The sequence below is a fragment of the Emergencia timonensis genome, assembly GCF_900086585.1.
Classification (GTDB): Bacteria; Bacillota; Clostridia; order Peptostreptococcales; family Anaerovoracaceae; genus Senimuribacter; species Senimuribacter timonensis.
Genome location: NZ_FLKM01000008.1, coordinates 1898065 through 2076040 on the forward strand (window position 1 = coordinate 1898065; position 177976 = coordinate 2076040).

A 177976-nucleotide genomic window follows, 5' to 3' on the forward strand; every position below is an offset into this window, starting at 1 on the left:
CCAAAAATAAATCAATATTGAATGGCTCGGTCAAGTTATTAAGCGATTGCAGAAGCATATTAAAATACTCGCCCTCAAGAAAGTCTTTAAAAGCAGCAATAAAAATATCCTTTTTGTTCTTGAAATAGCTATATAGGGCACCAGTTGAAATACCAGCTCTGTGGCAGATATGTGTTGTAGTGGTGGCATAATAACCCTGTTCGCAAAATAATTCAAAACCTGCTTTGATAATCTTGTTCTTTTTCTCTATTGATCGTGTTTGTTGAGGATTCCTTACATCTGGCATGAGGCAAATCACCACCTTTCAAAAATATTATACTACATAGGAAAGTCAGCAGCAATAAAAATAAGAATAATAATTCGTATTTGTTGACGAGCTGTCGTAGAACGTGTATAATGAGAATATGAATAATAATTCGCATTAGGAGGCGCTGAAACGATATGATAAACCTTAGACACATGAACCTTGACGACTTAACCGTATTTAAAAAATGGTTATACACTCCACACGTTGCAAAGTGGTATCATGATCCGCAGGATTGGATAAATGAAGTTGAAAAACAAGATAGCGATTTCAACTGGATTTATCATTTCATTGTAGAAAACGATGGAACCCCCATCGGTTTTTGCCAATACTACGCCTGCAAAGACAGCGATGAACTTTGGGAGGGCTATACGGCATTAGGTGGATCGTATAGTATTGACTATATGATTGGAGAAACAGATTATCTCCGTAAAGGCTTTGGCAAAAAAATTGTAGCGGACTTAACGAACAGGATCATGCTTCACAATGACGCCAAAAGAATCGTCGTACAGCCTGAGCCGGAAAACAAAGCCTCTTGTGGTCTATTGTTGTCTTGTGGTTTTGCACTTGATACAGAAAAGGAGGTTTATGTGAAACCTTTGATATAATACTCCCTGTGTTAAAGCCCGAAATTCAGTATAACTAAATACATAAACTCTACCCGCCGCGCTAGGGGAAAAAGAAAAAACTATTGTTAGACGGGGGTATAGACATACCATGAAGCGTGATATTGTGGAACGGCGGTTTTGAGAAAATCAAAGCCGCCGTTCTCTGTATCTCGGAGGGATTATTCCAATCTGATAAAAACTTCCTCTACATTGCGCTTAAACCCCAGATAAGTCGCAATAAAGTAAAGCAGATAGATCCCCATAAACACCAGAGCGGATATGGTGAAGTAAGAGAGGCTGCTTGCGGCAGCGCCAGTATAGAAGGTAAAACGTTCTCCTGCAAAAATGCCGATGAATGCGCTGAGAAACAGGGATACAGCCATAGGTACCAAGTAATACAGTGACAGCTGTCTGCGCACGATTTTTGTCAGGCCTTTATCACTTACGCCCATTTTCCGCAATACGTCATAACGGTAACGGTAGCGGCTGGAGTCCGATAGCTGCTGTACGGCCAGGATGGTCAAAGCCACACAGACGAAGATCAGCGCGATGTAAGCCAGGGGAAAGGTGATGGCAGAAACCATGGAGAGCATATTTGCAGTAATATTGTCCTTTACGGCTACATTGTACCTGCCCAAAGTCATGATCTGATCAGAACCGTTCGGCTGATCTTCCATATTCTTTGTCTGCTCCAAAGCTCGTTTCTCCTCGGGCGTGGCTTTGCGGTTCTCCAGTTCTGTTTCCAGCTTCTCTGCGTCCATCTCCGTCAGCAGACCTCTCTGGTGATAATAAAAGGCTTCCAGCTTATCCTGCAGATCTTCCTGTGGCGGATCGACAAGGTCTGCCGCTGCTACAGCATAATAGGGGGTCAGATTCCTGCAGATACGATCGGCAACAACGATGACATAGTCAGCGCCGTTTATGCCGTTGAGGCTGAAGGCTTCTGTGTAGGCGCCTGTAAAGGAAAGCTTCTCACCGCTGACAGAGAGCTTTCTGTGAAGAAAATCGTCGGCTATATTACCGAGTACTCTTTGCTTAATATGGAGCAGATATTCACTGTTTTTCATGGACACCGGTTCATAGCCAAGCATCTTTCGCAGGGCATTATAGTCGCTGAGAGACATGTAGGTGTCGTAGTCGTAATAGTTATAGGTGTCAGCTTCGATGGCCTTTCTGTCAGGCTTGCCGTTTTCATCTGTATAAGAACTGCCCAAATTGGCAACGTGGGTATACAGATAATCGTTCATCTGACGGCCGCTGTCGTGATAAATTTCATAGATGCGCAGGTTTTTCGTCTTGACCCCTTCCTTTTTCAAGAAATCCAGTTCCGCATTGAAGCGGTCTTCTGGGGCTTTGCTGGTCATCATCAGGTCAAAGGGGATGGCGCTGTTGATCGCTTCCTTTTGATATCCTGCAAACATCATGGCGACTGTGCCGCCCAGGAGTGCCACGGTGAATAGAATCGTCAAGGTACCCATGGTAAAACGCATCGTGCGGATCTTAGACGAGAGCTGGCGGAGCAGGAACAGCCCGTCACTGCGGTATACCAGCCTGCCGCCGCGGCGAATATAGCAAACCAGCCAGGCCGCAAGTCCATGGTAAAAGAGGTAGATTGCCGCGATGAATAAAACGCTGGTCAGGATGACCCCGGCGGTGTTGTAGTCTGCCCAGTACATCAGGTAAAAGAAAAAGATGAAATAGCAAAGAGAGGCGGGGAAGAGAATCTGTTTCCACTTTTCCCTGCCGGTTTCCACAGCTTCACTTTCCTTTTCCATATCTATAAAATCCGCAATGGTCATTTTCTTAAATATCTTACGATTATGCCTCAGTGCCAGGAGAAAGCAGAGAGCGAAGCAGCCTGCCGTCATCAGAAGGCACCAGTGGAAATCTCCCATCTGAATGTGGTAGTCCTGGCTGAACAGGTGATAAAAGATGGTCATAATGACCTGTTTGAGCGCCACTCCAGCCAGAACGCCGAAGAATAGAGCGATGGCGCCCAGAATCATGTTTTCACGCATGTAGAGCCTGGACACGGTTTTTTTCTTCATCCCCAGCAGAAGATAGGTCCCGAATTCCCGGCTCCGTTTTTCCAGCATAAAATGAACCATATAATTGATCAGCCAGGCGACGATGAGCACGATGAAGAAGGTTACGAAACCGATCATCACCGCCATGACCATGGCGGTTTCCCACATATTTTGGACGATATCTGTAAAAATCAGGGAATCAAAGGCAAACATGAAAGCGACAATGCCGGCCATGGTGAGCATGTAGATCAGATAATCTTTCATGGAACGTTTGGCATTGCGCAGGGACAGTTTAAAGAGCATGGCTGCTGTCACCTCCTGTCAGAGCGAGAACATCCAGAATCTGATTGAGAAACTCTCGCCTGTTCTTTTCCCCGCGAATCAATTCGTGAAAGATTTTCCCATCTTTCAGAAAGAGGATGCGGCTGCAGTAACTGGCGGAAAATGCGTCGTGTGTGACCATGAGAATGGTGGCGGAAAGTTCCTGATTCATTTTGCAGAAAGTTTCCAGCAGCATGCCGGCAGAGCGAGAATCGAGAGCGCCTGTCGGTTCGTCTGCTAAAATCAGTTTGGGTCTGTTGACCAGGGCTCTGGCGCAGGCGCAGCGCTGTTTTTGACCGCCGGAAATCTGATCGGGAAATTTATGACCGATTTCCGAGATGCCCAGCCGCTCCATGATTTCGGCTGTAGCAGACTGTATTACGCTCTTCTTCTTATTTTGCAGAGTCTGTGCCAGTTGGATATTTTCCTCGACGGTCAAGGTATCCAGCAGATTATAGCTTTGAAATACGAATCCCAGGTTTTCTTTGCGGAACTGAGCAACCGCTTCTTCAGAAAGCTGAGTAATGTCCAAATCATCGAAATAGATGTGGCCGCTGGTCACATGGTCGATGGTAGCCATTAAATTCAGCAGGGTGGACTTACCAGAGCCGGACGCCCCCATGATGCCGATAAATTCCCCCTGGGTTACCTGAAAGCTGACGCGGTCAATGGCCTTGACCACATTGCTTCCGGTACCGTAATATTTTTCTACGTCGCAAATACGTATCAGTTCATTCATATTGATTCTTCCTTTCTGTTCGATGTACTTTCAGTGTACAGAACAAAAGGTCTTCCTTGTATGGGTTTCCCTTACAGAAATCTTACAGTTTTGAAAGATTTCTATATCTTTTGAAAATCGGAGTCGGGGAAGGTGAACAGTATGCGGGTAAACTGGCCTTCCACAGATTCGCAGGAGAGGCCAATGCCCAGTTTGTCACAGAGCCGTTTACAGAGATAGAGACCGATGCCGGTGGATTTTGCTCCCGTCCTGCCGTTCTTTCCGGTAAAGCCTTTGTCAAAGATACGACCTAAATCCTCTGCTGGTATCCCCAGTCCATTATCCTCCACGATCAATGTCAGCTTCTGCTTGCCTCTCTGCACATAAATCCGCACCAGCGCCCCTTCTTTCCGACAATACTTGATAGAGTTGGCGAAGACTTGGCCGAGAAGAAATACGACCCACTTTTCATCTGTGGAGACGATGACAGGAGGTTCTTCCGGCAGAGCAAAGTCGATCTGCATGGCGCTTTGGATGAAGTAAGCTTTGTTTTCTGCGATAGCAGTGAGAACGGTTTTCCTCAGGTTCACAGGATGAATCAGATAGTCCTGATAGGCGTGTTCCATGCGGGCATAGAAAAGAACCTGATCTACTTTTTTTTCGATTTTCCCCAGCTCCATCAGCAGTTTTCTATCTTCCTGGCAGGGCTGGTTTTCGCAGAGAAGTCTGGCAGCAGTCAGGGGCAGTTTGACTTCGTGTATCCATTGTTCGATGTACTCTTTGTAATCTCGCTGGCAGTCCTCCAATGCATGAATCTTTTCGATGACGGATCGGTTGGAACTGCGGATGATCTCACGATAGAGCCGGTCCGTCAGGCGAGGCGAGGCTTCCATCACTTCTGAGATGAGGTAACTTTGGTCCAGCTCCGCCAGCAACGTAAAAAGATGACAAAAATGCTTACGGCTGCGATAGAAATCTGCCGCCAGCCAAATCGTTAAAATCAGGAACCAGAAGATGCATATGATCAAAATATCACCTGTACGGACGGCAGACAGTCTCAGAAACAGGGACAGAAAAAACAGTCCTGCCGCATTGACCAGCAGGACCGATCCCTTATCTTTTAAGTAATCGTGCAGTTTCATAATTTGCCTCCTAATGCAGGTAGTCGTAATCTCAGGGAATCAGATAACCCATACCTCGTTTTGTGACGATAAAATCTGTCACTCCCAGTTGGGCCAGACGGCTGCGTATACGAGTCATATTGACACTCAAGGTGTTGTCGTCAATAAAGACTTGATGATCCCACAGATAGTCGATCAACTGAACTCTGGAAACGATTTCACCTTGATGGCGAAAGAGAAAACCGAGAATCTTCCACTCGTTTTTCGTCAGTTCTGCTTGTTTACCCTGATAAGAAATCACGGCAGAAGCAAGGTTCAAGGTTACTCCGTGTATGGTCAAGCGCTGTACATTCTCTTCTGGCAGCATTGTCCGCTTCAGAACCGCGCCGATTCTCGCTAATAGAATAGGCGGCTGGTAAGGTTTTGCGATATAATCGTCGCCGCCTTGGAGGATGCAGTTCAGCTCGTCCATCGACGTATTGCCGGCAGTGACGAAAATCACGGGAACCTGAGAACTAAGGCGCAGTCTGGCACAGACAGAAAGACCGCTTTCAGCGGGAAGGCTGACATCCAGCAGAACCAGGTCGGGCGCCGAAGAGAGAATCTGCTTTGTCACATCAGAGAAATCGCAGACTTCCTGAACATCATAATTTGCATTGCGCAATAGGAGCGCCAACTCCCTGCGTATGGTCTCATCATCTTCTACAATCAAAATCCTTGCCATGTATCTCCTCCATCGGGTTTCATATATCTCTATTATAGTTCCTGAAACGGATTCAATCAAGTCAGGTCTGTAATGGAATATGACAGAATCAGACAAAAAATTCTTGAATCGTCGCTGCTTTAATGATAGAATAATTTATAACTTTATCTTATGAAAGGACGAATTAAGTATGAAAAAGAAAAAACAACTAAAAGAAGGGGAAGCAAGGCAGGCGGTCAACCCTCTGATCATCCTGTCTGTTATTCTTCTGGTAGCTGCGGTCTGTACATATCTCATCCCTGCAGGGGAATTTCAAAGAGAAGTGATAGAGGGCAGTGATTACGCCAAAATTGACGTCAACTCCTTCGAATTTAAAGAAGGCGCGCCAATCGGAATTTTTGATATTTTTCAATCATTTACACTGGGATTGCAGAGTGCAGGCTCTGTTATCTTCTTCCTGTTGATCATCGGCGGTACTTTCCAGATTGTAGAGAAGACAGGTGCGTTGCACGCAGGTCTTTCAAATCTGGTGAGAGTGCTCAAAGGCAAAGAGCTGGTCATGATTCCAGCCTGCGTCTTTATCTTTGGACTAGTATCCGCATTTGCAGCGTGCTCCGAGGAGTACCTAGCATTTATCCCGCTGATGTACATCGTTTGTATTGCAGCCGGTTTTGACTCGCTCACTGCAGTCGCCCTGCTGATGGTTTCCAGTGCGATCGGTTATGCCGGTGGTATGACCAACGCATTTACAGTAGGGATCGCCCAGGAGATATCAGAGCTGCCGCTCTTCTCCGGTATGGGATACAGATTTGTAGTCTTTGGGGTCATGGCGGTCATCACTTCTCTCTACCTTATGAGACATGCGCACAAGATCAAAAAGCATCCTGAGCTCAATACCATGAGAGAAACAGACCTGATGTATGCTGAAAAATTGGATGTAGAAGAAGTAGAACCGATGACCGCAAGACAGAAGCTGTCGCTGCTCATCTTCGGACTGGGTTTTGTCGTCGTCGCATTCTGCGTTATCAAGCTGGGTTTCTATATCGACGAAATGTCAGCCATTTTCCTGATCGTGGGCATTCTGGTCGTCATTGTCAGCGGAATGAGTGTCAACGAAGCCGCAGATAATTTCGTGGAAGGCTGCAGAAACATGCTCTGGGCAGGCTTGATTATCGGTATGTGCAAAGCGGTAACCAATATTCTCAGCGATGCTGGAATCATGGATACGCTGATTTACTATGCTGGAACATTATTAGAAGGACTGAGTGCAAAAGTCAGCGCCTGCGGCATGTTTGTACTGCAGGATCTGCTGAATATTTTGATTCCGTCAGGTTCTGGACAAGCAGCCATCACCATGCCGTTTATGGCGCCGCTTTCTGACATTCTGGGAGTCTCCAGACAGACAGCGGTACTGGCATTCCAGATGGGTGATGCCTTTACCAACGTTGTTACGCCGACAAGCGGAGAGCTGATGGCAGCCCTTGCAATCTGTCACGTACCGTATAAGAAGTGGTTCAAATTCTTAGCGCCGTTATGGGGTCTGTGGGCAGTCGCAGCGTGTGTATTGCTGGTTATCGCAGTATCCATCGGATACTAAGGAAACGAAGGTGAATGTCATGTTAAATTTAGAGCCAAAACGAGTGTTTCATTTTTTCCAGGAAATTGACAAGATTCCAAGAAACTCTGGCGATGAGAAAGCAGTCAGTGACTTTATTCTGTCCTGGGCCAGGGAGTTGGGCTTTGACGTCGTTCAGGATGAATACTATAATCTGGTCATCAAAAAGGGACCGTCTGCAGGTTATGAGACATCAAAACCTGTCATCATTCAGGCCCATTTGGATATGGTCTGCGAAAAGACGCCAGAGAGCAGTCACGATTTTACTAAAGACCCTATCACTCTGCGAGCGGATGGGGACTGGGTTTCCTCTGACTGCGGAACATCTCTGGGAGCGGATAATGGAATCGGTGTAGCCTATGCTATGGCAATCCTGGAAGACGATCAGCTTGCGCATCCGCCTCTGGAAGTGATTTTCACCGTCTGCGAAGAATCCACCTTTGATGGGGCGGCTAATATTTCCACTGATCTGTATGAGGGAAAACGCATCATCAATTTAGACCACTCGGTGGATAACCAGGTGCTGGCAGGCAGCTGCGGCGGCAGCGGCATCAACTTTGAACTGCCACTACAGTGGGAAAAGGCTCCGGCAGACGGACGATTTTATAAGCTGTATGTAGAAGGTATGGAAGGCGGCCACTCGGGGGAAGACATTCACAGAGGCCGCGGCAGCGCCATTGAGCTGTTGATCAGGCTGATTCGGGATGAAGAGATTCATCTCTGTTCCGTGAAGGCTGGCTCTTACAGACTGGCCATTCCGAGAGACGGTTGCTGTACCGTCATGGTAAAGGACGGTCAGGAAGCCTATCTGGAGCAGCATGTTGCAGAAATGAGAGAAGTCTTCCGAAAAGAATACTTCGCAGCGGCGCCAGAACTGAACGTCCGCCTGGAAAAAGCAGAGGCAGAAGATATTTTGGCTGCTGCGGACAAGAAAAAAGTCGTGCAGATCATCGACTTGTTTCCAAATGGCATCGCTAAGATGAACGGTGCGATTCCGGGCGTGGTGGAAAGCTCCAACAACGTGGGCACCATAGACCTTTGTGACGGAAGACTTTTCCTTACGGCAGAAACAAGAGCCGCCTATATGACGACGGTACAGGATATTTTGGACAAGGTGGACAGTCTGGCGGCCATCTTTGGCGCTGAAGTGACGTATTTCGGAGGCTATGTGCCTTGGGAGTACAGACCGGACTCGGCGCTGAGATTAAAAGCGCAGGAAGTTTACCAGCAGATGTTCGGCGAGGAGATGCATTCTCTTGTCGTTCATGCGGGTATTGAATGCGCCATGTTTATAGAAAAGGACCCGGAGATGGATGCCATTGCCGTCGGACCTAACTGCGAGTATTTCCATTCGCCAGGCGAGCGAATGAGTATCAAATCCACGCAGAAGATGTATCAGTTTGTCACAGAACTTCTCAAGAATTTGAAATAGTGTTTAAAGGCGCAGGATCTTTTGAGATTCGCGCCTTTTTCGCGCCGTTCAATTTGACATTTGCCGATAAAAAAAGTACAATATTTAGTTAGTAATACACATGGCACAATACAAGTCGAAAGGGCAAGGGATGAGACAGAACGTAAAGTGACGTTTTGTCGACAGCCTTCGCAATAAGAAGGAATTTGCCGTTGATGGGGGAGAAGTTCGGTCTTCCCTTAATAAGGTCAATTTAGCCTGTTTATAGGAAGTTTTCAGCGGCGGTGACGAAATGTCCATCGAACTGAAAAAAATCCTTTGACAGGTTTCTGAGGGCTCACGGAGCGTTTGTGGTATTGAAGCCCGGCGTAAAACCGACAGACGAAACGCTGGCGGCCATCTTAACATATTGTGTGAAGCATATTGCGAAGTACGCGATTCACAAGAAGCTGGAATTTAGAACGGTGCTGCCAAAGGCCCTCGTCGGCAAAGTCGCCTACAGGGAACTGGAAGAAGAGATGAAAAAGAAAGGCGCTTAGCTTTAAGGGTGAACCCATATGGGAAAGATAGAAAGAATTTTCGAGAGAATAGAAAACAATAACCTGATTAATGTCATCAGGAACGGTTTCGTGGCGGCGATTCCGTTTCTTTTGATGGGCGCCTTCAGTCTGCTGATTACTTCATTTCCTATTACGCCTTATCAGGATTTTATCACAGAAATTTGGGACGGAAAAGTCTATGCTTTTTTCGATTCCATCTACAATTACACAATTTGTGCCTTATCTTTGATTCTGCTGATTTCAATCAGCTATTCCTATGCTAAATATTACAATTCAAGAGAACCTTTTGTATGTCCGATTATCTCGGTAATTTCCTACGTGGTGTTTGTCGGTATGAATGTGGAGCCGGAAGACCTGGATATCAGCATATTCAGCCAGATGTGGACGCTTACTGCCGTCGTAATCGCGCTTCTCTCTTCGGCCTTGTTTAATCAGCTCCTGGACAAAGTGTATAAGCGCCATGGCAAAAACATTTATCGCAGCAGCAAGGGTTCCACCAAGTTCGTATATCTGATTACGCCTTCTGTCATAACCATAGGGCTTTTCGGCCTTGCCAGTTTAGTGCTGGAAGGTGTCTTTGGCACCGTCTATTCACAAAATGTATTTTCAGCCATCTCCATGGAGATCTTTGCTAATTTAGGGCGAAATTTGGGCAGCTCCATGCTTTTCGTCTTCTTGATTCATTTTATGTGGATCTTTGGCGTCCACGGAAGCAATGCGCTGGACGACGTGGCGACCACTCTTTTTGCCGATCAAACAGGAGCAGTGTTTTCCAAGACCTTTTTTGATACTTTTGTAATGATGGGAGGCTGCGGTGCGACGATTTGTCTTCTGATTGCAATTCTTCTTTATATGAAGAATAAAGGGAAACGCCGTCTGGCAAAGCTGAGCTTTTTGCCGGTCATTATCAATGTAAATGAAACCTTGATTTTCGGACTGCCTGTCATCTTCAATCCTATACTCCTGGTTCCCTTTGTGCTGACACCGGTAGTGATGCTGCTTACTTCTACGGCGGCAGTTGCTCTGGGTTTTGTGCCGATTGTAAGTGATTCCGTCAATTGGACGACACCTGTGATACTCAGCGGTTATCTGACTACAGGCTCCATCGCCGGCAGTTTGCTGCAGATTTTCAATATCTGTGTCGGCGTTGTGCTCTACATGCCTTTTGTGAAGGTACTAGAGAAGCCTTATACAGGTGTGGTGAAAGAAAATATAGATGTGCTTACCGATTATGTAAAAGAGATGGAGAGCATGGGTGTCATACCATCCCTGACAAAGGGGACGGAGCCGAAGAACAAAGCTGCCAGGCGGCTTTTGGAGGACATGCATACTGCCATTGAAGACGGGCAGCTGAAGCTGTTTTATCAGCCGCAGGTAGACGACAAAGGCCGTCTGATCGGGGTGGAGGGGCTGCTTCGCTGGAACCACCCGGCCTGCGGATATATCTATCCGCCGCTGCTGCTCTATCTGGCAGTAGAAGACGAATATCTCCATGAACTGGAGCTGATTGTGCTCAACTGCGCCTGCAAAGATATCGGCTATCTGAGAGAACAGGGTTTAGACGGTCTCAAGGTCTCCATCAATATTTCGGCTATGCAGCTAGACAGTATGAAATTCTACGATGATGTGGAGAAAAATATCAGCAGATATGATTTGGGAAACTGCAAGCTGGCCTTTGAGATTACAGAACGAGTGGCTCTCTCTGGTACGGAAAGAGTGAGAAAAGGCCTGCAGCGCCTTGAGGCCAACGGCATCGGCGTTATCATGGATGATTTCGGCATGGGCTACAGTTCCATGACGTATCTGCAGAACAGCAGTTTTGACTACGTCAAGCTGGACGGCAGCTTGGTCAGGGAGATTTCTACGAATCCTCGTTCAAAGGAAATTGTCAAGACCATCTGTCAGTTATCGGAGAAATTAAACTTTGAAGTCATCGCAGAGTACGTAGAAACACAGGAACAGCGTGATTTGCTACTCAGCCTGGGCTGCCGCATTTATCAGGGTTACTTTTATGGAAAGGCCATGCCGTTAGAAGAATTGATTACCTGGAGCAAGAGCTATATATAAGACAAGGAAAAACGACTTAGTCCCATTTCGGACTAAGTCGTTTTTGTATTTACATTTATATTTACTTTGCAGTTCTGATTGCTTTCAGAGACCATTTGGTGTAATAGGTTTCTCCGTTGATTTCTCTGACGCCTCTGACTTTGTAATAGTAGCGGGTTCCCTTTACTAATGCTTTATTGTTCTTATAGGACCTTGCCGCACCTGTCTTAGATCTGTAGAAAGCTTCAGTGCCGTAACCGCTGTTTTTCTTTACGGAACGGAATACTTCAAAGTAGTCGACCTTATATCCGTATGATTTAGTCCAGAACACTCTGATATATCCTTTTCCTGCCTCAGAGCGCGCTTTCAGCGTGGTGTTTTGAACTCCATTGATGATGCCGCTGCTCGGATGCATATCATCTGTTCTCACTGTTACTTCGACGGTCTTCGTAGCTGCAGTATATTTATCTGTAGCAGCAACCTTGATGGTAATCGTCGCTGTTCCTTCAATTCCCTTCAGGGTCACATTGCCTTTTGCATCCACTGTAGCCACATCTGTGTTGCTGGAGCTGTAAGTTAGAACTCCGTCGCTGTTGGTCGAAGCATCAAGGTTAAAGGCTGCATCGTGAGTCGTCTTGTTGTATGCGTCTGCACCGGTGGTAATTGTTGCAGTGCTTGCTCCGTCAGGATTTACGGTAATTCTGACCTCTCTTGTAGCTGCCTTATAGTTCTTGGTCTCAGGACTTGTCACTGTGATGTAGACAATTCCTGTTCCGCCCTTTAATGAAATGGTGCCGTTTGAACTTACCGTTGCGATAGAAGTATCACTGGACTTATAGGTCAAAGTGGCATCGCTGTTACACTTGGTGTTCAGCTTGAAATCTGGCCGGCTTGGCGTTCTTGTGTAACCAATATAGCCAGTGAATTTAGGCGTCGCTTTGTTAATCTTAAAGGTCTTAGTAATGGTGCCGCTGTAGTTTCTCTTGCCTGTAATCTTAATTGAGGCAGTTCCTGCATTCCTGTTGTTTGAGTAGCTTACTGTATAGTCAACGTTCTTTTTCAGGGTGGTTCCTGCATGAGTTACTTTGACGGATGGCACCTTCAGCTTACCACTATAGGTGACATCTGCAACATCAGAAACAGTTGCGACGTCAGCAAGATTGGCTCTGCTGATAGTAAATGGTACGAGCTGCGTATTGGAATACTTGCCCTTGCCGGTCACCATGGCATAGGCTGTACCGGCAAGCACATTCTTTATGTAATTCACTTTGTAGTCTGTGCCTTGCGTCAAAGTTGTTCCGTTGTACTTGACGGTAACCTTCGGATACTTCTTGTTTTTGTTGTATTTAAAAGAAGTAGCGCCTAAAGAAACATCAGCTTTCTTTATTGAGGTTGTCCCAGATTTCGTCTTTTCTGCGGCATTGTCGTAATACCAGAAGTTACAGTCGACGTTACCTGTAATGCCATTTACCCTTCCACTAGAGGTATACTGCCAGTACTCATATGGGCGAGAGTAACTGATATCAGTAGAATACTGTGCAATCCAAACTTTATACTTATTTTCTATTAAACTCATATTGATTTTATAACCGCTTGGATTGAAACTTGGATCCATAATGTTCCGATAAGAATAAAACATCGGTTCATATCCAGCGTCATTAATTATTTTCAGAAAAGCCAATGCATTAGAAGTAGATTGAGATCTGCTTTTGTATAAACTGGCAATACGGCCCGCATATTCGAAATCATATACAATAGGAAGATCAAGATCTCGTCCATCTAAAAGATTTAAGACATATCTTGCTTCTTTCTGTGCCTCTGCAATTGTAGTGGCACAGGAATAATAATATACGCCGACCATGATACCTGCATCTTTGGCACCCTGAAAACTGGATTCGAAGTAACTGTCACTATTCATTGAGAATGGAGAACTGAGACCTGTGTAACCGATTCTAATGAGAACATAGTCTATTCCTTGACGTTTTACGTCGTGCCAATCGATGGTACCAGCCGCTCCTTGATAGTATGAGACATCAAGTCCATCTATGACGATGGTGTTATCAAACTGACTAGGATGAGTGTAGGTTTCCGAGTCCACTACGGCGTTGCTGCCGAAAGCAATGCTGCAGGTGATGAAAAGGGCTGCTAGAGTTGTAACGATTGTTAATATGATTCTTGTCTTTTTCATGTTTTCTCTCCCAACTAGTAATTGCACTTTTTCCTCTTACATATCCTATGTTAAAAAAAGGTGAAGATTTTGTCAACCTTACGATGACAAATTTCACATAGACTTCTTGAAACCTTCATAAAAGTAGTTTATCATCTAAATATTATTATTCTTTAAAAGGCAGAAAAGCTGCCGTGTCATTTTGAGCAATACATGAGCTCAGAATATGGATTGAAATTATGTTAGGATATGTGACAATAGAAAAAAATGAGTTGAAAGTGCGCGAATTCGATATGTATCAGGCGTATTATTGCGGAATCTGTAAGTCCATCGGCAGACGGTTCGGACAGCTTCCCAGAATGGTCCTGAGTTACGATTCTGTATTCCTCGCACTGGTTTTAGCAGGACTTTCAGAAGAAACAGACATCGTCCTGCAGGAACATTGTATCACTCACCATATTAAGAAAAAACCGGTAGTTTTTGGAAATGAGGCCTTGGATTATGCGGCGGATGTGATGGTCATTTTGGCTTATCATAAGTTTCTCGACGACTGGAAAGACGAGAGAAGCAAGATCGGTCTGGTCGGCAAAAGCGCTCTTGCGCGAGCCTATCGAAAATTACAGGCGATCCATCCGGCGGTCTGCCAAAAAACGGAAGAGTCTTTAGCTGCACTTTCTGCCCTGGAGCGGCAGCATTCCGGCAAGATGGACCTGACAGCGGGTACTTTTGCCGACATCATGGAGACGCTTTTTACCGGATATGATCCAGCCGCAGACTCCTCGCGCGTTTTGGGGCAGTTGGGACGCCAGTTAGGGAAATGGATTTATGCCATCGACGCATTGGACGACTATCAAAAAGATATTGAAGAAGAAAATTATAATCCTTTGATTTTTAGAGAAAATAAACTTGAGGGGATTGAGGATTTGCTATATAATTATCTTGCTGAGGTTGCAAATGCTTACGACCTCTTAGAAATCAAGAAAAACAAAGGCATCATAGATAATATTATATTTATGGGATTACGCGTACGCACAGATGTAATCCTAAGGGAAAGGATAGAATTGAATGAACAATCCGTATGAAGTATTAGGCGTAAAGCAAGGAGCTTCAGAAGCAGAAATTAAAGCAGCATATAAAGAGCTAGTTAAGAAGTATCATCCAGATAAATATCAAAATAATCCCCTGGCTGATTTGGCAGAGGAAAAACTTCAGGAAGTAAATGAGGCTTACGATGCGTTGATGAAGAACCGATCTTCACAAAGTGTTTATGGCGGGAGCACGCAGAGTTACAGCGGTCAGCGTTATGGCGGAGGCAGTACGGGCGACTATAACGCCATCAGACAGGCCCTTGACCGCAACGATCTTACTGGCGCAGAACAGATGCTGGTCAGCGCGCCGAATCGCGATGCGGAGTGGTTCTTCCTCAGCGGCGTCCTTTCTTACAAAAAAGGATGGTTGGACGACGCTATGAGCAACATCAGACAGGCGATAGATATGAATCCCAACAATGTTGAATATCAGCGGGTATACCAGCAGATGATGGCGGCCGGATCGATTTACAGAGGCAGATCTAATGCTCAGGGTTACGATCAAAACCGCAATAATGACTGCTGTTCGGATTGCTGCACCCTATATCTATGTTCAAGCTGTATCTCTCCTTGCTGGTAAAAAACAAGCAAAGGAGCTGCCAGCATTGACGAAAGAACGGCGCAAAGCATTGTTTTCTACGTGCTTTACGCCGTTTGGACTGATCCAGCCGGCCTTTAAGGGCAGTTCGCCTGGCTTAGTGCAACAGTTCCTTTTGATTAAATAATATGTATGTAACTCTCCAGTTCTTTTTCCATCTCTATCCGGTGATGCTTGGTATAGATACCAGGAATTCCGCCGGTATGAATCATGATGACGTTTTCTCCCGGTTTGATTTTTCCGGTTTTGGCCATATCCACGATGCCTGTGAAAGTTTTTCCCGTATAGCAGGGGTCCAGAATAATCGCTTCTTTTCTGCCCATGTAATACATCGCTTCGCGGACTTCTTTGACTGGATTATTGTAGGCGCCGAAGTGGTAGTCCTCAATCAAATCGAAATCTCTGGCCGAAATATCTAAGCTTAGACCGTAAAATTCTTTTACCTTCTCAAAGTATTTCTCTGCTTTGTTGACGATGCCCCCCTCGAAAGGTTCGATGCCGATTCCGGTGATATGCAGCGGCAGTTTTTCGTTTTTCGTTCCTACTTGCAGACCCATGTAGGTTCCCATGCTGCCCACTGTGGTGACGACTCTGACGTCGGTAAGACCCATCTGGGCTGTCTGCTCAGCCAGTTCAACCGCACAGTCATAGTAGCCTAAGATACCCAGTTCGTTGGAACCTCCCATCGGAATATAGTAGATTTTTTCTCCTTTTGCTTCCCATTCTTCTGTCACTTGCCTCACAGCTTTATGTAAAAGTTCATCTTCTGTATGCACGCCGTCTTCTGCTGCAAGATAAACGGGACAGCCCATAATACCGTCTAACAAAAGGTTGGCGGACAGTTCTCCTGGATATGCGCCTACTGCGACGATGGCGGCTTTCAGTCCGTATTTGGCTGCGACGGCGCCGGTCAGCCTGCCGTGGTTCGTCTGGGGACCACCTACTGTCAGCAGCATGGTAGCGCCTTTGTCCATAGCATCCTTTGCCAGATATTCCAGCTTACGAAGTTTATTGCCGCCTGTGCCGAAGTTGGTCAGATCGTCTCTTTTTAGAAAAAGATTGATGCCGAGGTCGTCGGAAATCCGGTTCATGCGGTCCAGACGGGTAGGCGTGTTTAAAAACGATAATTTATCATGTCCTAAAGTCATGTGTTTCACCTCCTGATTTATTTACATTTAGTATACCATAAATTTTCTCCGGCAAAAATGACAATAATAGAATTAACAACATGCAGGAGGCAGTTATGAAGAAAACAAATTTTTTTGAGGGGTGGTATTTTAAAGAGCAATGTAAGGAGCTCACCATCGCTTTTATTCCGGAAGTGTCTTACGATGAAAAGGGAAATCTATCGGGAAGCTTGCAGATTGTTCTGCCGGACCGTTCTTATTATTACACGTACAAAAACCCAATTAATATGAATCTGAATCGTACTATGTTTATCGTCATGGATAAAAACGTATTTACGGACGCTTGTATCCATATTGACATCGCAGAAAAGGACCTTCAAATCAAAGGCGATATCTATTTTGACAGAGAGGCAGGCAGAAAATTCAATGTCATGGGACCGCTGTCCATATTTCCGCTGCCGTGTAAACACGGAATTCTAGCCATGAAGCAGCAGTTGTCGGGCTCACTTGAAATAGATGGGGAGGTCTATGACTTTGATGGCGGCACAGGCTATTTGGAAACGGATTATGGAAAGTCATTTCCCAGAAGATATATGTGGAGTCAGTGCAACTGGTTTGGCAGAACAGACTGTCAAATTGCTGTTGCCGCAGCGACTATTCCTATGGGTCCTCTTAATATCATGGGTACTTTTGCCTGTATCAATTACAAGGGACAGAGATATAAGTTTGCCACATATAAGGGCGCTGAGGTAGAAAAAATAGGAGAAGAGGGTTTCAAGATTACCCAGGGACCCTATATCTTTGAAGGAAGAAGAAAAGGAGGGACGGCAGTCGAGCTGAAAAGTCCGGAAATGGGAAAAATGGCCTCCGCCACGCGGGAATACCTGGTCTGCAATGTGGAATACAGACTGAGAAAACGTGGGGAAGAACTGTTTCATGTAAAGAGCAGAAACGGATCATACGAATTTCTGTGATTGATAGTTGATAAAAGCAGGATAATGATGTAGGATAGTCCTATCGAAATACTAGAAGGAGACGAAACATGATAGGAGTCATCAGCGATACAGCAGCGATTTTGCTTGGAGGAACTATCGGCTTTCTGGCCAAAAAAATTATCCCGGCAAGTTGGAACGATATCATACTAAAGGGTCTGGGACTGTGCTCGATTTATATCGGCATTTCAGGTACTTTGGACGGAGATAACACCTTGATTCTAATTATGGCGATCGTCTTTGGCGCTATGATTGGAGAAGGCTTTCGAATTGAGCAGCGGTTTAACGGGTTTGCTGAAAGGGTGGAGCGGAAATTTGACAGCCGGGGAGGCAAGTCCAATTTTGCGCAAGGGTTCATTACCTCCAGCCTGATGATGTGTGTAGGCGCCCTCTCCATTGTAGGTTCCCTCAACGCCGGACTGAAAGGGGACAACACCCTGCTGTTTACGAAGACGGCAATGGACGGCGTAGGCGCTATGATGTTTGCAGCGTCTCTGGGTGTCGGCGTCATCTTTTCTTCTATCACGGTATTCATCTTTGAAGGAGCGATCGTAATGCTGGCTGGTGTCGTGGCGCCGGCTCTGACAGGCGATGTGATCAACATGATGACTTGCGTGGGCTCCTTGATTATTATCGCCATGGGGCTGAATCTGGTGGCAGATACGAAGCTGAAAATTATGAACTACATGCCGGCAGTATTTCTGCCTATCCCATTCTGCCCTCTGTACGACTGGATCTTAGGGTTAATGTAGAATGAAAAAGGCTGAAATCCATCATAGGGTTTCAGCCTTTCGTTATGTTCTTTCCAACGCTATAACTTCATACAGATGTCCCAGGCGCGCCAAATTACAGTACGCAGGTTGCCTACGCCATTGGCGTCTCCCACGAGATGGACGTGCTTAGCGGTTCCAGTCAGCGGCGCCGGTTTATAACCGACGGAGACGATGACTGTGTCACCCTTTAGATCAAAGACTTTTCCTTCTTTGTCTTTAACGGTTACGCCGTCTTCTTTGATTTCCACAAGGGTCGTGTTGAGATAGACCGGTGTCTTCTTGAAAGCTAGCATTTCCCGCAGGAAAGAGGAATTTGCAAGACATACGCCTTTGACGGCGATCAGATCGTTTTTCATCTCTACAATCTGCGGTTTCTTGCCTTTGAGGATTAGATCATAGGCGATTTCACAGCCGGTCAGTCCGCCGCCAACGATGATGACGTTATCGCCGACTTCTTTGCCAGAAAGATATTCCGTCGCCTCAATAGAGTATTCAATGCCCTTGATCGGCGGACGATTTGGGGCAGAACCTGTGGCGATGATGATTTCCTCGGCCTTGATTTCTTGGATATCTTTAATCTCTGTATTAAATCGAACCTCGATGGCATGCTTTGCGATTTCTCTTCTGTACCATTCGATCAGCGCCCGATCCCGTTCCTTGTATACCGGCGCTGCCGCTTGGATGAAAACGCCGCCCAGGCAGTCAGACTTTTCGTAAATGGTCACCTTGTGACCTCTTTCGGTCAGCACCAGAGCTGATTCCATGCCGCCGATGCCGCCGCCTATAATGGCGATGTGTTTTGGTGAAGACGTCTTTTCAAGCTTGTATTTCTTTGACTGCATCGTTCTAGGATTGAGGGCGCAGCGGGCCATATGAATGGCATCGGTAAGGTCCTGAATGTTTGGAGTGCCTTCATATCTAGCCATTGTAAAGCAGGCGTTGTGACAGTGAATACACGGTTTGATATCTTCTTCGCGGTCTTCTATCAGCTTGGTCACCCAGGCAGGATCGGTTAAGAATTGTCTGGCTACGCCTAATCCATCCAGTTTTCCCTCTTTGATTGCCTCCGCGCCGACGGCTGGTGACATTTTGCCTGCACAGACCACCGGAATATCTACGAATTCCTTGATATGGCTGACGTCAGCCAGGTTGCAGTTTTCCGGCATATATGCAGGCGGATGCGCCCAGTACCAGGCGTCATAGGTGCCGTTATCACAGTTGAGCATGTCATATCCGGCATCCTGCAGGAATTTTGCGGCCTTTTCCGACTCTTCAAGGTCACGGCCGACTTCTATGTAATCCGTTTCTCCTGGAACTGCGCCTTTGCGGAAGTCCTTAGTCTTTGAAATGACTGAATAACGCAGGGAGACAGGATAGTCCTCTCCGCATGTCTTTTTGATGGCCTGCACGATTTCTACAGGGAAACGATATCTGTTTTCAAAAGAACCGCCGTATTCGTCTGTTCTCTGGTTGGTGTACTTCATGGTGAATTGGTCCAAAGTATAACCTTCATGGACGGCATGGACTTCAATTCCGTCGACGCCGGCATCCATACAGAGTTTTGCTGTTTTGGCAAAGGCATCGACAATCTGGTGAATTTCCTCTTTGGTGAAAGGTCTGGAGTAAACACCGTCAGCCCAACGATTTGGCGTGGCTGACGCGCTGGCGCAGAGGTAATCCATATTAAAAATCGGTTTGCCCAGGGTTCCAAAGACTTTGTTTTTCATCATCTTGACCATCAAGTCGTTGACGGCCATGGAACGGCCCATACCGGCAGTCAGCTGTATGAAAAGTTTGGCGCCAGTCTTATGAAATTCATCCATGTATTCCTTTAGCTGTTTGAACTTCCCTTTGTTTTGATAGAGCCACTTGCCGCCCATGGTATCCCTGATGGGAGCGATACCGGGCAGAATGAGCCCTACATTGTTCTTTGCACGTTCCAGCAGAAAATTGGCTGCCTCTTTGTCAAAGTGATTGGGCTCCATCCATCCGAAAATAGAAGTGCCGCCCATGGAACACATGACGATCCTGTTCTTGATTTCCACATTGCCGATTTTCCACGGCGTAAATAATGGTTCATATTCTTGTTTCATACCTTCGCTCCTCCTTGTTTTCACTTAGCTATTCAACAGTTACGGTGCCATCAGGGATGACGGTGATTTTCATGCCATCCTTGACATAATTAAGAAATTCTTCTCCCAGATTATCGATGACAGGCATCTTGGCATCGGTCCAGTTGGCGGCTAGAATTGCACCGGATGCTGCCAGAGAATCTATGGGTTTGGAAAAAAGCATACAGGCCGGCTGTTTCCCCATGGCGCAGGCCGTATAGAGGACCATGCCGCCGGTGGTTGAACCGATGGTCTCGGGGAGACAGAGGGCTTTCCCGATCATAGGCTTTTTGTAGAGGTCGCCGTTATTTTGATCGCCGCACTTGACCTGTTTGTCGCCGAACATCAAAGCCATCTGGTAGCTGGCCAGCGTATTAAATCCGCCATGAGATACCAGGGCCTCTGCTGCTGCGCTGCCGGGAGCGACGACGCGGCCTTTGAATTCTTTTGTCATTATTGCACCCCCTTGGTAATCATCGTCAGTATTTCTTCGTCTGCGTAGAATCTGGCGCTGGTATAAGTGCGCAGTTTATTGGACGAGGTGATGACGGGCATTTTCTTTGAGAGTGGGTTGTTCATATACATGAGGGGACAGATATAACTGAGGACAATTCCGGTTTGTTCCAGTCTTTTAAAGTATTCGGTTCCCTTGAACGCTTCAATAACGCCAGGCGCGGAAGTGAAGACGGTTGGAATCTGTACTTTTTTGTTGCCGGCGGCTCTCAATGCTTCTTCGACTCGCAGGGTCCAGTCTGTCAGCTGCTTTAGCGTCATATGCGGACAGCCCATGAAGCAAAGTTTTGGTTTTGCACTGAGATCTTTCCAAATACAAGGGTAGCTATTTTTTACTCGTTCCAGTTCTGCATCGTCGATGATGTAAGTCGGTGCATTTTCACGAATCAACGCTTCGCCATGGTCTACGGCTTCCGGCGTCAGGTTTTCTATGTGGTAGAGACCGACAGAACCATTGGAAGCAGTGGCGGCGCCAAAGTCCTTCAAGTAGGCGCAGGCGCTGTCGTCCAGGCTGCTGCCGATCCATTTGTTCAAACCTTTGATGTACGGCACCTGGTCCAAAACTTTCATGCCGATGGCAGAGCCGAGAATCTGAGCCTCTGGCATCTTTTCCGTACGGATTTCTACAATCCAGTCAGCCTTCCGTCCTTCGTCGGTCAAGAGACCGAATGCAGGAACGAATCCGGCGATGGAGCCCATCAGTTCGATGATGCCGGAGTTCCGGTTGCATCTTGCGCCGAGGACACTGTTCGCATAGACTACAGCGGAAGACTCCGCCCAAGAGAGGATTTCTCCGCGTGCGGGAACATTGCCGACTTCAGGCAGATAACAGGCGCAGGTATAGGCGTTTTCGCTGAGTAAACCCAGCTTGCGCAACTGTTCTTCGTAATGCTCCTGCTGGCTGTACATAAATTTGAAGACGATATTCTGCAGAAACGACGACGGCACGTTTTTGTCCAGCGGCCTGGGGTCTGCAGAAAATTTCTGTTTACTGACCGCCTGGTCAGACAAAAGCCTGTCGTATAGTTCATAAACCGGCGTCATGACGCCGATGCCGAAACTGATGACGGTATGGCCGTATTCATTGGTGATTGGAACCATTTTCTCGGCGCCGAAGGCTTCCCCATACATGACAAGGGTCTTGACGATCTTTGCCATGGTTTCGCCTTTTTCGCCATCCAGTAGAGCCTGCTGTTCTTTTGTGAGAATCATGCTATATCACTCCTTAATGGTGTTCTGCTCCAAATCTTTGATTTGGCAAGGCAGACTTTACGCTGTAACGCCCCGCAAACGAAGCAAGCGGAAAGGCGTTAGTCGTATTAGCGGTAGCTGTAAAATGATACTGAATATTCTATGATTTGATTATACTGTTTTATCGGGGTTATTTCAAGATATCTGGGTAAAGTTGGACTGACTTTGCCGTTTTTTATTCAATATATTGATAATCTGCGCCTAAGGATAAAACGGGCAAAAGTGCCATAAAAGCACCTAAATCTGCACATTTATGGCACTTTTTTGAGAAATGAAGCTGATTTTTTGATGAAAATTCCAAAAAAGGTAAAATGCTAAGGGGAAAAAACTATATAATCATAAAACTTTGCAAAAAACGCAATTTTAAGGCGCAAACGTTATGAACAATTGCATTTTTGCTTTCCGGAAGGGCGGATGAAAACGAAAATATGCCATAAAAGCAGCTAAATAACCTTATTTATGGCACTTTTACCGGATTTGAAAATTTGTCGAATCCACATTTTTAACGATGCTTGTTTCGGTAGAGGAACCAGATGACGATATCTATGCCTAGACAGATGGCGGCGATAATGAACCATGTCGCTGCATAAGTATGTGACTGCAGCAGCCAACCGGTGAAGACTGGTCCTGTCAGCCTGCCCAGACCTCTGGCAAACTCGTACAGAGACATGCTTCTGCCTTTGTGGGTCTCGGGTGACTGGTCAGCGATGTAGATGCCTGCACAGGTGGAAATCAGTATTTCCCCGCTGGTCCAGATGACCACTGCCATCATATAGATCGCGATGCTGCTGGCGAATCCATAGAGAGAAAAGCCCACTGCGTAGAGGAGGCAGGCAAAGCCGATGTTGAAGAGAGGATGGTTTTTCTTTGTAAAGGAAACGATGACTGGCGTACAGAAAACGACTACGCATCCGTTGATAGTCCAAACCAGTGAACTATATTTTGATCCTGCATCGAGACCGAACAAATCCCGAAGCTGCAGCGGCAGCATGAAGTCCAAATTGATATAGCAGAGGGTCAGTGCGGCGAGGCAGATGGTGAACAGCAGTAGAACCGGATTTTGCAGAACGATTCTGATTTGGCTGACCTGCTTGACGGTTTCCAGATGGCGGGTGTCTTTTCGTGGGACATAGATGTCCTGTACTTTACATAGAACGAGGACAAAGGTGACAAAGAAAATCATAGCCATACTGAAAAAGATCCAAGGCATGTGGCTGTAAAAGAGCATACCGGCGATGACCGGTCCCAGGGCACTGCCGATGTTGCCCGAAAGATACATCAATGAAAAACATTCTGTTTTGTTGCCTTCATCGGCCCAGTCCAGAATCATGGCGGACACTGTAGGCAAAATGGAACTGGCCACCAAATAGGTGACGATGATAAAAAGAATTACCAAGTGGGTGGATGCAAAAAAACCTGCCACCGTCATTGAGATGATAACGACAAAGGTAGCGGCGACGTAGACCTTTTTTCGGCCGATCTCATCTGACAGTTTTCCGCCGACTATAGTCCCTAGAGTACTGGCGATGGAAGCGATGACGACGATGTAGCTGGCTTCCATTTCAGAGTAACCCAGTCTGCTGGTCAGCAGCAGAGACAAAAAAGGGTACACGAACATCATTCCCATGGAAATGACCGCCCTGGAAATGGAAAGTATGTAGACCTGCTTTGGTAAACCTTTATACTGTGTTAAAAAATTCAATATCTCATCTCCTTTGTAAGATGCAATATACTCTTGCGGCAGATGATTGTCAAGGGCGTTTGTAAATAGGTTTTCTCCCGCTGCGCCGGGCGCTGTCAAAACGCATAAAGAAACTGCTGACAGAGAAAATGTCAGCAGCTTGGTTAAGCAGGATAGAATTAAGCTTCTAATGCGGCGTCCTGTGCGGCAATCTCTTCGTCGGTAACTTTTGTCATGGTGAAACCGGTGAGGATGTAGATGAATCCGATCACAGTACTGAGCCAGGTCAAAGGTGCATAGATAAAAAAGTCTGAGTTGGCAACCCCGAGAGTCGCAGCGTAGAAAGCACCCATACCGCCCCAAGGAATCATCGGCGACAGGCTGATGGTGCAGTCCTGCAGGATACGGGACAGATTCTTTCTATGCAGATGATATTTGTCGAACAAGTCTGGCAGCATCGGCCCCAGAGCCGCGTAAGTCAAATCATATCCACCCGTGATGACAAAGAAGGTCAGACACATGGCGTATACCTTGGCTGCCATGGATTTCGGACTCTTTGATGTTGTGGTGATCAAATCCAGCAGAGCGTCGATAACGCCTGAGGCCCGCAGAGGCGCGCCAAATACGCAGGCTGCAATGAGGATTGCGGCGATTTCAAGGAAGCTGGCCAGGCCGCCTCTGAGAATGATGGAGTCGATAATCTCTACCCCGGATTCCTGTCCATAACCGTTCATCATGACGCTGGCAACATCACTGATGGAAGCGCTCTGGAAGACCATGGACAGCACTGCCCCTAACACGATACCGACTGCAAATGTGGGAAGAATCGGCTTTTTCATGATGATCAGCACGATAACGACCACTGGCGGCAGAAGCAGCAGCGGATTGAGATGGAAGATAGAGGAGAGACCCTCTACGATGGTGTCATAAGCTGCCGTATCGGCGCTGGTACCGCTGGCACCGTTGCTGAAGCCCAGAATCAGGAAGTAGACCAGGCAGATGACCAAGGCCGGCAGGGAAGTCTTTGCTGCATGAATACAACCTTCAAAGAGGTTCACTTTTGATACGGCCGCGGATACGTTGGGGGAATCTGACATGGGAGAGAGCTTGTCACCGCAGAGTGCGCCGCTGGCAATCGCACCGGCTGTAATAACCGGAGACATGCCCAGACCAGAAGCCATTCCTAAAAAAGCGATGCCTACCGTACTGATCGTGCCCCAGGACGACCCCATAATCAGAGCCATTACAGTACAGATCAGACAGGTCAGGAAGTAGAATATGGAAGGGCTGATAATTTGGATGCCATAGTATACCATGATTGGTACGGTTCCTGATAAAACCCAGGTTCCAATCATCATACCGACAGAAAAAATAATCAGAATCGGCATAATCATGTTTTTGACTAATGTGATAATGGTGGATTGAATGTCACTGTACTTGGTGCCAAAGACGACTGCGATGACGGACAGCAGGGCGCCGACGGACAACAGGATTACAGCGTCGGCATCCTCTGTAACGAGGAAACCGACAACGACCAGTACGATGCCTAGAATCAGCATGAAAAAAGCTTGCGGCTTTGTGACTTTTTTGCTCGATGTACTCATTTTGCATATTCCTTTCTTTCTTGTAATGTTATAAAATGTAACTAGTTTAAAATTCCAGTGATGCACGTGTCACTTTTCACGAGAATTAGAAGAGCAATTTCTATGCCAACAATATTTGGCGAGTCAAAAATCTCTGAAAATTGATGGTTGTGAGATATTTCTAATCCAATGCATGACCGTGCTCCCATGAGAAATAGAGGGGATTAGGAAAAGACTTAACCTGAAAAACCTAATCTGCTGTGTTACAGGGAATGATTTCTATGGAAACAGGCAGAATATTATGGTGGCATGAAGTTTGCTTTATATTAATAGAAGTATACCTTGTTCGGCAGGGTAATTCATAATGTTAAATGGAGGAGAAGAATATGAATGCAATCGAGAATTTAATGCTGAGTCATAAATCTGTCAGGCGGTTTACGGACCAGCCGGTCAGTGATGAACTGCTGGAAAGAGTCGTCAGATGCGGTCAGCACGCCGCTACGTCGGAATTCATCCAAGCGTATACGATCATCAAAGTCACCGACCCAAAAGTGAAGGATGCCATTTATAATGAAGTGACCAGTCAAAAACCGATTTTAAGTGCGCCTGTCTTTCTGGTATTCTGCGCCGATGTCAGTCGTCTGCTGAGAGCCAGTGAAATGAACCAGCGTAAGGCGCCTGAAAGCTATTTGGAATATACGGAGACATTTCTCATGGCGTCGGTGGATACTGCTATCGCAGCGCAAAATACCGTGATAGCCGCCGAATCAGAAGGCGTGGGCTGTACCTATATCGGCGGAATCAGAAACAATCTGCCGAAGGTCATGGAGCTTCTTTCCATTCCCAACGGCGTATACCCGCTGTTCGGTTTGGTCATGGGGTATCCCCTGGAGAACAGTGATGAGGCTGCAAAGCCGAGGCTGCCCCTTGACGTCGTATTAAAAGAAGAAAAGTATCATACGGACGGAGAAGAAGAACAGATCAGAGCCTATGACGAGGTGATCAGGCAGTACTACATCGACCGGACCGATGGTAAAAGAGATGAAACCTGGTCGATGCAGATGGCCGACTTTGTGGAAAAACCGCAGAGACCATTCTTAAAAGAGGTTCTCGGGAAACAGGGATTTCTGCTGAAGTAAAGGAAGGATAGCGATGAAACGAATTGCGGTCGTAGCGACGGAAAAAGAATATGCGGACTTTTTAATGAACAACGTAGCCAAGTATATGAACAGGTATGCCGCGTTCGTTTCCTATTCGATTGAGGAAATTGAAAGAGCAGATCTGCTGAAAGAGGACTTCGTCTTGCTGTCAGCCTTTAATATTTTTCAGCAGGTGAGACAAAAGATCAGCGAGCACTCTGAAATCGTCGTCCTGTCTCTGTCTCTCAGTAAAAGACAGATGGAAACTTTGAAGGAAATTCCGGACGGGTCCCGGGCGCTTTTGGTCAACTTTGACAACAGAAGCTGTATGCATACCATCACTTGCATGTATGACGCGGGAATCAGGAATTTGGAATTGCTGCCCTATTACGGCGAGGGTGATTACGATCACAGCATCAAAACCGCCATTACCCCCAACGAAGCGCACCTGGTTCCGCCGGGCATTACCAAAGTCTATAACGTAGGGGAAAGTTCTGTCGACATGAACAGCCTCTATAATATAGCGGACAAGCTGGGTGTTTACGAAGAGTTTGCTGCGAAAGAAGCCAATGAGGCGAGAGGCGAGTATTACTTCATCAACTCCAGCATGGATAAGCTGCTGAATGACAAAGAGAGTATGACAGATAAGCTGAACACTTTGATTAAGCTGATGAACGAAGGGATCATCATTACCGATTCCATGGGCAGGATTTATCTGACAAACGAGAAAGCGCAGAAGCTTTTGGCAGAACGATCAAAGGTGCTGCAGGGGTTTCACATTCAGGAAGTATTGCCGGAACTGGATCTGGATTCAACAAAAGAGAAGCTGATCAAAACGCCTGCGGCGAATCTGATCACTTCGGCTGTGGAAATCCGTTCCGGTGAGGAGGTGGCAGGACATATCGTCACAATTACCGACTTCGAAGAGGCTGAGGAGAAGCAGCACGGCATGCGGTCAAAGCTCAGCGAGGCCAGTCATTTGGCCAAATATCACTTTGAAGATATCCTGGGTGAGAGTGAGGCGATTCAAAAAACGGTCAGTGATGCCAGACAGATTGCAGCTTCTGATGGGGCTGTGATGATTATCGGAGAAAGCGGAACAGGCAAGGAACTCTTTGCACAGAGCATCCATAACGCTTCAGGGCGGCGAAAATATAACTTCGTGGCGGTGAACTGTGCGGCCATACCGGAAAATCTGTTGGAAAGCGAGATGTTCGGATACGAGGAGGGGTCTTTTACTGGTGCAAAGAAGGGCGGCAAGGTAGGATTCTTTGAGTTAGCCCACAAAGGCACGATTTTCCTGGACGAAATCGGCGAGATGCCGCTGCCGCTCCAATCAAAACTGCTGAGAGTGTTGGAGGAACGAAAAGTAATGCGCGTAGGCGGAAATCGAAATATCGATATTGACGTGAGAATTATCTCTGCCACCAACAAGAATTTATCTGAGATGGTCCAGGAGGGACAATTTCGGGAAGATCTCTACTACAGGCTCAATGTCCTGCCGTTGTCGATTCCGCCGCTCCGGGAGCGGAAGCAAGATGTATTGCCGATCTTTGATTCCCTGATTCGTCGAATGAATGCAAATCTGCAGCTGAGCCCTGAAAGCGTAAATGCGCTGACGCATTATTCCTGGCGAGGCAATGTCAGAGAGCTGCGCAACGTGGCAGAATTTCTCGTCAGCAAGGGAAAGAAATACATCGGAACAGAAGACTTGCCGCCGCTGAAGTACAGACAGAGACCTGCCCGCGATGTGCTGGCAATGAAAGAGAATTCCACCATTATCGACAAATTTATTCTCAACGAAGGGCGGGAAATTGATCTCTACTGCGCGGTACTGCGCCAGCTTCAGCAGTCTTTTGAGCGCAGTGAACGTTACGGCAGACAGAAGCTTCTGGATAAAATTAACGAAAACGGCGGATTCTACACAGAAGGTGAGATCCGTAAGGCCTTGTCAAAGCTGTCCTCCTATGGCTTCATCAGGTCGCCGAAGGGCAGGGGCGGCAGCGTCATCAACCATGAGGGAATTCACCTGCTGGAGGTCATAGAACGGTTCTACGAGAGAGGCATATTGGGCTGAAAAGTCCCGCACAATCAAGCTGATGCAGCATGTTTGTGCGGGACTTTTTATGTAGATGCTGTCTATAAGTTAGATTTTTTTGCGTTGTGCCAATATCCCGCCTGGTAAATTTAAAGAAAGAGTCTGACTTATAAATGGGAAAATAGTTAACCTATTCACTTAACTGACTGAGACGGCGCAGCGGAACGGTCTGCTGAAAGTCTGCGTTTTCAGTAAATAAAAAGAATTGCTCCGTTGGCACAATTGTTGCGTTTATATAGCTGCAGGCAATGGACCTAGATACAATATACAAAAAGGAGTAAAGAATGGATACGATGAAATGGCCGGAGGGCAAAAGGAGTGCGGTCATGTTCACTTTTGACGTGGATGGTGACACTACCTGGGAGAATGGAAACCGAGGCCTTCCAAATGGAGAAAAATATATTAAGTCTTTATCTGTAGGACAGTATGGTCCGAAACGCTGTGTGGAGAGAATCCTCGATAAACTGGAGCAATACGCCGTGCGGGCGACGTTTTTTGTGCCGGGTCTGACTGCTGAAAGGTATCCGGAAGTCGTCATGAAAATTGCGGAAGCGGGACATGAGATTGGGCACCACGGTTATGCTCATGAACGGTTTGCCGGCCAGACGATAGAACAACAAATTGAAATCATTGAGAAATCACAGCGGATCTTTAAAGAACTGATCGGACATGAAGTGGAGGGCTTCCGCACCCCTTCTGGAGACTGGGCGGAGGAGACGCCAAAACTCTTATATGAAAGAGGCTTTCGTTATTCCAGTTCCATGCGGGGTGACGACAGACCCTATCGAACCGTTATAGATGGGGAGGAAACGGACTTTATAGAGATTCCCACAAAGTGGGAAGTGGATGACTACGTTGCCATGGCTTATCATATGTATCCGGCGGAACCGGCTGGCCAGGACAGAATTTCTTGTTATAGAACGGTAGAAGATAACTTTATGCGGGAGTTTCTCGGACATCACAAGTACGGGCTCTGCATTTCTTATATGAGCCATCCTCAGGTCATCGGCTCTCCGGGGAGAATTTTGATTCTGGATCATCTTCTCGCTGAGATCACCGCGAGGCAGGATGTATGGATTGCCACGGGCAGTGAAATCGCTGACTGGTACAGAGGCAATCACCAGAAAGAGGAGGAGAAATGAAATGACGTTAGGTAGACCAAAATGGCCGGCCGGCCACAGGTGTGCGGCCATGATAACCGTAAATTTAAATGCAGAACTGTTTTGGCTGCAGCTGGACCCATCCTGCGGTAAGATGCCGAAAACTTTATCCCTGGGGCAATACGGCATGACCAGAGGGGTGGAGAGGATTATGGACGTGTTGGACCAACGGAAAATCAAGGCGACCTTTTTTACGCCGGGTTGGGTAGCGGAAAATTACAGTGAAAAGCTGCTGGAAGTCAAAAGAAGAGGTCATGAAATCGCTGCCCTGGGTTATCGCCATGAGAACATGGCTCTGCTCACCGACGAAGAGCAAGAAGCCGTCATGAGAAAAAGTATCGAGGCAATCAAAAGAATATGCGGCGACCCTCCAAGGGGGTTCAGAAGTCCGGAAGGGGAACTGACTTTGGAAACGCTCAGAATCGCGAAAAAATGCGGCATCGAGTACTCCAGCAATCTCTGTGACGACGACAGGCCGTACTTTAAAGATTTGGGACAAGGAGAAACGCTTCTGGAGATTCCGATCCACTGGGCTAATTACGATCTGCCGTACTTCGCCTTCAACTATCATCCGGCATTTCCGGCAGGACAAGGAAGAATTGCAGGATATGAAGGCGTTCTAAGCAATTGGAAAGATGAGTTTTACGGCTGCCGTGAATATGGACTCTGCTATGTGCTGCAGTTAGATCCGGCAGTCATCGGTGCACCAGGACGAATCAGCCTGCTGGAAGACCTGCTCGACTACATGAAAGAACAGGGAGATGTGTGGTTTGCCAGGGGAAGTGAAATGACGAACTTTTTTGGCAATTAGAAAGTTATGAAAAGGCGTTGCCTTTCTAAAAGGTTCTTTGGTACAATTGATACAAAGACTGAAGGAGAGGTAAGGATGATGAAGACCATTGCCGTAGTAGCTGTACATAAAGATTTTGCTGAATTTATCAAAGCAGACCTGGAGAAGTATTTTTCGTCATACGCGAAAATTCGCGCCTATGCAGAGGAAGAAATAGATAGTATGGAGGAAATTCCTGAGGAATTTGTAGTTATGTCCGCACTGACAGTCTTCCGAAAGGTACAGCCGAAGATGAAAGAGCATGCCTTGACCCAGGTCATCAGCTTTGCTGTCAGTCGTGATAATTTGGCCAAGCTTTCGCAGGTACCAACAGATCAGAAGGTTTTAATGGTCAATGTAGATTATAAGATGTGTATGCAGGTCATCGCCCAGATTTACGAGCTGGGTTACCGGGATTTTGACTTTGTTCCTTATTACGGTGAAGAGGAATCCAGGGACAAGAGCATTAAAACTGCAGTGACGCCTGACGAAATGGCGATGATGCCGAAAGATATGGAACGAATCATCGATATTGGCGGAAGACCGATTGATATCAACTGCATCGTAGAGTTGGCCAATAAAATGGGAATCGAAGATATTTTTGACTCTCCCCAGGCTAAAGCGGCCAGAAAGCGCTTTGCTACGGCCTCCTTCGGCATCGACCGCGTGCTCAGTGATACGAAGGACAAGAACGAGCAGATTAAGACTTTAGTGGAGTTGATTCAAGACGGCATCATTCTGACCGATTCAGCAGGTACCGTCCTGCTCAGCAATAAGAAAGCCCGCAGCATTCTCAAGACAGAGATTGACGGTTTTAATGCTGATGAGCTGCTGCCGGATCTGCCGATTACAGTGGAGGCGGAGACGACTTCAAATAAAGTGGTTGTCGTCGATGGCAAAGACATCGTGGTCGATGTCAGTCCAATTATTTCCGATGATAGATACACGGGAAACATCATTACTTTGAAAAGCTTTGAAGAGACGGAGGAAAAGCAGCACGGCATCCGCGCGCAAATTGCCAGGGCGGGACATGGCGCCAGATATACTTTTGGGGATATTGTCGGTCTTAGCAGTCAGATTCAAGAATGCGTAAAAGTGGCTGTGCGTATGGCCAAGTCGGATTCCTCGGTTCTGATTATGGGGGAATCCGGCACAGGCAAAGAAGTTTTTGCCCAGAGCATACACAATGGATCGGACAGAAGCAAGCGGAATTTTGTCGCTCTCAATTGTGCCGCTATTCCTGAACACCTATTGGAAAGTGAACTCTTTGGTTATGAAGAAGGCGCTTTCACGGGAGCGAGAAAAGGAGGCAAAATCGGTTATTTTGAGCTGGCTCATCAGGGGACCATTTTTCTCGATGAAATCGGAGAGATGCCTCTGACTTTGCAGAGCAAACTGCTTCGCGTCCTCGAGGAAAAGACGGTCACGCGAATCGGCGCTTCAAAGCTGATTGATGTCGATGTGCGAATTATCGCTGCGACGAACAAAAACTTGCTGGAGCTGGTAGAAGCGAAGGAATTTCGAGAGGACTTGTACTACCGAATCAACGTTTTGCCGCTGTACATACCGCCTCTTCGAGAGCGAATAGACGACCTGCGGCCTCTGATGAACACTTTTATGGACTCCATGGGGAAAAAGATGACCTTCTCTGATGAGGCGGCAAAACGCCTGCTTGCGCACCGTTGGAAGGGCAATGTCAGAGAGTTAAAGAACGTGATAGAATACTTAGACAGCCTTGGAAAACGATTGATTGAAAAGGAGGATTTACCAGCTTCCATCTTTGCGGCGCCTGTACAGAGAATATCTGCTGTCAGTACAAAACGAGCCGCAAAGGAGGACCGCGGAAGCGACTTTCGAGACGTGGTCTTTGGCTGGTGGAACGATAGGGAATTGATTGCCAATATCCTGCTGGCGCTGCTGGAGGCAGCAGAAAGCGGGAGGAAGATCGGCAGAAGACAGCTGGAAACGGTTTTGCAGCAAAAAGGTTTCCTCTACACAGAAGCGGAGATCAGAACCTGTCTCAGTAAACTGTCGGGACTGGGTTTTGTCAGATCGCAGCACGGAAGGGGCGGCAGCACCATTCTGCCGAAAGGAAAGGAACTTCTAACAGAATTAATGGAACTAATGGGTGAATGAACGACCCGATAAACCATTTTTCGTAAGCGGAAAACGTTGAAAAATTGGGAATTATCTTTGGCACGTTAATTGCTATATATTATGACAAAGATCTTTTACCCTTTCATTTTACATTTATTCGACTAGCGCCAAGCCACTTGAAGCCCTAGCCCTGTTTGTGAAACATACAGCGGCAGGTCACATGCGGGGGATGCTCCAATCTTAGATTAGGTGACATCTACCGCCGTTGTCGCTTGTGGGGCGCAGACGACAAGTGTCATGTGCTCAGGCACTGCACTTTTGGCAGGGGACCTGTCTTGCGATTCTGTTTCAAAGAATCAGGCTGGGTCTCTCAAATCATAAGGTCTGCCTTGACTAACGAGTATTGGGGCAGAACCGTTAGGAGGTTCGTAATGGAAACAAGTATTTTATCATTAATCCCTATCATCCTGACCATCGGTCTTGCGATTAAGACGAGGAACGTTTTAGTATCGCTGTTCGCGGGTGTATTTTCCGGCGTGTTGATTTTGTCTGCTGGTCATCCGATTACCGCGGTAAAGTCCATGATAGGCGACTACGTTATGGCGCAGCTTTTGGACAGCTACAACGCCGGCATCATCGTACTGCTGGTCTTCATCGGCGGATTTGTAGCCCTGATCGAAAAATCTGGCGGAGCGGAAGCCTTTGCCAGATGTGTCGCTCATTTTGTCAACACCAGATGCAAGACACAGATTGCGGCATGGATTGCCGGCATCGCTGTCTTCTTCTCTGAGCTGGGCACACCCCTCATCGTCGGCCCGATCTTTACGCCGATTTTCGAGAAAATGCGTATTTCGAAGGAAAAGCTGGCCTGGATCATCGACACCACCGCGTCGCCGGTCTGCGTGCTGATTCCCTTTATCGGCTGGGGCGTCTATTCTATGGGTCTGATCAAGACGGAACTGGAAGCCTTACATATTACAGATATCACTGACTGGACCGCGTTCATCCATGCGATTCCGTTTCAGATCTACCCGATTCTCTGTCTGATCATGGTACCGATGGTAGCCTTTTCGAGAAAAGAGTTCGGCGCTATGGCAAAGGCAGAACTGAATGCGCAGAAGGGCATCTTCTCTACGATTGGTAATGCTGAAGAACTGGAAAAGAAGTCCATGGTTCTGGACAACCATACACCGCTGGTCGTCGTATTGGCACCGCTGCTTGTGCTCTTTGTGACGCTCTTCGGAATCTTGGCTCCACAGCACTTCCCAATCAAGCAGGTTCCTGGCGGAGATTTCAGAATCGCATTGATTACAGGTTATCTCTTTGCTGCCATCACTATGATCGTACTCATGGCTTTTTACAAGGTAAAGCCGCTGAAGGAAGGCATCTCCATCTACATCAAAGGACTGGGAAAGCTTTTCGAATGTATTCTGATGCTGGTTCTGGCCTGGGGACTCAGCTCTGTAGGTAAAGCCCTGGGAACTTCTGAATACATCGTACAGATGGCAGAGGGCAATATTCCGGCATGGAGTATCCCGGCAATCATCTTCATCATCGGCGCTTTGATGTCATTCTCCACAGGCACGTCCTGGGGAACCTTTGCCATCGTCATGCCTATTGCGATTCCGATGGCAGTGGCTCTCGGCGCGCCGCTGTATGTCACCATTGCAGCGGTACTTTCCGGCGGACTCTTTGGCGACCACTGTTCACCGGTATCTGATACGACTATTTTGGCAGCCACAGGTTCTTCCTGCGGACTGATGGAACACATGTGGACCCAGCTTCCGTATGCCATGATCTGTGCCAGCGTATCCATTGTGGGATTCATCGCGGCAGGCATCACGGACAGCGTCATCGTCACAGTCGTATGCGCGGTGTTATTAGTTATCGTATATAATCTGGCAGGTAAGCTCAAGGGCGTTTCTGTCAAGAATCTAAATATAAAGGATATAGAAAAACTGGAAGCCGAAGAAGCTTCTCAGTCAGTATAATTGGAGGTGTTTTATATGGCCAGCTTATGGGGCGGTAGATTTGAAAAGGATATGGACGACATCGTAAAAGAGTTCAATGCGTCCATCGGTTTTGACAAGAGAATGTATAACGAAGATATCGACGGCAGCATCGCACATGTGACCATGCTCGCAGAACAGGGCATCGTGACTTTGGCTGAAGCGGAGCAGATTGTGGCCGGTCTTGAAAAGATCAGGGAGAAAATCAAAAGCGGTGAAATCGTCTTCACGGTAGATGACGAAGATATCCATATGGGCATCGAGAGCAGGCTCATCGCCGAAATCGGCGACGTGGGCAAAAAGCTTCACACGGCGAGAAGCAGAAACGACCAGTGCCAGGTGGACGGACGAATGTATCTGAAAAAGGAAATCAGAGAAATCGTCCACAGACTTTGCTATCTGGAATCTGTGATTCTGGAGAAGGCTGAGAAGTATGCCGACTCTATCACTGTGGGATTTACCCATATGCAGCATGCACAGCCGATCACCATCGGCTTTGTCTTCATGGCATATTTCCAGATGTTCAGAAGAGATATCGAAAGACTCATGGATGCTTATGAGAGAATGAACCTCTGTCCGTTAGGCGCTTGCGCTTTGGCGGGAACCACTTTGCCGACCAACAGAGCGAGAACGGCAGAGCTGCTGGGTTTTGACGCGCCGACGGAAAACGCCATGGACAGCGTCAGCGACCGGGACTACAGCCTGGAATTCCTCTCGGACGCTTCGATCTCCATGATGCACCTGTCCCGGTGGGCGGAAGAATTCGTCTGGTGGAACTCCCAGGAATTCTCTTATATCGCCATCGACGACAGCTACTGTACCGGCAGCAGCATCATGCCGCAGAAGAAGAACCCGGATATGGCGGAACTGCTCCGCGGAAAGGTGGGCAGAGTCTACGGCGACCTGATGCAGCTTCTGACCGTAATGAAGGGGACGCCTCTTGCCTACAACAAGGACTTCCAGGAGGATAAAGAAAGCCTCTTCGATGCGGTGGATACGTGGAAAGCCAGCATTCAGATTTTTGCCAACATGCTGGATAAAACTGAGTTCAGAATGGATCAGATTGAGAAGCAGTTTGCTAAAGGCTTCCTCAATGCCACGGATATTGCGGAGCACTTTGCCAAACAGGGTATTCCATTCAGAGAAGCTCATTCCATCGTAGGTCAGATGGTAAAGACCTGTGAGCAGAAGGACTGCGACTTTGAGGATCTGACGGAGGAAGAACTGCAGGCCATTGACAGTCGCGTGACCCGCGAATCTTTGGGTGATATCAGCATCAAAGCCTGCGTGGATGCCAGAGTTTCCTTCGGCGGCACTGCACCGAGCGAAGTGAGAAGGCAGATCAAAGTCGGCGAAGCATGGCTAGCAGATATTAAATAAATGCCGAAACTGATAAATCTGCCAGAAAGAGTGGAAAAAAACTGTTTTATGGCAGATTTTCATAAACGGGAAGGTCTACCATTACCTTTGCCGCCTTGCGGTCCTACTGACAGAATGGTATATTATAAATAACAAACACGAAAGGATGGAATGATATGGACAAAAAAGAATTAGCGCTGGCAAAGCACGCGGAATGGAAGGGCAAGCTTTCCATCGAAACCAAGGCGCCGATCACAAATAAAGAGGAACTGGCAATCGCCTACACGCCAGGCGTAGCGGAGCCTTGCCTTGCAATTGAAAAGGACGAGAGCCTGGCCTACACCTATACGGGAAAAGGCAATACGGTTGCTGTCATCACCGACGGTACTGCGGTGCTGGGGCTGGGTGATATCGGACCGGCGGCCGGCATGCCTGTCATGGAAGGGAAATGCGCGCTTTTCAAAGCCTTTGCTGACATTGACGCAATTCCAATCTGTATCGATTCCAAGGATCCTCAGGTAATTATTGACACGGTATATAACATCTCTAAGAGCTTCGGCGGCATCAATCTGGAGGACATCAGTGCTCCCAGGTGCTTTGAAATCGAGAGAACCTTGATCGAAAAGTGTGACATCCCGGTGTTCCACGACGACCAGCACGGCACGGCCATCATCACCAGCGCAGGCCTGCTCAACGCCTGCAAGGTGACAGAAAAGAAGATGGGAAATCTCAAGATCGTCATCAGCGGTGCAGGCTCTGCAGGTATCTCCATCGCCAAGATGGTCATGCGCCTGGGTTTTGGAGAAGTGATTCTCTGCGGCAGCAAAGGCACCATCTACGACGGCGCACCATATAACAATCCGGAGCAGCAGAAGATGGCGCAGATTACCAACAGGGAAAAGCTGGTGGGAAGTCTGGCAGATGCCATGAAGGGGGCCGATATTTTAATCGGCGTATCAAAGCCGGGCATTGTGACCCAGGACATGATCCGCTCCATGGCCGAAGATCCGATCGTCTTCGTCATGAGCAATCCAGTGCCTGAAATCATGCCGGATCTTGCAAAGGCGGCTGGAGCAGCCGTGGTAGGAACTGGCCGGTCGGACTTCCCGAACCAAGTCAACAACGTCATCGCTTTTCCGGGCATCTTCCGCGGTGCACTGGACGGCAGAGCCAGGAAGATCACCGAGGAGATGAAGGAGGCTGCCGCCAGAGCCATTGCCAGCGTTATTCCGGAAGAAGAGCTGACGGCAGATTATGTACTGCCTGACCCGTTTAACCCTTTGATTGTGGAGAAAATTGCTGCGGCGGTCATGGCAGAAGCCGCAAAGGAGAAGGAGGCAGAATAGTGGATTATCGTATAGAACACGACACCATGGGCGAAGTGAAGGTGCCGGCCGACAAATACTGGGGCGCCCAGACGGAAAGAAGCTTTGAAAATTTTAAGATCGGCTCAACGAAGATGCCTCTCGAAATCATTCACGCTTTTGGTGTACTAAAAAAGGCAGCGGCTCTGGCCAACTGGAGTCTGGGTATGATTGACGCACAGCGGGCTGAACTGATTGCAGGTGTGTGTGACGAGCTCATCAGCGGAAAGCTGGACGAACACTTTCCGCTGGTCGTATATCAGACGGGAAGCGGCACCCAGTCCAACATGAATGTCAACGAGGTGGTCGCAAACCGAGGCAATGAAATCACAGGGGAAAAACTGCTGCATCCCAACGATCATGTGAATAAATCTCAAAGCTCCAACGATACGTTTCCGACTGCCATGCATATCGCGGCAGTGGTCAGCGTGGAGGATAAACTGCTGCCGGCGCTGACAGAGCTGCGCGATACTTTGCAGAACTTAGAAGTCACTTATACGGACCTTGTAAAAACGGGCAGAACCCATCTGCAGGATGCGACGCCGCTGACACTGGGGCAGGAAATCAGCGGCTGGCGATCTATGCTGAACCACTGCCTGGTGATGATAGGCGGCGCTCTTTCCGGCCTTCGCGAGCTGGCCCTCGGCGGCACAGCTGTAGGAACCGGCCTCAACGCTCACCATGATTTTGGCAGGGCATCGGCGGCTGAGATCAGCAAAATTACTGGGAAGGAATTCGTTACAGCTGAGAATAAGTTTCACAGTCTGACATCCAAGGACGCTCTAGTCTTTGCCCACGGCGCTCTGAAAGCTTTGGCAGCAGATCTGATGAAAATCGCCAACGATGTCAGATGGCTGGCGTCTGGACCGAGATGCGGTATCGGCGAGATCAATATTCCGGAGAACGAACCGGGCAGCAGCATCATGCCGGGCAAAGTTAATCCGACCCAGTGCGAGGCGCTGACCATGGTATGTGTGGAGGTCATGGGAAACGACGCGGCAATCGGCATTGCCGCATCACAAGGTAATTTTCAGCTTAACGTGTTCATGCCTGTTATCATCAACAACTTTCTGGAGTCGGTCAATCTGCTGGCAGACGCCATGAGGTCCTTCAACAAAAACTGTGTCTGCGGCATCACACCCAACAAAGAAAAGATACAGGAGAACATGGAAAAATCTTTGATGCTGGTAACAGCGCTGAATCCGCACATCGGTTATGAGAATGCGGCAAAAATCGCAAAACTGGCTCATAAAGAAAATAGCACGTTAAAACAGGCTGCGTCAAAGCTGGGACTGGTCAGCGAAGAGGACTTTGACAGCTTTGTAAATCCAGAAAAGATGGTGTAGATCAAAAATGCTGGGATATGGAATCGGATATATCGGACAAGGGAGCACATACAACTTTATGGCGGCCTATTTTGTCGTCTTTCTGACAAACTGTGTTGGTTTAGACTCTGCCATGGCCGGCTCCATTACATCGGTCGCTCTTTTAGTAGAGGTTGTTGCGGGCATGATTGTGGGCAATCTTTCTGATAACTGCACCTCTTCTATGGGAAAAAGGCGGCCCTTCGTTCTTGCTGCCGCATTGACGATGCCTCTTATTATGGTGCTGATTATGCGAACTGTCGACGGTTCAGAGACGATGCGTTTTACCTATTATCTGGTTCTGTCCATAGGGTTCCGTCTCTCCTTTTCGACCTTCGAGATACCCAACAACGCTTTTGGAGCTGAGATTGCTGCAGGGTATGACGAGCGGACCTGGCTTCGGACTATGTCCAGGGTTTTTTCCATTATTGGCAACACCTTGGGTTACGTGATGCCTCTGTGGATTCTGGAACTTTTTCCCGGTCGTCAAAGGGCGGGCTGGCAGACCATTGGCGTAATCATCGCTGGCGTAGCCTTTTGCAGCTGGTTCAGCTCATTTAAGCTGACGAAAAAGCGGGCCGTGGTGGGCGCGAAGAGAGAGCGACGCAGCAACGTGATTCGAGATATCTTCGTCAATTATTTTGAGCTGTGCAAATTACGCTCTATGCGGCTTTTGATCGTATACAAAGCTGCTTTTGCCTGTGCCTTTGCACTGTTCAATATCGGGACGATTTATTATCTGAAGTACAGTCTGGCGCTGGGGAATCGATATTCCTCTTATATGTATGTGCTTTCTATTATCGTTTTCATTGTCATGACGCCCATCGCAGGCAAAATGGCTCTCAGCTTTGGGAAAGCGAATCAGCAGATGATTACTATGGCTGTTTCGGCTGTTATCGGTTTTGCAGTTTTTTTCTTCGCGCCGCAGTCAGTGATTGGGGCGGCTCTGTATGTCATCGGCTTTTCCATCATGCAGACCAGCTTTTGGCAGCTTTCCAGCTCCATCTTCTACGACGTGGTGGAGGTGGACGAGTATGCAAACTGCAAGCGCAGAGAAGGAGATATCATGTCCCTGATTTCTGTACTGGGTACCTTGATTACCGCTGTCATTGTGCAATTTTTCGGCGTTTTGCTGGACCGTTCCGGCTTTGACCCCAAACTGGCTGTACAGCCTGACGATGTGGTACATTTTCTCAACGCCGCTTACATATTGCTGCCTAGCATCTGCTTCGTCATCGGCCTCGTGGCTCTCAAGGTCTTCCCCATTAATAAAAGAACCTTCGGTTCGCTGCTGCGGGCATTGGAGCGGCGAAAGGCAGGGAAAGATTACGCAGAATATCTGCAGGATATAGAAAAAATGATTTAAGTAGATGTGTTTAAAGAATATAGAAAATAGAGAAGCAGGATACACTGATGTTCAGTAAATCCTGCTTTTTTAGTAGTTAAGTTACAAAATTGTATTGACTTTTAATATAACATATGTTATCGTTAACACATGTTATGAAAGGAAGTGAAATGAATGACAATTAACTATACCATTCTTGGTCTCCTAGAGAGTGGAGACAGAAGCGGCTATGATCTTAAAAAAGTCATGCAGGAATTAGACTTTCTGCCTTGGTCAGGAAATAACAACCAAATATATAAAGCCTTAGTATTTTTATTAGAAGAAGGCCTGGTTGAAAATAGGACAGCGCATAGAGATGACGGACCATCAAAGAAAATCTATAGCATAACCCAATTGGGAAAAGAAACGCTGCACTCCTGGGCCAAAGAGACACAGCCTCAATTACCCGAGTATAAGAAATTATTTCTTGCCCAGCTTGCTTTCGCAGAAAGTGAAGCTGTAGAACTTCTTGAGACGTATGAGATATTACTAAAGGAGCAATTGGCCTACCATGAGGAAAAACTGAAGCGACAGTTTGGATTTCCGAATCGAAATGAGAGAGAAAGCTACATTTGGCAGATGCTCTACCAAAATCTGCTGGATTCCTATCAGTGTGAACTGACATGGGCTGATAAAATGAAAAAAGGATTAGTGAAATTTCATGAAGATAAAAGTGATAAATAGTGATAAAATAGTAATCAAAGATTTGCAGACCGCATTGGATTTGATGATGAATGCAAAATATGGGGATGATTATGAAGCTGTCGTCATCAATAAAGAAGCTGTCAGCGAGGATTTTTTTCGCTTAAGCAGCGGGCTGGCAGGTGAAATCCTGCAGAAATTTGTAAACTACAATATGAAATTGGCTGTATACGGCGATTACTCCAAGTATACCAGCAAACCCCTGAGGGATTTTATCCTTGAGAGCAATAATGGAAAGCATTTTTTCTTTGTAGAGAGCCAAGAAGAGGCGATAAGGAGGTACAATGATGATATTACTGAAGAATTGCAGGCTGATTCCTGAACTGACGGAAGGCTTTGAAGGGCTAGTGGCTGACGTTCTGATTGATGCTAAGAAGATACGACAAATCGCAGAGCCGGGGACGATTGAAGCGGATGCAGACGTGCAGGTCATCGACATCGAGGGAAATACGCTGCTCCCGGGTTTTTTTGATCTCCATGCACACCTGTATTTATCGTCCTTTGATTTTCAGTCCCTCAACGAGCGCAGCGCAGCAGATACCGGCTTTGACGTATATGGTTATGCCAGAGATTATCTGAAAGCGGGGTACACGACCATCAGAGACTGCGGCTGCAGTCACAACGCTACGGTCGCCCTGGAAAGGGCTAGAAAAAAAGGGATCGTCAATGTACCGCGGGTTATTTCGACGGGACTGATTTTGACACCGACAGAGAACGGAAATAGCACTTTCAAAGCCTTATACAAGGTTGTCGACACACCGGAAGAAGTTCGCAAAGCGGCCAGAGAGCAATTTGAACTGGGTAATGACGCGATCAAATACATGGTGACCGGCGCGTATTTTAACGAGAGCGGAGATCCGGGCGCTGTCATCGCGATGGAAGATGAAGTTCGTGAGGCTGTAAAAGTCGCTGCTATGAAAAAATCCTATGTCATTGCACACACTCACAGTGCAGAAGGGATCAAGCTGGCGATCAGAGCGGGAGTTTACACTGTGGAGCACTGCAGTTTTATTGACGATGAGGCTATCGCTATGCTGAAGGACAACGACAACTGCTTTATGGTAGCTACTGGTGCTATCGGTCTGGACAGTTTAGACGAGGATAATGAACTGATCAGTGCGGACAGTTTAGACAAGAGCAAGAAGTATGAAGCTTTGGAGCGTCAATCTGTCAATAAAGCTTACCAGGCGGGCCTGAAAATCGGCTTCGGCTCCGATATCGACTGGGGCGCTTTTGTGAAGCATCCTGGTTATGAGTTTATTGCCAGGACCGAGTGGTATGATTTTGACTATAAGGATATTCTGCTGCAGGCCACCAAATACAGCGCCGAAATTGCCAAGCTTGACGACCAGCTGGGAACCATTAAGGAAGGCAAAAATGCTGAATTAGTCGTAGTAGAAGGAAATCCGGACGAGGATATTTACGTGATGAAAAAGCTGCCAAAGTACGTGTTCTATAATGGTGAAATCATCGAGAACTAGCAGGGCAGCTTATTGCCAATTTGCCGCATTCGTTGCGCTTATATAGGATACAAGACCAAAAACAAAGTAGTCCGAAGTCGGACTACTTTGTTTTTGCTAAAGACATATATGATGGTGTCAAAACCATTTCTTTTTCTTGAAAATAATGACCAGTGCGGCGATGACCGCCAGGCTCATTCCGATGACGAAGGGATATCCCCAAGCCCATTTGAATTCCGGCATTCGAAGATTCATACCGTACCATCCTGCGATCAGAGTCAGAGGCAGGAAAATCGAAGTGACGACTGTGAAGACTTTCATGATGTTGTTCTGTTCAATATCGATTTGAGACTGGTAGGCCTCGCGGACCTGCTCGATATACTCCTGCAGATGGAGCACAAACTCCAGAAGCCGGTCAAATTTCTTGTCAATAAAGCCAAAAGCCGGGTCGATTGCAGCGATTTCATCTGTCAGAAACTCCATCTGCTCATAATATCGCTTTACCTTCAGCAGATCCTTGCGGACTTTGATGATGTCGCGTATGCCGTCCCCGCTGGGACTTTTGTCCATCAGGAGATTGTCCTCAAGTGAGATGATCATATTTTCGAGAGATTCCAATTTGTAGACGTCGTTGGCCGTCAGTTCCAACATAAATTCATGGAGCTGCAGAATACCATCGTCGGGAATATCTATATTATTGACGCATTCCATGACCGCTTCGCTGTCCGTGGCGCAGATGAAATGATCGTGATTGGCAAAAAGAGTCACTTTTTTCTCGTCCAGCCAGTGAAATGTGATGAAATACACCTTTTCATTCAATGCCATAAAGAAGTTTCTATTCTCGTCTAATCGTTTTACGATATCACTGTCCACGTAATCTTTGAGGGTGTCAATCTTATCTGTCGTGAGTTTTATAATCATAGTCCATGCATCCTTTCGGTTCGTATACACTATATTATACTCACTTATACGATAAAATCCACTAATCTTTTAGCAGCCTGTTTTGGTGCAATAGATTCTTTCCACTCGCGGTCCGATGGTACCAAAGAGATATTCAAATGTATTTTCACAAAACTGTTCCATATCCCAGGTAGTAATCCTTTGATCTCCATCACGTCCGATCAAAATCACCTTTTGACCGATTTCACAAGGAATTCCGGTCACGTCGACAAAGGACTGGTCCATGCAGCAGCCGAGAAAACGGGTCTTCTGTCCGCTGACTAATACTGGACCTTGACCGCGCATCCATTTAGGATAAAATCCATCGGCAAAACCAATGGAGAGGGTGGCGACCTTCATCGGCTCTGTTACCTTGTAGTAACGGCTGTATCCTACGCTTTCACCGGGATATACGTCGTGCACATTGGTAATATAGGCGCCGATTTCAACAGGCTCTATGAGCCCGATAGGTTCTCTGCCGTCTTCCATCGCCATGTGACCGAGGATGGAAGAACAGGAGCGCACATGGGTACAGAGTTCGACGGCTTCTTTGTACCATGTAGTCGCAGCTGAGTTACAACAATGGATATACTTTAATGCAATGCCGCTTGTTTCTATCTGGGATACCGCTTCTTTAAATTTTTCAAACTGTTCTACAGCAAACGTGTCATAGTAGTCGGCTGTGGACGTGGCAAAGTGGGTATAGACACCTACGACTTCCAAATTATCTAAAGATTTTACCAAATTTAGCAGGTCGTGCAGCGCAGGGCCTGGTCTGACACCCAGCCGATTCATCCCCGTTTCAATTTTTAGGTGGACTTTAACCTTTTTGCCGGCGTTTTTGGCCAATTGATGGACTCTGCGCGCCGTCACTTCTTCGAAAAGAGCGATTTGCAGGTCGTATTCTACGGCCCCCTGTAATAAATGCTGCGGGATACCTCCCATGACTAAGATATCACAGGTCACGCCGCCCTGCCGCAGTTCTACTGCCTCGTATATAGCTGCATTTGCAAGCATTTTGACCTGGCAGCCCTCTTCAAACAGTTTGGCCATGGGCACCAGACCGTAGCCGTAACAATTCCCTTTAATGACTGGAATAATGTCTGTGTTTGAACCGATGTAATTCTGTACTTTATTAAAATTACGGATAACCTGGTCCATGTCCACTTTGAAATAGGAATTATAATATTGATTCATAGTTTTCTCCTATATACAACGGAGGGGAGCCGCAGATGCAGTTCCCCATTTCGTTACTCTGAAAGTTCCAGATAGTTTATAACACTGACTTTGATTTTATCATCTTTGCGGCAGCGCTGTCCGAGGAAGCGAACCTTACCGCAGGCGGCTTCACAGGCATCTTTGTATGCCATAGTATCTTCCAAAGCCAACTTCTTCCACTTTGCTTTCTCACAGCCTGCCAGCAGGAAGGAGGTCTTTGGACATAAATGGATGACGCAGTCCTGGTCCAGTCGCTCATCTAAAGCTTTCAGAAGCTGCACCGTAAAGTTTTCTGTGACCTGTTTAGCGTATTTCGGTCCCAAGATGTTCAGGCTCCCGGGAGAGTCTGTGTAGTATATCACCCTTGCGCCTGCTTCCCTCGCGGCAAGGGCGTAGTTTACGAGACCCCTTGCAATTAGAGCAAAGAACGCATCCATAGTTTCTGGCTGTTTTCTCCATCCCATCAGAATTTTCATCATGTCGGATAGGCCGTTGATAATGGTAATAGGGCCATGCATTTCAACGGTAGCATTGCCGCCCTCCGCATTGATGATTTTTACGGCCTTCAACGTTTCCGCCAGTCGGCCGCTGCTTACATCCAGTTCAGGCAGGTCTTTCAGCTGATCGATCTTTGTGACGATATCCGCTTCCTTTCGCGGGCCGAGGGAAGAGTCGTCAAATTTGATCTTCGCGCCCAAGTTTTCCGCTTCCAGAACAGGGTCAAAGGGAAGCACGGCCTGGCTGCCGGCCAGCTTTGCAATCTGTTCAGCGTGGAAATAGCTTTCCGGAAGAGAGAGGCCTTTTTCAGAGGCTTTCTCCTTTGATATTCCACTGTATTCGGCGTATTTGCATTTAAAATCAATTAGTTTTGCCATGTTTTCTCCTCATACGAATATCATCTGTACGTTTCTGCAGTTTGTCAGATATACGATGGAGGCATAGTTGATACCAAAGGAGACGATATCACCTGGTTCCAAATTTCTTTCGGCATCTTCGATGTCCAAAATGGTGTGATCGCTGGAAGCGCCGATCACTTCGATTCCTTTATCTTTCGGGAAAATTTCGTCAATACTGCCGTAATCAACCTTGCCGATACCCAGCAAGGCTCTTTTTCTAATGCCTCTGTCCACGTACTCAGGCGTGTGACCGAAGGCGTCGATGGAAATCTTGCCAACCGGGTGAGACGGTTTGTCTTTTACCTCGATGACCTCGGCTTTCAGCGTGTAAACGTCTTGGTGCATGAAACTCATATCGTAGCCGTAGAAAACGTCCAGATCTCTGGCTAGAAGGATGCCTTCACCAACTCTCAAAAGATTGATTCTCTTCGGCATATCGTTATTGATGATTCTAGGAAGGCTTGTCGTAGCGCCGCCAGATATGTATTCTAAGGTTCTGCCGATTTTTCCTTCGATTCTTTCGGCGATGGCAACTAATTCGTCAAGCTTGTCTGAGGTGGCCTCGATGGAGCCGTAACAGCCTAAGTTGGTGCCTACGCCAGCTAACTCCAGATTTGTCAATTCCTTCTCTACCATGAGGGCAGCGTCAACCATCTCATCTTTATCCCAGAAACCTTCTCTGAGATCACCAAGGTCGGCCATCAAAATGACCTTGTGCTTTTTGTCCTGCTTTCCGGCCTCTTCGTTGAGAGCCTTGAGCACTTTGACTTCGCTGTTAAGGCTGATGTCTGTAAGCCTGACGACTTCTGCTAGTTCTGTCATCATTGGAACTCTGAGCAGCAGGTAAGGCAAGTCGATGCCGTAGTTTTTGGCGTCTTCTATCTGCTCCAGCCGGGATGATGCGATGATTTTCGCGCCGCCTTCTTCGAACATCTTTGCGCACTCCGGGATACCGGTTGTTCCTTTGATTACGCCTGCAATATCGATGCCGAATTCGCCGCACCTTCTGACGATTTCCGCCACGTTTTCTTTTAAATACTGTAAGTTGATCTCTACTCTTGGATAAACCTGTTTCACCATAATCTTCTCCTCTTCAGCCAATAGAATTACCATATATTATAAATCCATTTTATCATCGGGCCATGATATCATTCTAATATAATGATTATAAAGTTTGGTATTTTTTTTATGGTGAAATTTGTGAGACGATAGTTGTCTGAAATTTATAATTATTTTACAAAAATAAGTAAATTTACAGCTAAATTACCAAAAGGTGATTAAGGTATAATGAATCCATAACCAAACGACGTTGTCGCAAGGTAGGATTCATTGAATCTCGTGCAGCGATGAATACAATCAGAGGAATGCACTCGGTATAATGAATCCATAACCAAACGACGTTGTCGCAAGGTAGAAATCTTTTTAAGAGATTCAAATTATCCATAGAGAGGCGAAGGTAAAGAAATGGACAAATTCAAATTTGACACACTGCCGCAGCTTAGAGTTCTGAACGACGATCAGATCAAAGAGATGCACGAAAAGGCAATGGATGTTTTAGAAAATTTAGGTATTATATTTGCATATGACAGAGCGCTGGACGTTTTGGAAGAAGCGGGCTGTACTGTCGACAGAGAAACACAGAAGGTGAAATTTCCTAGAGAGCTGGTTAAGAAATGTATTGAATCGGCTCCAGGTTCATTTGATTTATACGATAGAGAAGGTAACTTCTATTGCACATTTGGAGATGGAAAGACCAGATTTAATCCTGGCAGCAGCGCCAGCAACGTGCTGGAAAGCGATGGAGAGACTGTGAGATTATCCAATGTCAAGGACCTGAAGCTGCTGACAAAGGTGGCACAGAGTCTTCCGCACATTGATTTTGTCTCATCTTCTATCGTTTGTGAAGAAGCGCCAGGGGAACTGGGCTCTCAATATCTCTACTATACAGAGATGCAGAATTCAACAAAGCCGATTATCGGCGGTTCAACTGACGTTGAAGGTGTGCCTAGAACTTTCAAGCTGCTGAAAGCGGTTCTGGGATCGGAAGAGAATGTAAGAACAAAACCGTACACCATTTTTGATATCTGCGTTACTTCTCCACTAAAATGGTCCACCATCGGCGCAAGAAATATCATGGATTGCGTAGACATGGACATTCCAATCGAGTTAATCTCAGCACAGATTGCAGGTGCGACGGGACCGATTTCTTTAGCAGGGTGTATCTTAGAACACACGGTAGAGCTGTTATCCGGACTGGTATTGATTCAAGTAATGAAGCCAGGACATCCGACTGTATATGGAGGCGCGCCTTGCATCTTCAATATGAAGACCATGTACACGCCGATGGAGGCAATGGAATGCAGCATGGTGACTGCAGGTTACGCTTCTATGGGTAAGTATTACGGACTTCCTGTTCATACATATGCGGCAATGTCAGATTCCAAATATATCGACTATCAGGCAGGTAGTGAATCGGCAAGAAGCGGACTTATGGCCTACCTGGCTGATGTAGACAACGTTTCAGGCGCAGGAGGACTCAACGTCATCGCAGAAATGAGCATTGAAAAATTAGTTGTCGATAACGATTTCATCGGCACCGTAAAACATTTAGAAAAGGGCATTCGTTTTGACGAAGAATCTTTGGCTGCGGATCTGCTCCTAAAGGTGGGATCAGGCGGAAACTTTCTCAATCAGAAACACACTCTGAAGAACTACAAGAAAGAACAAAACTACAGCAACATCACTATGAACTATGAAGAAAGAGCCAACTGGAACAAGGCTGGCAATTGGTCAGTATCTGACAAAGCAAGGGATTATGTAAAGAAAATTGCCGAACAGGATATCTGCCCGCTTGGCGAAGAACGGACAAAAGCGCTCAACGAAGCGTTCATAGAGGTTTGTCAGGATTGCGGTCTGACAAAGGAAACTACGGAAGAATTGATCAAAAAGTATAATGAAGCTTAAAGGCGGTCTTAGGGAACTGCCTTCGGGCTTATTATAGAGGACGCGCCGGGGCGGTCCCCGGTGCATCCCAAATTTCAAACGAAATTATCTTTTATCTAACTATTTAGAAAGGAAAATGTGCGAGTAAAAGCCCCTATCTTTTATTAGTACAAGGAACAATTATGGGTAAACGAGTTCCAATGTGGCAAGTATTAATTTGTATCGTATTTGCACTAGGTGTAATCTGTTATTCGATATTCTTCACGACTTCGAAATATACTTCACCTGAATATGATGGATATTCCGAAGCGCATATGCCGATGATTCTGGCAGCGGTTGTGGTATCAATTTTTGGCGCCCTCAACGGCTGGAAGTGGAGTGTTATGGAGAAGGGCATGATTCAGGGAATCAGCCGCTCCATGCAGGCCAACCTGATCCTGCTGACTGTAGGAATCCTGGTATCCACCTGGAAAGCTGCAGGTATCATTCCATCCATCATCTACTATGGACTGAACATCATCAGCCCGGGATTTTTCCTGGTAACGGCTTGTCTGCTGTGCTCCATTATCTCTTTGGTAATCGGTTCATCTTACACGACTGCAGGTACCATCGGCGTAGCCATGGTAGGCATCGCCATCGGCCTGGGCATCAACCCTGCTCTGGCAGCAGGCGCAGTCGTAGCAGGCGCATATACTGGAGACAAGATGTCTCCGATGTCAGATACGACCAACATGGCGCCAGCCGTGTCCGGCTCCAACGTCTTTGAACATATCAGGCATATGGTCTATACGGTAACCCCTTCTTACATCATTGCCTTGGTACTATACTTTATCTTAGGAAGGTCTGCGGCACCTGATGGAGCAGTACAGATGGAAATGAAAGATACTCTGCAGAACGCCATTCAGGAGGAATTCACCGTAAGTCCATTCCTGATGCTGCCAATCGTATTCCTGCTCATCGCGGTAATCCTGAAGGTTCCTGCGCTTCCGGCCATGTTCGGCGGCGTGGTCATGGGACTTCTGTGCATGGGATTTGTACAGGGAATCAGATTTGCTGACTTCTTCGATATCATGCATTACGGATATATCTCAAGCAGCGCAGGTGTTGAGTTGACCAACGGATATACTGTAGCTGACGTAGTCGGCGGCGGCGGATTCAACGGCATGCTCTGGACTGTATCCATCGTGCTGTGCTCTATGTCCTTCGCAGGCGTACTGGAAGCTACTGGTATGTTAGGATCTGTTGTCGAAAAGATTCTCAAGGTCGCAAAGACTAACGGCCTGCTGGTTATGACCACTGTTCTGACCTGCTTCTTCATCAATCTGCTGACTGCTGACCAGTATCTGTCCATCATCCTGCCTGGCAGAATGTACAAGACAGCCTTTGAAGACAGACGCTTGAAGAACAAGAACCTGTCCAGATGTCTGGAGGACTCCGGTACGCTGACTTCACCGCTGATTCCATGGAACGTATGCGGTGCGACGATGACTGGCTTCTTAGGACAGCCGACTCTGGCCTATGCGCCATATGCATTCGTCAACTACATTTGTCCGATCGTGTCTATCATCTACGGCTTCACCGGATTCTCCATTGAGAAGATGAGTGACGAAGAGTACGAGAAGATGCTGGAAATGAGAAAATTAGAGGAAGAAGAAACTGCAAGAGCAATGGAAGCTTAAAATTATTTTATCTACTTGAACCTTCTTTATAAAACAAGTAAAAGAAACCGGCTGAGGGATTATCCACAGCCGGTTTTGCTATCTATCATACTTATTTTATGAATCCATCCTATCTCTCTTGGTCTCTTTTCTGTACAACTTCATATCCACATTCCGTCAGCAGATCCTTCGCCTTCTGACAATCAAAGCCGTTCCACAGTTCTTCTGCAACGCTGCCGTCTCTGGGCACTGCGCCTCGTTCTACAACGACGACGTTGGCTCCGGCCATGACGGCTTCCTTTGAAGGGGGATGAACACAGATGTCGGGCACACTTTTTCCGCCGCATAGTCTGGTCACGGCGACGATTTGAGCTAAACGCTGGTCGGAAACCTGCGGCTTTTCTCCCAGAGGTGTTCCTTTGACCGGAATCCGGGCCATAGCACCGGAGATGACGACGCCGTACTGTAAAGAATTGAGAAATACATCGGCAATTTCTTCACTGGTATGTTCCATTCCCACCGGTTCGAGCAGGTGAATCAGTTTCAGCGGTGAACGATGAACAGAATTCAGGGTGTCATTTCGCTGAGCGGGATCGAAGGCCGTATCTCGTCCTTCCCCCAGGCGCAGAGCATGGTAGATTCCTGAAACCCCGCTTTCGTAGATTTTGTTCGCCGTCGCCACATCAAATTCACCGATATTGAGCACCAGCTCATATTCCCCGGCTACTTGTGCTCTGATATCTTTAATGAACTGGCAGAGGGTGTCGACGCTGTAGAACTCCGTGGTTCGCAGCACTATAAATCTTACGCCGCAGCTGACATACTGCCTGATCTGTTGAATGATTTCCTCCTCTGAATAACTGACCTCATGATCGACGATGCCCCAGGCTTCCCCCAGGGAACAAAAAGTACAGTTCATAGAACAAGGTGCAAAATCCACGCCGATGGCGCCCCAAAGGTAAGCTTCCTTTCCCGTGATGACCATGGCTGCTTCGCGGGCTGCCCGGCACAGATAAGCGTATTCTGGGCTGCCTGGTTCAAGATCCAGGAGCGCGATAATCGTGTCTCGCTTCTGAGGTTTTCCAACAAGACAGTCGGCCTTTACTCTGTCGATCAGATCGGTGATTTCCCGCTTCATCTCTATTTCTCCTCCAGTATTTGTTCCAGAATTTCGCAGGTGTCACAGGCAACTTTTGGACATAGGGTGGATAACAGTCCTTCTTCCATGATTTTTTCCATATCCTCAGGAATAGAAAGATCATATCCGAGGATTTCCTTGCAGAGCAGAGAACCGTATTTTTCTTTAAAAGCTTTTTCAAACGCATACTTCTTCTCTAACATGTTTTCTTTTGTCTTTACATCACCGTCTTCGCTGTGCCCGAATTTATAGCCGATTGCCATCAGAGCGCCAGTTACGCATCCGCAGGTCTGCCCAGCCCACATACCGCCGCCAAAGGCAGAGGCGATTTTTTTTGCGTCGCCTGCGTTGAGGCCAATACTTTCAGCCACATGTCCAAAGACCACCTGAGAGCAGTCGATACCAGCAGCAAAACTTGCGCCTGCTTTTTCTTTTGTCATTTTATTCATTTTACTTTCCTCCAATCGATGATAACTACTACTAGATATAGTCTGATTATAGTCCCGAACCAATAATATCTATTGTAAAATTTTTGTATTTTATAGTACTGTTGTGAGTAAATGGGAAAGCAGGTGTCTGACGCTCTTTTGTTTTTCTGTCGACCGCAAAAGGAAATGCGCTTTGAGATTAGTCTATGCCGCGTGGTTACGTTCATTATTAGGCAGCATACATACAAAAAACGGCCAGAATGCTGACCGTTTTTATCCTATTCCTTCTCTACAACTGACTTTGCCGAGCGGTAAGCCTTTGGCGTCATGCCTTTCGCTTTTTTGAAGACTTTGGTGAAGTAACTCTGGTCGTCAAATCCAGTAGAAAGTGATACGTCGATAATGCTGAGGTTGGTATTTGCCAGAAGATGACAGGCGTGCTCTACCTTCAGCGAATTGAGATAATCTGTAAAGGTGACTCCCATTTCCTGCTTAAACAAGGTGGAAAAATAAGAAGAATTGACGTGAAGATTCAGTTCAATGTCTTTCAAAGAAATCTTTTCGGTATAATTCTTGTTGATGAACTGCAGCGCTTTTGCTACAATCTGTGAACGGCCGCTATAGATAGACGAAAGCATATTCTTGGTGATGACTTCGATGATCGTCTCTGAAACGCTGTGGAGTTCGTTAAAACTTTCGGTCTCACTGAGTTTATTGATGATATCCAGATCAGTATCTATAATCTGATTCAAATTGCTGTCACTTTCGTTGGCGATTCTGATAACGATGGCGAAGAACCAAAGGGTTTTCGCTTTGATCCCATCCAGATCGCCGCATTCAAGGATAGAAAAGGTGTTAAGCAGTTTCTTCAGATTGTCTTTGGCCGTGGCCACTTGACCGTTGCTGACATTGTCGATGAGCACTTTTTCCAGATCGTAGGGGTATTCTACAGAAACGTGTTCTTTTTTGTAATGCTGAATGTCAATATTGACTTGATTCTGTTCATTGTATTGATTTCGCAGGGCGCTGTAATCGTTGTTGCCTGTGACGGAGGTGATGATGCAGTTGTAGAACAAAAGTGCAATCTGAGAAATCTGGTTAGGCTGATAGACTTTCATCTTTCCTGCGAACATCTTAGCCATGGATTGGGAAGCTTCGTTCAGTTCGTTTAAATTGGCAAAGTTCTTTGTGGTGCTGCTGCGCAATTCTCCCATGACGATTGGTCCTGCGATAAAATAACCGGCGAAGGCTTCGTCAATAATGAGGGAAGTCGCAATATTTGCCAGGCCTGATTTACAGAGGAATATGTACGGCTCACCTAATCTGGATGCGAACTGGCCGGCAGATGATAGATTGCGTCTGCAGGGGCTGTCCTTATCCGTGTACACTTCAAAGATGTTGCAGATCTTGTCATCTCGTTTGAACTCTTTTATCATCTGATCGTCACCGCTGAAATAGGTGACCGGAATTCCCGTAATGTCGGAAAAAGCTTCAATAGAACTGTTTAAATAATCTGACAGCGTCTCGGCATTTGGGCTATCTAAGGTTGGAATTACAAAGTTTTTCATGTCTGACTCCGATACATATATCAAAAAGGGGGATATAAAAATAGTACTATTTTTTATGAAAATTTCCATTTGAATTATATCATGCAGGGTCAGAAAAAACAATATAGAGAATGAAGATAATAGGGACAATCGACGAAAAATCCTCTGATACTTTTCAGTTTGATAATAATAGAGAAGATTTTACATCAACCAGATGGCCATAGCGTCCTAAAGCAATTTGCTTACCAGAAAGGCAAAGATTATTCCTATTATATCTGATGCTTGCTGAGGTCGATGAAGCAGCCATTGAATTTACGGAATACTAGAGGCAGCAGGGGGAATATCTGAGGAAATAAATAAAGAGTTATCGACGGAACACTGCTGACTCAAGCCTTACAGCGATGACCCTCGATTACAAACAAAACTGATAAAAGCGTTGAAAAACAGAGATTTGTCTGTGATTTTTTCTTAAAATAGTCGGGTGAAATCAAACTCAAAAATTGTATTTATTTTAGGGTGACAAAAATTTTACTAAAAATTCTAAAAGTATCTATATAACTTACCAAAGGGAAACTTGTAAAATGAGAATATAAAGAACAAGTACATAAGGGAGCAGAACTTCTGCGTACGAAGGTACCCCACAAGGTCGACACTCGTAATGTATGTTCTTTGAAACATACGGAAATACGCCCGGCGGACGATATTTCCCATGTTATAGAGAAGGCGTAGTCTTTATTAACTTAGTTTATAATTTATTGGAGGTAACAAATAATGAGTAAAGAAGCAATCATGGAAGCTGCAAAACAGTCAATTGTTGAAGCTGACGAAGATATGGCGATGGAAGCATTAGCAAATGCTGAAGCAGAAGGTTTAGATATGGTCGATCTGTTAAGTAACGGATACAGCGCAGGCATGAAAGAATTAGGAGACCTGTTCGGAATGGGAGAAATCTTCTTACCTGAATTGATCTTCGCGACAGAAGTTATGAAAACAGTCAGCGCTGAAATCGAGAGCAAGATGGATATGTCCGAAGTGAAATCAGCAGGAACACTGGTAATCGGAACTGTAGAAGGCGACGTACACGATATCGGCAAAGGAATCGTTGCATCACTGGTTAAAACCAACGGGGTTGAAGTATTTGACCTTGGCAGAGAAGTTCCGGCAAAGGATTTCGTTGATGCCGCTATCGAGCACAATGCAGAATTCGTTGGAAGCTCAGCACTGCTGACGACTACAATGACAGTACAGAAAGACATCGAAGAAGCTCTGAAAGAAGCTGGTATCAGAGACAAAGTAAAGACCATGATCGGCGGAGCGCCTGTAACCAATCGTTGGGCAGAAAAGATCGGTGCTGACGCATATTGCGAAGACGCATCTGACACAGTAAACTTCATTCTGAAGTGGATCGAAGAACTGTAAACAACTCTCCATCAGTTTTCTGGTGAAGGAAATACATAGAAAGAAAATGAAAATGGAGGAAATGTAAGTTATGGGTAAATTTACACATGAAACTGACATCACGGGATATAACATTCTATCAAATGAAGACCTGGATGCACTTCATGAATCCACCCTTCAGCTGCTGGAAGACTACGGTCTCCAGATGCACGGCAAAGAAGCACTTGACATCTTAGCTGGAGCTGGCTGCGAAGTGGATTATGAAAACGACAGAGTGAAATTTCCAAGAAATTTAGTCAACGACGCAATCGAAAAATGCCCTGCTGAGTTTACGCTCTGCGGCAGAGATCCTGCCAAGGATACAGTTGTCGGCGGCAAGAAGGTTGCATATAAGAACTTCGGTACAGGCGTTTTTATCTTTGACCCTTATACTGGAGAGTTGAGAGAATCAACGAAAGAAGACTTAGGAAACGTAGCGAGATTTATCGATGCGATTCCAGAAATCGACGTGTTCTCTATCGCTGTTACGGCAGGAGATGTAAACCAGAAGGTTCGTTCACTGCACGAAGCGGAAGTTGTGTTCAACAACCTGACAAAGAACTTCGCTCACGACCTTGAAGGTGTAAAAAATACACAGAGATTCATCGACATGGCGGCAGCAATTCAGGGCGGATATGACAAGCTGAGAGAGAGACCAATCGTCGCAATGGGCGCCTGCCCGAACTCACCACTGGAAATCAATGAGAACGAGACCAGCATCATCATCCTGTCTGCAAGACATGGACTTCCTATCGATATTTTGTCAATGGGACTTTGCGGAGCGACAACGCCTGCAACAATTGCCGGCACTCTCGTCTGCACTAACGCAGAGATTTTAGGCGGCATCGTGTTGGCACAGATTGTAAACCCGGGAAATAAGATTCTCTATGGATCATCCACTACAATCATGGATATGAAGACCGCGCAGTCACCAGTCGGCGCACCAGAACATGCGATGTGCTCTGCGGCAGTCGGTCAGCTGGGCCACTATTACGGAATACCTACCAACGTAGGCGGCACTTAGGCAGACAGCAAGTGTTTCGACGTTCAGCTAGGTCATGAGAAAACCATGACTAATATGCTGCCAGCTCTGACTGGAAGCAACGTCATCTACGGAATGGGTATGATGGAAATGGGTATGACCATGAGCTATGAGCAGTTGTTGACAGATGCGGAAATCGTGAGGATGACGAGGAGGATTCTTCAGGGTATTCCGGTAAACCCAGATACAATGGCTCTTGACGTAATTAAAGCAGTAGGACCTGCAAACAATTACTTAGCGCAGAAGCATACGAGAAAGTATATGAGACAGGAATTATCCACCACACAGTACATAGACCGTACCCAGAGAGAAACTTGGGAAAAGAAAGGCGGAATGACAATGACTGAGGCGACAAAAGCCAAAGCCATTGATATCTTAGAGAATTATGAAGTTACTCCGCTTCCAGACGACGTTAAGAAGAGGATTCATGACATCGTTGTGGAAGGCGAGGAGGAAGCGGAAGAATTAGCAAGATTTCAAGCCAAGAAAAAATAAGCTAAAATAATCATGAAAGGATGACGAATATGGGCGATCAGAAAAAATTCTTCACTCGTATGGGTGACGGTTCACCGGTATATATGACTGAAGAAGAAATTAGAGCTGACATCAAAGCTGGTATCGACGATGCAGTTCTAAGAGGAAAGATTGATCCGCTGTCAGAGGAAGACACAGAGAGAATCTACGAAATCGTAACAATGCCGGGCAACATCGTCGGTGTACAGCCAGGTATGGAAATCGTAACTTCCAACGACTCAGGGTCAGACAAAATCAGCACAAAGTGCGGCATCTCCACTTCGAGAGACACCAATGCACTGATTCATGAAAGAGTATTAGGCGCTGATTCCGTAGATATCGGATACAGTGACTATAACTATAAGACTGTAAAGGGAGTAGCAAAGAGAGAAGCTACTGTACTGAAACAGGCTTTGACAAAGGCAACCATGCCGCTGTTCTACGGCGCAATGCCAAACCTGGGATTCTACACCAAACCCGACGGTCCTGTAGATAACTGGGCAATGCTCCTGCCAGAAGGCAAGATCAAAGAAGCGATGGCTGCACAGGAAGAAGCAGTAGATCACGCTGTCAGAGACATTGTCTATGTCGCAGAACAGATGAACGATGTAGGTGCAGATGCCTTCATGCTGGATACTTCCGGCGCTGCTGGAGATGCAGACCTTCTCGTATCACTGAAGGCGTGTGAAATCATCAGAGAAAAATTCCCTGATATGCCGGTTGAAATCGGTATGGCGGGAGAATTCGTTCTGGGAATGCACGGAAAACTCAAATACAACGGTACCAGACTGGCCGGATTATATCCGCATAAGCAGGTAAAAGTTGTAGAAGAAGCGGGTGCAAGCATCTTCGGTGCAGTAGTCAACACCAACTGTAACAAATCCTTCCCTTGGAACATCGCCAGAGTCTGCACGTTCATCAAAGCTTGTACAGACGTGGCTGAAATCCCGGTACATGCAAATGCAGGTATGGGTGTATGCGGTATCCCTATGGTAGAAAATCTTCCTTCCGACGTGGTATCAAGAGCTGACAAGTGCTTGATCGAGATCGGCAAGGTCGACGGATTGTAGATAGGCGTAGGTGACCCACTTGGTGCAGAAGCTACACACGCTCTTGCTGCAGGTATGGGCGGTATCCGCACTGCCGGAGATCTGGTAATGCGTTTACAGCTAGCTAAGAAGATGAAAATCAACGAAGCGAAAGCATACGTAGCAGAGAAGCTTTCTGTATCAGTGGAAGAATTATGCGATATCGTTACGATGAACGATAAGAGAGAAGAACTGGGACTTGGATTAGCGCACGTAGAACCAAACGCAGAGGCGAATGCGGGAATGGAAGCGAAATTCAGAATCCAGGAAGTGCTCGACATCAAGGTAAACTCTGTTGAGAGATTTAAAGAAAGAGCCGGACTGAAATAAATAAAAATATGTTGTAGAATAGGTTTGCAAGGAGTAAACCTATTCTACATATTAAGGAATAGAAGTCCGAAAATTTTTTTTATCAAAAATTTAACAGAATATTATGACTTAAAAGCGAAATTGAACAAAAGCTAAAGGAGACATTGGCAGAATAAGTTATATTTAGAATAAGAAATTTGATAGCTAATTCTTAAATAATATGATAAGATATTCTTGTTAAACAACGTGATATTTTACCATATGGACATTTAAGGAGGCACTAATTTGGATAAGCAGGAACTATTTAGCAGAGCAAAAGAAGCGATTGTCGATGCCGATGAATCAAAAGCACTCGGCCTCATAGCTGAGGCAAAAAATGAGAATTTTGACCTTCTTGAATTACTGCTATCTGGATTTGGAGCCGGTAATCAGGAAATCGGGGAGAGATTCGATAAGGGTATTTTATCTCTGCCTGAACTGATTTATGCTGCCGAAGTTATGAAAAGTGTGACAAACAGAATACTTGAATTACTGAAAGCAGAAGGAGAGAATCCACCGACCAAAAAAGGAACAATCCTTCTCGCTACAGTAGCGGGAGATGTTCACGACATTGGCAAGGGCATCGTAGCGTCAACACTGAGGACCGCAGGTTTTGATGTAATAGATCTGGGCTGTGAAGTACCCGTTGACGTGATATTAGAAGAGGCGAAGAAGCACAATGCTGATATCATCGGGACCAGTGCGCTTCTGACTTCAACAATGCTTGAACAGAAAAAGTTAGAAAAATTATTGACCGAAACTGGTGACAAAGACAGTTTTATCACCATGGTAGGAGGAGCTCCCTGCACGCCGAGATGGGCAAAGAAAATCGGCGCTGGCGGCTACAGTGAAGATGCCTTGGAGGCGGTCAAAGTAGCGTTGGAGCTTATGGAAGAGAAAAATAAAAAATGATTTTATATTAGATGATTTATATGGAGGAATAACATGGGTAAAGAACTTATATTTCAGACATTAAGACATGAAAAAGTAGACGAGATTCCTTGGGTGCCGTTTGCAGGCGTCCACGTTGGTAAATTAAAAGGTTATACAGCAGAGCAGGTACTGAGAGACGAGGATAAACTCGTTGAATGCTTAATCGAAGCAAACAAGCTCTATACTCCAGACGGACTTCCAGTAATCTTTGACCTGCAGGTCGAAGCAGAAATCCTCGGATGCGAACTGATGTGGGCAGAGAACAATCCGCCGTCAGTCAAGAGCCATCCGCTTTCAGGAGAAAAGTCAATTCCTTGCAACTGCAAGATTCCAACTCCTGAATCAGGCAGACTTCCTATGATTTTGTCCGCCATGAGAAGAGTAAAAGAAGCCATCGGTGAAGAGACAGCGTTATACGGACTGATCTGCGGACCGTTTACACTGGCTTCTCATCTGAGAGGAACGGACATTTTCATGGATATGGTATCCGATCCGGGATATGTTAAAGAATTAGTAAACTACTGTGCACAGGTTTCTATCGCAGTGTCACAGATGTACATAGATGCAGGCATGGACGTCATCGCAGTCGTCGATCCGCTCGTTTCACAGGTTTCACCAAAACACATCGAAAAAATGCTCTCCGAAGGATTCTCCGCAGTCTTTGACTATGTAAGATCCAAAGGCGTGTTCTCATCCTTCTTCGTTTGCGGCAACGCTACAAAACAGATCGAGGTAATGTGCAAGACAGGCCCAGACAGCGTATCAGTGGACGAGAACGTAAACTTGGCAGCGGCAAAGGAAGTGACTGACAAGTACAATATCACAATCGGAGGCAATATTCCTCTCACAACTACGATGCTCCACGGTACACAGGAAGATAACATGAAGGGCGTTATCGATCTGATCGATTCACTGGATCATTTTAACCTGATCGTAAGCCCGGGCTGTGATATGCCATACGACACGCCGATTGAAAACACCATCGCTTGTGCGCAGGCAGTAAAACATCCGGAGAGCACAAGAAAATTAATCGAGAATTACGAAGTCGTCATCGACGATTCTGACGTTGAGATTCCTGATTATGCGAATTTGGATAAGGTGCTCATCGAGTGCTTCCTCCTTGACCCTGAACAGTGTGCGGCTTGTACATACATGCTGGCATCCGTCGAGGACAACTGGGATGAACTGAAAGACATGGCAGATTACAGAGTATACAAATACTTCATCAAGGAAGACATCGCAAGAACAAGAAAAATGGGCATTGCCAACCTTCCTACCATGTGCATCAACGGTGAACAGAAGTATATTTCAATTATACCTTCCAAAGAGGAATTAATTGAAGCAGTAAAAGAAGCGCAGGCTAAAAAATAATAAATTGATCAAATAGGTAAGGTGGTAGACAGCGGAAGGTTTACCACCTTATTTATAACATAGGAACTATCGTCTTGGACGAATTTCCCTATGTTTCAAAGAACGTACATTGCGAAGGGTCGCCTTATAAGGGCGACATGTGGAAACAGGAATCTTTGATCCCGTCATTTCCACGTTTTGTATCGAAAGGGCAGACTATGATTAATAAAAAAATAAGCATTGAAGAAAACAAAGCATATCCTTTGGCAGAAAAAAGATTCATTCAAACCTGCGGCTTCAATATGGAAACAGAGAAGCATCAGAGAATGATGAAGATGGGGAAGAAAGTCAGAGACGACGGTATAGCAGGCATTGACATTCAGGCCTTGGTGTCCTATTATGGTCCAGAGGTCTGTTTCAATGGAAAGATTACCATCGAAGACGTGGAACTAACCTGCAACTACTTTGAACAGATTCCGGCTGAGTGTGTGGAAGGCGTTTATTTCTATATGCTGACAGCAGGAGAATGTTATTTTTCCAGTGAAGAAAACATCATGGACTTCCTATATGCGGACATCTGGGGTACCAACTACGTGGATGCAGGGATCGAAGTAATGACCGAAGAATATATTAAAGCCGACATGGCAGAACGATTTGGGGAAAAAGAAGTATACCTATCAGAAGAATTTGGCCCGGGGTACTTCGGTATGCCGGTTATAGAGACGAAGAAGTTTTTTAAAATTATGGACGGCGGTTTGATCAATGTCAAGGTGAAGGACAGCGGTCTGATGATTCCGCAGAAGACCTGCGCCGGATTATATATCGTATTAAACAGTCCTGATATCAAAGCAGAACCGGAATGTACACGCTGTCATGGAAACGCAGCTGGCTGTCAATTCTGTGCAATTAGAGCAAAATTAAACGAGGTGAAGCAATGAAGATAACTTTTTTACCACAAAACATAACTTGGGAAGCAAATACCGGTGAAACGATTCTGCAGGCAGCAGTCAAAGCCGGTGTCAATATAGATGGAAACTGTGCTGGAAGCGGTACATGCGGAAAGTGTAAAGTAAAGGTCCTCGAGGGAGATGTCAGTCAGTGTGACGACCATCACCACAAACTGACGGAGGACGAAATTGAGGCAGGATACAGACTGGCCTGCTGTCACCAGGTAACCGATGGTATGGTCATCGAAATGCCTGAATCAGAGACGACGGCGTCGAGAAAAAAGAAACTGATACGCCTGCCAGAGGGTTTTGTACCCAGGGCGGCCGTCACCAAGCAATGTATCGAAGTCCCGGCTGCCTCCCTTCGCAATCAAAATAGCGACGAAGCGAGAATCAAAGGGGCGCTTCCAGCGGAAGATCTTTATTTTCCGTTGGAAACACTTCTCAAGCTGCCGGATATCACTAAGAATTCAGAAGAAATCACCATCACTCTTAGAGACGGCGAGGTCATAGATGTCGAAAGTGGCAATACCGAGCGTGAAAATTACGGTGTGGCGGTGGATATCGGCACTACCACCGTGGTAATCATGCTGTGGAACGTCGTCAGTGGTGAAATGATAGACATCTTTGCAGCCACAAATCCACAAGGCGCTTACGGCGCTGATGTTATTTCCAGAATTACCTATGTGATGGAGCAGGAAGAAAATCTGGATACCATACAAAAGACAATCATCGACTGCATTAACAAAGCTGTCAGTGCGTTTGCGGAACGTGAAGGAATTAAAACCAGCAACATTTACCAGATGACAGTCGTCGGCAATACCACCATGAGCCATATCTTTCTGGGCGTAAACCCGGCGCAACTGGCGCTGGCGCCATTTACGCCTGTCTTCACAGCGGCAGTGGATACTGCTGCAAAAGACTTGAACCTGACGATCTGCCCCGAAGCCCAGGTGCATGTATCTGCCAATATTGCCGGTCACGTCGGTTCTGATATTACAGCAGGCATCATCACTACGGATTTAATGGAGTGTGACAAAGGGCATTTGTTTATCGATATCGGCACCAATGGAGAAATCGTGCTGACAGGCAACGGCAGAGCAGTAGCCTGTTCTACAGCGGCAGGTCCGGCCTTTGAAGGAAGCTCCATCAAACAAGGCATGAGAGCTGCTAGAGGCGCTATTGAACGCGTCGATATTTTGGATAGCGGTGTTGAAATTGCAACGATTGGAGACGCACAGCCCATCGGAATCTGCGGCAGCGGCATTATCGATGCAGTGGGCGAAATGATCCGTGTCGGTATCGTGGATAAATCAGGTCGTCTTTTGAGCAGAGAGAAGCTGGTCAAGAAAGGTCTCAGTGAAAATATCCTCCGACACGTAAAAGAGGGTGAAAAGGCTAACGATTTTGTGTTATACTTTAGTGAGGATGGAAAAAGTGATGTAGTGATTACGCAGAAGGACGTCAGGGAAGTGCAGCTAGCCAAGGCAGCTATCTCTGCCGGTATTACGATCATGATGAAAGAGATCGGTGTCAAAGAAGACCAGCTTGCAAAGATCAGCATCGCCGGCGCATTCGGAAATTATATCAGAAATACCAGCGCGATTCATATCGGATTGCTGCCAAAGATCGAGGAGGAAAAAATCCACTCATTAGGAAATTCAGCCGGCATCGGCGCCTCTATGATTTTGCTGTCCTGTGACAGCAAAGAGGAGGCTGAGAAGGTGGCGAGGGAGATTGAACATATTGAACTAGCCGCGAGAAGCGATTTCCAGGATCAATATATGATGGCAATGATGTTCTGATATACTGGAGCAAGGTGAAGATAACGATGAAGGTGGGGCAAACACACGCTTTGCAGCATGTGCCCCCCTTATCAACTGAAAGTAACTGATAAACTACGACAGGACAAATAACGGAGGGCGGTATGTTAGAATTAAACAGGGATGATTTCACAAAAGCGGAGCTAGTGAAGGTGATGCGTTCTGACGATCCAGAGCTGCTGCAGGAGCTATTCAGCACAGCCAGAAAGATTCGAAAGGAAATACAGGGAAACAAAATCTTTGCTTACGGTTTTGTTTACTTTACTACGTATTGCAGGAACAATTGCAATTTCTGTTACTACAGGAATTCCAACGATATAGAGCGATACAGAAAGAACGAAGAGGAGGTTTTGGCTACGTCTAAAGCCTTGATCGAATCCGGCGTCAATCTGATTGACTTGACTATGGGAGAAGATCCGCAGTATCACCAGGAAAAGTTTGAAACGGTAGCAAATATCATTAAAAAAATTAAGGGCGAATACGATACGCCGGTCATGATATCGCCTGGCGTTGTCAGCAATGAGATCATCGATAATCTGGCAGATGCCGGCGCGGATTTCTATGCGCTGTATCAGGAAACCCATAACAGGGAGCTCTTTGCAAAGCTGAGAGTTGGCCAGGATTACGACGAAAGAATGAATGCCAAGCTCTATGCCAAGGAAAAGGGTATGCTGATTGAAGAAGGTCTCCTGGCCGGCGTAGGCGAAAATGAAGAAGATATCGTAGATTCTCTGCTGACTATGGGTGAGATTGGAGCCAGTCAGGTCAGAGTCATGAGCTTTATTCCGCAGGAAGGCAGCCCGATGGAGAACTGTGCAACGCCAGATAGAATGGAAGAACTGAAGATTATTGCGCTGATGCGGCTTCTCTATCCGCAGGCTTTGATTCCGGCTTCTCTGGATGTAGACGGCATCAAAGGTCTTAAGGACCGGATCAATGCGGGCGCTAATCTGATTACATCCATCATTCCGCCGAAGTCTGGCTTTATGGGTGTTGCGCACAATACCATGGATGTAGATGAAGGCGGCAGAACTGTGGAGGAGGCGCGGGGCATCCTGGATCAGATGGGTCTGCGCATTGCGACGAGAGAAGAGTATAAAGAATTTATCAAAGAGGCAGGCAAATGAAGATTGCAATTGTTGGCGGTAAATTACAGGGGACAGAGGCGGTTTATCTAGCCTCTGCCTGTGGCTTTGAAAGTATTTTGATCGATGCAAATCCTAACGTACCGGCCGGCGCCATGGCAGACCGATTTGTCTGCGGCGATATCGTAAAGCGCGAGGAGCAGGTGATAAACGCCTTGAAAGAGGCGGATTTTGTTCTGCCTGCAAACGAAAACGACCAGGTGCTGGAGGCGGTCTGCGCCATCTGTGAGGAGGAAGGCCTGAAGCTGGCCTTTGATATGGACGCTTACCGTATTTCTCAATCGAAGATCAGATCGGACAAGCTGATTCATGAGGCCGGAATCCCTGCACCCCAATATCACCCCCACGGCAAAGCGCCTTACGTGATCAAACCGTCGGGAGAAAGCGGTTCGGCCGGTGTCAGGTATGCAGCGACAGCTGAGGAGGCGGAACGCTTTTTGACAGAAAACGAGGATTCCGATAACTGGATCATCCAAGAATATCTGGAAGGTCCGTCTTATTCCATCGAAGTAATTGGAACTCCGCAGGCGGGTTACAGGACGTATACGATCACCCAGATTCACATGGATGATGTTTACGACTGCTGTAAAGTGACGGCTCCCTGTGATATTACGGACAGCCAGAAAGCGGAATTTGCGCAGATTGGCAAGGAGCTGGCAGAACTAGTGAATCTCCACGGCATTATGGACGTGGAGGTCATCGACGATGGAGAGGCTTTGAAGGTGCTGGAAATTGATGCCAGGATTCCAAGCCAGACGCCTATCGCTGTGCTCTATTCGTCAGGGATGAACCTGTTATCGGAATTAGCCGATGTGACTGTCTATGGAGATTTTCAATCGGTCCAGCAGGACGAGGGGAGATTTTCAGTTTACGAGCACTACCGGCGAGAGGACGGCCAGGTTGTGCAGGAAGGAGAGCACATGATGAGCGCGGCAAGGCCGCTTTCTATCTGGGCAGACCTCTTTGGCAGTAAAGTCGCCATCTCGGATTACAGCGAAAATACAGCGGATTTCAGAGGGATCTTTGTCAACTGGGCCGACAGCCTGGAGGAACTGGAAGAAATCAGATGTCATGTAAGGACAGAACTGGGGTTGTAAACGGACGGATTTTATGTAAATCTGTCCGGAAATAAATCTTTCTCGGGTAAATCAGTCGGTATGCCTGTATTCTGCACTTTACAGTTAGGTAAAACTGTCTCGCAGCCAGACCCAAAATAGTTACCACAAAAGTTAGAAATATTATTAGACTGACAATAGTAGTCATGATACAATACTTACATAGATACGGTATTGGAGGTGAATTTAGTGATGGTGAAGTTTACTGTAACGCAGGCTGAACGAATCGGAGAGTTGAACGGCACTGCAGAAGACATCAACATGGAGTTTGAGACCACAGAAGAGCGGGATCAGGCTTTCAGAAAGATGGAAAAGGAAATGGTCCGTGAAAGCCGGAAAAAAATCAAAGAACTCTTGGATCACAAACACATCACGGGAAGCGTAGAAGTGGGCAGAACCCTGGAGCAGTGGCTCATGGGCGAAGGTTATACCAAAGTGGTAACACCGACCATCATCACTCGCGATATGCTTGCCAAGATGACCATCGACGAATTTCACCACCTGTCAGAGCAGGTTTTCTGGCTGGATAAGAAGAGATGTCTCAGACCTATGCTGGCACCCAATCTATACGTGGTGATGCGGGAACTCAAGAGAATTACCAATGAACCAGTAAAGATCTTTGAGATCGGCTCCTGCTTTAGAAAAGAATCTCAGGGAGCACAGCATATGAACGAATTTACCATGCTCAACTGCGTGGAACTGGCTGCAGTAAAGGACGGCGACCAGGTGGAGGAGATGAAACGTCTCGCTCATAAGTCCATGGAGGCGCTGGGAGTATCAGAAGAAGAATACGAGCTGGTCGTGGAAGAATCAACTGTCTACGGCAGCACAGTAGATATAGAAATCAATGGAATGGAAGTGGCATCCGGCTCTTACGGACCGCATTTCCTCGACGCCCAGTGGGGTGTCTTTGATACCTGGGTCGGTATCGGCTTCGGCATCGAACGTCTGACCATGGCGCTAAACAAGAGCAAGACCATCAAACGCTACGGCAAGAGCATCACTTTTATCGACGGGCAGCCACTGAATATTTAACCTTAGAAAGAAGGGGTTATCATGACACGACTGAAGACGGAATGGGTAGAATACATGATCGACGGCATGGACGCTTATAATCAGTCTCTGATGCAGAAAATCGGCGTCGATCTGGCAGGACTTGCCATGCGTACCTTCCATATGACCCAGGCAGATTTTGACAGGGCGAGAGCCTGCAACAAAGTCGCGGTAGTTCCCATCACCCAAGGGGAAGGCATTATCGGCAGCTTCAGTGAATCTGTCGCAGCCATCGTAAGATCCATGGGATTTTGCGCGGACGTCATGCCCCATACCGATGTAGACGGTATCTACGACGGATATCAGAGAGGGTGCAACATCTTTTTCTTTGCAGATGACATCAGATATCTGGCACTGAATACGAAAACAAACAAGGCTTCTGACAACAATTATGCCACGGCGCTTGGCTTTATCGAAGTGCTGACGGCTTTGATGGAGAAACACGGCAAGCGTATTGCCAAAGAGAAGATTCTCCAGATCGGCCATGGAATTGTCGGCAGAGAAGCCGTTAAGATCCTGAAACAGCGCAGCGTAGATTTTGATATCTACGACAAAGACCAGGAGACACTTGCAGAGCTATCTTGCAAGAAGCTGCAAGGTCCGGCGCAGATCAGGGACTATAGATATATTTTAGACTTTACCAATGAAGGCGGATGGCTGAAAGATGCGTATCTGGCGGATGCGATTCTCTATGCCAGCCCTGGCGTACCATATTCTATGGATCAGGCAGCAGAGGCACGCTTTGAGGACAAAGCGGTTCACGACAACCTGGAAATAGGCACTGCCATCATGCTGGGAGAAGCCCTTCAAATTTAAATATCATGGGGTGCGGATCGTATGGATCACATAGACTCTAAATCTATGCAGCCGGGTGAGACTCCCGGGCACCTCGCCATTCCACCCCAAACTTGTTTGGTTAGGTGGAATGGACAGCGTAGTGAAATCAGCCGCCTGTAGGCTGATGAACGGAGGAGTCCGGCTTGCCGGACGTTGCCATTTTTCCCCTTTTACGGAGGTAAACTTATGATTCAGATTGTATTGCTCAGTGGATTTTTGGGCGCCGGTAAGACGACTCTGATGCAGCGCCTGCTGGACACCTACAAAGATCACAAAATCGGAGTGATTATCAATGAATTTGGAGAAATCAATATAGATGCAAAATTAGTCAGCCGCGATGGCATCGACATCGCAGAGCTGTCCAACGGTTCGATCTTCTGCGCCTGCATCAAAGACAAATTTGTAGACGGGCTCATCGCCATGTCCAAAACAGATATTGAGTATCTCTTTATCGAAGCGTCTGGTCTGGCGGATCCTTCAAACATGGAGGACATTGTCAGCGGCATCAAAAAAGAGACTGGCGATAATCTACTGCTCAAGGGCTCCATCTGCGTTGCGGACGGCGTCAGCTTCTTAGAATTAGCAGATGTTCTACCTGCCTTGGAACGACAGGTGAAACACGCCAATGCGGTCATCGTCAACAAAATGGATTTGATCGACGATGCATCATTCAAAGAAATCTCTCAAAAAATAGGAGAAATCAATCCTGCGGTGAAGATTTACGCAGCAACTCATTGTAACGTAGACATCAAAGAGATCGTGGATCATTTTGCTCCAAATGTTGCCGGCAGTGAAGACACCACCAACACCTATGAGAGCAGGCCGACGACTTTCATCGTCAGAGCAGATGAACCGGTAGAGAAAGAAAAACTGATTGCATTCATAGAATCCATCGCAGGCAGCAGTTACAGAATCAAAGGCTTTGCGAAGACTATAGAGGAAGGCACCGTGGAAGTGAGCGGTGTTGTCAATAACCTGATTATAACGCCTTGGGAGACAGAAGAGAGTACGGAAATCGTAGTCATTTCTTCGGTCGGAATCAAAATGCTCAGTCTGATTACAGCAAGCTCAGAGAAAATTCTGGAAGGAAGGTTCTATATTTAAGATGGCTGATGATAAGAAGCGATATTATAGAAAAAACGTGGAACTATTTGTTCTGTTAGATAAAATGAAGTTATGGCCTGCCAGAAGCGGCCTTCTCCACGGCATCAAAACCGTCGAGAGCCATGGAAAGTATGCAGTTATCACGACCCATTGCGGAAAGACGCTGAGGGTCTATAATTCCAGGAATTCCAGAGCCGCCAGGTGGCTTCGCAACAAGTGGGCGGTAAAGCCTTGTAAACAGTGTCGTGTACCTGAATGGAAGCTGGAGAAATATTCAAAGACGTTTTTTGATTCTCATTATGGCAGCGACCTGATTCACAAGCGGTAATGCGAGGAGAGAAAGATGTATATTGACATGGACTGCCCTTGTCAGGGCAAAAACTTAGACAAACTGCTGCAGCCTCTGATACTCTGCATATTGGCCAGAGGCCAGGATATGCACGGTTTTGCGATCATCAAAGAAATCGCAAAGGTTCCGCGATTTGAAGACAAGGTGCCAGATGCCACCGGTGTCTACAGATATCTGAAAAAAATGGAAGGCTCAGGACTTCTGACCTCCAAATGGGAGCTGGACGAGGAAGACGATGCCGGAAAGCCGAAGCGGGTGTTCAGCATTACTGCGCAGGGCAGAGGCTGTCTTGCCAACTGGTCCCTGGCTTTGGTAGATTATGAAAAATATATTCACCAATTAGTGGAAATGATCAACGAATCAGTGTAAAATGAAAATATTGGACATAAAACCTGAGCGGATACAGATGTGTCCGCTTAATTTTTATAACATAGGAAATATCGTCCGAAGGGCGTATTTCCGTATGTTTCAAAGAACGTACCTTACGAAGCGTCGCCCCTTGCGGGCGACATCGTGCATAGGAGCGACGCTCCGTTATGCACTCGTATTTTAATTGAGAGGAAGTGAGGGTTTGGCTTACATCGCCTTGTATTGGAGCGCCATGGTAATCGGATATTACATCGGCAGCAAGAAACGTGACCATGGGGACAGATTTTTAAAACCCACGGATGTGATCATGATGGCATCCGTTTCTCTGCTGGTGTTTTTGATGGGGATTCGCATGGGTTCCAACGAAGAAGTCATCCGCAATCTGGGCACCATCGGCCTGCAGGCGCTTTTGGCGACCGTGCTTTTGATGGCAGGGGCAGTGCTGTCTGTGACTGTGACGCGCAAGCTGCTGCACATCGATAAGTGGGGCAGGCTGGAAGGCCATGCCATAGCAAAAGAATCAGCAGAACTGGAGCAATACGAGAAGCAGGAAGAAGAGGAAGAGAAATCATCCAATCTGATGACCTGGCTGATCCTGATCTTCGTCGTCCTGGGTATTTTTGCAGGCTACTTCCTTGTGCGGGTGTACATTCCAGACATAGACGGATTCAACGACAAAGCCGGCATTATTATGACTTGCGGATTGACCCTTCTGCTGGGCGTGATCGGCTTTCAGATGGGAATTGCGGGCACGGTCGTTGAGCAGCTGAAGTTAATCGGCTTTCGGGTATTGATCTTCCCTGTTGCCGTGCTGATCGGTACTGCTGTCGTGGGCGCGCTGATGAGTCTGATTCTGCCGCTGACACTGCGGGAGAGCCTGGCTGTCAGTTTCGGTTTCGGCTGGTATACCTTTGCGCCGGTGGCTATTTCCAATGCGGGCCATGTCATCGCCAGCGCAGTTTCCTTTATGCACAACGTATTTCGCGAGATGGGCGGCATCGTGCTGATTCCGCTTCTCGCCAAAAAAATCGGCTATATCGAGGTGACCAGCCTGCCGGGTGTGGCAGCCATGGACATCGGACTGACTTTGGTGGAAAAGGCGACCCGCCCGGACATCATCGTCTATTCCTTTGCCATCGGCATGTCGCAGAGCCTGCTGGTGCCTCTCTTAGTACCACTAGTAATAGGAGCGTAACAACATATGAAAAGATTTACAGGAAGCGGCGACTATGTCGCATCGAAGGAGTTAATGAACGCGGTCAATGTGGCCATCGCTTTAGAGAAACCTTTGTTGATCAAAGGGGAGCCGGGCACTGGCAAGACCATGCTGGCAGAAGCCATCGCGGACGCGCTGCAGATGAAGCTGATCATCTGGGGCATCAAATCCACGACCAAGGCGCAGGAGGGGCTGTACGTCTATGATACGGTGCAGCGGCTCTATGACAGCCAGTTCGGCGAGGGTGATGTCTCTGACATCAAACAATACATCAAATTGGGCAAGCTGGGCGAAGCTTTTAACTCGGAGGAACAGGTCGTCCTGCTCATAGACGAGATCGACAAGGCGGATCTGGAGTTCCCCAACGACTTGCTCTGGGAACTGGACAAGATGGAGTTCTACATCAACGAGACGAAGGAAACCATTAGGACCAAACACCGTCCCATCGTCATCATTACCTCCAATGCGGAAAAGGAACTGCCAGATGCGTTTTTGCGCCGCTGCATCTTCCACTATATCGAATTTCCTGACCGGGAGAAGATGGAGGACATCATCAGGGTTCACTACGGAGATATTGAGAAGAAACTGGTCGCCGCAGCCATGAATGCCTTCTATGCAATCAGAGATATGCGTCAGATTCAGAAGAAACCCAGCACGTCGGAGCTTCTTGACTGGATTCAGGCGCTGCGTATCAGCGGTGTCGATGTGAGGAAAATTGAAGAACACGTTCCCTATATCGGTGTATTGCTCAAAAAGAATCAGGACATCGATATCGCCAGAGAATACCGCAGGGGAATGTAGCGATGTTTATCGAATTCTTTTATCTGCTGCGCGCCAAGGGGCTTTCCATCTCGCTGGACGAATGGCTCTGCCTCATCAAAGCGCTGGACAAAGGCCTGGCCATGAATTCTCTGATGGAATTTTATTATCTGTGTAGAAATATATTGGTCAAGACAGAGAGCGACTATGACAAATTCGACATGGCTTTCGCTGAATACTTTCAGGGAATTCAGACTGTAGATGAGATTCCCGAGGAACTGTGGAACTGGCTCAGTGCCGATGAATTGGAACGGGAACTTGACGATATGCCCGCCTGGGCCAGGGAATATGACTTTGATGAGCTGATGGAGATGTTCCGCCAGCGTCTCGCCGAGCAGGACGAAAAGCACGACGGAGGCAATTACTGGATCGGCACAGGAGGTACCTCAGCGATGGGCCACGGCGGCTACAATCCTGCCGGCATCAGGGTCGGCGGTCACGGTCGGCACCAGTCGGCTGTCAAAGTGGCAGGCGAGCGCAACTTCAAAGATTTCCGCCAGGATACAGCTTTGGATATCCGCCAGTTTCAGATGGCATTCCGCAAGCTGCGTCAGTTTTCGACACGGGTGGAAACAGAAAAGACGGAGCTGGATATCGAGGCAACCATCGACGCCACCTGCAACAATGCGGGGCTGCTGAAGCTGGTCTACGAAAAGCCGCGGAAGAATACGGTCAAGCTGCTGCTTCTCATCGATTCCGACGGTTCCATGGCGCCCTATAGTAGTCTCTGCAACCAACTCTTTCAGGCTGTGCATCAGTCGACCCATCTGAAGGATCTGAAGACCTACTACTTCCACAACTGCATCTACGACCATCTGTTCACAGATCCAGCGTGCAGGCGGGGAGACTGGACTCCGACGGATTGGGTATTTGGCAATCTGGACAGCGAGTACAAAGTGATCTTCGTGGGGGACGGAGCGATGTCGCCTTACGAGCTGCTGGCTGTAGGCGGCAATCAGGACTGGTATGCCTATAACGAAGAACCGGGGATCGCCTGGCTTCACAAATTCAGACAGAGATACAAGAAATGCATCTGGCTCAATCCGATCAAAGAAGGCCGCTGGGACTGGACCTATGGATCGAGGACGATCAATATGATAAGAGAAGTCTTTCCCATGTTCGAGCTGACCTTAGACGGTCTGGACAAGGGCATACAGAAGCTTCTGGTAAGATAAAACAGGATGGCTTTGCCAGCCTGTTTTCGACTTTATGCGGAATGGGAGATAAGAATGAAAATATTATTAGTAGAAGATGAAACAATTCTTATGAAAGCCACAGCAAAGGGGCTGCGCAAATCTGGTTATGCCGTAGATTGTGCGGCAGATGGAGCAGAAGCACTCCGACAATACGCACTCAATGAATATGATCTGATGATTCTGGATCTCAATCTGCCAAAAGTAGACGGCATGGAAGTGCTCAGACGAATCAGACAGCAGAACCAGGAACTGCGCATTTTGATCTTATCCGCACGAGACAGTGTGGAGGACAAAATTGGAGGATTGGATGGCGGCAGTAACGACTACTTGACAAAGCCTTTTGATTTTCTGGAATTGGAGGCGCGGATCAGAAATCTTTTGCGCCGCCATTTTGAACAGAAGAGCGTCCAACTGCACTGCGGAGCACTGCGTGTAAACATGGCTGATAGAAGTGTTTTTTGCAAAGAGCAGAGCGCAGCTTTGACAAAAAAAGAATATGGCATTTTGGAATACCTTCTGACTCACAAAGGACGAATTTTAAGTGCAGAAGAAATCATTGAACACGTGTGGGATAGCGAGGCAGACCTTTTCTCAAACGCCTTTAAATTTCAGATTCATTCTCTTAAGAAAAAACTGGAGCAAGCCGGCCTGCCGGAAGGATATATTACGAATCTGCGGGGACAGGGATACAAATTAGCTGAGCCGGAGGAATTAAAAAAATGAAGAGAAAAAAATCACTGCAGTGGCAGATTACCACTCTTGTAGGTGTCATTTTGATAGTTACCTGCGTTATTCTGACTGTAAATTCCATCTATTCTGCCAGAAATTATTACGGCAATTGGGCGGAAATCTATGAGGACAGTGCGGACTTTTCTATGCTGACAGAAAATGACGATGTGGAAGCGGATTCTTTACAGGAAGACGAGATCACTTTTGTGGACGTCATGAGGGACTTTTCAGAGCAGGGTATTTTGGCCATGGCCTTCGCCATCATCATCTCCCTGGCACTGGTCTATTGGCTTACAGGAAAGAAGATGAACCCCCTTCGTCGTTTGACCGCTGATATTCACGCCATTGACGAAGAAACAATGAATCGAAGTCTGAAAGTATACGGCGGATCGGCGGAAGTTGAACTGCTGACAGACTCTTTTAATGGAATGATGGAGCGACTTGATTGCGCTTTTCAAGTACAGAAACGCTTTTCTGCTAATGCGGCTCACGAACTGAAAACGCCCCTGGCAGCCATGAAGACGACCCTGCAGGTGTTGGAAATGGAGGCAGAGCCGTCAAAAGAAGATTATGAGGAATTTGTGCAGGACGTAAAATGCAGCTTAGATCGTCTCATCGGCACAGTGGATCATCTGCTGATGCTGTCTGGAAAAGAGATCAAAAATGTCAAAGAGCCTGTTCGTCTGAGAGAACTGCTCGTACAGGCCGTCAATCAATTAAAAGCCAAGGCGGAAGAAATGAATGTCGCAGTAGATATTTCAGGGTCAGACGGTATCATAACAGGAAATAAAGAGCTGTTTTACAGGGGATTTTATAACCTGATTGACAACGCTATTAAATATAACAGGAGAAACGGACATGTCCGTATTACGATTGGAACCGAAGGAAAACAAAACTTTGTATCAATCGCAGACAGCGGCGTCGGCATGAACGAACAGACCTTGCAAAATGTCTTTGAACCGTTCTTTCGGGCAGATGAGTCCAGATCGCAGAAAATTCCTGGCTCCGGTCTGGGGATGTCAATCGTCAGGCAAATTTTCGACACTTATGAGGCGGAAATCCAAGTGGAGAGTCGTGAAGGGGAGGGCACAACGATAAAGATCTTTTTCTGCAGGTGAAAATCTAACTTTATTCTAACTTTTCTTTTGTTAAGATTGTTATATCAAAACAAAAGGAGTTGAACACAGAAATGAAACGTAAATCCGCGATCAAAGCTTTGACGTTATTGCTGAGTGCGATTTTGATTTTGTCCAGTACAGTCAATGTCATGGGCGCAGCCGCATCAAAGACGGCAAATAACAGCATCAAGGCCGGCAAGGCTGCGACATATTTGTTAAAAGCGGCAGATGATTATAATAAGAAAATCAGTCGTAAAGATCTGCTAAAGGGGATGAAGGCAGAAAATAAACTGACCCGTATGCAGGGCATCATCATGGTCAGCAGAGCCTTTGGCACTTTGCCGAAGCCGAAAGGGAATAACCTTCGGCTCAGTGATAAGAATGTAAAGTTTACAGACGTGCCAAAGTCGGGAAAGGCAGCGGTGCGTAATCTTATCAGAGGAGGCATTTTGGTCAATACAAAGAGCGGAAAATTAAGACCGAAAACACTCATGTCCGAACAAGAACTGAAGACTCTGGTGAGGCGTATCTATACCCTCTATGGAACGAATTTGAAGGATGATTTTTACGCCAGTGTCAATAAAAACGCTCTCGATCATAAGAAGATACCGCCGGGAGAAACAGAAGGCGGCGGTACGGCGGATCTGAACCAGAAGGTCAATCAACAGGTACAAGAGTTGATTATGGAAATTGTCAACGGCAGCGGCTATCAGAAGGGCAGCATGGAACAAAGAATCAAAGACTTCTATAATAGCGCTGTGAATGTAGAACGGCGGAATGCGCTAGGCGCAAAACCTTTAAAAAAATATTTAGAGGCCATTGATCGGGCAGAGAATTTGCAGGAACTGACGCAATCACAGATTTTGTCAGTGAAGGAAATCAACAGCGGCGGGCTCTTCAGCGTCATGTATATGACAGACTATCGAGATACACAGAACATGATTATGATGGTGGGAAGCCTTTTTGAACCGTCGATGTCAAAAGAGGCCTACGAAGATTTGCAGAACAAAGAACGAAAGGCATATGTGAAATTAAATACGACATTGTTGAAGCTTTCTGGCGAGACGGCAAAAACAGCGAAAAAGCAGATAGACGAACTGCTTGCCTTAGAGAAACAGGCTCTCAAGTACATACCAAAAGACAGCGATTATGCAGATACGAGTAAGATGAATGAAATCGTATCCATTGCAGAATTGCAGAAACTGATGCCGGAGATTGATGTCAAGGGACTGATTGAGGCTGGCGGAAACAAAATACCAGCGGAAATCAACATGCAGAGCCCGAGGTTATTCAAAGGTATTGCAAAATTGCTGCAGAAAAAGGAAAACTTAAACGCATTAAAAACTGTGCTGAAACTGAACATTCTCACAGAGAATTATCTCAATCTCAGTGATGCGTTCAGAGCTGCCTTTAATGAGTATAATCAACAGATCATGGGTGAAGAACCCGATGACAGCTCGGCGGAGGAAGTGGCTGGCGCTCTGGTAACCGATGCGCTGGGCGATGATATCGACCGACTCTACGTCGAAAAGTTCTTTTCAAAAGAAGCGAAAGAAGACCTGGAGAAGCTGGTAAAACAGTTCATTGAAGTCTATAAAGAACGAATTGAAAAGTTGGACTGGATGAGCGAGACTACAAAGAAAAAGGCTATCGAAAAGCTGGATGGAATGAAATTTATCATCGGATATCCCGACCAGTGGAGCAACCGTTTAGAGCAACTGACTATTACAGATGACTATTTTGAAAATCAGGTAGCAGTTTCAAAATTAGCCAGCAGGAGATTCCGGGAAATGGCAGAAGGCAAAATAGACACCGCTGGCGAAATTGGTATGCCGTTGACCATGGTCAACGCCTATTACGATCAATATACGAACACCATGGCCTTTCCGGCAGCAATCCTGCAGGCGCCAAACTATGATGTCAATGCATCATTAGAAGAGAATTTAGGCGGCATCGGTACGGTCTTTGCTCATGAGATCAGCCACGCTTTTGATAATACCGGAGCAAAATATGACAAGGACGGACTGGAAGTCAACTGGTGGACCAAAGAGGATTACGCAGCTTTCCAGAAACTGTGCGATCAGACAGTGGAATTCTATAATGGGTACGAATCTGCACCAGGTATCAAAATAAGCGGCAAGAGAACTCTGGGCGAAAATATAGCCGATATCGGGGCAGTAGCATGTGCCTTGGAAGTGCTGAAAAAGACGGACAATCCAGATTATGACAAGTTTTTCGTAAGTTACGCCCAGTCCTGGCTGAAAGTGACTACGAGGGCTTACCTCAAAGGCTTGCAGCAGGCTGATGAACACAGCCCTGGCAATCTGAGAGTAAACAGGGTGCTGAGTAACTTTGACGAGTTTTATCAGACTTATAAAATCAAAGCCGGGGACGGCATGTATGTACCTAAAGCACAGCGAATCAAAATATGGTAAACTAAAAACAGCTGCCTGACTGACGGAGAAATCCGCAGCCGGGCAGCTGTTGTTTTCTGTATGTTTAGCTGAAATAGCGGAATACGCCTTTGACTTTTCCGAGGACCTTGACATCCTTGACGATGATAGGGCTCATGGTGTCGTTCTCCGGCTGCAGTCTGATGTGGCCGCCCTCGTTATAGAAGGTCTTGACTGTGGCCTCGCTCTCAAAGCCATCGATCATGGCCACGACGATTTCTCCATTGCGGGCGGTGTTCTGCTGTTCAACCAGAATCAGGTCGCCATCCATAATACCGACATTGATCATGCTTTCCCCGCGAACGCGGAGCATGAAATTGTTCCCGGCCGCATAACGGGCAGGTACAGGAAACGTCTCTTCTATATTCTGTTCGGCAAGAATCGGCGTTCCGGCAGCGACGCGGCCGATAATAGGAATGTCGATGATGTCTTCTCTCTCGGCAAGGTCTGCAGGAGCAGTCTCAGCGGGCATAGATGCTTCTTCCAAATCGACAACCATCAAAGCTCTCGGTTTGGACGGATCTTTCTTAAGAAAACCTTGTTTGACCAGGCTCTCGATGTCCTTGTGCGCAGTGGATGTCGATTTGATGCCGATGGCTGTGCAGATTTCTCTGACGGTAGGAGGATAACCCTTGGTCTTGATCTCGTTCTTCATAAATGTCAATATCTTCTGTTCTCGTTCTTTTAAATTGGCCATATCCTGTCACTCCTCCTAATTTACCTCAATTTTGTAATCTATGTCTGTTCGTAGTATATCATAAGGCGAACAAAAAGTAAACGTTTGTTCACAAAATGCCGCTGCTTAAATGATGAATTCTAAAAATTGGCATAACTGGTTGATAAAAAATTGACAGAGCTTTCGTTGATAATGTATAATTATAGATAGAAATTATAATTGGGGGAGTTTTCGGATATGTTCAAGAATTGGATGAAGACGACAATTTTACTATATGTGCTCTGGTTCATTTTGTCAGGGAGAACGGAATCAAAGTTCCTCATGCTGGGATTGATTTCGTCTATGGTCATCGCATCGCTCTGTCAGCCCATGCTGTACATCGACAATAGACTGGAAAAGCGAAAACATTTTATTTTAGATCTGCATTATGTCAAGTTTATCGGTTACTGGGTCTGGCTTCTGGGTGAAATCGTAAAATCCAGCCTCTCTGTCTGCCGCCTGATTATCAAGAAAAAAATTGAAATCGATCCCCAGGTCATTCAATTTCAATGTCATTTCAAGAATCCCATTGCAACGACGCTCTTTGTCAATTCTATCATACTGACGCCCAGCACTGTAACCGTCAATGTAGATCACAATAACGTATTTACGGTTCATGCACTTACTGTAGAAGCGGCTGAAGATCTTCTTGCCGGAGAGATGCAGCGGAGGATTGCAAGGGTATTCGATGAGTTTAATTCATAAGGAGATATGGAGTTAGTTTATGGATTTGATATTTAAAATTTTGATGTACGGCACGATTTTTATCATAGGAGTCATGCTTCTGCGCGTGTTTCGCGGTCCGTCGGTATTTGACCGTCTCAACGGCATGTTCGTTATCGGTCTGGATGTGATCGTGGTCTTGCTGCTGGTGGGATATACCGACGGCAGGGAGGCGATGTATATCGACATCGCGGTCTCTTATGGCGTTCTGGGTTTTATCACTTCCGTTATTGTTGCTAAGTTCATGGGAGGGAAAGAAAAACATGATGATTAGAGAGGTTATCACTGCAATTCTGTTGATTCTCGGCTTTATTTTTTTAGTTTTTTCTGCCCTCGGCGTCATGCGTCTGCCTGACTTCTATACGAGACTGCACTCTTCGGGAATCGGAGAGACTCTGGGAATCGTGCTCATCGGCCTTGGGCTGATCATTTATGAGGGCTTCAATATATTGTCAGCGAAAATCCTGTTAATCATGGTATCCATTTTCTTAGTGAATCCGGTGGGAACCCATCTCATTGGAAAAGCCGCCATGGAATCGGGACACAGACCTTGGGAGGAGGAACATAAAGATGCAAGCATTTCTGATTGAGGCAATTCTGCTTTTATTTCTGATCGCGATTACGATCGTCATCATTTTAAACAAAGACCTATTGGCGTCTGTCATTATTTATTGTGTATTCAGTTTCTGCACCATGCTTCTGTATATTATGATGGGAGCGCCGGATGTAGCCTTTACAGAAGCGGTCATTGGAGTAATTTCAACGATCTATTTCGTTATTGCAATCAGGACGACGGACAGGTGGTGTAAATGATGAAGGGCAACAAGAAAAAAGTTGCAGGCATGATGATGCTGGTTTTTATTGTCATCATATGCTGGGGACTGATTGACCTTCTGCCAACCATCGGTGATCCAGATTCAGCGCCAAACACGCACATTTCCAAAGTCTTTATCGAAGAAGGCCCGGAGCAGACCGACGCGGCAAACTTGGTGACAGGCGTACTGGCAGATTACAGAGGGTTCGATACCTTCCTGGAGACGACAGTGATGTATCTTGCAGGTTTTGCTGTTGCTATGGTCCTTTCCAACTGGCTTCGAAAGCATTGGAATGCAGATATTTTTCGCGCTACAGAGTCCTTTGGCGGCATCGATGTCAAGGTGACCATGCCCTTCATCATTCTCTTTCTGCTTCTCTATGCTGCCTACGTGCTTTTCCACGGCGAAGTCAGCCTGGGGGGCGGATTTCAGGCGGGCGCGCTGATTGCCCTGGCATTTATTCTCTACACGCTGATTGGGAATCTGGAATTGAACACCGTGATGCTGACGCAGCACTTTGCCGTCTGTGTGGGCGGAATCGGTGTTATGATCTATGGCGTGACCGGGCTTTTGCCGCTGTTCTACGGTGGAAAATTCCTGGAGTATTCAAAATTACCGTTTTATGTAGAGGAGACTGCAAAACTGCACTCTATCGGAATTATCTTTATTGAGACGGGCGTCACCATCTGTGTCATGGCGACGATTATTACAATCTTGGAAGCCGTATTAGAAAGGAACAGCTTATATGATGACAGAAATAAATAGTTTTCTAGCAGAGAAAGGTATCTACATGCTGACCGTTATCCTGTTCTTTCTGGGCATGTTCGGCATGGCGACTTGTGGAAATTATATGAAGAAACTGATGTGCATGAACATCATGCAGATTGCAGTGATATTCTTCTTTCTCTGTCTCGGACAGAAGAGCGGCGGAACGATTCCAGTTACCATTTCTGGACTTTTAAGCTCCGACGACTATATCAATCCGCTGCCTCATGCGCTGATGCTGACAGCCATCGTAGTCAGCCTGGGAACCACAGGTCTCGGTCTGGCCCTATTGATGCGTGTGAAAGACAAATATGGCAGTATTGAGGAAGAGGTGGTTATCAAAAAGGGGGACGAGGAAAAATGATGGAAAATCTCCCCGCTCTGATTGTAATCGTGCCGTTGATGGGGGCGGTTCTTTGTCCTATTATCTGCTATTTTAATCGAAATATCGGAAAGTGGCTGACCACGTGTGCGATGACGGCATCTCTGATGATGTCCATCATTCAATTAAAACAAATTATAAAAAATGGAGAAATCCACTATTGGTTCGGAAACTGGAAACCGCCTTATGGTATCGAGTTTGCGCTGGATTCCCTTAACGGAGTCATCGTCGTGCTGATCTGCATCATGGGCCTGATCAGCACCATTTACAGTATGCCGTTTTTTGACGGCTTCAGCCGCTTTAAGACGGCCGGCTATTATTCTATCCTGTCTCTGTTGGTCACAGGCCTTCTTGGCATGTCGTCCACTGGTGACGTTTTTAATCTGTATGTTTTCTTGGAGATTACCTCTTTGTCGGGATATACGCTGATAGCCATGGGAGGAGATAAGGGCGCGTTATCCGCCTTTCGCTACTTGCTCATCGGAACCATCGGCGCTTCTTTTTATTTGTTAGGCGTTGCTTTTATTTACGGCGAAACAGGTACGCTGAACATGGCGGATATGGCTGGCCTGGTAGGGCCGGTTCTCGGGTCTGGAACGACCATGGTCGCCTTGGTATTTTTCGTAGTGGGCTTCGGCATCAAAATGGCTCTGTTTCCACTTCACGGCTGGCAGCCTGCAGCTTATACCAATGCCCATCCTGGAGCTGCGCCGGTCATAGCAGGCATTATGGGAAAAGTTCCGGCTTATGCTATGCTGCGATTTTTCTATTTTGTCTTCAACGCCAATAAGGAATTAGTCGGCGATTTTATGCTGGTAGTCGGTACCATGGCGGCGGCAGGAATGATTTACGGTTCGGTGAAAGCGCTGCAGCAAAAGGATATGCGCAGCATGCTGGCCTATTCCAGCATCGCCCAGATGGGTTACATCGGCATCGGTATCGCCATGGGGGATCTCTACGGTTTGATCGGTGCGGTATTACATATCATCGTCCATTCTTTCATGAAAGGCGGTCTGTTTTTCTGTGTAGGAGCTATCCAATACAAATACGGAGTGACTCGCCTGGGCCAATTGGGACAGCTGCAGAAAAAGATGCCGATCACAGCGGCCGTGATGGTGCTCTGTTCCCTGTCTATGGTGGGAATACCGCCGCTTGCGGGCTTTTTCAGCAAATGGGATCTGGCCATCGGGGCTGCCACGGCAGGGGAATATATCTATATTGCCGTGCTCATTGTCAGCAGTTTGCTCAACGCAATCTATTTCTTCAGACTGTTTGAACATATCTTTATGGACCCGGAACCGGTCCGTGAAGAGATTCATCCTGAATTGAAGAGGGAGCTGCCTTGGCGTATGATGATTCCGATTTCGCTGTGCGGTGTCGGTGTTATCGTGTTAGGCGTCTGTAACGTTTGGTTTGTAAATGTACTTTCGTCAGTAATTATGGGGGTGACGCAATGATACAAGAAATCTTAGATTATCGGCCGGTCATTGCAGTCTTTATCTCTATGATTGCAGCAGGGGTGATTCTGCTCAGAGGGAATCGTATCAGTGCAAACCGGCGGGAGGCTATTACTTTCGGCGCTGCCGTCATCAAGGCGGTCTGTATCTTTTCTATGGTGCCCCAGGTATTAGCCGGAAATGAATTTGACATCATTCTCTTTGAAATCGCCGGCGGTATCAGCCTGGAGTTGAAGGTGGACGGCGCAGGGATGGTCTTCGGCTGTGTCGCTTCGGGCCTTTGGATTCTCACCTCTGTCTATTCCATCGGCTATATGAGAGGACACAAAGAGAAAAACCAGACGGGATATTTTGCGGCCTTTGCCATGTGTCTCAGCGGCGCCATCGGCATCTGTTTTGCAGCCAATCTGCTGACCTTTTTTATTTTTTATGAAATTCTCACCGTCGCGACCTATCCTCTGGTCGTTCATTATAGAGACAAAAAAGGCAAATTATCGGGCAGGAAGTACTTGATCTATACTCTCAGCAGCGGACAGCTGTTCCTGGCCGGCATCGTGTTTTTGTACGTATCGTGTGGCACCTTGGATTTTCAGCCAGGAGGGTTTGTGGAGCATTCTCTCTCCAAAGGGATGACGGCACTAGCCTTTTTCCTGGTAATTGTGGGCGGAGTCGTCAAAGCCGGGGTTATGCCGCTGCACAGCTGGCTGCCTGCAGCCATGGTAGCGCCGACGCCGGTCAGTGCACTGCTTCACGCGGTGGCAGTGGTGAAGGCGGGCGCTTTCTGCGTGATTCGAATCGTCGGTTATACTTTTGGGCCTGAGATCTGCCGCTGGAGCGAGGCAACGGATGTCCTGGCTTGGATTGCGGTGTGCACGATATTGCTTTCTTCGCTGATTGCTATGCAGAAGGATAACCTGAAGGCCAGGCTTGCCTATTCTACGGTAGGGCAGCTTTCTTACATCGTTCTGGGTGTGTGTATTTTGACGCCGGCCAGCATGGCGGGCGCTATGTACCATATCGTGGCTCACGCATTTATGAAAATCACCTTGTTCATGTGTGCGGGCGCAATCTTTGTAACCACGCACAAAGCTGAAATCAGCGATATGCGGGGAATCGGCAGGCGCATGCCTTTGACCATGGCCGCGTTTACGGTGGCGTCCATTGGAATTGCCGGCATGCCGTTTATGGTCGGTTTTGTCAGCAAGATGAGCATCATAGAGGGAGCGGCCGAGATCGGCCAGCCGTTTTTCATTGTGACCCTCATGGCCAGCGCACTGCTCAGTCTGACGTATCTGGTTCCCGTGTGCTACATTGCATTTTCGAAGCGAAACATCAATGCCGATTTTCTAGATTACCCTGCAGGCACGGTGTTGGAGGGCGAAGCCAACAAAGCGATGCTGATACCGCTGCTCTTGACAGCGTGTATTTCAATCTTATTGGGAATTATGCCTAACGCCGGCCCCCATCTGCTGCAGTTGGCAGAAATGGCCGCCCAGTCGATCTTTCAAGGGGGTGGAATGTAAATGATGCTGATGTTTATCAAATATGCTGCCATCGGCTTTGGCTCTGGATTTATACTGATTGTCCTGTCAAAAGTGATTCTGGCTGCCATTTTGCAGAGAAAACCGGATTACTATGACGACCAATACGACCAATTTGATCAGGGAGGTGAAGAGAATGGCTGATTTTCATCCAGGACTGATTTTGATTGTGACAGGTCTTCTCGCTCTCATCCTGCCTGAGCAGATTAGAAAATGGGCAGCGGCGGCAGGACCTTTTGTCGCGCTTGCCGTTATGATTGGTCTGGACGGTGATGCGTCTTTGACTTATCGCTTTACCCAGTCCATCACCATGGATCTATTGCACGTAGATACCCTGGCCTGGGCGTTTGGGATGATATTCTGCGTCATCGCCTGTATTGCGGGCATCTACTCTTTTGACGCAAAAGACGGCCGGGAAAAGTGTGCCTCTCTCATCTATGCGGGAAGCAGTATTGCCGTAGTCCTTGCAGGGGATTGGATTTCTCTGATCTGCTTTTGGGAAGTCATGGCCGTTTCTTCCACCTATTTGGTGTGGGCTGGCAGAACCCACAGGGCGAGAAGAGCCTCTTACCGCTATCTGGCCATGCATTTCTTTGGCGGCAATATGCTCCTCGGCGGTGCCATCGCAATCTGTGTACAGAACGGTTGGCAGATAGAGATGCTGACCGGCGGCAGCGGCTGGGCTTATTGGTTTGTCTTTATCGGTCTGGCGGTCAATGGGGCGATACCGCCCCTCCATACATGGGCGCCGGATGCTTATCCGGAAGCGACTTCCGCAGGTACAGTATATATGGGCTCTTTTACTACAAAGGTCGCTATCTACGCGCTGATCAGGCTCTTTGCAGGAACCGAGTGGCTGGTCTTTGCAGGAGCAGTCATGGCAGTCTTCGCCGCCTGTATGGCTTTGATGGAGAACGATATCAAAAGGCTTCTGTCTTATCACATCGTCAGTCAGTTGGGCATGATGGTAGCGGCTCTGGGCACTGGCAGTGCTGCTGGTATTGACGGAGCCACACTGCACGCTATTTTTAATATCTTATATAAGGGCGTGCTGCTCATGGGGGCAGGCGCGATCGTTTATGCGACTGGAACGAGGAAGATCAGCGAACTGGGAGGCCTCTATAAAAGAATGCCTCTTGTGACTGCTTGCTTTTTCATCGCGTCTCTATCCATTGCAGGAGTCCCATTCTTCAGCGGCTTTGCCAGTAAAGCGCTGATTACAGAAGCGCTTCATGAGGGACACTTTACCATTGCTTACTGGCTGGTAACTCTGGCCGGTGTCGGAACGTGGCTTTCAATTACCCTGAAGATCAATTATTTTGTCTTTTTCAGAAAGACGAAAGCAGAGATGGCTGTGAAGCCTGTGCCAGTCTATATGAAGGCGGCGATGGTTATGGGAACCCTGCTCTGCATTGTGACTGGCTTGTTCCCGTCGTATTGTTATGAGCTGATGCCAAACGCGACCATGGCGCATCCTTTCAGTGCGGAACACATTGTGGAATATGTCGCGCTTTTCATCGGCGCAACGATTCCATTTGCCCGCTATATCAAGAAGATGGAGCCCCACGATGTGATTACCTTGGACTTCGATTGGATTTACCGGATTACACTGGTTGAATTTCTATCGGGTCTATCCAAATGGGTCTATCGCATCTTCTCCAGGTTTGAACACACTTACTACAACTTTGAAAGGATCATCAAAACGATTCTGCGCAATCCGAGCAAAGTGTTCAGCGGGCTGGAACTGGATGAGGCCAATGCAGAGGAGTATTTTGAAGAACAGCGCCCGGTGGGCGAGTTCATGCAGACCTTTATCGTTTTCTGTGTCATCGCCTTCTTGGTATTGCTGATTATAGAATGACAAATGTTATCGATATCCCTTTTTATCGCCCCAGGCGGCCATCTGTTTCATGCCGCCTGGGGCGTTTTATGTTCCAATCTGAGTTGCAGGTAATCGTCTTGACTGGCGGTTCGCCTGAAGTCAGGCCTGTGGGCAGCAAAAATGACCAGGTCATTTTAAAGAGCGAGACGGATTGCAGTCTATGAGACGCATAGGATGATCCGCAAGAGAACTTTCAAATTTCTAAGTAATTTCTCAATCCCGAAACCCCTTGGAAAAACAAAAGCAATTCAAATTGTTCCGCATTATGAAACCGAAGGTTCTCATTATAGAACGAGCGATATTGACGCGCAGAAAATTCTGAATTATGATACAGCCATAAGATAACTTGAATGGTTCGACCAGCGTCTGGCCGCTCGCTGACGCCTATGGGTCGATAAGGATGGAGGTAAGGTGAGATGTTAAAAGCACAGACAGGAACAAGTACAAATGGGAATGCGGCATTGGCTGCAAAAGAGGCTGTACAGAAAGTAAAAGAGGTAGGGAATGCGAAAATGGCATTCGTATACAGCGGGGTACAGTATGACCAGAAGGCTATGCTGGATGCCATTGCTGCAGAACTTCCAGGCGTACCTCTGGTAGGAAACACATCCTTTACCGGCGTGATCACCCAGGAGGGTTTTGTCTCCGGTGACGAAGGCTTTGTCGGCGTTATGGCTATGGGAGACGAGGATATGACCGTCGGCGTTTATGGCATGGCAAAAGAGGGCACGGCCAGAGAAACCGGAAAGAAGGTTGCAGAAGAAGCTTTGAAGAGAGCCGGAAAGACCACTGCACCGGACTACTTCTACATGACAGCGCCTCCGGGAGAAGAGGAATTCTACCTCAAAGGCATCACGGAGGTTATCGGCAGAGTGCCGTTCTTTGGCGGAAGCGCGGCAGATAACGCCATCGCAGGGGAATGGCTGCTCTATACGGACGAAATGGTTACGGCAGACGGCGTGGCAGTCGCCTTCTTCTACACGGGCAAAGGCTTTGCCAACGAATATACAGGGGCATACAAAGAGACTGACAAAGTCGGCATCATTACCAAAGTCGTCGACAACAGGACTTTGGCAGAGATCGACGGCGTGCCCGCACTGAAGAAGTATCAGGAGTGGACCGGTGCCTCTGACGAGGACGTGGCAGGCGGCAACCTGCTGGCATACGCCATCACAGCGCCTCTGGGCGTCAAAGACCCGCTGGGCGACGTAGTGGCGATCAGGCATCCGATGAACGGCAACGACGATGGCTCCATGGCCATCGGCAACAACCTGGCAGAACACACAGCTGTGATTTTGATGGAAGGCTCCGTAGATGAACTGATTCAATCCACAGGAGAGACTTTGGACGCTTTGAAAGCAAAACTGGGAGAAGGGCCGGCGGCATTCCACCTGGTACACTGCGGTGGCAGAAGGGCAGGCATCGGAGATCGCATTGACGAGGTGGCAAAGGCGCTGAAGGAAGCTTCTGGCGGCGTACCGTTCATGACAGAATTCACCTTTGGCGAATATGGATATGAAGACGACAGCAAGAACACCTGCGGCGGTCTGATGTTATCCTTCACAGCATTTGGAAAATAGAAAGGGGATCTTACATATGAAAATGATAATCAACGGAAAAAAAGTAGATAGTGAAAGCGGACTGACCTTTGATGTGCTCAATCCGGCTACAGGCGAAGTGATAGAATCCGTGCCAAAGGCGACGGAAAAGGACGTCAAAGCGGCCATCGACGCGGCAGTAGACGGACAGAAGGTCTGGGCAGAGGTTCCGGTATGGAAACGGGCAGAGGTATTATACAAGTTCCTGGACATCGTGGACGCCAACAAAGAAGAACTGGCGCAGACCCTGTGTGCAGAAAACGGCAAGCCGATTGTAGAAGCGAGAGCGGAAATCGGCAACATCAAAATCGGATTCTCCGGATTCATCGAACACGCGAAGCATTATTACGGAAGCATCATTCCACAAGGACAGGAGCAGGGGCAGGATGCAAACCTGCAGCTGGTGACGAGAGAACCCATCGGCGTAGTGGCCTGCATCATACCGTTTAACTTCCCATGCGATCTCTACGATCAAAAGGTTGCACCGGCTCTGATGATGGGCAACGCCGCCATCGTCCTTCCTTCTTCGGATAATCCGCTGACTTTGATGAAGCTGACGGAGATGTTGGTAGAAGCTGGTGTGCCAAACGGCGTCATCCAGTGCCTGACAGCGCCGGGCAGTGTCAAGTCCACGGCAGTAACTGATCCGAGGGTACACCTGGTCACTTTGACTGGCAGCACGGAAGTAGGTATCGACACGGCAAAGCTGGCGGCAGCGAACCTGACCCACACGGCTCTGGAGCTTGGCGGCAACGACGCCTTCATCGTACTGGAGGACGGCGATGTGGATCTGGCCGTAGAAGAGATGATCTGGGGCCGCATGTACAATACAGGACAGGTGTGCTGCGCAAGCAAGCGGTTCCTGGTACACAATTCGCTGAAAGAGGAATTTGCGCAGAAGGCTGTAGAGCGGATCAAGCAGTTGAAGGTGAGCATGCCGTCAGATGAAAGCAGCCAGGTAGGCTGCCTGATCAGTGAAAAGGCCGCCATCAAGGTGGAAAAAGAAGTGGAAAAGACCGTGGAACAGGGCGGCAAGATTGTCCTCGGCGGTAAGCGTAACGGCGCTTTCTATGAACCGACTGTCATCGTAGACGTGCCGAAGACTGCAGACGTTGCCGTCGATATGGAAATCTTCGGACCAGTGGTTCCGATCATCGGCTTTGACACCGATGAAGAGGCAATCGAGATCGCCAACAAGTCCATCTTCGGACTGTCCAGCTGTGTGTTCTCAAGAGACCAGAAGAGAGCCTTTAAGGTTGCTTCCAAGATGGAGGCAGGCGGAGCCGTCATCAACGGCGCCAGCTTCTTCAGAGCTTTCGAGATGCCGTTCGGCGGCTGGAAGCACAGCGGCATTGGAACGGAGGGCGTATTCTCCACCTTTGACGAGATGACCTTGTCCAAGACCATCGTGCTGAAGAATATATTATAGATAGAGAAATAGGGCAAAGAGGGGACCGCAGATTGGCGGTCCCTTTTGTGATTGGTCTCCGTTTTTTTACAGAACTGATGTATAGACAATTGTTTTAACCTCTATTGCCACGAAAAAATGCAAAAACGCCTAAAAAATCTGTGGACTGCAAAGGGAGTGTCCATGCAGCGACGGCTGTAACCGTTGAAACTTCGTCGTGCCCATTGACCAGACTGACGTTGGGCAGCCTAAGGGATCAAGATGTTTAGGCGTATTTGGTCTTTTTTGGCGAAATGACGGGTAAAACCTATCATGACATCGATGAAGATATGAATCGAAAAGCTGGGATTTTTGTCACGGCAAACGCATGTAAAAAACATACAAGATAAATACCGTTCAGCTTTCATGGGTCTGCCGTGATTGCGCTCTCTCCCCGCTGTCTGTTAAAAAGCTTCCCTGGACAAAACGCTGGATGCCGGTGCAGATAAATGCGCATAAATCAGGTAATCTGCCATAAATGCTTGTTTTTTGATCAGTTTAGGCACTTTTTTGAAAAATTAAATCCTGTTTTTGTTAAATTAACCATAAAATATAAAAATACAAATAGCTAGTACTATATATAATAGAAATATTTTGTATTAAAACATGTTTTCAAGCTTAATCCAGTCAAATTCGAGCTATTTTGTACCCGGAAGAGATTGCTGAAAGCTGAAATCTGCCATAAATGCACTTAAAATTGCTCGTTTCCGGCACTTTTGCCGGATTTAAGCGAAGGGGGTATATTTTAGGGCTTCATGCGTTTGCCGTGGGATTTTAGTTTAGTCCCCTTGATTTTTTTTCTGCGCAGTGGTAAAATATTTCATATTGTATACTATACAAAATAAGCAGCCGCCTGGCTGTTTATTTTTCGTGTTTTACGAGAGGTGCTTTAGAAATGGAAAACGAAAACAACGACTTTCTTGGAACAGAATCCATCGGAAAACTTTTATTCAAGCTGGCGCTGCCGTCGGTTACGGCCCAGCTGATCAACATGCTCTATAACATTGTAGACAGGGTGTATATCGGACATATTCCGGGAACTGGCGCACTGGCGCTGACAGGCGTAGGTGTCTGCCTGCCGATCATCATGGTGGTCACGGCTTTTGCTGCACTGATCAGCATGGGAGGCGCGCCAAAGGCGTCGATCTTCATGGGACAGGGGAGAAATGACAAAGCGGAAGAAATACTGGGCAACTGCTTTGTGGCACAGGTGATCATCTCTGTGGCGCTGACTTTGATCCTGCTGATCTGGAACGAAGATCTTTTGATGCAGTTTGGAGCCAGTGAGAATACCATAGAATATGCCACTGGGTATATGGGGATCTATGCTGTGGGTACGATTTTCGTCCAACTGACCCTTGGGATGAACGCCTTTATTACGGCGCAGGGATTCGCCAAAGTGGGCATGTACACGGTGATGATCGGGGCGGTGCTGAACATTGTCCTGGATCCGATCTTTATCTTTGTATTACATATGGGTGTAAAGGGGGCGGCTTTGGCCACCATTCTGTCCCAGGCGGTCTCGGCATTCTGGGTTTTGAAATTTCTCAGAGGCAAAAAGAGTCTGCTCAAATTGAGGAAGGCGAATCTGAAGCTAAGCCGCGGCATCATTTTGCCCTGCCTGGCTCTGGGTCTGGCGCCGTTCATCATGCAGGCCAGCGAAAGCGTCATTTCTGTATGCTTCAACTCTTCTCTTTTGAGATACGGAGGAGACATTGCCGTGGGTGCCATGACGATTCTGACCAGCGTCATGCAGTTTGCCATGCTGCCTCTCAATGGAATCGCACAAGGGGCACAGCCCATCACCAGTTATAATTTTGGCGCCAAAAACAAAGACAGAGTCAAGAAAACCTTCTGGACTCTACTGAAAGTATGCCTGACCTATTCTGTTCTGCTCTGGGCGCTGGTCATGCTGCTGCCAAAAGTGTTTGCCGGAATTTTTTCCGGCGATGCAGAGCTGATCGCCTTTACGGGGTGGGCGCTGAGAATTTACACGGCCTGCCTGTTCATGATGGGGATTCAGATCGCCTGCCAGATGACCTTCATTTCTATTGGCAATGCAAAGGATTCTATCATCGTAGCCATTATGAGGAAGTTTGTCCTGCTGTTGCCGCTGATTTATCTGCTGCCAAACTTTCTTGAAAATCAGACCATGGCAGTCTATCTGGCAGAACCAGTTGCAGACTTAATCGCCGTGACCTTTACGATGATTCTGTTCCGGTCACAATTCAAGAAAGCGCTTCATTCTATGTAACCCATGGATTTGGAAATCTCCAGGGCCTGTTTTCTGACATACTGCGCGACGGGTTCGATACGATCGACGGTCAAAATGGAAGTAGGGCCGCTGGCCGAAATGGCAGCGATGATGTCGCCGCGATAATCATAGATCGGCGCGCCGATGCATCTGTGACCAATTTCTGCTTCTTCATCGTCTATGGCCCAGCCGCGGCTTCTGACTTTGTCCAGGTCTGCGATGAGTTCGTCCACCGAACCCAAGGTTTTTTTGGTAAATTTGATAAAGCTGCAGTTTACCATGATCTTGCGAACTTGTGGAGCTGAATAATTTGATAGGAGACATTTTCCCAGGGAGCAGGAGTAAGCGTGGACACGGACGCCGATTTGCGAATACATCCTGACATTTGAGAAGACATCCATTTTCTCTATGTAAATGACCTGGTCCCCGTCGAGAACGCCCAGATGGGAAGTGAGACCTAACTCAGAGGTGGTCTGAGCAACATAAGGCCTGGCCTCTGTCTGCAGCTCAAGACTGTTGATATAGCAGCTGACAGCTTCAATCAATTTGAGGCCGATTTTGTAGGTGCCTCTGTCTGTCTTGTTGAGATATCCGCGGCCTGCCATGGTCGTTATAATTCTGTGTGCAGTGCTCTTGGGAAGTCCGATTCTGCCGGCGATTTCGGTTACGCCGAGCCCTTCATTCTCTTGCGAAAGGACCTCGATGATGTCCAGCGCCCTGTCGATGGACTGTACATTGTTATCGCTACTCATACTATCACCACCTTTTAAAATATTCTGTTATTTTATTATACTAAAAAATTTGCCGCTGTGCAAATGGAGGATTTACATGATTATATCGACTATTTGTAAACTGCTGCTGGCCATGGGCGTCGGCTATTATCTCAACAAAAAGAGAGTCTTTACGGAAGAAGTCAGCCAAAAGCTTTCTTATTTCGTCGTCAATATCGCCATGCCTTTGATGATCGTGACGTCTCTCAACAACACAGAGATTGCTGACAAAGGAGAACTTCTGCGCTATATTCTGACAGGGGCCTGCTTCTATCTGGTCATTCCTTTCTTAGCAAAGGTAATCAATCTTTTGACAAAAGTTCCGAAAGAGGAGCGGCCGGTTTACGAAGCGTTTTATCTCTTTTCAAATAACATGTTCATGGGATATCCGGTAGCCGCATCCCTCTATGGCAGCGGATGTATTTTTCAGCTGAGCATGTTCAATCTTGGCTTCAATTTGCTGTACTATACTTATGGCATAAAGCTGTTTCAAAGTGGAAAAGATAAGGAAAAAGAAAAATTCGATTATAAAAAAGTCATGGGACCGGGCACCATTGCAGCCATTATTGCAATCGTGCTCTTCTTCACTGGTTTGAAGCTGCCGGAAGCTGCTACTGAGGTCTGCAGTTTCCTGGGCAACGTATCTTCTCCATTGTCCATGGTCATTATCGGCTCTACCATAGGAACCTATTCCTTAAAAAGCATCTTTGGCGACGATAAAAGGCTGTATTTTGTCTCTGTCATCAGGCTCGTACTGATGCCTGTTGCGACTTATTTCATCCTGTCAGTACTGGGATTTACAGGAATCCTGCGTGGCACTGCAACGGTAGCCATGGGAATGCCGGTAGCATCGCTGGTTTCTATGGGGTGTATTGAACATCAAAGCAATGAAAAACTGGGCTCAGCTGGCGTGGTCTTAACTACAATCGTATCGCTTTTCACTATACCGGTGATGCTGATATTTTTGGGTTGACAGAAGTGCGCAAACATGATATAGTAGTTCAGTAATGAAGAAGAAGTCATCCGCTTCTCACCTGCAGGCAATCGCGTTTGTCAGGTCTATATGATTAGAAATCAGCACTATCATAGTGTGTTTTGAAGCGGATACTTGTGTGTCCGCTTATTTTAATGCGAAGGTATCACAGGAGGTGCGAACAATTAGCAAGGAAAACAAGATCAACGAAGAAATTCGTGATAGAGAACTGCGAGTTATTGATGATGAAGGTAAGATGCTTGGCGTTATGAGCAGAGATGCAGCGCTGGCTTTGGCTGAAGAGAAAAAGCTGGATCTGGTAAACATCTCACCCAATGCAAATCCGCCAGTTTGCAAAATTCTCGACTATGGAAAGTACAGATATGAAATCCAGAAGAGAGAAAAAGAAGCAAAGAAAAAGCAGAAGACCATTCAGGTAAAAGAAATCAGACTGAGCTCTTTTATTGAAGAGCATGACGTTCAGGTGAAAGCAAAGACTGCTTGCAAGTTCCTCAAGGATGGGGATAAAGTAAAGGTCAGCCTTAGATTCAGAGGCAGAGAAAATGCCAATACCGCAAGAGGCCGTGAGGTAATGAACAAGTTTGCTGAAATCTGCAGTGAAGTGAGCGTAGTTGAGAAAAGACCTACCTTTGAAGGTAGAAGCTTGATCATGTTCCTGGCACCGAAAGCTGAAAAGTAAATGTTTAGAATTAACATAGGAGGAGAATAGCATCATGGCAAAGAATAAGATGAAGTCCCACAGAGGCGCATGCAAAAGAATGAAATTAACTGGAAGTGGAAAAGTAAAGAGAAATAAGGCATTCAAGAGCCATATTCTTACAAAGAAAGCCCCAAAGAGAAAAAGAGGCTTACGTAAAGCTACTACATTGACGAGCGCTGACACTAAGAGAATGTTAAGATCAATGGCGAAATAATATAGGAGGTAAGGAATTATGGCAAGAGTTAAAAAAGGCGTAAATGCGCACAAGAGACATAAAAAAATCTTAAAGCAGGCAAAGGGTTATTACGGACAGAAGAGCAAGGTCTTCAGAGCTGCAAATCCGGCAGTGATGAGAGCGCTCAGATCTGCTTATGTTGGAAGAAAGCTGAAGAAGAGACAGTACAGACAGATGTGGATTGCAAGAATCAACGCGGCTGCAAGAATCAACGGCATGTCCTACAGCAGACTGATGGACGGACTGAAGAAGAGCGGTATCGAAATCAACAGAAAGATGCTTTCTGAGATGGCGATTCACGATGCTGCAAGCTTTGCACAGCTTTGCGAAACTGCAAAGGCTGCTTGCGGAAAAGAATATTAATCAGCGAGATAACGAGGGTTTCCTTTCAGAGCAAAAGCTTTGGGGAAGCTCTTTTTTCTTGCATATTTTGACGGAGCCATTATAATAGAAGCTAAATAGATTTATGCTTTATGAGAAATTGCTGGCGGGGCTTCGTCTGAAAGGAAGTGAGACATGCGGACAGGATATTTTGCCGTGAATAGGGCGGATAGGATTACGATTTTACATGACGGCGTTTTGGAGTATGCCAGATATGACCAGGAAACGATCAGATGGCATGGTGAGGGACGGCTGGCGCTGAATGATTTGGTCGTGTTCATCTGCTGCGAAGAGGCGTGCACGGTCACAGTGTATCGATATGGAAACTGCGAATGCAAGCCGGTCACAAAGAGAATTCCTATCGACGAACTGGAAGAAGGACAGACCGTCTTGGATTTCTATTATGATAACGAAAGAGTTGCAATCAGAGTGAAGGATCAGTTTCTCTTTGACGTATTCGTTGGCAGGCAAAAGGTGATGCTGCAGTTGTCCCAAGGCAAGAAAAAGTACCTGGTTATACAGAAGAACGACGAGATTCGTTACTTCTCTTGCGGCGGAGCGGACGTCGTTACAGATCAGATGGAAGATGAGATCATGAAAGGGCAGAGTTTCCCTGCTTACGTCGATAAGCATCAGTTGCCCATACCGCTGGCAGATTTTTTTCCTGAAAAGATAATAGAAGAACTTCGAAGCATGAAAAAAAGCGAGGAATTGCGTTACGCAAAAATTCACGGAGAGCAAATAGCGGTCAGACTGATTCAAGAAGACTTTGACGGTCAGGGAAGCAGTCTCTACATGATTGGTGATGAAGAAGCATTCCTCGATTCTTTGAGAAAAAATGTCTCAATCTATAACCGACTGTACTTCAATCGGGAATTCAAAGTCAGACAAAATGAATTGAGCTGCGAAGTCAGGCTGCGGGGAAGCGGCAGCAAGATTGAAGAAATCAATCGGAAGTTGGACAAAGTCTGCCACAAAAATGTCACCATTGTTCTGACAGGTGAAAGCGGTACAGGAAAAACCTTCCTGGCACGGCAGATTCACCGCAACGGCAGACGGGCAGAAGGACCTTTCGTCAATGTAAATTGCGCCGCCATCGCATATAATCTCATAGAGAGTGAACTGTTCGGGTATGAGGAAGGAGCTTTCACTGGCGCACGCAGAGGTGGAAAGGAAGGCTATTTTGAAGCAGCAAAAGGGGGCACTCTGTTTCTTGATGAAATCTCAGAGATGCCTATCACTTTGCAGGGGAAACTGCTGGAAGTATTGCAAGAGGGTACCTTTTACAGAGTCGGCGGAACGAAGAAGATTCGGGCGGATATCCGCCTGATCGTTGCAACCAATCGCAATTTGGAAGCGATGGTAAAGGAAGGAAAGTTTCGAGAGGATCTGTATTATAGAATCTGTGTGTTTCCTATTCATCTGCCGCCGCTGCGGGAACGCCTCGCAGATCTTTATAACATTATCGAGGATGCTTTGCCGCAGATCTGCACTAATTTAGAAATAGAACCTCTGATACTGACCCAGGCTGCTCTAGCAAAAATGCGAAAGTATCATTGGCCGGGCAACATCAGGGAGTTAGAAAACGTCTTGGAAAAAGCAGCCGTGATGGCTGACGGTCAATTGATCCGAGAGGAGGACGTCGTTCTCGGCAATCCACTCCTCGGTAATGCTGAGGAGCAGAATTTAAAAGAACGCCTGAACGAATATGAGAAAAAGATAATTAAAGAAGCGTATGAGTTATTTGATGGCGACCGGAAAGAGATGGCGGCCTTTTTGGGTATCAGTAAAACAAATCTGTTTGAGAAAATTCATAAGTACGGAATTGAAGAGGAGACGTTATGCATATCTCAGAAAAAGTAAAGGATAGGATCAGCAATATCTTTGGAGAGATGGGGATCTATTATTATGATCTCGTCGATGACAGCAGTTTTTTTGCTGGCAATTGTGATGTGTTCCCCTCCATGGGCATCGCAAAATTTGTGGTCATGATTGAGGTATTTCAGCAGATTGAAGAGGGCAGGCTGCATCTGACAGATTCTTATGTTTGGAAGAAGAAACCGCCCTTTGCCATTCCAACAGCGGAGTATGAGGAAAATGTAGGCATTTTGGACTTTCTTCACGAAGGGCTGCAGCTGACTCTCGAAGACCTGCTGTATCTGATGATTGTGATCAGCGATAATTCGGCGTTCAACATTCTGCTTACGAAAGTAGGCATGGAGAATGTGAACAGCACCATGAAAAAACTGGGACTGGTACATACCTCTGTAGGCTGTCTGCTCTTTGAATGGGACGAACGCAGACCAGAAAAGGACAACTATCACTCAGTCAGGGAAATCGGCAGCCTGCTGAAACGTTTGTACAGAAAACAGCTTGTTTCTACGTCTGCCAGTGAGAAGATGCTGCGTTTGATGACCTATCACCAGAGACGAGAAAATATTTCCTTTCTGGCCAACAACAAAATCTCCGTAGCCCATCAGACGGGTTTCGACCTTCACTGCCTTCACGAAGCGGTCATTGTACTCTGCGAGCATCCCTTTCTCCTATGCATGAGCGCGAATAAGGTAGATGTAAAAAACGCCGAATATATCATGAAGGATGTAATCAGACTGTGTTATGAAGCTTCGATGGCTGAAGGGGTCTGAAAAAAGAACGAGATTCTGAAATAAGAACGAATTAAAGACTGGGTGGAGCGTTACACCCAGTCTTTTCAATAGATTGCGGCATTTGTTTTGATGGCACGGTACTTGCGATTATTATAGACAAGAATGAAGAAAGGAGGTTCGTCGGATGCAAATTATCGATATGCATTGTGATACTTTATTAGAATGCTATCAAAAGAACTATGGTCTGCGAAGGAATACAGGTCATGTAGATCTATTGCGGATGAAAGATGCTGGAGCACTGGCGCAGTTCTTTGCAATTTATCTTCCCATGGATGATAATCTGACACCTTACAGACTGTTTCAGGAGATTTACAATGTCTATACGAGGGAACTAGCGGCAAACAGCGACTTGATCGCACCTGCCATCTCTTATGACGATATTTTAATCCACGACCGCGAAGGCAGAATGTCCGCAGTCTTGTCTGTAGAAGACGGTCATCTGCTTGCGGGAAAGCTGGAACGACTGGATGAACTCTATGACAAAGGGGTGAGGCTGATGACTCTGCTTTGGTGCAGAGAAAATTGTATCGGATTCCCCGACAGTCTTAAGCGTGAAGAACACCGGTTGGGGCTGAAACCCTTTGGTTTTGATGTCATAGAGAAGATGAACCAGTTGGGTATGATCATTGACGTTTCACATTTATCAGAGGGCGGGTTCTATGACGTGGCGGCGCACAGCAAAAAACCTTTTGTAGCTTCGCACTCCTGTGCACGGAGCTTGTGCGGCCATTCGCGAAATCTGTCTGATGAACAATTGAGATGTATTTCTGAAAAAGGCGGCGTTGTAGGTGTGAACTACAATTCATATTTTCTGAGAGAGGGTTCTGATTTCAGTTCTATGGAGGATATTCTCTTACACGTCGATTACCTGATTAATCTGATGGGCGTTGACAGTGTGGCTTTGGGATCAGATTTTGACGGCATTGAATGCAGGATGGAGATGAGAGGATACGGACAATACCAGAGACTGGTGGAACAACTGGAAAGAAGATATCCAGCAGAGACAGCAGAAAAGATTTGTTGCAAAAATGTACTTCGAATGATGAAAGAATGTTGTGATTAGGAGGAAAAAATGGATACAAAAAAACATGAGGGCAGCTTCAAGAAAGCCATTGGCCCATTCAGCGGCATCAGCATCGTTGCCGGCATGGTAATCGGATCAGGCGTCTATTATCTGGGCAGTTACGTGTTAGAGAGAACGGGACTGAGCATGGGATGGTCGCTAGTCGCCTGGATTGTGGGCGGATTCATTACCATTGTCGGAGGACTGTGTTTTGCGGAACTGGGGGCAAGTATGCCTGTTGCAGGCGGGCAGACTGTTTATCTCAGCAAAGCCTACAGCCCGGCTTTTGGATTTATCAATGGGTTTTCCTGCTTTCTGCTGACGGGCTCCGGCGGCGTGGCGGCCTTGGCAATGGCGGCAGTAACTGCCTATCGAACCGTATTTGAGATCAGCGATATCATGGTCAAGGTGCTTGCAATTGCGATCATACTGGTTCTGATGGTCATCAACCTGCTGGGAGTCAAGGAGATGACCTTCTATCAGAATTTTTCCATGGTCATCAGAATGGTGCCGATTTTGATGATTATTATAGCAGGTTTCATCATGGGGAACGAATCTCCAGATCTGAGTTTGTCTTTGGCGGGAACTTCTGCCGAAGGCGGCGGCGTGACAGCCGTAATTTCCATGATTGGATTTGCCACCTTTGCTTCTTTGTGGGCATATGACGGCTGGTATAACCTCAATACCGTAGCAGAAGAGATGAAAAACCCGAAAAAGGATCTGCCTTTTGCGATTATCACTTCGCTGATCGGCGTGACCTTGATTTACGTCCTATTCTATTTGGCGGTATATAAAGTGCTTCCGAGTGAGGACATTGCTGAAATGATCAATTCAGGGAATCTCTATCTGGGCAATGAAGTCGTCAGCAGGACGCTGGGCGGCACTGGAATCTGGATTCTGCTCATCTGTATGACCATAGGCATTGTCGGCTCTGCCAACGTCAATACCCTTTGTGACCCCCGTACTTATTATGCCATGGCAAAAGAAGGTTACTTCCCGAAATTATTCGGTCATCTGAGCGAGAAACACGGCGTGCCTTCTTACGGAATTATCGTTTCTGCCGGCATGGCCGTATTGCTGGTCATCTTCAACAGTCTGCAGGAATTGACCGATATGCTGATTTTCACGACTTCTATCTTGAATTTAATGACGATTTATGGTGTACTGATTATGAGGAAAAAATATCCCGATATCGAGAGACCGTATAAAGTCTGGGGCGGAAAATTTACGATTTATCTGACCAGCCTCATGTATGTTGTCTTGATGGTAAACGAATTTATCGATGCGCCGAAAGCCGCCATTACAGGTGTTGGCATTACGGTGGCAGGCTTGATTGTTTATCTGTATTTCAAAAAGAAAAACGGAGGAGAAGAATACAAAGGTGAAGGAATTGAATAAAGCGAAGTACGAGAATTTGAAATATCTTGCTGTGGAACTGCCGGAAGATATTCTGAAAGAAAAGTGGAGCGGAAATTTTGACAGGGCAAAAAAGCTGATCGCACAGCGATTATCTGAAGACATCCCCCTGGCGCTGCGGTGCAGGCTGGGTTTGGAGCTGAAAAACCTGAAGGACTTGGAAAACTGTTATACTGTGACGAGAGAAGAGGCGCTGCAGCAGGTACGGGAACGAATTCCGGAGATGAGTGAAGAGGAGTTTGACCGACTTCAGCTGGAAGGAAAGCTGGACTGGATTTATCTGAACGGCAAAATGATGTACCTGGACAGTTTCTGCGCGACACTGTTCAAAGTGAACCCTTCACTGTGGCAGCGTTCCTGCCAGGGCGATCAGAGCGACTATCAGATTTTGGATGACCTAATCGCAGGTTTAGAAGATGGGCAGGAGACTTGCTGCCACATTCATATCAAACAGGAAGTCTCCCTGAAAGAGCGGGCTGTGGAAGAGGGGAAGACTTTGCGGGTACACATGCCCGTGCCCCTTGAACGGGAGCAGGTTCAAAACCTGCAGCTGCTGGAAGTGACCCCCGCTCCTGTCTGTATGGCAGAAGAGGATGCGCCTCAGCCGACTCTTTATTTTGAGGCACCGGCTGCTATCGGACAGATATTCTCTGTGGAATACGCATTTGACCATCATACTGTTTATGTGGACTTGGGCAACCCAGAGCGACAGAAAGCCGCCATGGAGCCATTTCCAGAGGAGACGAAAGCCTATCTCTCGGAAGAACTGCCTCACATCCAGTTCACGCCCTATCTGCGGTCCCTGGCAGCAGAAATCACAGAAGGGGAGAGCAATCCCCTTTTGATCGCCCGCCGCATTTACGATTTTATTACGACCAAGGTAAGCTACGCTTTCATGCGGGATTATGCCTGCATCGACCATCTCGCTGAGTATTGTGCCTTGAATCTGAAAGGGGACTGCGGCGTGCAGGCGCTGCTGTTCATCACGCTCTGCAGGATAGCAGGCATTCCGGCAAAGTGGCAGTCAGGTATTGATGCGAAACCGGGTGATGTGGGGGAACATGACTGGGCCATGTTCTATGTGCCCGGAAGCGGCTGGGTGTATGCGGATCTCTCTTATGGAGGTTCCTCCTACATCAGAGGCGCTTACGACCGCTGGAACTACTTCTTCGGCAATGCAGACCCTTACCGCATACCGATTAACAATGCATTCCAAAAGGATTTTGAACCTCCGAAGAAGTTTTGGAGAAATGACCCGTATGACAATCAGTCGGGCGAAGCGGAATACGAAGACCACGGCGTACGGAGTGATGATCTGCTATATCGTTATCAGGAAATCGATATCCATCGTATCAAATAAACCCTATCGGTGATGTAAGGTCAGAATTGATAACGAAGCTGATGTGAAGAGAAATTTTTTACATCAGCTTTTTTGTTTTTTTGGAAATCCTTGTCCCTTTTTTGACAAATTTCGAGTTATATATTTATACGACAAAATTTAGCAATATCCCTCAAAAAATAGAGTGTATATAGTTAAAGGGATAATGTATCAATCAAAGGGGAGTCAGAAATGAAAGCAAAATTACCGATACTATTTGCTAGTATATCACTGGGATTCTATATTTTTTGTCTGCTGGAAATGAAAAACGGTGCCGAAGGCATTATCAGCAGACTGATCGAGCAGGGAAGTTACGACAACGCATACCATTATATTGACGGCTGGGCCTATGATTATACAGGCGTACAGCAGTTTCTGCGTGCGACAGGGGCTTTTCTTGCCGTATACTATGGTGCAAGAATTGCTTGTGCAGTCAGAGGTAACAAATGCGAGACTGCCTTTGCTGTTGTCATTGCCTGCTATATCGTGTGCGTGGCAGTGATCGCAATCAGCCAGTCCCATCTTTTGGGGCTCATTCTCGCCGCCGCCGCTGTCTTTGTCGTGTTGGCAGCGATTTCTTTGATGAAGGATCTTCCGCTCGAATAACGCCATTTTAAAAACTTTGAAGAACTTCTTGACTTGGAGTTCACTTCAAGTGTTACAATAAAGCAACAACAGATGCAGGGCTGCAACAAAACGGGGGAGGGCAAACGCTGAAACCCCTGGAAAATACTTGATTTTTCTGTTGGCATGGTTTATGCTATACATGTTAGTGTGCTTCAAGAAGAAGTAATTGTCGTTTTCAAGAAGAAAACAATGTTATGAATAGATAGACTTGATATTGAGATTTAATGCCACGAAGGCAGATCGGATTCCAGAAGGAAATCCCGCGCTTTTGTGGTATTTTTTTGTACAAAAAGGAGATACGCATGGAATTAAGAACATTTTTTAGAGAGCATCCGAAAGTCGCCTTGGGTTTTTCCGGCGGGGTGGATTCGTCCTATCTGCTCTATGCTGCCAGAGAGTATGGGACGGATGTATCAGCATATTTTATCAAAAGCCAGTTTCAGCCGGATTTTGAACTGGCGGACGCAAAGCGTCTGGCGGAGCAGCTGGATGCCAGGCTGCGGGTGATAGACTGCGACATCCTGGCGGAACAGTCGGTGCGGGAAAATCCCCAGGACCGATGCTATTACTGCAAAAACCGCATCTTTGGTCTTCTGGCGGAGGCGGCAAAGGCGGACGGATACGAGGTGATCATCGATGGCACCAATCTTTCCGATGAAGCAGCAGACCGGCCCGGCATGAAGGCGCTTGCCGAGATGGAGGTTCTGTCCCCTTTGCGCATGTGCGGCATTACCAAGGCGCGTGTCAGAGAATTATCCAAAGAGGCGGGTCTCTTCACCTGGGACAAACCGGCTTACGCCTGTCTTGCGACGAGAATTCCAAGCGGAACGCTGATCACAGAGGCGGACCTCAAAAGAGTTGAATGCGCTGAGGCAGAGCTTGAAGCCCTGGGTTTCAGAGACTTTCGCGTCCGCGTTTTCGGCGGCGCAGCGAGGCTGCAGCTTTGCGGCGGACAGATGGAAAGAGCCTTAGAGAAGAGAAATGAGATCAAAGCAAAGCTGAAACCGTATTTTGACATCGTTTTGCTGGATTTGGAGGAGAGATAGATGGAACAGAGAGAAATGAAAGAACTGCTGCAGCAGGTGGCGGAGGGAAATGCGACCGTGGACGAAGCCCTGCTCAAGATGAAGATGGCGCCTTTTGAAGAAATCGACATCGCTTCTTTGGATCACCACAGAGGCATCAGACAGGGGGCGTCAGAGGTCATCTACGGCGCAGGCAAGACGCCGGCGCAGATCGACAAGATCGCCCATACCCTCTGGAACAGCGGACAGAAGACGATTTTGATCACCAGGATGAGCCAGGAGGCGGCGGAAACCTTTGAAAAGGATATTCCCTTTACATACTATGAGGAAGCAAAAGTTGGCCTTGTGGGCGAGATGACAGCGCCGAAGCAGAAGGGCTACATTCTGGTAGCCACAGGCGGAACCAGCGACATTCCTGTCGCGGAAGAGGCGGCGCTGACCGCAGAGATTCTGGGAAACCGCGTGGAGCGGATTTACGATGTAGGTGTTGCCGGCATTCACAGGCTGCTGGCTCATGCCGAAAAGATCATGAATGCCAGAGTCATTATCGCCATCGCGGGGATGGAAGGGGCGCTGGCATCCGTCATCGGCGGTCTGGCGGACTGTCCTGTCATCGCGGTGCCTACCAGCGTCGGTTATGGCACTGCCTTCGGAGGCGTGACGGCCCTTCTTTCCATGCTCAACTCCTGCGCCAGCGGCGTCAGCGTGGTCAACATCGACAACGGCTTCGGAGCAGGTTATCTGGCAAATCTGATCAACAATATGGAGGCGGATAAGTAAATGAAGAACTTATATATTGACTGCAGCATGGGAGCGGCAGGAGACATGCTCATGGCTGCACTTTTAGAGCTGATTCCGGATCGGGAGGTTTTTCTGTCAAAGATGAATGCCCTTGGCATTCCGGGGGTGCGTATCAGCGCAGAGGAGAAGAAGACCTGCGGCATCCGTGCAAGCCATGTCCGCGTCGTTATCGACGGGGAAGAGGAGGGTTTGCACCATCATCACGGACACGATCATGAACACCAGCATCACCATCACCACAGCGGACTCGCCGAGATCAGAAGCCTGATCAAAGGTCTGGAGCTTTCAGAACAGGTGAAAAAAGATGCTCAGGCAGTCTTTGAACTGATCGCCGAAGCCGAGAGCAAGGTGCACGGGCAGACCATGGAGCAGATTCATTTCCACGAGGTCGGGACGCTGGACGCTGTAGCGGATGTGGTGGGAAACTGCCTGCTGTTATCTATGATCGGCGCGGACCGTATCTCGGCATCTCCTGTCCACGTGGGATCTGGCACCGTCAAATGCGCCCACGGCGTGCTTCCTGTGCCTGCACCTGCCACGGCTTTGATCCTGCAGGGCATTCCCATTTACAGTGCAGAGATCAAAGGGGAACTCTGCACGCCGACGGGAGCCGCCTTATTGAAGCATTTTGTAGACAAGTTTGGACCGATGCCTTTGATGCGTGTCGAAAAGACGGGCTACGGTGCAGGGACAAAGGAATTTGAACGGGCGAACTGCGTGAGAGTGATGCTGGGAGAGACGGAAGAGGAAGGCAGGGACCAGGTTCTGGAACTGGCGGCAAATATCGACGACATGACGGCGGAAGAAATCGGCTATGCCATCGAAATCCTCATGGAGCAGGGGGCGCTGGACGCCTATGCCGAGAACATCGTCATGAAAAAATCCCGCCCCGCTGTAAAGCTTTGCTGCATGTGCAGGCCGGAGGACAAAGAAGAGATGGTGCGTCTGCTGTTCAAACACACGACGACCATCGGCATCAGAGAGTACAGGTGCGGGCGATTTACCCTGGCGCGCCGCTTTGAACAGCGGAATACGCCCTGGGGTGAGGTCAGCGTCAAGGTCTGCGAAGGCTATGGCGTAGAGAAGGTCAAGGCGGAATTTGAGGATCTGGCGAAGATTGCTAAGGAAGAGAATCTGTCGATCAAAGATGTAAAGAAGGAAATTCATGAATAAGACGTGGCGTGAAAAAACGATCTATATATTGAAAAAGCTTTTGCAGATGGTCATCGTGCTGGTTCTGCTGTCTACAATCGTCTTTGTCATCGCGCGGCTCTGCCCCGGCGATCCCCTAAAGGCCTATTACGGTGACGGCGCGGAGCACATGAGCCAGGTGCAGAGAGAAGCGGCGAGAGAGAAGCTGGGGCTAGACGATTCGATGCCGGTGCAGTACGCAAGATGGGCAGCGCATCTCTTTGACGGAGATCTGGGGCTGTCTTATAAGTACAAGCAGCCGGTGACAGAGGTCATCGGAAAAGTGTGGGTCAATACCCTGATTCTGGGCGGCGTCTCCTACGTGCTGACCTTTGGCCTTGCCATTTTGCTGGGGCTCTTCTGCGCGCTGCGGGAGGACAGCCTCCTGGACAGGATCATCTGCAAAGTGGGCGTAATCTCTGGCAGCGTGCCGTCTTTTTTCCTGGCGCTCCTGCTGATCCTGGTCTTTGCCGTGAATCTGAAGCTGCTGCCTGTCAGCGGCGCGTACTCTTACGGGAGCGGCGGCAGCTTTTTTGACCGGGCATATCATCTGGTTCTGCCGACAGCCGTCATGGTTTTGGAGCACCTCTGGTATTACGCCTACATGGTCAGAAACAAGCTGTCGCAGGAGACGCGGGAAGACTATGTCCTGCTCTGCAAGGCGGAAGGCATTTCCCGCAGGAAGATTCTCTGCCGCCACTGCCTTAGGAACATCATGCCGTCCATGCTGGTCATCATGGCGATTTCAGTGCCCCACATCCTGGGCGGCACCTATGTGGTGGAAACCGTGTTTTCCTATCCGGGACTGGGAACCCTCAGCTTTGAAGCAGCCATGTATCAGGACTACAACATGCTGATGGCGCTGTGCCTTTTGACCGGGGCGGTGGTACTGGTGTTCAACCTGCTGGCGCAGATCGTCAGTGAGTTTATCGATCCGAGGATGCGCCTGGTGAAGAACGTGAAGGAGGCGGCATAGATGAAGAAAGAGAAAAAACTGCCGAGAATTTCGCTTTGCGTCCTGGGGCTGATCATCCTGTCATCGGTCTTTGCCGGCGTCCTGGCGCCCTATTCTATGGAAGAGATGAACTCTGCGGCCATCAATCTGGCACCCAGCGCGGCGCACATCTTCGGCACGGACAGCATGGGGAGGGATCTTTTCACCATGGTTCTCTATGGCGGCCGCGCTTCGATTTACATCGGTCTTCTCAGCGCTTGTATCTCCACGGCAGTGGCCGTGGTCTACGGCACTGTGAGCGGTCTTGCCGGTGAGCGGCTGGACGACCTGCTGATGCGCTTTTCGGAGCTGATCATGAGCGTTCCGTCGATCCTGCTGGTCATTTTTCTGCAGGCCTTGTGGGGCAAAGCGTCTTACACGTCTCTGTCCGTCATCATCGGACTGACCGGGTGGATGAACATCTCCAAGATCGTCAGAAGCGAGGTCAGGCAGATAAGGAACAGCGACTACGTGCTGGCGGCAAGGACCATGGAGGGCGGATTCTGGTACATTCTGCGCCGCCATCTGCTGCCCAATTTCGTGTCATCCATCATGTTCATGGTGGTGACCAATATCGGCCAGGCCATGATCACCGAATCCACCCTGAGCTTTCTGGGCCTGGGGCTGCCCCTTACCACAGTATCCTGGGGAAGTCTTTTGTCCATGTCCCAGGAGGTGCTGCTGACCAACTGCTGGTGGATCATCATCATTCCCGGGCTGGTGCTGATTACTACATTGGTCTGCATCACGGAAATCGGAGAATATATCAGAAAGAAGAATAACCGTTTATATAGTAATTTGTAACATTTGATTAACTGGAGGAACTTATGAAAAAGAAATTTTTAGTCAGTCTACTGTGTATTTGTGCCTTGGTTACAGGCCTTCTGCTGACGGGCTGCGGCAGCAGCGAAGACGGAGAGTCAAAGGGAGGGGACACCCTGGTCTATGGCAGCCAGGATTATACTGCCATCAACCCGGCTCTCTATGAGCACGGCGAGATCAACGCTTTGCTCTTTGCAGGCCTGACCGCTCACGACGAGGATAACAAGGTGGTGCCTGCCCTGGCGGAGTCCTGGAAATTTGACGAGGAGTCTCTGACCTATACCTTTCAGCTTCGGGAAGGGCTGACTTTCCACGATGGAGAGGCGCTGACTTCTGCTGACGTGAAATTTACGCTGGAGGCCATTTTGGATGAAGACAACCAGTCTGAAATCATCTCCAATTATACGGATATCGACAAGATCACCTGTCCCGACGACCTGACGGTCAAGATCAAACTGAAACAGGTCAACGTGGCATTTCCTGACTACATGTCCATCGGCATTCTGCCAAAGCATCTGCTGGAGGGCGAAGATCTTGCAACCTGTGATTTCAACCAGAATCCGGTCGGCGCAGGACCGTACAAGATGAAGGAATGGGATACGGCGCAGAGTATCACCATGGAGAAATTTGACGGTTATTACAACGGTGAGCCCAATATCGGGACTGTCGTCTTCAAGATCGTGCCGGATACGGACGCGAAGGCCATGCAGCTGAAATCCGGAGATATCGACATGGCGCAGATTACGGCGAAGACGGCGAAGGATATCGAAGAGACCGGCGATTACAACATCTTTAGGATGGATACGGCTGACTACCGCGCCATCGCCTATAATTTTGGCAGTGCGCTGTTCAAGAAGTATCCGGAACTGGCAAATATCCTGAGCTATGCCATCGACAGAGAGACCATCATCAAAAGCGTCCTGCTGGGAGAGGGCCAGGCGGCTTACTCGCCGATTCAGAAGGGCGAATACAACAACGAAAAGATCGAGAAGTTCAGCTATGACCCTGAGGAATGCCAGAGGCTCCTCGAGGAGGACGGCTGGAAAAAGAACAGCGACGGCTTCTACGAAAAAGACGGCACAGAACTGAAATTCGTCATTTCCGCCATGTCTGACGATCAGGTCAGGGTGGATATGGCAAAGCTGTGCGCAAACCAGCTGCAGAAAATCGGCGTCAACGCCAGCGCAGAGTCGAAACCGTCTCTGGACTGGGCAGGGCAGGACTGCTGCATCATCGGCTGGGGAAGCCCATTCGATGCGGACGACCACACCTACAAGGTATTCTCCACTGACGCAGGCGACAACTATACGGGGTATTCCAACCAGAAGATTGACCAGCTGCTGAAAGACGCCAGACATACCGAGAACCAGGAAAAGCGGAAGGCGCTGTATCAGGAATTTCAGGAAGAGATGACAAAGGCGATGCCGTATACCTTCATCGCTTACGTGGATGCAGATTACGCCATCAAAAAGAACATCACCGGCATCACAGAGAAGACGGTGCTGGGCCACCATGGCGTAGGCGTATTCTGGAACATCGCAGATTGGAAAATAGAAGGGTAATATGGAAAATCTTTTAAAGATTGAAAACTTAAAATTAGCGTTTCACGGTCCCTTCGGCAGAGTGCCTGCAGTCCGGGGCGTGGACTTTTCGGTGGATGCGGGAGAGACGGTGGCCCTGGTGGGAGAATCCGGCTGCGGCAAGACCGCCCTCTGCCGCTCGATTTTGATGCTTCACAGCCAGCACGCCGATATCGAAGAGGGGAGAATCTTACTGGCAGGAAAGGACGTGACTGGACTCACGGAGAAAGAGCTGGAGTCTGTGCGTGGAAAAGATGCCGCCATGGTCTTTCAGGACCCCATGTCCTCTCTCAATCCCACATTCTCTATCGGCAGCCAGATCACATCACCCATGCGGATTCACGAAAAAATCGGGCGCAGGGAAGCGAGAGAAAAGGCTTTGCGGCTTTTGGAACTGGTGGGTATCGACAACCCTGAGGCGCGTTTTTCTCAGTACCCGCACCACTTTTCCGGCGGCATGCGGCAGAGGGTCGCCATCGCCATCGCCCTTGCCTGTAACCCCGCCTTGATCATCGCCGACGAGCCGACGACGTCTCTCGATACGGCGACACAGGACCGCATCATGGAGCTCCTGGCAAAGCTCTGCAGGGGAGAGGACAAGGGACTGCTCTTCGTGACCCACGATCTGGGACTGGCAGAGACAATCGCTGACCGCATCGCCGTGATGAAGGACGGACTGATCGTGGAAAGCGGGAAGACGGAAGAGATCTTTCAGAACCCGCAGCATCCGTACACGCAGAAGCTGCTGGGCTTCGCCAAATATGGCAAGAGAAGCAGCCACTACCACGGGAAGGTCAGGGAAGCGTCAGAACCGCCGCAGGGAGCAGAGCCTCTGGTGCGGATCGAGGGGCTGACAAAGCACTTTCAACTGGGGCGGAAGACGGTCCGCACGGTGCTGAAGGACTTTGATCTGACGGTATACCGAGGGGAAATCGTAGGCATTGTCGGGAATTCCGGCTGCGGCAAGTCCACCTTGGCGCGGTGCATCATGGGGATTCACGAGCCGTCCGGCGGAACCATCACCCTGGCGGACGGATGCCGCAAACAGATGATTTTTCAGGATTCGGCGTCTGCTTTCAACCCCAGGATGACAATGGAGCAGATTATCTCGGAGCCGCTGGTCATCAAGAACCGTCATATGGACCGGAAGGCGCTGCAGGAAAAAGTGTTGGAACTGATGGATCAGGTTGGACTTGAGCGGGAGCTTGCAGGCCGCCATCCTTACGACGTGTCCGGCGGCCAGAGGCAGAGGGCGGCCATCGCCAGGGCGCTGATTACGGATCCCGACTTCATCATCGCTGACGAGCCGATCTCTTCTCTCGATGTTTCCATCCAGTCGCAGATCATCCATCTGCTGAAGAGGCTGTGCGACGAGCGTCATCTGACCATGCTGCTCATCGCCCACGACCGGCCCATGGTGGAACACGTCAGCGACCGGGTGATCACCATGACGACCCTGTAAGCTGACGCACGAAAGATAGAGACCTTTATTATCCTCTATTGAATCAAAAACGGGGTTGTTGCACTAAGACCGAGTAATCCATGGATCAGATCAAACGGCGCAAATGTCTATTTTAGATGCATTATGCGCCGTTTTTCTGTTGACAGAAATGACTTGCAGTAAAAATTATTACAATATAATACAGAATTGGAAATTAATTAATGGTAAATTTAAGAAATTAAAATTATAAAAGGAAAAAGAGTGCCTGAAAGATCTTGTTTCCTATGAAACGCAGCGAATCTGCCTGCTAAATCTGCTCCCAAACGGCGTAACGTATTCAGAAAACAATGCTTTACGCCGTTTCTTCGTTAATGCGACAGCCCTGTTTTTATGGAATGACGGGTAAAACTCTTTACTAGACCGTTTCGTACATCGGCTTGATTTCTTTCTTGTAAATATAGCGTAGAAATAACGCGCATAAGAAAGCGGCGAATAACTCCGCCAGAGGGAAGGCCCACCAGATCAGGTTCAGTTTTCCGCTGAGGGACAGCAGGTAGGCTGCCGGCAGCAGGATGAGCAGCTGTCTCAGCAAGGAGACGAAGAGGCTCAGAAGACCGTGGGACAGCGCCTGGAACAGAGAGGAGCTGATGATGCTGAATCCCGCCAGGAGGAAACAGATGCTGATGATGCGCAAAGCCGGTACGCCGATTTCGAGCATGTTGTCAGAAGCGTTGAAGATCATCAGAAGCTGCTCCGTGATAGTCTGAAATAGGACGAATCCGATCACCATGATGAGGACGGCTGCAGCGATGGAAAGCTTGATGGTCTTTGTCAGCCTCTCTGGTTTTCTGGCGCCGTAATTATAGGCGATGATGGGCACCATGCCGTTATTAAGTCCGAAGATGGGCATGAAGACGAAGCTCTGCAGCTTGAAATATACCCCGAAGACGGCTGTCGCCGTGGTTGTAAAGGAAATCAAAATCTTGTTGATGCCGAAGGTCATGACGGAGCCGATGGCAGCCATCATGATGGAAGGAACGCCTACAGAATAGATGCGGGCGATGATCAGCTTGCTTGGACGGAATCCCTTGAATTTCAGTTCGATCTCGTGATTTTTCTTCATGTTCAGCACGACAGCCAGGATGGATGCGATAATCTGTCCGGCAATGGTAGCAACGGCGGCGCCGGCTACGCCCATCTTTGGCATTCCCAAAAGCCCGAAGATCAGGATGGGGTCCAGGACGATGTTGATGATGGCGCCCAGCCCCTGGGTCAGCATGGTGTAGAAGGTTCTGCCCGTAGCCTGCAGCAGCTTTTCAAAGGTCACCTGCAAAAACAGCCCGATGGAGCCGATGGTACAGATCTGAAGATAGGCAGTGCCGTAATCGATGATTTCCGTAACGTCTGTCTGCAGGCGGAAAAAGACGCGGGAGAAAATGCCGCCGATGAGGGCAAAGGCGATGAAGCTGCATAGGGCGAGGAAAACCGCATTGTCGGCGGTGTTGTTTGCCCGGCGGAAGTTCTTTTCGCCCAGGCTTCTGGAAAGCAGGGCGTTGATGCCGACGCCGGTTCCTGTCGCCACTGCGATCATCAGATGTAGGACGGATTTTGCGGACATTCAAAATAAAAAAGAATGTGGAGGTAACAGACAATGGCAAAATCATTATTTGAGGAACTGGGCGGCAAATACGAAAGGCAAGGGGATTATTTGATACCGTGCTTAACTGTACCCGCCGAAGAAGAACAGGCAATAGGCATCTGGGGGCAACGGCATTTAGATTATCTAAAACAGTACCGTAAAGTTACATACACCAATCTTCTTACAAGCGGCAGGCTAAACGCCTACCTTGCCGACATCAACAGACAGGCACAGGAACGCTTTGAAAGGCTCATAGAGGGTATGAAACAGGCACAGGGCATAACGGAACAGCTAAAGGCAGAAAACGCCTTAGAATGGACAGGATGCCTCAATAACATAAGGGCTTGTGCGAGGGAGATTGTGGAAAAGGAAATTATTTTTGCATAAACAGATGATTAGTGGCAGGGGGAAATCCTGCCGCTTTTTCTGCTTTAGTTTGTCAGCTTGACAAATAAAGGGTTAAGGAATATAATTAGATTCAGTATTATACAAGGAGTTAATAAATATGCGGCAAGGTATTCTTAAATAAACTGTCAATTTGATAGTGGGAACAAAAAGTAGCAGTCCCGTTTCACTTTTAATATGGGGCTTAGTTTTTTGTACCCAGTTTAAGAATACTTTTATCATGTAATTTTATATGCCCGAAAACATATAAGTGTTTTGGGGCTATTGGAGTTATTTACCCAGTGATAGGAGTATTTATCACTGGGTATTTTTATGCCCTTTTTTGGGTGTTGATAGGAGGAAAATCACATGAAAATAATTAACTTAGGCATTCTGGCTCACGTTGACGCAGGAAAGACAACATTAACGGAAAGTTTATTGTATACCAGTGGTGCAATTGCAGAACTAGGGAGCGTAGATGAAGGCACAACAAGGACAGATACAATGAATTTGGAGCGTCAAAGGGGAATCACTATCCAGACAGCAGTGACATCTTTTCAGTGGGAGGATGTAAAAGTCAACATTATAGATACGCCAGGCCATATGGATTTTTTGGCGGAAGTATACCGTTCTTTATCCGTATTAGACGGAGCAGTATTATTAGTTTCTGCAAAGGATGGCATACAGGCACAGACCCGTATACTGTTTCATGCACTACAGATAATGAAGATTCCGACAATTTTTTTCATCAATAAAATTGACCAAGAGGGGATTGATTTGCCAATGGTATATCGGGAAATGAAAGCAAAGCTTTCTTCGGAAATTATAGTGAAGCAAAAGGTTGGGCAGCATCCCCATATAAATGTAACGGACAATGACGATATGGAACAGTGGGATGCGGTAATTATGGGAAACGATGAACTATTAGAGAAATATATGTCAGGGAAACCGTTTAAAATGTCAGAACTGGAACAGGAAGAAAACAGGAGATTCCAAAACGGAACGTTATTTCCCGTTTATCACGGAAGCGCTAAAAACAATCTGGGGATTCGGCAGCTTATAGAAGTAATTGCCAGTAAATTTTATTCATCAACGCCTGAAGGTCAATCTGAACTATGCGGGCAGGTTTTTAAGATTGAATATTCAGAGAAAAGGCGGCGTTTTGTTTATGTGCGTATATATAGCGGAACATTGCATTTGAGGGATGTTATTAGAATATCTGAAAAAGAGAAAATAAAAATCACAGAGATGTGTGTTCCGACAAACGGTGAATTATATTCATCCGATACAGCCTGCTCTGGTGATATTGTAATTTTACCAAATGATGTTTTGCAGCTAAACAGTATTTTGGGGAACGAAATACTGTTGCCGCAGAGAAAATTTATTGAAAATCCTCTCCCTATGCTCCAAACAACGATTGCAGTAAAGAAATCTGAACAGCGGGAAATATTGCTTGGGGCACTTACAGAAATTTCAGATGGCGACCCTCTTTTAAAATATTATGTGGATACTACAACGCATGAGATTATACTTTCTTTTTTGGGGAATGTGCAGATGGAAGTCATTTGTGCCATCCTTGAGGAAAAATATCATGTGGAGGCAGAAATAAAAGAGCCTACTGTTATATATATGGAAAGACCGCTTAGAAAAGCAGAATATACCATCCACATAGAAGTCCCGCCAAATCCTTTCTGGGCTTCTGTCGGGTTGTCCATAGAGCCGCTCCCTATTGGAAGCGGAGTGCAGTATGAAAGCAGAGTTTCACTTGGATATTTAAATCAATCGTTCCAAAATGCGGTTATGGAGGGGGTTCTTTATGGCTGCGAGCAGGGGCTGTATGGATGGAAAGTGACAGACTGTAAAATCTGTTTTGAATATGGATTGTATTATAGTCCTGTAAGTACCCCCGCAGACTTTCGGCTGCTTTCCCCTATCGTATTGGAGCAGGCTTTAAAAAAAGCAGGGACAGAACTATTAGAGCCATATCTCCACTTTGAAATTTATGCACCGCAGGAATATCTCTCACGGGCGTATCATGATGCTCCAAGGTATTGTGCAGATATTGTAAGTACTCAGATAAAGAATGACGAGGTCATTCTGAAAGGAGAAATCCCTGCTAGATGTATTCAAGAATACAGGAACGATTTAACTTATTTCACAAATGGGCAGGGAGTCTGCTTGACAGAGTTAAAAGGATACCAGCCAGCTATTGGTAAATTTATTTGCCAACCCCGCCGCCCGAATAGCCGTATAGATAAGGTTCGGCATATGTTCCACAAGTTAGCTTAACAGCTTGCAAAAGTCATATAAAATGAGATTTGAAAGGATTAGAGACTAATTATGATGAAATGCGAATGGATATTGTGTCCTGTTTGTGGGAGCAAAACCCGTAATAAAATTAGGAAGGACACTGTTTTGGAGAATTATCCCCTTTATTGTCCAAAATGCAGACAAGAAAGATTGATTAAAGTTGACAACTTGAAGATAACTGTCATCAAAGAGCCAGACGCTTAAGACGCAGAGCCGATGAAATTGTGGAACAATTCACGAATCATCGGCTCTTTTTGTTTCGTATTTGAAAGAACAAACTCACCAAATAAAAAAAACGATATTCGGGTGGGTTATTTTGTTATACCCTAAATTACCCTCTGAATTTGTTTTTAAATTTGGAGGGATTTTTTTATGTCCTTTTTTCGGGCAGTTATCTATCTGCTCATACGAAGCAAAATTTATCAATACATAGCATATCAGAGAACGGCAGGAAACCAGTTAAAAAAATTTCTGCCAGTGCAACGGTACTTCTCACCTTGAAAGTAGAAGTACAATCTCCATACAATAGAATTACTATTTCCTATAACCGTAAAGGTCACAGAGCCTTTGCGGTTTTTCTTTTGTCGATTTTTGTTGGAAAGTGCCGTAGGGCTGTTTCTGATATGCGGTGTCGTTCTCCGCCTCTCCATCTGGATTTTTTACATTTCAAAAATTCAGATGGGAGGTATTTATGGTGAAATATGCACCAAGAAAGGTATATATCAGAGAAAGTGGCGGCTATGTGGAATTATCCTACACGGAGTTCTGCCGTTGCAGGGAATCCGACCAGACCTATATGGACAAGCTGTTTATCCCCATTCAAGGCTGTCTGCTTGAAGTCGTGAGGGAGCAATACACAGACTTCTACCGTGACAAGGAACGGTGGCGTTATCTGCAAAAATTAGATACAAAGAATAGACTGCTATCTCTCGACGGATTTACGGACAGCGAGGGGAATCCTCTGGACTTTATCACTGATGAAGCGGTGGACATTGCAGAAACCGTTGTCAATGCGGTCATGGTGGACAGGCTGAAAGCCGCCCTGCCTTTGCTGTCGGATAGTGAACAGGAGCTGATACAGGCAATCTTTTTTGACGGACTTTCCGAGCGTGAAGTCGGGGCGAGGTTGGGCATAACCCAGAGCGTTGTAAACAAACGCAAAGCCAGAATCCTAATAAAACTAAGAAAGATAATAGAAAATTAAAATTTAAGGCGTTCAGCCCCCTTGTTTTTTCCTTTGGGAAGATGAGGGGGCTTTTCTCTGCCCTCTCAATCAATTCTGATTGGAGGAAGTAAGAATGGCATACAACCACGGACGGGAGGACAGGAAATGGCGTATCTGGAAAGAAGCGGAGGAAAAGCTGCTGCGTGAGTGCGGCGTTGATGAAGCGACCATTGAGCAGATACGCATGGCGGACAGGGCAGACTTCAATTCCAACAGGCGGTTTTACCGATGGACGAATGACGTTGCGGAATATCTTGAGGACATGGCAGGCAGGGAGCGGCAGGCGGAAGTGGGTACGGTTGCGGAGTTACTGGAAGAGATTGAGAGCGAAAATCTCTATCAAGTATTAGTCACGGTGGACGGGCGTACCTTGAAAATCGTCCTGCTGAAAATGCAGGGGTATTCCACAAAGGAGATTGCCCCGCTTGTGCATTTGACGACTGGTGCCATCTATGCGAGGTTAGACCATCTGCGGAAGAAGCTGCGGAAAATTTTATAGCTTCTAAAACAGCCTGCCATCCTGCGGGCTACTGGGTGAGGGATGGAAATCCCCTCACTCATTTTTTGCAGGAGGACAACAGGATGGCATACAGGGTTAAGGCATACACGCTTCGGGAGGAATCCACGGAAAGCGGCACAAGGTATTTTATCAGCTTTAAGGACGGGCAGGGCAAATCCCACGAGTTGGAAGTGTCGGAACAGTTCTTTATGGAGTTTCGGCAGATGGAGCGCAGGAACAGGAATCTTTTCTAATGGGACGAGCGGCACAGGGAGTTTAACGAGGTATGGGACGAAACCCTTTACAGACGGGCGTTGCGTGTGCCTAAGAGCCTTGATGAACGCATGGTTGAGGAAGAACGGAATGAAACGCTCTATAAGGCGGTTGGGAGCCTTCCAGAGATACAAAGGCGGCGTTTCCTGCTCTACTACGAGTATGAGTTCAATTTTTACCAAATCGCCGCTATGGAGCATTGCACCGCTTCGGCAATACAGAAATCTGTTGCGATTGCAAAGGAGAAAGTAAAGGCGGAAATTGAAGAAATATCTCCAACCGTGACCGACACCGCCCGAAAAAGAAATCTGTTTTTTATTTGTGTGGGATTGGCGGCATTACATACTCTCACTTTTTTCCGTGGGAGTAAATCTATTTTTAAGGAGGTCAACGCCTATGTGCAACGAAAACAAAGACACCGCCCGAAAGGAGGAAAGCCATGCAGAAGTTACAGACAGTCAACGCCGAAACGCTCCTTTATGAACCGCTTGAGAAACCATCCTTTGTGGTGGACAGCCTTATCCCGACAGGCTTATCGCTGTTCTGCGGCTCACAGAAGATAGGCAAAAGCTGGCTCATGCTGAAGCTATGCTTATGCGTGTCGCAGGGAATCCCTTTATGGGATATGCCGACAATGGAGGGCGATGTGCTTTACCTCTGCCTTGAGGACACGTTCTGCCGCATACAGGACAGGTTATTTCGTTTGACGGACGAAGCAAGCGGGCGGCTCCACTTTGCCGTGGCAAGCTGCAAGCTGTCAGACGGTCTTATCGTGCAGCTTGAAGATTATCTGAAAGATTACCCAGACAGCAGGCTCATTGTCATTGATACCTTGCAGAAAGTCCGTACAGCTTCAAAAGACAATGCCTATGCAAGCGACTATGGGGACATCTCCCTCATCAAAGACTTTGCCGACAGGCACTCTCTGGCGGTCATTGTCGTACACCACATCCGAAAGCAGAATGACAGCGACGTGTTCAACAAGGTGTCTGGGACGACAGGATTAACGGGGAGTGCGGACGCTACCTTTGTTCTGGAAAAGGAGAAACGTGCGTCTGACACCGCCAAGCTGTATGTGACGGGCAGGGACACGCCTTATCAGGAATACACGCTGCGTTTCCGTGATTGCCGTTGGGAGCTTGTGGAGCGGAAAACGCAGGAGCAGCTTGCGAAAGAAACGATACCAGATGTCCTTTTTCGGTTGGTGGATTTTATGAGGGATAAGGAAGAATGGATAGGCACGGCAACGGAACTGTTAGCCGCTATGGGGGAAACGGAAACCATACCCACGGTGATTACGAAATGGCTGAATGAATACCGCACCACATTTTTAAGCGAGAACCGTATCTGCTACCAGTACAGCCGCAGGAAAGACGGCAGGCGGATTGCCCTTGCAAGGAGGGCGGGTGACAGCGGTGATGGTGGTGACAGCGATATTAGGATACCCCCCTGTTACTGTCATTGACGCTTAAAGCCATGTAAAGCTGGCGGCTCTGCCCTGCGGGTGACAGCAGTGACGGTGGTGACAGTGATTTTAGGATACCCTGCCGCTGTCATCCCTACGGGAGAACACCCCGTAAACGCAAAATGCAGGCGTGAGATTTACTCGCCCTTTTCGGTCGTGTAAAACCACCCCTGCGGTCAGAAAAATCATTCCGATTTTTCCGACTGCGTTTACAGGGTGTAACACACTACACTTTGCCCTGCAAAGTCGTGTGCCAGACGTTCCCTCTGGACTCCCTTAAGGCAGGGCTTACGCCCTGCTTATCCTACGCTCCACGCTTCGGATAAAAGAATGGCAGCATGACGGTGACGGCTCTTGCGAGGGGGGTATCCCAAAAACACCGTCATCATCGACATGACCGTCATGCAGGGGGTGAGGGTGACAGTTGCGGCAGTCGGCAGGGGGTATCCCAAAACTGCTGTCACCACCGTCACCGCTGTCACCCCAAAGGACGGTCACCCGCCGAAAGAAAGGAGGAATCCGCCTATGCCTTATGCAATCCTGCGTTTCCAGAAACGAAAAGCGGGCGGCGTTGCGGCTTGTGAACGCCACAACGAGCGGAAGAAAGAAGCCTACAAAAGCAACCCAGATATAGATATGGAACGCTCTAAAAACAATTACCATCTCATAGCACCACCAAAGTACACCTACAAGAAAGAGATTAACCGCATGGTAGCCGAAGCGGGGTGCAGGACAAGGAAAGACAGCGTGATGATGGTGGAAACGCTCATCACAGCTTCACCAGAATTTATGAACCAGTTACCGCCCGAAGAACAAAAAGCGTATTTCCAGACGGCTCTTGACTTCATTTCGGAGCGTGTTGGAAAGCAGAATATCCTCTCCGCTGTCGTCCATATGGACGAGAGAACGCCCCATATGCACCTCTGCTTTGTGCCGATTACGCCAGACAATAAGCTGTCAGCGAAAGCTATCTTAGGCAACCAGAAATCATTATCCGAGTGGCAGACCGCCTACCATGAGCGGATGTCCTCACGGTGGAATCAGCTTGAACGGGGGCAGTCCTCAATGGAAACCAAGCGGAAACACGTCCCCACATGGCTCTATAAATTAGGCGGCAGGCTTGATAAACAGTATGAAGAAATCGTGTCTGCCCTATCCGACATCAACGCCTTTAACGCAGGGAAGAAAAGGGATAAAGCGTTAGATTTACTCTCTGCATGGCTGCCAGACGTGGAGAAATTCTCTAAGGAAATCGGGAAACAGCAGGCGTATATCGACAGTTTGAAAGAGAGAATTGGGCAGGAATCAGACTATGCGGGGCGTATGCGTGATGAAAAGTACGAGCAGGAACTAAAGGTGCAGAAAGCGAATCAGAAGATATTTGAATTGCAGAGAACCAACGAGCAGATGGGGCGGCTGCTGTCAAAAATACCGCCCGAAGTGTTGGAAGAATTGCAGAAAAATCATAGAAGCAGAGCGAAAGAAAGGTAGATATGTGAATGAAGAAACAGGATTTTAAGGTGTTAAAGACCAAAGACTTGTACCCGTTCCCCGACAATCCGTTTCATGTGGCAGAAGATGAAACACTGTCAGAGTTAGCGGAAAGCATCAAGGAATTTGGCATTGTCACGCCGATAATCACACGCCCGAAAGAGGACGGGGACGGTTATGAAGTGATTGCAGGACAGCGGCGTGTCCGTGCTTCTGAACTTGCAGGGATAAATACCGTGCCTGCGTTTGTCCTGCCCTTAGACCGTGACCGAGCCATCATCACCCTTGTAGACAGCAATTTGCAGCGTGAGAATATCCTGCCATCGGAGCGGGCGTTTGCTTACAAGATGAAATCCGAAGCCATGAAGCGGCAGGGTTTCCGCACAGACTTAACCTCGTCACAAGTTGTGACGAAGTTGCGGACGGACGACAAGGTGGCACAGGGCTTCGGCGTGGGCAGGATGACCGTGCAGCGTTTTATCCGCCTGACGGAACTGATACCGCCGATTTTGCAGATGGTGGACGAGGGGAAAATCGCCCTCACGCCTGCGGTGGAACTGTCCTTCTTGAAGAAAGACGAGCAGGAAAACCTCTTTGCCACGATGGAGAGCGAAGAAGCAACGCCCTCACTCTCACAGGCACAGCGGATGAAACAGTTAAGCCAGAGCGGGCGGCTTGACATGGATACGATATTTGCGATTATGACGGAGGAAAAGGGCAACCAGAAAGAAACCTTGAAAATCAACACAAGCAAGCTGAAAAAATACTTTCCGAAGAACACAACGCCGAAGCAGATGGAGGAAACCATCATCAAACTTTTGGAGCGTGAGTTGCAGAGGAAACGCAACCGTGACAGCCGCTAATCTTCTTTTTTCGGGAAGTAAATACAGAGAGTTGAGGTATGGAGAATGAGAGAAATCCAGTATGAAATCGTAAAGGAAATCGCAGTATTGTCTACGGGCGACAGTGGCTACACAAAGGAAATCAATCTCATTTCATGGAATGGGAAAGAGCCGAAGTATGACATCCGCAGCTTTTCCCCGAACCGTGAAAAGTGCGGCAAGGGAATCACGCTGAACGCTGATGAAGCGGCGGCACTCCTTAAAGCATTACAGAAAGAATTAAACAGCGAGGATTAATGGTATCTGATTGGCAGGGCGGGGACATTTCCAAACTCTTCCCTGCCCTGTCTGGAAAGGAAGATTTAAGTATGGGCGAGGATAAGAAAGCAGATAAAAAGAGAAAGCGTATCGTGCCAAAAGCACCAGTGCAGATGATAATCAGCCGTGAATATGTCGGCACACAGACCGTTACAGAAGCGTTTGTCCCGATTATCTCCGAGGATATTCGGAAGAAGATTGCCGAGGGCGACACCTTCGACAATGAGGGGCTGTCCGCTTAGAATGTACGCAATGGGACATGAAAACAGATAGGACAGATACGGAGGTTTTACAGTATGGCAGGAATCAAAGAAGAAAAGAAAATCTATTTAGTCGGCATTTATTGCCGCTTATCTAAAGACGATGGTACGGATAACGAGAGTGCGAGCATTGCGACACAGAAATCCATCCTCACGGATTATGTGAAAAAGCAGGGATGGCACATAGCAAAAACGTATGTGGACGATGGTTATTCTGGTACAAATTTCCAAAGACCAAGTTTCCAGAATATGATAAAAGACATTGAAAGCGGTCTGATAAACTGCGTGATTACGAAAGATTTATCCCGTCTGGGGAGAAACTATCTTGATTGTGGGTTATATCTGGAAGTTTTCTTCCCAGAGCATAACGTGAGGTATATAGCGGTCAATGACGGCGTAGATACCTTGAATAAATCTGCTATGGACATCACGCCTTTCCGCAACATTTTAAACGAAATGTATGCCGCTGACATATCTGTTAAGATAAAATCGGCATATCGGGCGAGGTTTCAACAGGGGAAATTCATGGGAACTACCGCCCCTTATGGCTATATCAAAGACCCTGCCGACCACAACCATCTGCTGATAGATGATAAAGTGGCACATGTTGTAAAAGAGATATTCGACCTTGCATTAAAAGGGAATGGAGTTGCCAAAATTTGCAGACATCTTAATAAACAGCATATCCTACGCCCTGCCGCTTATGCGGCGGAGCGTGGCGAAACAGGCTTTGAACGTCATTTTGAGGGGAACGAGGACAAACGCTATATTTGGAGTGGGAACAGCGTGAGGAGCATTTTAAGAAGCCCGATATATGCGGGAAATCTTGTAGGCTACAAACGGATTGCCGCCAATATGAAAAGCAAGAAACGCCCCTCTAAGCTGCCCGAAGAATGGGAAGTGATACCCAATACCCATGAGGGAATAGTCACGCAGGAGGAATTTGATATTGTCCAACAGCTTATTACAAGTCGTAGGCTTCCACAGAACAAGGGAGGATTTGTAAATATTTTTGCAGGCGTTATCAAGTGTGTGGACTGCGGATGTGCTCTGCGGGCAATGAACGTACACAGGAGGAAACGCCCAGAGATTATCGACTGTGTACAGTATTCATGTAATAATTATGCAAGAAACGGAAGAAGCGAGTGTAGTGCCCACAATATAGAAGCAAGGGATTTATTCAATGCCGTTCTTGCCGACATCAACTGTTTTGCGGATATGGCAGTGAATGATGAAAAGGCGGTCAGGGCCATAGAAAAGCGGCTCACGGAAACAGACCAGAGCAGGGCGAAAGCATTAGAGAAAGAACGTAAGAAGCTGAACAAACGCCTTGCGGAACTGGACAGGCTGTTTTCCTCTCTCTACGAGGATAAGGTCATGGAGCGTATTACCGAGCGGAATTTTGAGATGATGTCGGGGAAATACCAGAAAGAGCAGCTTGAAATTGAAGCAAGGCTGAAAGAGGTGACGGAAACTCTTAATGAAAGCTACGAGAAATCACGGGGAATCCGTGACTTCCTCGCCCTTATCCGAAATTATCAAGGCTTAAAAGAACTGGATGCAACAGTTATAAACGCACTCATAGACAAGATACTTGTTTCGGAGCGTGAGAAGATGGCAGACGGAACAGTGAAGCAGGAAATCAAGATTTACTATAAATTCATCGGCTTTGTCGATGAATTACATATCATACCTACAAAACGGTGGGCAGCAATGCCCGCTAAAAATTGTACGGTGTGCGGCGTTGAATATGTCCCGGGCTCTGGTGCATCAAGGTATTGTCCTGCTTGTGCCAAGAAGATACGGAGGGAGAAATCAAACGAGAGCAAACGCAGGAGCAGAGAACAGAAAAGGATAGCATGTATGAACTGTCCGCAAAAAATGACCGACTGATTCTGCGCAGGGAAGGCAAGAGAAACGGCGGTCAGCGCATTTTCACTGATCTGTGCGACGAACATGCTGTCCACCACGTTGTATAGCGCCTGGACCAACATGGAAATGACCATGGGTATGGACATGGTCAAAAGGAGCCGCCCTACGGGCATGACCCCCATCTTGTTCTCTTTTTTAGTTTCGATTTGTTCATTCATAGATGTATGTACCTCCTATATGTCTATCTAATTAGTTTCTTATGAAACTATATTTGCAAAAAAATAAATCCTTTTTATCGGATTGCACTTCTTATTATAGTTGAAAACCCAGAAAAAGTCAACAAAAAAGGAAAGAACTATTGACAAAAAATGGTTTTCTGATTATTATAAAAGTTGCAACAGAAACTAAATGGGGCGAGGTAAAGTATTATGGACTCACTACAGGGGGAGATGCTCAAGATGATCTCCCAGATTTATCGCAGGACGCAAATCTATATGAACGAGAGGATGAAGGACATGGACCTCAGCGGAGCCCTGACACCTTTTGTCATGATTACCTGTGAGAATGGAATGATGACGCAGAACAAGTTCTGCGAACTGATGGACATGAGCAAAGGCACCGTGGCGAAGACCATGAATAAGCTGGAGGAGCACGGTTATGTGAAGCGGTGCGCCAATGCAGCGGACGGGCGTTCTATCGACGTATATCCGACAGAACGCGCCCGGGAGGTCTACCCCAATCTGGTACAGGCGGGAGAGGACTGGGTCGGCGTGATGACGGAGGGGATGACGGAGATCGAACGGAATATCTTTTTGGAACTGCTGAAGAAGGTGTCCGGCAATATCGGCAGGCACTTTGACGCATTATAACAGACAGGGGAAAATTTTACAGAAATATGTATTGAAAACAGCAGCGAAATGTAGTATAACAGATGGAGTAAATCTTGCGAACGGAAGGAAACTGTCATGAGCAGAGCGATTGTTAAGAAAGAGGCCAAGAGATATGCTATTGTCATCTTCGGCGCGTTTTTGTTTTCAGTGGGAATGAATTGTTTTATTGTCCCCCTCAATTTGTACAGCAGCGGCGTCCTGGGCATTGCGCAGATCATCAGAACTCTGCTGCAGCAGAGCGCCGGACTACATTTTCAGATGGATATCGCAGGGGTTTTGAATTTTGTCTTCAACCTGCCCCTGTTTTTCATCGCCTATAAGACCATGTCGAAGAACTTCTTCGTCAAAACGCTGTTGTCGGTCATCGTGCAGACCGTCTTCATGACCTTTTTACCGATTCCAGCGGAGCCGATTTTGGAAGATATGCTGGCAAACTGCATCATCGGCGGCGTCATGGGCGGCATCGGCATGGGTCTGACGCTGCAGTGCTCCGGCTGCGGCGGGGGCATGGACATTCTGGGCGTTTACTTCACAAAGAAGTTCGAAAACTTCTCTGTGGGGAAACTTTCGCTGCTGATCAACGCAGTGCTCTATCTGCTCTGCGCTGTCCTCTTTGATTTGGAAATTGCGATCTATTCGATCCTCTTCCTGGCATGCCTGACGCTGGTCACGGACAGGGCGCACTATCAGAACATCAATGTAACCTGCATGGTGTTTTCCAAGGCAAAGGACATCGAAGGCGCCATTATGGAGGAGATGGGCCGCGGCGTGACCGTGTGGGACGGCATGGGCGCTTACACCTCAGAGCATACCCGGATCATGACCGTGGTCATCAACAAATACGAGGTGAACCACCTGAAGGCTATCGTCAAAAGCAGAGACGCCCGTGCGTTCCTCATCTTTTTCGAGGGTACCCATGTCAGCGGAAATTTTGAGAAACGATTGTAGATAGAGGAGTGATAGAATGAGAATTTTAGTCATAGACGGACAGGGCGGCAGGCTGGGAAAGCAGCTGATCGAGTCCATTCGAAAGGCATTTCCCGCTGCTGAAATTACGGCGGTGGGAACCAACAGCACAGCGACGGCGACCATGCTGAAGGCAGGCGCCGACGAGGGCGCGACGGGGGAGAATCCGGTCATCGTGGCTTGCCGCAGGGCAGATGTCATCGTAGGTCCTATCGGCATCGTCATCGCAGACGCCCTTCTCGGGGAAGTGACAGCCGATATGGCGCTGGCAGTTGCAAGAAGCAGGGCGGCGAGAGTGCTGATCCCGATGAACCGCTGTGATCACCTGGTGGCGGGGGTCAAAAGCCAGTCCATCGGGGAGCTGATAGAAGATGCCATAGAGAAAATAAGACAAGCCGCCCAGGGGATTTGTTAAAGAGTAGAGCAAAATAGCTCCGTAATGTTACCGCATTACGGAGCTATTTTTAGTAATATATCGTATACTTTCCTTCTGTAATTTCGTAGGTGAACTGGTCGATCCAGTGGAGAGCGAGCTCTAAATTTCTGTTTTTCAGGGTAGTCCAGATTTGACGGCTGTTTTCGTAAATGAGCTCGGCGCCGTTGACTTCATAAAATCTGATCCACACATCCATGACTGCCAGGTAATAGGAGCGAAAAATGAAGGGGAGCAAAGTGTTTCCGGACAGCACCGCAAGTTCGTGGTGGAATTCGAAGCCTGCGACCAGAGTATCATGGGCGTTTTCCTGCTCCTTTATTTTCTCCAGTTTTAGATGTAGGGCTTCTAAATCTTCCTCTGTAATTCTTGCAATCAGCCGGGTCACTGTCAATCGGTCCAGAGCGCTGTGCACCTCGAATATGGATCGGATCTCTTCCGGACTTAACCGTCCGTTTTTGTGTCTTAGTATCGCGCGCATGATTTCTAAATTGCCTTTTCGGCGGTAATCCGCAACAAAGGCGCCAACTCTGGGCTTGATGGTCAGAAATCCCATCCGTTCCAATTCTATAATTCCGCTGTTTACCACGGAACGGCTGATGCCCATAGATTCCGAAAGAGTTCTTTCCGGCGGGAGTTTTTCGCCGACAGCCAGTTCTCCTGAGAGAATCATGGATTCCATCTGTTCGACGAACATTTCTTTCAGTGAGGGCGCGACTAACTTCTTAAACTTCATTTTTTCTCCTTTTCCGCACATTGGCTGGGCGATATGCCAAAAGTCCATATTATTGTGTGGAATTGGTTTAACCACATACCACAATGAAAATTATACTTAAATTATCATAAAAAGTCAATGAAAATGCTGAAAAATTAAGAGATTACCGCAAAATACCGTTGACTGTATTTTAACTGACGTGATAGAATACAGTCAAAGCTGAAACTGGTTCAACCAGAAAGGAAAGAGATATGGAGCAATACAAGATTTTAGAAGTAAAAGAAAGTGTGTTCAAAAACAATGATGAGCGTGCAGAAAAATTGAGAGCGGAGATGAAGGAAAAGAAGGTGTTCCTGCTGAACCTGATGTCTTCTCCCGGTGCAGGCAAGACCACCACGTTGTGTCAGACCATTGGGCTGCTGAAGGACGATGTAAGAGTTGGCGTGATGGAAGCGGATATTGATTCCGACGTGGACGCCGCTTCAATTTCAAAGACCTGCGCCAGGGTTATACAGCTTCATACGGGCGGCATGTGCCACCTGGATGCGGAGATGACCAGACAGGGAATTGAAGGTCTGGGTACCGAGAATATCGATCTGGCTGTTTTAGAGAACGTAGGCAATCTGGTCTGTCCGGCGGAATTTGACACCGGCGCGTCGAAAAATGTCATGATCCTCAGCGTACCGGAGGGGGACGACAAGCCGTTAAAATATCCCCTGATGTTTTCCATCTGCGACGTACTTTTGATCAATAAGATGGATGTGCTGCCATATTTCGATTTTGATGTAGAGGCTTGCAAAGAGCGGGCGCAGAACCTGAACCCAGATATCAAGGTCATTCCCATCTGTGCGAAGAGCGGCGAGGGAATGGATCAGTGGATACAGTGGCTGAAAGATCAAGTGCAGCTATGGCAGCAGGCGTAAAAGAAGGAGGAAAAATCATGAGTGAGCTTACAAAAATGCAGTTCCCTGAGGGGTATCAATGCCAGTACAAAGAAAAGGTTATGAAGCTGGCAAATATGATCGGACGCAAGAAGGCGGACGCAGTGCCGGGCGGCGAGGGATCTTATCAGTGGGACGACCCGGAATATGTCTGCCTGGAAGCGGGAATCAGCGATGAAATGGCGGAAGTTGCACTCTGTCTCGGTTCTTTCGAGAAAAAGACAGTGCCGCAGGTGGCGGAAATGATGGGAAAATCAGCGGAATACTGCCGGGAGGTTTTGATGGATCTGGCCGTGTATGGTGCCTGCAAGGTAGGGACCCTGAACGGAGAGGACGTGTTCTGGACGGAAACCTGGATACCGGGACACATGGAGATGATTGTAAATAACGCTGATAATATCAAGAAATATCCGGTGGTAGCCTATGCCATGGAAGCCTACGGCAGAGTCAGAGGCGGAGGCAGCGTCGGTTCTTTCCCGGTGGGCGTGGGTCTGATGCGCGTCATCCCCATCCAGTCCGCCATTGACGGAAGCAGCAGGAAGGCTGATTATGAAGAGATATCCAAATATGTAGAGGAAAATACCATCTTCTGTGTTTCGGACTGCTCCTGCCGTACCGACAGGGAGGTCATGGGCGAAGGCTGCGGTCATCTGAAGGAAGACATGTGTATCCAAATGGGTACGGCGGCAGAGTATTACATAAGGACGGGACGTGCAAGACAGATCACCAAGGACGAAGTATACGAGATTCTGCAAAGAGCAGAAGAAAACGGACTGATGCACGAGATCCCCAACGCTGACGGGCCGGGGAAAACCCACGCTATCTGCAACTGCTGCGGATGCGGCTGTCTTTCCATTCGGACGGCAACCATGTTCAAGAACGTCGATATGATCCGTTCTAACTACGTGGCAAAGATCGATCCTGAAAAGTGCACAGCCTGCGGCCAGTGCGTAGAGAATTGCCCGGTCAATGCACTGAAGCTGGGACAGAAGCTTTGTTCCAGCACGCTGATTGTAGAGGATATCACATCCACCAGCACGCCGAGAGACGAAGAGTGGCCTGAAGAGAAGTGGAATGTAGAGTACAGAGTCAATCGGGAAAATGTAGTGGATTCCGGCACGTCTCCATGCAAGACTAAGTGTCCTGCCCATATCGGCGTGCAGGGCTATGTCAAGCTGGCATCCCAGGGCAAGTACCAGGAGGCTTTGGAACTGATCAAAAAAGAGAATCCGTTCCCTGCTGTCTGCGGCAGAATCTGCAACCGCAGCTGTGAACAGGCGTGCACCAGAGGAGAACTCGATAATCCTGTAGCCATTGACGACATCAAAAAGTTTATCGCCGAGCAGGAGCTGGACCCTGCAAAACGGGTCATACCAAAGAAACGCCACGATTATCATGACAAAAAGATTGCCATTATCGGGGCCGGTCCTGCAGGGCTGAGCTGCGCTTACTATTTGGCTTTGGACGGATATACGATCACCGTCTTTGAAAAAGAAAAGCGTCTTGGCGGTATGCTGACCCTCGGTATTCCCGCATTCCGCCTGGAAAAAGATGTGGTGGAGGCAGAAATAGAGATTATCAAAGAAATGGGCGTAGAATTTCGTACTGGAATCGAAGTGGGCAAAGATGTCACCCTTGACCAGCTTCGCCAGGACGGATATGACGCTTTCTATGCAGCGATCGGCGCCCAGGGCGGACGAAAACTGGGAATCGACGGAGAAGATGCCGAAGGGGCGCTGACTGGAATCGAGTTCCTGAAGGGCATCAACTCTGGAAATTGTCTGGATCTGACCGGCAGGACCGTGGTCATCGGCGGCGGAAATGTGGCCGTAGATGTAGCCCGCGCGGCTGTCCGCTGCAACAGCGACAGCGTGTCCATGCACTGTCTGGAAGGACGGGACATCATGCCGGCTTCAGAAGAAGAAATTCTGGAGGCGGAAGAGGAAGGCATCCAGCTTTGTAACGGTTGGGGACCGAAGCGGATTCTTACTGAAAACGGCCATGTGACGGCAGTGGAATTCAAGAAGTGTCTATCAGTATTCGATGAGAATCATCGTTTTGCGCCGCAGTATGATGAGGAGGACTGTGTCGTGGCCCCGGCGGACCAGGTCATCATCACCGTGGGACAGTCTATCCAGTGGGGCAATCTCCTGGATGGCAGTGATGCTGAGCGAAATCCGAATCAGACGATCAAAGCCGACGGGTTTACTTACCAAAGCGGGCAGCCGGATCTCTTTACTGGCGGTGACTGTTATACAGGACCAAAGTTTGCTATCGACGCGATCACTGCGGGCAAACAGGCAGCCATATCGATTCACCGCTACGTACATCCGGGTCAGTCCCTGGTTTATGGCCGTGACCGCAGGCAGTACAAGGAGCTGGATAAAAAGGCGGCGATTTTGGATGATTACGACCATACGCCGAGACAAAAGCCGGATCACGCCAAAGGCGACCGTCTGCACAGCTTCCGCGATTATCGCGGCACTTTGACGGAAGAACAGGTTCAAAGAGAGACGTCACGCTGCCTCGGCTGCGGCGTTACGAAGGTGGATGAATATATGTGTCTCGGCTGCGGCCAGTGTACGACAAAGTGCAAGTTTGACGCCATTCACCTGGAGCGGGTATACGACGCGGAGGGCGTTGAATTTACACAGATACCGCCAGTAGTGCTGAAACACGTAAAGAAACGTATGGAGAGAATCGCGCAGAAGAAGCGTGAGGAGCCGCAAAAAGAAGGGACAAGGGAATCCTAAATGCATGAGCTTGGAATTGTATTTGAAGTTTTGGACCGTGTGAAAAACATAGCAGCGGAAAATAAACTCTCCCCTGAGAAGATTGCGGCAGTGGTCCTGGACGTGGGAGAAGCATCCCTGGTGGTGCCAAAATATCTGAGAAACTGCTGGCCGGCTGCCATCGACAGGACGGAATATGAGCATGTGGAGCTAAAAATCAATGAGGTTGTCGCCGTCGTAGAATGTAAACAATGCGGAAACTTCTATGAGTTTCTAAAGAATGAGAGGAAGTGCCCTGTCTGCGAATGTGAAGAGGCAGTCATTGTAACAGGAAAGGAATTTCTGCTAAAGGAAATCCTCTTATACGGGGAAGAATAAGTAACCAAACAGCGTCTCCGGCCATCATCAGGCAGGAGACGCTGTTTTGCTATGTTTGTATTAGAAATGAAACTCTTCTTCCCATGGAAAATCCTCAGAGGTTTCTATGTTCTTCGGCCAGTGGCTGCACCAATCAGGTACCCGTGGATTTTCAACTCTGTCTAAACTTGGTGTGTATGGCTTGAGATCCAGTACCGGCGTCTGATCGTTGGCGTCGATATAGGTCAGCTCGATGCGCCCTTTGCCGTAGTCAATCCGGATGACTTCTGCGGTGCTTAGCGCCAGAGGATTTGGACGGACAGGCGACCTTGTGGCAAAGATGCCCACGACTTCGGGCGCATTTTTGTAGGGCTTGGGGACTTCTGTCACTGTCCTGGCCTCCGGGCTGTCAAAATCGCTGAACCACCAGATCACTTGGAGATGACTGAATCCGTCCAGCGCCTTTAGGGCGGGGATATACTGAGGAAGCACCTCAATATAGGTACCATCTTCTCCATTCACAACTTTACCGATAGGATTTACTTCTAAATTTTTCATATCTAAACCTCCGCTTGATTTGTCTGTAAATCCAATATAGACCCTGACACCGTGTCAGAGTCAACTGTTAATTTTTGAAATGGAGAGGCCGCTGCGATTATAAAACTTTATGGGCTACGGTATTTTTATGTTTTTGAAGGTTTTTTGTTTATTTGACATAAAGACTTGCATAGGAAATCTCAAAACAGACGATATTATGCCTCTGCAATAGCAGAATCCTCTGCGCTCTCGTGCAGAAACCGCAACTTGGGTTATTTTTTTGGCACTCTCCAACCTATTTTTGACGGGAAATGTGATGAAAAAGTAACCAGGATGGAATGATTGACTTTTACAGATGTAATTTGCAGAAGTTATTTATGTCAGATTGGACAAATAGTACGCAAAAACATAAAAATATCGTGGAGGGACAGTATTTGTGTCTATACAAGTTCTGAAACGGGAATCTGAATTTCCACCAGGTATTGCTCCGGGTTATCTTCGTTCCACGGTCCGCGATGCACGATCTGCCTGCTGCTGCCGTACATCTGATATTGGTCATTTTTCTGCAGCCAGTCTGCGAAGGAGGCAAAAGCGCCGGCGATGTTGCTGAATTCCCCATAGACCATGGTATAGGCCATGAGAGGGACGGCTTCCGTTATCCGGTAGGTGAATGGGCCCGTGTTTTTTCCTGACGTTTTCACCAGTGCGCATAACTCCACATCGACATCGCTTTCTTTGTATTCAAGATCGTGGTAAATGGAAAACGTTTCAGAGGAGACTTCCACGTTGTTTTTGCGGGCAAAAGCGGCAAGCTCCATCCACAAATCTCCTTCGGCGTAATAATCGGGGATGATTCTGCGCAGGGAAAGAACCGAATAGCTGGGGATGGATTTGATGCCGATCTGGTAGTGCAGCGGTTCCTTTTGCCCAAGCAAACCATCCTCCGCCATTTGGAGCTTAGCCAGTTTCTTTTTTTCAGCTTCTATATTCGCTCTGATTTCCTGCTTCTTCTCTTCCAGTTTTGTAAGGAGGATGTCCTCCCGCCAATTGTCCAGCGCTGATGCGATTTCTGCCACGGTAAATCCGCTGTCCCGCAGATAGACGATCTTGTTTAAGAAGGGAATCTGCGAGGCGGTATAGTAGCGGTACCCCGTAAAATGGTCGATTTCCGCTGGCTTCAGCAGGCCTGCCTTTTCGTAGTAGCGCAGCATTCTGACCGACACCTGAGTTAGTTTTGAAAATTCTCCTATTTTGAACATGTTTCCCCTCCTTATTTTTTAGTATAACACATCGGCGGACGCAGATGCAATTTACTATATGACGTTGACAATCTCCTGACGCATGATACCCACAGTTACGCAGATATATAGTATATCTATGATTTATTATTGCTGAAAATTTTACACACAAATTTGGACTTGACTGATGACTGATGGTTTTTATACTCGTTTTTTACAAACAGGTTCCAAATAGCAAAATTGCAGCTGTAGACTGACTTTATCAGCTTTCGCGCCTTTGCTGTGAAGGATTACCGCACTGGTTCTGCTTCAAAAACGATAAGGTTATGCTTTTTGGGAACTTCTGCACATTCTCGCGTAACCGGCGTACTGCCATAAGTCTTCAACAGGGGGGTATATCCGATTTCGGTTACTTTTTCCATCAAATTTTCCGCCGCAAAGGTCGTTCACAATCTACAAAAGTAACCGAGCACAGCATATTTGTGAATTCATCAGGGACTCATGTCTTATCTCAAGGTGTATGGAGGGATATAGCGTCTACCACCACCGCAATGTTACGCGAAATCCTCTGAACAGCATCAAAAAGCCTAACTTTATTGTAAAGAACGCTCGGCACATACCCCCCTCCCCTATAAGTTACGCCAAGCAATCGCCTCACACCTCTATCGAAAGGTTACCGCGCCGATTTCTGAAGTAAGCGCTGTGAAAAACTGCGTTTCAGTGGAACAGATATCGGCACATGGCACAAATTTTGCTTTTATTACCACCAGGAGGTAATAAAAATGTATAATTTCAATATGAACATTTCCACGGAACTTTTTTTCGGAGAGGATGCAGAATTAAAAGCCGGCGCCCTGATGAGGCAGTACGGCAGGAAAATCCTCTTGATATATGGAAGCCGCCGCATCTTTGAAGAGGGGCTGGGCCAGCGCCTGGTTGAAAGCCTTGAGGAGGCGGGCTGCACAGTGGTCTGCCGCGGCGGGGTGAAACCCAATGCGGAGATTGCGTTTATTGAGCAGACCATCGAAATCGCGCGGCAAGAAAATATCGAAGGCATTCTTGCTGTCGGGGGCGGCAGCGTCATCGATACGGCAAAGGCGGTTTCCGCCGGAAGCGGGTACAGGGGCTCGGTACGGGAGCTTTACGAGAGCCCCGAGGCGGAGCCTTGCAAATATCTGCCCATCGGCGCTGTTGTGACCATGCCGGCTTCTGCCAGTGAATGCAACGACATGTCAGTGATCAGCGACCACGTGACAGGCAGAAAAATTGCCCGGCCTTTCAAGGGGACGAGACCCAAATTTGCACTGCTGAATCCACAGCTGACTCTGGCGATCAGCCGGTTTCAGACAGCCTGCGGCGGCTTTGATATTTTCTCTCACGCCTTTGAGCGCTACTTTGATCTGACGAGAAAGAGCCGGCTTTTAGACGGAATGACGGAGAGCCTGATGCGGACTGTAATCGAAGTTCTGCCCAAGGTTTTGATGGATCCGGAAAACCTCGAGCTGCGCGGCGAGCTGATGTTTGCGGCGTCGGCAGCCCATAACGATATGCTGGGTCCGGGCGGAGACTTTGCCTGTCACGAGATTTCCCACGTTCTGACTGAAAAATACGGTATCACCCACGGCAGCGCGCTGGCAATGATTCTGCCGGCCTGGTGTGAGCGGATGAGCTGCGCAGCCCCGGAGAGGTTCTGCCGCTTCTTTGAAAGGGTATGGGGAATCACAGGCAGCAGCTGGGAAGAGATGATTAGCAGAGGAATCGACGAAATGAGGCGGTTTATTACAGAGATCGGCCTGCCCCTGACGATTCCAAGAGGTGATTACACCATAGAAGAATTGGCAGATGCCGTCGGAACGCCGGGCGGCACTTTTGCCAGGCTGACAGCAAAGGACGTGGAGGCAATTTTGAGAGAGTTTGTTGCATGAGTGCAACAACAGACCTGCCCATTGCAACAAAATTGTTATTTTTCTGTCAAAATTCTCGCATCTGCAAAGGTTTCTGTTTTGGCATGATCTTTGCTTTAGATAGATGTGTCATTATAAATTAAGTGATCACTAATCATTTCACGACTAACGCCAAGCCAGCTAAACGTGCAGTAAACTGCACTCCTAGGCGACATATGTCGCTTCGCTGTCCCATTTTCCATTGCAGCTGAAGCTGCGGAAAATCGGCAAGCTGGGGCGTTATAGCATAAGGCCTGTCCAACAATTCGTTGCACGAATTGGGGCGAGAACCATTATACGACTAGTGCCTTGCCGCTCGCTGTCGCTTGCGGGGCACTAAAGCATAAGGTCTGTCCAGCAATTCGTTGTACGAATTGGGGCGAGAACCATTATACGACTAGTGCCTTGCCGCTCGCTGTCGCTTGCGGGGCACTAAAGCATAAGGTCTGTCCAGCAATTCGTTGTACGAATTGGGACCAGAACCATTATACGACTAGTGCCTTGCCGCTCGCTGTCGCTTGCGGGGCACTAAAGCATAAGGTCTGTCCAGCAATTCGTTGTACGAATTGGGACCAGAACCATTATACGACTAGTGCCTTGCCGCTCGCTGTCGCTTGCGGGGCACTAAAGCATAAGGTCTGTCCAGCAATTCGTTGTACGAATTGGGACCAGAACCATTATACGACTAGTGCCTTGCCGCTCGCTGTCGCTTGCGGGGCACTAAAGCATAAGGTCTGTCCAGCAATTCGTTGTACGAATTGGGACCAGAACCATTATACGACTAGTGCCTTGCCGCTCGCTGTCGCTTGCGGGGCACTAAAGCATAAGGTCTCCCCAGCAATTTACTCCGTAAATTGGGGCGAGAACCATTATACGACTAGTGCCTTGCCGCTCGCTGTCGCTTGCGGGGCACTAAAGCATAAGGTCTCCCCAGCAATTTACTCCGTAAATTGGGGCGAGAACCATTATACGACTAGTGCCTTGCCGCTCGCTGTCGCTTGCGGGGCACTAAAGCATAAGGTCTCCCCAGCAATTTACTCCGTAAATTGGGGCGAGAACCATTATACGACTAGTGCCTTGCCGCTCGCTGTCGCTTGCGGGGCACTATAGCATAAGGCCTGTCCAACAATTCGATGCACGAATTGGGACCAGAACCATTATACGACTAGTGCCTTGCCGCTCGCTGTCGCTTGCGGGGCACTAAAGCATAAGGTCTGTCCAACAATTCGTTGCACGAATTGGGACCAGAACCATTAGGAGGAGAAATATGAGTAAAGCAAAATCTTTGGTCGCTCTGGCAAAGAGTGACGACATCCAGGCAAATGTCACAAGAGTATTTGATTTGATGGGCGGCGTTACGAACGTCATCCGCAAGGGCACAACAGTCGTGCTGAAGCCGAATGCCGGTCACGCAGAACCGCCGGAAACTTCAGTATGCACCAATCCGGAAGTAGTGAGAGCCGTCATCCGCGAGGTGAAAAAGGCAGAGCCTGCTAAGATCATCGTAGCAGAAGCCGCTGCTATTGGATGCAACACCATGGAGTGCTTCAAGGTCAGCGGCATTCAGGCCGTGGCAGAAGAAGAAGGCGTCGAACTGATCGACATCAAAAAGGATAAGGATCTGGTAAAGGTTGCAGTCAGAGGATTCCGTTCCAATATCGATTCCATCAAGCTTCCGAGATTCCTGCTGGAGGCCGACCATCTGATCAATCTGCCGATTTTGAAAGCCCATGCTTCTATGGTTTTCTCCGGCGCACTGAAGAACATTAAAGGTGTGGTACAGGATAAGGTACATATGGATATGCACAAACAGAACCTGACTATGGCGATGATGGACGTCTGGTCTGTATGTAAGGCAGATATCAATATCATGGACGCTCACCGCGCAGCATCGGGATACAGCCCGCACATGCCGGTTCCTATCGACACGCACATGATCCTGGGATCAAAAGACCCGGTAGCCATCGACAGAGTTGCCTGCGAAGTAACAGGCATCGATACGCAAGGCGTAGATTATTTCAAGGTTGCCGAAGAGACGGGACTTGGAAATTATGATATGGAGCAGATCGACGTGGTAGGAGATTCTGTTAAGGACTGCTACAAGAAGATGTGGATTCCGTACATCGGCGATATGAGTACCAGATGGCCGGAATACGATGTAAGATGTAAGGGCGGATGCTCCAGCTGTCAGGCACTTCTGGCTATCAACATGGAAGAACTGAAGGCTGTCAATGCTTATGACGAGAATGCGGGCATGACCGTTGTCATCGGCGGACTCAACGAGATACCGGCTAAGATTCCAGATGAAAAAATCGTACTCCACGGAAACTGCACGAAGAAATACCTGAAAGATCATCCGAACGCATATCACATCCTGGGGTGCCCTCCAAATGAACCGGCTCTCTACTTGACGATTCAGAGACATGAAACCATCGATGGAACCGGCGACCAGGAAGATGAAATCATTCGTCCGTGTATGGCGCGTGACGCACAGGTGTGGCGTGATTATGTATTTGAAAAATTCGAGGAATACAAAAAGGAAAATCCGGAGGCAAAATAATGGACGGGTATATCAGTCTCAAAGCGGGGAAAGAATTCTGGAATCTGTTGGATATGGTCTTCACCGACGAGTTCATGCAGAAACATACCAACTTTGAAAATTTCGAGTATTTCCGCTACTCCAGCGCCGTCATGGTCAACTGGGGCGGCGACTACATGGTCTATCCTGAAACCGTATTCAACAACTTCGTCATCGAAAGCACCGAGTTTCAGACCTGGGACGAGATGGTCATGAAAGCGGCAGATGAGAGATTTAGTTAATCATAACTTATCGTTAAATGGAAATTGGAGAAAGAAAAATGGCAGATAAAACAACAAAACTTCAATCTGAAAACACCAAGTCCAACTTTGGAAAAGGTTGGATGATCATATTCTACAGCATGATCATGTTCTGGTTCCTCATCGGTTTTTCCATCGATGGACAGAACATCGTCATCGACGTCTTCGCAGGCGCGAACTGGGAAAAATTAGGATTTGCTGATCAGAATGCGCTTCACGCGAAGCTTCTGGAACTGGCTATGTGGGCCGGCTTTATCGGCGTTATCGCTTACTTTGTCATCGGCAGAATCTGTACTAAGATCGGCGGAAGAATGCTTTCCTCCATCTGCCTGGTACTTGCCGGCGCCTCTTATATTTTCTATGGAAATGCAGACACCATCGCAACCTATTTTATCGGTCTGACCTTGGTAACCGTATTCATCAACGGCGCAGCCTATATCGGCGGCGGCAACTTGGTTACCCAGTGGTTCCCGAAGAAAAAGGGATTGGCAAACGGCTATACGACCATGGGCCACAACCTGGGCAGCGCGCTTTATGTGCCGCTGATTGCAGCTTTGATCGGCGCCATGGGCATGGCTAAGGGTATGACAGTGACAGGCATTGCGGCCATCGTCATCGGCATCGGCGCTTATTTCATCATCAGAAATACACCGCAGGAGCTTTCCATCTATCCTGACAACGTATCCAAGGAAGTCTACGAAAAGGAATACGTGGATCTGTCAGAGGCGAAGAGCCGCTGGACGGTATCTTCCCTCCTGAAGACGAAGGAGATGTGGCTGGTAGCCCTCATCGTGGGCATCAATCAGCTGGTAACGACCGGCGTCATGAGCCAGATGGTTCCAAGAAACATGGAATTCGGATTTTCTCAGACACAGGCAGTGTCCCTGATGACCGTATGCGCCATCGTAGGTCTGGCAGGATCCTTCGGTTTCGGTTTCATTGATCAGAAGCTGGGTGTCAAGACGGCGATCAAAGGCTATCTGGTTTGGTATGCTGCGGCACTGGCAATCAATGTCGTCATGAATAACGCCATCGGCGGATACATCTGCGTAGCCATGGTAGGAATCGCTATCGGCGCTGCCGCAAACTTTATGACTTCCCTGCCTGCATCGGTCTTTGGCAGACACAACTTTGACTTGGTATACTCCATCTACTTCCCGATCATGGAAATCGTACTGATGCTCAACTACATCGTTAACTCAAAGGCCCTTGAGTGGACGGGAAGTCTGAGAGGAGCTTATGTGGTATTTATCGTATTACTCATAGTGAACTTCGTACTGATTTCCGTATTGAATACGAGAAAATACAATCTGGATTATAAGAAGGAAGAAGAAGTGCTGGAGCAGGGCGCTTAATGAAGGAGGTAAATATGCGAAATGTAGTAATCGTCGCTGGCTGCCGTACACCGATCGGCGCCATCGGCGGACAATTTAAGACCATAACCTCTCTGGATTTATCCATTCCTGTGATGCAGAATCTGGTAGAGCGGGCGAGCATTGACCCGGCGCTGATTGAAGACGTCATCTGGGGATGCAATTATCAGAGAACTTACAAAGAAAATAACATTGCCAGGGTGGCGGCGGTAAAAGCTGGCTTACCGGAAAGTGTTCCGGGCATCACCATTCACCGCAACTGTACTTCTTCCATGTCGTCCATCCAGTTCGCCTATTATCAGATCAAAGCGGGCGAAGCGGACTGCCTGATGGCAGGAGGCGCGGACAGCATGAGTACAGCGCCGCACATGGTATTCAATGCCCGCTATGGACAGAAATTCGGCCACATGGAGCTCAGAGACTCCATGTGGGACTCCCTGACCAACTTGGGAGTGGGTCCAGCCATGGGGATCACAGCCGAGAATGTCGCCGAAAAATACGGTGTCACCCGTGAAGAGATGGACCGCTATTCCCTGCGTTCCCAGCAGAGAGCAGTGGCGGCAATCGACAGCGGCAAATTCAAAGAAGAAATTATTCCAATTACAGTAAAGAGCCGCAAGAGCGAGACCGTCTTTGACACCGACGAGTACCCTCGCCGCGATGCCAGCTATGAAGCATTGGCAAAACTGAAACCTACCTTTAAGGAAGGTGGCAGTGTTACTGCCGGCAATGCCTCCGGCATGAACGACGCTGCTTCCGGTGTGATTTTGATGGACGAGGAAAAGGCAAAGGAACTGGGTGTTCCTATTCTGGCCCGCATCAAAGGCGTGGCAACCACCGGCGTTTCTCCGGATTACATGGGAATCGGACCAATCAGCGCATCACAGAGAGCCCTTGCCAAGGCGGAGCTTTCCATAGAAGACATCGATCTCTTCGAAATCAACGAGGCTTTTGCGGCCCAGTGCATCGCCTGCCAGAAGGAGCTGGGGATTCCTGATGACAAGCTCAATGTCAACGGCAGCGGCATCTCCCTGGGGCACCCAGTGGGCGCGACTGGAGCCAGACTTGTCATCACCATGATGTACGAACTTGCCAGACGCGGTCAGAAATATGGCCTTGCGACTCTCTGCGCAGGCGGCGGCATGGGTACGGCAGTGGTCATCGAGATGGCATAGGAGAAAAGAACATGAATGCAATGGAAACAATTGCAAAGAGGTGTTCCTGCAGGGCGTACCGGCCGGAGCAGATAACACCTGAAGAACTGAAACAGCTTCTGCAGGCGGCCAATGCGGCGCCTGTGGGCATGGCGAAGTACGAGACACTGAAGATCTCGGTCGTGCAGAGCCGGGAGCTTTTGGCGGAGATCGATCAGGAAGGCGCGAAATTCTTCGGCGATCCTTCCATGCATCCTCTGTACGGAGCGCCGACGCTGATCGTCATTTCCGGCTTTGCAGCGGACAGTGACGAACGCGAAGTTTCGATGTGCAACGCATCCTGCCTGATCGAGAATATGCACCTTTTGGCGACAGAACTGGGTCTAGGCAGCGTATATATCAGAGGTTGCATCAACGCCATCAGAGAAAACCGCGCGCTCTGCGAGAAGCTGGGCGTACCGGAGGATTTTGTGCTGACGGGCGCCATCGCAGTGGGTTATCCTTGCGAGGAACCTGAGACGAGGGAACTTGTCACAGAGAAAATCGAGACCGTGATATTATAACAACATCAAAGCGTGAAAAAAGCAGGGTCAAAATCCCATCTTGTGGGTTTTGGCCCTGCTTTTTTCGTGCAGCTATCTGAGTGACCGAGTCCAAGAATGAATACGTTCATTAATACAAATCACTATGTGTTCCGGTTCGATATAACCTTAATACTTGCAGGTGGTCACTGATCTTGTAGATTAGAAGCCAGTCAGGTTCTATGTGACATTCTCTATAGCCTTTGTAATTACCGACGAGCTGATGATCATTATACGCAGTAGGCAATGGCTCTCCATTTGCTAGTTGAGAAATGACGTGCTTCAGCAATTCTATATTACAGCCTCGTTTTTTTGCTGATTTATAATCTCTTTTAAATTGAGATGTTCTTTCGATATCATACTTCTTCATCATCCAAATCCGCGAACAATTCTTCTACGCTCTTAAAACGACGAGTGTCAGGATCTCTTTCCATTCGATCTCCCTGATTGATGGCTTCAATGGTAATAGGGTTTGGTGTATTGAGCCTGACATCAAAAGGAAATCCATGATATTGAATGACTTGTCTTAAAAAAATATTGACGGCTGTTGTCATATCAAGACCCAGTTCGCTGAATATCTCCTGTGCCTGCTTCTTAACCTCCAGATCAATGCGAATATTTGTACTTGTTTTTGCCATAGTAATCACTCCTTTTTTATCATAAGTATATCAAAAAAGTGCCTATTGTCAATACAACAGGCACATGTATTTTATTTCACAGCAGCCGGATAATCGATTCCGTACTGCTTGATTTTTCTCGATATGGTCGAGGCGTTGACACCCAGCTTTGCGCCGGCATCCCGCAGACTGGTAGAATCCCGCAGCACTGATTCGATCAAAGCCTTTTCGTAATTCTCCAGGGACTGGGAGAGGGTGCCGCTTGCCACTGCGCCTTCATCTCCCTGGGAGATATCGAGAAGCCCCTTTAACATTTCGTCAGCTACTTCTTTTGTTCCCGAAGCGCAGATAGTCAGATACTCGATGACGTTTTCCAGTTCCCTGATGTTTCCAGGCCAGGTATACTGCTTCATGATGGCCAGCTGATCCTGGGTGAGGACGAAATCCCGATTGTGTTTTTTGGTGTATTCATCGACAAAGTGAGCGCACAGCTCGTCCAGATCGTTAAGTCGTTCCCGCAGCGGCGGAATGCAGATAGGGATTACATTGAGCCGGTAATACAGATCCTGGCGGAAGGTGCCGTCCGCAATCTTCTTCTTCAGATCGCTGTTGGTCGCGGCGATAAAACGGATGTCGAGGTGTATCGGCTTGGTGCCGCCGACCCTGGTGATTTCTTTGGTCTGGATGGCGCGCAGCAGCTTCACCTGCAGATCCATGGACATGTCGCCGATTTCATCGAGGAGCAGGGTACCGCCGTCGGCCATTTCGAAGAGTCCCTGTTTACCGCTGGTATTGGCGCCGGAGAAGGCGCCTCTTTCATAGCCGAACAGCTCTGATTCCAGCAGGTTTGCCGGAATAGAAGCGCAGTTGACCTTGATAAAGGTCTTGTGGCTTCTGGCGCTGAGCCGGTAGATTTCGTCAGCGACCACTTCTTTCCCTACACCGGATTCTCCGGTAATCAGGACGGTGGCATCTGTGGGAGCCGCCATTTTGATGGTGTTCCAGACTTTTTGCAGACTATAGGAAGAACCGACCAGCTTATTGGATTTGAAGTCTGGCGTCGTGGCGTTTTCCAGGATACGGACGTTCTCCTTGCTCTTGTTCAAAGCGTTAGCTTCCTGCAGGAACTTGCCAAAATCCTCCTGCAGAGCTTGCAGGGTCAGAATCGGCCTGCTGCTGACCACCACCTGGTGAAGTGCGCCGTACTGGTCAAAGATGGGCACGCCCACAGCATATCCTACGCTGGGCGGATTGGTCTTATTCACGGTAGAAAGACGGAAAATCTTCTTTTTGCTTTCGATGACGTCCATGGTGGCGCCGCCGGTGAAGAGCTTGCCCTCCGCTGTGATGTCAGAAACCTTTCGTCCGAGGACTTCTTCCGGCAAAATCTCCGTATTGCGCTGATGAGCAGGGTTGACATAGAGACAGGTGCCTTCCTTGTCTGTAATGAAAATACTGTCGTCCAACGCATCTACTACGATTTTGAAGTCGATGCCCTGCGCCAGAAATACCTCTAAATCGTGGTCGATTTCCTGTAGAAAATCGGCCATTTTCTTCCCGTCCTGGTATTCGCCGCTGTCCAGCGTTTTGCGTATCTTTTCCTTTACTTTCTGTATTGCTAAAACCTGATCCATATGTGTTCCTCCTCCTCGCTATTACTATCAGTATATCAAAAGCGGTTAGTATTTGAAAGAATTTGTTGTAATTTTGCAACACCATTTTTTCCCTGCAACGGTGAAGACAGATGAATCGCCCAGTTTTCAGTGATTTTGATGTGGCATAATTTTTGCGTTAGATAATAGGTGAAAGCTGATCGTGGAAAGGGGAGGCATTATGAAAAAGTTATACATCAACTGCGGATCGGGCCTCAGCGGAGATATGATGCTGGGCGCATTTATCAACATGGGCGTGCCGGCTGACCATCTCAAAGAGAAACTGGCCAGGCTGCGTCTTGACGAATTTGAACTTTCTATCGAAGAGAAAATGATTGGAAAGAAATCGGTTACTGATGTAGATGTGATACTGAAGGATAGGACGAATTTGCATAAAGCGCCCTATAGCGGGGTTTATCGCAATTACAGGCAGATTGTAGATATGATAAACAACAGCGCATTGAGCAATAATGTCAAAGTTCTGAGCAGGAGAATTTTTGACATCAAAGCCAAAGCGGAAGCGAAGGTACACGAAGTGCCAATTGACAAGGTTCAGTTTCACGAAGCCGGGGCGGTGGACTCCATCGTGGATATTGTCGGGACGGCGATTTGCTGCGATTATATGGATGCTGATGAAGTGGCGTCAAAGCATGTCCCAACCGGCTACGGAGAAGTGAAATGCGCCTGCGGAACCCTGCCGGTCCCAGCGCCAGCGGTAAAGCAGATTTTGGAAGATGCCGAAATCCCACATTACAGATCGGAGATTCCCCAGGAGGTCTTAACACCGACAGGCGCTTCTATTCTGGCTGGGATTGCGGACAGCTTTGGATGGGATGATATACAAGGTAATGTTTTGAAACGGGGATATGGCTGCGGAAAGAGAGACACCGGCCTGCCGCCCCTGGAATTGATTTTATGTGAGGAGAGAGAAGATGTTTGAGACAAGAAGGTTAAATGATAAGAAAAAAGTAATTGTCACTGCTGCATTGACAGGAGCGGTGACGACAAAGGCGGACAATGCGAATCTTCCGACCCAGCCTGCGGAGATTGCAAAATCTGCAATAGCTTGTTATGAAGCAGGTGCTTCGGCTGTACATATCCATGTGAGAGATGACGACGACAGCGCCAGCATGCGTTTTGACAAATTTGAAGAAGCCGTGGCTTTGATAAGAAAAACGGAGTGCCCGGTGATTCTCAACCTGACTTCGTCAGGCGGACAGGGCTTTACCTGGGAGGAACGAATCAGACCTTTTAAAGAGCTGAAACCGGAACTGGCCTCCTTCGATGCCGGTACCATGAACTGGCTCAACAGCGTGGTGTTCATGAATGAACCGAAGTTCCTTGAACTCTGCGGCAGAGAGATGATTGCGGCAGGGGTGAAACCGGAAATCGAAGTCTTCGACATCGGCATGCTGAACACGGCCAAGTATTACATCAAGCAGGGCATCATCGAAGAACCTGCCCACTTCCAGCTCTGCCTGGGCGCACCTGGAGGCATGGAGGCGACGACGGAAAATTTGGTCTATCTGGTCAACCATCTGCCGGAAAAATGCACCTGGAGCGCATTTGGCATCGGCAGGGGCGCAAACGAGGTCATGATGGCGGCTTTGGCTCTGGGCGGCAACGTGAGAGTCGGCCTTGAGGACAACGTCTACTACAATGCCGGACAGCCGGCCGAGTCCAACGAACAGTTTGTAGAGCGAGTAAAGCGCTTGGCTGCAGAAGTGGGAAAGACCATCGCTGCCCCGGATGAAGCACGAGAAATACTCGGATTAAAATAACTTTAATTACAGCAAAGAGAAAGACTGCTTTTCTAAAGCAGTCTTTTTTATATGACAAGGAAAGTGAACAGATTCTGCTATATACGCTTTTTCTAATTTGGATGAGTCAGCCTTGGGTTTTGGACTATCGAACCCGCTTTTTTTATTTGTTTTTGGTACTTTACTTCAAGCCTCTTTCTCGTATAATTAAGAAAATTGTGCAATTATTATTTGTTAAGAACTGAATCAAAAAGGAGAAAAAACAATGAGTGCAGAAAACACATCAAAACTGAAAAAGCACATGTTTCACCTGGTTGTCATAACCATTGCAGGTGCCATGATTTACGGTCTGCCATATTTTAGATCGTACTTTTATGACGCATACCTGGAAACATATAATTTAACCAACACCCAGATGGGTACCTTTGGATCTATGTTCGGTATCTTCGGTATGATTTCTTATTTGTTTGGCGGTGTTGTAGCCGATATGGTATCGACTAGAAAACTAATGTCTGTTTCCCTGGTACTGACAGGTTTAGGCGGATTGCTGCATCTGCTGAATCCGAGCTATATCATGCTTCTGGGCATTTATGCATTGTGGGGATTTACGTCTTTATTCGCATTTTGGCCGTCACTGCTGAAGAGCCTGCGCGAAATTGCCAACGACAATGAACAGAGCAAAGCCTACGGTTTCATGGACGGCGGCAGAGGCATCGTGTATGCTATAGACGGCGTGGCCATCGTCTCCATCTTTGGTTATTTCAGCAAAGTTTCCAGCGATTTAGCAGGACTAAATGGTGTCATTACTTATTATTCCATCGTTGCCATTGTTTTAGGTGTTCTCTTGTTCATTTTGATGAAAGACAGCAAACCTTCTGCAGAAACTCTTGAATCCGCTCCGAAACAGGAAAAAATCAGCGTGGCACAGGTCCTTGAAGTCATCAAGATGCCGGCAGTATGGATTCTGTCGTCCATCCTCTGCTGCACCTATGTTATGAATATCGCATTCTATTACTTTACACCGTATGCTACATCCAACTTTGGTATGGCCGCCACTGCCGGCGCCATCGTTACCATCGCTGCTCAGTATGTAAGACCGGTAGCCTCTTTTGGCGGCGGTATCATTGCGGACAAGCTGGGCAGGTCAAAAGTCATGTATGTAACCTTTGCAATGATGGCAATCGGCACCTTTCTGATGGTCATCATGAACAATATGAGTTCCACCTTGTTTATCGCGCTCTGCATCATGATTTACGCCGGTATGTATGGCGGTTACAGCCTGGTCTTCTCCATGATGGAAGAAGGCGGCGTTCCAATCAGAGTAGCTGGTACTGCAATTGGTCTTGTCTGTACCGTCGGATATCTGCCAGAAGTCATCGTTCCATTCTGTTCAGGCAAGATTCTGGATACCTTCGGAGACGGCGGATATCGTTACATGTTCATTGCAATCGCAATCATTATGGTTGTCGGTATCGTCATGCTGACTGTTTGGGACAGATATGTGAAAAAAGTAAAAGCGAGACAGGCCGCAGAAGAAAATGCAGCCGCTTAAATAAATGAGCAGAGGCTTTTTACGCACATTTGGGCGTAAAAAGCCTTTTGTATACAGGGCGTTTATAAGGATGTGATAGAATGGACCTGAAAATAGATCGCAGCAGTTGCGTGCCTGTTTATCAGCAAATCACCAGAAAAATCGAAGAACAGATTTTGTCGGGGGAATTGTCAAACGGGTTTAAACTGCCGGCGGAACGAAGATTGGCAGATGAAATTGGCGTTCACAGAAATACGGTCATCAAAGCCTATGATATGTTGATTACAGACGGTCTGGTGGTGGTTTCTCGAGAAAAGCCGAAAGGCTATTTTGTAAAAGCCGCGCAGGAGGCACAGAAATTCGGTAAGAGATTTTTTCCGCTAGAAAAGGCTTTTCGTTATGAATTCCGGAAAGCAGAGAAAACCTTCAACGACGTTTATTGGAAATCTGAAAAAAGGGAAACCATCTCTTTCGGCGGAATGATTATGAACCGCCAGCTAAATCCAGTAGAGGATATGAAATCCGTTGTTGAGAAAATTTTTGACTGCAGTGAAAAGGGCAGTATGGCGGGATTCTATAATGAGACAGAATTGCTTCGGAGAAATATTTGCCGTCTTTTGACAGAACAGAATATCTATGTGACGCCAAAAAACGTGCAGATATTGGCAGAGAGCAACCAAATTATCAGCTATTTGATGATGCTCTACTTACGAGAAGGGGACTGCATTGTCGCTGAAACTCCCATGGTTCCGGATAATTTCAGTATTTTTTACAATCGCGGCATTCACGTCATCGGCATACCCATGGAAGAGGACGGTATGAGAATGGATATGCTGGAAGAAGCCATCAGAAAGTACAAGCCAAAGTTTATCTACTCATTACCCAACTATCACAATCCTACTGGCGTCACCATGTCTTTAAAAAAGCGCCAGACTTTGCTGAAACTTGCTAACGATTACAACGTACCCGTAATTGAAGAGGATTATCAATGGGATTTTGCTTATGAAAAGAGGCTGCCTAGCCTCTACACTCTCGATACGAATAAATTGGTGATTTACATCTATTCTTTCACCCTGATATTTCCGTATATGATGAAAATCGGTTATGCCGTAGGGCCCGCAGACTTGATTGATATGCTGGGATATGCCTTGAGTGTAGATGAAACAGCAGTTAGTGGAATCGGGCAGTATTTTCTCAACGAATACATCAATTCGGGTCACTATGAGAACCACGTTAAGATTGTCCAAAAAGAATATAAAGGCAAATTAGAGCTGCTTTGCAGCGAACTAGATAAAATAACTGGCAAAGGCATTTCCTATCAAAAACCAAAAGGAGGCCTTCTCCTCTGGTGTACGCTGACTGATGATATCAATGAACGGGCGCTGTGCAAAAAAGCGGCGGAGAAGGGAGTGCTCGTGGTACCCGGCTGGGTATTTTATGAGAACAATAGGAAAAAGAGCGGTCATATCAGACTGTGCTTTTCAAATGTTACTGACGACCAGATTCGCCGCGGCGTATTGCTGCTGGGGGAAGCCCTGGACGAGTGCAGGCGTCAAGAAGGAAAAGAAAGTGGGGAGGAAAATAGAGAATGAATCAGTTTGTAGAATACCGAAGAGAATTTCATCATTACCCGGAAATCGGCTGGAGAGAAATTCGGACCAGTGCGCGGGTTGCAGAAATCCTGGAGACGATGGGTTACTCCTGTCTGATGGGAAAAGATGTGCTAAACGAAGAGACCATTTCTTTTGAAATGCTCGGTGAAGAGGAAAAAGCGGCGGAAAAGGAAAGGGCGATTGCCCAGGGCGCTGCGCCGGCTTATGTGGAGCGGACCGGGGGTTATCCTGGCGTCATCGCTATTCTGGATACCGGGAAAGAAGGTCCCGTGACAGCATTTCGATTTGACATCGATTGCCTTCCGTACCAAGAACCGCCAAATCCAGGCTTTCGTCCTTTTGACGAGGGTTATATCTCCTGCAATGCAGAATGTGTCCACGCCTGCGGACACGATGCGCATACAGCTGTTGGCCTTGGCCTTGCCGATGCGCTGCTGAAGAGGAAGGATGAGCTGAAAGGAAAGGTCAAAATCATTTTCCAGCCTGCAGAAGAGCGCTATAACGGCGCCCAGGCCATAGTGGACAAAGGCCACTTGGATGATGCCGAAAACTTTATCTCGATACATATGGCCTTAACGGGTGAGGGGCGTCCGCTGCCATCGAATACCCTCTGCTGCGGCTGTAAAGACTTCCTCAGCGATTGCCAGCTGGATGTGACTTTTCACGGCAGAGCCGCTCACCCTTGCGGCGCGGCACAGGAAGGAAAGAACGCCTTGCTTGCGGCTTGCTCCGCAGCTATGAATCTCCACGCCATAGCGCCTCATGAAGCCGGTCTATGCAGAGTGAACGTCGGAAAGCTGGATGCAGGCGTGGTGGTCAACACCATAGCGCCCACCGCCTTCATGAGTATCGAATACCGCGGACAGACCCAGGAAATTTCCCAATATGTCAGGGGCCGTGTATTTGACATCCTGGACGGTTCGGCCAAAGCTTATGATATGGAGTACACTTATATTGATTTTGGTGAAATCCCAGCTGCTCAAAGTGACGATGCTATGATGGAGATCATTAAAAGAGCTGCTGGCCAAGTAAACTGGTTCAAGAAGATTTATTTTGAAGGCAGCGTCGGCGGCACGGATGACGCCTCTGTCATGATGAACAAAGTGCAGGCAAACGGCGGTATCGCCACCTATGTGGGCATCGGAACCGATACCACACAGCCTCTGCATAATGCGGAATTTGACCTGGACGAAGAAGCGATTCCGGCAGCCATCGAGATGCTGGTGCATGCAGTAGAAGAATTGAATAGGTAAGATTTAAATAAAAGGCGCCGCCTTTGCAGTTGATTTTTCCGTCAGCAGCAGAGCGCGGTGTTTTTTGTTTAATGACTACATATACCCGCAGTGCACCCGTCGTTTAACTGGGATGCTTCTTTAGGGGAAGCGACGGCAAATCTCGATTCTATCGGACATGGAATAGCTGATGTAGGAACAGTCAGCGATGATGAGTTAGAGACGTTGCTTCATTGCAACGATTTGCCACATTTGCAACAGTCTGGGCGGCATAGGGCTTCGGAAGTAAATCTAAGCTTGAGCGAAACCCTTGTCGTTCCAACTGTATGCGGATTCCACCCCGCGTGCCGGGGATTTGGCACGACATTTGCTTTATATATTACCAAAAGAGCGAAACTTTCCTTCGCCCGGGGCAATTATAACTACCAAAATTCAAGGAGGAACTATTATGTCAGAAATTGCTGTAAGACACACACGTGAAGAGTGCTTTGCGCACACCGATGATTGGAAAAAACCTTATGATGGAAGCATCTTTGATATGTTCAAGGATGGATCCTTTGAACTGATCGATCTGTCCAACCCGTTTGGCAGAGGCAATCCGCTTTGGCCTTCCAACGGAGACTTCCATATAGACAGAGTACAGCATATGCCGATGCACTACAGATTACTGCAGACATTCAATGATTTCCATATGCACAACTCTACCCATGCTGATTCTCCGGCCCATGTTATTCCGGAAAGCCCGTTCACCCATGAGCTGCCGATCCAGAACTACTTTGGAGAAGCTGTATGCCTAGACATCCCGAAGGGAAAATGGGAACTGATTACCGTAGAAGAGATCGAAGAGGCTGCGAAAAAGGTTCCGGGCGGAATCAAAGAGGGAGACTGGGTTCTGCTGAATACCGGTACGCACAGACGCTGGGGTGAAAACGACGATTACTTCGCATACAGCCCAGGCCTCTCCATCGAAGGTGCGAAATGGTTCGTTGAACATCATGTAAGAGGCGTCGGCTTTGACATGCAGGCCATCGACCACATTCTGTACACCTATGCTGCAGACCACGGCCCTGGTCCATATGTTCCGCGTATTACAGAAGAATACGAGGAGCTGCACGGACATCCGGCAAAGGATGATTTCCCTGAGTGGGAGCCTTGCCACGACATTCTCATGGCCAACAATGTCATGGGCATTGAGAACCTGGGCGGCGACTTAGACAAGGTAACCAACCAGAGATTCCTATTCTGCGCATTCCCGCTTCGCTGGTACATGGGTGACGGTACCATCGTTCGTGCCGTTGCATTTGTTCCGTCTGACAGAGTCAACAAAGACGTACCTGACAAAGTATATCCATACGGCGTATATTAAAATTCAATGGGAAATTCCGCCTGGCGGGATTTCTCTTATCATATAAAAAGAAAGGTTAAAGCAAATGGACAATAAGAAGAAGGTGGCCATTCTCGGGGCAGGGGTCATGGGGACAGGCATCGCCCAGACCTTTGCCATGAAGGGACACCAAGTCAAAATCATCTATGTTTACGATGACAAAGAGAGGGCAAAGCCCCTAGAAACCATGAAAGAAGGGCTGCAGGTTCTGGCGGACAACGGGGTTATCGAAAGTGACACGATACCGGAAATTTTAGAAAGAGTATCCTGCACAGAGAGCCTGGAAGAAGCGGCAGAGTTTGCAGACGTGATCTTTGAATGTATCGTAGAAAACCTGGCAGTAAAACAGGACTATTTTGCCAAGCTGGACGGACTTTGCCCGGAAACCACGATTCTGGCAACCAACACATCGGCCATCAGCGTGACGGAAATTGCCGAAAAGGCAGTCTACAAGGAACGGATCATCGGTACCCACTTCTGGAAACCGGCCTATCTGATGCCTCTGGTGGAAGTCATCAAGACGGAATATGTTTCAGAGCAGGTGGTGGAAGCGACCTATGGACTTCTGGAAGAAGCGGGTAAATGCCCCGTTATCGTACAGAAGGACGTGCCGGGATTTTTGGCAAACAGGATGCAGCACGCCTTGTTTAGAGAAGCGATTTCTATCGTGGAAAACGGTATTGCAACGGCGGAGGATGTGGACAAAGCCGTAAAAAATGGATTTGGCATGAGGCTGGGAGTCATGGCGCCCATGGAAGTCATCGACTCCGGCGGCATCGACTTGACTTACAGCATCCACGATTACCTTTTTCCGCACATTGAGAGTTCGACAAAACCGTCGCCACTTCTCAAAGAAAAACTGGACGAAGGCAAGCTGGGTTTTAAAACCGGCGAAGGTTTCATGAAGTGGAGCCAGGAGGATATGGAGGCATCACAGAAAAATCTGATTGAAGGCTTAATCAAAGTGGCTCGGGTCCTTGACCGCATATAAAGGGAGGAAAATATGGCATTAATGACAGCAGCAGAATATATTGAGAGTCTGCGAAAACTGAATACGAGGGTTTATCTGTTTGGTGAGAAAATTGACAACTGGGTGGATCATCCCATTATCAGACCTTCCATCAACTGTGTAGCCATGACCTATGCCCTGGCACAGAACCCGGAATACGAAGAAATCATGACAGCGAAATCCAATATCACAGGAAAGACCATCAACCGGTTTACTCATCTCCATCAGAGCAGCGACGATCTGATAAAAAAGGTGAAGATGCAGAGGCTGTTGGGACAGAAGACGGCCAGCTGTTTTCAGCGGTGTGTCGGTATGGACGCTTTTAACGCTGTCTATTCTACCACTTTTGAAATAGATGAAAAATACGGAACAGCCTATCACGATAGATTTGTGAAATTCCTGGAAATGGTACAGGAAGAAGACCTGACGGTGGACGGTGCTATGACGGATCCCAAGGGCGATCGCGCGAAAGCGCCGCACCAGCAGGACGACCCGGATTTGTTCCTTCATATCGTAGAGAGGCGGGAAGACGGCATCGTGGTAAGAGGTGCAAAGGCGCATCAGACCGGCTCTATCAATTCCCATTGGCACATTATTATGCCGACCATCGCTATGAGAGAGGCAGACGGAGACTATGCAGTTTCCTTTGCCTGCCCTAGCGATGCAGAGGGACTATACATGATTTATGGCAGACAGTCCTGCGATACCAGGAAAATGGAGGAAGACGCCGACATCGATGTGGGAAACCGCAAGTTCGGCGGGCAGGAAGCTTTGGTCGTCTTTGACGATGTATTTATTCCAAATGAATATGTCTTTATGGCAGGAGAATACGATTTTGCCGGCATGATGGTGGAGCGTTTTGCCGGATATCATAGACAGAGTTACGGCGGCTGCAAAGTGGGCGTGGGCGACGTGGTCATCGGTGCGGCGGCCTTAGCAGCAGAATACAATGGTTCTGAAAAAGCCTCTGCTGTGAAAGAGAAGCTGATTGAAATGACCCACCTCAATGAGACACTTTATTCTTGTGGCATCGCCTGCTCCTGCGAAGGCTGCAAGACCAAGGCCGGAAACTATCAGATTGACCTGCTCCTGGCCAATGTATGCAAACAGAATATCACCAGGTTTCCATATGAAATCGTTCGTCTTGCGGAAGATATCGCAGGCGGACTGATGGTGACCATGCCGAGCCAGAAAGACTTTACATCTGATACTGTGGTCGGTAAGAATGGTGAAACGGTAGGCGACATCTGCAACAAATACTTTGCGGGACGAAGTGACGTGAGCACAGAAGACCGGATGCGTGTACTGCGGTTCTTGGAAAACGTCTGTCTGGGCAGCGCTGCCGTAGGCTATCGAACGGAGTCCATGCACGGCGCCGGATCTCCACAGGCGCAGAGAATCATGATCGGCAGACAAGGAAATATTGAACAAAAGAAAGAATTTGCAAAGATCATTGCTGGAATCAAAAGATCATAGAGAGGAAAGACCGGAGACAATCGCGTCTCCGGTTTTGTTTACCTGATAATTTGTACTATAGATAACAAGATGCCCTAAAGCAGCTGGAATACTTAGCTCGAACCTACAAAAAACGGATTTCTGTAACCGAACTTTATGGCAGCCAACAGAAAATGCAGTTGAATTTATAGTCAAAATTGTTTAAATGGAGTACAATAGAGAAGAAAGCGATCAAACGAGCGATATTTTGGAACGTAACAGTCCGGAGGTGAAGAGCATGCTGTTTAATCAGAGCACGAATGAATTTTCACTGTCGGAAGCATATTGGAAATAGAGTATGGAGAAGCCAAGGAGGACGCTATAATGGTTAGAATAAACGACAATTGCACGGGATGCGGCCGTTGCATAGTTGACTGCATTTCGGATGCGATTATGATAAAAGACGGCAGGGCAAAGGCAGTGCGGCCCTGCATAGCCTGTGGCCACTGCTATGCGATCTGCCCAGTAAAAGCACCTGTGCTTTCTGGAGTAGACATGGAGGACGTTGAGGAGATAAATCCGGCAGCATTTGTGGACAGTAAGGCCCTGTTACATACCATTAAAGGACGCAGGAGTATTCGTAAGTATCAAGAGCGGTCTATCGAAGAAGATAAGCTGGATTTGCTCTTTGAGGCGGGAAGATATACTGCCACCGCAGTCAACTATCAGGACCTGCGTTTTATCGTAGTACAGGAGAGACTGGCGGAATTCAAAGAGCTGATTTGGAATGGACTGGCCGAGATGGCAAAGAGTCCGGAGAAATATCCCGACATTGAGCGGTATGCCGGACATCTGAAGAAGAAAGCAGAAAATCCGGCTGACGACTACCTGTTTCGCAACGCGCCGGCAATCATTTTCGTAGTTACTGACAGGCCGGTAGATGCCGGCATGGCAGCGCAGAACATGGAGCTGGCGGCTGTCGCCCAGGGCCTAGGGGTTATGTATAATGGTTATATGGTCAGAGCTGCCAACATGGTTCCTGGAGCGGCAGAATGGCTGCAGACGATGGGAAGACCAGTATCGGCATGTATGCTGGCAGGTTATCCTGCTGTGACCTATTTAAGATCTGCACCGAGGAAAGAGGCTGATGTTATTAGAAAATGATGTATACGATGAACTCCAATCCGGCGAGCAGTAAAACGCACAAAATCAAAGTTTTGGGCATTTCTTGCATGAGACCTGCCAGCGATTTGCTATGCAAACCGGGCTAGGGCCTCAAAGACGGGGAGTTCAGCATGAATTCTGTCATGCAAATCACCTCTTGTTCTTTGGACAGAATATCATCAAAATAAATTCTTGCAGAGCGTCACGATTTGACAAATTTCTGACTCTCCTTTCGCTATACTTATTAAGTACCAGCTAGGGGGGAGTTTTTCTTTTGGTTATCTATGGGGAGTATCTTTTTTTAGAGAACTTCATAACAGGAATTATCATCACTTATTTTACTGGCAGAATTGCTGGGGAAGAGTTGAAACGGTGGAGGATCGTTTTATGCGGCATTTGCTGCGGCATCTATTCCTTTGTTATTTTTACCAGCATTGCAGGGGTTTTGTCACTGGCAGGAAAAATAATTTTTGCAGGGCTGATTACCTGGCTCGCATTTGGGAAAGGATTGTTAAAGAGAATGGTTTTCAATGCTATTCTCTTTCTAATTGTCACTTTCCTCTATGGAGGGATAACCATAGCGCTGTTAACCGCTTTTAGCTGGGAAGGGATCACAACTGCGGAGGGACTGTACATGCCGCATATTACATATCTGACTGTGACGTCAGCTGCAATTGCTGGGATGCTCATCGTTTTGCTCACCGTCAGCTTAATCAAAGCGAAGCGCCAAGAAGAAAGAAGTGCCGTAGAGACGATTGTTTGTATGGGGGATAAGCAATGGAACCTGGAAGGGTTTATAGATTCAGGCAACTTTTTGAAAGAACCGCTTACGGGCAGGCCCGTAGCTGTGGTGAGCAAAGCTTTGATGGAGCAGATGCTGGCAGGCATAGAAGATGCGCGCGTCAGATACACTGTGATTCCATACAACGCCGTAGGGGTGAAAACGGGAATCCTGGACGGTTATAAAGCCGATTATGTAAAAATTCCGGGAAAGATGATAAAGAAGCCTGTTCTGGCCGTGAGTGAAGACCTCTGGCCCACAGGGGGAAATGAGCGACAGATACTTCTGCCTGGAAGTATGCTAGAAAGGGGTATATATGCTAAGTTTGACTAAGGCCAGGAATTTTCTCCTGAAATTATTGGGGTTTTCAGGAAAGAGTATATTTTACATAGGCGGAAACGACGTACTGCCGCCGCCGCTTGAGAGGGATGAAGAGATGAGGATGCTCGAAGAATACGCCAAAGGGAGTATGGATGCAAGGGCAGTCTTGATCGAGCACAATCTGAGGCTGGTGGTGTATATCGCAAAGAAATTTGAGAATGCAGGCGTCAATGTGGAAGATTTAATTTCTATCGGGACTATAGGATTGATCAAAGCTGTCAATACTTTTAAGATAGACAAGAACATCAAGCTCGCCACCTATGCGTCCAGATGCATTGAAAATGAAATTTTGATGTATCTGCGCCGGGATGTGAAACGTAAAAGCGAAGTATCGCTGGACGAACCGCTGAACGTGGACTGGGACGGCAACGAACTGCTTTTGTCCGATATCCTGGGAACAGAGAACGACGTTGTCAGCACGCGGCTTGAAGAAGAGGTCAATCGAAAGCTCCTCTATCACGCTTTGACAAAGCTTTCTGACCGGGAAAAACAGATCATGGATATGCGTTTTGGCCTGAAAACCGGCAGAGAAATGACGCAAAAAGAAGTGGCTGATGCCATGGGTATTTCACAGAGTTACATATCGAGGCTGGAGAAAAAAATTATCGAACGGCTTCAACGGGAAGTGCAAAAACTGGGATAAATTTCAACGATTATTTACGGTCTGCGTGCACAACATATACATATCAAAATTTATGAAAGCAGGCTGGTGAAATATGGCAAATAAAGTTGAGATCTGCGGTGTCAATACCGCAAAGCTTCCCGTGTATAAAGACTGGGAAATGCAGGAAATGTTGCAGGCAATCAAGGCAGGCGACACGAGCATCAGAGAAAAATTCATAACAGGAAATCTGAGATTGGTACTTAGTGTAATCCAAAGATTTAACAACAGGGGAGAAAACCCCGACGACCTGTTTCAGGTAGGCTGTATCGGGCTGATTAAAGCCCTGGATAATTTTGATTTAAGTCATGGTGTAAAATTTTCGACCTATGCAGTGCCGATGATTATCGGCGAAGTGCGCAGATATCTTCGCGATAACAACAGCATCAGGGTATCCAGATCCCTGCGGGATATCGCATACAAGGCGCTGCAGGCAAAGGAGCAGCTCAGCAGTGAACTGTCCAGAGAACCGTCGATTTCAGAGATCGCCAAAGAAATTGACGTACCTCGCGAGGATGTGGTACTGGCCATGGATTCCATCCAGGAACCAGTTTCCCTCTTCGAACCGGTTTTCCACGATGATGGGGACGCAGTCTTCGTCATGGACCAAGTGCAGGATACGAAGAATACTGACGAAAAATGGATTGAAAATATTTCTCTCTCTGAGGCGATGAATAAGCTTTCTCCGAGAGAAAAGCATATTCTGACCATGCGCTTCTTTGAAGGGAAAACCCAGATGGAAGTAGCAGAGGAAATATCCATCAGTCAGGCTCAGGTATCCAGACTGGAAAAGAATGCATTGAAATATATGCGTAAATATGTGTAATAATTATAATATCCTTCTTTTATTGAGGACTGCCCATGCAAGCGTGGCAGTCCTTTTTTTAAAACATAGGAAATATCGTCTGAAGGACGTATTTCCGTATGTTTCAAAGAATGTACCTTACGAAGAGTCGCCCCTTGTGGGCGACATGAGTGCATAGGGGCAACGCTCCGTCATGCACTCGTTTTTTATAGAATTATATTAATGTTTTAATTAGTTTGTAGACATCTGTAAAAGGATTGGCGTCAATTCCAAAGGGCTGCAACTTACCATTGTCCCTATGGTAGTCTTCCAATTTTGCAGCGTTATGTATTGCATTGGTAAGATGTGGAGATAATATTTCGGCTATATCGAATTTTTTATCATAATCAGATATATAATTCTTCAGCAATGAAGCCACTGCGTTGTAATCTTTCAAGTAGCTTGTAGAATACTTAAAGTGCATTAGATACCACAGTTCAAAACATGGATTAGACAGAGCAATGTTGATGTCGTTTTTTGCAGCCAGGTTTCTAGCATTCATCAACTGGGTGTTTTTTAAACGAATAGGATCAGGGTTGTTGTAATTTACATCTCCATCAGCAACAATCCAAATCTGATCACCATAGGAAGTGGAAATTTGGTTCTTATTTTTGTACTCAATCGCTTTTTTCACCAAACTGAGATAATCAGTCCTAGAGCCTTTTTGCTTGTTGCCAATAATTTGAATTTCTATATTTTTCTGCCTTGTCCTAAAATAGTCAAAATACCTCGGTTCTGTTTGAGATCCCTCGGTTACAATTAGTGTAACGGGTTTGACTTTTCTACGCCTGGAACCACGTTTTTCAATTTTTCCATTTGTCATCAGAGTATTCCTCCCTTGATAAAAGGAATTGCACCATATCGACCGATTAAATAATTTTTTTCTATTTTTGCATCTTTACGTACAGAGAAGTCATAGAGCGAGAATAAGTCTGTTATTGCGGTCTTGTCGTCTTTTTCCGTAAACCAAATTTGATCGCGACGGAGAATGTCAAGATCGAGCAGGTTTGTGTTATGAGAAGTGAAAATAAGCTGAGCTCCATTGGGGTTTTGCTCTGCACTATTAAATAAAGAGACGATATGTTTTGTCAAGAGAGGATGGAGGTGTGCATCAATTTCGTCTGCAATTAGTAATCCCCCTGATTCTAAAGTGTCCTTTATAAGGCCGACGAGTTTAAAGTAACTGTTGGTTCCATCGGATTCTTCATCCATACGGAGCTTGTAAGTGGATAAATTACCGTGATCATCTGATACTTGATGAACAGCATCAACTCTATTACGGTAATTTCTATGATTCTCTGAAAATAAGGAATCTAAGCCGTAATCGACTACCTCATCGGGATTTTTAATCTGAAGGCTCTTTATCCCTAAATCTGCAATCTGAAGCATTTCGACAATTTGCGAACAGTAAACTTCATTCCTTAATTTTGTAAAATCCAAGATGAAATTATCGAGGCTGCTATATTTACAAAGGACGATACAAGATGCAAACCATTGAAATGCTGGCTTCACTTTGTCATAGTTCCAGTTGGCGGCTGTTGACAAGTAGAGTTTATTTGGCGAGTTTCGGTCTTTTAGGCTGTTCTGCAAATCAATATCGGAAGTAAAACGGTACTGATCTGTATGTTTTCTTTCAAAGATTAAAGCTGGTCGTCCCAGGGGGTAATGGTATAAATATTCCTCTGTTATTTCTTTTTCGGTGACGGAGAAACCATAGTCGTAACGGATTCCATTCACGGTGAAAATTACTTCAAATCTACTGGGATCTAAAAACGTTTGCTCACTAAACTTGAATGGAACCCTTCCAGTCAATTTGTTTAACTGCCTTTCGTGAGATGTTAAAACATAATCCACCATGAACCAAAAAGCATTTAAAATGTTAGATTTTCCAGATGCGTTAGCTCCATAGATTACTGCAGATTTTAGATAGTTGGCTCGTTTGTCTGATGAGATTAAGTGGCCTGGGTGTTCCTTGTCATTGCTTGCGAGCAAGGAAAAGGTCACCTTTTCCTTGATAGACAAATAATTTTCTACACTGAACTGAATTAGCATATCATTCCTCCTTAAATAGTGGATAAAAAATATTATACCCCTAATTATGAGAAAATACAACGAAAATGGGGAATTAAAATTATAAAATAAAGCATTTAAATTAAATCAGTTTGGTTTATGTGTCAGGTGTGAAGAGGTTAGAAAGACGGCAAGACCACATTCTCTTGAAAAATCAGAGACGCAGTGGTATACTGTCTCCATTGGAAACGAAGACAATGCATTTACATAAGGAGATTACAAACATGCTTAAGAATAAAACCGTCCTCCTGGGCATCAGCGGGGGCATCGCGGCATATAAGAGCGCATACCTTGCAAGCCGCCTCGTCAAAGAGGGCGCAGAGGTTCACGTCATTATGACTTCCCACGCCTGTAACTTCATCAACCCCATTACTTTTGAGACTTTGACAGGCAACAAATGTATCACGGATACCTTTGACCGCAACTTTCAGCATAACGTAGAGCATGTGGCTCTGGCAAAAAAAGCTGATGTGTTCATGGTCGCGCCAGCGACGGCCAACGTTATGGCAAAACTGGCTCACGGCCTGGCTGACGATATGCTGACCACCACTTTTCTGGCCTGCAAACGCCCTAAGATCGTGGCACCAGCGATGAACACTAACATGTACGAAAATCCCATCACACAGGACAATATGGACACATTGCAGCGCTACGGAATCCAGGTTATCAAACCTGCATCCGGCTACCTTGCCTGTGGCGATGTTGGAGCCGGGAAAATGCCGGAACCGGAGGTTCTGTTCCGCTATATAGAAAGAGAAATCGCCTGTGAGAAGGATATGACGGGAAAGAAGGTTTTGATCACGGCAGGCGCTACCCGGGAATCCATGGATCCGGTCCGCTTCATCACCAACCATTCCACGGGAAAAATGGGTTTTGCCCTTGCCAGGGAATGTATGCTGCGTGGCGCAGAAGTGACCCTGGTCAAAGCGCAGACCACAGCGGAACCCCCGATGTTTGTAAATGTAGTGGAGGTATCCAGCGCGGCAGATATGTTTGAAGCTGTGACTACAAGAGCCGATGAGCAGGACATCATCATCAAAGCCGCTGCAGTCAGCGATTACACGCCGGCAGAAGTCAGCGACCAGAAGGTCAAGAAGAAAGACGGAGATTTGTCCATTGCCATGAAACGGACGAAGGATATTTTGATGCACCTGGGAGAACACAAGCAAGAAGGACAGTTCCTCTGCGGGTTTTCCATGGAGACCGAGAATATGCTGGAAAATTCCAAGGCAAAGCTGCTGAAGAAAAACGCCGACATGATTGTAGCCAACAATCTGAAAGACGCAGGAGCAGGCTTTGGCACGGACACCAACCTGGTTACCATGATCACAAGGGACGACATCAAGGAACTCACGCTGATGGGCAAAGACCAGGTGGCGAAGGCCATCATCGACGAAATCATGAATAGATAAGGGCAGATAGAGCATGCATCATGTATGCTCTATTTTGATGGTAACGAGTTTCTTTACCGATGTGGCAGTCATGGCGCGATCTGATATAATGGTTAAAGAATGTTAACGAAAGAGAGGAAAAAGGATGGTAGAGCATGTGATAAAGATAGATCGAGAGAGATGTATCGGCTGCGGAATGTGTAAAAAGGACTGCGCTGCGCACAATATTGAGATGAGGAACGGGATGCCATATGTCATTACGGACGATTGTATCCAGTGCGGCCATTGCGTCGCCGTCTGTCCGAAGGAAGCAATTTCAATCGGAGGATATGAGGAGGCGCTGCCCGTGCAGACCAAAGAGACCCGCCTGGATCCGGCGCAGGTACTTGACGTGATCCGTTTTCGCAGGACCGTAAGACAGTTTCAGGATAAGGCGGTTCCGGCAGAGGTGCTGGAACAGATTCTCGAGGCCGGACGGCTGACCCACACGGCAAAGAACCTGCGGGACGTTTCCTTTGTCGTATTGGACAAAGAAAAAGATAAATTCGAAGGGATGGCTGTGAAACTTTTTCGCAGAATCAAACCCTTTGCCGGGTTGTTCAGCTCCATGGTAAGAAGAAACCAGGTGGACGACCACTTTTTCTTTTTTCATGCACCGCTGGTCATCGTCATCGTGGCAAAAGACCGTACCAACGGTGTCCTGGCGGCACAAAATATGGAATTTGTGGCAGAGGCAGGCGGGTTAGGCGTGTTGTTCAGCGGTTTCTTTGCATCGGCGGTCAATGTTTCAAATAAGATAAAAAAGGCGCTGGGCATACCGAAAGGTAAAAAAGCCGCCGCAGTGCTGGTGTTAGGTTATCCAAAGGTAAAATACCATAGGGCAGTGCCACGGGAAAAAATAGACGTGAAATATCTGTAGAGGTGAATTTTGATGGACAAAGAATGTGAAGTACGATTAGAAAAGATCACGAAGGGGTTTCAGGAATGCCGAAGCGCTTTTACCGCAATCGGTGATGAGACGAGACAACTGATTCTGCTGGTACTTTTAGAGAGCGACCTGTCGGGCATCCGCGTTGGAGAAATTGCAGAGAAAGCCCATCTGACCAGGCCTTCCGTATCGCACCATCTGCAGATATTGAAGTCCGCCGGCATTGTCAACATGAGAAAAGAGGGAACCAAAAACTTCTATTATATCAGCGCAGATGAGACAAGGTGGAAAGCAATTGCGGATTTGATCAATCTAGTCAATGAAGGAGTCAGGCATATTGGAGATGTTCGATAACTGGCCTCTTGACAATCTCGTCTAAAGTGCTATAATCAAAAAGCAAATGATTTGCAAATTCTATTGAGTTGCAATTTGAACGATGACGAGCAAAGGAGAGTCCATGCTGGAAGTGATTTTAGAGGCGCTGGTTGACAGCTTCAAGCTGCTTCCGTTTTTGTTCCTCACCTATTTAGTGATGGGTGTGCTGGAACATGCGGCCAGTGACCGTCCAAGAAAGTTAATACAGGAAGCCGGGAGAGTGGGTCCAATCTGGGGCGGACTGATCGGCGCTTTTCCGCAGTGTGGATTTTCTGCGGCAGCGTCCTACTTTTATATAGGCAGAGTCATTACCCTGGGCACCTTGATTTCTATCTACATGTCCACCTCTGATGAGATGCTGCCGATTTTGATTTCAGAAAAGGTGGCAGGGCTGACGATTTTAAAGATCATGGGCACAAAGGTCGTAATCGGTATGATCAGCGGTTTTCTGGTCGAACTTTTCTTCGGCTGGATGGCGCGGAGGAAGAAGCGGCCAAGGGATTTTGACGGGGAACCTCATAGCGGCCACTGTGACTGCGGCGCGGGAATTTTTGTCGAAGCGGCGCGGCATGCGCTGAAGGTATTTCTCTTTATCCTGATCGTATCACTGGCAATCGGCCTTTTGATCTACTTTGTCGGAGAGGAAAATATCTATTTGCTCTTTTCCAATGTGCCAGTTCTGGGAGAAGCAGTCGCCGGATTGGTCGGTCTGATTCCCAACTGTGCTGCATCGGTGGTCATCACACAGCTCTATCTTGACGGCATCATCAGTGCAGGTCCTATGATGAGCGGACTTCTTGTCAGCGCTGGCGTCGGGCTGCTGGTGCTGTTCAAAGAAAATACCCATCCGCGGGAAAGTCTGTCGATTGCGGCGATTTTGTACGTGGTCAGCGTTGCCTGGGGCGTGCTGATTGAAATTCTGGGGATCACATTTTGATGGATTTAAAAGGTAACAATTATGGCAGTCAATGAATATAAAACAAATAGCAGAATAAAGATTATGGAATACTTGATAGAAAGTAAAGAGCGGGCGGTCAGCGTCAGTGATATCGCAAGTCACATGAAAGAACAGCATTGTTCCGTCAATGTGACGACCATTTACAGATATTTAGATAAATTAGAGAAGGACGGCAACCTGATCAAATACGCTGCTGAGAAGGGCGACAAGACGACCTATCAGTATGTGGAGAGAGAACACAAGTGTGATGAACACCTCCACCTCAAGTGCGTCAAGTGCGGCGCGGTGATTCATCTGGACTGCTGCTTTATGGCTGAAATCTCTCGCCATATCGCGGAAGATCACGGTTTTGCCCTGCAGTGCAGGAATTCCGTCATCTACGGACTTTGCAGCCAATGCCAGAAAATGCAAAATAAACAAAAAGTATGATTGACAAAATGGGCCTTTTCCGTTATTCTATCTATCAATATATTGAAACAGAAAGGTGGGATTTGGTACATGGACGATGGCGACAGTGATACAAGTAAAATGATAACTACTCCATGTAGTGTTATGGTGATATAGAGGTACCGTCTGTACAAACTTTGTGACAGACGATACCTTTTTGTGTTTTTTTAGCTAAAATGCAGCATGATAATATATGGAGGATATAAAAATGATTGGACCGATTATTTTACAGATTGTATTGATTTTCTTAAATGCGACCTTTGCCAGCGCAGAGATTGCAGTGATTTCTATGAATGATAATAAGTTGAAGCGGATGGCTGCCGAAGGTGATAAGCGGGCGGTGCGCCTTTCTGCACTGACTGCACAGCCAGCCAGATTCCTTGCTACCATACAGGTTGCCATTACTCTGGCAGGTCTTCTGGGCAGTGCTTTTGCTGCAGACAGTTTTGCCGGCCCATTGGTAGATGCCATGATGAGTTGGGGCATCACTGTTCCAGCCAACGTCTTAAAATCCGTTTCCGTCATTCTGATTACCCTGATTCTGGCCTACTTCAATCTGGTTTTCGGCGAGCTGGTGCCGAAACGGATTGCCATGAAGAAAGCGGAATCTCTGGCACTGGGCATGTCGGGGCTGCTCCACGGCGTATCAAAGGTGTTCGCGCCGCTGGTGTTCCTATTGACGGTTTCTACCAATCTGATTCTCAGACTGCTGGGCATCGATCCCGATGAAAACGACGAGCAGGTGACGGAGGAAGAAATCAGAATGCTCTTGGTGGAGGGCAACCAGCAGGGAGTCATAGATCCTGATGAAAATGAGATCATCCAAAATGTCTTTGAATTTGACGACATTGCCGTTGAACAGATCTGTACCCATAGAGTTGATGTACTGGCGCTCAGTACGGAAGACACACTGCAGGAGTGGGAGAAGATCATCTATGACGGCAGACATACCTATTATCCGGTCTGCGGAGACAGTATCGACGACATCCTGGGCGTTTTGGATACAAAGGATTATTTCAGAAGTGGAAAGAAGAATTTGGAAGACATCATGGAAAAAGCCGTTAAAAAAGCATACTTCATACCGGAATCCATGAAAGCCAACGTTTTGTTTAGAAATATGCGCCAGAAAGGTGTCTACTTTGCCGTGGTCATCGACGAGTACGGCGGTTTGTCCGGCATTATTACCCTGCACGACCTGATGGAAGCGCTGGTTGGCGATCTCCACGACGAGGAAGAAGAAGAAAAACCGGAAGACATTCAAAAGATTGACGAAAACAAATGGCTGATCTACGGCTGTGCAGACATTGACGATGTCAGCGAGGAGCTGGCAGTCGACTTGCCTGTAGAGATTTATGATACCTTCGGCGGATTTATCTGCGGGCTGATCGCGGAGATTCCAGAGGATGGCAAAGGCTTTGCCATCGAGACAGAGAGCCTGGCCATCGAAGTGCACAGTGTGCAAAATCATAGAATTGGCTCAGCCACCGTTGTGAAGAAATAGCGGAATTTTTTTTCTGTCGAAGAGACGGCTTTCTGTTGCGAGAGGATTGATTACATGATAGAATATTTGTATCAGGCTAATGACGAGCGTAGGCGAAAACAGAACGTAGTGTTTGCGGTTGAATGATAACCAAAGACGACAGAAAGAGAGGTGCATCTTTTGTCGAAGGAAACAGAAATGATCTTAGAAGCGCTCAAGGATTTACAGGGTGGTATGACAGAGTTGAAACAAGAAATGTCAACTACGAAAACAGAGCTGCAGAAGGAAATAGCGAGTACGAGAACAGAGCTGCAGAAGGAGATGTCGACTACGAAAACAGAGCTTCAAGGGGAGATAGGCTCACTGAAAAAAGAGATGTCAGACACCAGAACAGAGCTGCAAGGTGAGATAGGTTTATTGAAAAAAGAGATGACATTGGTGAAGGATGACATCACATCGATGAAAGGTGACATCAGTTCACTGAAAAATGAGACGACGTTGATGAAGAGTGAGATGACCTCATTGAAGAACCAGACTAAATCGATCAAGGTGATTCTTGAAAATGTAACGAACCGTCATCTCAAAACGATTGCAGAAGGGCATTGCGATTTGTCCAGAAAGCTGGATGAAGCCATCAAGGGAAATGTTGATGAAGAACAGCTTCTGGTTCGTGTCGGTCTGCTGGAAGATGATGTAAGGTTACTAAAAGAAAAGGTAAATACAATTGCATAGAAATGCAGGAAAAGTAAGCAGGGCAGTTCGCATTAAGCGGACTGCCTTTTACAGTCCGCAAAAAGTGACGGATTTCTATACAAATCGGCAGTTTTGACGTTTGCACTAGCAAAATCTCGGGTCTATAATAACGTTAAGTTTTAAAGATATTGTTAGATTTTGTGATTGGAGATAGTAGAAAATGAACACTTTGAAACATAAGATAGAACGTACAGCCTTTGCGAAAGCCTTTGATGTGGCTTACGACAAAATGGGGAAAGACAGGCAGCACGAACTGAAAAAGATGTTCGACATGGCAAAGCCCTATATCGATCAAACTGACGTTGTCATCGACTATGAGAAGGCAGAAGAAATGATCATGAACGAGGACGGCGCTCTCGTCAAATACATAGACCGATTTGTGGGGGAACTGGACAAAAATGTATTGAAGACGGCGGTATTGAACTTCGGATTTGAAGCCATGTTCTGTGGCACCAAGGTCATGGAAGATGCGCGTGAGAAGTACCAATGCAACGTGCCGTGGCTGATTTTGATGGATCCGACCAGTGCCTGCAATCTGCACTGCACCGGCTGCTGGGCAGCAGAGTACGGCAACAAATTGAACTTGTCCTTTGAGGATATGGACGATTTGATTGCACAGGGCAAGGAGCTGGGCATCTTTTTCTACATGTATACTGGCGGAGAGCCTTTGGTCAGGAAGGATGACCTGATCAAAATCTGTGAAAAACACAGAGACTGCGCATTTATCGCCTTTACCAACGGAACGCTGGTAGACCAGGCGTTCTGCGACGATCTGAAGAGGGTGGGAAACCTCTACCTTGCCATCAGCCTGGAGGGATCAAAAGACGTCAACGACCAGAGAAGGGGCGAGGGTGTTTATCAGAAAGTTATGAGCGCCATGGATCTGCTGAAAGAAAACGGCTGCCTCTTCGGCACATCGATCTGCTATACCAGCAGCAATTACGAGAAGGTTACTTCTGACGAGTTCATCCAAATGGAGATCGACAAAGGTGTCAAGTTCTCCATGTACTTCCACTATATGCCTGTGGGTAACGACGCTTCGCCGGATCTTCTGCCGACAAAGGAGAAGAGGATCTACATGTATCATCGCATCAGGGAGATCAGAAATATGATCAGCGGCAAAGGCTTGTTCTGCTTTGACTTCCAGAACGACGGCGAATATGTGGGCGGCTGTATCGCTGGAGGCAGGAACTACTTCCATATCAACGCAAACGGAGATGCGGAGCCGTGCGTATTCATCCACTATTCCAATGCCAACATCAAAGAAAAGTCGCTGCTGGAGGTTCTGCATTCGCCGATCTTTATGGCTTATCACGACAGCCAGCCATTTAACGAGAATCCGCTCAGGCCTTGTCCGATGCTGGAGAATCCGGACATTCTGCCACAGTTGGTTCGAGAGACGGGGGCAAAGTCCACAGATCTGCAATCGCCGGAAAGTGCAGACGACCTCTGCGCCAAGTGCCATCAGTATGCCGAAAGCTGGGGGCCTGAGGCTGACCGGCTTTGGAAGGCTTGCAGTAAGACAATCTAAAAAGGGTATTGATCATCAAAGGGCGGGCCTGCACGGATGCTTTCACAGATCGGGCTGACCGCCCCATTTTTACGTCTTGAATAAATGTCTGGCCGATGATATACTTAAAACCAACGACACTGAATGGAGGTAGAAGATGATATACACAAAAGAAGTCGAGAACATGTGCATCGTCAATAGAGATGCAAATCATGGTCCTGCCCCGATTCCCGAAGAGGGAAAATGGGTACAGGCGAAAGAGGTCAGCGATATTTCCGGTCTGACTCACGGCGTTGGCTGGTGTGCGCCACAGCAGGGCGCCTGCAAGCTGACCCTGAACGTGAAGGAGGGAATCATCCAGGAAGCTTTGATCGAAACCCTGGGATGTTCCGGCATGACACATTCTGCAGCGATGGCTGGAGAAATTCTCGTAGGTAAGACCATTATGGAGGCACTGAACACAGATCTGGTCTGTGATGCGATAAATACAGCGATGAGAGAGTTATTCCTGCAGATTGTATATGGCAGAAGCCAGTCTGCATTCTCTGAAGGAGGCCTTGCAGTAGGCGCTGGTCTTGAAGACTTGGGTAAGGGAACGAGAAGTCAGGTAGGAACGATCTATTCCACCGAGGCGAAAGGCCCTAGATATCTGGAACTGGCAGAAGGTTACATATTGGAAGAAGGTCTTGACGAGAACGACAGTATCATCGGCTACAAATATGTAAATTTGGGTAAGATGATGGATTTCATCAAAGACGGTGTAGATCCTATGGAAGCGATAGAGAAGGCCAGCGGAAAGTATGGCAGATTTGATGAAGCTGTCAAGAAAATCGATCCGCGGAAAGAATAGGAGGCAGGCGAGATGGAATTATTTGAAAACTATGACAGACGAATTGCCGGCATCGAAGCGGCTATGAAAAAATACGGCATCAAGGACCTGGAAGAGGCGAGAAAGATGTGCATTGACAAAGGCTTTGACCCTTATACAATTGTAAAGGGCATCCAGCCCATCTGCTTTGAAGATGCTTGCTGGGCCTATGTTCTGGGAGCGGCCATCGCCATGAAGAAGGGCGCAGTCACTGCTGTAGAAGCGGCCAAGGCCATCGGCGAAGGCTTGCAGGCTTTCTGCATCGCAGGCTCTGTCGCTGATGACAGAAAGGTGGGTATCGGCCACGGGAACTTGGCCTCCATGCTGCTCAGCGAAGAGACGGAGTGCTTTGCATTTTTGGCTGGCCACGAGTCTTTTGCGGCAGCAGAAGGCGCTATCGGCATCGCAAATTCCGCTAACAAGGTGAGAACAAAACCGCTCCGCGTCATCCTCAACGGACTGGGAAAGGACGCTGCTTTGATCATCTCCAGAATCAACGGATTTACCTACGTAAAGACGGACTTTGATTTCTACAGCGGAGAGCTGAAAATCGTCAGTGAGACGCCTTATTCCAAAGGCGACCGGGCAAAGGTAAAGTGTTATGGGGCTAACGACGTGAGAGAAGGCGTGGCCATCATGCACCACGAGAACGTAGACGTTTCCATTACGGGAAACTCCACCAACCCGACCAGATTCCAGCATCCTGTGGCAGGCACCTACAAAAAAGAAAGAGTGCTTGCTGGAAAGAAGTATTTCTCCGTAGCGTCAGGCGGCGGTACTGGAAGAACGCTGCACCCTGACAACATGGCAGCAGGACCATCCTCCTACGGTATGACAGACACCATGGGCAGGATGCACTCTGACGCCCAGTTCGCAGGATCTTCCTCTGTTCCGGCACATGTGGAAATGATGGGTTTCCTCGGCATGGGCAACAACCCGATGGTAGGCGCCAGCGTCGCTGTTGCGGTAGCAGTGCAGGAAGCCTTTCAATAATTGAAAAATGCAGATTTTGTGAGTGGTAACCATCTATGACATTATTACAATTACGATATGTCATTGCATGTGTTGAAAATGGGACAATTGCAAAAGCGGCCCAGGCGATTTACACTTCTACCTCCAACTTGAGTCAATCGATCAGAGGTTTAGAAAGCGAAGTCGGATTTGAGATTTTCCATCGCTCAAACAACGGGATTACTTTAACAGAAAAGGGCACTGTTTTCTTGGAGCATGCAATGAAGATTCAGTTGGAGATTGATACTATTGCAAAGCTGAAAGAGGCAGAAACGGTCAATCGATTTTCCTGCACTTGTATGCATTTGCCATATTGCTATATGGCATTTGAATCTTTGTGCAGACATTATGAAGAAAAAGATAATTATCTCCTCTCAATTGATGTGGCCTTTCTTCCTAAATGTATAGAAGCTGTACAAATGCATCTATCGGAAATTGCTGTAATTTCGATGCCGGAAGTGATAGCCTCCATTGAATGCCAGAGGATTAAGGACCAAGGACTATCAATTCAAATGCTAGCTGAGCAGCATTTGAATATTAATCTGCGCGCAGATCATCCTGCACTTGCCGACAATACAGAGGGACAGTCCTTTGAATTATCAAAGCTTCATGATTATCCCTATGTCAGTTATCACAGTTCTGCTGATGACGTGATTCATCCATTGGATTTCAGCCATCCAAGCTATTGCCCAACAGAAGCCTTCAATTCGAAAAAACAAATTACAGTTAATAATGTTGACTGGAAGGCTCGCTTAATTGGAAGCACCAACGCTTACGGCATTGGTACGACAGGTCCTGAACAATGGGCTGAGCAATATAACTGGAAGAGTATTCCGGTGGAAGGTGCAAGATCATTTCTATATTATGTATATTCTGATCGATATGAGCTCAGTGAACCTGCACATTATTTCATCAATTATTTATTGAAAATTTTAGAGAAAAATCCGACATAAAAGATAGCGGCCTTACGGGCCGCTATTTTTCGTCCTAAAGTGTAAATCGCCTATGTTAAGTTTTTTCTAAAGGGGGGATAAAGAAAGCTATCACTTCTCAACTGCCAGCAACTGTGAGATAATTTAGAAAATAATTGACAAGGAGGACAAGTGAGATGCCAGGAAACACAGTTCCAAAGAAAAAACTGGATTTTTCTGAGTTAAAAACGGCTGCCAGAAGTTTAGGCAACAGAAATGTAATTTTGCTGATTATTTTCTATGCGTGTATGAATTACTCGTGCTATTACAAGAATGGTTTCAGAGGTTTACTCGTAATGGACGATCACGGAATTTCAGCCACTGTTTACGGAAGTATGATCTCCATTTTTTTGATTTGCGGCTTGCTGATGAGAACGCCAGGAGGTGCGATCATCGATAAGTTCCGCGCAAATATTAAACCGATTTTTATTGTGGCTTCTATTATAAAAGGGGCAAGTGCCTTACTGTATCTGTATGCGACATCAACAACAATGATGTATGCCGCATTCATCATAGACGGACTTCTCTGGTCTTTTGTAGGAATTTTTCCTTATGCACTTTTGGCAACCTTTGTTGATAGGAAAATAGTAGGAACGGCGTTTGCTTTGTGTGAGGGGATCTCCTTTATTGTAGGTTCCTCTGCCCGTGGCTTAGGCGCGAAGATGTTTACCGAAATGGGAGCGACGATTCCGACCTATATTTCTTTTGGAATTCAGCTTGTGGGCGTGATAGCGATATTTTTCTTTGATAATGAAAGGCTGAAAGAAAGCGCTGAAGAAAAAAGAACTGAAGAAAAGAATACACCTTCTGCAGACACACTGCCAGTGAAACAGGATAATCCGCTTAAGAAACTGTTTGCTATGTTTTCTGTTGCGGCTCTTCCATTTGCAATTCTCAATGGCGCGCAGTACATCGTGTATCAGATTGACAGCTCTTTTCTGCCTTACTATGCAGAGAAAATGTCTTTTGATTATCTAACCCCTGCTACTACAGGAGGTATTATAGTAGGCATCATCGGTATCGTAATCGGTATTTTATGTGATGTTGTAAAGCCGGGATATTTCGTCATTTTCGCATTTACAGGCCAGATGCTGTTCCCATTTATCTTAGCAAGTGCAGAAACTTCTGCAATGTTTGGCGCTGCCGTAATGATGTATTATGTAACGAACTGCTATTATATGCCGCTGCAGATCATGGCCGTAAGAAATAGTAAAAACACGGAGCAGGGAAGGGTGAACGGTACGATGCTGTTCTTTATGGATTTCTTCTCTATTATAGCGAATATACTGCTGGGATATTCTGTAGATAATAAAGGGTATACTTTTACGTTTACTTGGCTTGGCTATCTGGGCATCGTGTTGCTGCTTGCATTCATCCTGCTGTTTATCTATCTGCAGAAAAAAGAAAAGAAATTGTCGTGACCAAAGGTTTGAGAAAGGAAGAAAATATGTTTGACAAGAGTTGTTTAATGGAAAACATGTCATGGGTTGAGATTGACAAGGCCATGAAAGCAGGAAAGAAAACGGTCGTCATCGGTGTTGGAGCAATTGAACAGCATGGACCGGGGCTGCCTATTTGCGTAGATGATGCATTGGCCGTAGCTGTATCGTGTGAGGTTGCGGCAGCGCTGGGTGATGCTCTGGCTGCACCGAGTATACGACCCGGATATTCTCCGCATCATATGTGCTTTCCTGGGACAGTAACCTTGTCTCATGAGACTTTGTCCATGGTGATGAGAGACTATATCAACAGTTATGCTGCACAAGGATTTGAGACGATTGTTGTAATTTGTACCCATGGAGGTAACGCATCTACGGCAATGCTCACCTGTCAGGACTTCTACAAAGAAGATTTTACATTGATTCCGATTTGTCATATCGACTTATATGGAAGCTGCGATGGGTTCCCTTATTTCAGCAAAGAAGAGGGGGCTCACGCCAATGAACTGGAGACGTCCTGGATGATGCACTGGTACCCTGAACTGGTAAAAACGGAGGCGACAGAGAGGGGCTATACGACAGTGGATCTGCCTGTGATTGATGACAGCATCGCCATGATGCATGGCATTGATTTTGTTTCTCCCAATGGCTGCGTCGGTGATCCAACAAAAGCGACTGCAGACCTCGGCAAACGTTCGGCAGATGAAATGATAGAAGGAATCTGTAAAGAAATTCGTGCATATCAGAAGCTGATTAAAGAATATAAAGAAAAGAAAGAATGATTTTATGAATTATCTTGATATTGCAAATGCACCTGTATTATGGTATGCATGTATCCCGCTGGTAATTCTAGTATTGGCAGTCGTACTTCTTATTTGCAGAAAAACTCTGAATATAGCCAGGAAAGCAGGTATTTCTGTGAGGGAATGTCGTAAGGCTTTCAGGACAGGGGCCATTTCGGCTATAGGTCCATCCTTTGCTGTATTTATCGTTATGGTGGGGTTGATGTCAGCCATTGGCACACCGATGTCCTGGATGCGGCTTTCTGTCATCGGTTCTGCCGATGCTGAATTGCTGCATGCCGGGCTGGGTGCATCTGCAGTAGGTCAAAATTTAGGCAGCGATGAATATAACGCTGTAGGATATATTGCATCCATTTGGGCGATGTCTACTTTGGGCATTAGCTGGTTAATCAACATATTTTTAATCCCGTCAGCGAACAAGATCGAAGCGAAAATTAAACATCGCGATGATAAATTGCTGCAGGTGGTCAGTGTGTCCTGCATGATTGGAATCATGTCGTATATGACGGTTCAAAATGTAATAGTGGGCTGGGATATGGCGGCAGCGGCAGCCGGGGCAATCTCAAGCCAATTATGCCTGACAAAGTTGTCTGAAAAGAAGACATGGCTGAAAGAATATGTACTTGGCATTTCGATGATTATTGGGATGGCTGTAGGTATGGCTGCATCAGGAGTTTAGAATCCAGAAGAAATGAAGGGAGAAGTTATGGAGGCAGAAATTAAAGAATCAAAATCGAATTCAGGCATTGATATGGATAACCCTGTTTCAGAAGTGGTTTACAAAGCTGATTTTCATAAACCTTGCATCAGAGTAGGAACGGTTGCATTTTTATGTGCACTGATATTGAGCTACCTGCCAGCAATGGTGTTGTCTCTAAAATATGGCATCATGCCGACTGGCGGACAAATTATAACAATCATGACGGTTATTGTGTCAGCCTCTATTGCATGGTGGATTGTGGAACCGATTTCGTACTTCCCTGTACTGGGGACAGCGGGAGCATATATGGCGTTTCTGGTTGGCGGCATGAATGTCAGGATTCCGTGTGCAATTGCGGCTCAGACTGCTGCTAATGCAAAAGCAGGTACACAGAAAGGCGAAATTATAGCTACTTTGGGGATTGCGGGTTCTGTGGTAACAACACTGCTGTTTGTTACTATGGGTGCTATTTTCGGCACAGCACTTTTGCGTAACCTGCCTGAAAATGTAGGGAATATGTTCGGTTATGTACCTGTAGCGATTTACGCATCTCTTCTGGCAGGACTTGTCATAAAAAAGCCGGGACTTGCTGTCTGGGGGATCTTGGGCGCATTACTGCTGATTCACTTCGGCGTACTGGTAATACCTGAATACCTGTTACTTATCTCCAATGTTATGCTCTGCGCAGCCGCAGGTATCTATTTATATAGAAAAGATAAATACAAGAATCGTAATAACTGAGTAAAACTAAACGACTATCCGATCCTTGGCAAAAGTTTTCAATTCCAAAACTTACCGCTATGATTTCATCAGTTTTTATTGTAAAATAATATCTGGCGCCCAGTTGAGTTCATGGGAAAGGACGCAGAAATGGATGAAACATTAGATAAGATCACCGTAGAACAAGACGGTATCTCATACCTTGTTGAAATAAAAGGTATTGAGTACGCACATTTTGAGGTTGAGCATATCTATGCTGTAGTAAATTACTATACTGGCTATGTCATTTATAACCTTGATTTTGATCAAAAATACGAAAAAAAGTATATTCTGACCACCACATAAAGTAACACTCATTGGCCACTAACTGGGTGCCGTTTTTACGGCACCCAATTTTGCTGCTTTTTAATCGTTGTTTTTATCCCAATGTCTAAAACGTTCCATTGTTTTAGCATCGTGAAACAGTTTATTTAGCACCTCAGCTGTATTTTTTTCTGCAATTTTTCTTACGATTTCTTCATCGGGGCCAATATAAGGATGTGGTCCGTCAGGCGCAACGAACTGCTCTTTTTTTTGTGACCCTTTCAACTTCTTTGAGAACTTAACTATACCCATTTCATTACCTCTGCACTTTTTATCTATTATATTATAGCGAATATCTTTGCCCTGTCAATTGAACAGTCAATCTTGTTATAATTTGACACTCACATTTAGCCAAAACAGTGACATCTATCAGGTGTGTATGAAATAAAAGGAAACGGACATGATAAAACAGTAATACGAAAAAAGGAAGCGAAAGCCATGAGAGAACTGTTATATAAAGATTATGTTTTAAAGATCAGAGAAAGCAGCAGAGATACAGATATTGAAATTATGAAGGACGATGAGCTTGTACTGAGGATTACCTTTGCTCCGGGAGTCAGTGATGAGATTATATTAGAAGGTGTGGAAGAAAGCCTTGAAATTGTAGATGCGATGAAAAGCGATGCTGGAAAAGAGCAGTAAATTAAAGCAGCTGCCGCGCCGATATTCCAAATGTCGGCGCGGCAGCTTTATTTTGTGTGGGATGCTGTTTATAATAAGTGCTTTAAGCCATGGGTATGGGATTAAAACTTGGAATTTCTCCCGATATTTCATCTTCAAGAAGAACCCTGGCTCGCTCGATAAGACAACCTTGTCCATGAGGTGAAAGCTGATAAAAGATGTCTACTAATGTTAATAATTGTTCTTTACACCTGTCTGAAAAGATGACGTCGTTGACAAAACGGTCATTTTCAGCTTGTAATATCGTGTCGACTCTGACATGATAGAAATCAGCTAAATCTATGATGGTATCCGCACCAGGTACTTTTTTCCCTGTCTCATATAATGCATATGTGCTGCGACACAAGTGAATCCCGTCTGCTACCTGCGTTTGTGTGTATCCGAATACGTTTCTTAAATATTTAATGTTTTCTGCGACCTGCATTTGTACTTCTATTTTCACTGCGTCTTCCTCCTAATTAAATTACTAATTTTCCCCCACACTATATATAGAGTGAAAGTTGCGCCAAATAGTTTCATTTTTTTGATAAAAGTTTTTGACTTTCCATTATGAATGGTGTATGTTAAAATACAGATAGTTAAATATTAAAACTTCTCATCTGCCACCGGGTAGATGAGTGAAAGTGTCTCAAAGGTTCCGGTAGGTCGCAAGCAGGAACCCAAGGGGCACTTTTTTTAGGAGGAAGTAATGGAGAGAATTGATGATAAGAGCAGAAAGAAGTTTGCCAAATATGTATCACTGAACATTTTGGCCATGCTTGGAAGCTCCTGTTATATCGTGGCAGATACGTTTTTTATCGCTAACGGCATCGGAGCTGACGGCTTGACTGCGTTAAACCTTGCGATATCGCTGTTCAGCTTTATACAGGCTATCGGTCTCATGGTGGGTATCGGCAGCGGCACCAGATACGCTGTCAGTATGTCGCGCGGAGAACGGGAGACTGGCAGCCGAGTCTTTTCTAATGCGATCATGGCAGGCATTGCAGCAGGCTGCCTGATTGCTGTCGTTGGGCTTCTTTTTGCAGGCCGGATTGCAGAAGCCATCGGTGCGGATCAAGTGACGAAGGGAATGACAAGTACCTATTTAAAAGTCATCATGTTCTTCGCCCCTTTTTATATTGTAAACCATACGATTGTAGCTTTTGTAAGAAATGATGGCAATCCGAAGCTAGCTACCATTGCTATGTTGGCAGGAAATTTCTCCAACATCATTTTAGACTACGTGTTCATCTATCTATTTAAGTGGGGCATGTTTGGCGCCTCTTTTGCTACGGGAATCGGGCCGGTCATCAGCATCTGCTGTTTGTCTGCGCACTTTATCAAGAAACAAAATCAGTTTAAGCTGATAAAGACGAGGTTTTTGCTGCATACAGTTGCTGATTTCTGCAAATTGGGTATTTCTTCTTTTGTCAACGAATTATCCACCGGTGCAGTCATTATGATCTTTAACTTCTTATTTCTCGGTTTGGGCGGTAACACTGCCGTTGCAGCTTATGGAATTGTCGCCAATGTGGCGCTTTTCGCAGTGTCAATTTTTACTGGCATTGCCCAGGGCATACAACCCTTGGTCAGTGATTACTATGGCAAAAGTATGACGGGACAGCTTAAGGCTGTACTGAAGGATGCGGTGGTTGTAGCTTTGGTTTTGACAGCCGCCATCGTGGCTTTTTCTAATCTTTTTAATGACGGTATCGTCGCACTCTTTAACAAAAGCGGGGACCCATTGTTGCAATCCATCGCCAAAGAAGGAATTACAATCTATTTTTTGGGATTTTTTCCTGGCAGTCTGAACATCGTATTAGCCGGATACCTGAGTGCAATGGAAAAAGCAGAGAAAGGATTTATCATTTCTCTGCTGAGAGGCTTGGTGATTATCGCACCGTCGGCCTGGTTATTATCGAGATTCTTTGGTATGACTGGTGTGTGGACGGCAATTCCTGTGACGGAGACGATTACGCTGCTAGCAGCTTTGCTTATGCTTAAGAAAACTATTTATCCGCCGCTATCTTCCTCTGAAACACCACAATTGCCAGTATGATGATGACGATTGCATAGGCGATGACCCAAAGAAGATCAGCCATGATGGCGCCGTAATCACCTGAGAGGGCGGATCTGCCTGCATCGACGGCATGACAGAAGGGCAGGAGATGGGCAATGGTATCAAAGATGTCTCCTGCAATACTGGTATCGAACCAGGTCCCCGAAAGCCAGGCCGTCAGGTTAGTGAACAAAGCGCCGCAGACGCCGCCCACTTGTTTTTCAGTAAAGATGCAGCCGCAGAGCAGTCCCATTCCGATGAAGATAATTGAGCAAGGCAGCAGCACGGCGATGGCGGCAAAGACATTCACTGTCAAATCAAGGCCTAAAGCAATCGCTGCCAGGAAACAGACGATGGTTTGGCAGACGGCCATAGGCAGCAGCGGCAGCATGTATCCTGTGATAAAATTCCCAGAGGTCATCGGCGATGTAAAGAGCCTCAGCATGAAAGAACTGGTTCGATCCTTGGCAACAATCATACCCGCAAACAGGGAGATGAAGGAATATCCAAAGACGGTGATGCCCGGCGTCAGATATTCGACGGCAAAGAGGTTGACTGGAACGTTAGCCTGCATCATGGATAGCAGGAATAAGAGTATAAGCGGGAATCCAAGGCCAAAGAACAGATTAATTTTATCTCTGATCATTTCCTTTGTGTTGCGCGATGCAAATGCTAGTGTTTTCATTGCCCGATTCCTCCCTCGCAAAGTTTTACAAACGCTTCTTCAAAACGATCCTCTCCAGCATCGGCTTTCAGTTCTTCTGGAGTGCCGGAAGCGACCAGCCGTCCCTTTGTCATGATGCCGATATGATCCGACAGGCTTTCGGCTTCTTCTAAATAGTGAGTGGTCAAAATGATGGTCTTACGACCCTTTAAAGATTTGATTGTCTGCCAAAGCTCTCTTCTGGCAATGACGTCCAAGCCCAAAGTCGGTTCGTCGAGAAAGAGAATTTCCGGATCTGAGATCAGAGCCATGGCGATAGACAGCCTGCGCTGCCAGCCGCCGGACAACGTGCGGGCTTTGGAATGCTCTATCTCAGAAAGTCCCAAATTCTCGATGACTTCGGTCGTCTTTTTCTTAGATGAAGACTTATCGTGTCCGTAGATGCCGCAGATGAATTCCAGATTTTCCCTGACTGACAGCTGCATGGCGATGGCTGTTTCCTGAGGCGATACGTTAATTTTCTCTTTTACTTTCAGAGCTTCTTTTTGTACGCTAAAACCGCAGAGATTAGCATCTCCCGATGTAGGCTTAATCAGGCAGGAAAGCATTTTGATGGTGGTCGTCTTTCCTGCACCGTTGACGCCTAAGAGAGAATACAGCTCCCCCTGATTGACCATCAAATTTAAATTGTCTACGGCCGTTTTGCCGTCATACTTTTTGGTGAGATTCGTTGTAATTATGGCTGGTTTCATTTTATTTTTCCCCTTTTGACATCATATCCCGTATGACACTTAAAAAAATGTCTGTTTTGACTATTGCAATTCCCTGTTCCTCATCACCGAGGACCATGAGGCTGTCTCCCGTTTTAATATCGAAGATATCTCTGGCCTTCTTGGGAATCACGATTTGACCACGATCACCTACTGTGACCGTGCCAAAAGCGTGTTTGCCTTTAGGTGCGATTGGCAGATCCGCTCTTTCTGAATTGTAATGAACCAGATTATCCAAAGTAACGTTGTATAAACTGGCAAGAGCGATACAGTTTTCCAGATCAGGGACCGTTTCGCCGCTTTCCCATTTAGCTACTGCCTGTCTGGATACGCCGATTTTTTCAGCGAGATACTCTTGAGAATACTTATAATACTTACGCAGATACGTCAAATTCGCAGAAATCATATTTTTCACACTCCTTTCTTTTCTCTACAATAACACGCTTTAAAAACCTTTACTACCAACCAAAACTCACCAGCTATGTTATCTTTAGTTACGTATGATATTTTGCCGCATTTGTTAAATCATTCGATTCAGAATGACAGAGGTCTGTGATACGCCGTAATACTGAATCTTCGAAAGCAGCTCAGTCAATTCTTCCGAGCCAGTGACGGCAACATGGAGCATGGCATTATGAGGGCCAATGATATGAAAGTGGGATAATACCTGGGGACTGCTTTTGCAGAAAGCACAGAAGTTTTCATATTTCTTTGGTTCCACATCTACTGCAACAAAGGCCTGAATCGCTTTGCCCAGCTTTGTATAGTCTATTTCTGCCTGATACCCTTTGATGACACCGGTCTCTTCCAGCCGTTTCATCCGTTCAGTAACGGCAGGGGAAGAGAGGTTGACTACGGAGCTGATTTCTTTGATTGGTGCACGGCCATGACTTTTCAAGTGGTTTATTATTTTCAGATCAGTTGTATCCATAAGATCTTCTCCTTAATTTAATTAAGTAATTTTAAATTCTATTTTACTTTATTAAGAGAGGGCGGTCAACGTCCGGCTCTAAAAGATGTATAAAAAGGCTGCAGCTTCTATTTTTATATAGTAATGTTTGCATCTGCAGGAGTTTTGGTATATATTATCAAAATGGAGGTGATTGAGATGCATTATTTTTTGACTCATATTGGATATATCATAGTGGTGGCCGTGGTCATCGCACTGCTGGCTTTTGCAGCCGTTATTCTAGCGGAAAAAAATGAAGCAAAGCGGAATGTCGATGATGAACGATGTGACTTCACGTGTTCAGGTTGTCCCAATGTTTCTATATGCCACAAAGAAGGTAAAAAAGATGTATAACACAGCACAATGGTTTTTGTTTTTTTACATCTATTGTTTTTTGGGTTGGATTTGGGAGTCTGCTTATGTTTCTGTCAGAGCCAGAGAGTGGGTGAATCGCGGCTTTATTCACGGTCCCTTTCTTCCCATTTATGGCTCTGGCGCAATCGTGATATTACTCAGTACCCTCGGTATCCGTGACAATATCTGGCTGATTTATCTCTTTGGGATGATCAGCTCCACGATTTTGGAATATTTCACTGGCGACGCCATGGAAAAGCTGTTTCACGTCAGGTATTGGGACTATACACGGCACAAGTTCAATTTAAAGGGACATATCTGCATAATGGTTTCTTTAGCATGGGGTGCTTTTTCGATTTTGTTAGTCAAGGTGCTTCATCCTCCTATTGAGGATTTGGTCATGTCAATCCCGATGACCGCAGTGGACATCACTGCTTTTGCCCTGACAATTTATGTGGCAGTGGATATGACCGTTTCCTTCAATGAAGCTATGGACTTGAAAGCAACTCTGATTAAGCTTGCTGAAAGCAATGAAGAAATCAGAAAGCTGCAAAAGCGTATCGACGCTGTGGCCGCTATGGCGGAGGAAGATTTGCGCAAGTTCAAGGAAGAACAGTCGGCAAAGAAAAAAACGCGCAAAGAGCGTTTCGCAGAGAATGTGCAGGAGGCCAGAGCGCGTAGTCTTGCACGTTTGGAAAATTTGTCTCAGCAGATTTTCGACTATTTCACCAATACAGAGGCCAATTCTGTTGACCTTACAGATTATTTGAATAGAGTAGAGGTAGAGAAGCGGAAAATCCTCAGCAGGACGGACCGTGAGTACAATCATCTGGCGAAGATTCTGCGCAGAAATCCCGGCGCTGTTTCAAAGCATCACAGAGAGGAACTGGACAGTTTATTAAATATGTTGAAAAAATAGATTTTGCCGCCGGCCTGACGCCCCTTTGGGGGCGTTTTTTCGTGGGAGCAGTACAGTTCCTTTGCAGGGAGAGGCCGGTTACGCATATGATTACTTCCTATTAGGAACACTGTAAATACAAGGCTTTTCGGAGCCTGCAAACCAGAAAAAATAATATTTGATCTATCACATTACGCAAAAAGCCGTCCGGCATGAGAAACGGGCGGCTTTTTTGCGTGGATAGACGGAAAGGAGGCACAAAAATAACTACAAAATTTTAGCGTTCAAATTTGTGCAACTTTAACGAAAAGGAGGATCGTAAATGGCCGATGAAAAACTGAATACTGGCCCTGCGGAGAATATTTTCCCGGAGGCCGCCGAGCCTATCACCACACCCGAACAGGCCGCAGCGTCTGAGCCCCAGCAGGAACAGACCGGGCCTGCCATACCTGAGTCCGGCGATGTGGTTGTGTCCTTTGACAAAATCAATGAACTTATGGCGGAAAAGAGGCAGAACGCCCGCGCCGAAGTCGAAAAGGCGGAAACCCCCGAAACGCCAGAGGCGGCAGCTCCCGGAGAAACACCGCAGCCCGCCAATACGGAGGAACCGAAAAAGCCGCGCCGTGGCCGTCCGCCGAAAGCAGAAAAGGCCGCGACTGAAAATCAAAAATCGGAGAAATCGGCTGGGGCCCGCAAGGGCCGCCCACCCAAGGCGGATAAGACGGCCCCTGACAAGCCCAAGCCGTCCAAACGAGACAAAGTGTCCCGAAGTGACGGAAAGGCCCCGGATGCCAAGGAGCCCATTAAGACCGCACAGGATACGGCACTGAAGGAAACTGCTGCTGCGGAACAGACGGCTCCCGAGCCGACTACACCGCCCCGCCCGGTTGAGGAAGGTAAGCTGGTTTATCTGAAACTTTCCGAGGTTCATCCGTTTCACACATTCCGTCCGCACCCCTTTAAGGTACGGGACGATGCGAAGATGCAGGAAATCGTTGCTTCTATCCGCGTAAACGGTGTAATGGTTCCCGGTCTTGCCCGCCCGGAGAAAGATGGAAACGGCTACGAAATTGTAGCGGGCCATCGCCGTACCCACGGCAGTGAACTGGCGGGGCTGGAGGAAATGCCCTTTATCGTCCGTGAAATGACCGACCACGAAGCGGTACAGGCCATGAAGGACAGCAACAAGCAGCGTGACGGGATGCTCCCCAGCGAATTGGCCGCGCTGCTGGAACTCGAGGTTGAGGACATCAAGCATCAGGGCGGGCGGCTGAAAGGTGTTGCGGAAGGCGATGTCGGGAAACGCTCGGTTGAGATTGTAGGCGAGGCGCATGAAATGAACTATAAAAAGGTCATGCGCTACTTGCGGCTCAACTCCCTTGTGCCGGAGCTTCTGGATAAGGTAGACGATAAAAAGATGGGCTTCATGCCTGCCGTGGAGCTTTCCTACATCAAACCGAAAAATCAGAGGCTTATTGCTGTTTCCATTGACGGGGAGCAGGCTTCGCCCTCGCTGGCCCAGGCCAAACGGCTCCGGGAGCTGGATAAGGAAGGCAAGCTCAACGGCGATGTCATTGACGGTATCTTATCAGAACAGAAAAAGGAGGATCGAGGCGTGATTATTTCTACTGCGGAACTGGAAAAGTATTTTGGCAAGGAGGTCACTCCCGCCAAAATGAAAGAACAGATTATGTCCCTGCTGGATGACTGGAAAGAAAAACAGCCGCCGGAGCTGGCAAAAGCCCCGAAAAAGCAGGAACTTGACAAGTAACAACTTCGAGACACTTTGTCCCGAGGGC

General features: G+C 47.2%; 167 protein-coding genes, 3 pseudogenes and 1 other annotated feature (1 of these 171 cut by a window edge). Of the genes and pseudogenes, 132 read left to right on the forward strand and 38 right to left on the reverse strand.

Features of this window, described 5'->3' with window-relative positions; translation table 11 throughout:
- Window positions 1–286: the beginning of a TetR/AcrR family transcriptional regulator gene (locus BN6539_RS10125; protein WP_067537467.1), read on the reverse strand. The gene continues 326 nt to the left of window position 1, outside the view; only the first 286 of its 612 coding nucleotides appear in the window; its start codon is at window positions 284–286; the stop codon falls past the left edge of the window.
- Between the two features lie 155 nt (window positions 287–441).
- On the opposite strand from BN6539_RS10125, the gene BN6539_RS10130 reads away from it, so the two are divergent.
- Complete coding sequence (locus BN6539_RS10130) at window positions 442–912, forward strand: GNAT family N-acetyltransferase (RefSeq protein WP_067537471.1); 471 nt, start codon at window positions 442–444, stop codon at window positions 910–912.
- Window positions 913–1091: 179 nt separating this feature from the next.
- Here BN6539_RS10130 and BN6539_RS10135 read toward each other — a convergent pair whose 3' ends face one another.
- From BN6539_RS10135 to BN6539_RS10150, 4 genes are all read right to left on the reverse strand, one after another.
- Complete coding sequence (locus BN6539_RS10135; protein WP_067537475.1) at window positions 1092–3242, reverse strand: ABC transporter permease; 2151 nt, start codon at window positions 3240–3242, stop codon at window positions 1092–1094.
- Window positions 3232–3999 carry an ABC transporter ATP-binding protein gene (locus BN6539_RS10140; RefSeq protein WP_067537479.1) on the reverse strand — a complete coding sequence of 256 codons (768 nt, stop codon included), beginning with the start codon at window positions 3997–3999 and terminating at the stop codon, window positions 3232–3234. Before BN6539_RS10140 ends, BN6539_RS10135 begins: the two co-directional genes overlap by 11 nt.
- Window positions 4000–4100: 101 nt before the next feature.
- The gene (locus tag BN6539_RS10145; RefSeq protein WP_067537483.1) at window positions 4101–5120 is read right to left on the reverse strand and encodes a sensor histidine kinase; all 1020 of its coding nucleotides are present in this window, start codon (window positions 5118–5120) and stop codon (window positions 4101–4103) included.
- Window positions 5121–5151: 31 nt separating this feature from the next.
- Window positions 5152–5823 carry a response regulator transcription factor gene (locus BN6539_RS10150; RefSeq protein ID WP_067537486.1) on the reverse strand — a complete coding sequence of 224 codons (672 nt, stop codon included), beginning with the start codon at window positions 5821–5823 and terminating at the stop codon, window positions 5152–5154.
- Window positions 5824–5992: 169 nt separating this feature from the next.
- On the opposite strand from BN6539_RS10150, the gene BN6539_RS10155 reads away from it, so the two are divergent.
- The 4 genes from BN6539_RS10155 to BN6539_RS10170 all read left to right on the forward strand — a co-directional run bounded on the left by BN6539_RS10155 (window position 5993) and on the right by BN6539_RS10170 (window position 11455).
- Window positions 5993–7399 (forward strand): YfcC family protein, encoded by a 1407-nt coding sequence (locus BN6539_RS10155; protein ID WP_067537489.1) that lies wholly within the window; start codon window positions 5993–5995, stop codon window positions 7397–7399.
- A gap of 19 nt (window positions 7400–7418) precedes the next feature.
- Window positions 7419–8849 carry a beta-Ala-His dipeptidase gene (gene pepD, locus BN6539_RS10160; RefSeq protein ID WP_067537492.1) on the forward strand — a complete coding sequence of 477 codons (1431 nt, stop codon included), beginning with the start codon at window positions 7419–7421 and terminating at the stop codon, window positions 8847–8849.
- Between the two features lie 329 nt (window positions 8850–9178).
- Complete coding sequence (locus BN6539_RS10165; protein WP_067537496.1) at window positions 9179–9367, forward strand: hypothetical protein; 189 nt, start codon at window positions 9179–9181, stop codon at window positions 9365–9367.
- Between the two features lie 18 nt (window positions 9368–9385).
- Window positions 9386–11455, forward strand: coding sequence for an EAL domain-containing protein (locus tag BN6539_RS10170; protein ID WP_067537499.1), 2070 nt, complete (start codon window positions 9386–9388; stop codon window positions 11453–11455).
- A 61-nt stretch (window positions 11456–11516) separates the two neighbouring features.
- Here the strand turns inward: BN6539_RS10170 and BN6539_RS10175 are convergent, their stop codons facing one another.
- Window positions 11517–13622, reverse strand: a complete 2106-nt coding sequence (locus BN6539_RS10175; protein ID WP_067537502.1) for a glycoside hydrolase family 25 protein — start codon at window positions 13620–13622, stop codon at window positions 11517–11519.
- Window positions 13623–13840: 218 nt separating this feature from the next.
- Between BN6539_RS10175 and BN6539_RS10180 the strand changes: the two genes are divergently transcribed.
- Together BN6539_RS10180 and BN6539_RS10185 are read left to right on the forward strand one after the other, a co-directional pair.
- Entirely contained in the window at window positions 13841–14683 is an 843-nt protein-coding gene (locus BN6539_RS10180; RefSeq protein WP_067537506.1) for a DUF5685 family protein, read from the forward strand.
- Window positions 14667–15269 (forward strand): J domain-containing protein, encoded by a 603-nt coding sequence (locus BN6539_RS10185; RefSeq protein WP_067537509.1) that lies wholly within the window; start codon window positions 14667–14669, stop codon window positions 15267–15269. Before BN6539_RS10180 ends, BN6539_RS10185 begins: the two co-directional genes overlap by 17 nt.
- A gap of 137 nt (window positions 15270–15406) precedes the next feature.
- Here the strand turns inward: BN6539_RS10185 and BN6539_RS10190 are convergent, their stop codons facing one another.
- Window positions 15407–16435 (reverse strand): 1-aminocyclopropane-1-carboxylate deaminase/D-cysteine desulfhydrase, encoded by a 1029-nt coding sequence (locus BN6539_RS10190; protein ID WP_067537512.1) that lies wholly within the window; start codon window positions 16433–16435, stop codon window positions 15407–15409.
- Between the two features lie 95 nt (window positions 16436–16530).
- Here BN6539_RS10190 and BN6539_RS10195 point away from each other — a divergent pair, with 95 nt between their 5' ends.
- Both BN6539_RS10195 and BN6539_RS10200 read left to right on the forward strand, forming a co-directional pair.
- Entirely contained in the window at window positions 16531–17388 is an 858-nt protein-coding gene (locus BN6539_RS10195; RefSeq protein ID WP_067537515.1) for a tocopherol cyclase family protein, read from the forward strand.
- Between the two features lie 68 nt (window positions 17389–17456).
- Window positions 17457–18158 (forward strand): DUF554 domain-containing protein, encoded by a 702-nt coding sequence (locus BN6539_RS10200; protein ID WP_067537518.1) that lies wholly within the window; start codon window positions 17457–17459, stop codon window positions 18156–18158.
- 59 nt (window positions 18159–18217) lie between these two features.
- Here BN6539_RS10200 and BN6539_RS10205 read toward each other — a convergent pair whose 3' ends face one another.
- The 5 genes from BN6539_RS10205 to BN6539_RS10225 all read right to left on the reverse strand — a co-directional run bounded on the left by BN6539_RS10205 (window position 18218) and on the right by BN6539_RS10225 (window position 25339).
- Window positions 18218–20272: an oxidoreductase gene (locus BN6539_RS10205; RefSeq protein ID WP_067537522.1), complete on the reverse strand. Its 2055-nt coding sequence runs from the start codon at window positions 20270–20272 to the stop codon at window positions 18218–18220.
- A 28-nt stretch (window positions 20273–20300) separates the two neighbouring features.
- Complete coding sequence (locus BN6539_RS10210; protein ID WP_067537526.1) at window positions 20301–20744, reverse strand: aconitase X swivel domain-containing protein; 444 nt, start codon at window positions 20742–20744, stop codon at window positions 20301–20303.
- Window positions 20744–22015, reverse strand: a complete 1272-nt coding sequence (locus BN6539_RS10215) for an aconitase X (protein ID WP_067537530.1) — start codon at window positions 22013–22015, stop codon at window positions 20744–20746. Before BN6539_RS10215 ends, BN6539_RS10210 begins: the two co-directional genes overlap by 1 nt.
- Window positions 22016–22556: 541 nt before the next feature.
- Window positions 22557–23756: an MFS transporter gene (locus tag BN6539_RS10220; RefSeq protein WP_067537533.1), complete on the reverse strand. Its 1200-nt coding sequence runs from the start codon at window positions 23754–23756 to the stop codon at window positions 22557–22559.
- A gap of 158 nt (window positions 23757–23914) precedes the next feature.
- On the reverse strand, window positions 23915–25339 hold the full coding sequence (locus tag BN6539_RS10225; protein WP_067537537.1) for a Na+/H+ antiporter NhaC family protein: 1425 nt from the start codon (window positions 25337–25339) through the stop codon (window positions 23915–23917).
- Between the two features lie 365 nt (window positions 25340–25704).
- Here BN6539_RS10225 and nfsA point away from each other — a divergent pair, with 365 nt between their 5' ends.
- The 13 genes from nfsA to BN6539_RS10290 all read left to right on the forward strand — a co-directional run bounded on the left by nfsA (window position 25705) and on the right by BN6539_RS10290 (window position 42304).
- The gene (nfsA, locus tag BN6539_RS10230; RefSeq protein WP_067537541.1) at window positions 25705–26457 is read left to right on the forward strand and encodes an oxygen-insensitive NADPH nitroreductase; all 753 of its coding nucleotides are present in this window, start codon (window positions 25705–25707) and stop codon (window positions 26455–26457) included.
- 13 nt (window positions 26458–26470) lie between these two features.
- On the forward strand, window positions 26471–28534 hold the full coding sequence (locus BN6539_RS10235) for a sigma-54 interaction domain-containing protein (protein WP_067537544.1): 2064 nt from the start codon (window positions 26471–26473) through the stop codon (window positions 28532–28534).
- Between the two features lie 305 nt (window positions 28535–28839).
- On the forward strand, window positions 28840–29697 hold the full coding sequence (locus BN6539_RS10240) for a polysaccharide deacetylase family protein (RefSeq protein ID WP_067537549.1): 858 nt from the start codon (window positions 28840–28842) through the stop codon (window positions 29695–29697).
- 1 nt (window position 29698) lies between these two features.
- Window positions 29699–30526 carry a polysaccharide deacetylase family protein gene (locus tag BN6539_RS10245; RefSeq protein WP_067537553.1) on the forward strand — a complete coding sequence of 276 codons (828 nt, stop codon included), beginning with the start codon at window positions 29699–29701 and terminating at the stop codon, window positions 30524–30526.
- Between the two features lie 75 nt (window positions 30527–30601).
- The gene (locus tag BN6539_RS10250; protein WP_067537556.1) at window positions 30602–32680 is read left to right on the forward strand and encodes a sigma 54-interacting transcriptional regulator; all 2079 of its coding nucleotides are present in this window, start codon (window positions 30602–30604) and stop codon (window positions 32678–32680) included.
- A 392-nt stretch (window positions 32681–33072) separates the two neighbouring features.
- Complete coding sequence (locus BN6539_RS10255) at window positions 33073–34632, forward strand: Na+/H+ antiporter NhaC family protein (RefSeq protein ID WP_067537560.1); 1560 nt, start codon at window positions 33073–33075, stop codon at window positions 34630–34632.
- A 15-nt stretch (window positions 34633–34647) separates the two neighbouring features.
- The gene (gene argH / locus BN6539_RS10260) at window positions 34648–36030 is read left to right on the forward strand and encodes an argininosuccinate lyase (protein ID WP_067537562.1); all 1383 of its coding nucleotides are present in this window, start codon (window positions 34648–34650) and stop codon (window positions 36028–36030) included.
- A gap of 155 nt (window positions 36031–36185) precedes the next feature.
- Window positions 36186–37355 (forward strand): NAD(P)-dependent malic enzyme, encoded by a 1170-nt coding sequence (locus tag BN6539_RS10265; protein ID WP_067537564.1) that lies wholly within the window; start codon window positions 36186–36188, stop codon window positions 37353–37355.
- Entirely contained in the window at window positions 37355–38719 is a 1365-nt protein-coding gene (gene fumC, locus BN6539_RS10270) for a class II fumarate hydratase (protein WP_067537567.1), read from the forward strand. The genes BN6539_RS10265 and fumC overlap by 1 nt, the downstream gene beginning before the upstream one ends.
- Window positions 38720–38726: 7 nt before the next feature.
- A complete protein-coding gene (locus BN6539_RS10275) occupies window positions 38727–40103 on the forward strand; it encodes an MFS transporter (RefSeq protein WP_067537573.1) in 1377 nt (458 codons plus the stop codon).
- Window positions 40104–40256: 153 nt separating this feature from the next.
- Window positions 40257–40805, forward strand: a complete 549-nt coding sequence (locus BN6539_RS10280; protein ID WP_067537576.1) for a PadR family transcriptional regulator — start codon at window positions 40257–40259, stop codon at window positions 40803–40805.
- A complete protein-coding gene (locus BN6539_RS10285; protein ID WP_067537577.1) occupies window positions 40783–41145 on the forward strand; it encodes a DUF4180 domain-containing protein in 363 nt (120 codons plus the stop codon). The genes BN6539_RS10280 and BN6539_RS10285 overlap by 23 nt, the downstream gene beginning before the upstream one ends.
- Entirely contained in the window at window positions 41108–42304 is a 1197-nt protein-coding gene (locus BN6539_RS10290) for an amidohydrolase family protein (RefSeq protein WP_082907450.1), read from the forward strand. Before BN6539_RS10285 ends, BN6539_RS10290 begins: the two co-directional genes overlap by 38 nt.
- A gap of 117 nt (window positions 42305–42421) precedes the next feature.
- On the opposite strand, the gene BN6539_RS10295 is transcribed toward BN6539_RS10290, so the two are convergent.
- The 4 genes from BN6539_RS10295 to BN6539_RS10310 all read right to left on the reverse strand — a co-directional run bounded on the left by BN6539_RS10295 (window position 42422) and on the right by BN6539_RS10310 (window position 46416).
- Window positions 42422–43204, reverse strand: coding sequence for a CorA family divalent cation transporter (locus BN6539_RS10295; protein ID WP_067537581.1), 783 nt, complete (start codon window positions 43202–43204; stop codon window positions 42422–42424).
- A gap of 69 nt (window positions 43205–43273) precedes the next feature.
- Window positions 43274–44419 (reverse strand): alanine racemase, encoded by a 1146-nt coding sequence (gene alr, locus BN6539_RS10300; protein WP_067537584.1) that lies wholly within the window; start codon window positions 44417–44419, stop codon window positions 43274–43276.
- Between the two features lie 53 nt (window positions 44420–44472).
- The gene (locus BN6539_RS10305) at window positions 44473–45315 is read right to left on the reverse strand and encodes a uroporphyrinogen decarboxylase family protein (RefSeq protein WP_067537587.1); all 843 of its coding nucleotides are present in this window, start codon (window positions 45313–45315) and stop codon (window positions 44473–44475) included.
- A 9-nt stretch (window positions 45316–45324) separates the two neighbouring features.
- Window positions 45325–46416 (reverse strand): alanine/ornithine racemase family PLP-dependent enzyme, encoded by a 1092-nt coding sequence (locus tag BN6539_RS10310; RefSeq protein ID WP_067537589.1) that lies wholly within the window; start codon window positions 46414–46416, stop codon window positions 45325–45327.
- A gap of 384 nt (window positions 46417–46800) precedes the next feature.
- Here BN6539_RS10310 and BN6539_RS10315 point away from each other — a divergent pair, with 384 nt between their 5' ends.
- Both BN6539_RS10315 and nhaC read left to right on the forward strand, forming a co-directional pair.
- Entirely contained in the window at window positions 46801–48300 is a 1500-nt protein-coding gene (locus BN6539_RS10315) for a trimethylamine methyltransferase family protein (protein ID WP_067537591.1), read from the forward strand.
- Window positions 48301–48479: 179 nt separating this feature from the next.
- A complete protein-coding gene (gene nhaC / locus BN6539_RS10320; RefSeq protein WP_182435583.1) occupies window positions 48480–49958 on the forward strand; it encodes a Na+/H+ antiporter NhaC in 1479 nt (492 codons plus the stop codon).
- 109 nt (window positions 49959–50067) lie between these two features.
- Here nhaC and BN6539_RS10325 read toward each other — a convergent pair whose 3' ends face one another.
- From BN6539_RS10325 to BN6539_RS10335, 3 genes are all read right to left on the reverse strand, one after another.
- A complete protein-coding gene (locus BN6539_RS10325; RefSeq protein ID WP_067537596.1) occupies window positions 50068–51075 on the reverse strand; it encodes a biotin synthase BioB in 1008 nt (335 codons plus the stop codon).
- Between the two features lie 2 nt (window positions 51076–51077).
- Complete coding sequence (locus BN6539_RS10330; protein WP_082907451.1) at window positions 51078–51524, reverse strand: C-GCAxxG-C-C family protein; 447 nt, start codon at window positions 51522–51524, stop codon at window positions 51078–51080.
- Window positions 51525–51781: 257 nt separating this feature from the next.
- Window positions 51782–53071, reverse strand: coding sequence for an AraC family transcriptional regulator (locus BN6539_RS10335; RefSeq protein WP_067537599.1), 1290 nt, complete (start codon window positions 53069–53071; stop codon window positions 51782–51784).
- 750 nt (window positions 53072–53821) lie between these two features.
- Between BN6539_RS10335 and BN6539_RS10340 the strand changes: the two genes are divergently transcribed.
- The 20 genes and pseudogenes from BN6539_RS10340 (at window position 53822) to BN6539_RS10445 (ending at window position 76016) form a co-directional block, all read left to right on the forward strand.
- Window positions 53822–54469, forward strand: coding sequence for a cobalamin B12-binding domain-containing protein (locus BN6539_RS10340; RefSeq protein ID WP_067537601.1), 648 nt, complete (start codon window positions 53822–53824; stop codon window positions 54467–54469).
- A 70-nt stretch (window positions 54470–54539) separates the two neighbouring features.
- A pseudogene (mttB, locus tag BN6539_RS10345) lies at window positions 54540–56024 on the forward strand ([trimethylamine--corrinoid protein] Co-methyltransferase).
- A 29-nt stretch (window positions 56025–56053) separates the two neighbouring features.
- Window positions 56054–57460: pseudogene (mtbB, locus tag BN6539_RS10355) on the forward strand ([dimethylamine--corrinoid protein] Co-methyltransferase).
- A gap of 264 nt (window positions 57461–57724) precedes the next feature.
- Window positions 57725–58390 (forward strand): cobalamin B12-binding domain-containing protein, encoded by a 666-nt coding sequence (locus BN6539_RS10365; RefSeq protein WP_067537616.1) that lies wholly within the window; start codon window positions 57725–57727, stop codon window positions 58388–58390.
- A gap of 33 nt (window positions 58391–58423) precedes the next feature.
- Window positions 58424–59782 carry a uroporphyrinogen decarboxylase family protein gene (locus tag BN6539_RS10370; protein ID WP_067537619.1) on the forward strand — a complete coding sequence of 453 codons (1359 nt, stop codon included), beginning with the start codon at window positions 58424–58426 and terminating at the stop codon, window positions 59780–59782.
- A gap of 242 nt (window positions 59783–60024) precedes the next feature.
- Window positions 60025–60699: a hypothetical protein gene (locus BN6539_RS10375; RefSeq protein WP_207645092.1), complete on the forward strand. Its 675-nt coding sequence runs from the start codon at window positions 60025–60027 to the stop codon at window positions 60697–60699.
- Window positions 60696–62513, forward strand: a complete 1818-nt coding sequence (locus tag BN6539_RS10380) for an ASKHA domain-containing protein (RefSeq protein ID WP_067537626.1) — start codon at window positions 60696–60698, stop codon at window positions 62511–62513. The genes BN6539_RS10375 and BN6539_RS10380 overlap by 4 nt, the downstream gene beginning before the upstream one ends.
- A gap of 122 nt (window positions 62514–62635) precedes the next feature.
- Window positions 62636–63658 carry a methylornithine synthase PylB gene (gene pylB, locus BN6539_RS10385; protein ID WP_067537629.1) on the forward strand — a complete coding sequence of 341 codons (1023 nt, stop codon included), beginning with the start codon at window positions 62636–62638 and terminating at the stop codon, window positions 63656–63658.
- The gene (gene pylC / locus BN6539_RS10390; protein ID WP_067537636.1) at window positions 63655–64773 is read left to right on the forward strand and encodes a 3-methylornithine--L-lysine ligase PylC; all 1119 of its coding nucleotides are present in this window, start codon (window positions 63655–63657) and stop codon (window positions 64771–64773) included. Before pylB ends, pylC begins: the two co-directional genes overlap by 4 nt.
- A 210-nt stretch (window positions 64774–64983) precedes the next feature.
- Complete coding sequence (pylSc, locus tag BN6539_RS10395) at window positions 64984–65826, forward strand: pyrrolysine--tRNA(Pyl) ligase large subunit (protein ID WP_067537639.1); 843 nt, start codon at window positions 64984–64986, stop codon at window positions 65824–65826.
- Between the two features lie 21 nt (window positions 65827–65847).
- Window positions 65848–66660, forward strand: coding sequence for a 3-methylornithyl-N6-L-lysine dehydrogenase PylD (gene pylD / locus BN6539_RS10400; protein WP_067537642.1), 813 nt, complete (start codon window positions 65848–65850; stop codon window positions 66658–66660).
- 207 nt (window positions 66661–66867) lie between these two features.
- Window positions 66868–67785 (forward strand): CobW family GTP-binding protein, encoded by a 918-nt coding sequence (locus BN6539_RS10405; protein WP_067537645.1) that lies wholly within the window; start codon window positions 66868–66870, stop codon window positions 67783–67785.
- A gap of 1 nt (window position 67786) precedes the next feature.
- Window positions 67787–68113, forward strand: coding sequence for a pyrrolysine--tRNA(Pyl) ligase small subunit (gene pylSn, locus BN6539_RS10410; protein ID WP_067537659.1), 327 nt, complete (start codon window positions 67787–67789; stop codon window positions 68111–68113).
- Window positions 68114–68128: 15 nt separating this feature from the next.
- Window positions 68129–68503, forward strand: a complete 375-nt coding sequence (locus BN6539_RS10415; protein ID WP_067537661.1) for a PadR family transcriptional regulator — start codon at window positions 68129–68131, stop codon at window positions 68501–68503.
- Window positions 68504–68705: 202 nt separating this feature from the next.
- Window positions 68706–69698, forward strand: coding sequence for a lysine exporter LysO family protein (locus BN6539_RS10420; RefSeq protein ID WP_082907453.1), 993 nt, complete (start codon window positions 68706–68708; stop codon window positions 69696–69698).
- Window positions 69699–69704: 6 nt separating this feature from the next.
- Window positions 69705–70520 (forward strand): AAA family ATPase, encoded by an 816-nt coding sequence (locus BN6539_RS10425; RefSeq protein WP_067537667.1) that lies wholly within the window; start codon window positions 69705–69707, stop codon window positions 70518–70520.
- Window positions 70521–70522: 2 nt separating this feature from the next.
- Window positions 70523–71713, forward strand: a complete 1191-nt coding sequence (locus tag BN6539_RS10430) for a vWA domain-containing protein (RefSeq protein ID WP_067537670.1) — start codon at window positions 70523–70525, stop codon at window positions 71711–71713.
- A gap of 54 nt (window positions 71714–71767) precedes the next feature.
- Window positions 71768–72457: a response regulator transcription factor gene (locus BN6539_RS10435; RefSeq protein ID WP_067537673.1), complete on the forward strand. Its 690-nt coding sequence runs from the start codon at window positions 71768–71770 to the stop codon at window positions 72455–72457.
- Entirely contained in the window at window positions 72454–73581 is a 1128-nt protein-coding gene (locus BN6539_RS10440) for a sensor histidine kinase (RefSeq protein ID WP_067537676.1), read from the forward strand. The genes BN6539_RS10435 and BN6539_RS10440 overlap by 4 nt, the downstream gene beginning before the upstream one ends.
- 71 nt (window positions 73582–73652) lie before the next feature.
- Window positions 73653–76016: a M13-type metalloendopeptidase gene (locus BN6539_RS10445; protein WP_067537679.1), complete on the forward strand. Its 2364-nt coding sequence runs from the start codon at window positions 73653–73655 to the stop codon at window positions 76014–76016.
- A gap of 64 nt (window positions 76017–76080) precedes the next feature.
- Here the strand turns inward: BN6539_RS10445 and lexA are convergent, their stop codons facing one another.
- Window positions 76081–76731, reverse strand: a complete 651-nt coding sequence (gene lexA, locus BN6539_RS10450; RefSeq protein ID WP_067537685.1) for a transcriptional repressor LexA — start codon at window positions 76729–76731, stop codon at window positions 76081–76083.
- A gap of 216 nt (window positions 76732–76947) precedes the next feature.
- Between lexA and BN6539_RS10455 the strand changes: the two genes are divergently transcribed.
- The 13 genes from BN6539_RS10455 (at window position 76948) to BN6539_RS10510 (ending at window position 89613) form a co-directional block, all read left to right on the forward strand.
- Entirely contained in the window at window positions 76948–77454 is a 507-nt protein-coding gene (locus BN6539_RS10455; RefSeq protein WP_067537687.1) for a Na+/H+ antiporter subunit E, read from the forward strand.
- Window positions 77455–77473: 19 nt separating this feature from the next.
- On the forward strand, window positions 77474–77746 hold the full coding sequence (locus tag BN6539_RS10460; protein ID WP_067537689.1) for a monovalent cation/H+ antiporter complex subunit F: 273 nt from the start codon (window positions 77474–77476) through the stop codon (window positions 77744–77746).
- Entirely contained in the window at window positions 77736–78062 is a 327-nt protein-coding gene (gene mnhG / locus BN6539_RS10465) for a monovalent cation/H(+) antiporter subunit G (protein WP_067537691.1), read from the forward strand. Before BN6539_RS10460 ends, mnhG begins: the two co-directional genes overlap by 11 nt.
- Complete coding sequence (locus tag BN6539_RS10470; protein ID WP_067537708.1) at window positions 78043–78285, forward strand: hydrogenase subunit MbhD domain-containing protein; 243 nt, start codon at window positions 78043–78045, stop codon at window positions 78283–78285. Before mnhG ends, BN6539_RS10470 begins: the two co-directional genes overlap by 20 nt.
- The gene (mbhE, locus tag BN6539_RS10475) at window positions 78282–79052 is read left to right on the forward strand and encodes a hydrogen gas-evolving membrane-bound hydrogenase subunit E (protein WP_067537711.1); all 771 of its coding nucleotides are present in this window, start codon (window positions 78282–78284) and stop codon (window positions 79050–79052) included. The genes BN6539_RS10470 and mbhE overlap by 4 nt, the downstream gene beginning before the upstream one ends.
- The gene (locus BN6539_RS10480) at window positions 79033–79416 is read left to right on the forward strand and encodes a sodium:proton antiporter (protein ID WP_227142382.1); all 384 of its coding nucleotides are present in this window, start codon (window positions 79033–79035) and stop codon (window positions 79414–79416) included. The genes mbhE and BN6539_RS10480 overlap by 20 nt, the downstream gene beginning before the upstream one ends.
- The gene (locus BN6539_RS10485; RefSeq protein WP_067537713.1) at window positions 79413–80891 is read left to right on the forward strand and encodes a complex I subunit 5 family protein; all 1479 of its coding nucleotides are present in this window, start codon (window positions 79413–79415) and stop codon (window positions 80889–80891) included. The genes BN6539_RS10480 and BN6539_RS10485 overlap by 4 nt, the downstream gene beginning before the upstream one ends.
- Window positions 80888–82414 carry a monovalent cation/H+ antiporter subunit D family protein gene (locus tag BN6539_RS10490; protein ID WP_067537714.1) on the forward strand — a complete coding sequence of 509 codons (1527 nt, stop codon included), beginning with the start codon at window positions 80888–80890 and terminating at the stop codon, window positions 82412–82414. The genes BN6539_RS10485 and BN6539_RS10490 overlap by 4 nt, the downstream gene beginning before the upstream one ends.
- Window positions 82415–82576, forward strand: a complete 162-nt coding sequence (locus BN6539_RS22340) for a hypothetical protein (RefSeq protein WP_156524176.1) — start codon at window positions 82415–82417, stop codon at window positions 82574–82576. It begins immediately after the preceding gene.
- Window positions 82569–84293, forward strand: coding sequence for a proton-conducting transporter transmembrane domain-containing protein (locus BN6539_RS10495; RefSeq protein WP_067537720.1), 1725 nt, complete (start codon window positions 82569–82571; stop codon window positions 84291–84293). Before BN6539_RS22340 ends, BN6539_RS10495 begins: the two co-directional genes overlap by 8 nt.
- Before the next feature lie 437 nt (window positions 84294–84730).
- Window positions 84731–85894: an FIST signal transduction protein gene (locus tag BN6539_RS10500; RefSeq protein ID WP_067537725.1), complete on the forward strand. Its 1164-nt coding sequence runs from the start codon at window positions 84731–84733 to the stop codon at window positions 85892–85894.
- Between the two features lie 16 nt (window positions 85895–85910).
- Window positions 85911–87341, forward strand: a complete 1431-nt coding sequence (locus tag BN6539_RS10505; RefSeq protein WP_067537728.1) for an aldehyde dehydrogenase family protein — start codon at window positions 85911–85913, stop codon at window positions 87339–87341.
- A 913-nt stretch (window positions 87342–88254) separates the two neighbouring features.
- Window positions 88255–89613, forward strand: a complete 1359-nt coding sequence (locus BN6539_RS10510; protein WP_067537732.1) for an MATE family efflux transporter — start codon at window positions 88255–88257, stop codon at window positions 89611–89613.
- Here BN6539_RS10510 and BN6539_RS10515 read toward each other — a convergent pair.
- The gene (locus BN6539_RS10515; protein ID WP_067537734.1) at window positions 89601–90365 is read right to left on the reverse strand and encodes an IclR family transcriptional regulator; all 765 of its coding nucleotides are present in this window, start codon (window positions 90363–90365) and stop codon (window positions 89601–89603) included. The genes BN6539_RS10510 and BN6539_RS10515 overlap by 13 nt on opposite strands.
- Window positions 90366–90441: 76 nt before the next feature.
- Between BN6539_RS10515 and BN6539_RS10520 the strand changes: the two genes are divergently transcribed.
- From BN6539_RS10520 to BN6539_RS10600, 17 genes are all read left to right on the forward strand, one after another.
- Window positions 90442–91356: an AEC family transporter gene (locus BN6539_RS10520; protein WP_067537738.1), complete on the forward strand. Its 915-nt coding sequence runs from the start codon at window positions 90442–90444 to the stop codon at window positions 91354–91356.
- A gap of 31 nt (window positions 91357–91387) precedes the next feature.
- Window positions 91388–91517 (forward strand) — a sequence feature (ribosomal protein L20 leader region).
- A gap of 14 nt (window positions 91518–91531) precedes the next feature.
- Entirely contained in the window at window positions 91532–92056 is a 525-nt protein-coding gene (gene infC, locus BN6539_RS10525) for a translation initiation factor IF-3 (RefSeq protein ID WP_067538252.1), read from the forward strand.
- A gap of 34 nt (window positions 92057–92090) precedes the next feature.
- On the forward strand, window positions 92091–92291 hold the full coding sequence (rpmI, locus tag BN6539_RS10530; RefSeq protein WP_067537741.1) for a 50S ribosomal protein L35: 201 nt from the start codon (window positions 92091–92093) through the stop codon (window positions 92289–92291).
- Window positions 92292–92309: 18 nt separating this feature from the next.
- On the forward strand, window positions 92310–92675 hold the full coding sequence (gene rplT / locus BN6539_RS10535; RefSeq protein ID WP_067537744.1) for a 50S ribosomal protein L20: 366 nt from the start codon (window positions 92310–92312) through the stop codon (window positions 92673–92675).
- Between the two features lie 174 nt (window positions 92676–92849).
- A complete protein-coding gene (locus tag BN6539_RS10540; RefSeq protein ID WP_207645093.1) occupies window positions 92850–94556 on the forward strand; it encodes a sigma-54 interaction domain-containing protein in 1707 nt (568 codons plus the stop codon).
- On the forward strand, window positions 94535–95338 hold the full coding sequence (locus BN6539_RS10545; RefSeq protein ID WP_067537752.1) for a serine hydrolase: 804 nt from the start codon (window positions 94535–94537) through the stop codon (window positions 95336–95338). The genes BN6539_RS10540 and BN6539_RS10545 overlap by 22 nt, the downstream gene beginning before the upstream one ends.
- 145 nt (window positions 95339–95483) lie before the next feature.
- Window positions 95484–96422: a dipeptidase gene (locus tag BN6539_RS10550; RefSeq protein ID WP_067537755.1), complete on the forward strand. Its 939-nt coding sequence runs from the start codon at window positions 95484–95486 to the stop codon at window positions 96420–96422.
- 9 nt (window positions 96423–96431) lie between these two features.
- Window positions 96432–97820, forward strand: coding sequence for an APC family permease (locus BN6539_RS10555; RefSeq protein WP_067537758.1), 1389 nt, complete (start codon window positions 96432–96434; stop codon window positions 97818–97820).
- Complete coding sequence (locus BN6539_RS10560; protein ID WP_082907457.1) at window positions 97804–99198, forward strand: transglutaminase-like domain-containing protein; 1395 nt, start codon at window positions 97804–97806, stop codon at window positions 99196–99198. The genes BN6539_RS10555 and BN6539_RS10560 overlap by 17 nt, the downstream gene beginning before the upstream one ends.
- Window positions 99199–99408: 210 nt before the next feature.
- Complete coding sequence (locus BN6539_RS10565; protein ID WP_067537759.1) at window positions 99409–99822, forward strand: hypothetical protein; 414 nt, start codon at window positions 99409–99411, stop codon at window positions 99820–99822.
- Window positions 99823–100145: 323 nt separating this feature from the next.
- The gene (gene larE, locus BN6539_RS10570; RefSeq protein WP_067537760.1) at window positions 100146–100889 is read left to right on the forward strand and encodes an ATP-dependent sacrificial sulfur transferase LarE; all 744 of its coding nucleotides are present in this window, start codon (window positions 100146–100148) and stop codon (window positions 100887–100889) included.
- Window positions 100890–101648, forward strand: coding sequence for a nickel pincer cofactor biosynthesis protein LarB (larB, locus tag BN6539_RS10575; protein WP_067537762.1), 759 nt, complete (start codon window positions 100890–100892; stop codon window positions 101646–101648). It begins immediately after the preceding gene.
- Window positions 101649–102842, forward strand: a complete 1194-nt coding sequence (gene larC / locus BN6539_RS10580) for a nickel pincer cofactor biosynthesis protein LarC (RefSeq protein WP_067537764.1) — start codon at window positions 101649–101651, stop codon at window positions 102840–102842.
- Window positions 102835–103836 (forward strand): ABC transporter permease, encoded by a 1002-nt coding sequence (locus BN6539_RS10585; protein ID WP_067537766.1) that lies wholly within the window; start codon window positions 102835–102837, stop codon window positions 103834–103836. The genes larC (BN6539_RS10580) and BN6539_RS10585 overlap by 8 nt, the downstream gene beginning before the upstream one ends.
- The gene (locus BN6539_RS10590) at window positions 103837–104658 is read left to right on the forward strand and encodes an ABC transporter permease (protein ID WP_067537770.1); all 822 of its coding nucleotides are present in this window, start codon (window positions 103837–103839) and stop codon (window positions 104656–104658) included.
- A 23-nt stretch (window positions 104659–104681) separates the two neighbouring features.
- Window positions 104682–106238, forward strand: a complete 1557-nt coding sequence (locus BN6539_RS10595) for an ABC transporter substrate-binding protein (protein WP_067537773.1) — start codon at window positions 104682–104684, stop codon at window positions 106236–106238.
- Between the two features lies 1 nt (window position 106239).
- Window positions 106240–107718 carry an ATP-binding cassette domain-containing protein gene (locus tag BN6539_RS10600; protein WP_067537777.1) on the forward strand — a complete coding sequence of 493 codons (1479 nt, stop codon included), beginning with the start codon at window positions 106240–106242 and terminating at the stop codon, window positions 107716–107718.
- Between the two features lie 394 nt (window positions 107719–108112).
- Here the strand turns inward: BN6539_RS10600 and BN6539_RS10605 are convergent, their stop codons facing one another.
- A complete protein-coding gene (locus BN6539_RS10605; RefSeq protein ID WP_082907458.1) occupies window positions 108113–109315 on the reverse strand; it encodes an MATE family efflux transporter in 1203 nt (400 codons plus the stop codon).
- Between the two features lie 33 nt (window positions 109316–109348).
- Here BN6539_RS10605 and BN6539_RS10610 point away from each other — a divergent pair, with 33 nt between their 5' ends.
- The 12 genes from BN6539_RS10610 (at window position 109349) to BN6539_RS10660 (ending at window position 120296) form a co-directional block, all read left to right on the forward strand.
- The gene (locus BN6539_RS10610) at window positions 109349–109723 is read left to right on the forward strand and encodes a TnpV protein (RefSeq protein WP_001129922.1); all 375 of its coding nucleotides are present in this window, start codon (window positions 109349–109351) and stop codon (window positions 109721–109723) included.
- A 366-nt stretch (window positions 109724–110089) separates the two neighbouring features.
- Window positions 110090–112009 carry a tetracycline resistance ribosomal protection protein Tet(O) gene (gene tet(O), locus BN6539_RS10615; RefSeq protein WP_000691758.1) on the forward strand — a complete coding sequence of 640 codons (1920 nt, stop codon included), beginning with the start codon at window positions 110090–110092 and terminating at the stop codon, window positions 112007–112009.
- Between the two features lie 54 nt (window positions 112010–112063).
- Window positions 112064–112234: a cysteine-rich KTR domain-containing protein gene (locus BN6539_RS21845; RefSeq protein WP_004614788.1), complete on the forward strand. Its 171-nt coding sequence runs from the start codon at window positions 112064–112066 to the stop codon at window positions 112232–112234.
- A 487-nt stretch (window positions 112235–112721) separates the two neighbouring features.
- Complete coding sequence (locus BN6539_RS10620) at window positions 112722–113234, forward strand: sigma-70 family RNA polymerase sigma factor (protein ID WP_000241709.1); 513 nt, start codon at window positions 112722–112724, stop codon at window positions 113232–113234.
- Window positions 113235–113328: 94 nt separating this feature from the next.
- The gene (locus BN6539_RS10625; RefSeq protein ID WP_000323895.1) at window positions 113329–113754 is read left to right on the forward strand and encodes an RNA polymerase sigma factor; all 426 of its coding nucleotides are present in this window, start codon (window positions 113329–113331) and stop codon (window positions 113752–113754) included.
- Between the two features lie 83 nt (window positions 113755–113837).
- The gene (locus tag BN6539_RS23550; protein ID WP_000331638.1) at window positions 113838–114008 is read left to right on the forward strand and encodes a hypothetical protein; all 171 of its coding nucleotides are present in this window, start codon (window positions 113838–113840) and stop codon (window positions 114006–114008) included.
- A gap of 458 nt (window positions 114009–114466) precedes the next feature.
- Complete coding sequence (locus tag BN6539_RS10635) at window positions 114467–115492, forward strand: AAA family ATPase (protein ID WP_001170964.1); 1026 nt, start codon at window positions 114467–114469, stop codon at window positions 115490–115492.
- A 354-nt stretch (window positions 115493–115846) separates the two neighbouring features.
- Window positions 115847–116983, forward strand: coding sequence for a MobV family relaxase (gene mobV / locus BN6539_RS10640; protein ID WP_019662321.1), 1137 nt, complete (start codon window positions 115847–115849; stop codon window positions 116981–116983).
- A gap of 8 nt (window positions 116984–116991) precedes the next feature.
- A complete protein-coding gene (locus BN6539_RS10645) occupies window positions 116992–117846 on the forward strand; it encodes a ParB/RepB/Spo0J family partition protein (RefSeq protein ID WP_000743700.1) in 855 nt (284 codons plus the stop codon).
- A gap of 45 nt (window positions 117847–117891) precedes the next feature.
- Window positions 117892–118122: a YdbC family protein gene (locus BN6539_RS10650; RefSeq protein WP_001206986.1), complete on the forward strand. Its 231-nt coding sequence runs from the start codon at window positions 117892–117894 to the stop codon at window positions 118120–118122.
- On the forward strand, window positions 118122–118385 hold the full coding sequence (locus tag BN6539_RS10655) for a hypothetical protein (RefSeq protein WP_000253176.1): 264 nt from the start codon (window positions 118122–118124) through the stop codon (window positions 118383–118385). The genes BN6539_RS10650 and BN6539_RS10655 overlap by 1 nt, the downstream gene beginning before the upstream one ends.
- A gap of 54 nt (window positions 118386–118439) precedes the next feature.
- The gene (locus BN6539_RS10660) at window positions 118440–120296 is read left to right on the forward strand and encodes a recombinase family protein (protein WP_001820670.1); all 1857 of its coding nucleotides are present in this window, start codon (window positions 118440–118442) and stop codon (window positions 120294–120296) included.
- Here the strand turns inward: BN6539_RS10660 and BN6539_RS23330 are convergent.
- Window positions 120296–120493 (reverse strand): annotated as a pseudogene (locus tag BN6539_RS23330) (MATE family efflux transporter); the annotation flags it as partial. The gene BN6539_RS10660 and the pseudogene BN6539_RS23330 sit on opposite strands and share 1 nt — an antisense overlap.
- Before the next feature lie 210 nt (window positions 120494–120703).
- On the opposite strand from BN6539_RS23330, the gene BN6539_RS10665 reads away from it, so the two are divergent.
- The 3 genes from BN6539_RS10665 (at window position 120704) to BN6539_RS10675 (ending at window position 122546) form a co-directional block, all read left to right on the forward strand.
- Window positions 120704–121144: a MarR family winged helix-turn-helix transcriptional regulator gene (locus BN6539_RS10665; RefSeq protein ID WP_082907459.1), complete on the forward strand. Its 441-nt coding sequence runs from the start codon at window positions 120704–120706 to the stop codon at window positions 121142–121144.
- A gap of 96 nt (window positions 121145–121240) precedes the next feature.
- Complete coding sequence (locus BN6539_RS10670; RefSeq protein ID WP_067537786.1) at window positions 121241–122113, forward strand: YitT family protein; 873 nt, start codon at window positions 121241–121243, stop codon at window positions 122111–122113.
- 16 nt (window positions 122114–122129) lie between these two features.
- Entirely contained in the window at window positions 122130–122546 is a 417-nt protein-coding gene (locus BN6539_RS10675; RefSeq protein WP_067537788.1) for a DUF3842 family protein, read from the forward strand.
- A gap of 49 nt (window positions 122547–122595) precedes the next feature.
- Here the strand turns inward: BN6539_RS10675 and BN6539_RS10680 are convergent, their stop codons facing one another.
- The gene (locus BN6539_RS10680) at window positions 122596–123300 is read right to left on the reverse strand and encodes a FadR/GntR family transcriptional regulator (protein WP_067537790.1); all 705 of its coding nucleotides are present in this window, start codon (window positions 123298–123300) and stop codon (window positions 122596–122598) included.
- A 230-nt stretch (window positions 123301–123530) separates the two neighbouring features.
- Between BN6539_RS10680 and hypB the strand changes: the two genes are divergently transcribed.
- The 3 genes from hypB to BN6539_RS10695 are packed head-to-tail and all read left to right on the forward strand — an operon-like array spanning window position 123531 to window position 127330.
- On the forward strand, window positions 123531–124202 hold the full coding sequence (gene hypB / locus BN6539_RS10685; RefSeq protein WP_067537793.1) for a hydrogenase nickel incorporation protein HypB: 672 nt from the start codon (window positions 123531–123533) through the stop codon (window positions 124200–124202).
- Between the two features lie 17 nt (window positions 124203–124219).
- Window positions 124220–126973: an FAD-dependent oxidoreductase gene (locus BN6539_RS10690; protein ID WP_148484475.1), complete on the forward strand. Its 2754-nt coding sequence runs from the start codon at window positions 124220–124222 to the stop codon at window positions 126971–126973.
- Window positions 126974–127330, forward strand: coding sequence for a hydrogenase maturation nickel metallochaperone HypA (locus BN6539_RS10695; RefSeq protein ID WP_067537796.1), 357 nt, complete (start codon window positions 126974–126976; stop codon window positions 127328–127330). It begins immediately after the preceding gene.
- A gap of 60 nt (window positions 127331–127390) precedes the next feature.
- On the opposite strand, the gene BN6539_RS10700 is transcribed toward BN6539_RS10695, so the two are convergent.
- The 3 genes from BN6539_RS10700 to BN6539_RS23100 form a co-directional block, all read right to left on the reverse strand.
- Complete coding sequence (locus BN6539_RS10700; RefSeq protein WP_067537799.1) at window positions 127391–127867, reverse strand: SAM-dependent methyltransferase; 477 nt, start codon at window positions 127865–127867, stop codon at window positions 127391–127393.
- Window positions 127868–128286: 419 nt separating this feature from the next.
- Window positions 128287–129105, reverse strand: a complete 819-nt coding sequence (locus BN6539_RS10705) for a MerR family transcriptional regulator (protein ID WP_067537802.1) — start codon at window positions 129103–129105, stop codon at window positions 128287–128289.
- A 269-nt stretch (window positions 129106–129374) separates the two neighbouring features.
- Window positions 129375–129506, reverse strand: a complete 132-nt coding sequence (locus tag BN6539_RS23100) for a hypothetical protein (RefSeq protein ID WP_264473196.1) — start codon at window positions 129504–129506, stop codon at window positions 129375–129377.
- 360 nt (window positions 129507–129866) lie between these two features.
- On the opposite strand from BN6539_RS23100, the gene BN6539_RS10710 reads away from it, so the two are divergent.
- From BN6539_RS10710 to BN6539_RS10735, 6 genes are all read left to right on the forward strand, one after another.
- Window positions 129867–131009 carry an iron-containing alcohol dehydrogenase gene (locus BN6539_RS10710; protein WP_067537805.1) on the forward strand — a complete coding sequence of 381 codons (1143 nt, stop codon included), beginning with the start codon at window positions 129867–129869 and terminating at the stop codon, window positions 131007–131009.
- A 1285-nt stretch (window positions 131010–132294) separates the two neighbouring features.
- On the forward strand, window positions 132295–133587 hold the full coding sequence (locus tag BN6539_RS10715) for a DUF362 domain-containing protein (RefSeq protein WP_067537808.1): 1293 nt from the start codon (window positions 132295–132297) through the stop codon (window positions 133585–133587).
- Window positions 133587–133847 carry a hypothetical protein gene (locus BN6539_RS10720; RefSeq protein ID WP_067537811.1) on the forward strand — a complete coding sequence of 87 codons (261 nt, stop codon included), beginning with the start codon at window positions 133587–133589 and terminating at the stop codon, window positions 133845–133847. The genes BN6539_RS10715 and BN6539_RS10720 overlap by 1 nt, the downstream gene beginning before the upstream one ends.
- Window positions 133848–133885: 38 nt before the next feature.
- Window positions 133886–135220, forward strand: coding sequence for an MFS transporter (locus BN6539_RS10725; protein WP_067537814.1), 1335 nt, complete (start codon window positions 133886–133888; stop codon window positions 135218–135220).
- Between the two features lie 14 nt (window positions 135221–135234).
- Window positions 135235–136413, forward strand: a complete 1179-nt coding sequence (locus tag BN6539_RS10730; RefSeq protein WP_067537818.1) for a thiolase family protein — start codon at window positions 135235–135237, stop codon at window positions 136411–136413.
- A gap of 11 nt (window positions 136414–136424) precedes the next feature.
- Window positions 136425–136955, forward strand: coding sequence for a nitroreductase family protein (locus BN6539_RS10735; RefSeq protein WP_067537821.1), 531 nt, complete (start codon window positions 136425–136427; stop codon window positions 136953–136955).
- Window positions 136956–137064: 109 nt separating this feature from the next.
- On the opposite strand, the gene BN6539_RS10740 is transcribed toward BN6539_RS10735, so the two are convergent.
- From BN6539_RS10740 to BN6539_RS10750, 3 genes are all read right to left on the reverse strand, one after another.
- On the reverse strand, window positions 137065–137346 hold the full coding sequence (locus BN6539_RS10740) for a type II toxin-antitoxin system YafQ family toxin (RefSeq protein ID WP_330385070.1): 282 nt from the start codon (window positions 137344–137346) through the stop codon (window positions 137065–137067).
- Entirely contained in the window at window positions 137330–137611 is a 282-nt protein-coding gene (locus BN6539_RS10745; RefSeq protein WP_067537824.1) for a type II toxin-antitoxin system RelB/DinJ family antitoxin, read from the reverse strand. Before BN6539_RS10745 ends, BN6539_RS10740 begins: the two co-directional genes overlap by 17 nt.
- Window positions 137612–137682: 71 nt before the next feature.
- Window positions 137683–139224, reverse strand: coding sequence for a sigma-54 interaction domain-containing protein (locus BN6539_RS10750; protein WP_067537827.1), 1542 nt, complete (start codon window positions 139222–139224; stop codon window positions 137683–137685).
- Window positions 139225–139423: 199 nt separating this feature from the next.
- On the opposite strand from BN6539_RS10750, the gene larC (BN6539_RS10755) reads away from it, so the two are divergent.
- The 12 genes from larC (BN6539_RS10755) to sigG all read left to right on the forward strand — a co-directional run bounded on the left by larC (BN6539_RS10755) (window position 139424) and on the right by sigG (window position 153018).
- Complete coding sequence (gene larC, locus BN6539_RS10755) at window positions 139424–140182, forward strand: nickel pincer cofactor biosynthesis protein LarC (RefSeq protein WP_067537830.1); 759 nt, start codon at window positions 139424–139426, stop codon at window positions 140180–140182.
- The gene (locus tag BN6539_RS10760; protein WP_067537833.1) at window positions 140175–141023 is read left to right on the forward strand and encodes a BKACE family enzyme; all 849 of its coding nucleotides are present in this window, start codon (window positions 140175–140177) and stop codon (window positions 141021–141023) included. The genes larC (BN6539_RS10755) and BN6539_RS10760 overlap by 8 nt, the downstream gene beginning before the upstream one ends.
- A gap of 244 nt (window positions 141024–141267) precedes the next feature.
- On the forward strand, window positions 141268–142554 hold the full coding sequence (locus BN6539_RS10765; RefSeq protein ID WP_067537837.1) for an MFS transporter: 1287 nt from the start codon (window positions 141268–141270) through the stop codon (window positions 142552–142554).
- An 80-nt stretch (window positions 142555–142634) separates the two neighbouring features.
- Window positions 142635–144125: an aminotransferase-like domain-containing protein gene (locus BN6539_RS10770; protein ID WP_067537840.1), complete on the forward strand. Its 1491-nt coding sequence runs from the start codon at window positions 142635–142637 to the stop codon at window positions 144123–144125.
- Window positions 144122–145399, forward strand: a complete 1278-nt coding sequence (locus BN6539_RS10775) for an amidohydrolase (RefSeq protein ID WP_067537843.1) — start codon at window positions 144122–144124, stop codon at window positions 145397–145399. Before BN6539_RS10770 ends, BN6539_RS10775 begins: the two co-directional genes overlap by 4 nt.
- A 427-nt stretch (window positions 145400–145826) precedes the next feature.
- Window positions 145827–146744, forward strand: coding sequence for a cyclase family protein (locus tag BN6539_RS10780; RefSeq protein WP_082907461.1), 918 nt, complete (start codon window positions 145827–145829; stop codon window positions 146742–146744).
- A 64-nt stretch (window positions 146745–146808) separates the two neighbouring features.
- Complete coding sequence (locus BN6539_RS10785) at window positions 146809–147753, forward strand: 3-hydroxyacyl-CoA dehydrogenase family protein (RefSeq protein ID WP_067537846.1); 945 nt, start codon at window positions 146809–146811, stop codon at window positions 147751–147753.
- 12 nt (window positions 147754–147765) lie between these two features.
- Window positions 147766–149247, forward strand: coding sequence for a 4-hydroxyphenylacetate 3-hydroxylase family protein (locus BN6539_RS10790; protein WP_067537847.1), 1482 nt, complete (start codon window positions 147766–147768; stop codon window positions 149245–149247).
- 342 nt (window positions 149248–149589) lie between these two features.
- Window positions 149590–150369 (forward strand): nitroreductase family protein, encoded by a 780-nt coding sequence (locus tag BN6539_RS10795; protein WP_067537850.1) that lies wholly within the window; start codon window positions 149590–149592, stop codon window positions 150367–150369.
- Window positions 150370–150643: 274 nt separating this feature from the next.
- Window positions 150644–151483: a sigma-E processing peptidase SpoIIGA gene (locus BN6539_RS10800; RefSeq protein WP_067537853.1), complete on the forward strand. Its 840-nt coding sequence runs from the start codon at window positions 150644–150646 to the stop codon at window positions 151481–151483.
- Complete coding sequence (sigE, locus tag BN6539_RS10805) at window positions 151467–152174, forward strand: RNA polymerase sporulation sigma factor SigE (RefSeq protein ID WP_067537857.1); 708 nt, start codon at window positions 151467–151469, stop codon at window positions 152172–152174. The genes BN6539_RS10800 and sigE overlap by 17 nt, the downstream gene beginning before the upstream one ends.
- Before the next feature lie 73 nt (window positions 152175–152247).
- Window positions 152248–153018: an RNA polymerase sporulation sigma factor SigG gene (gene sigG / locus BN6539_RS10810; RefSeq protein WP_067537860.1), complete on the forward strand. Its 771-nt coding sequence runs from the start codon at window positions 152248–152250 to the stop codon at window positions 153016–153018.
- Between the two features lie 193 nt (window positions 153019–153211).
- Here the strand turns inward: sigG and BN6539_RS10815 are convergent, their stop codons facing one another.
- Both BN6539_RS10815 and BN6539_RS10820 read right to left on the reverse strand, forming a co-directional pair.
- Window positions 153212–153859: an RloB family protein gene (locus tag BN6539_RS10815; protein ID WP_067537864.1), complete on the reverse strand. Its 648-nt coding sequence runs from the start codon at window positions 153857–153859 to the stop codon at window positions 153212–153214.
- A complete protein-coding gene (locus tag BN6539_RS10820) occupies window positions 153859–155088 on the reverse strand; it encodes an AAA family ATPase (RefSeq protein ID WP_067537867.1) in 1230 nt (409 codons plus the stop codon). Before BN6539_RS10820 ends, BN6539_RS10815 begins: the two co-directional genes overlap by 1 nt.
- A 242-nt stretch (window positions 155089–155330) precedes the next feature.
- Between BN6539_RS10820 and coaBC the strand changes: the two genes are divergently transcribed.
- From coaBC to BN6539_RS10900, 17 genes are all read left to right on the forward strand, one after another.
- Window positions 155331–156518 (forward strand): bifunctional phosphopantothenoylcysteine decarboxylase/phosphopantothenate--cysteine ligase CoaBC, encoded by a 1188-nt coding sequence (gene coaBC / locus BN6539_RS10825; protein ID WP_067537870.1) that lies wholly within the window; start codon window positions 155331–155333, stop codon window positions 156516–156518.
- Window positions 156519–156654: 136 nt separating this feature from the next.
- The gene (locus BN6539_RS10830; RefSeq protein WP_330385071.1) at window positions 156655–157416 is read left to right on the forward strand and encodes a nitroreductase family protein; all 762 of its coding nucleotides are present in this window, start codon (window positions 156655–156657) and stop codon (window positions 157414–157416) included.
- 12 nt (window positions 157417–157428) lie between these two features.
- A complete protein-coding gene (locus BN6539_RS10835; protein WP_067537876.1) occupies window positions 157429–157779 on the forward strand; it encodes an ArsR/SmtB family transcription factor in 351 nt (116 codons plus the stop codon).
- 82 nt (window positions 157780–157861) lie between these two features.
- Window positions 157862–158737 carry a putative manganese transporter gene (locus BN6539_RS10840; RefSeq protein ID WP_242869395.1) on the forward strand — a complete coding sequence of 292 codons (876 nt, stop codon included), beginning with the start codon at window positions 157862–157864 and terminating at the stop codon, window positions 158735–158737.
- Window positions 158738–158758: 21 nt separating this feature from the next.
- Complete coding sequence (locus tag BN6539_RS10845) at window positions 158759–159187, forward strand: Fur family transcriptional regulator (RefSeq protein WP_067537883.1); 429 nt, start codon at window positions 158759–158761, stop codon at window positions 159185–159187.
- A gap of 226 nt (window positions 159188–159413) precedes the next feature.
- Entirely contained in the window at window positions 159414–160706 is a 1293-nt protein-coding gene (locus BN6539_RS10850; RefSeq protein ID WP_118335972.1) for a hemolysin family protein, read from the forward strand.
- Between the two features lie 122 nt (window positions 160707–160828).
- The gene (locus tag BN6539_RS22745) at window positions 160829–161092 is read left to right on the forward strand and encodes a hypothetical protein (protein WP_207645094.1); all 264 of its coding nucleotides are present in this window, start codon (window positions 160829–160831) and stop codon (window positions 161090–161092) included.
- Window positions 161093–161114: 22 nt separating this feature from the next.
- Complete coding sequence (locus tag BN6539_RS22750; protein WP_207645095.1) at window positions 161115–161417, forward strand: hypothetical protein; 303 nt, start codon at window positions 161115–161117, stop codon at window positions 161415–161417.
- A 181-nt stretch (window positions 161418–161598) separates the two neighbouring features.
- Window positions 161599–162969 carry a radical SAM protein gene (locus tag BN6539_RS10860; protein WP_067537891.1) on the forward strand — a complete coding sequence of 457 codons (1371 nt, stop codon included), beginning with the start codon at window positions 161599–161601 and terminating at the stop codon, window positions 162967–162969.
- A 136-nt stretch (window positions 162970–163105) separates the two neighbouring features.
- A complete protein-coding gene (locus BN6539_RS10865; protein ID WP_067537894.1) occupies window positions 163106–163798 on the forward strand; it encodes an iron-sulfur cluster assembly scaffold protein in 693 nt (230 codons plus the stop codon).
- A 12-nt stretch (window positions 163799–163810) separates the two neighbouring features.
- Complete coding sequence (locus tag BN6539_RS10870) at window positions 163811–164809, forward strand: GGGtGRT protein (RefSeq protein WP_067537897.1); 999 nt, start codon at window positions 163811–163813, stop codon at window positions 164807–164809.
- A 35-nt stretch (window positions 164810–164844) separates the two neighbouring features.
- Complete coding sequence (locus BN6539_RS10875) at window positions 164845–165780, forward strand: LysR family transcriptional regulator (protein ID WP_067537901.1); 936 nt, start codon at window positions 164845–164847, stop codon at window positions 165778–165780.
- Between the two features lie 155 nt (window positions 165781–165935).
- Entirely contained in the window at window positions 165936–167219 is a 1284-nt protein-coding gene (locus BN6539_RS10880) for an MFS transporter (protein WP_067537904.1), read from the forward strand.
- 26 nt (window positions 167220–167245) lie between these two features.
- Window positions 167246–168019 (forward strand): creatininase family protein, encoded by a 774-nt coding sequence (locus BN6539_RS10885; RefSeq protein WP_067537908.1) that lies wholly within the window; start codon window positions 167246–167248, stop codon window positions 168017–168019.
- Window positions 168020–168023: 4 nt separating this feature from the next.
- Complete coding sequence (locus BN6539_RS10890; protein WP_067537911.1) at window positions 168024–168719, forward strand: DUF5058 family protein; 696 nt, start codon at window positions 168024–168026, stop codon at window positions 168717–168719.
- A gap of 27 nt (window positions 168720–168746) precedes the next feature.
- Entirely contained in the window at window positions 168747–169481 is a 735-nt protein-coding gene (locus BN6539_RS10895) for a hypothetical protein (protein ID WP_148484477.1), read from the forward strand.
- A gap of 129 nt (window positions 169482–169610) precedes the next feature.
- Complete coding sequence (locus BN6539_RS10900) at window positions 169611–169805, forward strand: hypothetical protein (RefSeq protein WP_147363152.1); 195 nt, start codon at window positions 169611–169613, stop codon at window positions 169803–169805.
- Window positions 169806–169865: 60 nt separating this feature from the next.
- Here the strand turns inward: BN6539_RS10900 and BN6539_RS10905 are convergent, their stop codons facing one another.
- The gene (locus BN6539_RS10905; RefSeq protein WP_067537923.1) at window positions 169866–170075 is read right to left on the reverse strand and encodes a hypothetical protein; all 210 of its coding nucleotides are present in this window, start codon (window positions 170073–170075) and stop codon (window positions 169866–169868) included.
- A 186-nt stretch (window positions 170076–170261) separates the two neighbouring features.
- Here BN6539_RS10905 and BN6539_RS10910 point away from each other — a divergent pair, with 186 nt between their 5' ends.
- Window positions 170262–170465 (forward strand): hypothetical protein, encoded by a 204-nt coding sequence (locus BN6539_RS10910; RefSeq protein ID WP_067537926.1) that lies wholly within the window; start codon window positions 170262–170264, stop codon window positions 170463–170465.
- Window positions 170466–170547: 82 nt separating this feature from the next.
- On the opposite strand, the gene BN6539_RS10915 is transcribed toward BN6539_RS10910, so the two are convergent.
- On the reverse strand, window positions 170548–170946 hold the full coding sequence (locus BN6539_RS10915; protein WP_067537929.1) for a helix-turn-helix domain-containing protein: 399 nt from the start codon (window positions 170944–170946) through the stop codon (window positions 170548–170550).
- 246 nt (window positions 170947–171192) lie between these two features.
- Here BN6539_RS10915 and BN6539_RS10920 point away from each other — a divergent pair, with 246 nt between their 5' ends.
- Complete coding sequence (locus tag BN6539_RS10920; RefSeq protein WP_067537932.1) at window positions 171193–172542, forward strand: MATE family efflux transporter; 1350 nt, start codon at window positions 171193–171195, stop codon at window positions 172540–172542.
- Here BN6539_RS10920 and BN6539_RS10925 read toward each other — a convergent pair.
- The 4 genes from BN6539_RS10925 to BN6539_RS10940 all read right to left on the reverse strand — a co-directional run bounded on the left by BN6539_RS10925 (window position 172493) and on the right by BN6539_RS10940 (window position 174907).
- The gene (locus BN6539_RS10925; RefSeq protein ID WP_067537935.1) at window positions 172493–173227 is read right to left on the reverse strand and encodes an ABC transporter permease; all 735 of its coding nucleotides are present in this window, start codon (window positions 173225–173227) and stop codon (window positions 172493–172495) included. The genes BN6539_RS10920 and BN6539_RS10925 overlap by 50 nt on opposite strands.
- Complete coding sequence (locus BN6539_RS10930; protein WP_067537939.1) at window positions 173224–173958, reverse strand: ABC transporter ATP-binding protein; 735 nt, start codon at window positions 173956–173958, stop codon at window positions 173224–173226. The genes BN6539_RS10925 and BN6539_RS10930 overlap by 4 nt, the downstream gene beginning before the upstream one ends.
- Before the next feature lies 1 nt (window position 173959).
- Complete coding sequence (locus BN6539_RS23435) at window positions 173960–174382, reverse strand: helix-turn-helix domain-containing protein (protein WP_067537942.1); 423 nt, start codon at window positions 174380–174382, stop codon at window positions 173960–173962.
- A 114-nt stretch (window positions 174383–174496) separates the two neighbouring features.
- On the reverse strand, window positions 174497–174907 hold the full coding sequence (locus BN6539_RS10940) for an Lrp/AsnC family transcriptional regulator (RefSeq protein WP_067537945.1): 411 nt from the start codon (window positions 174905–174907) through the stop codon (window positions 174497–174499).
- 123 nt (window positions 174908–175030) lie between these two features.
- Between BN6539_RS10940 and BN6539_RS10945 the strand changes: the two genes are divergently transcribed.
- The 3 genes from BN6539_RS10945 to BN6539_RS10955 all read left to right on the forward strand — a co-directional run bounded on the left by BN6539_RS10945 (window position 175031) and on the right by BN6539_RS10955 (window position 177948).
- Entirely contained in the window at window positions 175031–175279 is a 249-nt protein-coding gene (locus BN6539_RS10945) for a hypothetical protein (protein WP_067537949.1), read from the forward strand.
- A complete protein-coding gene (locus BN6539_RS10950; protein WP_074038095.1) occupies window positions 175272–176198 on the forward strand; it encodes a putative ABC transporter permease in 927 nt (308 codons plus the stop codon). Before BN6539_RS10945 ends, BN6539_RS10950 begins: the two co-directional genes overlap by 8 nt.
- A gap of 301 nt (window positions 176199–176499) precedes the next feature.
- A complete protein-coding gene (locus BN6539_RS10955; RefSeq protein WP_067537953.1) occupies window positions 176500–177948 on the forward strand; it encodes a ParB/RepB/Spo0J family partition protein in 1449 nt (482 codons plus the stop codon).
- Window positions 177949–177976: the final 28 nt, after the last annotated feature.

Coding starts and splice junctions, on each gene's coding strand:
- BN6539_RS10910 (WP_067537926.1), top strand. CDS start 170,262: ATGAGAGAACTGTTATATAAAGATTATGTTTTAAAGATCAGAGAAAGC.
- sigE (WP_067537857.1), top strand. CDS start 151,467: ATGCTAAGTTTGACTAAGGCCAGGAATTTTCTCCTGAAATTATTGGGG.
- BN6539_RS10775 (WP_067537843.1), top strand. CDS start 144,122: ATGAATCAGTTTGTAGAATACCGAAGAGAATTTCATCATTACCCGGAA.
- pylSn (WP_067537659.1), top strand. CDS start 67,787: ATGGCTGATGATAAGAAGCGATATTATAGAAAAAACGTGGAACTATTT.
- BN6539_RS10745 (WP_067537824.1), bottom strand. CDS start 137,611: ATGGCAAAAACAAGTACAAATATTCGCATTGATCTGGAGGTTAAGAAG.
- BN6539_RS10645 (WP_000743700.1), top strand. CDS start 116,992: ATGAAGAAACAGGATTTTAAGGTGTTAAAGACCAAAGACTTGTACCCG.
- BN6539_RS10750 (WP_067537827.1), bottom strand. CDS start 139,224: ATGGATCAGGTTTTAGCAATACAGAAAGTAAAGGAAAAGATACGCAAA.
- BN6539_RS10860 (WP_067537891.1), top strand. CDS start 161,599: ATGAACACTTTGAAACATAAGATAGAACGTACAGCCTTTGCGAAAGCC.
- BN6539_RS10620 (WP_000241709.1), top strand. CDS start 112,722: ATGGTGAAATATGCACCAAGAAAGGTATATATCAGAGAAAGTGGCGGC.
- BN6539_RS10195 (WP_067537515.1), top strand. CDS start 16,531: ATGAAGAAAACAAATTTTTTTGAGGGGTGGTATTTTAAAGAGCAATGT.
- BN6539_RS10635 (WP_001170964.1), top strand. CDS start 114,467: ATGCAGAAGTTACAGACAGTCAACGCCGAAACGCTCCTTTATGAACCG.
- BN6539_RS10225 (WP_067537537.1), bottom strand. CDS start 25,339: ATGAGTACATCGAGCAAAAAAGTCACAAAGCCGCAAGCTTTTTTCATG.
- BN6539_RS22750 (WP_207645095.1), top strand. CDS start 161,115: ATGACATTGGTGAAGGATGACATCACATCGATGAAAGGTGACATCAGT.
- BN6539_RS10845 (WP_067537883.1), top strand. CDS start 158,759: ATGGCAGTCAATGAATATAAAACAAATAGCAGAATAAAGATTATGGAA.
- BN6539_RS10770 (WP_067537840.1), top strand. CDS start 142,635: ATGGACCTGAAAATAGATCGCAGCAGTTGCGTGCCTGTTTATCAGCAA.
- BN6539_RS22340 (WP_156524176.1), top strand. CDS start 82,415: ATGATGCTGATGTTTATCAAATATGCTGCCATCGGCTTTGGCTCTGGA.
- larC (WP_067537764.1), top strand. CDS start 101,649: ATGAAGAACTTATATATTGACTGCAGCATGGGAGCGGCAGGAGACATG.
- BN6539_RS10950 (WP_074038095.1), top strand. CDS start 175,272: ATGTATAACACAGCACAATGGTTTTTGTTTTTTTACATCTATTGTTTT.
- mnhG (WP_067537691.1), top strand. CDS start 77,736: ATGATGATTAGAGAGGTTATCACTGCAATTCTGTTGATTCTCGGCTTT.
- BN6539_RS10205 (WP_067537522.1), bottom strand. CDS start 20,272: ATGAAACAAGAATATGAACCATTATTTACGCCGTGGAAAATCGGCAAT.
- BN6539_RS10870 (WP_067537897.1), top strand. CDS start 163,811: ATGGAATTATTTGAAAACTATGACAGACGAATTGCCGGCATCGAAGCG.
- BN6539_RS10235 (WP_067537544.1), top strand. CDS start 26,471: ATGAAACGAATTGCGGTCGTAGCGACGGAAAAAGAATATGCGGACTTT.
- BN6539_RS10330 (WP_082907451.1), bottom strand. CDS start 51,524: ATGAATAAAATGACAAAAGAAAAAGCAGGCGCAAGTTTTGCTGCTGGT.
- BN6539_RS10895 (WP_148484477.1), top strand. CDS start 168,747: ATGGAGGCAGAAATTAAAGAATCAAAATCGAATTCAGGCATTGATATG.
- BN6539_RS10655 (WP_000253176.1), top strand. CDS start 118,122: ATGGTATCTGATTGGCAGGGCGGGGACATTTCCAAACTCTTCCCTGCC.
- BN6539_RS10240 (WP_067537549.1), top strand. CDS start 28,840: ATGGATACGATGAAATGGCCGGAGGGCAAAAGGAGTGCGGTCATGTTC.
- alr (WP_067537584.1), bottom strand. CDS start 44,419: ATGAATCAATATTATAATTCCTATTTCAAAGTGGACATGGACCAGGTT.
- BN6539_RS10600 (WP_067537777.1), top strand. CDS start 106,240: ATGGAAAATCTTTTAAAGATTGAAAACTTAAAATTAGCGTTTCACGGT.
- BN6539_RS10565 (WP_067537759.1), top strand. CDS start 99,409: ATGAAAGCAAAATTACCGATACTATTTGCTAGTATATCACTGGGATTC.
- BN6539_RS10215 (WP_067537530.1), bottom strand. CDS start 22,015: ATGATTCTCACAAAAGAACAGCAGGCTCTACTGGATGGCGAAAAAGGC.
- BN6539_RS10740 (WP_330385070.1), bottom strand. CDS start 137,346: ATGATGAAGAAGTATGATATCGAAAGAACATCTCAATTTAAAAGAGAT.
- BN6539_RS10605 (WP_082907458.1), bottom strand. CDS start 109,315: ATGTCCGCAAAATCCGTCCTACATCTGATGATCGCAGTGGCGACAGGA.
- BN6539_RS10875 (WP_067537901.1), top strand. CDS start 164,845: ATGACATTATTACAATTACGATATGTCATTGCATGTGTTGAAAATGGG.
- BN6539_RS10295 (WP_067537581.1), bottom strand. CDS start 43,204: ATGATTATAAAACTCACGACAGATAAGATTGACACCCTCAAAGATTAC.
- lexA (WP_067537685.1), bottom strand. CDS start 76,731: ATGGCCAATTTAAAAGAACGAGAACAGAAGATATTGACATTTATGAAG.
- BN6539_RS10290 (WP_082907450.1), top strand. CDS start 41,108: ATGATGATATTACTGAAGAATTGCAGGCTGATTCCTGAACTGACGGAA.
- BN6539_RS10285 (WP_067537577.1), top strand. CDS start 40,783: ATGAAGATAAAAGTGATAAATAGTGATAAAATAGTAATCAAAGATTTG.
- BN6539_RS10735 (WP_067537821.1), top strand. CDS start 136,425: ATGAATGCAATGGAAACAATTGCAAAGAGGTGTTCCTGCAGGGCGTAC.
- BN6539_RS10865 (WP_067537894.1), top strand. CDS start 163,106: ATGATATACACAAAAGAAGTCGAGAACATGTGCATCGTCAATAGAGAT.
- BN6539_RS10500 (WP_067537725.1), top strand. CDS start 84,731: ATGTTAAAAGCACAGACAGGAACAAGTACAAATGGGAATGCGGCATTG.
- BN6539_RS10730 (WP_067537818.1), top strand. CDS start 135,235: ATGCGAAATGTAGTAATCGTCGCTGGCTGCCGTACACCGATCGGCGCC.
- BN6539_RS10280 (WP_067537576.1), top strand. CDS start 40,257: ATGACAATTAACTATACCATTCTTGGTCTCCTAGAGAGTGGAGACAGA.
- BN6539_RS10885 (WP_067537908.1), top strand. CDS start 167,246: ATGTTTGACAAGAGTTGTTTAATGGAAAACATGTCATGGGTTGAGATT.
- BN6539_RS10210 (WP_067537526.1), bottom strand. CDS start 20,744: ATGACAAAAGAATTCAAAGGCCGCGTCGTCGCTCCCGGCAGCGCAGCA.
- BN6539_RS10690 (WP_148484475.1), top strand. CDS start 124,220: ATGAGTGAGCTTACAAAAATGCAGTTCCCTGAGGGGTATCAATGCCAG.
- BN6539_RS10610 (WP_001129922.1), top strand. CDS start 109,349: ATGGCAAAATCATTATTTGAGGAACTGGGCGGCAAATACGAAAGGCAA.
- BN6539_RS10460 (WP_067537689.1), top strand. CDS start 77,474: ATGGATTTGATATTTAAAATTTTGATGTACGGCACGATTTTTATCATA.
- BN6539_RS10250 (WP_067537556.1), top strand. CDS start 30,602: ATGATGAAGACCATTGCCGTAGTAGCTGTACATAAAGATTTTGCTGAA.
- BN6539_RS10405 (WP_067537645.1), top strand. CDS start 66,868: ATGATTCAGATTGTATTGCTCAGTGGATTTTTGGGCGCCGGTAAGACG.
- BN6539_RS10140 (WP_067537479.1), bottom strand. CDS start 3,999: ATGAATGAACTGATACGTATTTGCGACGTAGAAAAATATTACGGTACC.
- BN6539_RS10905 (WP_067537923.1), bottom strand. CDS start 170,075: ATGGGTATAGTTAAGTTCTCAAAGAAGTTGAAAGGGTCACAAAAAAAA.
- BN6539_RS10675 (WP_067537788.1), top strand. CDS start 122,130: ATGAGAATTTTAGTCATAGACGGACAGGGCGGCAGGCTGGGAAAGCAG.
- pylB (WP_067537629.1), top strand. CDS start 62,636: ATGTTAGAATTAAACAGGGATGATTTCACAAAAGCGGAGCTAGTGAAG.
- BN6539_RS10425 (WP_067537667.1), top strand. CDS start 69,705: ATGAAAAGATTTACAGGAAGCGGCGACTATGTCGCATCGAAGGAGTTA.
- BN6539_RS10440 (WP_067537676.1), top strand. CDS start 72,454: ATGAAGAGAAAAAAATCACTGCAGTGGCAGATTACCACTCTTGTAGGT.
- BN6539_RS10445 (WP_067537679.1), top strand. CDS start 73,653: ATGAAACGTAAATCCGCGATCAAAGCTTTGACGTTATTGCTGAGTGCG.
- BN6539_RS23100 (WP_264473196.1), bottom strand. CDS start 129,506: ATGGAAAAAGTAACCGAAATCGGATATACCCCCCTGTTGAAGACTTAT.
- coaBC (WP_067537870.1), top strand. CDS start 155,331: ATGCTTAAGAATAAAACCGTCCTCCTGGGCATCAGCGGGGGCATCGCG.
- BN6539_RS10550 (WP_067537755.1), top strand. CDS start 95,484: ATGCAAATTATCGATATGCATTGTGATACTTTATTAGAATGCTATCAA.
- BN6539_RS23435 (WP_067537942.1), bottom strand. CDS start 174,382: ATGATTTCTGCGAATTTGACGTATCTGCGTAAGTATTATAAGTATTCT.
- BN6539_RS10190 (WP_067537512.1), bottom strand. CDS start 16,435: ATGACTTTAGGACATGATAAATTATCGTTTTTAAACACGCCTACCCGT.
- BN6539_RS10145 (WP_067537483.1), bottom strand. CDS start 5,120: ATGAAACTGCACGATTACTTAAAAGATAAGGGATCGGTCCTGCTGGTC.
- BN6539_RS10325 (WP_067537596.1), bottom strand. CDS start 51,075: ATGAAGCGGGAAATCACCGATCTGATCGACAGAGTAAAGGCCGACTGT.
- BN6539_RS10470 (WP_067537708.1), top strand. CDS start 78,043: ATGCAAGCATTTCTGATTGAGGCAATTCTGCTTTTATTTCTGATCGCG.
- pylD (WP_067537642.1), top strand. CDS start 65,848: ATGACACGACTGAAGACGGAATGGGTAGAATACATGATCGACGGCATG.
- BN6539_RS10765 (WP_067537837.1), top strand. CDS start 141,268: ATGAGTGCAGAAAACACATCAAAACTGAAAAAGCACATGTTTCACCTG.
- sigG (WP_067537860.1), top strand. CDS start 152,248: ATGGCAAATAAAGTTGAGATCTGCGGTGTCAATACCGCAAAGCTTCCC.
- BN6539_RS23550 (WP_000331638.1), top strand. CDS start 113,838: ATGGCATACAGGGTTAAGGCATACACGCTTCGGGAGGAATCCACGGAA.
- pylC (WP_067537636.1), top strand. CDS start 63,655: ATGAAGATTGCAATTGTTGGCGGTAAATTACAGGGGACAGAGGCGGTT.
- BN6539_RS10155 (WP_067537489.1), top strand. CDS start 5,993: ATGAAAAAGAAAAAACAACTAAAAGAAGGGGAAGCAAGGCAGGCGGTC.
- BN6539_RS10150 (WP_067537486.1), bottom strand. CDS start 5,823: ATGGCAAGGATTTTGATTGTAGAAGATGATGAGACCATACGCAGGGAG.
- BN6539_RS10710 (WP_067537805.1), top strand. CDS start 129,867: ATGTATAATTTCAATATGAACATTTCCACGGAACTTTTTTTCGGAGAG.
- BN6539_RS10340 (WP_067537601.1), top strand. CDS start 53,822: ATGAGTAAAGAAGCAATCATGGAAGCTGCAAAACAGTCAATTGTTGAA.
- BN6539_RS10925 (WP_067537935.1), bottom strand. CDS start 173,227: ATGAAAACACTAGCATTTGCATCGCGCAACACAAAGGAAATGATCAGA.
- BN6539_RS10255 (WP_067537560.1), top strand. CDS start 33,073: ATGGAAACAAGTATTTTATCATTAATCCCTATCATCCTGACCATCGGT.
- BN6539_RS10835 (WP_067537876.1), top strand. CDS start 157,429: ATGGACAAAGAATGTGAAGTACGATTAGAAAAGATCACGAAGGGGTTT.
- BN6539_RS10520 (WP_067537738.1), top strand. CDS start 90,442: ATGATTATATCGACTATTTGTAAACTGCTGCTGGCCATGGGCGTCGGC.
- BN6539_RS10660 (WP_001820670.1), top strand. CDS start 118,440: ATGGCAGGAATCAAAGAAGAAAAGAAAATCTATTTAGTCGGCATTTAT.
- BN6539_RS10930 (WP_067537939.1), bottom strand. CDS start 173,958: ATGAAACCAGCCATAATTACAACGAATCTCACCAAAAAGTATGACGGC.
- BN6539_RS22745 (WP_207645094.1), top strand. CDS start 160,829: ATGATAACCAAAGACGACAGAAAGAGAGGTGCATCTTTTGTCGAAGGA.
- BN6539_RS10650 (WP_001206986.1), top strand. CDS start 117,892: ATGAGAGAAATCCAGTATGAAATCGTAAAGGAAATCGCAGTATTGTCT.
- BN6539_RS10380 (WP_067537626.1), top strand. CDS start 60,696: ATGAAGATAACTTTTTTACCACAAAACATAACTTGGGAAGCAAATACC.
- BN6539_RS10695 (WP_067537796.1), top strand. CDS start 126,974: ATGCATGAGCTTGGAATTGTATTTGAAGTTTTGGACCGTGTGAAAAAC.
- BN6539_RS10585 (WP_067537766.1), top strand. CDS start 102,835: ATGAATAAGACGTGGCGTGAAAAAACGATCTATATATTGAAAAAGCTT.
- BN6539_RS10680 (WP_067537790.1), bottom strand. CDS start 123,300: ATGAAGTTTAAGAAGTTAGTCGCGCCCTCACTGAAAGAAATGTTCGTC.
- pepD (WP_067537492.1), top strand. CDS start 7,419: ATGTTAAATTTAGAGCCAAAACGAGTGTTTCATTTTTTCCAGGAAATT.
- BN6539_RS10940 (WP_067537945.1), bottom strand. CDS start 174,907: ATGGATACAACTGATCTGAAAATAATAAACCACTTGAAAAGTCATGGC.
- BN6539_RS10245 (WP_067537553.1), top strand. CDS start 29,699: ATGACGTTAGGTAGACCAAAATGGCCGGCCGGCCACAGGTGTGCGGCC.
- BN6539_RS10555 (WP_067537758.1), top strand. CDS start 96,432: ATGGATACAAAAAAACATGAGGGCAGCTTCAAGAAAGCCATTGGCCCA.
- BN6539_RS10880 (WP_067537904.1), top strand. CDS start 165,936: ATGCCAGGAAACACAGTTCCAAAGAAAAAACTGGATTTTTCTGAGTTA.
- hypB (WP_067537793.1), top strand. CDS start 123,531: ATGGAGCAATACAAGATTTTAGAAGTAAAAGAAAGTGTGTTCAAAAAC.
- BN6539_RS10370 (WP_067537619.1), top strand. CDS start 58,424: ATGGGTAAAGAACTTATATTTCAGACATTAAGACATGAAAAAGTAGAC.
- BN6539_RS10200 (WP_067537518.1), top strand. CDS start 17,457: ATGATAGGAGTCATCAGCGATACAGCAGCGATTTTGCTTGGAGGAACT.
- BN6539_RS10665 (WP_082907459.1), top strand. CDS start 120,704: ATGGACTCACTACAGGGGGAGATGCTCAAGATGATCTCCCAGATTTAT.
- BN6539_RS10545 (WP_067537752.1), top strand. CDS start 94,535: ATGCATATCTCAGAAAAAGTAAAGGATAGGATCAGCAATATCTTTGGA.
- BN6539_RS10315 (WP_067537591.1), top strand. CDS start 46,801: ATGGACAAATTCAAATTTGACACACTGCCGCAGCTTAGAGTTCTGAAC.
- BN6539_RS10820 (WP_067537867.1), bottom strand. CDS start 155,088: ATGCTAATTCAGTTCAGTGTAGAAAATTATTTGTCTATCAAGGAAAAG.
- BN6539_RS10185 (WP_067537509.1), top strand. CDS start 14,667: ATGAACAATCCGTATGAAGTATTAGGCGTAAAGCAAGGAGCTTCAGAA.
- BN6539_RS10170 (WP_067537499.1), top strand. CDS start 9,386: ATGGGAAAGATAGAAAGAATTTTCGAGAGAATAGAAAACAATAACCTG.
- BN6539_RS10720 (WP_067537811.1), top strand. CDS start 133,587: ATGGACGGGTATATCAGTCTCAAAGCGGGGAAAGAATTCTGGAATCTG.
- BN6539_RS10305 (WP_067537587.1), bottom strand. CDS start 45,315: ATGGCAAAACTAATTGATTTTAAATGCAAATACGCCGAATACAGTGGA.
- BN6539_RS10335 (WP_067537599.1), bottom strand. CDS start 53,071: ATGAAAAACTTTGTAATTCCAACCTTAGATAGCCCAAATGCCGAGACG.
- BN6539_RS10435 (WP_067537673.1), top strand. CDS start 71,768: ATGAAAATATTATTAGTAGAAGATGAAACAATTCTTATGAAAGCCACA.
- BN6539_RS10275 (WP_067537573.1), top strand. CDS start 38,727: ATGCTGGGATATGGAATCGGATATATCGGACAAGGGAGCACATACAAC.
- BN6539_RS10455 (WP_067537687.1), top strand. CDS start 76,948: ATGTTCAAGAATTGGATGAAGACGACAATTTTACTATATGTGCTCTGG.
- BN6539_RS10955 (WP_067537953.1), top strand. CDS start 176,500: ATGGCCGATGAAAAACTGAATACTGGCCCTGCGGAGAATATTTTCCCG.
- BN6539_RS10900 (WP_147363152.1), top strand. CDS start 169,611: ATGGATGAAACATTAGATAAGATCACCGTAGAACAAGACGGTATCTCA.
- BN6539_RS10670 (WP_067537786.1), top strand. CDS start 121,241: ATGAGCAGAGCGATTGTTAAGAAAGAGGCCAAGAGATATGCTATTGTC.
- argH (WP_067537562.1), top strand. CDS start 34,648: ATGGCCAGCTTATGGGGCGGTAGATTTGAAAAGGATATGGACGACATC.
- BN6539_RS10130 (WP_067537471.1), top strand. CDS start 442: ATGATAAACCTTAGACACATGAACCTTGACGACTTAACCGTATTTAAA.
- BN6539_RS10515 (WP_067537734.1), bottom strand. CDS start 90,365: ATGAGTAGCGATAACAATGTACAGTCCATCGACAGGGCGCTGGACATC.
- larE (WP_067537760.1), top strand. CDS start 100,146: ATGGAATTAAGAACATTTTTTAGAGAGCATCCGAAAGTCGCCTTGGGT.
- BN6539_RS10595 (WP_067537773.1), top strand. CDS start 104,682: ATGAAAAAGAAATTTTTAGTCAGTCTACTGTGTATTTGTGCCTTGGTT.
- BN6539_RS10135 (WP_067537475.1), bottom strand. CDS start 3,242: ATGCTCTTTAAACTGTCCCTGCGCAATGCCAAACGTTCCATGAAAGAT.
- BN6539_RS10785 (WP_067537846.1), top strand. CDS start 146,809: ATGGACAATAAGAAGAAGGTGGCCATTCTCGGGGCAGGGGTCATGGGG.
- BN6539_RS10625 (WP_000323895.1), top strand. CDS start 113,329: ATGGCATACAACCACGGACGGGAGGACAGGAAATGGCGTATCTGGAAA.
- pylSc (WP_067537639.1), top strand. CDS start 64,984: ATGGTGAAGTTTACTGTAACGCAGGCTGAACGAATCGGAGAGTTGAAC.
- BN6539_RS10725 (WP_067537814.1), top strand. CDS start 133,886: ATGGCAGATAAAACAACAAAACTTCAATCTGAAAACACCAAGTCCAAC.
- BN6539_RS10415 (WP_067537661.1), top strand. CDS start 68,129: ATGTATATTGACATGGACTGCCCTTGTCAGGGCAAAAACTTAGACAAA.
- BN6539_RS10590 (WP_067537770.1), top strand. CDS start 103,837: ATGAAGAAAGAGAAAAAACTGCCGAGAATTTCGCTTTGCGTCCTGGGG.
- BN6539_RS10480 (WP_227142382.1), top strand. CDS start 79,033: ATGATGACAGAAATAAATAGTTTTCTAGCAGAGAAAGGTATCTACATG.
- BN6539_RS10815 (WP_067537864.1), bottom strand. CDS start 153,859: ATGACAAATGGAAAAATTGAAAAACGTGGTTCCAGGCGTAGAAAAGTC.
- BN6539_RS10505 (WP_067537728.1), top strand. CDS start 85,911: ATGAAAATGATAATCAACGGAAAAAAAGTAGATAGTGAAAGCGGACTG.
- rplT (WP_067537744.1), top strand. CDS start 92,310: ATGGCAAGAGTTAAAAAAGGCGTAAATGCGCACAAGAGACATAAAAAA.
- BN6539_RS10920 (WP_067537932.1), top strand. CDS start 171,193: ATGGAGAGAATTGATGATAAGAGCAGAAAGAAGTTTGCCAAATATGTA.
- rpmI (WP_067537741.1), top strand. CDS start 92,091: ATGGCAAAGAATAAGATGAAGTCCCACAGAGGCGCATGCAAAAGAATG.
- BN6539_RS10795 (WP_067537850.1), top strand. CDS start 149,590: ATGGTTAGAATAAACGACAATTGCACGGGATGCGGCCGTTGCATAGTT.
- mbhE (WP_067537711.1), top strand. CDS start 78,282: ATGATGAAGGGCAACAAGAAAAAAGTTGCAGGCATGATGATGCTGGTT.
- larB (WP_067537762.1), top strand. CDS start 100,890: ATGGAACAGAGAGAAATGAAAGAACTGCTGCAGCAGGTGGCGGAGGGA.
- BN6539_RS10790 (WP_067537847.1), top strand. CDS start 147,766: ATGGCATTAATGACAGCAGCAGAATATATTGAGAGTCTGCGAAAACTG.
- BN6539_RS10840 (WP_242869395.1), top strand. CDS start 157,862: ATGACGAGCAAAGGAGAGTCCATGCTGGAAGTGATTTTAGAGGCGCTG.
- BN6539_RS10945 (WP_067537949.1), top strand. CDS start 175,031: ATGTTTGCATCTGCAGGAGTTTTGGTATATATTATCAAAATGGAGGTG.
- BN6539_RS10760 (WP_067537833.1), top strand. CDS start 140,175: ATGTTTGAGACAAGAAGGTTAAATGATAAGAAAAAAGTAATTGTCACT.
- BN6539_RS21845 (WP_004614788.1), top strand. CDS start 112,064: ATGAAATGCGAATGGATATTGTGTCCTGTTTGTGGGAGCAAAACCCGT.
- BN6539_RS10705 (WP_067537802.1), bottom strand. CDS start 129,105: ATGTTCAAAATAGGAGAATTTTCAAAACTAACTCAGGTGTCGGTCAGA.
- BN6539_RS10310 (WP_067537589.1), bottom strand. CDS start 46,416: ATGGTGAAACAGGTTTATCCAAGAGTAGAGATCAACTTACAGTATTTA.
- BN6539_RS10780 (WP_082907461.1), top strand. CDS start 145,827: ATGTCAGAAATTGCTGTAAGACACACACGTGAAGAGTGCTTTGCGCAC.
- BN6539_RS10510 (WP_067537732.1), top strand. CDS start 88,255: ATGGAAAACGAAAACAACGACTTTCTTGGAACAGAATCCATCGGAAAA.
- BN6539_RS10430 (WP_067537670.1), top strand. CDS start 70,523: ATGTTTATCGAATTCTTTTATCTGCTGCGCGCCAAGGGGCTTTCCATC.
- larC (WP_067537830.1), top strand. CDS start 139,424: ATGAAAAAGTTATACATCAACTGCGGATCGGGCCTCAGCGGAGATATG.
- BN6539_RS10850 (WP_118335972.1), top strand. CDS start 159,414: ATGATTGGACCGATTATTTTACAGATTGTATTGATTTTCTTAAATGCG.
- BN6539_RS10180 (WP_067537506.1), top strand. CDS start 13,841: ATGTTAGGATATGTGACAATAGAAAAAAATGAGTTGAAAGTGCGCGAA.
- BN6539_RS10175 (WP_067537502.1), bottom strand. CDS start 13,622: ATGAAAAAGACAAGAATCATATTAACAATCGTTACAACTCTAGCAGCC.
- BN6539_RS10490 (WP_067537714.1), top strand. CDS start 80,888: ATGATACAAGAAATCTTAGATTATCGGCCGGTCATTGCAGTCTTTATC.
- nhaC (WP_182435583.1), top strand. CDS start 48,480: ATGTGGCAAGTATTAATTTGTATCGTATTTGCACTAGGTGTAATCTGT.
- nfsA (WP_067537541.1), top strand. CDS start 25,705: ATGAATGCAATCGAGAATTTAATGCTGAGTCATAAATCTGTCAGGCGG.
- BN6539_RS10700 (WP_067537799.1), bottom strand. CDS start 127,867: ATGAAAAATTTAGAAGTAAATCCTATCGGTAAAGTTGTGAATGGAGAA.
- BN6539_RS10715 (WP_067537808.1), top strand. CDS start 132,295: ATGAGTAAAGCAAAATCTTTGGTCGCTCTGGCAAAGAGTGACGACATC.
- BN6539_RS10265 (WP_067537564.1), top strand. CDS start 36,186: ATGGACAAAAAAGAATTAGCGCTGGCAAAGCACGCGGAATGGAAGGGC.
- BN6539_RS10495 (WP_067537720.1), top strand. CDS start 82,569: ATGGCTGATTTTCATCCAGGACTGATTTTGATTGTGACAGGTCTTCTC.
- BN6539_RS10485 (WP_067537713.1), top strand. CDS start 79,413: ATGATGGAAAATCTCCCCGCTCTGATTGTAATCGTGCCGTTGATGGGG.
- BN6539_RS10890 (WP_067537911.1), top strand. CDS start 168,024: ATGAATTATCTTGATATTGCAAATGCACCTGTATTATGGTATGCATGT.